This is a genomic window from Mycobacterium sp. NGS49 (assembly GCF_059812565.1).
In genome coordinates this window covers 1-213671 of the sequence record NZ_JCALCX010000011.1, presented here as the reverse complement: position 1 = coordinate 213671, position 213671 = coordinate 1, and the positions used below count along the sequence as shown (strand labels likewise).

Genomic DNA, 213671 nt, shown 5'->3' with positions numbered 1-213671 from the left:
GTCGACGAATTCAATTGTCCCGCCCTGCAGTCCGCCGACGAGGGTAGCGTCGATGAATGTCGTCGGGCTGCCGATGACGAGGGTCACCGTCGGAGCGGTGAGCGTTGAGGAAGAGATCTCGACAGGCCCCAGATAGAAGTCACCGCCGAGGAAGTACGTCTTGGGATAGGTGTAGCCGGGAATGGTCCACTCCTGGCCGCCGACCACCAGCGTCTGGTTGATCGAAGTAGCAGCAGCGATGTCGACCGGAATGGTGGGGATCTCGATGGCGACGTACGCGCTGATCTGGCCTTGGTTGTCGCCGGTCACGAAAAAGCCGTTGCTGTTGTTGCCCTTGATGAAGGCACCGGTATTGACATTGCCGGTGTTATAGAGCCCGGTGTTGTAATTGCCGGAGTTGAACCCGCCCGTATTGACGCTGCCCGCGTTGTAGCTGCCGGTGTTGGCGTTGCCCGCGTTGAAGAAACCGGTGTTGTAACTACCCGTGTTGCTCACGCCCGTGTTGAGGCTGCCCGCGTTGAAGAAGCCGGTGTTGAAGCTGCCGGTGTTCGATCCGCCCGTGTTGCCGCCACCGGCATTTCCGATGCCCCAGTTTCCATCACCGGAGTTTCCGATGCCGACATTTCCAGTGCCGGAGTTGAACAGGCCGATGTTCGCAGTGCCCGAGTTGAGTACGCCGAGATTGGCGGCGCCGGAATTGACTGCGCCGAAGCCGATTCGCCCGTCGCCGGTGAGGCCGATGCCGATGTTGTTGGTGCCGGTGTTGGCGATGCCGACGTTGCCGTCACCGGCATTGGCGATACCGATGTTGTTGTTGCCGGCGATCCAGAAGCCGCGGTTGTCGCCGCCGAGATTTCCCGGCCCGATGTTGTGATTGCCCAGGTTGCCCAGGCCGAAGTTGCCGATGCCGTTGCTGCCGAACCCGCGATTACCCTCACCGATGTTTCCGCTGCCGCGGTTGGTGCTGCCGATGTTGCCGGATCCGATATTGAAGTTGCCGATATTCGCGCGGCCGATGTTTCCCTGGCCCAGGTTGGCCAAGCCCAGGTTCTCGAAGCGAGGGCTCCACTCGATTCCGAGGCTCGGTTCGGCAACCGCTTGGGCGGTCGGGTTGCCAGCGGAATGCATTGCGGTGAAGGGCGTTAACGCCGAGACGATCGCCGAAGCCTCGCCCTGATAGGCCAGCAATGCGGCCACGTCCTGGGCCCACATCTGCTCGTATTCCGCCTCGACAGCGGCGATTGCCGGTGCGTTGAGCCCGAGCAGGTTTGAGGTCACCAGACGCACAAGTGCCGCGCGGTTGTTCGAGATTATCGCCGGATGCACCGTTGCCGCTCGCGCGGCTTCGAACGCCCCCGCCGCCAGCCGGGCCTGGGCGGCCGCCTGCTCGGCGTCGGCCGCCGCCCCACTCAACCACCCCACATAGGGCTCGGCCGCGCCCGACATCGCCGCCGACGCTGCGCCTTGCCACGACGAACTGGACAGTTCTGCCGTCACGGCCGAGAAGGCGACGGCGGAGGAACTCAGTTCAGCGGCCAACGATTGCCAGGCCGCCGCCGCCGCGAGGAGGGGGCTCGGTCCAGCACCGGCAAACACCCGCCGGGAATTGCGTTCCGGTGGAAACCTCGCGAAGTCCATCACATCTCCCTTGACCGCGACAGGCCTTCGGCGCCCTGCGAGCAGTTCCTCCCGCCCGCGATCGGTTAGCTGCGCCGAGCGACAGTCACCGCCAATCGAAGTGGATTCTGCCGAATTTGCAAGCGACTCCTGGTGCCTTGCGTGGTGCGGAGCTGCGCGACCGACGCACTGACGAAGCATGCTGAGAGATGACGGAATAGGCTGTGATGAAACAGTTTCCACCTCTGCCGTACAGGCGTTGTGGCCTACTGGGGTCGCTTTGAGCGATGCCTTGCTCCCCCGTTTGGGGGAGCGGATTTCATCCACCGAATCCGTCATCTGAACGAGGTCTCGGCAGCGTCAATCGCGCGAAAGTCATAGCTGGAGCAGTGGCGCGTGCAGTTCACTACCGGGAAGGGACGAAAGAGATGTCGTTCATGTTGGCCAGCCCGCAAGCATTGTCGATCGCAGCAGCTCAGGTCGTCGGTGTCGGATCGTCCCTGCGTTCGGCAAATGCGGCGGCAGCAATTCCAACGACATCGCTGTTGGCCGCGGCTGCTGACGAAGTGTCGGCGGCAGTAGCCTCCCTGTTCTCCGGGCATGGCCAGGACTATCAATGCCTGGGTGCTCAATTGATGGCCTACCACGACCAGTTCGCACGGACGCTGAACGCCAGCGCTGACACCTATGCGGCCGCCGAAGCAGCTAATGCGTCGCCGCTGCAGACCGTGCTCAAAGTGATCAACGCGCCCACCGAGGCGCTAGTGGGGCGCCCGTTGATCGGTAACGGCGCCAGCGGCGCCAGCGGTTCGGTGGGTCAGGCCGGACACGACGGCGGCATCTTGATCGGCAACGGCGGCAATGGCGGCACCAGCAGCGAGGCGGGTGCGCCCGGGGGTGCCGGCGGTTCGGCCGGGCTGATCGGCACCGGCGGCAGCGGCGGGACCGGGGGAGCCGGCGCGGTCGGTGGTGCCGGCGGCAACGGTGGCTGGCTACTCGGATCCGGCGGGGCCGGCGGAATCGGGGGCGCCGGCGCGTACGGAGGACACGGCGGCACCGCGCCGCTGCTGGGTAACGGTGGGCAGGGTGGCGCCGGAGGAGCCGATCCCACCGGCCAAGGCGGACATGGCGGCAACGGCGGTCGGGGCGGGCTTGCTTTCGGTTCCGGGGGTGCCGGGGGCGGCGGGGGATTCGGGGCGGTCGCGGGCGCCGGCGGTGACGGCGGCAATGCCGCATTGATTGGCCTCGGCGGTGCCGGGGGCGCCGGTGGTCACGGGGCTGCCGGTACCGCTGGCGGTGTCGGCGGAACCGGCGGGGCCGGCGGAACAGGCGGTAACGGCGGACTGATCGGTTTCGGCGGTCATGGCGGAGTCGGCGGCGACGGTGGTACGGGAGGTGCCGGAGCCGACGCGACAGCCGGCCAGCAAGGCTTCAGCGGGAGTACCGGCGGTGCCGCGGGTGCAGGCGGGGCCGGAGGGCACGCGGTGATCGGGCTGGCTGGTGAGGGTGGCCGCGGCGGCACCGGTGGAGCCGGCGGAGCCGGTGGGATGGGCGGAGCAGCTGTCGGAGCGGGCGTCACCGGCGGTCAGGGCGGCACGGGCGGTGCCGGAGGAGCGGCCGGGTCGGGTGGTGCCAGCGGCGGGTTCGGCGCCAATGCGGGTGCGTCCGGGCGGGGCGGCGCCGGTGGTGCCGGCGGAAGCGGCGGCGCGGGCGCCGCCGGAGGCGACGGCGTCAGTGACGCGAGCGCGCCGACGGCCGGTCTGCAGGGCGGCCAGGGTGGTGCCGGCGGTACCGGCGGAGCGGGTGGCGCGGGTGTCGGCGGGCTCAATGGTGGCCAGGGTGGTCAGGGCGGTGTCGGTGGCCAGGGCGGCACCGGTGGTGCTGGCGGGGCGAATACCGGAAGCGGCGCGGGCAGCGGCGCGACCGGGGGCCAAGGGGGTTCCGGTGGTGCTGCCGGTGCGGCGGGTTCGGGGACTGATGGTGGCGCTTCCGGAACGATCGGCACGGGGGGCCAAGGCGGTACCGGCGGCACCGGAGGTCGCGGCGGTGACGGCAGCACCACCACGTCATTCACCGGCGCGGTGGGCCCGGGACTCCAAGGCGGTCAGGGCGGTGGTGGCGGTCAGGGCGGCGCTGGTGGTGCGGGCATTGGCGGGGTCGGCGGCGGTCAAGGCGGGCAGGGTGGCGTCGGTGGGGCCGGTGGCGCCGGCGGGGCGGGCGGCTCCAACAACGGAAGTAGCGGCGGCAACGGCTTCGATGGCGGTCAGGGTGGGACCGGCGGCGCGGCCGGCTTCGGTGGCTCCGGCACTGACGGCGGGGCGGTCGGCGCGTCCGGCAGCGGCGGCAAGGGCGGTGACGGCGGCACCGGCGGAGCCGGCGGCACCGGCGCAAACGCCGCGACTCGATTCGACACCGGCTCCATGGGCGGCCACGGCGGCGGCGGTGGCAAAGGTGGCCAGGGTGGTGCCGGGAACGGCGGCAGCAACGGTTCCGGCGGCTCGGGCGGCCAAGGTGGTCAAGGCGGTCAGGGCGGCATGGGATATGCAGACGATGGCACCAACAACGCCACCAGCGGCGGCATCGGCGGCACCGGCGGAACAGGCGGCGCCGGTGGTGCGGCCGGTACCGGTGGCGAGGGCGGCACCGGTGGTGTGGCCGGTGCCGGCGGCGCCGGAGGCCATGGCGGTCAGGGCGGCTCCAGTACGACCGTCGCCCACACCGCGGGCCAGGGTGGCCGGGGCGGTCAGGGAGGTCAGGGCGGCCAAGGCGCCACCGGCCCCGCTGCCGGTACCGGTTACGCCGGCGGGCAGGGCGGCCAAGGCGGTCAGGGCGGCCAGGGTGGTTCTGCCACCAATAACGCCTACAACGGCGTCGGCGGGGACGGCGGTCAGGGCGGTGCCGGCGGAACCGGAGGCGCGGGTTACAACGACGATGGCGCCGACAACGCTGGCACAGGCGGCGTGGGCGGTGCCGGAGGACAAGGTGGCGCGGGTGGCACTGCGGGCACCGGCGTCTTCAACAGCCAGGCCGGGTCGAGTGTCGGTGCCGGCGGCGCGGGTGGCGCGGGGGGTCAAGGTGGACAAGGCGGCGCTACCAGCACGCCCGGTCACACCGCCGGTGACGGCGGACAGGGCGGACCCGGCGGCCAAGGCGGTAGTGGCGCTGACGGTGTCAGGCCCAACAGCAACCCAAGTGAAATCGCTGGTCACGGCGGCTACGGTGGCGCCGGTGGCGTCGGCGGTGCCGGTGGCAACGCGGTAGCCGGCGCCACCAACGGAGCTGGCGGTCACGGTGGCCAGGGCGGTCAAGGCGGAACCGGTGGTGCGGGATTCAATGACAACGGCAACTTCAACGCCACCGCCGGCGGCACCGGCGGCACTGGTGGCGAGGGCGGTGCCGCGGGAGCGGCGGGTACCGGCGGCACGGGTGGATCTGCAGGCATAGCGGGCAACGGTGGCACGGGTGGCACCGGCGGCGATGGCGGTTCAGGCGAGGCAGCCAAACCCAGCCTGGGTACGCCGTTTGAGGGCGGGGATGGTGGCGCAGGTGGGGCCGGGGGCCAAGGCGGTGCCGGCGGCACGGGCATCGGCGGCGCCGGTGGCGGCCAGGGCGGCCAGGGTGGCGTCGGAGGAGACGGCGGTGGTGGCGGCGCCGGGGCGAACAGCACCGGAGACAGCGGTGCCAGCGGCAGCGCAGGTGGCCGCGGTGGCGTCGGCGGGGCCGCCGGGGCCGGCGGCGCGGGAACCGACGGTGGCGCGGACGGTGCGGGCGGCACCGGCGGCCACGGAGGAAACGGCGGTGCGGGGGGCAAGGGCGGCATCGGCCAAGCCGGCGTGTCCGGAACGTCACCCACCGGCGGTGGGCAGGGCGGCGACGGCGGTGCCGGCGGGCGGGGAGGTGACGGCGGCGCGGGCATCGGCGGAGTCGGCGGCGGCAACTCCGGCCAGGGTGGCGCCGGCGGACAGGGTGGCGACGGTGGAACCGGCGGAGCCAGCGGTGGTACCGGCGCTGACGGTGGCCGGGGCGGTGTCGGAGGTGCTGCCGGCCTTGGCGGCTCGGCCATTGATGGCGGCGCCGCGGGGGTGAATGGCACCGGTGGTAATGGCGGCACGGGAGGCACCGGAGGCAACGGTGGCACCGGTCAGGCCGGCGTGTCGGGTCCCGCGCCGACTTCCGGTAGCGCCGGTGGCCGGGGTGGCGCCGGCGGACAGGGTGGCGCCGGCGGTGCCGGCATCGGCGGCATCGGCGGCGGTAACGGTGGACAGGGCGGCGTCGGCGGTGCAGGGGGCGCCGGCGGTGCGGGCGGCACGAACACCGGGAACAGCGGCGGCAGCGGAGCCGACGGCGGCAGGGGCGGCACCGGCGGAGTCGCCGGCAGCGGCGGGTCCGGCACCGACGGGGGCGCCGACGGGACGATCGGCGTCGGGGGCAAGGGCGGCGCAGGTGGTGCCGGGAGCAGCGGTGCCAGCGGGAAGGCCGGCTTGTCCGGCACCTCGCCTACGGCCGGCGAGCAAGGCGGTCGCGGCGGCGCCGGCGGGCAGGGTGGTGACGGTGGTGCTGACTTCGGTGGGGTCGGCGGCGGTCAAGGTGGTCGCGGCGGTGCCGGTGGGCAGGGTGGCGCCGGAGGGAGCGGGGGGGCCAACACGGGCACCGGCGGCGGAGCGGACGGCGGCCACGGCGGCGACGGCGGAGCCGCCGGCGCTGCCGGCTTGGGGACCGATGGCGGCGCGAGCGGGGCGATCGGTACCGGGGGCAGGGGCGGCGCCGGAGGCACCGGCGGCAACGGCGGCACCGGCCAGGCGGGTACGTCCGGCGCCTCGCCCACCGCTGGCGCCCAGGGCGGTGGAGGCGGTGCTGGTGGCCAGGGCGGCAACGGAGGGGCAGGCATCGGCGGGGCCGGTGGCGGTCAAGGCGGTCAAGGTGGGATCGGCGGTCTGGGTGGCGCTGGCGGCACCGGCGGCACCAGCACCACGAGCGGAGGCAGCGGCGCTGCCGGTGGCCAAGGCGGCACTGGCGGTACCGCCGGCGCTGCCGGCTTGGGGACCGATGGCGGCGCAAACGGGGCGATCGGTACCGGTGGCAAGGGCGGCACCGGAGGCACCGGCGGCAACGGCGGCACCGGTGCGGCGGGCATCACCGGCGCCACACCGCCCATTGCGGGAAGTCCGGGCGGCGCGGCTGGCGCTGGCGGAGCGGGCGGTGACGGCGGTGCCGGCATCGGCGGGGTCGGTGGGGGAGCAGGTGGCCAGGGGGGCGTTGGCGGACGCGGCGGCAACGGTGGCGCCGGAGCACCCAACGTCGGTGGCAACGGCGGCAGCGGCGCCGATGGTGGCAAGGGCGGCGCCGGGGGCGCCGCGGGGGCGGCAGGGTCCGGGACCGATGGCGGCGCGGCCGGGGCGATCGGCGCCGGCGGCAGGGGCGGTGACGGCGGCGCTGGCGGCAACGGCGCCTTCGGGAAGTCCGGTACGTCCGGAGCCTCGCCAACCCCGGGCGCTCAGGGCGGTAGTGGGGGCAACGGCGGTCAGGGCGGCGAGGGTGGTGCCGGCATCGGCGGACTTGGCGGCGGCACGGGCGGCCAGGGTGGCGTCGGCGGCCAAGGCGGCGTCGGCGGTTACGGCGGCAGCCGGGTCACCGGCTACTCCGGGAACGGGGCCGACGGCGGACAAGGCGGCTCCGGTGGCACTGGCGGCGCGGGAGGAGCCGGCGGGGATGGCAACGGCATGGGTGGCACCGGCGGTACCGCTGGCGGAGGTGGCACCGGTGGTACCGGTGGTACCAGCTATGGCTTCGCTACCGGTGGTGCCGGCGGTGCGGGCGGCGTCGCGGGTGTCGCCGGCACCGGTGGGGCCGGAGGTGGCCCGACCGGCAACGGTGGCAACGGTGGTGCCGGCGGACATGGCGGTGCCGGTGGCCACGGTGGCGACGGGGATGACGGCGCTTCCACCTCGGGCGGCGCAGGTGGCAAGGGCGGCGCCGGCGCCGTAGGCGGGACTGGCGGCACGGGAGGCAGCTCAGTGCTCGGCACCGGCGGCACGGGAGGAACCGGTGGATCCGGTGGAGACGGCGGCACCGGAGGCGCGGGCGCAAGAGGCTTGGGAACGGCCGGCACGAGCGGCGGCGGCGGCGGCATTGGACGCGGCGCCACCGGCGCTACCGGCGGGGCCGGTGGCGCCGGTGGGACCGGCGGCGCCGGTGGCGCCGGCGGTCCGGCCTGACCTAACCCGGCGGTCTGTCCCGGTTCGCCACCGCAGACCCCACGGCATCGCTCAGCGACACGAAGCCGCCGTCGTGCAACCGCCGGGCAATGCCGTCGTGAATCTCTTTGGCCCACAGGCCTCCGCCGTATATGAAGCCGGTGTAGCCCTGCAACAGCGAGGCGCCCGCGGTGATGCGCTCCCACGCGTCCTCGGCAGTCTCGATACCGCCCACACTGATCAGCACCAGCCGGTCACCTACTCGGTCATGAAGCCGGCGCAGAATCGCCACGGCGCGGCGGGCCACCGGCGGCCCGGAGATGCCACCGGCCCCCAAGGCTTCGACGCCGGGAGTTCGCAGGCCCTCGCGCGAGACCGTGGTGTTGGTCGCCACGATGCCGGCCAGACCCAGTTCCACGGCCAGGTCAGCGATGTCGTCGACGTCTGAATCGCTCAGATCCGGCGCGATCTTGACCAGCACCGGGGTGGCGGACGCCTCGGCCAGCACGGCGGACAGAATGGGCCGCAGCGACTCGACAGCCTGCAGGTCGCGCAGCCCCGGCGTGTTCGGCGAGCTGACGTTCACCACCAGATAAGCCGCCAGCGGCGCCAACAGCCTTGCGCTGGAACGGTAATCGTTGACCGCGTCTTGCGGCGGGGTGTTCTTGGTCTTGCCGATATTCACGCCGACCGGCACGTCCGGGACGTGTTGGGCGAGCCGAGCCGCCAGGGCGCCGGCGCCGTGATTGTTGAAGCCCATGCGGTTGAGTAACGCCCGGTCCTCGGGCAGCCGAAACAACCGCGGCGCGGGGTTGCCCGGCTGGGCGTGGGCGGTGACGGTACCGATCTCGGCATAGCCGAAACCCATTGCGCCCCAGATAGCCAACCCGCTTCCGTCCTTGTCGAACCCGGCAGCCAGTCCGAGCGGCCCCGGAAAGTGCACCCCGAAGACCGTGCTGGCCAGCACCGGGTCGGTGGGGCCCAGCCACCGGCGCATTCTCCGGCGCACCGGCGCTGCGGCCGTGGCGCCGCGCAGTCCCCGGAAGACCAGGGTATGGACGCGTTCGGCCGGCACCCGGAACAGCACACTTCGCACGGGACCGTACAACCGGTGCCCGCGTGGTTGCGCCAGCGTCACGATTCCGGCTGTTCGGGAATGCGGCTGTCCAAGCGAGACTTCTTGCGCCGCAACAATACTCTCCTACTTCCGTCGGTGTAGAGCCGAACTCGGGTCAACTCCCAGCCGCGGTACTCGGCCTCGATGGACAAACGGGTGGACGCACTGAGCCGGGTCACGTCCGGTGGTAACCGCAACGGCGCCCACTCGTACTCGTCGGACATGTCGGCTTCCCAGCCCGCCGGCAGCCGGCTCCACCGCGGTGCGGGCGGGCCCGGGTTCACGGCCGGCCTCCCGCATGCTCGATGACCTGCACCCCGCCGCCCGACCCCGACACCACGTACAAGGTGTCCGACGCCTCGTCGAAGGCCAGCGAGTTCGGTTGCTGCACGGTTGAGTAACGCACCTTTTCCACGGGTATTCCGGTGCTCAGATCGTAACCAATGACGGTGTTGGATGCCGTCTGGGACACCCAGGCCAGTTCGCGTGACCCGGTCAGCCCGTACGGTGCCTGGCGCACCGGGAACGCCTGCCGCAGGATTAGCGGGTCGACCCCGTAGACCAGCAGCTGGCCGCCGCGCGTGTCGGCCACGAGCACCCGACCCTGCGTGTCGGCGGCCATTGTGGTGGCTCCTTCGCCGGCCCGCAACGCCTGCTCGGCGCGACCGTCGGGGCCGATCGTGGTCACCGAGGTCTGTCCCCGATCCAGCACCACCGTGGTGTTTCCCACTGCGGCAAGAGCATCGACGCGGGCGAAGATCTTGTTCTGGTTGGCTATCTCGCCGCCGTTGGCAAGTGTGAACACCGCGCCGTCGGCGCTGCCCAGCACCAGCCTGCCGTCTGCGCGGCGGGCGACCGCGGTGAACTCGTGAGTTCCGCCGACGGACGTCGCGCCGATCTGCCCGGTGGTCAGATCGGCCGCGAAATAGCCGTCGCGCCCCGCCAGGTACACGGTGCCCTGACCGTCGCCGGTGAGGGCTGCGGCGGGCCCGGGCAGGGCGATCGTGCGTGGTGCGCTCTGGGCGCCGAGCACGGTGATTCCGGCCGGTGCCGCGGCGTCAGCGCCGGGGGACAGGACCACCAACTGCCGAGTTCGGGCATCGAACCAGGCGCTTTCGGGGTGGCCGCCCAGCGCCCGAACCACGCCCGCCGGGTTCTGGGCGGGCGGAGAGACGGCCGGCTGGGCGGGTGCAATCGTCCGCGGGGGGGACGCCAGTGGATTCGACGAACACCCCGAGCTGGTGGCGGTCAGCAGCAGCAAAACCATGGAGGAGTAAACGGCCTGATAGGTAATGTTCCGACGCTCTGGTAGCAACCCGCATCTGCGGTGGCCCGAAGACGCATATCGATTTCTAAGGAACGCGATCGCGCTTAATATCGTCATGTTTGCCGCTTAACGTGGTACGCCGGGGGTATTCTCGCCGCATGACCGTCACTGCTGACCGGCATACCGCAGATCAAGGGTTTGCTGTAGAAGACATGACCACTGGCATTTTCGCCAGCGGTTATGGACAAGTCGGAGATGGACGCAGTTTTTCCTTTCACATCGAACACCGGTCGCTCGTCGTCGAAATTTACCGGCCGCGCCTGGTGGCGCCAGTTCCGCAGGCTGAAGATGTGGTCGCACGCGCCGTTCGCAGCGTGCTGGACATCGACCTCACCGACGAGCGCAGCTTAACCGCTGCCGTGCGGGACTCGGTGGCTCACGCGGTGCCCGTCTCGCGTTAGCGGGCCGCGGCCCAACGGCACCCGTCGTCGGCACCAGGTACGGTCGTCGTCGTGTCTGCGGTTCCGGCGATGTCTTGGGGACAAGTCATCGTCCTGTCCGTGGTGCAGGGTCTGACCGAGTTTCTCCCGGTCTCCTCGTCCGGGCATTTGGCCATCGTGTCCAGGGTGTTCTTCAGCGGCGACGCCGGTGCCTCGTTCACCGCGGTGAGCCAGCTGGGTACCGAAGCCGCGGTTCTCGTCTACTTCGCGCGCGACATCGTGCGCATTCTGCGCGCCTGGTTCAACGGAATGTTCGTGAAGTCGCACCGCAACACCGACTACCGGCTCGGCTGGTATGTCATTGTCGGCACCATCCCGATCTGTGTGCTGGGGCTGCTCTTCAAAGAGGTGATCCGGTCCAGCGTGCGCAACCTTTGGGTGGTGGCCACGGCCATGGTGCTTTTCTCGGCGGTGATTGCGCTCGCCGAGTACGTCGGACGTCGCAACCGTGACATCGAGCAGTTGAACTGGCGCGATGCCGTCGTCGTGGGCATCGCCCAGTGCCTGGCGCTGGTACCCGGCGTTTCGCGCTCGGGATCGACGATCAGTGCAGGGCTGTTTCTCGGATTGGAACGCGAACTGGCGGCTCGCTTCGGCTTCCTGCTGGCAATTCCGGCGGTGTTCGCGTCGGGGCTGTTCTCGCTGCCCGATGCTTTCCGGCCCGTCACCGAGGGGATGAGCGCCACGGGCCCGCAGTTGCTGCTGTCCGTCGTGATCGCATTTTTCATCGGCCTGGCGGCAGTCACGTGGTTCCTGCGTTTCCTGGTGCGCCACAACATGTTCTGGTTTGTCGGTTACCGCGTGGTGGTCGGCGGTGCAGTCTTGATCCTGCTGGCGACCGGGACGGTCGCGGCGACATGACCGTTCTGCTGCTGCGTCACGGCCGGTCGACGTCGAACACCGCGGGTGTGTTGGCCGGCCGGTCGGAAGGTGTCGACCTCGACGACAAAGGCCGCGAGCAGGCGGCTGGCCTGGTCGATCGGATCGGTGACCTACCCATCCGGGCATTGGTGTCCTCGCCGCTGCTGCGGTGCCGCCGCACAGTAGAGCCGTTGGCCCGGGCGCTGTGCCTGGAGCCTGTAATCGAGGATTCGCTCGCCGAAGTCGACTACGGCGAATGGACCGGCCGCAAGCTCGGTGAGTTGGTCAACGAGCCACTGTGGCGCGTGGTCCAGGCCCATCCCAGCGCCGCGGTGTTCCCTGGCGGCGAGGGCCTCGCGCAGGTTCAGGCGCGCGCTGTCGCGGCCGTCCGCGGGCACGACCAGCGGCTGACCGAGGAGCACGGCGGGGACGTGCTCTGGGTGGCCTGTACCCACGGCGACGTGATCAAGTCGCTGATAGCCGATGCCTATGGGATGCACCTGGACAGCTTTCAACGCGTCAACGCCGACCCTGCATCGCTGAGCGTGATCCGCTACACCCCGCTGCGTCCGTTCGTGCTGCATGTCAACCACACCGGTACGCGACTGTCGGCGGGTCTGCGTGCCGCTCCGCCGCCCGAGGCCAAAGACCAGCCCTCCGGCGACGCGGTCGTCGGCGGCTCGGCGAATTAGCCGACCCCGTGCTCAGCGCGCCGACACGCCGGGCCGCTGAGCGGACCGGCGTACGAAGCGCACGGCGTCGCCATCAGCACGGTATTTTGGAAGTGCCATGGCCCGCGCAATCCACGTTTTCCGCACACCCGACCGCTTCGTGGCCGGGACCGTCGGGCAGCCCGGAAACCGCACGTTCTACATCCAGGCCGTGCACGACGCCCGCGTTGTCTCGGTGGTTCTGGAGAAGCAGCAGGTTGCCGTCCTCGCCGAGCGCATCGGTGCGCTGCTGCTCGAGGTCAACCGCCGATTCGGCACCCCGGTGCCTCCCGAGCCCACCGAGGTCGACGACCTCAGCCCACTGATCATGCCGGTCGACGCCGAATTCCGGGTCGGCACGATGGGCCTCGGGTGGGATTCCGAGGCACAGACCGTGGTCGTGGAACTGCTGGCCGTCACCGACGCGGAGTTCGACGCCTCCGTCGTGCTCGACGACACCGACGAGGGGCCGGACGCGGTACGGGTGTTTCTGACCCCGGAGTCGGCGCGGCAGTTCGCCACCCGGTCCCACCGGGTCATCTCGGCCGGGCGGCCGCCCTGCCCGCTGTGCGAGGAGCCGCTGGATCCTGAGGGACACATCTGCGCACGCACCAACGGCTACCGGCGCGAGGCGCTCTTCGGGTCTAGCGATGACCCCGAGGAATGATCAACTTGAGGTGCTGCGCGACGGCGAGCTGACAGTCCTGGGACGGATCCGTTCGGCAAGCAACGCCACCTTTCTGTGCGAGGCCGCACTGGGCTCCGAAACCGTGCACTGCGTCTACAAGCCTGTCTCCGGGGAGCAACCGCTGTGGGACTTTCCCGACGGGACGTTGGCCGGCCGCGAGCTGGCAGCCTATCTGGTGTCGACCCGGATGGGCTGGGATATCGTGCCGTACACCATCATTCGTGGCGGCCCCGCCGGCCCGGGGATGCTGCAATTATGGGTGCAACAACCCGGTGACGCCGCGGACTCCGAGCCGCGGCCCGGTCCGGACCTGGTCGATCTGTTCCCCGCCGGCAAGCCGCAACCCGGCTACCTGCCAGTGCTGCGAGCCTACGACTACGCCGGCGACGAGGTAGTCCTGATGCACGCCGACGACGACCGACTGCGCCGGATGGCGGTGTTCGACATCCTGGTCAACAACGCCGACCGCAAAGGCGGTCACATCCTCTACGGCCTCGACGGCAACGTTTACGGGGTGGACCACGGGGTGAGCCTGCACGTGCAGGACAAGCTGCGCACCGTGCTGTGGGGATGGGCCGGCAAGCCGATCGACGACTCCACGATGGAGTCGGTTGCGACATTGGCCGACGCCCTGCGCGGTCCGCTGGCCACCGAACTCAAGGGTCACATCACTAGCGCCGAAATCGCCGCGCTGATCCGCCGCACCCATGTGCTGCTGGACGACCCGGTGATGCCCGGCCCCAACCGGCATCGCCCCATTCCCTGGCCGGCGTTCTGAGCGGGCGCGCGCCGTCGGCGATACTGGGGCGGTGGACCCGGCCGCGCGTGACCTGACGGATGCCGCGCTGGCCGCTGAGCTCGCCGCTGAGGCCGGGGAGTTGTTGCTTGCGGTGCGCGAGGAGGTCGGCTTCGACTATCCCTGGGAACTCGGCGACGCCGGCGACCGCCGTGCGAACTCACTGATTCTGCGCCGGCTGCGGGCCGAGCGGCCGGGTGACGCGGTGCTCAGCGAGGAGGCTCACGACGACCTGATTCGGCTCAAGTCCGATCGGGTGTGGATCATCGATCCTCTCGACGGCACCCGCGAATTCTCCACCCGCGGCCGCGACGACTGGGCGGTGCACATCGCACTGTGGCAGCGTCCGAAAGCCGACTCCAACGGGCGCCTGCACATCACCGACGCGGCGGTGTCGCTGCCGGCCCGCGGCAACATCGTCTATCGCAGCGACACCGTCAGCGCGCTGGTCAATCAGGCCGCCACCGAGCGCATCCCCGGCGTCATCAGAATCGCGGTCAGCGCCACGCGGCCGCCGGCGATCCTCTACCGCATGCGCAAGATTGTGGACATCGAACTGGTGCGGATCGGCTCGGCAGGCGCCAAGGCCATGGCGATCATCGACGGCGTCGCCGATGCCTACCTGCACGCCGGCGGCCAGTGGGAATGGGACTCGGCGGCGCCGGCGGGAGTGGTGGCCGCTGCGGGTATGCACGTGTCGCGCCTGGACGGTTCGCCCATGATGTACAACCAGCTGGACCCGTATCTGCCCGACTTCGTGATGTGCCGGGCCGAACTCGCGCCGATCCTGCTGGACGCCATCCGGCAGTCGTGGTGGTGAGCGCCATCGAGTGTGCGCCGGCTGTCACAGAAGTGGCATTCGGCTCGAGGGATCGCACACTCAAAGCGGTAGGCGCACACTCGATCGGCCGGCTGCCGTCTCCGGCCCCGCCGCGAGGTTCACCGCCGCGACTCGCATAAAGTCGACGCATGCGGTCGTGGTCTTCTCCGCCGGTCCCGGCGTTGCCCGGACGCGGCCCCGAACTGCGGCTGTATGACACCGCCGACCGGCAGATCCGTCCGGTCGCCCCCGGCGACAAGGCCACGATGTACGTCTGCGGCATCACGCCCTATGACGCAACGCATCTCGGTCACGCGGCCACTTACCTGACGTTCGATCTGATCTACCGCTTGTGGCTGGACCTCGGTCATGACGTGCATTACGTGCAGAACGTCACCGACGTCGATGATCCGCTGTTCGAACGCGCCGAGCGCGACGGAGTCGACTGGCGTGAGCTGGCCGACCAAGAGGTCGCCTTGTTCCGGGAGGACATGGCCGCGCTGCGGGTGCTGCCCCCGCACGACTATGTCGGGGCCACCGAGGCGGTCCCGGAAATGGTCGAGCTCGTGGAGAAGATGGTCGCTGCGGGGGCCGCGTACGTCGTCGAGGGGGAATATCCGGACGTCTATTACCGGGCCGACGCCACCCTGCAGTTCGGCTATGAATCGGGCTACGACCGGGACACCATGCTGAACCTGTTCGAACAGCGCGGTGGTGACCCGCGCCGGCCGGGAAAGACCGACGAACTCGACGCGCTGCTGTGGCGCGTCAACCGGCCGGGGGAGCCCAGTTGGCCCTCGCCGTTCGGGCCCGGCCGACCCGGTTGGCATGTCGAATGCGCCGCCATCGCGCTCAGCCGTATCGGCAGCGAACTCGACATTCAAGGTGGCGGCAGCGACCTGATCTTCCCGCACCACGAGTTCACCGCCGCACACGCCGAATGCGTCAGTGGCGAAAGGAGATTCGCCCGCCACTACGTACACGCCGGGATGATCGGCTGGGACGGCCACAAGATGTCCAAGAGCCGGGGAAATCTGGTGCTGGTATCACAACTGCGGGCCCAGGGCGTGGATCCGTCGGCGGTGCGGCTCGGTCTGCTCGCCGGCCACTACCGGGCCGACCGCTCCTGGAGCCGGCAAGTGCTGGACGAGGCGCACACCCGCCTCAACCGCTGGCGCAGCGCCACCGCCCTGCCCGCCGCTCCGGATGCCGCCGACGTCCTGGCTCGTGTCCGCCGCTATCTGGCCGACGATCTCGACACCCCGAAAGCCCTTGCCGCGCTGGATGGTTGGACGACGGACGCGCTCGAGTACGGCGGCCACGACGAGGCCGCGCCGAAGGCGGTGGCGACCGCGGTCGACGCACTACTGGGGGTCGGCCTCTAGCCCTGCGGTGGTACCTTTTCGGCCATGACATCGGTGCAGGACAAAGTCGTCTTCATTACCGGCGCCGGGCGTGGCATCGGTGCCGAAGTCGCCCGTCGGCTGCACAACAAGGGCGCGAAGCTGGTCTTGACCGATCTGGGCGAAGCCGAGCTCACCTCGATCGCGGCCGAACTCGGCGTCCAGGGCTCCCAAGGCCGGGTGCTGACCGTCGTAGCCGACGTGCGCGACCTTTCGGCCATGCAGGCCGCCGCCGACCAGGCCGTGCGGAAGTTCGGCGGCATCGATGTGGTGGTGGCCAACGCCGGCATCGCCAGCTACGGTTCGGTGCTCACCGTCGACCCGGAGGCGGCCAAGCGAGTGATCGACGTCAACCTGATGGGTGTCTTCTACACCGTGCGCGCCACCCTTCCCTCGATCATCGACCGCCGCGGCTACGTGCTGATCGTGTCCTCGCTGGCCGCCTACGCCGCCGCTCCCGGGATGGTTCCGTACGACATGTCCAAGGCCGGCAACGAACACCTGGCCCACGCGCTGCGGTTGGAGGTCTCGCACCTGGGCGTGGCCGTCGGGTCGGCCCACATGTCCTGGGTCGACACCGCCCTGGTCCGCGACACCAAGGGCGACCTGCCGGCGTTCGGTGAGATGCTGTCCAGACTTCCTCCGCCGATCAACAGGACCACGTCGATCAACAAATGCGCCGCGGCGTTCGTCAAGGGCATCGAGGGACGCAAGACCCGGGTGTACTGCCCCAGTTGGGTGGCGGCGATGCGATGGCTCAAGCCGGTGTTGTCGACCCGGATCGGTGAGGCCCAGATCCTCAAGACCGCGGCCGAAGTGATGCCCAAGATGGACGCCCAGGTCCTCGCGCTCGGCCGCTCCACCAGCGCATACACCCAGGAGCTGGAGAAGTCGTAACCGAGAAACAGGTGACGCCGTGAAAGTGATCGTTTGCGGCGCGGGCATTGCCGGGCTGGCCACCGCAGAGCGGATGTCATCGCTCGGGGCCGAAGTGGTGCTGCTCGAACGGGCGCCCGGGCCCCGCGCGCAGGGCTACATGATCGACTTCTTCGGGCCCGGCTACGACGCGGCGGAGGCGATCGGGGTGCTGCCGGCGATCCGTGACGTCGGCTACAACTTCGACGAGGCCAGCCTCGTCGACGACCAGGGCCGCCGTCGCGCCGCGGTGTCCTACGTCAAGATCGACAGGGCACTGCGCGGCCGGTTGTGCAGTGTGATGCGCCCCGACCTGGAAGAGGTCCTACGGAACAACCTGCCCGATACCGTCGAGCCGCGATATGGTGCCGCGGTCACCGGTGTCGCCAATCACGACGACGGTGTGACGGTGACGCTGGACGGCGGGCAGACGCTGGACGCCGATCTGCTGGTTGGTGCCGACGGAGTCCACTCGACCGTGCGCGCACAGGTGTTCGGCGCGGAAGCGCAGTATCTGCGCTATCTCGGATTCCACACCGCCGCATTCGTTTTCGACGCGCCAGGGATCCGCGACGCGGCCGGCGACAATGTCGTCCTCACCGACACGGTCGATCGGCAGATCGGCTTCTACACCCTGCGCAACGGCAAGGTGGCCGTCTTCGCGGTGCACCGCGCGGCGGATCGGCAACTCCCGGAGGACACCCGGGCAGCGATACAGGCAAGTTACGCCGATATGGGCTGGGTGGTGCCCGAGGCATTGCAGCGTTGCCCACCGTCAGAAGAGATCTACTACGACCAGGTCGCCCAGATCGTCATGCCGCGCTGGAGCAGCAACCGGGTCGTCCTGGTCGGTGACGCCTGCTCGGCGGTCTCCCTGCTGGCCGGACAGGGCGCCTCCCTGGCCGTCGGCGCGGCGTACGTCCTGGCCGAGCAGCTTCGCCGGACGTCATCGGTGGACCGGGCGCTGGATTTCTACGAGCGGCTGTGGCGCCCAGAGGTCGAGGAGAAGCAGAAAGCGGGGCGCGAGGCCGCCAATCGGTTCCTGCCGTCGTCGCCGTTTCAGCTGTGGGCACGCCGTACCGCGCTGCGGCTGACGTGGATTCCAGCGGTCAATCGGCGCATCACCGCGGCGGTGGTCGGCCCACCCTCCCCGGTGATCGCCATGCTGCGCCAGGGCAGCGAGGCGTCGGAAGCCGCGACCTAGACGGCCTTGCGGGCCCCGCTACAGTCCGAATCCCGGGCGGCGGCGCCGCAGATAACGTTCGAACTCCGCGGCCAGCGCGTCGCCGTCGATCTTTCCCAGCGCCTCGTTGACATCCACCGCCGCGTCGCCGTGCTGCTCGAGCGACTGCACGTACTCGGCCAGCTCCTCGTCCTCGGCGGCCATCTCCGTGATCTCCTGCTCCCACGCCTCGGCCTGGGCCGGCAGGTCACCGAGTGGCACCTCGACATCCAGCACTTCCTCGACGCGCCGCAACAGCGCCACCGTCGCCTTCGGGTTGGGCGGATGCGACACATAGTGCGGCACCGCCGCCCAGAAGGTCACCGCGGGGATGCCGGCGGCCACGCACGCGTACTGGAACACCCCGGCGATGCCGGTCGGGCCCTCATAACGCGTCTCCTCCAGGCCGAACAGTCGCGCCGACTCCGATGAGTAGGCCGCACCGGAAACCGGCACCGGCCGGGTGTGCGGCGTGTCGGCCAATAGCGCGCCCAGGATGACCACGGTGTCGACGTTGAGCTTGTCGATGACAGCGAGGAGCTCATCGCAGAAGGTGCGCCAGCGCATGTTCGGCTCCACCCCGTGCATCAAGACGACGTCGCGGTCACTGTCGGGCGGACGGCAGTGCGAGATCCGCATCGCCGGCCACTCCAACTCCCGCGTGACGCCGTCTACCTGGCGGATCACGGGCCGATTGACCTGATAGTCGTAATAGGCCTCGTCGTCGATCTCGACGATGGGCAGCGCATCCCAGATCGCGGCCAGGTGCGTCACCGCGTCACTGGCTGCATCACCGGCGTCGTTCCAGCCCTCGAAAGCAGCCACCACGACGGTGTTGTGCAGCTTGGGCAGCTTGTTGTCGTCACCCGGCCCACGATCCGGCAAAGTCACCCCGTAAGCCTACGGCGTGCTCCCGCCTCCTCGTCGAGATGGCCGCGGCGGTCGTGCTCGGGCCCCAGACCGCGACCGCGGTGGCACTGTCGACGAGTATTCGGCATAGGTTCGCCGGCATTCTGGTTAACCTGGATAACCAAGACATTGCCGACACGATCCGCGAGCCGGCGCGCAACGGCGCCGCGATCGGCAAACGGATCGGATCGGGCTGGGCGTCCAGACGTCGAATGAAGACGTAAACTTGTTCGGTCGAGAGGCGTTGCAACGGCTCTCCGGTCTTCAAGCCGGTAGCCGCCACGCTCGGCAGATCTAAGGACGCCTTCCGCTATGGAAGGACTGTGTGTGAACGCCTCTGAGACAGACTTTGAACCGAACATCCGCCCGGATTGCACCGATGCACTGACGGCAGCTCTACGTGAGCGGATCATGGTGATCGACGGCGCGATGGGCACGGCGATCCAGCGGGACCGGCCGGACGAGGCCGGCTACCGCGGCGAGCGGTTCAAGGACTGGCCGAGCGATCTTGTCGGCAACAACGACCTGCTCACCCTGACGCAGCCGCAGATCATCGAGGGGATCCACCGCGAGTACCTCGAGGCGGGCGCGGACATCCTGGAGACCAACACCTTCAACGCGAACGCGGTCTCGCTCTCCGACTACGGCATGGCGGAGCTGAGCTACGAGCTGAACTACGCCGGCGCCGCCCTGGCCCGCAAGGCCTGCGACGAATTCAGCACCCCGGACAAGCCCCGCTACGTCGCCGGCGCCCTCGGGCCGACGACCCGGACCGCGTCGATTTCGCCGGACGTCAACGACCCCGGAGCCCGCAATGTCTCCTACGACCAGCTGGTCGCCGCCTATCTGGATGCGGCGAACGGCCTGGTCGACGGCGGAGCCGACCTCATCATCATCGAGACGATCTTCGATTCGCTGAACGCCAAGGCGGCCGTCTTCGCCGTCGAGACGCTGTTCGAGGAACGCGGACGCCGCTGGCCGGTGATCATCTCGGGCACCATCACCGACGCCTCCGGTCGGACATTGTCCGGTCAGGTCACCGAAGCATTCTGGAACGCGATCAGGCACGCGAAACCGATCGCCGTCGGCCTCAACTGCGCCCTGGGAGCGCCGGAGATGAGGCCCTACATCGCCGAGATGGCGCGCATCGCGGACACCTTCGTCTCCTGTTACCCGAACGCCGGCCTGCCCAACGCCTTCGGCGAGTACGACGAGTCTCCGCAGCGTCAGGCCGGCTACATCGCCGAATTCGCCGAGGCCGGTCTGGTCAACCTGGTCGGTGGGTGCTGCGGGACGGCGCCGCCGCACATCGCCGAGATCGCCAAGGTCGTCGAGGGCAAACCGCCGCGCGACCTGCCCGAGATCCCGGTGGCCACCAGGCTCTCGGGCCTGGAGCCGCTGAACATCACCGACGACTCGCTGTTCGTGAACATCGGTGAGCGCACCAACATCACCGGCTCCGCCCGGTTCCGCAACCTGATCAAGGCCGAGGACTACGACACCGCCCTGTCGGTCGCGCTGCAGCAGGTCGAGGTCGGTGCACAGGTCATCGACATCAACATGGACGAGGGCATGATCGACGGCGTCGCCGCGATGGACCGGTTCACCAAGCTCATCGCGGCCGAGCCCGACATCAGCCGCGTCCCGGTGATGATCGACTCGTCCAAGTGGGAGGTCATCGAGGCGGGCCTGAAGAACGTGCAGGGCAAGCCGATCGTCAACTCGATCTCCATGAAGGAGGGCGAGGAGAAGTTCATCCGGGAGGCACGGCTGTGCCGCAAATACGGCGCCGCCGTCGTCGTGATGGCCTTTGACGAGCAGGGACAGGCCGACAACTTGGAGCGCCGCAAGGAGATCTGCGGGCGCGCCTACCGGATCCTGACCGAACAGGTCGGCTTCCCGGCCGAGGACATCATCTTCGACCCGAACTGCTTCGCGCTGGCGACCGGTATCGAGGAGCACGCGACCTACGGGATCGACTTCATCGAAGCCTGCGCCTGGATCAAGGAGAACCTGCCCGGTGTCCACATCTCCGGCGGCATCTCCAACGTGTCGTTCTCCTTCCGGGGCAACAACCCGGTCCGCGAGGCGATCCACTCGGTGTTCCTGTTCCACGCCATCAAGGCCGGCCTGGACATGGGCATCGTCAACGCGGGTGCGCTGGTGCCCTACGACTCGATCGACGCCGAGCTACGTGACCGCATCGAGGACGTCGTCCTGAACCGTCGCGAGGACGCGGCCGAAAGGCTGCTGGAGATCGCTGAACGGTTCAACAGCAAGGGCGAGACCTCTGCTGACCCAACCGCGGCGGAATGGCGGAGCCTGCCGGTCCGCGAGCGGATCACCCACGCGCTGGTCAAGGGCATCGACGCGCATGTCGATGCCGACACCGAGGAACTGCGGGCCGAGATCGCCGCCGCGGGCGGCCGTCCGATCGAGGTTATCGAGGGTCCGCTGATGGACGGCATGAACGTCGTCGGCGATCTCTTCGGGGCGGGCAAGATGTTCCTGCCGCAGGTCGTGAAGTCGGCCCGGGTGATGAAGAAGGCGGTCGCCTACCTATTGCCGTTCATCGAGGCCGAGAAGGCGGAGACTGGCGCGACTGACTCGAAGGACACCAACGGCACCATCATCATGGCGACCGTGAAGGGGGACGTCCACGACATCGGCAAGAACATCGTCGGAGTCGTGTTGCAGTGCAACAACTTCGAGGTGATCGATCTCGGTGTGATGGTGCCCGCCGACAAGATTCTGGCCGCGGCCGAGGAGTACGACGCCGACATCATCGGGCTGTCCGGACTGATCACCCCGTCGCTGGACGAGATGGTGAACTTCGCCGTCGAGATGGAACGCAGGGGGCTGGAAATTCCGCTGCTGATCGGTGGCGCGACCACCTCGCGCGCTCACACGGCCGTGAAGGTGGCGCCGCGCCGTACCGGCCCCGTGGTCTGGGTCAAGGACGCTTCCCGCTCGGTGCCGGTCGCCGCGGCGCTCCTCGACGACAAGCAAAGGCCGGGCCTGCTGGAGGCCACCGCGAAGGACTACGCGTCGCTGCGCGAACGGCACGCCCAGAAGAACGAGCGGCCGATGCTGACGCTGGAGAAGGCCCGCGCCAACCGGACACCGATCGAGTGGGAAGGCTACAGCCCGCCGGTGCCGGCGCAGGGCGTCGGCGTAAAGGAGTTCCTGGACTACGACATCGCGGAGTTGCGCGAGTACATCGACTGGCAGCCGTTCTTCAACGCCTGGGAGATGAAGGGCAGGTTCCCCGACATCCTCAACAACCCGGCCTCGGGAGAGGCTGCCCGCAAGCTGTACGAGGACGCACAGGAGATGCTCGACACCCTGATCAAGGAGAAGTGGCTGACTGCCAACGGGGTGATCGGGTTCTTCCCGGCCAACGCCGTCGGGGACGACATCGAGGTCTACACCGACGAGACCCGCACCGAGGTGCTGACCACGTTGCACAACCTGCGCCAGCAGGGCGAGCACCGGCCCGGCATCCCGAACCGGTCACTCGGCGACTACATCGCGCCCAAGGACACCGGACTCGCGGACTACGTCGGCGCCTTCGCCGTCACCGCCGGGCTCGGCAGCGGTGACAAGATCGTGGAGTTCAAGGCAGCCCACGACGACTACAACGCGATCCTGCTGGAGTCGATCGCCGACCGGCTGGCGGAAGCCTTCGCCGAACGCATGCACCAGCGGGTCCGCAAGGAGTTCTGGGGGTTCCAGCCGGACGAGCAGCTGGACAACGAGGCTCTCATCGGCGAGAAGTACGTGGGTATTCGTCCCGCCCCCGGCTACCCGGCCTGCCCGGAGCACACCGAGAAGGCGACGCTTTGGGAGCTGATGGACGTCCAGCAGCGGACCGGCATCGAGCTGACCGAGTCGATGGCGATGTGGCCCGGTGCTGCGGTCAGCGGCTGGTACTTCTCGCACCCGCAGTCGCAATACTTCGTGGTCGGCCGGATAGCCCAGGACCAGGTTGCCGACTATGCAAGGCGCAAGGGCTGGACTATGCAGGAAGCCGAGCGCTGGCTCGCCCCCAACCTCGGCTACAACCCGGAGGACTGAGCCCACGACCCCGGGGCTGTCGAGGACTACTTCAAGCGCGGCTATCGGGTTGGCTGCGCCGCCCGCCCGGACCTCGAAGATGGCGCCACAATGGAGCTGCTCGAGCCGGACCGCATCGTTGTGGCGCTGTTCCAGGAGTTGGACGCGCCACCTGTCGACGGATGCGTTCGTGCTGCACCACCCCGACCATGTGGCTTAACCGTTGGGTCCGGCGAACTCGACCGACGCTGCTAGCGAACACGAGCCGGGCTGGCGACCATGGTGGACTTGGCGGTCTTTCCGCCAGCTAGATCGCTATAGTTGAGTACCTCGCCACGGCGCGATTTGTTGGGCGGTACGTCCGAGGAGGCGTGATGCTGGCAAACTTCACTACGTTACCGCCGGAAATCAATTCGGCGTTGATGCTCAGCGGTGCGGGTTCAGGTCCGTTGCTGGCGGTGGCGGCGGCTTGGGATGGGCTTTCTGCCGAACTGGATTCGGCGGCGTCGTCGTTCCATGCGGTGACGTCGTCGTTGGGCAGTGCTGCCTGGCGGGGTCCGGCATCGGCGGCCATGACCGCGGTTGCGGCGCCCTACGCGAGGTGGCTGGACGCGGCAGCGCTGCGGGCTGCCGGTGCGGCTGGGCAGGCCAAGGCTGTCGTGGGTGTGTTTGAGGCGGCGCGCACGGCGATGGTGCAGCCGATCGCGTTGGCGGCCAACCGTTCTCAGTTCGTGTCATTGGTGTTGACGAATCTGTTCGGGCAGAACGCTCCGGCGATCGCCGCGACGGAAGGCCTCTATGAACAGATGTGGGCCCAGGACGTGGCCGCGATGTTCGGCTATCACTCCGGAGCCGCCGCCGCAGTCGCCCAGCTGACATCGTGGCAGCAGTCCCTGCAGAGTCTGAATGACATTTCAGCCAACTTTGGCGTCGGCAACAAGGGCAACGCCAACGTCGGCAATGGAAACATCGGTGACCAAAACGCTGGCAACGGAAACCGCGGCAGTTCCAACGTCGGCAGCGGCAATACCGGCAACTCCAACGTCGGCGGCGGAAACCTCGGCAACGGCAACGTGGGTGGCGGTAATCGGGGCGACTCGAATATCGGTGGTGGCAACGTCGGTGTCGGCAATGTGGGTGGCGGCAACAGCGGCAACCTTAACTTTGGCGTCGGCAACGACGGCAATGGCAACGTCGGTGGCGGGAACAAGGGCGACGGGAACATCGGCTTCGGAAACGTCGGTCCGACGAACACGGGCGCCCACGACAACATCGGCAGCGCAAACACCGGCAATTTCAACCGGGGGTCGGGCAATACCGGTGACGGCAACTGGGGTTTTGGTAACAGCGGCAACGGCAACATCGGGTTCGGCAACAGCGGCAACAACAACATCGGCATTGGCCTCACCGGCAATAACCAGATCGGTATCGGCGGGCTGAACACCGGTAGCGGCAACATCGGGTTCGGTAACTCCGGTAACAACAACATCGGCTTCTTCAACTCCGGCAGCCACAACGTCGGCGTCTTCAACTCGGGCTTTGCCAATGTCGGCTTCGAGGTCTCGGGGACGAACAATACGGGCTTCCAAACCACCGGCGGCACCATCACCGGCGCGTGGAATACCGGCCTGAACACCACTGGCTTTGGAAACACTGGCAGCGAAGCCACGGGGGCATTCAACTCGGGCCGGTTCACCACCGGGTTCTTCAACTCGGCCAATGTGAACACCGGAATGTTCAACTCGGATCGCTTTAACACTGGCTTTTTTAATTCGGGTGAAGGCAATACCGGCATTTTCAATGCCGGCGCTCGGAACACCGGGTTCGGCAATGCCGGCGATATCAACACCGGTGGCTTCAACTCCGGCAACCTCAATACCGCTATCGGAAGTGCGGGCAACGGTCCCGGCCTCAGTTCCGGCTTCGGAAATGCCGGGCTCGGCACCTCGGGCTTCTTCAACCAGGGCGATGAATCCTCGGGCTTCACCAACGCCGGCGACAAGTCGTCCGGCGCGCGCAACCTCGGTGCCGGGGGTTCGGGCTTCAACAACTTCGGCTTCGAAGGGTCGGGCTTCCAGAACTCAGCCGATCGCAGCTCCGGCTTCTTCAATACCCTCAATAACGGCGTCGGCTTCCAGAACTCGGGTTTTTTCAACACTGGCATCCGTAACTCGGGTGTCGGAAACGCGAGCAGCTTCCCGCCCGATTTCGGCGGGCACTCCGGCTTCTTCCACCGATAGCGAGTGGTCCCATCCGGAGATCGGCCCGAAGCGCTTAGCGGCAGCGGACCGGCAGGTGCCGGGGTCCGCGAATGACGCGAGAAGGAAAGTAGTCGACCGCGCCCGCCACCGTAAGGCGGGGGAAGCGCTCGTAGAGTGCGCGCAGCGCAATCGTCCCCTCCATCCGGGCCAGGCTGGCGCCGAGGCAGTAGTGCACGCCGGCGGCGAAGGACAGATGCTCGTGGGAGTTGGGTCTGGCGATGTCGAACGCGTTCGGTTCGGTGAACACCGCCGGATCCCGATTGGCCGCCGCGAGCAGGGTGACGACTGGGGTCCCTGGGCTTAGCTCGTGATCGGCCAGCATCGTTGTCTCCCGCGCCAGGCGGACGCTGTATTGCGCGGGCGCCTGCAGTCGTAAGGTCTCCTCGACCACCCGGCCCGCGCAATCGAGATCCGCCGTGAATGCCGCGCGCTGCGCAGGGTTGTCGGACAGGGCGACGACGGCATTGCCGATGATGTTGGAGGTGGTGACGAAGCCGCCGATCAGCAGCGCCTGGCAGGTCGCCAGCAGCTGTACCTCGCTCAGTTGACCCGAGTCGATGATCATGCTGATCAAATCCTCACCCGGGTGCCGGGTTCGATCGACGACGACGGCGGCGAAGTACTCGGTCATCTCCGCAAGCAGAATATGGGTGCGACGCCGGTCATGCAGCCCGCGCGCCCCATCGATCGTGGCAGCGAAATCGACACCCCACCGTGCGAACAGGCGGTGATCCTGCGGGGGCAAGCCGAGAATCTCGGAAATCACTCTGCTCGGCACCTGAATCGCGAACTCGTCGATCAGGTCGAACGGTTGGTTGCGGTCCAGCCTATCTAACTGTCGGTCGACCAGCTCTTCGATGAACACCCGTCGCGCGCGCATGGCTTCCGGGCTGAAGTGCGGTGCGACGACTTTTCGTAGCATGGTGTGTTGCGGCGGATCGGCGGCCGCCAGTGAGTCGTCGAGCGGATGCACCAGTAGACCGCTCTGTTGCCAGGGCAGCGGTGTCAGATTCAATCGCACCGTCGACGTCGGTGCGGCGACGAATCGTTCATCACGAAGTACATGACGGCACACCGTGTGCGACGCGGTCATGCACAGACCACTTCGGCCGCGAACGAGCTCGCCCTCTTCCCGTATCCGCTCGTATCGCGCGTAGCCCGCGATGCCGCGCGGCATCCCCAACACACGGGCAATGGGATCGCCGAGTGCGGCCGAGGTGACGAGCCGCAGTCGCGATCGGTAGAGCCGCAGGATCGCCGACGGCTCGGTCAACGGGGGTGCCCCGGCACGTCCCGGGCCGGCTTGAGCTTGGGTGCCCGGACGATGTTCTTCTCGAGCAGCTCGCTTCGGATGCGCTCGCGCAGAACGTATTTCTTGATCTTGGTACCTGACATCGGCCAATCCTGGACGAACCGGACGTACCGAGGTATCCGGTATGTGGCGATGTTGCCCAGACAGAAGTCGATGATCTCCTGTTCTGTCGCCGTCGCTCCAGATTTCAGCTCGAGGTACGCGGCCGGGACTTCGACGTAGTAGTCGTCGGGTGCGGCGACGACCGCGGCTATGTGCACCGCGGGATGGCGTAGCAGGAAACCTTCGACCTCGGCCGCGGACACATTCTCGCCACCAACCTTCAGCATGTCTTTGAGCCTGCTGACAAAGGTGATCCGGCCTTCGTCGTCCATGACGGCCACATCACCGGTGTGAAACCACCCGTGGTCGTCGAATGACCGGGCGGTGAGTTCTGGGTCGTGCAGATAGCCGTCAAAGCAGTTCGGGCCGCGGAAAAGCAGCTCGCCCTCGGTACCGGCCGGGACGTCATGGCCGGTCTGCGGGTCCACGACACGGCATTGCATGCCCGGCAGCGGGTGGCCGCCGGTCGTTATGCGCTGCTCCAGCGTGTCGGTCAGGTGGTTCAAAGCCAGGAAGCCGGCGCACTCCGTCATTCCGAAGCAGGAGACCTGTACCGCAGTGGGTAACCGGCGCGCCATGTCCCGGAGCCGTTCCGGCACACCCACCGCCATGACAAGCCGTAGTGTCGACAGGTCTCGCAGGCCGAAGTCGGGCTGGTTCAACACGGGAAGCCAGATGGTCTCGAAGCCGGGCAGGGCGACGGTGCAGCGTTGGGTTTCCAAGTGGTCAAGCGCGGTGTCGGCACGGAAGAAGCCCACATGACAGCAGCAGCAGCCCGCATAGATGCAGGTGATCACGAATGTGATGCCGCCGACGTGGAACAGGGGCAGCGCGTTCCACACCCGATCGTCCCCGGTGAGAAGGAACCTCGAGTCTGCGGTGCCTGCGGCCGCCCGAATGAAAGCCTCGTGGCTGATCATCGCCCCTTTGGGGGTTGCCGACGTTCCGGAGGTGTAAATCACCATCGCGGTGTCGCGCACCCCGACCATCTCTTGGCGCCGGCGCACCGACTGCGCCTCAATTCGATCCCCCTGGGCATGAAAGTCTTTCTCCGACAGAATTTCCGGTGACGACTCGACGGCACCGAGCAACACCGTCTGCTGGAGGGCAGTCACGACGCCCGGCGATGCCGTCAAGGCGGGTAGCTGGGCTGGTTCGGTGAACAGCAGGCGCATCCGCGAGTGGGTGATCACCTCGGACAATTCGTAATTCTTGAACCGGGTGTTCATCGGCACCGGCACGGCACCAACCTTCATAGCTGCGAACAGCAGCGCGATGGAATCGGGCGAGTTCGGCAACAGGATGCCGACGGTCTCGCCCGCCTGCACGTCCAAGGCCAGCAGTCCCCGGGCGATCATGTCGGCCCGCGTAGCCAGTTCTGCGTAGCTCACCGTTGCGTCCGGGAAGGCTAAGGCGTCGCGATCAGGGTGCTCGGCCGCTCGTAAGTCCAAGAGATCGCACAGCGTAGTGACGTCGTTGCCCCGACGTCCGTCGACGTCGCTGTGATGTCGCACCACTGCTCCTAAGTCCATCTCGCCCGAAACATGGCCAGGCTATCCAGCGAACCGCGCCAAGTGAAGATTCCACTGTCGTGTCGGGTTGTATTCTGGCCGCGATAGATACATCACACGGCAGAGGAATTCGGGATGCTCTGGTCGGCTCTTGGGCTTCGCCATGTGCCCATGGATCGAGTAGTCACCGAGGCTGTCGGATACTTCCGGCATTGTCTGCAACCAGACGGTTCTGTTGCGAGTGATCCGACTTCACGACTGTTCCGGGAATGGGACACCGTCAACGCCCTGAAAGCCATCGCCTCATGGCAGCGAGAAGTTCCGCTCGAGGTAGCTGACATCGTTGATCCTGCCCTGGGATTCCTTGCGGCACAGGAGAAAACGTGCGGCATGTTGAGTTGGGGTGGGGCTGAGATCGCATCGGACCGGTATTGTACCGAGACGAGTAGTGAGTACATCACCGCACTGACGCTGCTCGGCAGAACAGATGAGGCTCGCGTCAGGGCGCTGTTTCTGCGGGACAGGCAACGAGCAGACGGCGCCTGGGAAGAAACGCACAGTCACATCCCAAAGGCGTTTCAGTTGGAAGCATCGGTGACCGGATTCGCTTTGTTGGCGCTCGATGGACTGGACTTAGAACCCCTGCACTTGGACGAAGCGCTGAATTTTCTTGCCGGCAAGCAGCACTGGGAGGGGCATTTCGGAATCAACTGGTATTACTACGCTTCGTATTACTACCTGATGCGGCCTTCGGTGGCGGCTCTGATGAAGTTCGCCAGTTATCCGCAGGCCGCCGCGGCACGCGATTTCGTGTTGGCCCGGCAGCGACCCGACGGAAGCTGGTTCAGCCGCGCCGACGGCGTAGGCCAGACGGCTTCGACCGAATTACACACGGCGCTTGCTCTCGGTACCCTCGCCGGCGCGGGTGTGGCCGCCGACTCGCCGGCTGTGCGCCGTGCTGTCACATGGCTGCTCGACCATCGCCGCGCCGACGGTTCATGGTTCGGCGGGGACTATCCGTATCCGAAGTCGGACGGCTATCGGGAATTCCACGCGCCTCAAGATGTTTTCGTCACGGCGCAGGTGCTCACGGCGTTGCGCGAGCTGAAGTCAGCGTGAGCGCCACAGCCGACGAACCCGTGGCCGTCATCGGCATCGGCTGCAGACTGCCCGGACGTATCACCGACCACCGACTGCTGTGGCGGTCCCTCGAGCAAGGCGTCGACGCGATCGGGCCGATCCCGCCCGACCGGTGGGACACCGAGCGCTTCTACTCGCCGAGCCCGCAACAATCCGGCCGGATGAACACCCGTTGGGGCGGGTTCATCGATGACGTCGAGGCGTTCGACGCGGCATTCTTCGGCATATCCGCCCGCGTCGCCGAGCAGATGGATCCCCAACAACGCCTACTTCTCGAGGTGTGCTGGGAAGCGCTCGAGGATGCGGGCATCGTGCCCGGTGATCTTGCGGGTGGGCCGACCGGCGTGTTCGTGGGTGCCTGTAGTCAGGATTACGGAGGTCTGCAATCGGCGCCGGGGGAACAGGAGGGCCTGGGATCTCATTCTGCCACCGGCACCTTCATGAGCATCCTGTCGAATCGGTTGTCCTACACGCTGGACCTGCGTGGTCCCAGCATGACCATCGACACGGCCTGCTCCTCGTCCTTGGTTGCCGTACACACCGCGGTGCAGAGTCTTCGGCGGAGCGAGAGCGAACTTGCCCTCGTTGGTGGCGTAAACCTCATGCTGACACCGCAATTCAGCATCGCACTGAGCCAGGCCGCGATGCTGTCACCGGACGGCCGGTCACGGGCGTTCGATGCGTCGGCCAATGGTTATGTGCGCGGTGAGGGCGCCGGCGTTGTGGTGCTCAAGCCGCTCGGCCGGGCCCGCGGGGACGGCGATCGCATCTATGCGGTGATCGAGGGCACTGCGGTCAACCAGGATGGACGCACACAGGGAATCACGGTCCCCAACGGGCAGGCGCAGGAGGACAACTTCCGGGCCGCGTTGGCCGCCGCCGGAATTGCGCCCGCCGAGATCGGCTACATCGAGGCGCACGGCACCGGAACGCCGGTCGGCGACCCGATCGAAGCCAATGCACTCGGGCGGGTGCTGGCTACCGACAGAAGGCCGGACCGGCCGGCGCTACTGGGCTCGATCAAGACGAACATCGGCCACCTGGAGGCCGGCGCCGGCATCGCCGGCCTCATCAAGGCCGCCCTGTGCGTGCACCATCGGCGAATCCCCCCCAGCCTGCACTTCCGCAGCGCCAATCCCGATATCGACTTCTCCAGTCTGCCCATCGCTGTAGCGACCAATTCTCAACCCTGGCCGGCTTACCAACCTCGTGCCGTCGCCAGTGTCAACTCATTCGGGTTCGGTGGCACGAATGCGAACGTCGTCCTGACCGAGGCTCCCGACGAATGTGAGCCGGCACCGACGACCGTGCCCCCGCACCCAAGCGTGTTGACGCTCAGCGCCCGCACCGAGGAAGCCCTCGATGCCCTCGCCGCGGAATACGCCGATCTGTTGCAGGCCTGTTCGCCCAACCTGGAATCGCTGGGTGCGGCGCTGGCCTTGCGCCGCGCCCACCATGAGCACCGAATAGCCGTGGTGGCCGCCGATGCCGCCACGGCCGCAGCCAAAATCCTTGCCGGGCAAGTTGTGCGCGGACACGCGTCACGCAACGGGCGGAAGATCGCGTTTCTGTTCAACGGCCAGGGACCCCAGTGGTATGCGATGGGGCGGACCTTGCTGGCAAGCTCCCCGGTGTATCGGGCGACGATTCTGGAATGCGACCGGCTCGCCGGGCAGTATCTGGACTGGTCGATCCTCGAACTGCTGAATGCTGACGAGGCTTCGTCGAAGGTGGGAGAAACCGAGTATCTGCAGCCCGCCATGTTCGCGGTCCAGGTGGCTCTGGTGGAGCTGTGGAAATCCTGGGGTGTGCAACCGGGCGCGGTGCTGGGGCACAGCATGGGTGAGATTGCCGCCGCGTACGTCTCGGGAGCGCTGAGCCTGTCCGAGGCGCTGAGGGTGATCTGCACCCGCGCCCGAATCCAACAGAAGGCTGACGCTTCGGGCGGAATGATGTATGTCGCGCTGCCCGAAGCGGACGCGCGCGAGTTGTGTTTGCGCAAGCCCGACCAGCTTTGGGTGTCGGCGGTCAATGGTCCGTGCTCAGCCACCTTGTCCGGCCGCAGGCCCGCACTGCAGGCTTTGGCAACCGAACTCGACGGCCGCGGCATCTACACCAGACTTCTACAGGTGAACTGTGCATGCCACAGCCCCGACATGGAGCCGTTGCGCGACGAGTTACTGGACGCGCTGGCTGGGCTGCAGGGCAACGAGACGACCATCCCCATGTATTCGACGGCCACCGGCGGCAGGATCGATGGTCTCAAACTCGGCACCGACTACTGGTGGGACAACTTCCGCAACCCGGTCTTGTTCGAACAGGCGGTTCGCTCCCTGCTGGCCGACGGGTACGACACTTTCGTCGAGGTGGGGCCGCACCCGGTATTGGCCAACTCCCTCAACGAGATCACTACCGGGGCGGTGGTGGTGTCGTCATTGGTGCGCCACAAAGACGACTGGGCAACTTTTCTCAATGGATTCGCCACGCTTTACGCCAGCGGCTGCCCGATGAACTGGCGGCAGCGCTATCCCAGCGGCGCCGCGGTGCTCGACTTGCCGACCACCGTGTGGGCGCGCCAGCGGTTCTGGAACGAGAGTCCACTTTCACGTCGCAATCGCACTGCCGCACAACAGCATCCGATGCTGCGACGAGCTGACGGTACGCGGCCATCCTGGGAGATCAACTGGGCCGATCACCGGCTGTCGTGGTTGCGTCACCATCACGTGCTCGGTTCGGTCATCGTGCCGGGAGCCTGCTATGTCGAAGCCGCGTTGCACGCCGCGCGTGAAGTCACCGGTCGTGCCTGCGCGCTGGAGTTCGTGGAGTTCGAGCGGGCCTGTGTGCTTTCCGGCGAACCACAAATGAGCAGACTCGAACTCGATGCCGAACAAGGCACCTTTGAGTTTCATCAGCGCGCGGTCCGCGGCGAGGCCTGGACGCGCAACGCCCGCGGGCGATTCCATCCGGCCGCCCTGCACCGAACCGGACGGTACGACGTCGACGCCATTCTGTCACGCTGCACGAAAATCCATGCCGCAGTTGACATCTACAGTGACTTCGCGAAGAAGGGATATGCCTACGGACCGGCATTCTGTGGAATCGACCGGTTGTACCTCGGAGCGGGTGAGGCGCTTGCCCGCATCCGGCTACCGCGGACCTTGCGTAACCGATTGGGCGGGTACGTCTTCCATCCCGCCGTCCTCGACGCCTGTTTCCAGAGCGCAATACTGCATCCGTCCAGTGACCGCCCCGACGACCTGTTGCCGACGAATTACCTGCCCACCGGAATCGAGCAGGTTCGTCTCTACCGTGACGACGCATCGCCCGCGTGGAGTTACACCCGGCTGCGTAGCCACAACGATGCCTTGGTGGTCGACATTCATCTGCTTGACGAGCAGGGGGAGTTGATCGCGGATTTCACTCCGTTGACTGGCAGAGCGGTCCCACGGTCCCCGGCGGCTGAGAATCGCATCGACACAGACTTCTACCGTTTCGTGTGGCAGCAATCCGAACGGAGCATTCAACCGCGCTGCAGCGCGCTGACACTGGGGCCTGCGGATCTGCGCGACGTTCTCGATCACGACGCTCGTAGGCTGGCCGCGCGACTTGATCGACACGTCTACGCCACCACGTATCAGCAGGACGTACGCACGCTCTGCGCCGCCTATGTGGCCGCCTGCCTCGATCGTCTGCAGCCGCCCACCGAATTCGCGGTGTCGGACATTGCCGCCCTGGTGCCCAAGTACCACCGCGCTTTTCGCGGTATGTTGCGGCTGCTCGTGCAGGACGGTTCGCTCAGTGAGCGCGAAGGGCGGTTCTGCCGGACGGCGGCCGCGCACCTCGACTCGCCCAATTGGCACGTCGACCCGCAGCAGTTATGGGCCGATATCTTCGAGAACTATCCCGAGAGTGCGTGGGAACTGCTGCTCCTGCGACGAACCGGGAGCCAGCTGCACGGCGTGCTGACCGGCGCGGTCGACCCGTTGCGATTGCTGTTCCCGTCCGGTGCCTCGGTGAACATTGAACCCATCTATCACAATTCGCCGATCGCCCGGCTCTACAACATGCTGGCCCGCACCATCGTCCGGCGACTCACAGACAGTGCCGATCCGCGACGAACGCTGCGCATCTTGGAAGTGGGCGCGGGCACCGGGGGATTGACGGCAAACCTGCTCCCGACCCTGCCGCCGCAGCGTTGCAAGTACGTATTCAGCGACGTGTCGGCGGCGTTCCTGGCGACCGCGCGCGAACGCTTCCGCGACTACGATTTCGTGGACTACCGGGTGCTCGACCTCGAATATGACGTGCCGGCAGAGGAATTCGCCGCAGGCTCCTTTGACCTGGTGATCGCCGCCGACGTGGTGCACGCCACCACGGACGTGAAGCGAACTCTTGCCAGGCTTCACAACATGCTCGCGCCGGGAGGCGCGCTAGTGCTGCTCGAAGCCGCTCCTGACACTCCTTGGCTCGACCTCACCTTCGGTCTGACTGCGGGTTGGTGGAGCGCCGGCGATGTCGACCTGCGACCGGAGGGCCCGCTATTGGAGCCGCAGACCTGGCGGGAAACGTTGGTTTCCGTCGGGTTCGACGATGTCGCCGCTTTCGGTGACCCCCACCATTGCGGCGCCGGCTCCCAAACATTGCTGATGGCTCGAAGGCCCCGGGTCGCTGCGCAGCAGCAGCCTGGCTCAAGCATTGCGGAACGCGCGGGGACCTGGCTGATCCTGGCCTGCGCCGATCCGCTCGCTGAGCAACTCGCTGCCCGAATCGAGTCGCATGGTGGCCGGGCCGTCGTGCTGGACAGCCTTGCGGACGACGTCGTCGAGGTGGTGAATCCGGACGGAATCGTCGACCTGCGCGATGACATCGGGCTGCCGATGGATCAGGCTTTGACCGACTCGTCGGTCCAGCTTGTCGAATTGCTCAAGATCGTTTGTCGCGGCGACGACCACCAGTGGCCGCGGGTGTATGTGCTCACCCGCGGGGCCCATGCTCTGCACAACGATCAGGTCAACCTGTCCGGTTCGCCTGCGTGGGGATCGATCGCCACGGTGCGTCTTGAACTGCCGCAGCTGCCCTACGCGGTAATCGATCTCGACTCGACGCCCATGCCCGGTGAAGCGGACGCGGTTTGGGCGGAACTGCGCACCTGCGACCACGAACGCGAGATCGCGCTGCGCGGCGGAACGAGGTTTGTGCGCAGACTGGTTCGCACGGCAGTTGCGCCGGACATGGTGTCCGCTGCCGCCCTGCCGTCCGGTGTCGGATTCGAACTCTGCGCAGCGACCGCGGGATCACTCGACGAATTGCGCTACCACACCGTGAACCGTCGGGCCCCGGACACCGGCGAAGTGGAGATCGAGGTGCTGGCGACGGGCCTGAACTTCCTGGATGTGATGACCGCGCTCGGGCAGGTGCCGCCATTGGAGACCACCGAGAGCTACCGCTTCGGCGCCGAATGCGCAGGAGTCGTCACCCGGGTCGGCGGCGGCGTGTCCGACATCGCTGTCGGCGAAGCGGTAGTAGGGATCATCGGCGCACAGGGGGCCGCTGCCGGCTATCTCACGCTGCCGACCACCGGGGTAGTCGCCAAGCCTGCCAATCTGAGTTTCGAAGCCGCATGCTCGCTGCCTATCGTTTTTCTCACGGCTTGGTACGGCTTGGTCAAACTTGCCCGGCTGGAAGCCGGGGAACGGGTCCTGATTCACGCGGCAGCAGGCGGCACGGGGCTGGCGGCCGTGCAGATCGCGCGCGATCTGGGGGCCGAGGTGTTCGCAACCGCGGGAAGTCCGGAAAAACGTGAACTATTGCGGACGCTCGGTGTCCGGCATGTGTTCGATTCGCGCTCCACGGATTTTGCCGACCATATCGCGTCCGCCACTGGTGGTGCCGGGGTGGACGTGGTGCTGAACTCGATCGCTGGGGAATCGGTGTCGCGCAGCCTCGGCTGCCTGGCGCCCTACGGTCGGTTCGTCGAACTCGGCAAGCGAGACCTGCTCAACGACAGACGAATCGGACTGCGCCCGTTTCTGAACAATCTGGCATATTTCAGCTTCGACCTGCGTCAGTTGATGATGGACCGGCCAGCTGAGGTGCACCGCGAGCTGGCGCTGCTGATGGAGCGCTTCGCAGCGGGCGAGTTGCGCCCATTGCCCTATCGCGTGTTTCACCCTGCTGAGGCCACTGCAGCCTTCCGGCACATGGCCGCCGCTCGGCATGTGGGCAAACTCGTTCTCGCCATGGCTGAGCGTGAGTTTCCGGTGGTGCAGACCCCGCAACCGCCGTCAGTTCACGGGACGTGGTTGATCACCGGAGGGCTTCGCGGTTTAGGCCTTGCGATGGCTGAACACCTGGCAGCCATCGGAGTGCGCCACCTGGTGCTGATCGGACGTTCTCGGGTGCCCGATGAGGAATGCGCCACCAAGATAGAGGACTTACGCATACGCGGGACGCATGTCGACGTCGCGGTGGTCGACATCAGCTCACGGGCGGAAGTCACCGCCCTGATCGACCGGATCCATCGCGAGCTACCGCCGCTGCGCGGCGTGCTGCATTGCGCGATGGTTCTCGACGACGCGCTGCTCACCGACCTGGACCCCGCGCGGATCACCGAAGTGCTGGCACCGAAAGCGTTCGGTGCCTGGCACCTGCACGAGCTGACTTCGCACTTGCCGCTGGAGGCGTTCGTACTGTTTTCGTCTGCCACGTCGATGATCGGCAATCGAGGGCAGGCCAATTACGCGATAGCCAACGCCTTCCTCGACCAGCTCGCCCAGGCCAGGTCGGTCAGCGGACAGCGGGCGCTCACCCTGAACTGGGGTGCGGTCTCCGACGTCGGCTACCTGGCCAGGCACGACGAGATTCGCCGGATCGTCGCCATGGCCGGCATGCGCTCCTTGACCTCGGCCCAGGCGTTCGAGGCGATGACGACGCTATGGGGCGGTCAACAGCCGCAGGTCGGTGTGTTGCCGGTGGACTGGCCACAGTTCTTTCGTCACTACGGCCTCGACGTCCACAGCGAGCCCAGCTTCGAGCATGTCCACGCTTTCGGCTCGGAGTCGCCGGACACCGCCAACCTGACCGGCTCGCTTTCCCAGACGTGCGAGGCCGGTGGCGAGTCGGTTGCGACCGTGATCGGGGCTCGCCTCGCCGCGATGCTCGGCATCCCGCGCGACGATCTGGATGCGGACATGCCGTTGATGGACTACCTGGATTCGCTGCTCGCGGTCGAGATCGGTGCTTGGCTGGAGAGCAGGTTCGGGACCAAGATCACCATCATGGAGCTGATGCGCGGGCCGAGCGCCAGGGAACTCTGTGAGCTGGTGATGGCCCGGCTGGACCGCACGTAATCCACTTCACGCGCGGGCATTCTGCGTTTGCAGGATTCCCGAAAGAACCGGAATGTCGCTTCGCTCGGGCACCGACGTGACGAATATGCACTGTTGCCCGTCCGCCCACATGCGGGTGCGCAGGAGGTCGCCCGGGAAAACCACGTGCAGGAACCGCGCCGAGTAACGGCGCACTCGGGTTGGATCGTCAGCCAGCAGCGTCTTGACTACCGTTGCGCAGACTATCCCGTACGTGCACACACCCTGGAGAATCGTTCGGGGGAAACCCGCCGCTTCGGCGAACTCCGGGTCGGTATGCACGTTGTCGGTCATCTTGCTGCCGTGAATGTATTTTTGGTAGTCGATCGCCTGGCTGGCCACTGTCCTGGTATCGGACACGGCAGTCGGTTCGCAATCCGGCACCGCGTGTGTCGCAGGTGCGTGGGCACCTCCGGAAGCGCCGTTGACCCGGGCATGGATACGCGATGTTGCAGAGACCAACGGCTCGCCGTCCGTGTCGATGATCACGGCGCGCTGGACCAGGACCACCGCGCCCGGATGATCCTGAACGTCGATCACCTGGCCGCATGACTGTGACTGCCCGCCCGTGGGAAGCGGTCGGTGCACCACCACTTCTTGTTCTTCGTGCAGCAGATCGCCGCGGTTCATTCGAATTCCCGGGAAACAGAACTCGGGTCGCTGCGGGCGCAGAAAATCTGGTGAGGCCACTCCGAAAACGCCCGGTGCAGTCATCGCGAAGGTGGGCAGGACAGCCTCACCACCGAACCGGCAAACGGCCCGATGGTAACCGTTCACGTCGGCGGGCGACCACTGAAATTCCTGCTGCGGCCACCGCAGGCCGATGGCGGAGTCACGATCGATGAACATCCTTGTCAGTTTCCGTCTCCGGCGTGCGCTGACGCCACATGTCGTCCCCTGACGACGTCCTTAACCTACGCGTCCCACCGTCGCACAAATTGTGTAGCCGTCACGGCGTGCGCCGGCACATGAAACAATCGCTGGTCGTGAAGACCTTCGAGGAACTGTTCGCCGAACTCGGTGAACGCGCCCGCACCCGTCCAGCTGGCAGCGCCACCGTGGCCGCGCTGGACGCCGGGGTGCACGCGCTGGGCAAGAAGATCCTGGAAGAGGCCGGCGAGGTGTGGTTGGCCGCCGAGCACGAACCGGACGAGGCGCTGGCCGAGGAAATCAGCCAACTGCTGTATTGGACGCAGGTGCTGATGATCTCCCGCGGGCTGTCCCTCGACGACGTCTACCGGAAGCTGTGAGCATGTTGCGTATCGCGGTGCCCAACAAGGGGGCGCTGAGCGAGCCGGCCACCGAGATCCTCTCGGAGGCCGGATACCGTCGTCGCACCGATCCCAAGGACCTCACCGTCATCGACCCGGTCAACAACGTCGAGTTCTTTTTCCTCCGTCCGAAAGATATTGCTATCTATGTCGGTTCCGGAGAACTCGACCTGGGGATCACCGGCCGCGACTTGGCGCTGGATTCCGATGCCCCGGTGCGCGAACGGCTGGCGTTGGGCTTCGGGTCCTCCAAGTTCCGTTATGCCGGGCCAGCCGGGCGGGAGTGGGCGGTAGCCGACTTGGCCGGCAAGCGAATCGCCACCGCATATCCGAACTTGGTGCGAAAAGATCTGGCCGCCAAGGGGATTGACGCGACCGTGATCAGACTCGACGGCGCGGTGGAGATTTCGATCCAACTGGGGGTCGCCGACGCCATCGCCGACGTCGTGGGTTCGGGCCGCACCCTGAGCCTGCACAACCTGGTGGCATTCGGTGAGCCGCTGTGTGATTCGGAAGCCGTATTGATCGAACGCGCGCAGGATCAATCCGGTGGGGCCCGCGATCAACTGGTGGCTCGGGTACAGGGCGTCGTGTTCGGCCAGCAATATCTGATGCTCGACTACGACTGCCCGCGGTCGGCGCTGGAGAAGGCCACCGCGATCACACCGGGACTCGAGTCACCGACTATCGCACCGCTCGCCGACCCGGACTGGGTCGCGGTGCGGGCGCTGGTACCGCGTCGCGGCGTCAACGGCATCATGGACGAGCTCGCCGTCATCGGCGCCAAAGCGATCCTCGCATCCGACATCAGGTTCTGCCGTTTCTGACCCGGTGCCCGGACTCGACCTGTGTTAGCGTCCCGCTGGGACAGCTGTGCACGGGCTTTCCTGTTTATCGTCGCCAGGCTGTACGTCTGTCCCAGGAGGGATCGCTGTGACGCAGGTTCTCGTTATTCTTCTCGCGCTGTTAATCGGTGTGGTCGCCGGCTTACGGTCACTGACGGCTCCCGCCGCGGTCGCCTGGGCGGTGTTCTTCAGCTGGCTCAATCTGCACGGCACCTGGGCGTCCTGGGTGGGGAACCTGGCCACGGTGGTCATCCTGAGCGTGCTTGCGGTCGCTGAACTGGTGAACGACAAGCTGCCCAAGACACCGCCGCGCACGGCGCCACCCGTGTTCGCCGTCCGCCTCATCATGGGCGGGTTCGCCGGCGCGGTCATCGGTACTGCCTGGGGGCACAAGTGGGCCGCGCTGGGTGCCGGCGTCGTCGGCGCCGTGCTGGGCACGATGGGCGGATACCGGGCGCGTCGCGCGCTGGTCGCCAAGAACGGCGGCCATGACCTGCCGATCGCTCTGCTCGAAGACGCCGTTGCCGTGCTCGGTGCGTTTGCCATCGTCGCCGCGGCGGCCGCCCTGTGACGGAGACGCAGCGATTCGACGCCATCGTGGTCGGCGCCGGCCAGGCTGGACCGCCGCTCGCCGGCCGGCTCAGCGCGACAGGGCAGCGGGTCGCGGTGATCGAGCGCCAGCACGTCGGCGGAACCTGCGTCAACTACGGATGTATCCCGACCAAGACTTTGGTGGCCAGCGCGCATGCCGCTCACCTGGCCCGGCGCGGCGCGGAGTACGGCGTCGGGACGGGACCCGTCACGGTGGACATGGCCAAGGTCAAGGCCCGCAAAGACGGCGTCATGCTCAAGGACCGCCACGGCGTCCAAGCATGGCTGGACGGCATGGACGGCACCACGTTCTTTCGCGGGCACGCCCGCTTCGAGGATCCGCACACCGTCAGGGTGGGTGACCAGCTTCTGCGCGGTGACCGGATCTTCCTCAACGTCGGTGGCCGGGCGGTGATACCAAACATCCCGGGGCTGTCCGAGGTCGACTACTTGACCAATGTCTCGATCATGGAACTCGACGCGGTTCCCGAACATCTCGTCATCGTCGGTGGCAGCTACATTGCGCTGGAGTTCGCACAGATGTATCGCCGGTTCGGTGCCCGGGTCACGGTTGTCGAGCGGGGCTCGCGGCTTGCCTCACGTGAAGACGAGGACGTCTCGGCCACCATTCGGGAAATCCTGGAAGAAGAAGGCATCGACGTGGTCGTCGGGGCCGATGATGTGCGGGTTGCCAAGCACGGCAGCGGGTTTGAGCTCACACCGCATTCCGGGGCCGCCCCCATCAAGGGCAGCCATCTGTTGCTGGCGGTGGGGCGCCAACCCAACACCGACGACCTGGGCCTGGACGCGGCCGGCGTGCAGACCGATGCCCGTGGCTACATCGTGGTCGACGACCAACTCAAGACCAACGTCGACCACATCTGGGCCATGGGGGACTGCAACGGCAAAGGCGCCTTCACCCACACCTCGTACAACGACTTCGAGATCGTCGCCGCCAATCTGCTCGATGACGACCCGCGCCGGGTCAGCGACCGCATCACGACTTATGCGCTCTATATCGACCCGCCGCTGGGGCGGGCCGGCATGACCGTCGACCAGGCACGCGCCTCAGGCCGCAAGGTGCTGGTGGGCAAACGGCCGATGACCCGAGTGGGGCGAGCGGTCGAGAAAGGCGAAACCCAGGGGTTCATGAAGGTGGTCGTCGACGCCGAGACCGACGAGATCCTGGGCGCCGCCATCTTCGGTGTCGGTGGTGACGAGGCGGTGCACTGCATCCTCGATGTCATGTCCGCCAAGGCGCCCTACACGACCCTGTCGCGTACTATGCACATCCATCCCACCGTGAGTGAGTTGATACCCACGGTGCTGCAAGAGATGTCGCCGCCGGCCTGAGCCGAGTAGCCGTTCTTCGCTGAAAATCCTTGGTGGGTAACGCGTCGTTTGTTGGATATCGCTTCGTGAAAACGAAGTGCATTGCCCGGCAATCGGATTAGACAGCGCAGAGAAGTTTTTAACTGCCCCAGTTGTGGAATCACTGCCTGGGACAGCGAGAAACGTCACGGCTAACAGCCGCAAGGAGATATCCATGAGTCATCAAAACCCGGCTAATCAGGCGCGAAAAGGTCTGCTGGACACGGTCAAGGGCAAGGCGAAAGAGGTAGTCGGCGCGATTACCAACAACGATTCGCTCACCGCCGAGGGCCAGCTCGAGCAGACGCAGGCGCACGAACGCAAGGAAGCGAACACCGTTGCGGCCGTCGCCGACGCCGAGGCCGAACAGGCCCGCAAGCAAGAAGCGGAAGCCAAGGCGAAGGCTGCGCAGGAGCGCGTAGAGGCGAACGTGCAGACTGCGTGGGCCAAGAACACCATTGCCGCACAGGAAGCCGAGCAGAAGCGGACCGCCGAGCAGGCTGCCCAGCAGTCGGCCGCCGCGCAGGCCACCCAGGCGGAAAGGGAGGCGCAGCGCGAAGCCCAGCAGGCCAAGGCCGAAGAACGGGAAGAAATGCGGGATGCCGCCGACGATGTCATCGGCGCGGCTGCCGAGCACCAGAGCGATGTTCAGGTGGCCTCGAACGACGAATCCGAAGCGGATCGCCTTCGGCGCCGTGCCGAGAACTTGTCCGACAGTGCCGGCCTGAATTGAGCCGGCGAAATATAGGAGAGAGTCCATGACCATTACCGATGTGCCATTCGCCGTACTGCGGTTTCAGTATCAACTCGCCCGGTACCCGCTCCAGTTGGTCGAGGACCGGTTTGTCAACCGGATGCGAACCGAAGCGCCCGTGCGTCTTTTCTATGAGCGCGCGCTGGGCACGCTCGACACCACCGTCGGCAACGTGCTGCGTGACCCCGAGTTGGTCAAGCGCGGGACGGCACTCGTTGAGCGCACCGACACGCTTGGGCGAGCAGCGGCTCTCGACGCGCGGGCGAAAACGCGCAAAGAGCAGGCGGACGCGAAACTGGACCAGGCCCGCGAGCAGGCCGTCCAGGATCAGAAGGAAGCCCGCGCAGCTACGGTGCGGCAGATCGACGAGGCGCGCAGCGGTGCCGACGAGCGCAAGCAACAAGCCGCCGAGTCGGCTCGTCAGCGCAGCGAATCAGCCAAGAAGCGCGCCGAAGCCGTGGCCGCTGACCGCAACAAAGCCGCCGAGTCCGCGAAAGAACGGGTTACGGAGCGAACGAAGACCGTCGAGAAGATCGCCACGCGTGCTGCCGAATCGAAGTTGGAGGATGCTCGCGAGAAGCGCAGCGAGGCGGCGAGCAAGCGAAGCCAGGCGAATCGACTCGAGGATCTGGCTCAGGCCGAGAAGCGGAAGCGGCAGGCCGAGCAGGCCAGCGGGTCCTCCTGAGACCGCACCGGTCAGGCCGCCGGATCGACAGGTCCGGTGGCCGGCCGGGCGGACGCGTACTCGGGCCAGCCGGGGTACGGCGGGGGAGTCCCACCGAACGCCGGGCAATGCGCTTGATGGGGACACCAGTCGCACAACCGTGAGGGGCTGGGCCGGAAATCGCCGGTCTGGCCCGCGGTTTGAATCGCGCGCCAAATTGCCATCAAGGTCTTCTCGAACCGCAGCAGTTCATCGTGCTCCGGTGTGTAGTCGAGCACCTGGCCGTCGGCCAGATAGATCAGGCGCAAGCGGGCCGGCAGCACGCCGCGGGAACGGAACAGCGCCACGGCATAGAACTTCATCTGAAACAGGGCCTTGAACTCGGCCAGTGCCCGTGCGACCGGGGGCGCCCTGCCGGTCTCGTAGTCCACGACGCGCAGTTCGCCGTTGAGCGCGACATCGATGCGGTCGATGTAACCACGCAGCAGCGTCCCGTCGGCGAGCTCCACCTCCACCCGCTGCTCGCAGGATTGCGGCTCGAACCGCGTCGGATCCTCCAGCCGGTAGTAGCCCGAGAGCAGCGCACGCGCCTCGTTCAGCAGCTGGGCTCGGACGTCCCCGTCCAGGCCCTCGGTCAAGTCGGCCTCGCCGGCAATCACCCGGTCCCACGCCGCATCGAGCAGAGCGAGGGCAGTGTCGGGTCCTCGCTGCACCGCGGGCAGCGCGTAGAGCTGTTCGAGGGCGGCGTGCACCACCGAGCCGCGCAACTGAGCAGTCGACGGAGCCTCCGGCAACCGGTCGATCGCCCGGAACCGGTACAGCAGCGGGCACTGCTTGAAGTCCGCGGCCCGCGACGGCGACAGCGCCGGCCTTGGGCCCGCCTCCAACCGCTGCGTCATATTCGCAGCCTAGGACGCAGCGCCGACAACCCCGGGCACGACCGGCGGCGAGTCGGCTGGCACGCTAGACGCCGTGTCAGCAACCGGTCCGTTGAGCGTCGGGGAACGCGTCCAGCTCACCGATGCCAAGGGCCGTCATTACACGATCACCCTGACTCCGGGCGCCGAGTTCCACACCCATCGCGGCCGGATCGCGCACGACGCCTTGATCGGGCTCGAGCAGGGCAGTGTCGTCAAATCCAGCAACGGGGCCCTTTTCCTGGTGCTGCGTCCGCTGCTTGTCGACTACGTCATGTCGATGCCGCGCGGACCGCAGGTGATCTACCCCAAGGACGCCGCCCAGATCGTCCACGAAGGAGATATCTTCCCTGGCGCGCGGGTGTTGGAAGCCGGTGCCGGATCGGGCGCGCTGACCCTGTCGCTGCTGCGAGCGGTGGGGCCGCAGGGCGAGGTCATCTCCTACGAACAGCGGGCCGACCACGCCGAGCACGCCCGTCGCAACGTCTCGAATTTCCACGGGCAGTTACCCCACAATTGGCAACTGATCGTCAGCGACCTCGCCGAGTCCGAACTGCCGGACGGCTCATGCGACCGGGCGGTGCTGGACATGCTGGCGCCGTGGGAGGTGCTGGACTCGGTATCGCGGTTGGTGGTTTCAGGCGGAGTGCTGCTCATCTACGTCGCGACCGTCACGCAACTGTCGAAGGTGGTTGAAGCGGTGCGGGCCCAGCAGTGTTGGACCGAACCGCGGTCCTGGGAGACGATGCAGCGCGGCTGGAACGTCGTGGGTCTGGCCGTGCGGCCCCAACATTCGATGCGCGGCCACACCGCGTTTCTCGTTGCCACCAGGCGGCTGGCGCCGGGCGCGGTAGCTCCCGCGCCGCTGGGCCGCAAACGCGTGGGACGCGATGGCTAATCGTCGCTTCGGTTCAACCCGCGCCGCACGGAGAGCAGCTCGAACTCCGGGTGTGCGGCGACCAGGCGCTCGGCTGCATCGAGGACATCAACGGCGTGAGCCCGGTCTCTCGACACCACGGCCACCCCGATGCCGGCCCGTCGGTGCAGATCGTGTGAATCGGTTTCGGCGGCCGACACGCTGAACTTACGTTGCAGCTCCGCGACGACGGGCCGGATCACCGACCGCTTTTGTTTGAGTGATCGCACGTCGCCCAGCAGTAGGTCGAACTCGAGCCAACCGATCCACATCGGCTCAGGGAGTCGGGGACGGGCTTGGTGTCGTTCCCGCCTCGACGCTGGGCGCCGGCGCGGGACTCGGCGGCGCGGGTGGGGTAGGAGATTGCGAACTCCTGGCATTTTGCAGGGCGAGCAGCATTTCCGCAGTTTTGTGGGACAGCTGCCAGCCCCCCAGGTACGGCGCGAATTGCATCGGGAAGGTGAATTCCCGCCGGTCGGGATTGGCGGTCCTGACGATCACGGTGGCCATCACGTCCGACGGGTCGATCGCCGACCACGCGACGTTGTTCACTGTGAACGTCATCGGCAGGTAGCCGCCGTCGCGTGCGGCGGTGGTGAACCTGTCCAGCGCCGCGGCCGTCTCGGGTGTCGACCCCTGGACCAAACTCAGTTTGTTGCTGCCCGGCACCGCGGGGTCGGCCAGGTGGGACAGCACGTCGGTGAGCGCTTCGGGTGGTGGCAGGGGAGTGCTGGGCGGCGCCGCCGAGGCAACCGAAGTGATCGGCGGCCCGGACGTCTGAACCGAGTCCAGTTGCCGCGCATTGTCGTGCGAGCAACCCGTGCCGAACGCCAATACCACCGTCAGAGCGGCGCCCAGTGTTACCGAGAAGTTGCCGGACATCAGGGACGGGCTCAAATGCAGGCAACGAAGCAGAGTGCGTCGCACGTCACAATGCGGTTCGCAAAAGGGGTGGCCGGGGCGGTCAGAAAGCCTGTGGCTAGGGATTTCACGGTCACGGAAGTCCTTTCGCTCGGCCCGAGTAGAAGCCGAGATTACCAGCGTGACCCAACTTGTAACTTTCAAACGGTATTTGACTGCGCACATCAAACGCGGTTGGCCGGTAGCGTTGAGGGTATCCGCCACACCTATTCCTGGTGCGGGAAAGGAGCGCAACATGGGTGACTCAGAGCGTTCTGAAGCATTCAAGAACCCCCGCGATATCCCCCTGTCCAGCGACGATGCCGCCGAGCTCGAACAGCTGCGGCGTGAAGCTGCTGCCCTGCGTGAGCAACTCGACAACGCGGTTGCTCACCAGAACCCGGCGCGTTCTGCTCGCGATGTGCATCAGCTCGAGGCCCGAATCGACTCGCTTGCGGCCCGCAATTCCAAATTAATGGAAACTCTTAAAGAAGCCCGCCAACAGCTGTTGGCGCTACGGGAGGAAGTCGACCGGCTGGGACAACCGCCGAGCGGTTACGGCGTCTTGCTGGGGACCCACGGCGACGAAACCGTGGACGTGTTCACCTCGGGTCGCAAGATGCGACTGACGTGCTCGCCCAACATCGACACCTCGGTCCTGAAGAAGGGCCAGACCGTCCGGCTGAACGAGGCGCTGACGGTTGTCGAGGCGGGGACCTACGAATCGGTCGGTGAAATTTCCACCCTGCGCGAGGTGCTGGGCGACGGCCACCGTGCCCTCGTGGTCGGCCACGCCGACGAGGAGCGCATCGTGTGGCTGGCCGAGCCGTTGGTCGCCGAGGATCTGCCCGAAGGCCACCCCGATGCCCTCAACGACGACAGCCGGCCCCGGCGGCTCCGCCCGGGCGACTCGCTTCTGGTGGACACCAAGGCCGGCTATGCCTTCGAGCGCATTCCGAAGGCCGAGGTCGAAGACCTGGTGCTGGAAGAGGTCCCCGACGTCAGTTACGAGGACATCGGCGGCCTGACGCGTCAGATCGAACAGATTCGCGACGCCGTCGAATTGCCGTTCCTGCACAAGGAGCTCTACCGGGAGTACGCGTTGCGGCCGCCCAAAGGGGTGTTGCTGTACGGCCCGCCGGGTTGCGGTAAGACGCTCATCGCCAAAGCCGTCGCCAACTCGCTGGCCAAGAAGATGGCCGACCTGCGCGGCGACGACGCACGTGAGGCGAAGTCGTATTTCCTCAACATCAAGGGCCCGGAGCTGCTCAACAAGTTCGTCGGCGAGACCGAGCGGCACATCCGGCTGATCTTCCAGCGGGCCCGCGAGAAGGCCTCCGAAGGCACCCCGGTGATCGTGTTCTTCGACGAGATGGACTCGATCTTCCGCACCCGCGGTACCGGCGTTTCGTCAGATGTCGAGACCACCGTGGTGCCGCAGCTGCTGTCCGAGATCGACGGTGTGGAGGGGCTCGAGAACGTCATCGTGATCGGTGCCTCCAACCGCGAGGACATGATCGACCCGGCCATCCTGCGGCCCGGCCGCCTGGACGTGAAGATCAAGATCGAGCGACCGGACGCCGAAGCGGCGCAGGACATCTTCTCCAAGTACCTGGTCGAAACGCTGCCGGTGCACGCCGACGACCTCGCCGAGTTCAGCGGTGACCGCGGCGCCTGCATCAGCGCGATGATCGAGAAGGTCGTCGAGCGGATGTACGCCGAGATCGATGACAACCGGTTCCTGGAGGTCACCTACGCCAACGGTGACAAGGAAGTCATGTACTTCAAGGACTTCAACTCCGGGGCCATGATCCAGAACGTGGTCGACCGCGCGAAGAAGAACGCGATCAAGTCGGTGTTGGAGACGGGCCAGCCGGGTCTGCGCATCCAGCATCTGCTCGACTCCATCGTCGACGAGTTCGCCGAGAACGAGGACCTGCCCAACACCACCAACCCCGACGACTGGGCGCGGATCTCGGGCAAGAAGGGCGAGCGGATCGTGTACATCCGCACCCTGGTCACCGGCAAGTCGTCGAGCGCGTCGCGGGCCATCGACACCGAGTCGAACCTGGGTCAGTACCTGTAGCGGACCGCGCCTAGGTCACCAGGGAATAGCTGTTGGTCAGGTCGTCCTGCAGCACCTGGGCGGCCGTGGCCGTGGTGTCGACCCTAAGCGTGTCGGTGAGTACACGCGAATGGTAGGTCCAGCCCGCCGGCAGTTTGAGGCGGTCGCCGAGCTTGGGCAGGTCGGCCCGGGACAGGGTTGGGTCGACCACCTGACTCCAGGTCTGCATGACCCACTGCCGGCCGTGCGGGTCCTGGAGTTCGTAGATCTCCTGGCCGGCGTCGAAGACGAACACCGTGTTGCGGCTGACCTGATTGACGGTGTACGGGTTCGGGTTCATCGATGCCAGCAGCACGGTGGCCTGCAGGATCATGTCGATGCCGCCGAAATTCTTGATGATCTGCGGACCTTGCTGAGTCTTTTCGATGCTGTTCATGAGCCAGTAGCGGGGACCGTTGAGCAGTGCCGTGGCGGCACCGTGCTCGGTCGCGATGGCGTGTGCGTCCAACGCCGACCACAGGTCGGCGGGGCAGTCGTTGAGGGGGAAGCTGTTGTAGACGGTGGCTTGGGGGCCTGCCTCGCCGGGTGTTACGAGAAGCACTTCCCCGTAGCGTTTTCCGGAAAGGTCGCCCGAATCCTGGTGGGCTGCTGAAGGCGATTGAGGGGCGGACACCAGGGTGAACCTAATCACCCAGGTCAGCGGCGTCAACATTGGTCACCGGCGCGGTTGCCACGCGGTTGCGATAACGGTTGCGGGCGGTCAGCGTGGCGTGCAGGTCATCGATCAGCGGGTCGACGAAATTTGCGCGGTAATCGCCGTCGCCGGCCGCGCGGGCGCTGACGTACATAAACGTCAGGGCGCCCAGGAAGAGGCACAGATGGATCAGGGAATCGGGTACCGGGACCGTCAGGCCCAGCACCGTTGTGTCGGTGTCCGTCGTGCGGGCCCACTCCTTGAGCAGAGCCGGCGTGAGCACGATCAGGCCGAGGGTCACGTAAATGCTCGCCGTCAGCGCGGCGACCACGGTGATCTGCGCCAGCTGCGAAGCGGCCAGCACGAAGATCACGTTGACGCGCTCGGCGCGGGTCAGCCGGGGACTGCTCGCCGGGTCCGGCATCGCCTCGAACGGCGTAGCAGCCAGGCGGTCGGAGTCTTTGGGTACCGCTGCCAGTGACCGCAACATCGGCCTGACTCGCTCTGCGGTCGCCGAGACCACGAACGCCGCGGCGATGCCAACGAGGAAGACGATCGCCAAAGCCAGCCGGTCACCGCTGATCATCGACGACATCAACCAGACGTTCCCGTTGAAGAAAACCAGGGTGGTCAGCAGCACCACCGGCAGCGCCCGCACCGCGAGGCCGCCGACCGAGGTGAGATGCGACAACGTCATGCGCATCGCCCAACCGACCACCGACCCGACACCGCAGCCCGTGAGGACCATGAGTACCGCCGCGGTCACGAACACTTCGGGCAGGTGCGACGGGCCCATTTCGACGACGATGACGACCCCCACAATGGTTACCGCCACGGTGGACGCGATCGCCCGGTAGCGGCGATCGGAGATACGGGACACCCACCACCCGGTGATGGCCATCGCCAGTGGCGCCAGTCCGATGAGCCCCAGCAGCGACCATTCCTTGACGGACGGCTCGCCGTCGATGACGACTTCTGTCCTGCCACCGGTCAGGAAAAGGATCGGCACGGTCCAGCAATGCATGGTCGCGTAAGCCGTCAACATCGGAGCCGATCGCGACCACAGTCGCCGCCACCTTCCGCGAGTCGTCAAGAGCGAGGGCAGACCGCGCTTCAGGAACCAGCTTTCAGCCTCCTCGGTGACCGTTGCCCGGCGTGCCGGCGAGCGCAGTGAAGGGCTCATGGCGGCTCACAATAACCGGGCATGGCTGCGTCCATTTCGGCGCGAGCCACCCACTGCTGATCGGGGGTCATGGCGGGACCGTAGTCTTTAACTCATGCAACGGATTATCGGGACGGAGGTCGAGTACGGCATCTCCTCGCCGTCAGACCCGACCGCCAACCCGATCCTCACTTCGACACAGGCGGTGCTGGCCTACGCGGCCGCCGCCGGTATTCAGCGCGCCAAGCGAACCCGGTGGGACTACGAGGTCGAGTCCCCACTGCGGGATGCCCGCGGCTTCGATCTGAGCCGCTCGGCGGGACCGCCACCGGTCGTCGACGCCGACGAGGTGGGCGCGGCGAACATGATCTTGACCAACGGCGCGCGCCTCTACGTCGACCACGCGCACCCGGAGTATTCCGCGCCGGAATGCACCGACCCGATGGACGCCGTGATCTGGGACAAAGCCGGCGAGCGTGTGATGGAGGCTGCGGCCCGGCACGTCGCCAGCGTCCCAGGCGCGGCGAAGCTGCAGCTCTACAAGAACAACGTCGACGGCAAGGGCGCCTCCTACGGCTCCCACGAAAACTACCTGATGTCGCGGCAGACACCGTTCTCGGCGATCATCGCCGGCCTCACTCCATTCCTGGTGTCGCGACAGGTGGTGACCGGCTCGGGGCGGGTTGGCATCGGCGCCTCCGGCGACGAGGCCGGCTTCCAGCTCTCGCAACGCTCCGACTACATCGAGGTCGAGGTCGGGCTGGAGACGACTCTCAAACGGGGCATCATCAACACCCGCGACGAACCGCACGCCGACGCCGACAGGTACCGGCGGTTGCACGTCATCATCGGCGACGCCAACCTGGCCGAGACATCGACGTACCTGAAGCTGGGCACCACGGCCCTGGTCCTCGACCTCATCGAGGAGGGCATCGATCTGACCGACCTGGCGCTGGCCCGCCCGGTGCATGCGGTCCACGCGATCAGCCGCGATCCCTCCCTGCGCCAAACGGTCGCTTTGGCCGATGGCCGGGAACTGACGGCGCTTGCGCTGCAACGCATCTATCTGGATCGGGTGGCCAAGCTGGTGGACAGCCGCGACCCGGACCCGCGTGCGTCGCACGTGGTGGAAACCTGGGCAGAGGTGCTCGATCTGCTTGAACGTGATCCGATGGAGTGTGCCGAGCTACTGGACTGGCCGGCCAAGCTGCGGCTGCTGGAAGGGTTCCGGCAGCGGGAGAACCTGAACTGGTCCGCACCCCGACTGCACCTGGTGGACCTGCAGTACTCCGACGTCCGGCTGGACAAGGGCCTGTACAACCGGCTGGTGGCCCGCGGCTCGATGAAGCGGCTGGTCACCGAGTTGCAGGTGCTGGCCGCGGTCGACAATCCGCCGACCGACACCCGCGCGTACTTTCGTGGCGAATGCCTGCGCCGGTTCGGCGCCGACATCGCAGCAGCGAGTTGGGACTCGGTGATTTTCGACCTGGGCGGGGATTCGCTGGTGCGGATCCCCACGCTCGAGCCCCTGCGGGGCAGCAAGGCGCACGTCGGAGCGCTGCTCGACTCTGTTGACAGCGCCGTCGAACTGGTGGAACAACTCACGAGTTAGTTCGATGACGCTGTGGCCCGGTATGACTCGAGAGGCAGTCGGGCAGCAGTGCTTAGGTGGTAATTAGACCGACGAAATGTCGGCGCTGAACGGTAGGGTAGAGAAAAGCTTGCGAGCGTGTGACGGCGCTCGCGGCCCATGACAAAGCAGGAGGCGGCGATGGCGCAGGAGCAGACTAAACGCGGTGGTGGTGGTGGCGACGACGACGACATCACCGGCGCGGCGGGCGCAGGCCAGGAGCGCCGCGAGAAGCTGACCGAGGAGACCGACGATCTGCTCGACGAGATTGACGACGTCCTCGAAGAGAACGCCGAAGACTTCGTGCGTGCTTACGTCCAAAAGGGCGGACAGTGACCTGGTCGTTGCCCGATCGCTTGTCCACCAATTCAGCACAACCCGGATTACCAGCCGTAGACCTGTCGTCCTTCGCTGATTTCCTGCGGCGTCAGGCGCCGGATCTGCTGCCCGCAAGTCTCAGCGCCGCAACCGTGGGCGACCAGTTGCCGCACGGCACCACCATCGTGGCGCTGAAGTACCCCGGTGGTGTGCTGATCGCCGGTGACCGCCGCTCTACGCAGGGCAACATGATCGCCGGCCGCGATGTGCGCAAGGTGTACATCACCGACGATTACACCGCCACCGGCATCGCAGGCACCGCCGCGATCGCCGTCGAGTTCGCCCGGCTCTACGCCGTCGAGCTCGAGCATTACGAAAAGCTCGAGGGTGTCCCGCTGACATTCGCCGGGAAGGTCAACCGGCTGGCCATCATGGTGCGGGGCAACCTGCCGGCCGCGATGCAGGGTTTGGTCGCGCTGCCGCTGTTGGTGGGCTACGACATGCATGCCGCCGACCGCGAGTCGGCCGGGCGCATTGTGTCTTTCGATGCCGCCGGTGGCTGGAACATTGAGGAAGAGGGTTACCAGTCGGTGGGCTCGGGCTCGATTTTCGCGAAGTCATCGATCAAGAAGCTGTATTCCCAAGTCAGCGATGCGGATTCGGCCTTGCGGGTTGCCGTGGAAGCGCTGTACGACGCCGCCGACGACGACTCCGCCACCGGGGGACCGGACCTGGTCCGCGGTATCTATCCGACCGCGGTCAGCATCGACGCCGACGGAGCGGTGGAGATCGCGGAGCGTCGCATCGCTGAACTCGCCCGCGACGTCATCGAAACCCGCTCACGCGCTGACACCTTCGGGCCCGATGGTGGTGAGAAGTGAGCTTCCCGTACTTCATCTCGCCGGAACAGGCGATGCGCGAGCGCAGCGAGCTCGCGCGCAAGGGCATCGCCCGTGGCCGCAGCGTCGTGGCGTTGGCCTACGCCGACGGCGTGCTGTTCGTTGCCGAGAACCCGTCGCGATCGTTGCAGAAAATCAGCGAACTCTACGACCGGGTCGGCTTTGCCGCGGCCGGCAAGTTCAACGAGTTCGACAACTTGCGCCGCGGCGGAATCCAATTCGCCGACACCCGCGGGTACGCCTACGACCGGCGTGACGTCACCGGGCGCCAGCTGGCCAACGTCTACGCCCAAACGCTGGGCAGCATCTTCACCGAACAAGCCAAGCCCTACGAGGTGGAACTGTGTGTGGCCGAGGTCGCGCACTACGGCGAGACGAAAGCGCCTGAGCTGTATCGGATCACCTACGACGGGTCGATCGCCGACGAGCCGCATTACGTGGTGATGGGTGGCACCACAGAGCCGATCATCAACGCGCTCAAGGAGTCCTACACCGAAAACGCCGATCTTGCCGATGCGCTGCGAATCGCGGTCAACGCGTTGCGCGCCAACAGCCCCGACAACGCAACCAACGGTCAGCCATCCCTGAGCGAGGCCACCCTCGAAGTCGCGATCCTCGACGTCAACCGGCCGCGGCGGGCCTTCCGCCGCATCAACCGCACCGCGCTGGAATCACTGCTGCAGGACACCGATGCGACTGAGGCCCCGGAAACCGCGGCGGCGGAAGGTTCCGAAGCGCCGGTAGAACATGAGGGTGAATCCCCCGAGTAGCACAGCTTCGGTCTGGTGCGCTTGACGACGCGCACGGCCCGGCAACAATCGGTAGTCGGGGCCATGCTCTGTTTACCGCCAGCTTCTGGGCACCATCGGCGTGGTCGGGCCGCTGCCGAAATCGTCCCTCATCCGGGCCAATCCCGCAGCCTGGGTGACGGAGTCGTTGCTCACCACGCCCGCCGTCCCTAGGTCCTCAGCGCCACGGTGCGACGCCGTGGGCGCGTCCGTGACCGTCGGTTCCTCCCAGTCCGGGTCGACCTCGACCCGCATATCCATGAATTTGTGGCCGTGCTGACGCTGCGTGGTCCGCGCCCGTGCCCGCGCCTGTCGGCGGATGGCGGCGCGCGACTGCGCCACCGCGGGGGCACTGTCGGGTTCGGGCGCTTTTTTCTTGGCGCCCGCGCTGGCGCTTGCTGACATCCCTGAACCGAACCCGATGCCGGGCGGACCCAACGCATATGGAGGTACGAATCCGGTCCCGGCGGCGGGCGGCGCAGGCGGCACCGTACCGGCGGAGGCGGGGGCGGCGGAGGATGCAGGGGCGGGCGCAGGCGCCCCCGTCGGTGCTGCGGCCACGGTGGCTGTCGACGGACTCATCCCCGACGCCGGCCAGGCATTGGCCGGGGCGGGTTCGGCCGACGGTTCAGCAGCGACAAGAGGTTGGGGGGGTGCCGCCAGGCCAGCCAGCCCCTCCAGCCCGCTCGCCTGCGCAGCGGGCAACACCATCGCGCCGCCCGCAGCGGCCACCAGCATCGGGGACTGGGTGATGGCACTGCCCAATTGGGCTATGTGAGTGGGCCAGTCGAAGATGGCGAGGGCCAGCATGTACTGCATAGCCTGCGTCGGGTTCTGCGTCATCTGCATGGAGTCCCCGATGAGTTCGAGGCCTCGGGCGAGGTACCACATCGGTTGGGTCGCGTCGGCATAGTACTCGTAGTCGAGTCCGTTGAGCATCCCGGCGCCGGGGTCCCAATACACGCCGAAGTGCTCCAGAAAGTCGGCGATAAAGGTAGTCACGACGTTGGAGACCAATGGATTTCGGATCAGTGGGTTGATGCCGAAGCTGTTCAGGATCGGTTCGAGCGCGTTCAGCAGCATCCGCCCCGGATCGAGCGACGCCGCCGACTGGGCTTGCCCCATCCCGGTGGTTTTCAGCACTTGCGGAGGTGGCACCGCCGCCGGCGTCGCTGCGATCGCCGTCGCCGAGCTGGCTTCGTAAGCGCTCATGGTGGTGGCGGCCTGAATCCACATCCGCAGGTAATCGGACTCGTTGACGGCGATGGGGATGGTATTGATGCCGAAGAAATTCGTCACGACCAAAGCCGTATGGGTAGCGCGGTTGGCGGCCAACTCCGCCAGGGTGGGCATGGCCGAGAGAGCCGCGGAATACGCCGCGGCGCTCACCGCATGCCGGGCGGCCGCGGCCAGGCTGTCGGCGCTTGCGCCGCGCAGCCATGCCACAAAGGGCGCGTGGGCGGCCACCCACGAATCAGCGGCTGAACCTTCCCAGCAGGCCGACCGCGTCTCGGCAATCAGTGCACTGACTTCGTCGGCCGCAGCGGTGTACTCGTCGGCGAGTGATTGCCACGCCGCGGCGGCCGCGATCAGCGGTCCTGGACCGGGGCCTTGACTCAACAGCGAGGAATGAACTTCCGGCGGTAGCGCCATCCACAGCGGCATACCAGGCAGCCCTCCGAAAACCCACGTGAAGTTTCGGACAGACTAACTTTCATATTCGGATACACGATACTGGGGGCCGGGGACAACTAGTCGGCGCTGATTGCCATTAGTGCGATGTCGTCCTGAGGCCCCAGTTTGGGGATCAACGTGGCGAGCTCGTCTATCAGACGAGCGGCATCGGGTCCGGCGTGCTCGGCGGCGAAGGCGGCCAGGCTTGCCTCGTTGAACGGGTCTGCACCCCGCCGGGCTTCCACGATGCCGTCGGTGTAGAACAGCAGGGTCTGGCCCGGGCGCAGGATGACGTCGCAGGTGTGGAACTTCGCATCTGCTCGCAACCCGACGAGTGTGCCCTCGGCGGAACGGACCTCGGTCGCCGTCCGGCACCCGTGGTCGAGCAGTAACGCCGGTGGGTGACCTCCCGTCGCGATAGTGACGGCGAAGCCCTGACCATCCGGTCCACGCTGCAAGCTTCCGTACAGGACGGTGCAGAAGCGCCGCGGGTGTAGCTCGCGAAGCAACACTTCGTTGAGTTCGGCAAGCCCGTCGATGGGGTTGCTGTAGTGCAGTGCCGCAGAGCGCAACGTGTAGCGGATCAACGATGTCACCACGGCGGCGTCGACACCGTGGCCTTCGACGTCGCCGATGAAGAATGCCCACCGGCCTTCCCTCAGGGCGAATACGTCGTAGAAATCCCCGCCGACCCGGCGCGAGGAAGCGGGGTGGTAATGCGCCGCCAACGAGGCACCGTCGACGGACGGCAGCATCGGTGGAAGCAACGTTCGCTGCAGGACCGCGGCGTACTCCTCGGTCATGTCGCGGTCGTACTCCGCGATGTTGCGGTCGCGAATCGCGACGTCGCGATCCTGCCGCGCATCGTCGCGCTCCCGTTGCGCCGTGTCGCGCGCATCCTGGGCGCGGTAGCGCTGGAAACGGGCGTCGTCGCGGGCGTACTCGGCGGCGTTGCGCAGACCGCGCTCCACTCCCAGCGCGTCCAGCGAGGTCAGCCGCAAATTGAGCTGCTCCATCACGATCGCCGCCAGGTCCTGCAGCACCGAGAGCTGTTCGTTCGTCAGGGCGCGCACCTTGGTGTCCATCACGGCCACCGTCCCGAGGCCGTACCCGTCGAAGGTCACGATGGGAGCGCACGCGTAGAACCGGATCTGATGTTCGCGAACAAATCCGTTGTCGGCAGTTCGCGGGTCGGACAGCGCGTCCTGCACCACGTACGGGCTGTCGCACATGACGGCCGACGCGCACAGTCCGTCGTCTCGGTCGACTCGTTTCAGGGCGGGAAGACCGTGCACGGCAATGAACCAGATGTCATCCTCGCCGACGATCGACACCGTCGCCATCGGCATGTTCAGAGATCGGGCCGCCAAGCCGGCGATTCGTCCCACCACCCGGTCCGGCGGCATGTCGAGGACGCGGTAGCGCTCAAGCGCTTGCACGCGAGCCGGGTCCGCGTGGTTGCCCGGAAGCAGATTCTCTGAAATGTTTCGCCACATTCCGCGCCGCAGGAATTACCTGACACCCCGAGTGCCCGAAGGGGGCAGCCGCAATCTTAGCCGTCGCTGGCGTGGCTTGCGCACCGCGCCATTTCAACAACAAGTACCCTCGATTACGTGCAGCGACGAATTATGGGCATCGAGACCGAGTTCGGTGTCACCTGCACCTTTCACGGGCATCGCCGACTGTCTCCGGACGAGGTGGCCCGCTACCTTTTCCGGCGGGTGGTGTCGTGGGGTCGCAGCTCAAATGTTTTCCTGCGTAATGGCGCACGCTTGTATCTGGACGTGGGCAGCCACCCCGAGTATGCAACCGCAGAATGCGACAGTCTGATTCAATTGGTGACCCACGACCGGGCCGGTGAGTGGGTGCTCGAGGATCTGCTCATCGATGCCGAGCAGCGGCTTGCCGACGAGGGTATCGGCGGCGACATCTACCTGTTCAAGAACAACACCGACTCGGCGGGCAACTCTTACGGCTGTCACGAGAACTACCTGATCGTGCGCGCCGGTGAGTTCTCCCGGATCTCCGATGTACTGCTGCCGTTCCTGGTGACCCGCCAGCTGATCTGCGGTGCCGGCAAGGTGCTGCAGACCCCGAAGGCCGCCACCTTCTGCTTGTCACAACGTGCCGAGCACATCTGGGAGGGCGTGTCGAGCGCCACCACACGCAGCAGGCCCATCATCAACACTCGCGACGAGCCGCATGCCGACGCGGAGAAGTATCGTCGGTTGCACGTCATCGTGGGTGACTCCAACATGTGCGAAGCCACCACCATGCTCAAGGTGGGCACGGCGTCGCTGGTCCTGGAAATGATCGAAGCCGGGGTACCGTTCCGCGACTTCTCCCTCGATAACCCCATTCGCGCCATCCGCGAAGTCAGCCACGACACCACCGGCCGCCGGCCCGTCCGGCTGGCAGGAGGACGCCAGGCCAGCGCGCTCGACATCCAGCGCGAGTACTACAGCCGTGCCGTCGAGCACCTGCAGACCCGCGAACCCAACGCGCAAATTGAGCAGGTCGTCGATCTGTGGGGTCGCCAGCTCGACGCCGTGGAAAGCCAGGATTTCGCGAAGGTGGATACCGAGATCGACTGGGTGATCAAGCGCAAGTTGTTCCAGCGTTACCAGGACCGATACAACATGGAACTGTCCGACGCGAAGATCGCGCAGCTGGACCTGGCATATCACGACATCAAGCGTGGCCGCGGTGTGTTCGATCTCCTGCAGCGCAAGGGCCTGGCTGCCCGGGTCACCACCGACGAGGAAATCGCCGACGCCGTCGACCGGCCGCCGCAGACCACCCGCGCCAGGTTGCGCGGCGAGTTCATCAGTGCCGCGCAGGCCGCCGGCCGCGATTTCACCGTCGACTGGGTACACCTCAAGCTCAACGATCAGGCGCAGCGCACCGTGCTGTGCAAAGACCCGTTCCGGGCGGTCGACGAGCGAGTCAAGCGACTGATCGCCAGTATGTAGCGGGCCGGGCGCCGTCCTAGTTGCTGTTGCTCGTCCCGAGTTGATTCTCGATGGCGCTGGTCGCGCCCTTGCGCTCCTTGTTGTTCTGTTCATAACGTAGCAGCGCGGTCAACGCGTCCGCGTCGGTCAGTTGCTGGACCTCGGCGGCGACTTCGTTGACGGTGAGCTCGTCGTAGTTGTCGACGGGAAGTTCGTCCTCGGTGAGGCCACCAGTCACGCTGCGGGTGCGGTGCAGGGTGCTCGCGGTGCCGCGCGCCCCTTTTCCGCTGGCAATCTGTTCGGCTCTGTCCAGTCCAGCGTCGCGGCCGGCGGTGAAGGAATCGACGGTGGCTTCGATGACGGTCTCGAAGCGCGACCGGAAGCGGCCAAGTGCCTCGGCAGCTTCGTCGATCCGCGCAGCGGCCCAGCGGGCCGGGTAATAGGCGACTTTAGTGAGTCGACTCACCGCCTCCTGTACGGGCGTGGGCCGCACCGCGGTGGATCGTCCGGTGGCCTCTTGGGTGAGTACCGCGTTGATCCAATCAACAGTCTCTTGATGCGCAGTCTGCAGGCGCCGCGCAAGGAGCCGGGTGTCGGGGTGATCCGCGGCCTCGGCGAGGGCCTCAAGATAGCGTGCGCGGTCCAGTAGTTGGTGTTCGAGGGCGAGGTCACTGAACAACGCGCCGGCCAGGGGTTGCCCTTGCTCCACTAGGGTCTTGACCAGCGCGGTTGCCCGGCCCAGGGCGGGAGTGATTACGTCGGGCACACCACCGAGATCACGCAGCGCCGCCGCGATCAGCTTTGCGCGTTCTTGCGCATTGGCCGCGTTGTTGGTGAGTTCTTGGCGCACACTGTCGTCGCGAGCCTGCCCCAGCCTAGTCTGTGCGATCTGCGCCTCGGTGTTGGTCAGGTGATGCAGAATGCGAAGTTGGCTTATGAGCCGGTCGGTGCTTGGGTGGGGCACGTTGTCTTCCTTACGATTCGGGATATTCGGGTCGCCAGTCCTTTGGGTCAAATAGCGAAACATGCTGCAGGGGTGAGTCTTTGAAGGTCATTGAATAAGAGAAGTGGCCTGCCGCCGTGTCGGCCGCAGGCCACCGCCATCGTGTTGGCTTCTCTCAGAGGTGATTACGCATCGTTGCGATGACGAATACCGCTCTTGGCAAGGCCACGGCTGACCATGTAGCCGATGCTGAGCAGTACAACGTAGAACCATGCGCGGTCAGCCAGGAAGTAGTCGGCATGTCCGTCAGTCGCCTTGACCAGGTAGGAGGCGAGCAGGACGCCTACGACCGCGACCACGTAGATGGCGAACTCGGATGTCTTGAAAGCTGCCTTCGTCTCGATGCCGCGTTGAGTGCGCACCCGCGATACGTCGGTGTTCTCGGCACTGTATGCGGCCGGCGCATCGGCGCGGTGTCCCGTTGCAGGATTGATAGTCATTTTTGCTGTTCCTTCGGTGTAATGAGGCCTGTCCTGGTGCCGGCCATTCTCATTGGCCGCACGGCCTCGACGGGGTGGAGTTCCCGGAAGATGTTGGTAACAAACCTGTTCCACGCTAGGCCAGATCAGTTTCGCTGCAAAATACAGACGTTGAAAGAATTGCAGCACCCGAATTGGCTGCGATGCACTATAACCAGCTTGCCGGTGTTCGGTTTGAGCACAACGCTCGCGGCTCGTTGGTTTAACCGCTCCGAACTTGCTGAAGACCAACGAGTCCGACTTTACGCTAGTCGCGGTCACTTATCCACTCTGGTGGTTGGGCCGGCCGCCTGAGTGAATCGGTAAATCGCTTGCACCGATTAGGAATTCGGAAATCGGGTACTCATGACCGCATTGTGGCCAACCGGATGTTGGCATCCTTCGGCGCTGGGTCAGGGTCGGCCGGCAGGACGCAATGCCTCGCCGCTGGACCCCGCTGAAGAATGGCGCAAACTCCTTCCTCATCTCGGATGTGATGGCGCTCACGCGGCCGCGGCCGGATCGGGGTTTGATTCGATCTCGCCGCCCAGGCTCCGACGTGGACCCCGCAGGTTCGAATCGGTGCCGCGCTATGCCTAAGCTGCTAGGGGTGACGACCTCGAAAGTCGAGCGACTGGTGAATCTCGTCATCGCCCTACTGTCGACGCGTGGCTACATCACCGCCGAAAAGATCAGGTCCAACGTCGCCGGGTACGCCGACAGTCCGTCGGCGGAGGCGTTCTCGCGGATGTTCGAGCGAGACAAGAACGAACTGCGCGACCTGGGCATCCCGTTGGAGGTCGGCAGGGTGTCCACCCTCAACCCCACCGAGGGTTACCGCATCAACCGCGACGCATATGCGCTGCCGCCCGTCGACCTCACCCGGGAAGAGGCGGCCGCGGTAGCCGTTGCCGCCCAGCTGTGGAAGTCGCCGGAATTGATCACGGCCACCCAGGGCGCGTTGCTCAAGCTGCGCGCGGCCGGCGTGGACGTCGATCCGGACGCGGGGGTATCCATCGCGTCCCCGACCGGGGTGCCGGGTCTGCAAGAGTCCGAAGAGGTGTTGGGAACCCTGTTGTCGGCCATCAACTCTGGTCAAGCGGTGCAGTTTCCCCACCGATCGTCGCGGTCCGCGCCATACACCACGCGGACGGTCGAACCCTGGGGCGTGATCACCGCCAAGGGGCGTTGGTATCTCGTGGGCCACGACCGCGACCGCGACGCCACCCGCACCTTTCGGTTGTCGCGTATCGGCGCCGACGTCACACCGATCGGCGAGCCCGGTGCGGTAACCGTGCCGGGCGATGTCGACTTGCAGCAGATCGTCGCCGATGCGGTCGCCGAAGGACCTACGGGAGCGCTGGCCACGGTCTGGGTCGCTGACGGCCGCGCTACCGCGCTGCGCCGCGCCGGAACGTCGGTCGGTCACCGTCAACTGGCCGGCCGCGACGGCGAAGTACTGGAGCTGGACATCGGCTTCACCGACCGGCTGGCCCGCGAGATCGCCGGGTATGGCGCCGACGCGATCGTGCTGGAACCGGCGTCGCTGCGCGAGGATGTGCTGACCAGACTGCGGGAAGCGGCCGGGGAGTGGCGCCGATGACGCCGGTATCCGATCGGTTGGTGCGGCTACTCAACCTGGTGCCTTATCTGCAGGCCAACCCTCGCGTCACCAAAGCTGAGGCCGCTGCGGAACTCGGCGTCTCCGAAGAGCAGCTGCAGAAGGACCTCGAGCAGCTGTGGCTGTGCGGTCTGCCGGGTTATGACCCCGGCGATCTCATCGACTTCGAATTCTCCGGCGACACGGTCAAGGTGACTTTCTCCGCCGGGATCGACCGGCCGCTCAGGCTGACGTCGCCCGAGGCCACCGGGCTGCTGGTGGCACTACGGGCGCTCGCCGACATCCCGGGTGTGGTCGATCCCGAAGCGGCCCGCAGTGCGATCGCCAAGATCGCGGCGGCCGCCGGTGCCGCCGGCCATGACGACGCCGCGGCCGCCGTCGACGAGCCGGCTCCCCTGGAAAGTCGCGCCGCGGCCATCGTCCGCGCCGCGGTTCGCGACAAGCGCGCCTTGACCATCGATTACTACGCCGCCTCGCACGATTCGCTCACCACCCGCATCGTCGACCCCATCCGCGTATTGCTGGTCGGCGGCCACAGCTACCTGGAGGCTTGGTCACGCGAGGCCGAAGGTGTTCGATTGTTCCGCTTTGACCGGATCGTCGACGCCACCGACTTGGGCGAGCCGGCCGCGCCCCCGGAACCGGCACTGCAGTCGCCACCCGATACTTCGCTGTTCGACGGTGACCCTGCCCTGCCGTCTGCGACGTTGCGGCTGGCGCCGTCGGCGTCATGGATGTTCGAGTACTACCCGCTGCGGGACGCACAGGAACTTCCGGACGGCTCCTGTGATGTGACGATGACCTACGCCTCCGAGGACTGGATGACCCGCTTGGTACTCGGTTTCGGATCGGCTGTGCGGGTTCTGGAGCCGGAGTCGCTCGCGCAGCGGGTCCAGGCGGCCGCGGCAGCGGGCGTCGAGGCGTACCAGGGCTTCCGCAGCGGCTCTGAGCAGGCGTGATGTCCTGAGCGTCGCGGCGCGCGGTGGCGGGAACCGTTCGCTTGTACAGGAGAGTCCCTGGTACTGCGGTAGCATCGGGTGAACGTCTGGAGGTAATCAAAGTGGGCAGTCTTCAACCGTGGCACTGGCTGATCCTCGCTGTCGTGGTGATCGTGTTGTTCGGTGCCAAGCGGCTCCCCGATGCTGCGCGCTCGCTGGGCAAGTCGCTGCGCATCTTCAAGTCCGAGGTCCGTGAGCTGCAGAGCGAGAACAAAGCCGAACCGTCTATTCAGACTCCCGCTGCGGCCCCCACCCCGGTGCAGGCCCAGCGCGTGGACCCGCCGGCGTCCGCTGAGCAGGGCCACACCGAGGCGCGGCCGGCCTAGTCCGTCCTCACTCTGACCGAATGTCGTGAAAGGTCCCAGGGTTTCGTCGCGCGCTTTTGGTCCCCTCAAACGCCTTGACCCGCGGAATCGTCGTCGCAGGGTCAACCCTGACGGGACGATGTCGCTGGTCGACCACCTGACCGAGCTGCGTACCCGGCTGCTGATTTCGATTGCCGCGATCGTGGCGACGACGGCGTTCGGCTTCGTCTGGTATTCGCATCCCCTCTTCGGTTTGGAGAGCTTGGGCGAGTGGCTGCGTCAGCCCTACTGCGCGCTACCGCAATCTGCCAGGGCCAGCATCAGTGCAGACGGGCAGTGCCGGCTGCTGGCAACCGCGCCGTTCGACCAGTTCATGTTGCGTCTCAAGGTCGGCATGACGGTCGGGATTGTGTTGGCCTGTCCGGTGTGGTTCTACGAGCTTTGGGCGTTCATCACCCCGGGGCTCTACAAGAAGGAGCGCCGCTTCGCAGTGGCGTTCGTCATTCCCGCGGTGATGCTGTTCATCGCCGGAGCCGCGCTGGCGTATCTGGTGTTGTCCAAGGCGCTGGGCTTCTTGCTGACGGTCGGCAGCGACGTGCAGGTGACCGCATTGTCTGGTGACCGGTACTTCGGCTTTCTGATCAATCTGCTGGTGGTGTTCGGCGTCAGCTTCGAGTTCCCGCTGTTGATCGTGATGCTCAACATCGCGGGCATGCTGACGTATGAACGGCTCAGGGCGTGGCGTCGTGGGCTGATCTTCGCGATGTTCTTGTTCGCCGCGATATTCACCCCCGGCTCCGATCCCTTCTCCATGACTGCGCTCGGTTTGGCACTGACCGTGCTGCTCGAATTCGCGATCCAAATCGCCCGGATTCACGACAAGCGCAAAGCCAAGCGGGAAGCCGCCGCGCTACCCGATGACCAAGCATCGGTCATCGAACCACCCTCGCCGATACCGGCGCCGTCGGTGATCGGCGGAACTCATGACGACGTCACCTGACATCCGACTCGGCGAACGTGCGTGTCTGTACATCGACACGCCGTTGGGACTGGCATTTCGCGCACCCTCGCGGGGCGAGGCGTGACCGAACTCCCCGAGCTGACCCGGTTCGCAGCCGAGCTGGCGTTCCCTCTTGACGCCTTCCAGCGACGCGCGTGCGCCGCGCTGGAAGGCGGTCATGGTGTGCTGGTCTGCGCCCCCACCGGTGCGGGCAAGACGGTGGTCGGCGAGTTCGCCGTGCACCTGGCCTTGGCGGGTGGCGGCAAATGCTTTTACACCACCCCGCTCAAGGCGCTGAGCAACCAGAAGCACACCGACCTGACGGTGCGTTACGGCAAGGACAAGATCGGGCTGCTGACCGGCGACGTGTCCGTCAACGCCGATGCTCCGGTGGTGGTCATGACCACCGAAGTGCTGCGCAACATGCTCTACGCGGATTCGACTGCATTGCAAGGTCTTTCACATGTGGTGATGGACGAGGTGCACTTCCTGGCCGACCGGATGCGTGGTCCGGTCTGGGAGGAAGTAATCCTGCATCTGCCTGACGAGGTGCGACTGGTCAGCCTGTCGGCGACGGTGAGCAACGCCGAGGAGTTCGGCGGCTGGATTCAGACGGTGCGCGGCGACACGACCGTGGTGGTCGATGAGCACCGGCCCGTGCCGTTGTGGCAGCACGTCCTGGTCGGCAAGCGGCTGTTCGACCTGTTCGACTACCCGGCCGAGGGCTGTAGCAAGGACAAGCCGCACGTCAACCCTGAACTGCTGCGCCACATCGCACACCGCCGCGAAGCCGATCGGATGTCGGACTGGCAGCCGCGCCGGCGGAACCCGGGACGGCCTGCGCGGCCGCGTTTCTACCGGCCACCCGCCAGGCCCGACGTCATCGCGTCCCTGGACGCGGCCGGTCTGTTGCCTGCCATCACGTTCGTGTTCTCCCGGGCCGGCTGCGATGCCGCCGTCCAGCAATGCCTCCGGTCGCCGCTGAAGCTGACCACCGAGCAGGAACGCGCGCAGATCGCCGAGGTTATCGAACACCGCTGCGGCGATCTGGCCGACGCGGATCTGGCGGTGCTGGGCTATTACGAGTGGCGCGAAGGGCTGCTGCGCGGCCTGGCCGCCCACCACGCCGGCATGTTGCCGGCCTTTCGCCACACCGTGGAGGAACTCTTCACCGCCGGTCTGATCCGGGCGGTCTTCGCCACCGAGACGTTGGCACTGGGCATCAACATGCCGGCCCGCACCGTCGTGCTGGAGAAGCTGGTCAAGTTCAACGGCGAGCAACACGTGCCCCTGACGCCGGGGGAGTACACCCAGCTGACCGGGCGCGCCGGTCGGCGCGGCATCGACATCGAGGGCCATGCGGTTGTGCTCTGGCACCCGGATGTGGAGCCGTCCGAGGTGGCGGGCCTGGCATCCACCCGCACCTTCCCGTTACGCAGCTCGTTCGCGCCGTCGTACAACATGACAATCAATCTGGTGCACCAGTTGGGCCCCGAGCAGGCGCATCGGCTGCTCGAGCAATCGTTCGCCCAGTATCAGGCTGACCGGTCGGTCGTCGGTCTGGTGCGTGGCATCGAGCGTGGGAAGACAATGCTCGATGAGATCGCCGCCGAGTTGGGCGGGCATGAGGCCCCGGTCCTGGAGTATGCCCGGATGCGTGCACAGATCAGCGAGCTGGAGCGATCCCAGGCTCGGGCATCCAGACTGCATCGACGGCAAGCCGCCAGTGATGCCCTCGCCGCACTCAAGCGCGGCGACATCATCAATATCAACCACGGCCGACGCGGGGGGCTCGCCGTCGTCCTGGAAACCGCCCGTGACCGTGACGACCCCCGGCCTCTGGTGCTGACCGAACATCGATGGGCGGGCCGCATCTCGTCGGCCGACTATTCCGGTGCAACGCCGCCGGTCGGGTCGATGACGTTGCCCAAGCGGGTCGAACACCGTCAGCCGCGAGTGCGGCGCGACCTGGCGTCGGCTTTGCGCTCCGCAGTCGAGGGTCTGGCGATTCCGGCGGGTCGGCGGGATACGGAGAACACGCACTACGACCCGGAGCTGACGTCGCTGCGCGAGCAGCTGCGTCGGCACCCGTCGCACCATGCGGCCGGTCTGGAGGAGCAGGTCCGCCAGGCCGAGCGCTACCTGCGCATCGAACGCGACAACGCGCAACTGCAGCGCAAAGTGGCGGCCGCGACCAATTCACTGGCCCGCACCTTCGACCGGATCGTCGGACTGCTGACCGAGCGTGAGTTCATCAAGGGACCCTCGACCGATCCGCATGTCACCGATGACGGCCGCATGCTGGCGCGGATCTACAGCGAGAGTGACCTTTTGGTCGCCGAGTGTCTTCGCACCGGCGCGTGGGCGGAGTTGAAGCCCGCGGAGTTGGCGGCGGTAGTCTCGGCGGTGCTCTACGAGGCGCGGGGGAGTGACGGACCGGGCGCCCCGTTCGGTGCGGACGTCCCGACGCCGCGGCTGCGGCAGGCGCTGGGGCAGACCGCCCGGCTGTCCTACGAATTGCGCGCCGACGAACAGACACATCGCATCTCCCAAAGCCGCGAACCCGACGACGGCTTTGTGCAGGTGATTTATCGGTGGGCGCGCACCGGTGACCTCGCGGCGGCGTTGGCGGCGGCCGAGGCCGTGGGTTCGGGAGTCCCGATGTCGGCGGGGGATTTCGTGCGCTGGTGCCGTCAGGTGCTCGACTTGCTCGACCAGGTTCGCAACGCGGCGCCCGACCCCGAGGTGCGAGCCGCGGCCAAGCGCGCTATCAATGACATTCGGCGCGGCGTCGTCGCAGTTGACGCCGGGTAGGCTAGGCCGGAGCTACGGTTACATCCGGAAATGCGCACGGGACCACCAGGGGCTAACGGTGGCGAGGACAAACCAGACTGAGGAGCGACAATGAGTGGACCGCAGGGGCCAAACCAGTCATGGCAGCCGCCAGGGGGTTCCTCGGACCCGACCGTGGCAGGCTCGCCGTGGCAACAGCAACCGGGCGGTCAGGACGCGACGTGGCACGCGCAGTCGTACCCGGCCGCGGAGTACCCCGGCTACCAGCAGCCGGCTGAGCCCGCTTATCCGCAGCAGTACCCGCAGCCGGGCTACGGGTCGGATTTCGGTTCGCAGGCCACTCAGTACGGTGCCACCCCGCAGTACGGTCAGCCCCCGCAGTACGGTCAGCCGCCCCAGTACGGTCAGCCGCCCCAGTACGGTCAACCGGGTCAACCGGGTCAGCCGGGCCAGTACCCGCAGCAGGTCAGTCCCTACGGTCAAGCGCCCCAGGGGCCGAAGCGTTCCAAGGCGTTCATCGGCGCTGTGGTCGGCGGGATTGCGCTGCTCTTCCTGGTCGTCATTCTGGTACTCGGGTTCGTGGTGCCCGGGTTCTTCGTCACCACCAAGCTGAACGTCAACAAGGCCAATACCGATGTGCAGTCGATCCTGACCGACGAGACCAACGGCTACGGCGCGAAGAACGTGAAAGACGTCAAGTGCAACGGCGGTTCGGACCCGGTGGTGAAAAAGGGTGGCACCTTTGAGTGCACCGTGAGCATCGACGGCGCGAACAAGCGTGTGACGGTGACGTTCCAAGACGACAAGGGCACTTACGAGGTCGGCCGGCCTCAGTAGCTATAGCGCGTCGAGCGCTTTCTGCAGGCGCGAGATCGAGGATCCGACGCCGTACTCGGTGGCCAGTTCGGCGGTGCGCTTGGGGTTGGTTGCGTGCAACGGCAGCTCATCGGTGGGTGTCGAAAGCTTGACGGGCGCGTCGGTGGCCACGCGCACCACCGTTTCGGCTGCTTCTATATAGCCCGTTGCGGACTTCAGTTTGGCGCGTAAGCCTTTGGCCATCTTTGACTTTGGATCTTCCGCGGCTGCCATGATCTCGTTGAGCGAGCCATGCTGGGCGAGAAGGGTCGCTGCGGTTTTCTCGCCCACCCCCGGCACCCCCGGAAGTCCATCGGACGGGTCGCCGCGCAGCAGAGCTAGTTCGGCGTAGGCCGCGCCGGCCCTCTCGAGCGGTACCCCGTACTGATCGGCAACCTCTGCGGGACCGAACAAGGTGGCTTTCGACAGACCGCGGCCCAGATAGAGCACCCGAACCGGGACGGGCTCGTCGGCGACCACCTGAAGCAGATCGCGGTCGCCACTGACCACCACGACCGGGTCGTTGCGCTCCCGTGCAGCCAGAGTGCCCAGCACGTCATCCGCCTCGAAACCTGCTGCGCCTGCCGTAGGGATTCCGAACGCGTCGAGCAACTCCATGATCATGTCGACCTGCGGGGTGAGTTCGTCGGGCACTTCTTCCACATCGGGCTCACCCGCAGGTTCTTCCTCGGCTACCCGATGCGCCTTGTACGAGGGGATGAGGTCGACCCTGAATTGGGGCCGCCAGTCCAGGTCAAGGCACACCGCCAGCCTGCTGGGCTTGTGTTGGGTGATCACCACCGCCATCGAGTCGATGAATCCGCGGACCGCGTTCACCGGTCGGCCGTCGGGTGTTTTGATCGATGACGGCACGCCGAAATATGAGCGAAACCACATGCTGGCGCCGTCCAGCAGCAACAGAGGTGCAGGCATGGCGATCATCCTGCCAGGTGTTCCGGTTAGCCTGGCTGCCATGGACGCTGACCGATTCGACGCTGAGGTGTATGCCCGACGGCTCGGGGCTGCCACCGAGTTGGCACGTCGGGCCGGCCTGGCGGGCTTGGTGATCACGCCTGGCTACGACTTGCGCTATTTGCTCGGGTCGCGTGCGGAGACGTTCGAGCGACTCACCGCGCTGGTGTTGCCGACTGCTGGCGAACCGACGGTGGTGTTGCCCCGGCTGGAGTTGGCGACGCTCAAGGACTCCGCGGCTTTGGAACTAGGCCTGGGCGTGCGGGACTGGGTTGACGGCCAAGATCCGTATGCACTGGTGGGTGCCGCTTTGGGTGATGGGCCTGCCGCCGTGGCAGTCACCGATTCCATGCCGGCCCTGCACTTGTTGCCGTTGGCCAGTGCGCTCGGCGTGCTGCCGGTGCTGGCTACCGATGTGTTGCGCGAGCTGCGGATGGTCAAGGAGGAAGCCGAAATCGATGCGTTGCGCGGGGCGGGCGCGGCAATCGATCGGGTGCACGCGCGGGTGCCGGAGTTCCTGGTGCCGGGACGGACGGAAGCCGACGTGGCAGCGGACATCTCCAAAGCCATTGTGGCCGAGGGGCATTCGGAGGTGGCGTTTGTGATCGTCGGGTCTGGCCCACATGGCGCCGACCCGCATCATGGATATTCGGACCGCGTGTTGGCGGAGGGCGACGTCGTCGTAGTCGATATCGGCGGTATGTACGCACCCGGCTATCACTCGGATTCCACTCGCACCTATAGCATCGGTGATCCCAATTCGGAAGTGGTTCAGCATTATTCGGTATTGCAGCGAGCGCAGCGTGCGGCCTATGAGTTGGTCCGTCCAGGGGTGACGGCCCAGCAGGTGGACGCCGCGGCGCGTGAGGTGTTGGGTGAAGCAGGGCTCGCGGAGTATTTCGTGCACCGCACCGGACACGGCATCGGTTTGTGCGTGCATGAAGAGCCCTACATCGTGGCCGGCAATGATCTGCCGTTGGCCGCGGGCATGGCTTTCTCTATTGAGCCGGGCATCTACTTCCCCGGGCGTTGGGGTGCGCGAATCGAAGACATCGTGGTCGTGACCGACGATGGTGCCATGTCAGTCAACAACCAGCCTCATGAGCTTATGGTCGTGCCGGTGGCGTGAGGGTTCTCCTCCGCCGTGCGGATTTGTCAGGACTGGGTGACTGTGTGTTCGATCAGTCGTGTTTGGCTTCGTAGCGCAGCAGGACCGTGCCACCCGGAAAGGTGCGGTTTTCCTTCAGTCGCAGCGTGATCCATGACGGCAGCGCTGGAAAGAACGGGGTGCCGCCGCCCACGGCGGTGGGTGCGACCACGAGCCGGTACTCGTCCACCAGCCCGGCCTGCACGATCGGTGCGGCCAGCGTCGCGCCGGCCAGCTCCAGCCTGCCGTCGGTTTCGGCTTTCAGCTTGGCTATCACCTCGACCGGGTCGCCGCGTTCCAGGTGCGAGTTCCAGTCGACGGACTCCAAGGTGCGCGAGAACACCACCTTGGGCATGTCGCGCCAGATGTGGGCGAAGTCGACGATCAGAGGTGTGGCGTCCGGGGCCTGGTCGGCGGTCGGCCAGTATGCGGACATCAGTTCGTAGAGCCGTCGCCCATAGAACGACAGGGCGGTCTCCCGCGCGAAGTCATTCCAGTACTGGTGCAGTTCTTCACTCGGATCGGACCAGTCGATGTTGCCGTGTGCGTCGGCGATGTACCCGTCCACCGACACGTTGAAGCCATAGATGAGTTTGCCCATGGAGATCAGACTGCACCGCAGGGCAAAACTCATCGCGACGCCCACGAGACATTGGCAAATTCTTGGGGAGGGCGAGCGCGAGGCGGCCTCCTTTGTAGTTGACGAATCGACCGGCGCGTTGACCGCGCGCCAATGGCCTCGACCAGCTTGTCCTTGCGAGCTCAGCCGCCCGCGAGCCCGGTCAAATTTTGATCATTGCGCCTCAGCCGTCACGGCTGTCGCTTGGAAACTGGAGCGGTCCGCCAGAAACTCGATAGCGCAGGCGATTTCAGTAACCGGTCGCTTTCGCCGCCAAAAACCACGCGAGATGGTAGTTGGCGCTTGTCTTGTCGCCGGCCACGAGCGCGTCAATCGCGGCCAAGAGTTGCCAGTTTCCCACGTCGTGGGCATTGACTTCGTCGGGATAGCGGTCCAGCACTCGCTCGCTGGTATTGGCCAGGTGTTCGTGCAGGAGGTCGATTTCTGAGTCCAGCACGCCGGTCCCGGAGGCAGCCGCCTTAGCCAGGGTGTGAGCCAGCCGAGGTAGGTCGTCGCGCCATTGGGTGGCCTGGCTGAGTTCCCATCCGAGATCGGCGACCTCGGGAGCGGACCGGGGGCGCGGCGATGTGGGCGGTGGCTCTCCGTCGTCGGGCAGATGGTGAATCGGGGTGTAGCTCGCGGTGACCGTGGCCGCGCCAAGTAAGGATTCCAAATTGCCGCGACGCCGCGCGGGCGGCAGCAACGTCACAGTTGACGGCAGGTCAATCCCGGGCGGAATCCAGCCGCTGGCCAGATCAGTCACCAGTATGGTCGTGTTGTCCGCGTTGTCACCAGCAGCCCACGCCAGCCGGGGTTGCTGGCGTGCGACAGCAGTCACTAAGCGCTGCAATCGTTTTCGGGCCGTGGCGTCGGCCGAAGCCATTCCGATCGCCGCGCCGCTCGCGGTGGCCACGACGGCTTGGGTCCCAGTGGTCGACGGCGGTGGCGGGGGAGTGGACGGACTGGTCTGGCGCACGACCGCCGGTTGATTGGCGGCCGACTGGCCGGCCGAGGGCGTTACCGGCGCCGAGCTGGGTGTGGCCGGGGGCGGCAACGGGTTGGCAGGTGGTGCCGACGGGGTGGCCGTCGTAGCAACGGGTGGCCGCAGATCGGAGCCGTAGGTCGGCAATGGGCCCACCGCCTGTGGCGTGGCCGGTGGCGGAATCGGGGTTGCGGCAGCAACTATGGGTGCGGCGGCCGGTGGCTCCGCGGCCGGCGAATGGTGAACTGGCGGAGGCGCATCAACAACATGCAACTGTTGATTGGCGGACGCGGACGGGATCGACGGTGCGGCGTGGGCGACTTGTTGCTCGGTCGAAGTCATTGGAACCGAGGGCATGGCGTGTGCGGCGGCGGAGAACGGCGCGCTGGACTCCATGCCTTTGTTGAAGCTTTGGGCTAGTTCGGTGGGGTTGATGGTGGGGGTTGGGAGCCCCCCAACCGGTGAAGGCGCTGGTGTCGGTGTGGTGAGCGGCGTTGTCGGGGCTGGCATCGGCGTTGCAGAGGCTGGAGTCAACACTGGTGATGGCGCGGAAGGTGAACTCAGCAGCCGTGTGCCGGACGCTGGTCCCGAGCAAGATGTTGAAGGAAATGTTGTCGGCGCTTTGAGATTGTTGCTAACGATCGTGCCCCGTGCTCCGAGGGCGGCCGCAGAACCTGATGACCTAGAGGGTGGCAGTACCGCGTCCGTCTTTAGATTGCCACAATTGTTGACGCCTCCAATAAACCCCGACGCCTGTTCTGTTAATGGCGCTTGAGGTTCGGGCAAGTCGCTTGGATGAGTCTTCAGGCCGTTGCTCTCGATCCCTGCCCGCGAACCCGGCGGCATTTCCAGCAAATTGCATACCTTTTCAGCGAGCCTGTCGTCGGCGCGTTGTCGAAACAATTGAGTGGTATCGAGCCCTTGGGTTTGCGTGAATTGACGCGCGGATAACCCACTTCCTTCGCAATCGAGGATGCGCTGGATAGCGTCAAGCACATTACTGCCACACTTCGCTGCGGCCAGGGTAGCCAAAGCGCGATACCTATGAATTACCTCGATTACCTTCGCTTGTTTCTCCGCAGCTACTTCATTCGAACTCACTATGCGGTCGATTTCTTGGCCTCCGTCGATGGCCAGATCAGTCAACTCATGTCGGAGGCTGCTGACGCTATCAAGTGCGGAACTGTAGGAAGATTCCTTAATTGCGTTTTTGTCCCCGATGCGACGAGCATGGTTCTCACCTTCGGTGAAGGTCAGTCGTAAATCCTGCGCGGTGTAGCCATGCTGTTGTCCAAGTTGATCCACGCGGGCTTGGTTTAGCAGTTCAGAAAAGGCCATAAAACTGGTCTTGACACGGCTACGATTCATCCTAGCGTGTTCCAGCGCCATCACGTCATTTGCATCGGGCCAAGCGTCGCCAACTAACAGTCGTGACCATTTTCCCGGCGGCAAATCGGTCATTTGCAAATATTTTCGATATTTTGACTTTCTTGATCCGTACGACGTAGAAGCGGATCCAGCTCAGCATCACCAGATTCAGCTAGGTAATCGATGGCGAGCTCTCGAAATGCTTTCGAGAGGTTGCCAATTGCTGCCGCGAGGTCAGACGGCGTCGCCGGCTCTTCGGCGAGCTTCGCAAGCAAATAAGTGCCTCCGATGCCGAGTGCTTGTCGCCCGCTGGTGGCAATAGCAAGACGCGTGGTCGGATCTTCGCTGCTCCTACTAGACGTTAGACCCACGGCTCGATGCACCCGCTCGTACGCCGCACACACCTTCGCCTTCGCGTCAGCTACCTGCTGGCTTGAATACGTCGGCGCCGGCGGGGGCTCATTCTTCGGCAGTGGCCGGAACCAAGCGCCGATTGCAATGCCAATTGCCACCAAGGCAATCCCCAGCGACGCAATCGCCAACCCCCGCGAGGGCCGAGTATCCGCAGGTGGCGCCACAGGTGACCATGCTGGTGGTGGAGACACATTTGACACGCGTGGATCGTATCGCTCCTGCCAGAATCCGCCAGTCAGCTTTGCTGTCCACCTCGCGACAACGAACTGTCCAGTAAAGATATGCCTATCGGAGCCGACTCTAGGTTTGCTACAACAAACGAATCAATGACTCTCGTCGTCACGCTTGACGTCTGGCGGCGCGATGCGCCGAGTCGCCACCGGTTTGCCGTCGACATGTTTGGTCACTGCGGGCATGGGCGGCGCGGTGATTCGTCCCTGCACCGGCGCGCCATTTTTCACTGTCGGCCCAACTATGCGCTTGGTGTCGGGCTTGGCCTCACTGCCCGCATTACCGGACCCGTGCGTGCCGCCTGGCGGCATCATCGGCATCGCCCCCATCGCCCCGCGCTGGGCAGTTGCCGGCTCAGGCGTGGCCGGCGGTGTGGAGGTCACGGCTTGCGACGACGCGGGCACGGTTCCGGCCGACGGGGTCGGCGGCGGTCCGAGCATCGCGGTCGGTGTTGTTCCCTCGATGCCCCCACCGCCAACGCCACCGCTTCCGCCGCCGGCCGGCGAAATTTCGCCGCCACCGCCGCCAACCCCCTCCTCGGCGCTGACCAGCTCTTCAGGCCCGCTCTCGGCGGCTCCTGCTCCTTGCTGCATAAATCCCATCCCGGTCTGCATCGCCTGTTGACCAGCCTGAGCAAGCTGTTGGGGAATCTGGCTCAGCGGTTGCAGCACACCGCCGAGAACCCCCGCTACTCCTCCGGCAACTCCAGAGGCCATCTGCGGCATCTGCTGCAGCATCTGACCCATTTCCCCGGAACCGCCGACGCCCGCCAACTGAGCCGCGGCCTGCTCCTCGTTTGCCGGGAATTTCGCCAGCGCATCGGAGGTCTTCGTCTCGCGCTCGTCATGCCCGGCCAAGGCTTCGCCGTAGTCGCCGGCGTCGCCCGAATTCGCAGCTGCGCCCAGGGCTTTGAGCAGTTGACTGATACTTGACGCCCCGGTCGCCAACTGGTCGGGTGTGATCATCGGCGGCGGCGGTATCCCCAGCAGCTGTGACAGCTGACCGAGGATGATCCTCAGCTGGTCGTCATCTCCGCTCATTGCATCCTTCCGAGTGCCTGACTCTCCGCCCGAGGCCATACACGAACCTGCAGAAGCGCAGTCGAAGGCTCAGACGGTGCCTCCGACACGCGTGATGCTAGCGCTGATCGGTTGCTCAGGTTATTCAGCTTTGCTGCCTCGCTGCTATTTCTTGAGCGGGTTCTGGTCGTGGATGACCGCGTTGTAACGGTTGATCATGTACATGTCGGGCATAACGGGGCGGCCCGCATCATTGCCGTAAATCTGCGTCAACGTGTCGATCAACCCCCGACTGAGAGCTTCGTCGTAGGTGCCGGATTCCACATGAATCCCTCTGCTTAACAGTTCATCTGGGCTCCCAACCCGCCCGTCGATCAAATACTGCTGTGGAATGCCTTCCACACGTTGGCCGGAGGCGATCACAGCGTTGAGGATCTCGCGGTCGGCGTGACCGATCGACATGCCAGTCAATACGTGATCGGTCGGTGGCGGCGCACCGACGGGTTGGGGTCCCACAAAATCGCTTTCGATAGCCTGACCGAGGATCCCTACGACAGGTCCTGCATACGAACCGACCCCGGGAATGAGTCCTGCCACAGCGCCCACCGCCTTTGCTTCCAATTCGTAGGCCGTCTTCTTGCGGTCGTATTCGGTGCGCTGTGCGGCCTCTTCGGTCATCTGGTGGTTCTCGACGTCGGCTTGGGCCGCGTTATGGATTCCTGAGTTGACCAGTCCCCGCAAAGTCATGGCATCGTGCAGATTGGCGTTATAACTGTCCAGATCGGGCGCGTGGTGCGCGAGTGCCTGCGCATAAGTGCCTTCAGCGACAACCGCCTGGTGGTCGGCGTGCCCGTTGAAGTAGTCGGAAGCGGCCTTGTCGGTACTCACTACCGAGAAAATGCCCTTGGCCACAGGCAGTTTACCGCTATCGCCGTCCTCGCCGTACGAATCAGCGGGGAAGCCGAACTCCGGCAAAGCGCCTGACGTCCCGGCGATGTTGCTGATGTAGGGGGTCAGTCCGCGCGCAATGGCCTGGACGAGGTGCGGATTGGCCTGGCCGACGGTTCGATTGCCCGGTAGGTGCAACAGTTCGTGTTCGTTGGTCCCGATGTAGGAGCCATACGCCGCCGCCGCTTCGCCGGCCAGTCGGGCCTCGGGCCCATATGCGGCGCCCTCCGTCCATTGGAACAGCGCTGCAGCACCTTTGCCTTGATCGTGCCATGAGTGGTGCGTGATGTTCCGCAGGAAGACTTCATGCCCGGGACCTGTCAAAACGTCGTGAATCACGGGATGGTCGCGTGCGGCGGCCGCAAATAGGTCTGCGATGAGCGGATCGAAAGCCGTTTCGCGCAAACGTACTTCGGCAGGGCTCGCGGAGTCACCGAACGTCGCGTTCATCATGTCCGAAGCCTTGGCGATCATCCGTCGATCCAGGTCAGTATTTGTCTGAAAGGACGACCTTCCGTGCCTGACGATGTCGGCGATGACCCTCGTCGGGTCGGTGCGGGCGAGCGTCGGTCCGATTACCAGGTCGCAGTACTGCGACCAAGGTGCCTCGAGCACCTGCTGCACGGATTGAGGCAGTTGCACCTCACCCCCTTTCACCATGTCGCTACCTTGTCCGGCGCCGGGTTTGAGATCGGTCCGGGGAAACGTAAGAGCCGGATTGCTCATCAGCTGCCAGGAATTGGCGATCATGTCGCGTTGATCACCGAGGCGTTGCTCAGCGGTCCACAGCTCACTGATGGACATCCCGTGCTGTTGGGCCTGCAGTTGACTCACCACCGATGCCTGCTCCGACGTCAACGACTCCTTGCCGGTTCGCTGCTCCGAAGTGATCGAGCTCAATATTGCGTTGACCCGCCCCGCCGCCGCTGCGTCGCCGGCAAGGGCGGCGTGTACGTCTCTTTCAGCCTGTTCGGGGGACTCACCGTCGATGCCATCTAGGGCGATGACGGGCCGGCTGTCGTAGCCGTCCTTTACTTGCAAGTGAAATATCAACCGATGCAACATGTCTGCATACCGGTCTCGAACATGCTCGACATCGCGCAAAGCTGCGCCGGTTTCGTCCATGGCTTGATGCTCGATGTGCCCGGTGATGTCGTCGAGACCGATGGGGAGGAGCTGGTCGCGAGCTTCGCCGAGTCGGCGGTCAAGGATCTCCAGATGGCCCTCCAATACCCGCATCCGTACCGCCGCGGCCCGCTGCGCCTTCGCCAGGATGGCCGCAACACGCTCCAGGTGGACGGCAATCGCCGGTATCTGCGCGGTCTGCACCCCGAGTGACTCCGTCGCCCGCTGCACTTCGGCCGCACCGTTGATCGGGTGCTCGCCGTTCTCGCCGTTCCACGCATCCTCGAAGCGCTTGCGTGCCCGTTCGAACGCTGCCTCCGCCTCGGCGGTCAGCTCTCCGGCGTCATGGAAAGCCTTGGCCAGCAATGAGATCTGAGCCGGCCGACCCCGCTGCAGGCTTTGGTTGATTGCCCACGGGTTGCCGCCGGCACTGGCGATCAGGTCCGGGACGCTCAGGTACCGGAGTCGCACCATACCGCCCGTAATGCTGTGGCGTTGTCCTGCTCCATCTGGGTGAACTCCGCAGCGGCCACCGCGGCGCCGCGGCCGATGGATTCGAGCGTCTCCTGATGCCTTGACAAGACCCGAACGTGTTGTGCCTGCAAAGATTCCATCGCCTCATGGAAAGCCGCCGCGATGCCGAAGGCGCCAAACATCTCAGACACCGACTCTGCCCCCGAAAGGCGTTCCGCCGCTTGACGTGCTTGGTCACCCGCGTCACGCGATTCACTCGCCCCCAAGTGCAGCAGTGCGGTGTCGACGAACATGATCTCCCCCTTCCGGATTTTCGAATGCCGGTGAGGCTAACCCGACATCGATTCGTCCACAATTCACACCGTTGTCGCGCAAAGCCGCGGGTCCGAACCAGAGCTAACGGTGGCAAAGGGGCTGATATGGCTAAAGCGAATAGAGTAACCAAAGTTAACAGAGTGATCTCAACACTCGAACGGTTCGACAACATTTCTCTCCTGGACCACTCCGCCGTGTCAGTCTTTCGCGCATGTCCCGCGCCCGATGCGCCCGGTGGCTGAAGACCGCCGTCATGATCAGTGCGTTGATTCTGACGGTGGCGGCGGCGCCACCGGCCACCGCTGATGTCAACGACGTACCGACGCCACCTCCCCCGACGGCACCCTGTAATGCCATCAGTCCCTTCGCTTTTCCCTGCGTGGGGACAGGCAAGTTCGCAGACGCCGTCGCCGCGGAGTGCCGCAGGGTCGGAGTGGCCGACAACCTCTGTCTGGTTCCGCTGGCCGCCAAGGTGACCCAGGCCGCAACCGTTGCCTATCTGCAATCGTGGGTACATCGCACGGCGGCGTTTCAGTACGGGCTAGGAAACCCGGTGCCGTTCAGTGACGCCCAGTGGGTCGGCACCCACAATTCGTTCAACAGCCTGGTCAGCCAGTTCACCCCCTCGCACGCCGATTCCAACCAACAGTTGTCGATGCCCCAGCAGTTGGACATCGACGCGCGCAGCATCGAACTGGATCTGCACTACATCCCACAGATTGCCCAGTTGGGTAGGCGTGCTGTCGCGGTGTGCCACGGACGTCCGCCGGCCCAAGCCAACCTGGGCTGCACCACTGAACCGCTGCTCACCAACGTGCTTCCGGCCATTACGGAGTGGATCAATGCGCACCCGAGCGAGGTCGTGCTGATTCTGGTTGAGGACGCGCTCAAAGACCAGCAAGCGTATGCGTCGGCTCTCGATACCTTCGAGCGGCAGTTGGTGCGTCCTAATGGCTCCAGCCTCATCTACCATCCCAATCCGGCCGACATCACCTCTACGGGTTGCGCACCCTTCCCGCGCAACATCTCGCGCGATGACGTCCATTCCGCCGGTGCCCAAGTATTGCTCGTCAGCGGCGGTTCATGCGTGCCCAGTTGGGGAAGCACAATCTTCAACTGGCGAGGCGAGGAAGTGGAAAGCGGCTCGACATTCGATTACCAGCCGTTCCCGAAGTGTGATGCCACCTACGGTCCCGCCGTCTACGCCTCGAACATCGTGCGCTACTACGAGGACTCCACCTTCATTTCGGCCCTGATCAATCCGAGTCGACCGCCCACCAACCCGGAGGCTCTCACGCCCCCGAAAGCGCAGTCGATGACGAACTGCGGCGTCAATCTGTTCGGCTTCGACCAATTGCTGCCCGAGGACGGACGCATCCAGGGGACGCTGTGGAGTTGGGCGCCGGATGAACCCCGCGCCAGCGTCGGCACCTGCACCTTGCAGGGCGCCGACGGCCGTTGGGTGGCGGCTCCCTGCGGAGCCTCGCATCCCGCCGGCTGTCAGACCGGCTCCGGTACCTGGGTCGTGACGGCGCCGGTGACCTTCGCGGCGGCGCCGGCGGCGTGCACCGCACTCGGCAATAGCTTCGGGCTCCCGCGAACCGGAGTTCAGAACTCGCGCCTGCATGCCGTTGCCGGACCGGCGGGCGGCGCCTGGGTGAACTACACCATCACGCCCTGAGCGGACACAGCTGGCTACTAGCCGCGATCCAACAGATCCGACGAACCCAAGACCCGCTCTACCTGAACCTCGATAACCACTCGGCGCGGGTTGGCGCGCGGTGTCCGATAGCGCTGGGCGTAGCGCAGCTCCGCATCGCGAACAGCGTCGATCTCCTTGTTCACCACGGCCCGCCCCTCCAGTGAGAGCCACCGCGCCCCGTCAACCTGGCTGAGCACCGCCACGCCGGCGCGCTCGGCATTGAGAGCCTTCTGGGAACCACCTGTGGTGATCACCCGGGCGATATGAGTCTTGGGGTCGAAGGTGAATCCCACCGCAACCACGTGCGGTGAACTGTCGGTGCGCAGCGTGGTCAGCATGGCCAGATGGCGCTCGGAGAGGAACGCCAGCGCGTCGTCGGTGAGACGGGTAGTGGTCTTGGCCATCGCCCTTCACGCTAGCGCAGGCAATAATCACAGCCGTGGACGACACCCGCGTTGGTCCGCTGGTAATTTTCGGCGGCCGCAGCGAGATCGGCATCGAACTGGCGCGCCGCCTGGCGCCCGGAGCGACCGTCGTGCTGGCAGCCCGCAACGCCGACCAACTCGAGGACCAGAAGAGCGCGTTGCTCGAGGCGGGCGCTGCAGCCGTGCACGGCCGGGAATTCGACGCCGACGACGTCGACTCCCACGGTCCGTTGGTCGACGCGATCGTCGCCGCGCACGGCCCCATCGACACCGCGGTATTGGCGTTCGGGATCCTCGGCGACCAGGCCCGCGCAGAACAGGACGCCGCGCATGCCGTCGCCATCGTGCACACCGACTACGTCGCCCAGGTCAGTCTGCTCACCCATCTCGCCTCGGCGATGCGCGCGGCGCGACGCGGGTCGCTGGTGGTGTTCTCGTCAGTCGCCGGAGTGCGGGTGCGACGCGCCAATTACGTCTACGGTTCGGCCAAGGCCGGCTTGGACGGTTTCGCCAGTGGATTGGCCGACGCACTGCACGGCACCGGAGTGCGGCTGTTGATCGCGCGCCCGGGTTTTGTCATCGGGCGGATGACCGAAGGCATGCCGGCGGCGCCGCTGTCCAGCACCCCCGAGCAGGTCGCCGCCGCCACCGCGCGCGCGCTCGCCAAAGGCCGCCGCAGCGTCTGGATACCGTGGGCGCTGCGACCGATGTTCGCAACACTGAGGTTGCTGCCGCAGTCCGTCTGGCGCAGGATGCCGCGATGATCATCGTGGTAGGTATCGGCGCCGACGGCATGGCGGGACTCTCCGCGGCGTCGAAGACCGAACTGCGCCGCGCTGAAGCGATTTACGGCAGCCAGCGACAGCTCGATCTGATCGACGACACCATCGCGGCGCCGCGCCGGGTGTGGCCCTCCCCGATGTTGCCCGCGTTGCAGGCGCTGCCGGCCGACGGCCCGGACATCCACATCGTCGCCAGCGGCGATCCGCTGCTGCATGGCATCGGCGGCACCCTGATCCGCCTGTTCGGGCCCAACAAGGTGCGAGTTCTGCCGCACGTATCCTCGGTCACCCTGGCGTGCGCCCGGATGGGCTGGAACGTCCACGACACCGAGGTGATCAGCCTGGTCACGGCTGAGCCGCAGACCGCGATCCGCCGCGGAGGACGCGCGATCGTGCTCTCGCGCAATCGCGGCACCCCGAAGGCGCTGGCGACGGCTCTGGAAGCGTACGGGCGTGGCGACTCCGAGTTCACCGTGCTTGAAATGCTCGGCGGACCCAACGAGCGCCGCCGCGGCGGCACCGCCCGCCACTGGGCGCACAGCACGCCCGCCGACCTCGACGATCTCAACGTGATCGCGATTCATTACCTGCCCGACGGGCGCACCGCATCGTTGCCGGACGATGCGTTCGTCAACGACGGCCAAATCACCAAGCACGGCATCCGGGCCGTGACGTTGGCCGTGCTCAGCCCTCGGCCAGGTCAGCGGTTGTGGGATGTTGGTGCCGGCTCGGGCAGCATCGCCGTCGAGTGGTGCCGCGCGGTGCCGGGCTGCACCGCGGTGGCGTTCGAAGTCGACGAACGGCGCAGGGCGAACATCGGGTTCAATGTCGCGGCCAGCGGCGTGAGTGTTGAGGTTCGCGGTGAGGCGCCGGACCAGTTCGCCGGAGCGCCGCACCCGTCGGCAATTTTCGTCGGTGGCGGCCTCACCCGCCCCGGCCTGCTCGAAGAGTGTCTGCACCACCTGCCCGCAGGCGGCCGGCTGGTCGCCAACGCGGTCACCGTCGAGTCTGAAGCCGTTCTGGCGCAGGAGTATTCACGACGGGGCGGTGAACTGCGACGGTTCCAACACTATCAGGGCGAACCGCTGGGCGGCTTTACCGGTTGGCGTCCGCAGCACCCCGTGACGCAGTGGTCGGTGACCAAGCAGTGACGGTCTACTTCATCGGCGCCGGTCCGGGCGCCGCCGATCTGATCACCGTGCGCGGCCAGCGGCTCCTGCAACGATGCCCGGTGTGCCTTTATGCGGGCTCCATCATGCCCAAAGACCTTCTCGCGCAATGCCCGCCCGATGCCAAGATCATCGACACCGGTCCGCTGACACTGGACCAGATCATTGCCGAACTCGCCGAAGCCGACGCCGCCGGCCACGACGTCTCCCGATTGCACTCCGGTGACCCGTCGCTCTACAGCGCCCTGGCCGAGCAATGCCGCCGACTCGATGACCGGGGCATCCAGTACGAGATCGTGCCTGGTGTACCCGCTTTCGCGGCAGCCGCAGCAGCGCTCAAGCGTGAACTCACCGTTCCCGGAGTCGCGCAGACCGTCACATTGACCCGGGTGTCGACGCTGTCCACCCCGATGCCCCCCGGCGAAGAATTGGGCGTTCTGGCCCGATCCGGCGCCACCCTGGTCCTGCACCTGGCCGCCGCTCAGATCGACGCGATTGTTCCCGAGCTGGTGTCCGGCGGTTACCAACCCCAAACGCCCACTGCGGTAGTGGCGTTCGCCAGCTGGCCGCAGCAGACCGTGCTGCGGGGCACGTTGGCCGACATCGCCGAACAGATGCACGCCGCCGGCATCACCAAGACGGCTGTCATCGTCGTCGGTGATGTGCTGGGCGCCGAAGGCTTCACCGACAGCTATCTGTATTCGATGGCACGGCGCGGCAAAGGCGCCCACTGATGCGGGTGCTCCTGCTCGGCGGTACCGCCGAGGGGCGGGCGCTCGCCAAAGCTCTGCACCCGCAGGTCGATATCGTCAGCTCGCTGGCCGGCCGCGTGCCCGACCCCGCACTCCCGGTGGGCCCGGTGCGCATCGGCGGGTTCGGCGGGATGCAGGGGCTGCGGAGGTGGTTGCGGGACGAAAAAATCGACGCCGTGGTGGATGCCACCCATCCGTTCGCGGCCACCATGACCGCACACGCCGCGCAGGTGTGTCGAGAGCTGCAGATCCCGCATCTGGTGCTGGCCCGTCCAGCGTGGGAGCCCGGATCGGCCACCGTGGTCGAGTCAGACGTCGGGGCAGCGAAAGAAGTCGCGCGGCAGCAGTATTCGCGGGTGTTCCTGACCACCGGGCGGTCCGGAGTCGCGGTCTTCGCCGACAGCGATGCGTGGTTTCTCATCCGCGCGGTCACCGCACCCGACGACGTCGCGATGCCGCGGCACCATCAACTGTTGCTCTCCCGTGGGCCTTACCGTTACGACGACGAACTGACGTTGCTCGCTGAACATCGCATCGACGTGCTGGTGACCAAGAACAGCGGCGGTGAGATGACGCGCGGCAAGGTGGAAGCGGCCGCGGCACTTGATGTTCCCGTGGTGATGGTGGCGCGTCCGCCGCTGCCCCCCGGGGTCATCACGGTGGGTACGGTCGCAGCAGCCCAGCGCTGGGTGGCGGAACTGGGCTAGCGGGCAGAGTCGTTTCGCCCGGCGTCAGCGAGCAGCGCATCGCGGGCCCTTAGCCTGCCGTGCCCGCGGGCGCGGTCTCCAGCCTGGCGATGACGTAGAACGGAAGGGCTACGAACAGCGTGCCACCCACCAGATTGCCGACGCCGGTGACACAGATGTTGGTGATCAGCCCGCCATGGCCCACGCCCCAACTGATCCCGCCGTGCGGTGCGCCCGGATGAAACAGGTTGAGCAGCAGGGGAAGCCCCAGGAAGCCGACGTTGGCGACGACATGCTGGTCGCTTCCGATCACAAAAGCGAAGGGCCCGTAGAACGCGAAGCCCATCCGGGCAACGTCGCTGCGGGCCTTGTAGTACATACACATCGCTGTCTGCAGGAACCACGTGCACAGGACGGCGAGCAGGAACGCCGTCCAGAGGCCTTGGCCGGCTTTCTGTGCCCCCACGGTGGCCGCGCGTGCCGCAAAGGCACCCAGATATGGGCCTCCGGCGGCGGCGCAGACGGCGACGAACAGCAGTGCACCAGCGATATTGCCGGCTAATCCGATCCCCAACAGGCGAAGGTAGTCCGCTGTCCGCATGCGCCGTTGCAGCACGGCGAAGAAGCCGGCAGCCATGTCCGCGGTGATCAGCGAGGCACCAGAGACGAGGATCAGCACGAAGGACATGCCGAACGCCAGACCCATCAGCAAGCTGGCGATTCCGGGGGTCGCAACGCCGGTGCTGACCACCAAGGACAACAAAGCGCCGAATCCCACCATCGCGCCGCCGACCAGTGATCGCATCAGAAATGCCCAGGGATGCGCCGATTTCACGAGGGCCATGTCCGCAATTCGGAAAACCATGGCCGGCACGCTCAGCGGCTCGAACCAGTCACCCGTCAGGGCTGTCGTGTTCGGCGTACCAAGGGACTTCAAGATGCCTCTGAGTGAACGGTGTTCGCCCAATCGTGCATTCGGCCGGAGTAGTAGAGCAGCGGCAGTGAACCGTTGCGGCGCACGGTACAAGCTCGGATCAGCAGGATGACGTGATCACCTGCCTCATAGATGTGGTCGATGAAGCCGCTGACCGAGGCGACGGCACCGGCCAGAACCGGGCAGCCGTCGTCGTCGGTGTCGAATTCGACTCCGTCGAAGCGGTTCTCGACCTTGCTAGCGAACTGCCTTGCCAGATCCGCCTGATGGCGAGCCAGCACGTTGACGGCCACCGCCCTACCCTGGCGGAACGCCGGAAGGCTGCGTGCACTGCGCGACACGCATTGCAGTAACAGGGGAGGGTCGATCGACACCGAGGCGAACGAGCTGATTGTCATTCCCACCGACCTCTCGCCCAGCCGCGTGGTCAAGACCGTTACCCCAGAAGGGAACGCTCCCATGGCATTCCGCATCGACGCAGCGTCGACGTCTCCGGCGAACATCGGCACGCTCACGGGATGACCTGCCGTTGGGTGGTGTTCCACGTGTAGTCGAGGAACTTGCCGTCGAAGGTCACCACCACCCGGTCACCCTGCGGATCGTGACGGCGTTCCACGCTCATCCGGAAGTTGATCGCGCTCATGATCCCGTCACCGAACTCCTCCCCGATCAATTCCTTGATCGCCGGCCCATACACCGACAGCGCTTCGTAGAACCGGGCGATGGTGGGGTCGGACGCCAACGATTCGTCACCTCCGCGATAGGGCAGCATCTGTAGTGTCGTGGCCGCCTCGTCGCCGAGGCCGAGGAGCGACGCGACCACGGAGGCCTCCTCACCGGAGAGCGGATGTTGCCCCAGCAGCGCGGCAACAGTCCATACCGGGTCTTTGCCGATCGCGTCGGCAATCTTCGTCCAGCTCAATCCCTTTGCCACTCGAGCGAGTCTGATGGTTTCGGCGAGCTGCAACTTGGACGCGTTATGCATGTCGGCGAAACGTGTGGTCGCGGAACATCAGGATCCTCCGTTGCATGGATTCGGTTATTACGGCGTTAGTGCCCGACAGCGCCGAAACGTGACGGGCCGTCGGCTGTGATGTACGCAACTGGCGGGCCGGGGGTGATGATGGAGAGTCCTACCCGCAGCCGTGTGATACTGCGGCATGCTTTTGTGGAGGGGCGCCGCACTTCGCCGGCGCGAGTTCCTGGCCGTCGCCGCACTGCTCCCGGTGGCGGGCTGTTCTCGACGCGGACCCGACGGTCATGCGACCACACCGTCATCGGCGCCGAAACCCGCGCCAGACCTGGCCGGGCAGTTCGATCAACTGGAACGCCGATACGAAGGAAGGGTGGGTGTCTACGTGCCTGCCACCGCCACGACCGGCGCGATCGCTTACCGCGCGGACGAACGGTTCGCGTTCTGCTCCACGTTCAAGGCCCCGTTGGCCGCGGCGGTGTTGCAGCGTTATCCGCTGGCGCATCTGGATGAAACGGTCACCTTCACCAGAGCCGATATCAATTCGGCTTCGCCGGTGACCGAGCAGCACGTCGACACCGGCATGACGGTCGGACAACTGTGCGACGCTGCCGTCCGCTACAGCGACGGCACCGCCGCAAACCTGTTGCTGGCCCAGGTAGGCGGGCCCTCCGGCTTCACCGGTTATCTCCGCAGTCTCGGCGACAACACGAGTCGGCTGGATCAAGCCGAACCGGAACTCAACCGGGATGCGCCGAATGACGAGCGGGACACCACGACCCCGCACGCGATAGCTCTGGTGTTTCAACAGCTGGTGCTCGGCGACGCGCTGCCACCGGACAAACGTGCGAAGCTCACCGACTGGATGGCCCGTAGCACCACCGGCGGCAAGCGGATCCGCGCCGCGTTCCCTGCGGAATGGAAGGTGATCGACAAGACCGGGTCAGGCGACTATGGGCGGGCCAACGATGTCGCCGTCGTATGGTCGCCGGCCGGGGTGCCGCACGTCGTCGCGATCTACACCGACATCGTCGGCGGCGGGTATGACGCTCAGCCCGACGAGGCATTCGTCGCAGACGCCGCGCGGATCGTGGCCTCCGCCCTCAAAACTTAACCCGGGTAACGCCGTGGCGTGAATACCCGATCGCCGGAATCGCTTGCATGCCATTGGGTTTGGGAAGAGCCGATGATCAACAGACAGCGCATGTCGACGTCGGCGGGGTTTAGGTCGGCCAGGCGAACCACGCGGACCTCCTCGTCGGGGCCGGATACGTTGCGGCCGATCACCACCGGCGTGCCCGGCTCGCGATGGGTCAGCAGCAGCTCGCGCATGGCGCCGACCTGCCAGGTCCGCGACTTCGACGCCGGGTTGTAAATGGCCAGCACCAGATCTGCGGCAGCGGCGGCCGCCAGGCGCGCGGCGATGACGTCCCACGGCTTGAGCCGGTCGGACAGCGAGATCACCGCATAGTCATGGCCCAGCGGCGCGCCCACCCGGCTGGCGACCGCCTGGGCCGCGGTCATCGCCGGAATCACCCGAACCTGCACGCCGGGCCACTGTTTGGCCTCCTCCAGTACCGCGGTTGCCATGGCGAACACGCCCGGGTCCCCCGAGGACACCACCGCCACCGCGTGGCCCTGCTCGGCCAGCGAGCAGGCCAACCGGGCGCGGGCCGGTTCGTCGGTGTTGTCGCTCGCGTGGCGGCACTGGCCGTCGCGCAGCGGGACCCGGTCCAGGTATCCGGCGTAGCCGATCAGGTCGGTTGCGCCGGCCAGTTCACGTCGGCTCTGCGGTGTCATCCACTCGGTGTCGCCGGGGCCCAGCCCCACCACGGCGACCGTCCCGGCGACCCCCTTACGGCGTCGGCCGCCCGGCAGCATGGCCAGCGAAAAGTACGGCACGCCGGCCTCGTCGACCTCAGCGGCGGGTAGCACGCGTTGCCCGGGCGTGCTCGCCCGCTCCACGTAGAAGGTGTCCTCGAGCTGACCGGAAGCCGAGAGTGCTTCGCGCACATTGTGATACGAACGACCGAGTTTGAGGATCACCGCCGCGTCGGCATCGGCGAGCCGGCGGGTCAACTCACTCACCGGCAGGGTGCCGGGCAGCACCGAGAGCACTTCGTCGCCGGCCACCAGGGGAGTGGCGACAGCGGCGGAGGCGGCGCTCACCGATGTCACGCCAGGCACGATCACCGCGTTGAACCGCTCGGTCAAGCGCGTATGCAGATGCATGTAGGAGCTGTAGAACAGCGGATCACCCTCGGCCAGCAGCGCGACATTGCGCCCGGCGGTCAGGTGTGCGGCGATCCGCTCGGTGGCAGCGACGTAGAAATCCTCCAGCGCACCCGCATAACCCCCGGGATGATCGGTGGTCTCGGTGGTCACCGGATACACCAGGTGTTCCTCGATCTGACCGGGCCGCAGATACGGTTCGGCGATGCCGCGTGCGATGCTGCGACCGTGGCGGGCGCTGTGATAAGCCACCACATCGGCCTCGCCGATGAGCCGGGCCGCCTTGACCGTCACCAACTCCGGATCACCAGGGCCCAGCCCCACCCCCCACAGCGTGCCGGTCATTCGCGTTCGGTCGCTATCGCGTTGACTGCCGCCGCGGCCATCGCGCTGCCGCCCCGACGGCCCGACACCACCAGGTAGGAGATCCCCCGTGGACGGTCGACCAACTCCTGCTTGGACTGGGCGGAGCCGACGAACCCGACCGGTCCCCCCAGCACTGCCGCCGGCGGCGCGACTCCCTGGTCGACCAGCTCCAGCAGGCGGAACAGCGCAGTCGGGGCGTTGCCGATGGCGAGGACGGCACCCTCTATTCGGTCGGCCCACAAGTCGACCGCGGCGGCCGAACGGGTGGTTCCCTGTTGGGCGGCCAACCCGGCCGCGCGTGGATCGGAGACCAACGACACCACCTCGTTGCCGGTGGGCAGACGAGACTTGGTGATCCCGGCGGCCACCATCGACGAGTCACACAGCACCGGCGCGCCTGCGCGCAGCGCGGCTCGGGCCCGGGTGACCACGTCGTCGGTGAAGACGACGTGCTCAGCGACGTCCACCTGGCCGCAGGTGTGGATCAGGCGGACCACAACGCGCTCGACGTCGGCGGGAAATCGGCTGAGGTCGGCTTCAGCGCGGATTGTCGAGAACGACTGCCGGTAGATCTCCGCAGCATCGCGGGTGTAGTCGAGCACCCGCCCACCTTAAGACCTCAGCAGCCGGTAACCCGTGCCGGTAGCGACCAACACCTCACCGTCCACTGGGCTGCCACACGCCCGTTCACAGCCGACGAAGTGCCGTCGGACTGGGTAACCAGCGTCCAACGCGTCCGCGGCATCGGCCCGTACGTCGGCAGCGGAGTGTGCGCACCCGGGGCTGCCGGTACATGCGCTGACCGACAGCCAGGGGGAGTTCTCGTCGAATATCAGACCCAACGGCGCCAGCACGCGGAGTGCGACGTCCGCCCGCTCTTCGATGAGATCGCACACCAGCACCGACCGCCACGGGGTGATCACGATCGGTGCTTCGATCGCGGCCAGAAATTCGGCGACCCGGGCGGGCAGCATCCCCAGTGGTACCGCGGCTCCCAGGGCGATCCGGCCGTCGACCTGCGGTATCCAGCCCACCGGCGGCCTCGTGCCGGCCGGGACGACCGCGCCCACATCGGCACCGGGCAGCAACTCGCTGAAGTCGTCGAGTTCGGCTACCCGCCAAGCTTTTTCACGGATCTCGAGGAATCTCAGTGCGACGTCGGTCAGCGTCTGGTCCACGTCGGTGACCGGCACTCCGGTGTCGCGACCGGCCAGCAACAGTCGGGGGCCGTCGGCGAAGACGTGCACGCCAGCATCGGCACGCAGGGCTGAGACGTCACCGCTGCCGTCGTCCAGACTGAACCAGAATCGGCCGCCCAGCTCGGACAGCTTTGGTTCGGCGCAGATCGCCGCGTCCAACTGCCGCACCCACGGACGCACATCCGCTTTGGCGTTCACCCGGCCCGACAGCGGAGACGCCACGATGTTGCGCACCCGCTCGTGCGTGGCCGACGGCAGCAGTCCGGCATCAGCGATCGTTTCGGCGACCTTGTCGACGTCGGTGACCGCCCGCAACTGCACGTTGCCCCGACCGGTCAGCTCCAAGGTCGCCGAGCCGAAATCGCTCGCCACGCCAGCCAGTGTTGCCAGCTGCGCGGCGCTGAGCATGCCGCCCGGCAACCGTACCCGCACCAGCGCGCCGTCGGCGGCCCGATGCACCTGTAACGCCCCCGGGCAGGCGTCGGAGTTGCGAGTCCTGGTCACGCATCCACGGTACGGCCCGGTGGGTTAGACCGCCGGGCCGGCGGGCACACCGATGTCTGTGCAGACGACGATGGAATATGCCCCAGGACGCTGGGCCGATGTCTTCGGCGACGCGACGCAACCCAGCGTCCTGGTGTGGCACGGGATGCAGAGCAACGCCCGCACCGCCGTCCGGCCGCTGGCCGGGCTACTGGCCGGCCATGGTCTGGCCGTCGTTGTGCCGGACTGGGACTCGCACGCCGACGATGGTGGACGGACAGATCTGCTGCGATCCCTCGACTTCGCGCGCGAGCGCGCCGACGACGGGCTGGTGCTCGTCGGGTGGTCCCTGGGGGGTGCCGCGGCGGCCGGGGTGACCCTCGATGCGCAGCGCCACGAGGTGGCGATCTCGCATACCGTGTGCCTGGCCGGTGCCTTCATGGCCAATGACCCGGTCTCCGGACAGCCGGCGACTGACCTGCTGTCCGCCGACCGGGTCGGCGCGCCGTTCACCTTGCTGCACGGTCGCTCCGATGACGTCGTACCGCTGACGTCGAGCGCGGAATTCGCCGCGGCGCTGGAGCACGCCGGCTGGCCGGTGGACGTGGTAGTACTGGCGGCCGATCACGGGTCGATCGCAGGCGCCGAGTACGACTCGGCGGCCGACCGCTACGTGCCAGGTGAAGGTGAGCACACGCAACTCGTGGCCCGCGAGGTCGCGGACCGGATCGCAGGACTCGCCCGGCCAGCAGTTAAGTAGTCGACTACTTCAGGCGTCCGCCCGGCGCCGCGGCACACTTCGGGAAGTCCAGCGACGAAGGGGTGTGCAATGAAGCAACACGGTACGCATGCGGTGGTGCTGGGTGCGAGTATGGGCGGCCTGCTTGCAGCACGGGTGCTGGCCGATTTCTTCGACAGGGTCACCGTCGTCGAACGTGACCTGCTGCCCGATGGCCCGGTCAACCGCCGTGGCGTCCCGCAAGGGCGGCTGATCCACGCCTGCCTCGCGCGACTCACCGCGGTGCTCGACGACCTGTTCCCGGGTTTCCGCGCGGGTCTGCTGGCCGACGGCGCCACCACCTGGGATGACGGGGATTTCTCCAAGCTGGACTGGTCGTTCGGCGGGCATCCGCTGGTGCGTTCGGGCAAATCCGCGGACGCGCCGCACATCGTTTCGCCGAGCCGGCCGGTCCTGGAATGGCATGTGCGCGAACGTGTCAAGAAAATCGAGAACGTCGTGTTCCGGGAGAATCACGATGTCGTCGGTCTGACGGCGACACCGGATGGCCGCCGCGTCGACGGGGCCAGGGTGGTCGACCGTGCGACCGACCTCGCTGTGACGTTACCGGCTGACCTGGTCATCGATGCGACCGGACGCGGGTCACGCACACCGGTTTTCCTGGAGCAACTCGGTTACGGCCGCCCCGAAGAGGACGAGGTCAAGGTGCAACTCGCCTACGCGTGCCAACTGGTTCGCATACCGCCCGGGGTGATCAAAGAGCACATGATCGCCCACTTCCCGCAACCGGGCCAACCGCGGATGTTCGCCATGATCGGCTACGAGAACAATTCCTGGATGATCGGTGCCGGCACCATGGCGGGACTCGAACCACCCCGTGATCACGCCGAAATCCTTTCTTACGCTGCAGAACTGGCGCCGAGCGTGTTCGACGCCATTCGCGCGGCCGAGCCGATCAGTGACGTCGTCCACCATCGGGTGCCGTCCAACCGGTGGCGGCGCTACGACAAGATGCGCCGGATACCCGACGGTCTGCTGGTGGTCGGTGACGCGGTATGCAGCTTCAACCCGATCTACGGGCAGGGCATGACAATTGCCGCTATCGAAGCCACCGTGTTGCAGGACTGCCTGCGGCGCGGCCCTCAGGGCCTGGCACGCCGGTTCACCGGCCGCGCCGCCAAGCAGGTTCGGGTGGCCTGGCAGACCGCCGTCGCCTCGGATCTGGCTCTGCCGGAGGTGCCCGGACCACGTCCGCTGTGGATCCGGATCAACAACGCATGCCTGGCGCCGGTGATGACAGCGGCGGAATCCGACCCGGTGGTGGCCGCACAGTTCATGCGGATCACCGGGATGATCGACTCACCTCTTCGATTGATGCGGCCCTCTTTCTTGCTTCGGGTCGCGCGGGCACAACACCGCCGGCCGGGCATTCGGCCCGTCCACGAGGGGTCCGGCGGACATGTTGGCGCCCGCGAATCTTTGGGTACCCCGGCCCGATCGGCGTAACGTGCACGTCAGCGAGAAATCGGGAGGCCGACGTGACTCAGCCGCGTGCAGTGAAGATCGCGATCATCGGTGCCGGGATGTCCGGCATTTGCATGGCGGCCAAGTTACAGGATGCGGGCATCGACTCGTTCACCATCTTCGAAAAGGCCGACGATGTCGGTGGCACCTGGCGCGACAACACCTATCCCGGACTCCACTGCGATGTTCCGTCCCGTTTCTACTCCTACTCGTTCCGGCCAAACCCCCAGTGGTCACACCTACTTTCGCCCGGCCCCGAAATACATGCCTATTTTCAGCAGGTCGCCGAGGAGCGGGGCATCAGTCGGCTTATCCGCTTCGGTCGCGAAGTCACTCGGCTCAGGTACGACGACGGGAAGTGGCACCTCAGCACCGACGAGGGTGAGGAAACGTTTGATGTGGTCGTCACCGCAACCGGGTTTCTGCGGGTGCCGCGCTACCCCGACATCCCCGGACGAGATACGTTCGCCGGCCCCGCCTTCCACTCCTCGCGCTGGGATCATTCTGTCTCGTTGGCGGACAAGCGGATTGGTTTGATCGGTACCGGATCCACGGGGGTGCAGATCACCGCGGAGTTGGGCGGAAAGGTCCGTGGACTCAAGGTCTTTCAGCGCACCGCACAGTGGATCTACCCGATGCCGAACGGGCGCTACTCGACGCTGACACAGGCAGCGCTGGTACGGCGGCCCTCGCTGAACCGGCTGCCCTACCTTTTCTGGGGTCTGCTGTTCAGCAAGTTCTTCGGCATCGCTCCCGTCCGGCCGGGTTGGCAACGACGCTTTCTCCAGGCCATGTGCCGGTGGAACCTGCGGCTTTCGGTCCGTGACCCGCAACTGCGAGCGAAACTCACCCCCAAGGATCAGCCGATGTGCAAGCGGCAGGTGATGGCCGGGCATTTCTACCGCTCGGTGCGCCAGCCCGGGGTCGAGGTGATCACCGAGGCGATTGACCACATCGACCCCCTGGGGATCGTGACCGCCGATGGCGTCCTACACGAATTGGACCTGCTGGTTTACGCCACCGGGTTCGACGCCCGCGCATACGTACGACCGATGGAGATCATCGGTGAAGGGGGCCTCACTCTGGACGAGGTGTGGGCCGATGGCCCGATCGCCTATCGTTCCGTCGCGGCGCCGGGGTTCCCCAACCTGTTCATGATGGTCGGCCCGCATTCGCCGATCGGCAATCAGTCATTGGTGCCGATTGCCGAGGATCAGGCCGACTACGTGATGTGGTGGATCGAGCAGCTGCGCGCCGGCCGGGTCGTTGCCGCCGCACCCACCGAAGCGGCCACCAAGCAGTATAACGAGGACATGAAAGCCGCTATGCCGCAGACAATCTGGGTCAGTGGCTGCAGCAGCTGGTACCTGGGGAAGGACGGCTTGCCGGAACTGTTCCCGTGGACGCCGAAGACTCACCACGAATTGCTGCGTCAACCCGAGCCCGCCGACTTCGACGTGCGGACAGCCTGAACTCGACTACACGAGGCGGGGACGGCCATCCAGCTCGCGCATCCCGCCCGCGCGGCGCCACAACGACGACTGCGGGCCCGGGGTGATGCGCGTGTTCTGGCTCACGAGAGCCCGGTCCGGCGCGAGTAGACGTCGTGCTGCTCACGTTGCAGGTCGGTGGTGAAGACGCGTCCGGTCCCCAGTGCCCGGCCGAGCGCCTCAGCCAGACCCATCGGCAGGAGGCGCTGAGCCCACAGCGTCGCCCCCAGCGAACGGGGGATGGCCACCCTGGGGCTGGGCTTCCCGATCACCTCGACGACCGCCCGCGCGACGTCTTCCGGCTCGGCGTTCTTGAAACCCTTGGCATGCCCGACACCGGCGACCATGTCGGTATTGGTCAGCGTCGGCATGATCACGGTGAAGTGCACGCCGCTGCCCCGGTTCTCCATCCGGACCGCGTCGGTGTACCCGAGGACGGCATGCTTTGTCGCGCAATAGGTTGCGATGCCCTGGGTAGGTAGCACGCTGCCCAGCGACCCGATGTTGATGACATGGCCGCGGCGCCGGGGCAGCATCCGTTGCGCGGCCAGTTTGGTACCGAGGATGACGCCGTGGACGTTGACGTCGAACAGGCGCCGGGTCGCGTCATCGGCTTCCTCGACCGCGCTGCCCACCGTGATCAGGCCCGCGTTGTTCACGACGACGTCAAGCGGCCCGAGTTGGGTTTCCACTGTGTCGAGGAACTCGGTGAACGACGGCCGGTCGGTGACGTCGAGTCGCAGGGCCAGTTGTAGCCCGAGCCGGTCGCCCGCGTCTCTGGCGGCGCCTTCGTCGATGTCACCGATGGCGACGTTGGCGCCCGAACGGTGCAGGGCGGTCGCGATGGCCAGGCCGATTCCGCGAGCGCCCCCGGTGATGGCGACGACTTTTCCGGCAACCGAGGATGTCATCGCTTCACGCTACCCAGCGCGGGGTGCTGCCCTACAGCAACCCGCCAACGCCGGCGTTGCCGGCCTGGCCGGCTTGCCCCGTGACGCTGGATATCGCAGTCAACAAGCCGCCTTTGAGGCCAGTGGGGACGGAGACGGTCGCTGTGACGGTAGTGCCCGGGCCTAAACTCGCTGTTGCCGGGTTGACGGTTACAGCCATGCCGGCCGGGGCGAGGAGTTGGATGATGGCCGCCGTTCCGGTGACGTCGTTGGTGACGGCGACGGTGTAGGTGGCAGCAACACCCGAGCTGGGGATGGTGAGCGCCGCGATGCCCGGGCTGCCGGCGCCGCCCAGCCCAGCGGCTCCGCCCGGACCGGACAGCCATCCGCCGCGCCCGCCGTCGCCGCCGTTGCCGCCGTCGAGAGCGAGGCTGGACAAGCGAAGTGAACTTATCGGGAGCGATTGACTGTAGGTTGCGCCGCTGCCGCCTTGCCCGCCGGCTCCACCGGCGCCCCACCAACCGGCGGCGCCACCCATGCCTCCGGCGCCGCCGTTGACACCCTTGGTGCTCGAGGTCGTCGCCGGCGCGGCGGCGCCCCCGGCACCCCCACCGCCGCCGTCGCCGTACAAGTACCCGCCCTGGCCACCTGCCCCGCCGGGTGCGCCCGCACCACCTGCCCCGCCGGCGCCGCCATTGCCGATCAACCCCGCGGCCCCGCCGGCGCCACCGGCCACCCCGGGTGTGGCCGCTGAAAATCCGTTGCCGCCATTGCCGAACAACAACCCACCGGCGCCGCCGTTGGGGCTGGCTGCCGTCCCGTCCGCGCCGTTGCCGATCAACGGACGTCCCAACAGGGCATTGGTGGGCGCATTGACCACACCCAGCAGGTTGTCGATCATCGTCTGCAGCGGTGCGGCGTTGGCCGCCTCGGCGGTCGCGTACGACCCGGCCGCGGCGCTCAATGCCTGGACGAACTGGTCATGGAACGCCGCTGCCTGGCGGCTCAGCGCTTGGTAGACCCGGGCGTGGCCAGTGAACACCGACGTGATCGCGGCGGAGATTTCGTCAGCAGCTGCCGGCACCAGTTCAGCGGTGGGCGCGACCGTCGCCGTGTTGGCAGTGATCAGGGCCGAGCCGATACCGGATAGATCCGTTGCCGTTGAAGTGAGGAGCTCGGGGATTGCCCACAGATTCGACATCGCTGTCCTCCTGCCGCGTCGCAATTGACGTCTCGGTGACTCGAATGAATGTCGAGATTACGCCGGGTCCGGCGCGATGTCTGCGGGTTGAAAGCAAAATACTCTCCGGGGTCGAGCAAGTGCGCCGGATGCGGCGAGACCTGTCGTTGTTCGATTGTGCGACAAGGGCTTACGTGCCGAGTGTCAAACATGGTTAAAGTTGTGCGATGGTTGCCGCCCCGTCCAATGAGAGGATGCTTGTAGGCGTCGCTGCCGCGGCCGTCGCCCTCGGGGTGGCTCAGTTGGTCGGGATCCCGTTCGATGGGCGAGCCGATGCGCGCACCGCCGTCGGCTCGGCGGTCGTCGACCTGACACCGGGGCCGCTCAAAGAGTGGGCGATCCAGACCCTCGGCACGCTGGACAAGCTCTTCCTCGCCGTCGTCGTGCTCGTGGTGATCGCGACCTTGGCAGCGATCGCCGGCACCCTCGAGACTCGGCGTCGACCGCTCGGCAGCGCTGTGATCGCCGCGGCGGGTGTCCTCGGATGCGTTGCCGTGTTGTCGCGGCAAGGGGCGACAGCACTCGACACGATCCCTACCATCGTCGGCACCGTCTGCGGTGTACTGACTTTGCGCATCCTTGACAGTCGTATCCGGCTGGACTCGGAGGATGAGGACGGCACCGGCGATCAGACGGATGCCGGCAGGCGCAGGCTGCTCGTTCTGGGCGTGCTCGGATTCGGAGTCGTCAGTGGCGTGGCGGGTGCCGTCATCGCGCGCTTGACACATTCGGTTGCAGCCGATCGCAAAACCTTCGTCCTGCCCCCGCCACGATCATCGGCAGCACCGATACCGGCGGAGGTGCAACCCAACGGCGTTGCGCTTCCGAGCTTCATCACGCCCAGCACCGACTTCTACCGGATCGACACCGCACTCAGTGTTCCTCAACTCAGCCACCGCGACTGGCGGCTGCGCATCCATGGAATGGTGGACCGCGAAACCACCTACAGCTTTGCCGACCTCGCCCGTTTCGACATCGTCGAAACGGTGGCGACGCTGACCTGCGTATCGAATCCCGTTGGTGGGAAACTCATTTCAACGGGCATTTGGACGGGATACCGGGTGGCCGATCTGCTGGCGGCAGCCGGGGTGCACAAAGACGCCGACATGGTGCTCTCTACTTCCATCGACGGCTTCACCGCCGGCACCCCGGTGCAGGCCCTCACCGATGGCCGCGACGCGCTGCTGGCTGTCAGCCTCAACGGTCAGCCCCTGCCGGTCGAACACGGCTACCCGGCCCGCCTGGTGGTGCCGGGACTTTACGGCTACGTGTCGGCCACCAAGTGGGTCGTCGATCTGGAGCTGACCCGGTTCGACAGAGCAAAGGCTTACTGGACACGGCAGGGCTGGGCCGCGCAGGCGCCCGTCAAGACCGAGTCCCGGGTCGATGTGCCGAAAAGCGGTCAGCAGGTGCCGATTGGGACGGTGGTGTTCGGCGGGGTCGCGTGGGCACAGAATCGTGGTGTACGGGCCGTCGAGGTGCGCCTCGGCGACGGGCAGTGGCAGCCAGCTGAACTGGGCGCGAGCTACTCCAACGAGACCTGGCGGTTGTGGAGCTTTACGTGGCAGGCGAAAAGCACCGGGAAGCAGACCATTACCGTGCGGGCCATCGACAACACCGGAGCTGTGCAAACGGAGCAGCGCGCTGATCCCGTTCCCGACGGCGCCACCGGCTGGCACAGCGTGAGCTTTTATGTGACGCAGAAGTAAGTCCTACTTTGAAGACATTTTCCGCCAGCTGAATACCGCGATAGCGACGCCGATCAATGCGGTGATCGGACCGACGACGGACCAGGTGGTCGTGTTACTCATCGGGCTGCCGCCGAGCACTCCGAATCCCTGCAGGGCCCAGATCAGACCGAATAGCGCGATGATCAACCCGACCGCGAAGGTGACGACGAAACCCCTGCTCATACCGAGACCCTACGTGCCGATTCGGCGGGTTCACGTCACTGCTGTACGAATAATGAGTGGCTGAGCCGACCGTCCTGTTGCTGTCGACGTCCGACACCGACCTGATCAGTGCCCGTTCCAGCGGGAAGAACTACCGGTGGGCCAACCCGGCGCGGCTGTCCGAAGTCGAACTGCCCGAACTGCTGGCCGAGGCGGCGGTCGTGGTAGTTCGGATCCTCGGGGGGTACCGGGCGTGGGAGGACGGCATCGACACGGTGCTGGCCAGCGGGGTGCCGACCGTACTGGTCAGCGGTGAGCAGGCTCCCGACGCCGACTTGACCGGTCGCTCCACGGTCGCGGCGGGCATCGCGGTGCAGACGCACATCTACCTGGCGCACGGGGGCGTCGACAACATCCGCCAGTTGCACGCGTTCCTGTCCGACACCGTGCTGATGACCGGGTTCGGTTTCACGCCCCCGGTGGCGACCCCGACCTGGGGTGTGCTGGATCGACCGGCTGTCGACAGCGAAGGTCCGACGATCGCCGTGCTGTTCTACCGTGCCCAGCAGCTGGCCGGCAACACCGCCTACGTGGAGGCGCTGTGTCGGGCGATCGAACGAGCCGGCGGGCGCGCGCTGCCCGTGTACTGCGCGTCGCTGCGTACCGCCGAACCCGAATTGCTCGACACTCTCGGTGCCGCCGATGCCATGGTGGTCACCGTGCTGGCCGCCGGGGGAGTCAAGCCCGCCGCGGCGTCAGCCGGGGGAGATGACGACAGCTGGAACGTCGAACACCTTGCTGCGCTGGATATTCCGATTCTGCAGGGACTCTGCCTGACCAGCTCGCGGGTGCAGTGGAGTGACAATCACGACGGTCTGAGCCCCCTTGACGTCGCCACCCAGGTCGCGGTACCGGAATTCGACGGCCGCATCATCACCGTTCCGTTCTCGTTCAAGGAGATTGACGAGGACGGGTTGATCTCCTATGTCGCCGACCCGGAGCGCTGCGACCGGGTGGCCGGACTGGCGGTGCGGCATGCGTTGTTACGCCGGGTCCGCCCCGCCGACAAGCGGGTGGCCCTGGTGTTCTCTGCCTACCCCACCAAGCATGCCCGGATCGGGAACGCCGTCGGCCTGGACACACCCGCCAGCGCGGTGGCGTTGGTGCAGGCCATGCGCGACGCCGGTTATCGGGTGGGCGACCTGCCCGGTGTGGCGGCGCAAGACGGTGACGCGCTGATCCACGCCTTGATCGAGCGTGGCGGGCAAGATCCGGACTGGCTCACCTCAGAGCAGTTGGCCGGCAACCCGATCCGGGTGTCGGCCGCCGATTATCGACAGTGGTTCGCCACCCTGCCGAACGAACTGACCGACGCGGTGACCCAGCACTGGGGTCCGCCACCCGGGGATCTGTTCGTCGACCGCAGCACTGATCCTGACGGTGAAATCGTCATCGCCGCAATGCAATCGGACAACCTGGTGCTCATGGTCCAGCCGCCGCGCGGATTCGGCGAGAACCCCGTCGCCATCTACCACGACCCCGATCTGCCGCCCAGCCACCACTATCTGGCCGCCTACCACTGGCTTTCTCAAGACTGTCCGGCCGGATTCGGGTCGCATGCCATCGTGCACCTGGGCAAGCACGGCAATCTCGAATGGCTGCCTGGAAAGACACTGGGCATGTCCGCGGCCTGTGGGTCCGACGCGGCACTGGGCAACCTCCCGCTAATCTACCCATTCCTGGTCAACGACCCGGGCGAGGGGACACAGGCCAAACGCCGCGCACACGCGGTGCTCGTCGACCATCTCATCCCGCCGATGGCCCGCGCCGAAACCTATGGCGACATCGCGCGGCTGGAGCAGCTGCTCGACGAGCACGCCAACGTCGCCGCACTGGACCCCGCCAAGCTGCCCGCCATCCGCCAACAGATCTGGACCTTGATCCGGGCGGCCAAAATGGACCACGACCTGGGGCTCACCGAAAGGCCGGAAGAAGACACCTTCGACGACATGCTGCTGCATGTCGACGGTTGGCTGTGCGAGATCAAGGATGTCCAGATCCGTGATGGTTTGCACATCTTGGGCCAAAAGCCAACGGGCGAAGGCGAAGTCGACTTGGTGCTGGCCATTCTGCGGGCCCGTCAGCTGTTCGGTGGCACGCATGCGCTCCCGGGTTTGCGGCAAGCGCTGGGCCTGGCCGAGGACGGCACCGACGAACGCGTATCCGTCGACCAAGCCGAGTCCGCGGCGCGCGGTCTGGTAGCGGCTATGCAGGAGTCCGGCTGGGACCCGCAGGCAGCGGACCGACTCACCGACAACGCCGACGTCGCGGCGGTGCTGCGCTTCGCGGCAACCGAGGTGGTGCCGCGGCTGGCTGGTACGGCATCGGAGATCGAGCAGGTGCTGCGGGCGCTGGACGGCCGGTTCATCCCGTCGGGGCCGTCGGGATCACCGTTGCGCGGCCTGGTCAACGTGTTGCCCACGGGACGCAACTTCTACTCCGTCGACCCAAAGGCGGTGCCGTCCCGGCTGGCGTGGGAAGCCGGTGTGGCACTCGCGGATTCGTTACTTGAGCGCTACCGCGCCGACCATGGCAGGTGGCCGCAGTCGGTCGGCCTGTCGGTGTGGGGCACCTCGGCGATGCGCACCGCCGGTGACGACATCGCCGAAGTCCTAGCGCTGCTGGGCGTTCGGCCGGTCTGGGATGACGCGTCGCGTCGTGTCGTCGATCTGGCTGCCATCCCGTTGTCCGAATTGGACCGGCCCCGCATCGACGTCACTGTGCGGATCTCCGGGTTCTTCCGCGACGCCTTCCCGCATGTCGTCACCATGCTCGACGACGCGGTCCAGTTGGTCGCCGGGCTCGACGAGTCGGACGAGGACAATTACGTCCGTTCCCACTCCCGGGCCGACTTCGCCCAGCACGGCGACCAGAGGCGTTCCACCACAAGGATTTTTGGATCGAAACCGGGTACCTACGGTGCCGGGCTGCTGCAGCTGATCGACAGCCGCAACTGGCGCGACGACGCCGATCTTGCGCAGGTGTACACCGCCTGGGGCGGATTCGCCTACGGCCGAAACCTGGACGGTCGCGAAGCAGTCGACGACATGAACCGGCAATACCGGCGAATCGCCGTGGCCGCCAAGAACACCGACACCCGCGAACACGACATCGCCGATTCCGACGACTACTTCCAGTACCACGGCGGCATGGTCGCCACCGTGCGCGCGCTCACCGGCCAGGCGCCGGCGGCCTACATCGGCGACAACACCCGCCCCGACGCCATCCGCACCCGGACGCTGTCGGAGGAGACCACCCGCGTATTCCGGGCCCGGGTGGTCAATCCCCGCTGGATGTCCGCGATGCGCAGGCACGGCTACAAAGGCGCTTTCGAAATGGCCGCGACCGTGGACTATCTGTTCGGCTACGACGCGACCGCCGGGGTGATGGCGGACTGGATGTACGAGCAACTCAGTGAGCGCTACGTGTTGGACCCGGAGAACCGCAAGTTCATGAACGAGTCCAACCCGTGGGCACTGCACGGCATGGCGGAGCGGTTGCTGGAGGCCGCCGGCCGCGGCATGTGGGCCGAGCCGCAGCCCGACACGCTCGACGGGTTGCGCCAAGTGTTGCTGGAAACCGAAGGCGACCTCGAGGGCTGATCTCTCCCGCGATGGGGCGTGGGCGCGCATGGGGTGCGGGGCGCGCAAGCGGGACGCCTCACACGAAATCGGAGCCGCCGTCGACGTTCACCGTCGCACCCGTGACATACCCGTTGCGCCGAGACGCCAGATACGCGGTGATCGAGGCGATCTCCTCGGGCAGCCCCGCACGACCGAGGTCGCACGGGTGGTGAAAGTTCTTGTCGATCCAGGCCATCACGTCCCACGGGTTGGTGGCGTCCAGACCGTCGGCGGCCAGGATGTCCTTGAGGTTGTCCGTGAAGCTGGCCGTCACGATCGTTCCGGGGCACACGCAGTTGACCAGAATGCCTTCCCTGGCAAGGCTTTTGGACAAATTCTTGGTGATACTGGCCAGCGCAGCCTTGGATGCGGTGTAGGCCACCAGGCGCGGACTCTGCCGCTGAATGGAGTGCGCTGCCAGGGTGACGATGCGGGCCCAGTCCGCAGACCGCAGCAACGGCAGAGCGGCGCGGATCGATCGCACCGCCGACATCGTCCCGAGTGCGAACGCCGCGTCCCAATCCGCGTCGTCCATCTGCTCGAAATAGCCGTCGCCGGGTCCGATGGTGTGCACCACGCAGTTGAGTTGGCGCCAGCGGTCGGCAATCTGGTCGAAGCCGGCGGCGATTGACGCGGCATCGGCCATGTCCACACTGATCCCCACGGCGTCCGGCGCACCCGCCGAGCGCAGCAAACCCACGGCAGCATCCAACGCCTGCTGACCGCGGGCCATCACGGCCACGCTGGCCCCTCGGCCGCCAGCGTCTCGGCAATAGCCAGACCCATGCCCTTACTGCCGCCCGTGACCACCGCGGTCGATCCCGCAAACCCCAGATCCATTTGGAGACTCCTTCGTCACCCTGCGATTGTGCCCCCAACGGCTGGCATCCCGGCGCCGCGAGCAGTCGCAAAATCACCTGCTGACGGCCTCCGGAGTGCGATTTTGCGACTGCTCGGCACCTCAAGGCCGGGTAGGTTGGCATCGTGACCCCCACCTTCGCCGACCTGGCCAACGCGAAATACATCCTGCTCACCACGTTCACCAAAGACGGGCGGCCCAAGCCGGTCCCCGTCTGGGCCGCGGTCGACGATGACCGCCTCCTGGTCATCACCGAGGGAAAGTCGTGGAAGGTCAAGCGGATCCGCAACACGCCGCGCGTACAACTGGCTATCTGCGACATGCGCGGTCGCCCGAAAAGCGATCCCGTCGACGGCACCGCGGCCATCCTCGACCAATCGCAGACGAAGGTTGTCTACGACGCGATCGGCAAGCGCTACGGCGTTATCGGCAAGGTCTTCAACCTGTTCAGCAGGCTGCGCGGCGGCATGGAGAACAACGTCGGACTCGAGCTCCGCGTGGCCTGATTCATTTCAGGTGCTCGCCGAAGAACGCGAACACCCGGCGCCAGGCGTCCTCGGTGGCGGCCTCGTCATAGCCGAACCCGGTTACGCGTAACAGCGGCTGGCGGGGAAGCTGGTTGGCGAAGCTGTGCCCGGCACCCGGATAGGACTTGATATCGGCGGTGATGTTCTTGGCCGTGGTCACCTTGCGCAGTCGGTTGGCCGCGCCGATCCCCAGCGGGTCACGATTGCCGAAGCTGGCCACGATCGGGCACGCACCGTCCAACGTCTCACTGAGCTTGCGCGGCAGCGGGGTGCCGTAGAACGGGGCGGAGGCCCCAAACCCCTTGGGCGACAGCACCAGTGCGAACTGTCCGCCCATGCAGAAGCCGGCGATGCCGACCCGCCCCGAACACTCGGGCATCCCCAGCAGATGCTCCCGGGCCGCCAACACGTCATCGATGGCGGGCCCGTGTTTGGTGAGCACGTCGCGCATCACGCGGGTGATGCACCGGGCCCGGCCGCCCCGCGCATACAGGTTCGGGGTAAGCGCCACGTAGCCCGCTCGGGCGACGCGCTCGGACACAGCCTGGTTGTCCGGGGCGTAGCCGATCGCGTCGTGCACTATCACCACACCGGGCCAAGGGCCCTGTCCGGACGGCATATTCAGCAGCGCATCGATCCGTCCCGCGGGGGTGTCGATCTCAATCGTCGTCATAGCGTCATCTAACTGCAGCCGAGGTGACACCGTTCGCGGAACTCCGGCGTGCGGTGCGTACGTTGGCCTCACATGGTTGGACGGCTGTTTCTCATCTACGCCGTCGTCGAGCTCATGGTGACGGTCGGGCTGGCGGCGGCTATCGGCGTCGGCTGGACAGGAGTGGTCCTGCTGGGCACTCTTGTCCTGGGACTGGGCCTGGGTGCCCCGATGGGTGGGCTGCAGCTCACCAGGCAATTCATGCAGCTGAGATCCGGCATGCAGGAACCGCGCAACGCGCTGAGCGACGGCGCGCTGACCGCGCTGGCCACCGGACTGGTCGTGATTCCCGGTGTGGCCACCACCGTGCTGGGTCTGTTGCTGTTGGTGCCGCCGATCCGCGCCGCCGCCCGTCCCGGCCTCACCGCCGTCGCGGTCCGCGGATTCCTCCGACGCGTCCCCCTGGCTGGCGCGCAATCCGCCGGCCTGGCCGATCGCCGCCCGCGCGAACGCCGCGACTACATCGACGGCGAGGTCATCGACGTCATCGATGGCGACCCACCGACTCTGACCCGCGCCCCCATCCCATACGAGCCGCCCGCATAAACGGTTCCGCTTGCTTACCCGCCATCTAGGGTTTTGCCGTGACTCCTATCACTTTGGTCGTCAACGGCCGGGTACACAGTCCCAGCCATCCCGACGCCACGGCCATGGCGGTGCGCGGTGACGTCATCGCCTGGCTGGGCAGCGATGAGGTGGGTCGCAGCCAATTCCCGGACGCCGATGTGCAGGATCTCGACGGTGCCTTCGTGGCACCGGGATTCGTCGACAGCCACATCCATCTGAGCGCCACCGGCTTGGCCCTCAGCGGGCTGGATCTGCGAGCGGCCGGTTCGCGGGCGCAGTTCTTGCAGATGGTCGCCGACTACGCGGCGGCTCACCCGCACCGGCCTCTGTGGGGACACGGTTGGGACGAGTCCACGTGGCCCGAGAACGCCCCGCCCGGGACCGGGGACCTGGACCGCGTCCTGGGCGACCGGCCGGCCTACCTGGCCCGAGTCGACGTGCACTCCGCGCTGGCCTCCTCCGGCTTGCGACGGCTGGTACCCGATCTTGCCCAGGCGGCGGGGTACGCCGCCGAGCGGCCGCTGACCGGCGACGCGCACCACCGGGTGCGCGCGGTGGCCCGCGGTCTGCTGACCGAGGATCAACTCGCCGAGGCGCGCGTTGCGGCGCTGCGGGCGCTGGCCGCGTCGGGCATCGTTGCGGTGCACGAGTGTGCCGGACCGCAGATCGGCGGGCTCGACGACTGGTTGGCGCTGCGCACCCTCGACCACGGCGTCGAGGTGATCGGGTACTGGGGCGAGGCGGTGACCACAGCGGAGCAGGCGCGTGACCTGATTGCGCAGACCGGTGCTCGCGGCCTGGCCGGTGACCTGTTCGTCGACGGCGCGTTGGGATCGCGCACCGCCTGGCTGCGCGAGCCGTATGCCGATGCGCCCGGCTGTACCGGCACCCGCCATCTCGACCCCGCCGTCATCGAAGCGCACCTCCGGGCGTGCACCGAGGCCGAGGTGACCGCCGGATTCCACGTCATCGGCGATGCCGCGGTGTCGGCGGTGGTCGATGCCCTGGAACGGGTTGTGGACCAGCTCGGTGTGACTGCCGTCGCACGCTGTGGCCACCGGTTGGAGCACCTGGAGATGGTCACGGCAGAACAGGCCGCCAAGCTGGGAACATGGGGTGTCATCGGCAGTGTGCAGCCCAATTTCGACGCCCGGTGGGGCGGTGACGACGGGATGTACGCGCAGCGACTGGGGCCGAACCGAGGTGGCCGGCTCAACCCTCTTGCGCTGTTAGCATCCCAAGGCGTGCCCCTCGCCTTTGGTTCTGACGCGCCGGTGACCGACTTCCAGCCGTGGGCCACGGTGCGCGCCGCGATCGAGCACCGCACACCTGGCAGCGGGGTGTCGGCGCGGGCCGCGTTCGCTGCCGCAACGCGCGGAGGCTGGCGGGCCGGCGGCGTCCGCGACGGTAGCTCCGGCACCCTGGTTCCCGGTGCGCCCGCCTCTTACGCGGTGTGGGACGCCGGTGCGCTCGACGTCAGCGCACCTCGCGATGCCGTTCAGCGCTGGTCGACCGACCCCCGTTCCCGGGTTCCGGCGCTGCCACGGCTCGACGATGACGCCGCGTTGCCGCAGTGCCGCCGTACCGTGCACCGGGGTGCGGTCATCTATGGCTAGCGAGAGCGACCCCGCGCACCCGGAGCCGACAAAATCAGCTGAAACCGGCTCACAGCAAACCTCGAGCGATTCGCCGGCGACAGACAACGAAGAGTTGCCGATTAATCGACCGGGTGCGCTTGTCCGGCTGGGCCGGCGGCTCCGTCGAGGCCTCACGCGGACCCCCGCCCTGCTGCGACCGCGGCTGGCACGGCTCAGCCTCAGCCTGGTCGGCGGCGCCCTGATGTACACCAGCTTCCCGCCGCTGAACTGGTGGTGGGCCGCCGTCGTCGCAATCGCGCTGCTGACCTGGGTGCTGATGCATCCTTCGACCACACCGGCCGGTGGGCTGGGCTACGGGTTCGTGTTCGGTGCCGCGTTCTACGTGCCGTTGTTGCCCTGGATCAGCACGCTGGTGGGAGATATGCCCTGGCTGGTACTGGCGACGGGGTCCGCGTGTTTCCCGGGCGTGTTCGGGCTGTGTGCCGTGGTGGTGCGGCGGGTGCCCGGATGGCCGATCTGGTTCGCTGTGCTCTGGGGCGCCCAGGAGTGGTTCAAGTCGATCTTTCCGTTCGGCGGATTCCCCTGGGGATCGGTGGCCTTCGGTCAAACCGCGGGCCCGCTGCTGCCGTTGGCGCAGCTCGGCGGCGTGCCGCTGCTGTCGTCGTCGGTGGTACTGGTGGGAGCCGGCGTGGCGGCGATCGCGCTGGAGATCGAGAAGTGGTTCCGAACCGGTGCAACCGAACGGGCAGCCAAACCGCCGGCCGTGTTCTTGCCCGGCATCGCCATCTGCCTGGTGTTGCTGGCCGCCGTCCTAGTCTGGCCCCAGGTGCGGCACGCGGGGGCCGGTTCGGGCGGCGAGCCGCCCGTCACCGTTGCGGTAGTCCAGGGCAACGTTCCCCGTCTCGGCCTCGATTTCAACGCACAGCGCCGCGCGGTGCTGGACAATCACGTCAGCCAGACGCTGCGACTGGCCGAAGACGTCCGCTCCGGCCTGGCTCCGCAGCCCCGGTTCGTCATCTGGCCGGAGAACTCCTCGGACATCGACCCGTTCGCCAACGCCGACGCCGGCCAGGAGATCTCCAAGGCCGCCGACGCGATCGGCGCGCCGATTCTCGTCGGGACGCTGCTCATGGTGCCGGGTCGCATGGAGGACAACCCGGAATACACCAACACCATGATCGTCTGGAATCCCGGGCGCGGGCCCGCCGACCGGCACGACAAGGCCATCGTCCAGCCGTTCGGCGAGTACCTGCCGATGCGGTGGCTGTTTCGGCATCTCTCCGGGTACGCCGACCGCGCCGGCTACTTCGTCCCGGTTCCCGGTAGCGGGGTGGTACGCATGGCCGGCGTGCCGGTCGGGGTTGCCACCTGCTGGGAAGTGGTCTTCGATCGCGCGCCGCGCAAGTCCGTGCTCAACGGCGCGCAGATACTGACCGTGCCCAGCAACAACGCCACCTTCACCAGAACGATGAGCGAGCAACAGCTGGCTTTCGCCAAGGTGCGCGCCGTCGAGCACGACCGCTACGTGCTGGTGGCCGGCACCACCGGGATCAGCGCCGTGATCGCGCCGGACGGCGCCGAGCTGAAGCGCACCGACTTCTTCGTTCCCGACTACATCGACACCCAGGTACGCCTCAAAACCGGGCTGACGCCGGCCACCCGCTGGGCGCCCATCCTGCAGTGGGTCCTGGTCGGGGCGGCTGGCGCGGTGATCGTCTTCGCGATACGGCACAATAGTTCTTTCTCCGGCTGGTTCCCACGTCCGAGGCGCCCTCGGTTGCGGACGGGGTCGGGGCCGGCGGACGAACTCGATGATTCCGATACGCCGTCAGCTGAAACGGACGACGTGGAAGCTGCGAACGAATCAGAGACGGCACTCGTTGAACCTGCTGACGACAAGCCGTCCGACGAAGGCGAACGAACGTTTATCGGGCGAAATGAAGGAGCTACATGACCACCGGCCAGCCTGTGCCCCACGTTGGGGGTAACGGTCCCAGCCCGCGCGTCCTGGTGATCATCCCCACCTACAACGAGCGGGAGAACCTACCCCTGATCCACCGGCGCGTCACGGACGCCTGCCCGGACGTTCACCTCCTCATCGTCGACGACAACAGTCCCGACGGCACCGGCCGGCTTGCGGACGAGTTGGCCGCGGCCGATCCCGATCGCACTCACGTGCTGCACCGGACCGTCAAGAACGGCCTGGGTGCGGCCTATCTGGAAGGTTTCGCCTGGGGACTGAGCCGCTGCTATGCGGTCCTGGTCGAAATGGATGCCGACGGCAGCCACGCGCCCGAGCAGCTCCACCGGCTGTTGGAGGCTGTCGATGCCGGGGCGGACCTTGCGATCGGCTCCCGCTACGTCCACGGCGGCACCGTACGGAACTGGCCGTGGCGCCGGTGGGCCCTGTCGTGGACCGCCAACACGTACTCGCGGTTGGCTCTCGGTGTCGCGGTGCACGACATCACCGCCGGCTATCGCGCCTATCGTCGCGAAGTGTTGGAGACCATCGAGCTGGCCAGCGTCGACTCCAAGGGATACTGCTTCCAGATCGAGATGACGTGGCGCACGGTGAACACCGGATTCGTGGTCGCCGAGGTGCCGATCACCTTCACCGAGCGAGAGATCGGGGTGTCGAAGATGAGCGGCTCCAACATTCGCGAGGCCCTGGTCAAGGTCGCCCAGTGGGGAATCGAGGGCAGGCGCAACCGGACCCGGTCGAAAAGCACTCACCGGTAAGCGACGGGCAATCCCCCGCCGAGCCGCGGTTGGCGTCGTCAGCTGCGGCGGCGGGACCGGATCAGTTCCAGACGCTCCTTGAGCAGCTCTTCCAGCTCCTCGACCGAGCGGCGCTCCAGCAGCATGTCCCAGTGCGTACGCGGCGGCTTGACCTTCTTCGGCTCGGGCAGGTCACCCTCGATCAGGGTGCCTTCCATGCCGTTGCGACACAGCCAGGTACCGGGGATCTCGGCGTCGTCCGCGAACGGGACCTCGAATTCCTCGCCGTTCTCGGTGCGGTACCGGGCGATTTGGCGCGGTGCCAGGTCATGGTTGCGGTCGGTCTCATAGCTCACGGCTCCGAGGCGACTGCCTCGTAGAACACGATCAGCCATTGGTACTGCTCCTTAGGTTCCGGCGAGCTGTTGCTGCCCCGTATTTCGCATCTGTCTAAGCAAACGTTAAGACCGCCTGCACTAGTTCCCGGTCGGGCATCTCTGTGTGCGACGCGATTGTCCATGATACCGGGATCGCGGCCGCTATCCGACTAAAGTCGGCAGGCGTGAGTCGTCGGATCCGGCCCCAGCCGTGCCGCTGGTGCGGTCGTGACGTGACCGATGTTGGAATGGGCCGTCGCCGCCAGTACTGCCGGCAGTCATGCCGGCAGCGGGCCTACGAACAGCGGGCGATGATTTCCAGGGGCGACGTGGCCGCCCTGCCCGCCGACGCGGTGGTGTTGTCAGCCGAGGAGGCCGCCGACCTGTCCGACCGCGTCTATCAGGTCCGATGTGCCGCCGAGGACGTCGTCACCGCCTTGGATGAAGGCGCGGCGGCCACCGAGCTGCGGGAACTGTGTGACCAGCTGCTGCGCGCGGCGAGGGCCGCCGACGGCTGGCGTCGCGTGGGTGTTTGACCCGCGCCCGGCGCGCCCACACCGCCGGGACCGGTACAGTCGCGCCATGGAGGGCGGGCCAGGTGTACAAGGGAGTCACGGGGCGCGCGGGGTGCCTTCGGCCCGTCCCGGACGGCGCAGGCTCTCGGGTGCCTAACCGTCCCACCGGTAGCTGGGAGTATCCAACGTTTTTGAAATCCGGCCGGAGTTGGCGATACTCACCAGCGAGATTCTTGGGTCGAAACGCTGCACCGGGCGGTCGCTTCGCGCAGCAATTTTCATGACTCGGCGAGAGCCGCATCCGGCGGGTCAGAGACGACCGAATTAGGCGAGGGGTTTGTAATGAGTGATCAGCTCCAGCATGCGACTGAGGCATTGCGGAAAGCGCTGGTCCAGGTCGAACGCCTGAAGAAGACCAACCGTGCGCTGCTCGAGCGCACCAGCGAACCGATCGCCATCGTCGGCATGTCGTGCCGGTTCCCGGGTGGCGTCGACTCTCCGGACAGCCTGTGGCAGATGGTTGCCGACGGCCGCGACGTGATCGCGGAGTTCCCCACCGATCGCGGGTGGGACGTGGGCGATCTGTTCGATCCCGACCCGGACGCGCAACACAAAACGTACGCAAACACGGGCGGCTTTGTGGACGGCGTTGCCGACTTCGACGCCGCCTTCTTCGGCATTGCGCCCAGCGAAGCACTGGCGATGGACCCCCAGCACCGGATGCTGCTCGAGCTGTCGTGGGAAGCGCTGGAGCGTGCCGGAATCGATCCGGGCGGGCTGCGGGGAAGTGCCACCGGCGTGTTTGCCGGGATCATCGCGCAGGGCTACGGGATGTTTGCTGAGGAGATCGAGGGCTACCGGCTTACCGGTATGACCTCCAGCGTCGCCTCCGGACGGGTGTCGTATGTCCTGGGACTGGAAGGTCCCGCTGTGTCGGTTGATACCGCGTGCTCGTCGTCGCTGGTCGCGCTGCACATGGCGGTGCAGTCGCTGCGGTCGGGAGAGTGCGACCTGGCGCTGGCCGGCGGTGCGACCGTCAACGCCACCCCCACGGTGTTCGTCGAGTTCAGCCGGCATCGGGGCCTTGCTCCGGACGGCCGGTGCAAGGCGTACGCAAACGCCGCCGACGGAGTGGGCTGGTCTGAGGGCGGCGCCGTGCTGGTGGTGGAACGGCTGTCGGATGCGCAGCGATTGGGGCACCCGGTGCTTGCCGTCGTTCGGGGTACGGCGGTCAACCAGGACGGCGCCTCCAACGGCTTAACCGCCCCGAACGGCCCCTCCCAGCAACGGGTGGTGCGGGCGGCGCTGGCCAACGCGGGCCTGTCGACCACCGATGTGGATGTGGTCGAGGGCCATGGCACCGGCACCACGCTCGGTGACCCGATCGAAGCCCAGGCGCTGCTAGCGACCTACGGGCAGGGACGCGCCGAAGTTGGCAGACAACCGCTTTGGCTGGGGTCGATCAAGTCGAACATGGGCCACACGCAGGCCGCCGCCGGCGTCGCCGGCGTGATCAAGATGGTGCAGGCCATGCGCCACGAATTGTTGCCGGCGACCCTGCACGTGGATATGCCGTCCCCCCACGTGAATTGGTCGGCGGGGTCGGTGGAGTTGTTGGCCCAGGCGCAGCCGTGGAAGGCCGAGGCTGACCGTGCCCGCCGCGCGGCGGTGTCGTCATTCGGTATCAGCGGCACCAACGCGCACGTGATCATCGAATCGGCGCCGGCCCCAACGCCCCGAGCGGCCGGCCCGCGCCGCCCGGCGGTGCCGTGGATGATCTCGGCCAAGTCGGCCCGGGCGTTGACGGCACAGGCGGCGCGATTGGCCGAATACCTCGGTGCGCATGACGAAGTGGACATCGCCGATGTCGCCTGGTCTCTGGCGGGCCGCACCTCGTTCGAGCACCGGGCCGTCATCGTGGGCGGCGACCGCGACAGGCTGCTGGCCGGATTGGCCGACCTGGCCAACGACGCGCCCGGTGATGTCATCGGTGGTGTCGCCCGGCCCACCGGCAAGAACGTCTTCGTCTTCCCCGGCCAGGGCTCCCAATGGGCCGGCATGGCTCTCGAATTGCTTGACACGGCACCGATATTCGCCCAGCAGATCGAGGCGTGCGCCGAGGCGTTCGCCGAATTCGTCGACTGGTCGCTGATCGACGTGCTTCGTGGTGCGCCCGGCGCTCCGGGGCTGGAGCGCGTGGACGTCGTGCAACCCGTGCTGTTCGCGATGATGGTGTCGCTGGCCGAGCTGTGGCGGTCGGTCGGCGTGCGCCCGGACGCCGTCATCGGCCACTCCCAGGGCGAGATCGCCGCGGCGTATGTCGCCGGAGCACTGTCCTTGCGCGATGCCGCCAAAGTAGTCACGCTGCGCAGCAAACTGCTGACCGGGCTGGCCGGGCCTGGCGGCATGCTGTCGATCGGCTGCGGTGTCGAGCAGGCGCGAGAGCTGATGGCGCCGTACGGCGATCGGCTTGACATCGCCGCCGTCAACGGCCCGTCGGCGGTCGTGGTGTCCGGTGAAGTGGCGGCTCTCGACGAGCTCACTGCGGTCTGCGTGGAGCGGGAGCTACGCGTTCGCCGGATCGACGTCGACTACGCATCGCACTCGGCCGAGGTCGAGGCGATCCGTAGCGAACTGACCGAGGTGCTGGCCGGCATCGAGCCGGCGTCTTCGCGGATCGCCTTCTTCTCGACGGTGACCGGAAGTCGTTTGGATACCGCAGGTTTGGACGCCGAGTACTGGTATCGCAACATCCGCCAGACCGTGCGGCTCGACGAGGCGGTCCGCAGTGCCGGCGAACACGGATACCGGGTGTTCATCGAATCCAGTCCACACCCGGCACTGATCGCCGGCATCGAGGGCACCCTCAACGACTGCCGCACCGGCGACAGCGAACCCGTCGTTGTTCCCACCCTGGGCCGCGAAGACGGTGGGCTGCAGCGATTCCTGTCCTCGGCCGCCACCGCCTTCGTCGCCGGGGTGCCCGTGCACTGGCGTGGTGTGCTCGACGGTGCAGGGTTCGTCGAGTTGCCGACCTATGCCTTCGACAAGCGCCGGTTCTGGCTTTCCGGCGAGGGCATGGGTGCCGACGCCTCCGGTCTGGGCCTGGGTTCCAGCGAGCATCCGCTGTTGCGGGCGGTGGTGGAATTACCCGACTCCGGTGGCGTCGTCCTGACCGGCCGGCTGTCCCCTAGTGCGCAAGGTTGGCTGGCCGATCATGCCGTCTCCGGGATGGTGGTGTTCCCGGGCACCGGCTTCGTGGAATTGGCAATCCGCGCCGGCGACGAAGTCGGCTGTTCGGTGGTCGACGAGTTGACACTGCGGTCGCCCCTGGTGATCCCGGCCGCGAGATCCGTTGCGATACAGGTGATCGTGGGTACCGCCGTGGCCGAGACCGGTCAGCGCAGTGTCTCGATCTACTCCCACGCCGACGTCGACGCAGGTTCGGTCTGGGTGTGTCACGCCGAGGGAACGTTGCGTTCCGGAAACGTCGAGCCGGCCGCGGACCTGTCCGTGTGGCCGCCGCCGGGTGCCGTCGCGGTCGATCTGGCCGGCGGCTACGAGCGGCTGGCCGAGCACGGCTACGGATACGGTCCGGCGTTCCGCGGGTTGACCGCGTTGTGGTCGCGTGGTCAGGAGCTGTTCGCCGAGGTGGCGCTGCCGGAGCCGGCGGGCGGTTCGGCGGCGTACGGGATGCATCCCGCGCTGCTCGACGCCGCTCTGCACGCCGCGGTTTTGGCCAACCCGGCGGCCGAGCTGGTGCTGCCGTTCTCGTGGCAAGGCGTGACGCTGCATGCCGCGGGCGCGTCGGCGGTGCGGGCGCGCATCGCCCCGGCAGGCACCTCCGCGGTCTCCGTGGAACTGGCCGACGGCCTCGGACTGCCCGTGCTCTCGGTGACGGCCATGGTGGCGCGACCGGTGAACGAGCAGCGGTTGCGGGCGGCGCTTTCCGGCTCGGGGCCAGACCGGTTGTTCGAACTCGTCTGGACGCCGGCGACGTCCTCCGGCGGTGCCACGCCGGCTTATCAGATCTTCGAATCCGCATCCACCGACGACGATCCGGTGACGGCAAGCTACGAGCGTACGCACATCGCGCTGGCCGCCGTGCAGTCGTGGCTGACCGGTGAGGACTCCGGCGTGTTGGTGGTGCGGACCCGGGGCGCAGTGGGGCTGCCGGGTGAGGACGTCACCGATCTGGCCGGTGCGGCGGTGTGGGGTCTGGTACGCACAGCGCAAACCGAGCACCCCAACCGCCTGCTGCTGATCGATTCTGATGTGGCGCTGGATGATTCGGCACTGGCCGCGGCGTTCGCGGTGGGGGAGCCGCAGGTGCTGCTGCGTGCCGGACAGGTCTACACACCACGGGTGCGTGGCTCGCGGGCGGTGGACCACATCCTGGAACCGCCCGGCGACGTGCCGTGGCGGCTGGGTCTGAGCAGCGCGGGAACCTTCGAGAACCTGCGCCTCGAGCCGGTGCCCAATGCCGATGCGCCGCTGGAGCCCGGTTATGTCCGGGTTGCGCTGCACGCGATTGCGGCCAACTTCCGCGACATCATGATCACGCTGGGCATGTTCACCCACGAGGCTCTGCTGGGTGGCGAAGGCGCCGGAGTGGTTGTCGAGGTCGGCCCGGGAGTCACTGAATTCGCGGTCGGTGATTCGGTGTACGGGTTCTTCCCCGACACCAGCGGCACCCTGGTCCCCGGTGATGTCCGGCTGCTGCTGCCGATGCCGTCGGACTGGTCCTATGCCGAGGCGGCCGCCATCTCCGCGGTCTTCACCACCGCGTGGTTTGCCTTCATCGACCTGGCGGCCGCCAGGCCGGGACAACGCGTCTTGATCCATGCCGCTGCCGGTGGGGTGGGTATGGCGGCCACCCAGCTGGCCCGGCACCTGGGTCTGGAGGTGTTCGGCACCGCCAGCAAAGGCAAATGGGACACCCTGCGCGCCATGGGCTTTGACGACGACCACATCTCCGACTCGCGCAGCCTGGACTTCGAAGAGAAGTTCCGGACCGTCCTCGGCAGGAGCGGTGCGGCCGGCATGGACATCGTGCTGGACTCACTGGCCGGCGAATTCGTCGACGCCTCTTTGCGTTTGGTCGCCCCCGGCGGGGTGTTCCTGGAGATGGGCAAGACGGACATCCGCGACCCCGGCGTGATCGCCCAGGAATATCCCGGTGTGCGCTACCGCGCCTTCGACCTGTTCGAGCCCGGTCGTCCGCGCATGCACCAGTACATGCTGGACCTCGCCGAGCTCTTCGACGCGGGCGTGCTGCGTCCGCTGCCGGTGACGACCTTCGACATTCGGCGGGCACCGGCGGCGCTGCGCTACCTCAGCCAGGCCCGCCATATCGGCAAGGTCGTCATGACGGTGCCTTTCACGCCGGGCAATGGCTTGGGCCGGGGCACGGTGCTGATCACCGGCGGCACCGGCATGGCCGGCTCCGCGCTGGCGCGACATGTCGTGGCTCAACACGGCGTTGGGCACCTGGTGCTGCTCAGCCGGCGCGGCCCGGACGCGCCGGGCGCAGCGGAGTTGGTGGCCGACCTCGAGGCGGCCGGCGCGCAGGTGCAGGTGGTGGCGTGTGACGCCTCCGACCGCCCGGCACTGGCCAAGGTGATCGCCGATATTCCGGTCCAGCGGCCGCTTTCTGCGGTGATCCATGCCGCCGGCGTACTCGACGACACGGTGGTGACGTCGTTGACACCCGATCGGGTGGACTCGGTGCTGCGGGCCAAGGTCGACGCGGCATGGAACCTGCATGAGCTGACCCGCGATCTGAATCTGTCCGCCTTCGTGATGTTTTCGTCGATGGCGGGGCTGGTGGGTTCATCGGGACAGGCCAACTACTCGGCGGCGAACTGCTTCCTCGACGGCCTGGCCGCGCATCGCCGGGCGCACGGGTTACCGGCGATGTCGCTGGGCTGGGGGCTCTGGGATCAGGCCAGCGCGATGACCGGCGGACTGGACGAGGCCGATCTGGCCCGGCTGGGCCGGGAAGGCGTCCTGGCGCTGTCTGCACAAGAGGCCCTGGAATTGTTCGACACCGCGCTGATCGTCGACGAGCCGTTCCTGGCGCCGGCCCGGATCGACCTGTCGGCGTTGCGGGGCCACGCGGTGGCGGTGCCGCCCATGTTCCGTGATCTGGTCAACGCGCCGACGCGGCGCCAGGTGGACGAGTCGCTGGCCGCGGCGAAGTCGAAGTCGGCTCTGGCGCACCGGCTGCAGGGGCTCACGGAAACCGAACAACACACATTGTTGCTGGATCTGGTCAGGTCTCACATCGCCACCGTGCTGGGCAACGTCGCACCCGAATCCATCGATCCGGACAAAGCGTTCCAGGACTTGGGCTTTGACTCGTTGACGGCGGTCGAAATGCGGAACCGGCTGAAGTCGGCTACCGGGCTCTCGCTGTCACCGACCCTGATCTTCGACTACCCGACGCCGAGCGGGTTGGCCACTTACATCCGCACCGAACTGGCCGGAATGCCGCAGGAAGCCGCGCCCACTCCGGCCGTGCGTGTCACCGGTGCGGACCAGATCGCGATCGTGGGCATGTCCTGCCGCTACCCCGGCGGGGTGGATTCGCCTGAAGACCTGTGGGACATGCTCATCGAGGGCCGCGACGTACTGTCGGAGTTTCCCGCCGACCGGGGCTGGGACCTGGGCGGTCTGTACAACCAGGATCCCGATGTGGCCGGCACCTGCTACACCCGCACCGGCGGCTTCGTGGACGGTGTCGCCGATTTCGACCCCGCCTTCTTCGGGATCGCGCCCAGCGAGGCGCTGGCGATGGACCCGCAGCAACGCATGTACCTCGAGCTGTCCTGGGAAGCTCTGGAACGGGCGGGCATCGAGCCCGGTTCGTTGCGGGGCACCGCGACCGGCGTCTTCGCCGGCGTCATGACCCAGGGTTACGGATTCTCTGCCACCGACGCCGTGGAGGGCTTCCGGTTGACCGGACAATCGTGCAGCGTCACCTCGGGCCGGGTGTCCTATGTGCTGGGGCTGGAGGGCCCCGCCGTTTCGGTGGACACCGCCTGCTCGTCCTCGCTGGTGGCGTTGCACATGGCGGTGCAGTCGCTGCGGTCGGGCGAGTGCGATCTGGCGCTGGCCGGCGGCGTCACCGTCAACGCGACACCGGACATCTTCATCGAGTTCAGTCGCATGCGGGGACTGTCGGCCGACGGGCGGTGCAAGGCGTTCGCCGGTGCTGCCGACGGCACCGGGTTCTCCGAGGGCGGCGGAATGCTGGTGGTGGAACGTCTTTCGGATGCGCAGCGGCTGGGGCACCCGGTACTGGCGGTGGTGCGCGGATCGGCGATCAATCAAGACGGCGCGTCCAATGGCTTGACCGCACCCAACGGCCCCTCCCAACAGCGAGTGGTGCGGGCCGCACTGGCGAATGCGGGCCTGTCGGCAGCCGACGTGGATGCCGTCGAGGGCCACGGCACCGGGACCATGCTGGGCGATCCGATTGAGGCCCAAGCCTTGTTGGCGACCTACGGGCAGGGTCGGAACCAGCCGCTCTGGCTCGGGTCGATCAAGTCGAACATGGGCCACACGCAGGCCGCCGCGGGTGTCGCCGGCGTGATCAAGATGGTGCAGGCGATGCGGCACGAGACGCTGCCGGCAACCCTGCACGTGGACGCGCCGAGCCCGCACGTGGACTGGTCGACGGGATCGGTTGCCCTGCTCACCGAGCCACGGCCGTGGCCGGCGGAACAGTCGCGGGTACGACGGGCGGGGGTGTCGTCTTTCGGGATCAGCGGCACCAATGCGCACGTAATCATCGAATCCGGACCGGTCGCAACGCCTGTCGAAGGTTCACGACCCAAACCTGCGGTGCTGCCGTGGGTGTTCTCCGCGAAGTCTGTCCCGGCATTGCGTGCCCAGGCGGCCCGGCTGGCCGAATACCTCGGCCGCCACGATGAACTCGGGGCCGCTGATGTCGGCTGGTCGCTGGCGGGCCGGTCTTCGTTCCAGCACCGCGCCGTCGTGGTAGGTGGGGACCGGGACCAGTTGCTGGCCGGATTATCCGAGCTTGCCGACGACGAACTCGGCGCGGTCATCCGCGGTGTCGCCCAGCCGGGCGGGAAAACCGTGTTCGTATTCCCCGGCCAGGGTGCGCAGGTGCTGGGCATGGGCATGGGGCTGCATGCGACCTACCCGGTTTTTGCGGAGGCATTCAACACCGTCGTCGGTGAACTGGACCGCCACCTGCTGCGCCCGTTGCGCGAGGTGATGTGGGGCAACGACGAAAGCGCGCTCAATACAACGGAATTCGCGCAGCCCGCGCTGTTTGCGGTGGAAGTCGCGTTGTTCCGGCTGCTGGAATCCTGTGGCGTCCGGCCCGATTTCGTGATGGGCCACTCCGTAGGTGAGCTGTCCGCGGCACATGTCGCCGGAGTGTTGTCGCTGGAGAACGCCGCGGTACTGGTTGCCGCCCGCGGGCGTTTCATGCAGCGTCTGGCTCCCGGCGGTGCGATGGTGGCCGTGCAGGCCACCGAAGAGGAGGTGCGGCCGCTGCTGACCCCAGAGGTCAGCATCGCCGCGGTGAACGGTCCGGCATCGCTGGTCATTTCGGGCGCCGAGGATGCCGTGATCGCGATGGCCGAGCGACTGCGCGGCGACGGTCGCCGGGTCCACCAACTCGCCGTGTCGCATGCATTCCATTCCCCGCTGATGGAGCCGATGATCGACGAGTTCGGGTCTGTTGCGGCCGGGTTGCCGACCGCAGAGCCCACGATTCCGCTCATCTCGAATCTCACCGGGCAATTTGCCCCCGACGATTTCGCGTCGGCGGCGTACTGGAAGCGTCACGTCCGGGAAGCGGTGCGGTTCGCCGACAGCATTCGATACGCGCATTCGGCCGGTGCCACGCGCTTCCTCGAGGTCGGCCCGACCGGTGGCCTGAGCGCCTCGATCGAAGAGTCACTGCCCGACGTCGTGGTCACCACCGGTTCCGCGCTGCGCAAGGACCGGCCTGAGCCCACCGCGCTAACCAATGCGGTGGCGCAGATCTTCGTCGCGGGCGCGACGGTGGACTGGCGGGCGGTGCTGGGCCAGGCCAGCTTCGTTGAGCTGCCCACCTACGCCTTTGAGCGACGCAGGTTCTGGCTGTCCAACGGCAGCCCGGCCGTAGACGCCGAAGGCCTGGGCCTGAGCCCGGGCGAGCACGCCCTGCTGGGCGCGGTCGTCGATCTACCGTCCTCGGGCGGCGTGGTACTCACCGGCCGACTGTCCGCCGCGACGCACGGCTGGCTGAGAGACCATGCCGTGGGCGGCGTCGCGATCTTCCCGGGCGCAGGCTTTGTCGAGCTGGCCATCCGCGCGGGGGACGAGGTCGGCTGCTCGACAGTTGACGAACTCACCCTGGCGGCGCCACTGATCCTGCCCGAATCGGGTTCGGTTGCCGTGCAAGTCGTCGTCGATGCTGCCGACGAGTCCGGTTCCCGAGGCGTCTCGGTGTTTTCGCGGGCCGAAAGCGGTTGGCAGCTGCACGCCGAGGGGACGCTGAGCTCTGCGGCGCCCCAAGCGGTCACCGACCTGTCGACGTGGCCACCCCCGGGCGCCAGCCCGGTGGACGTGACCGGAACCTATGAGCGGTTGGCCGAGCGCGGGTACGGCTACGGCCCCGCCTTCCGGGGACTGACCGCGATGTGGCGGCGCGGCGACGACCTGTACGCCGAAGTGGCCCTGCCCGACACGGCGGGCTTGTCGCCCAACGGATTCGGTGTGCATCCGGTGGTGCTCGATGCGGCGTTGCACGCGCTCATCGTGGGCGCCGGCGGCGACGCGGACCGCACCGACGGTGTGCTGGTGCCCTTCGCCTGGCAGGGCGTGTGCCTGCATGCGGGGGGTGCGTCGGCCGTGCGGGCCCGCATCACGCCGACCGGACCGTCGTCGGTGTCGGTGGAACTGACGGACACACTGGGGTTGCCGGTGCTGTCGGTGGCCTCGATGGTGGCCCGCCCGGTGACCGAGCAGCAGCTGAAGGCCGCGCTATCAGGATCGGCTGCCGACCGCCTCTTCGAGGTGGTCTGGTCGCCGGCGCCGTCGGTAGTCACCTCCGGCACCCCGCCGTACCGGGTGTTCGCGTCCGAACCCGCGGCAGGTGACACCTTGGCCGGTGTATACACCGCGACCCATCGCGCGCTCGGCGTCGTCCAGGAATGGCTCAACGAGCACGACGCGGGAGTGCTTCTGGTGTCGACGCGCGGGGCGATGGCGGCTCCGGGCGAGAGCGTCACGGATCTGGCCGGCGCCGCGGTATGGGGTTTGGTGCGTTCGGCCCAGACCGAGCATCCCGGCCGCATCGTGCTGGTGGACACCGACGTGGCCATCACCGACGAGGAGGCGGCGGCCGTACTGGCGGTCGGTGAGCCGCAAGTTTTGTTGCGCAACGGAACTCCGTATATTGCCCGGGTGCACGGCAGCCGCGCGGTGCGCGGATTGTTGACGCCTCCGGGCGATGTTCCGTGGCGCCTGGGCATGAGCACCGCGGGCACGTTCGAAAACCTTCGCATGGAGCCCATTGCGGATCCGGATGCCCCGCTCGGCGCGCGCCAGGTACGCATCGCGACCAGTGCCATGGCCGCCAACTTTCGCGACGTCATGATCGCACTGGGCCTCTACCCCGACGAAGCTGCGGCGATGGGTGTCGAGGCATCGGGCACGGTGATCGAGACCGCTTCGGATGCAGGGCTGTTCGCGGTGGGAGACCGGGTGACCGGGCTGTTCCCGGAAGGCACCGGAGCCGTGGCCGTCACCGACGAGCGCTTGCTGATCCGGGTGCCTGCCGAGTGGTCGGATGCCGATGCGGCCACCGCGCCGGTGGTCTTCGCCACCGCGTATTACGCACTGAAGGTGCTGGCGGACGTACGGCCGGGCCAGCGGCTGCTGGTGCACGCGGCCGCGGGCGGCGTGGGCATGGCGGCCGTTCAGTTGGCCCGGCTCTGGGGGGTGGAGGTCTTCGCCACCGCCAGCAGGGGCAAGTGGGACACCCTGCGCGCCCTCGGCTTTGACGACGCCCACCTCGGCGACTCGCGCAGCCTGGAATTCGAGGACAGGTTCCGCGCTGCTACCGGTGGGCGCGGCGTGGATGTGGTGCTGGACTCGCTGGCCGGCGACTTCGTCGATGCGTCACTGCGGTTGGTCGCACCCGGCGGCGTGTTCCTGGAGATGGGCAAGACCGACATCCGCGACGCCGCGCAGGTCGCCGAAGAGCATGCCGGCGTGCGCTACCGCGCCTTCGACCTGTTCGAAGCCGGACCCGATCACCTGCAGCGGATGCTGGGCGAGCTCGCGACGCTGTTCGATGCCGGCACGCTGAAACCGTTGCCGGTGACGGTGTTCGACGTGCGCCGGGCGCCGGCAGCGCTGCGCTACCTCAGCCAGGCGCGCCATGTCGGCAAGGTCGTGATGACCATGAGTTCGGGCCTGGGCGACGGCACCGTTCTGATCACCGGGGGTACCGGTATGGCCGGCTCGGCGCTGGCCAGACATCTGGTGAACCGGCACCAAGCGCGTCACCTGGTGCTGGTGAGCCGGCGCGGTCCGGACGCACCGGGGGCCGACGAACTGACCGCGGAGTTGAGGGCCGCCGGCGCAGACGTGCGGTTGGTTGCCTGTGACGCGTCCGATCGGGCGGCGCTGGCCAGGGTGCTCGCCGACATCCCGGCGCAGTATCCGCTGTCGGCGGTGATCCACGCGGCGGGAACGCTGGACGATGCGGTGGTGACCTCGCTGACACCGGAGCGGGTCGACGCGGCACTGCGAGCCAAAGTGGACGCAGCGTGGAACCTGCACGAGTTGACCCGCGACCTGAAACTGTCGGCATTCGTCATGTTTTCGTCGATCGCCGGACTGGCCGGCGCGTCGGGTCAGGCCAACTATGCGGCCGGCAACTCCTTCCTGGACGGGCTGGCGCAGTACCGGCACCAGCACGGGCTGCCCGCCGTATCGCTCGGGTGGGGGCTGTGGGATCAGGCCAGCAGCATGACCGGCGCGCTGGGTGCGGCCGACCTGGCCCGGTTCGCGCGCGACGGGATCGTAGCGATGGCCTCCGAAGAGGCACTCGGATTGCTCGATACCGCAATGGTTCTCGACGAGCCGTTCCTTCTGCCCGCCCATATCGACCTGGTAGCACTGCGTGCCAAGTTCGACGCCGGGACGTTGCCGCCGATGTTCGTCGACCTGATCAACGCCCCGGCACGACGCCAGGTAGACGACTCGTTGGCCGCCGCGAAATCCAAGTCGGCGCTGCTGCAGCGCCTGGAAGGCCTGGACGACGACGAGCAGCACGCAGTGCTGCTGGATCTGGTGCGCTCGCACATCGCCACCGTGCTGGGCAACACCACACCCGAGGCCATCGATCCCGATCGGGCGTTCCAGGAGCTGGGCTTCGACTCCCTCACGGCGGTGGAGATGCGTAACAGGCTCAAAGCCGCTACCGGGCTTGGCCTTTCGCCGACGCTGATTTTCGATTACCCGAACTCGGCGGCGCTGGCCGGCTACTTCCACCAGGAACTGCTCGGCGCCGAGCGCAAGCACGCGCAGCCCGCCGCGGCGCCCGGCGAGGAGGAGTTGCGGCGCGTCGTGGCCTCCATCCCGGTGAAGCGGTTGCGGCAGGCCGGTGTGCTGGATCTGCTGTTGGCCCTGGCCAACGAGACCGACGGCGACCGGAACGGTGCACCAGAAGCGCCGCATGGTTCGTCGACCGGCAAGGACCTCGCGGACATGGACCTCGACGACCTGGTCAACGCGGCTTTCATGGACGACGACGAGTAGACATATGAAGCTTGCCGTTACCGGCGCCGGCGGCCTGCTCGGCCGCGGCCTGGTCGCCAGACTGCTCAGCCAAGGGCACGAGGTCACCGGCATCGCCCGGCGCCGGCCCGAAAGCTGGCCGAGTGCAGCCGGTTTCGTCGCGGGCGACATCCGGGACGCCGAGGCGGTCCGCCGGGCGGTCAGCGGCGCGGACGTCGTTGCGCACTGCGTGCCGGCGCGGGGCACCGACGCCATCCAGGGCGCCGGAAACCTATTGGCGGCGATGTCCGAGACCGGCAGCGGGCGCATCGTTTTCACTTCCTGCGCGCAGGTTTACGGTGCCGGGCCGCGGCCCGCGACCGAGGACGACCCGCTGAGTCCGGCGACCCTCGAGGGGCGGCAGACGGCTCGGGTGGAGCGGATGCTCGCCGACTCCGGTTTCGAATGGGTGGCGATACGCCTGCCGCTCATCGTGGGCCGCAGCGTCGACAACCGGTTGCGTGCAATGGCGGCGTTGCCGGTGCTGCTCGCCGGATCCGCCGACTGCCCCATCCAGGTCGTGCACCCCGACGACGCGCTCCGGCTCCTGAACCAAGCCGTGCTGCAACACGAAATCATCAGCGGTGCAGTCAATTTGGCCGCCCCGGGCAGCCCGACGATACGGCAGCTGGCGGCCGCGCTGCGGCGCCCGGTCCTGCCGGTCGGCACCAGGCTCGCCACCCGGGCACGCCGGTCGGCGCTGCCGAGCGTTCCGTTGATGGACACCAGCCGGGCGCGCGACGAATGGCAGTGGGCGCCCGCCTGGACCGCCGAGGAATGCCTCGAGGACTTCGCGCTCGCAGTCCGCGGCCGGGTTGCGCTGGGCGACCGCGTGCTGGCGCTGCCCTGGCGCCTGGCCCCGATCCAGGATCTGCCCGCGGTCGACACGCCGGCCGACGACGGGGTGGAGCCTCAACTGGCCGGCCCGCCGGCGGATAACGGAGAGTTCGACACTCCGATCGACCCGCGCTTCCCGACATTTCTGGCCACCAACCTGTCCGAGGCGCTGCCCGGGCCTTTCTCGCCGTCGTCGGCATCGGTGACCGTGCGCGGCCTGCGCGCCGGCGGCGTGGGCATCGCCGAGCGGTTGCGACCCGGGGGAGTGGTGCAGAAGGAAATCGCGATGCGCACGGTCGCGGTGTTCGCCCACCGACTGTATGGGGCCATCACTTCAGCGCACTTCATGGCCGAAACGGTGCCGTTCACAAAACCGGCGACCATCGTCAGCAACAGCGGATTCTTCGGGCCCAGCATGGCCGCACTGCCGATCTTCGGCGAGGAACGTCCGCCGTCCGAAACCAATCCCGTCCGCCGGCAGCTGCGGACCGTCCGGAACATCGGCGTGTTCGGCGTGAACCTGGTGGGGCTGAGCGCCGGCTCGCCGCTTGACACCCACGATTACCGCATCGACGTCGCGCGGCTGGAACGCCTTGTCGGCCAAGATTTCACGAGGCTGGACGACCGCCGGCTGCTGAGTCTGATCCTGCTGGCGCGCGACCATGTGGTGCACGGCTGGCTGCTGGCCTCCGGGTCGTTCATGCTGTGCGCCGCATTCAACGTGTTGCTGCGCGGGCTGTGCGGGCGCGAGACCGCTCCGTCGGTCGGGCCGCGATTGGCGAGTGCGCGATCGGTGGAGGCGGTGCAGCGGCTGGTGGCGGCGGCCCGCCGGGACCCGACCGTGCTACGGGTGCTGGCCGAACCCGGTGAGCGCCTGGACAAGCTGGCCGTGGAGGCACCGGCGTTTCATCGCGCCGTGCTGGAGGAACTGGCGCTGATGGGACACCGCGGTCCCGCCGAAGTGGAGATGCTGTCGACCAGCTACGCCGACGATCCCGAGTTGCTGGTACGCATGGTGACGAAAGCCTTGAGCGCACCGCCGCCACCCGAGCCGCGGCACGCGTCTATTCCATTGCGCGCCAGGCCGATTGCCCTTCTGGCGGCTCGACAACTGCGGGACCGTGAAGTGCGGCGCGACCGCATGGTGCGCGCCATCTGGGTGCTGCGCGGCCTGCTGCGCGAATACGGCCGCCGGCTGACCGATTCTGGTGTGTTCCAGGACGCCGATGACGTCTTCTACCTGCTGGTGGACGAACTCGACGCGTTGCCCGCCAACGTGTCTGAGCTGGTGGCGGCCCGGCGCGCCGAGCAGCGCCGGCTGGTGGCCGTCGTCCCTCCCACCGTGTTCAGTGGCCATTGGGAGCCCACCACGACCTCCCCGGCGGTCCTCACCGGCGGGGACACGCTGCGCGGTGTCGGCGTATGCGGTGGACGGGTGCGTGGCCGGGTGCGGATCGTGCGGCCCGAGACCATCGATGACCTGCAACCCGGTGAGATCCTGGTTGCCGAGGTCACCGACGTCGGGTACACGGCCGCGTTCTGCTACGCCGCCGCGGTGGTCACCGAACTCGGTGGGCCGATGTCGCATGCCGCGGTGGTGGCCCGCGAGTTCGGCTTCCCCTGCGTGGTCGACGTCCAGGGCGCCACCCGGTCGCTGCCGCCAGGGGCGCTGGTCGAAGTCGACGGCGCCACCGGCGAAATCCGCGTGCTGGAGCCCTGACCGCGATACCCTGTGCTTCACATCCGGCGGGGTCCGGGGGAGGTGCAATGTCGTCTGTTTTCGTAACGCCAGAGTTAATTGCTTGTGCGGCAAACGATTTGACGGACATCGGAGCAGCGGTCAACGCCGCCAACGCAATTGCGGCCGGCCCCACCGCCGATATTCTCGCGCCCGGCGCCGATGAGGTGTCGGCGGCCGTCGCCGCATTCTTCGGCCGGCATGCCCTGGGCTACCAGACGCTGGGCCTGCAGGCGCAGCAGTTGCACGCGAAGTTCGTCCAAGCGCTCACCGCGAGCGCCGCATCCTATGCCGGCGCCGAGGCCGCCGGCGCCGCCGCGCTGGGACCCATCGATGATCTGCTCAACCTGATCAACCTGCCCACTCAGCTGCTGCTGGGTCGTCCGCTGATCGGCAACGGCGCCGACGGCGCCGCGGGAACCGGCACGGACGGCGGAGCCGGCGGGCTGCTGTTCGGCAACGGGGGCTCCGGCGGATCCGGCGGCGGGATCCACCCCGCGGGCGGAAGGGGCGGTGCCGCAGGGCTGTTCGGCAACGGCGGGGCCGGCGGCGCCGGCGCTGCCGGTGCGGTCGGGGGGACGGGCGGAAACGGCGGCTGGCTCTTCGGCAACGGAGGAGCAGGGGGCGTCGGCGGTGACGCCCCGACTGGCATCGGCGGGCTCGGCGGTGCCGGCGGTCAGGCGATCCTGCTGGGTACGGGCGGGCTCGGCGGAGCCGGCGGCATGGGGGCCAACGGCGGCGGTAACGGCGGGGCCGGCGGCTGGGGTGGATTGCTGGCCGGCAACGGGGGAGCCGGGGGTGCCGGCGGCATCGCAACCACCGCCGGTAACGGCGGGGCCGGCGGTACCGGGGGCAACTCCTGGCTGATCGGGGACGGCGGGGCGGGCGGGCAGGGTGCGGCGGCAACAGCCCCGGCCGCCACCGGCGGACTCGGCGGAACCGGCGGACTCGGCGGAACCGGCGGGTTGCTGTTCGGGAATGGCGGCGGTGGGGGCGCAGGCGGGTCCAGCGCGGCCGGCGGCACCGGCGGGACGGGCGGATTCGGCGGCAACGCGGGACTGATCGGGGCCGGCGGTGCCGGCGGTACGGGCGGCCTGGGCGGTGGTCACTTCAGCGAGACCGGCGGTGCCGGCGGCAACGGTGGCGCCGGAGGGTGGGTGTTCGGCAACGGCGGTACCGGCGGGGCCGGCGGGAGCGCGCTGGCCCAGGCGGCAGGCGCCGGTGGCGACGGTGGTCTGGGCGGAAATGGCGGGGCCGCAAGGCTATTCGGCGACGGCGGGGCCGGCGGGGCGGGTGGTGCAGGGGGACGGGCGGACGGCGCCGGCGACCCCGGAGGCGACGGAGCCCGGGGCGGCCGTGGCGGAAGCGGCGGCTGGTTGTTCGGCAACGGGGCGACGGGCGGGCGAGGTGGTGCCGGCGGAGTCGCGACCGCCGGTGCCGGTGGCGCCGGCGGGGCCGGCGGAAACGGCGGATCCACCACCTTGATCGGCGACGGCGGAGACGGCGGCAGCGGCGGGTCAGGCGGACCAGGTACGCCTGCGGGTGCCTCCGGCACCGGCGGCAACGGAGGCGTCGGCGGACTGCTGTTCGGCAGCAACGGCACCCCCGGCTGAACCTAAGTCTTCAGAGCGGCCAGCTGTTCGGCTAGGGCACATAACAAAAGGCAGGCGCCGGGGGCAGCGGTTGCCGCTCGTCATTTGATATCGCATCCGTGATTCCCAGGGCAATTCCTGGGGCGCCCGCTGATCTACTTGGGAGTCGGACGTATTACCCAGGTGTCTGTCGGATAGGCGCATATCATCGCGTCACCGTCCGGTGATTGGGCATAAGCGCCACTAGCCGTACGGCGATGAATCTCCTCCACGCAACCTGTTTCGCCAAGTTGTCGAACGCCAACCACGGGAAACCCAGCCGCCACCCAGACGTTGGGCTTTCCGTTCCCTCCGCAGATCAATGCGGCGCCACCAGCGTCACGCCCGAAAATGAACTTCCCCGAGGGGTTGCCGCAAGACTGTCCTTCCGACACACCGCTGGTCATGTTGGGGACTTCCTCCGCGCTGGCAACTCCGGCGGCGCTGATTACAGCCGCCATCACGGCCGCCGCGATGAAAAGTGCTTTCACGATCCGCACCCTTTCGGCTGATGCGCTTGGCTGGTCCCGACGCTACTCCTAGCGAAGGGTCCCAAGTGCTGGAAATGCGCGAACTACCGATGACTTCACAGCGTCCGCCCTGTGCTGGACACCCTTCAAATCATCCGGCAAGCACGGATGTTGTGCCAGGTAGACCGTGCCCATGGCACCGGCACCAAGCATCCTCAGGATGCTGTATCCCGCAAACACCGCACCCACCGTTAACGGCATGGGCCGAATGGTCGGACCACCCAGCCTGACCAGGAAGGGGCCGCTAACCGCCGGTGCGCTCGAACTTTCTGTCGAATTCCACGCTGGCACTGCAGGATCCGGTCTGCTGTTGGTTACCGTGCCCGGTCAGCAACGTGATCGGATCCTGCGGCGGCTGTGGCAGCGCAAACGCCACGGTCTCTTTCACCTTTGTTTTGCCGCCGGATGGACAATCTGACTCCCACTCAAGAACCTCGAACCAGTTCCCGCTGCCGAATACCAGCGGAGTTTTCTTACCGGGTGGTCCCTGGAAAAAGCTCATACACCGATCGCTGGTGCGAAGACAGTCGGTACGTACGGTGTAGTCGTCTTGACTCGGCACTTGGCCAGTTGCCCAGGTGGTCGTGGAGTGATACCGGCCGTGTAGCGCTTCGGCCGGCGACGCTATCCGCGGGGCCTGGCTCGCTGGATCGGCAATGCCATTGACGTCGACATCGCCGGTGCGAGTGAACGTCATAAGTCTCTTGCTCGCGCATCCATTAGGAGTGGTTCTGTCGTATTCGCCGACCAGCGTGCTGTCAGGACGCGGTTGCAGGATCAACACCTCCCATACTTCGGTGGTCACGTCAAAGCACTTGGCCGCAGTAACGGCGACGGCCAACCAGTGCCCGCCGATGTCGTCGAACACCATCGCCGTCAGCGTAGTGGTATCACCGCCAAGGCGCGTCGCCGTCGCCACGCACCCACTCGGCTTGCACACGGAGCGCATGCCCCACGTCTCCGTCGACGGTTTCGCACCGTCGAAAGGCGCTCCGTCCAAGCCGGTTTTAGCGTCATAGTCGGCCCGGTATGTCCCGGTAAAGGGACCCGTCGCGGGCGGTGCGCTGCTTGAGGGCGCGGCGGCCGTCGTATTGTGGCCCCCGGTGAGCTTGATGACGGCCAAGATGCCACCTGCGACCAGTAACGCGACGGTCACCACGGCACCAATGAGCAGGCCGGTGCGCCGCCTGCCGGCCGGTGGTGGCGTCGAGGGCATTGAGGGCAGTGACGGCAGTGATGGCGTTGACGGCGGCGGCCGAGACGCGTACCCCGTACCCGCGACTTGGGTTTCGTGGGCCGCTGGTACCTCAACCGGTCGTAGCGCGGGTTGTGTGCCGTCAACACCCGACCCGAGCGCACGCTGCAGCTCCGTCGAGAAGTCCTGGCAGCGCGCGAACCGCTCGGCGGGCTTCTTGGCCATCGCCCGGGCGAACACCGCATCCAGTACAGCCAATTCGCGACGCCGCTGTCCGATCGGCGGCGGCGGGGCCATCACATGCTGAGTGATGACAACCGCAGCGCTGGAAAAGTCATACGGCTGCGAGCCAGTGAGCGAGTGAAAAGCACTGCATGCCAACGCATATTGATCAGCACGCCCGTCCAGCGGCTGACCCATCAGCTGCTCGGGCGCGGCATAGGCAACCGTACCGATGGTCATGTTGGTCGCGGTCAACCCCGCGGTGTCGTCGACCGGTCGCGCGATGCCGAAATCGGCCAAAAACACCCACTGCGATTCCAGCTCCGGATCAGCGATCAGAATGTTCGACGGCTTGACGTCACGATGCAACAGACCGCGCTGATGGGCATGATCCAGCGCCGATCCCACCGCCGTAACAATCTGCACGGTCAGCGTCACCGGCATTCCGCCCGGATAGCGCTGCCGCAACAGTTGGGCCGCATCCGTGCCCTCGACATAATCCATCGAAATCCAGAACTGGCCGTCACACTCCCCGCGGTCATGAATACCGAGAATGTTCGGATGTCGAAGACTCGCCGCGATATCGGCCTCACGCACAAACCTGGCCCGAAACAGGGGATCAGCCGTCAGTTCGGGCGAAAGCACCTTCAACGCGTCTCGGCGCGGCAAGCGCGGATGTTGTGCCAGGTAAACCGTGCCCATCGCACCGGCACCAAGCACCTGCAGGATGTTGTATCCCGCAAACACCGCACCCACCGCTAACGGCATTGGCAAATCGTAGGACCAGACCGTCGATTAGTCCGCCGGATGCGAAAGACCGTTGATTATTTCGTCCAGAAGCCTGGAAAGTTTCGGTGCAGTGATCTGCAGATGCAGATCGTGCACGTCGGTCACGCCGTGATAGTTGACTGTCAGCAAAGCTCGCCCGAAATAGCAGCCCTATGCCACTCAATCGGAAAGACCGCCTATGTCAACCACTGCCGATGTTAACTCTGAGCCCGATACGTGCGCGACCATCTGACCGAGATCCGCGACGAGTCGGGCTACACGGTGCCGAACGGGCCGGCGGATGAGATGAGCGAGCTTTTCGCCGCCCTCATCGGGTCGGTCACGGGCAGTTGAACGCAAGGCCCACGCCGTCGGGTGGCGGCACCGACCGCAGGCACCCGTAAGGCTGGATACCAGCAGCACTGAACCGGGCCGCCGATTGGTGAGCGTAGTTCACGCACACCAGGCCGGCTTGGTCCGCGCGACAGCGAAAGTCGCCGAACGACAACGAGTCCCCGTCGGCCAGTGGCGTTCCGGTGCCGGCAAGGAAAGGTCCCGGATCCGCGCGGGCGGACCCGACCTGCAGGTTGGTCCCGTCGAAATCGACCCAGCCGCCCTTCCAATCCCCATAGGCGGTGTCGGGGCGGGGCGGGGGATCGGTCAACGCCACCAGGCAGGACAGCAGGCCTGCGGTGTGCTTGACGTCCGTCGTGCATTTGGCTTTGCCGCCGGGAGCGCTGAACGCGACATTCCCGTCGAGCTGGTAGCGCGCCGGGTCGGCGGGATGAGCTGCCTCGGTCCAGGCGATGACCGCCGCGATCGGCGCCCCGGCAGTCGGTGCGCCAGATGCCTGGGCCGGCTTCGAGGCTGACGCCGGCGGGGCTGTCCCGGCGGAGGTCGTCTGGGGCTGCCCGGACATACCGCCACCGGTGTGCGAGCATCCGGCAAGCAGTAACGGGATAGCGACCAGCGCGGCGATCCGCATCCCGTCAGGCTAACCGGCGCACGGCGGAATCCGGCGCTGCGCGCGCCGTCCCCTGCAAGCGTCGGTTAACGTCGAAGTATGCATGAGCGCATCGTCCGCGCCCGCACCACCGCCGGTACCGTCGAAGGCTTCACCCGCGACGGGGTGAATCGCTGGCGTTCCATCCCGTACGCCAGGCCGCCGGTGGGGCCCCTGCGCTACCGCGCGCCGCAGCCCGTCCAGCCCTGGTCAGGGGTGCGGCACTGCCACGGATTCGCCAACTGCGCGCCGCAGCAGCGCCGCTACACCATGCTCGGAGTCGGGCGTTATCAGCCGATGAGCGAGGACTGTCTGACCCTCAACGTCGTCACGCCCGAAGGCGGCGCCTCCGAACCGATGCCGGTCATGGTCTTCATCCACGGTGGCGGCTACATCCTGGGCAGTTCGGCCACCCCGCTCTACGACGGTGCCGCGCTGGCCCGCCGTGGCTGCGTCTACGTGTCGGTCAACTACCGGCTGGGCGCGCTCGGCTGCCTGGATCTGTCGTCGCTGTCGACCCAGGACGTCACCATTGACAGCAACCTCTATCTGCGTGACCTGGTAATGGCGCTGCGCTGGGTCAAAGACAACATCGCCAACTTCGGCGGTGACCCCGACAACGTCACCATCTTCGGCGAGAGCGCCGGCGCGCACATCACCGCCACACTGCTGGCCGTGCCCGAGGCGGCTGGCCTGTTCCACCGGGCGATCTCCGAAAGCCCGGCCGCAGGCATGACCCGTTCGACGGAGGTGGCCGCAGAATTCGCGACGCGGTTCGCCGAATTGCTCGGCGCACGCAGCAAGGACGCCGCCAACGCCGTCATGCGGGCCTCGGCGGCCCAACTGATCGAGACCCAGCACCGGCTGATCGACCAGGGCATGCAGAAACGGCTGGGCGCCTTCCCGATCGGCCCCGTCTTCGGTGACGAAGTAGTCCCGGTCGACCCCGTCGAGGCGATGCGTTCCGGCCAGGCGCACCAGGTACCGCTCATCGTCGGAACCAACGCCGAAGAGGGGCGCTTGTTCACCCGCTTCCTCGGTATGTTGCCGACCAACAAGGCGATGGTCGAAGCGCTGCTCGCCGAGGTGGAACCCGCTGCGCGCGAACGTATTACGGCGGCCTACCCGAACTACCCCAAGTCCGAGGCATGCATCCAGCTAGGGGGCGATTTCGCGTTCAGCACGGCAGCCTGGCAGATCGCCGAAGCGCACACCCACCACGCGCCCACCTACCTGTACCGCTACGACTACGCCCCACGGACACTGCAGTGGTCGGGCTTCGGGGCCACGCATGCCACCGAATTGTTCGCGGTCTTCGACATTTACCGCACCCGGTTCGGGGCGCTGCTCACCGCCGCAGCCGACCGTGGTCCTGCCCTGCGGGTCAGCAATGACGTACAACGACGCTGGCGGTCGTTCAGCCGGTCCGGTGTGCCGGGTGATGACTGGCCGGTGTACACCCACGACGACCGCGCGGTCATGGTGTTCGATCGCAAGTCGCGCATCGAGTTCGACCCGCACCAGCATCGCCGATTGGCCTGGGACGGCTTCACCCTCGCGCGCTGACCTGGCACGCTGAGCCCCATGGTTTCCAACACCGACCAAGCCATCGAGCGGCCCGGCGATCTCACCTCCGAGTGGCTCACCGAGACCGTCCGTGCCGGGACCGTCTCTGAATTCGCCGTCGAGCGCATCGGCACCGGCCAGATGAGCGAGTGCTACCGCATAGGCCTGACCTACGCCGAACCGGAAAGGAAGCCACGTCCGCCATCGGTGGTGCTGAAGGTCGCCGCCACCGATCCGATGAGCCGGCAGACGGGTCTGGCGCTTGGCCTCTACGAGCGCGAGGTGCGGTTCTACCACGACATCGCGCCGCGTCTGGGTGGGGCGATCGCTCCCTGCTATCACGCCGCGATCAACGTCTCGACCGGTGTGTTCGACCTGCTTCTCGACGACGCCGGACCTGCCACGGTTGGCGACGAAATCGCCGGTGCCACAACCGAACAAGCGTTTCTCGCCGTCACCGGGCTGGGCCGCCTGCACGGGCCGCTGTTGGGCGACGCCGCGTTGGCCGACGCGCCGTGGCTGAACCGGGAATCACCGCTGAATCAAGCCATGATCGCCCCGCTGTACGCCGGATTCGTGGAGCGCTACGGCGATCAGATCGCCCCGGCGCACCGCACCGTATGCGAGCGCCTGATCGGCGCCTTCGACGGTTACCTGGCGCGGGAGGCCACCCGCGGCGGAATTCGGGGGTTGGTACACGGCGACTACCGGCTGGACAACCTGCTGTTCGGGGCCACCGGTGCGCACCGGCCGCTCACTGTGGTGGATTGGCAAACGGTCTCGTGGGGTCCGGCGTTCACCGATCTCGCCTACTTTCTGGGGTGCGCGCTGTCGGTACCGGATCGGCGCGAGCAATACGACGGGTTGCTGCAGGCCTACCACCAGGCGCTCGGACCGCAGCCGCCCGTCAGCGTGGCCGAGGTGCGCGAGGGTGTACGGCACCAGAGCTTCTTCGGAGTGATGATGGCGATCGTCTCGTCGATGCTGGTCGAACGCACCCAGCGGGGCGACCGGTTGTTCATGACCATGCTGGAGCGGCACTGCCAACACGTGCTGGATATCGACGCATTGACGGTCTTGCCCGACGCGGCGGCGCCGGAGCCGTTACGGCCCTCACCGCAAGACGAACAGGCCCACCCGGCCACCGACGAACCCCTGTGGAGCGAAAGCTGGTATGCCGACTTCGTCGACGCAGCAGAGGGATTGGGCGGCTGGTTCCGCATCGGGCTGGTTCCGAATCAGCAGCTAGCATGGATCCACGCGCTGGTATGTGGGCCCGACGAAGCCACCGTCGCCGTCGACTGCCAGGTACCGCTGCCGGCGGATGCCTGGACAGTGCGCACCGACGAGTTCGAACTTGCACACTCGACCAGCGATCCGCTGCAGACCTATCGTGTCGATCTACGTGCGAAAGGCCAGTCCTACCAAGACCCTTCGGCGCTGCTGCGCGGTGAGCCCGGCGAGCCCGTCGACGTTGCAATGAACCTGGTGTGGAGCACCGACGGAATCCCGTATCAGTACCGGTTGACCACGCGGTATGAGATCCCGTGTACGGTTTCGGGCACCGTCACCGTGAAACATGCTCGCTATCAGGTCGATTCGGTGCCCGGACAGCGCGATCACTCATGGGGAGTGCGCGACTGGTGGTCGATGGACTGGATGTGGACCGCGCTGCACCTGCAGGACGGGACTCACCTGCACGGTGTGCGAATTCAGATCCCTAACACCCCCGCGTTCAGCATCGGCTACGCGCAGGACCGCGGCGGGAACATCACCGACCTGACGACGGTGGCCATCCGGGAAGCCTTCGCCGCCAACGGATTACCCGAGAACCAGGTTCTAGAACTCAGTCCCGGCGAGATCACCGCCGATGTCCAGATCCGCGCCCACGCGCCGGTCCGGCTCACCGGCGTCGACGGGCGGGTGAGCCATTTCCCGCGTGCCTGGGTTGACGTCACGACCACCGACGGGCGCAGCGGTGTCGGCTGGATGGAATGGAATCGGAGTCAGGTCGAGCAAGCGCAGTGAGTCCCGCGACCGTCGTGGTGTTCGGGGTTTCCGGGTCGGGCAAGTCGACCGTCGGGGCAGCGTTGGCCCGGCGGTTGGGAGTGCCCTTCGAGGACGCCGACCACTTACACCCGCCCGCCAACATCGCCAAGATGACGGACGGCGAACCCTTGACCGACGACGATCGCTATCCGTGGCTGGACAAGGTGGGCGAGTGGCTGGCAGCGCACCCCGAAGGGGTGATGAGTTGCTCGGCGCTCAAGCGGGCGTACCGGGACCGGCTCCGCCGGCACAGCCCATCGGCTTGCTTCCTGCACCTTCGCGGGCGCCCTGACCTCATCGCCACGCGCTTGGCGGCGCGTCCCGGTCACTTCATGCCCGCGACCTTGCTCCAGTCGCAGATCGACACGCTGGAACCGCTGGGCGCCGACGAACCCGGGGTGGTCGTCGACATCGACGATCGCGAGGTGGAGGCGATCGTCGATGCCTTCCTGAGCGGTGCCGGCTAGCGTCCCCAGCGCTTGCGCGTGGTGGTGAGCTGGTCGTCGAGGCGGTCGCGTGCCGTCTCGGCCAACTCGTTGCCGCGGGTCACCGCCGTGTCGGCCAGCCGGGCACTGCGTTCGCGTGCGGTCTCGGCGAGTTCCAGCCCGCGCTCGCGGGCGACGTCTGCCAACTTTTCGCTGCGCTTGCGGGCGGCTTCGGCGTAGGGGGCGCCGCGGTCGACGGCCTGGTGTGCCAACTTCTCGCCGCGCTTGCGGGCCTTCTTGGCGTACGGCTTGCTCTTCTCGGCCGCGGTGGTGGCGAGTTCGCGGCTGCGCTCCAACGCGGCTTCGGCGTAGGGGGCGGTGCGTTCGGCCGCGGTGCTGGCCAGTTCGCGGCCCCGTTCGAGTGCGGCCTCGGCGTAGGGTGCACTCTTCTCCGCCGCGGTGCTGGCCAGTTCGCGGCTGCGTTCCGCGCCGGCCTGCAGACCGTGCACGATCTTCTCGCCCAGCTCGGAGTCCAGCACGTCATGCGAGGAACCCGGCAGCGCTCCGGACACTTTTCCGGAGAGCCGCTCGGCCGCGCGGCGTCCACGCCAGCCCAACGACGGCTTGCCCGCGGTGTCGGCGGACGCGATGATCAGTCCACCCAACAGGCTTATGTCGGCCAGGAAGGCGCGCCGCTTCTCGGCTTTGCGCTCGGGGTCGGGTTCATTCCAGAACATGTGTGTTCCAAGGTTGCCCGGGATCACCGTCAGGGCAAGCGCGGCCGAGGCGAGCCGGGGCAGCTTCCCGGCGGCGAGCAGCACACCGCCACCGATCTGTACGGCGGCGTTGATCTGAGCGAACGTCTCGGCGTCGGCTGGAATGTTGCTGCTCACTGAATCCGGCAACGCCTGCAAGCCGCTCACCGTCGGCTGGGCTGCTTGAGCTGCGGGTTTCGGGTTGAGCAGGGCGTCCACTCCCTGGCCGATAAAGACGGCTGACAACATGGGTCGGGCGATTCTGCGGATCAACATGGCCGCTGTGTTCCCCGGCCGGCCAGCACACAAACCGCCGGATCCTCGATAGTTCGGCGATAAGGTAGACGGCGTGCGAGCGTTGATCATCGTCGACGTGCAGCAGGATTTCTGCGAGGGCGGCGCCTTGCCGGTTTCCGGTGCGTGTGGGGTGGCCCGCTCGATCAATGAATACCTCGCCGGTGATCCCGGTTACCGCCACATCGTGGCCACCAAGGACTTCCACATCGACCCTGGCGACCACTTCGCCGCGGCCCCGGACTACTCCTCCTCCTGGCCCGCTCATTGCCGCGCCGGCAGCACCGGGGCCGAATTCGCCGCCGGGCTCGACACCAGACCCATTGAGGCCGTCTTCCGCAAGGGCGCCTACACGGCGGCCTACAGCGGCTTCGAAGGCGTCGACGACGACGGGAAGTCGCTGCTGGACTGGCTGCGGCAGCGTGCGGTAGACGAGGTTGACATCGTCGGGGTGGCCACCGATCACTGTGTGCGGCATACGGCTCACGACGCGGCGCGGGCCGGCCTGGCCACCCGGGTGCTGCTGGACCTGACGGCAGGTGTGTCCGCGGAATCGACCGCACAGGCTCTGTACGAGATGCGAACCGCCAGTATCGAGTTGATCGGAAACCACCCATGACCACATCGCACCGGGATGACCTGCTCGCTACCGTGGAGCGCTCGCCCCAAGCCGTTTCCGCACACGACCGCGACGCATGGGTGCGGCTTTTCACCGACGACGGACGCGTCGAAGATCCGGTGGGATCGAGCCCGCATGTCGGGCACGACCAGATTTACCGCTTCTACGACACGTTCATCGGTCCGCGCAGCATCACGTTCCACCGCGACGTCGATATCGTGTCCGGCGCCACGGTGCTCCGCGACCTGGAACTCGAGGTGGCGATGGGCACCGCCGTGCGGATGTACATTCCGGCCTTCCTCCGCTATGACCTGCGAGAGGTGAACGGCGAGTGGAAGATTGCCCATCTCCGCGCGTACTGGGAGCTGCCCGCCATGATGGTGCGGTTCCTGAAGAACGGAACTTCGGCCCTGACGCCGGGTCTGCAACTCGGCAGGGAGCTGTTGGGCAACCAGGGCCCGCTCGGTGCTGTCGGCTTCATCAGCGGGTTTCGCCGTGCGGGCGCGCGGCACAAGCGGTTGGTGCAGGGCTTTCTGCGCGCGGTCGCCGAAGGTGACGAGTCAAGCGCCGGCAGCAGGCTGTCATCGACAGCCGCAGTCACTCGGGGTGACAGCGAGCGGATCGACATCGCCGAACTCGGCGCGCAATTGCGTGGCGCGAACTGGGCGAAGGTGATCGGCGCGGGATCGACCGTGGTGGTGTCCGTGGCCTCCGACCGGGGGCGGGGCATCGTGTTCGCCGATGTGGCCTGGCGCGGCAATCAGATCAACGCCGTCCGCTATTTCCCGGCCTGATTCAGTGCGTCGTCGTCACCAGGGCCAGGGACAGCAGCGACAGCACCAGATAGGCGCCGGGAAAGGCGATGTTGGAGAAGACCCGTGCCCGCACATGCACGACGACAGCGCCCAGAAAGTACAGCACCAGCCCGGCCGCTGCGGCAATTCCGATATGCCGCAAGCCGAGCAGCCCCACAATCAGGCCGCCCGCCCCGGCGAGCTTCAGCACGGCGAGCGTCGGCAACCAGGAGCTCGGTACCCCTACGCGGGCGGAATTGGTCAACACGAACTGCGCAGGCACCAGATCGGGGAGCGCGATGCCCGCCGTGGCAACAACGGTGATCACAACGACGACCACGTACGTGGTCTGCATTAGGGTCATGGGATAGGTCTCCTCCGGCAGGTCGACAGGGATGCGTTCACCTTCTTGACGATTTCTGCCCCGGAAAGGTGACCCATGAATACAGCACTGGACCTCGTCGATCTGGCCCACCGCTTCCAGGCGGATCGGAAGCGACTCGAGTCGGTGGCTTTTCACCTGCTCGGCTCAGTGTCTGATGCGGAGGATGTGGTGCAAGCCGCATGGCTGAAGGCCAGCCGCTCGGAATTCGGCGGTGTGGAAAACCTGACGGCGTGGTTGACCACCATCACCGCGCGTGAGGCGGTCGACCAATTGCGCGCCCGGAGACGGCGAGCCGAACAACCATTGCACGAGGCGGAACTGGGCCAACGGCTGCTCACCGCCGCGGCAGACGACGAAGCACTGATGGCGGACTCGGTGAGCCGGGCGCTGCTGGTGGTCCTCGACCGTCTCCCGCCCGCGCAACGCGTCGCTTTCGTCCTGCACGACCTGTTCGCCGTGCCGTTCGAGACCATCGCGGCGCTGCTGCATCGCTCACCTGCGGCCACCAAGAAGCTCGCCAGCCGGGCACGGGGTCGACTGCGCCCGGCGCGAGCTGCATCCACGCCCCGGACGGCCGAGCACGTGGCGGTAGTGCAGGCATTTCTGGCCGCTTCACGCGGCGGAGACATCGACGCGCTGGTGAAGTTGCTGGCTCCTGACGTCGTTCGTGTCGTCGACCCCGGGCTGGTCCCCGCCGGTGTGCCCACCGAAATGCGTGGTGCCCCAGACGTTGCCGAGGAGACCCGGCGCTTCACCGACCGGGCGCGCGCCGGAGCAGTGCTACTGATCGACGGTCACCCAGGCATTGCGATCGCACCTGGCGGGCGGCTCGAGGCCCTGCTGCGCATCGGCTTGACCGCCGACAACCGGATTGCGGTCATCGACATCTCCGGCGACCCGGCAAGACTGCGCGGCGCCGTCCTGACACTGCCGCTCTGAGCATGGCGGGTAGCGATCTTTGTGCATCCCAGGTAGAGCACAGGCGTGTCGACTAAGAAGAACATCAGGTGCCGCCATAGCGGGGCGGCAACGGGTCCGGGAGCACCATGATCGACAAGCCTTTTGGCCGGCGCAGCCTGCTTCAGGGTGCCGCGTCGGTTGCATTGGTTCCGTGGGCGGCCGGGTGCGCTTCCGACGACGACGATGCGCTGACGTTCTTCTTCGCGGCGAATCCCGACGAGATTCGTCCGCGAATGCGGGTGGTGAACGAGTTCGCGCGCCGCAACCCCGACATCAAGGTCCGGGCGCTGCTCTCCGGACCCGGAGTGATGCAGCAATTGTCGACGTTCTGCGCGGGCGGCAAATGCCCGGACGTACTGATGACTTGGGAGCTCAGCTACGCCGAACTCGCCGACCGCGGAGTGCTGTTGGACCTCAATTCCCTGTTGGAGCGCGACCCGGCGTTCGCCGCGCAGCTGAAGGCCGACAGCATCGACGCGCTGTATCGGACATTCTCCTTCAACGATGGGCAGTACGCCTTTCCCGAGCAATGGTCGGGAAACTACTTGTTCTACAACAAGGCGTTGTTCGACGCGGCCGGTGTGCGTCCCCCTCCCTCGACCTGGCAGCAAGGCTGGAGCTTCGGCGAATTCCTCGACGCCACCCGGGCTCTCACCAAGCGGGAGGCCTCCGGCCGGGTCACGCAGTGGGGGTTCGTCAATGCCTGGGTGTCGTTCTACTCGGCGGGGCTGTTCGCCTTGAACAACGGCGTGCGCTGGTCGTCACAACGGACCAATCCGACCCATCTGAATTTCGGCGACGACGCATTCGTCGAGGCGGTGCAGTTCTTCGCCGACTTGATCAACAAACACAAGGTTGCGCCGAGTGTCTCCGACCAACAGTCGATGTCCAACGCCGACCTCTTCGCGGTGGGCAGGGCCGCGATCGCCTTGGGCGGACACTGGCGCTATCAGACATTCGACCGCGCCGACGGCCTGGATTTCGACGTAGCCCCGCTGCCGTTGGGCCCGCGCGGCCATAACGCCCGCTCGAACATCGGCGTGACCGGCCTTGCCATCGCGGCAACCAGCAAACGGAAAGAGCAGGCGTGGGAGTTCGTCAAGTTCGCCACCGGCCCCGTCGGCCAGGCCTTGATCGGTGCATCCCGGTTGTTCGTACCGGTGCTGCGATCGGCGATCACCTCGCCGGGCTTCGCCGCCGCGCACCGAAGGCTCGCGAATCTGGCGGTGCTCACCGACGGCCCGTTGGTCTCCGAAGGCCTACCGATCACACCGGCCTGGGAGAAGGTCGTCGCCCTGATGGACCGCCACTTCGGGCCGGTGCTGCGCGGCGCGCGACCGGCGACCTCGCTGTCCGGACTTTCGGGCTCCGTCGACGAGGTGCTGCGCAACCCGTGACGGCAATCGACGCACCCCCGCGGGCGCCCGGCAGATCCCGCCCTTGGCGCCGACGATCATGGGCCGGGCGACTTTTCGTCGCACCGAACCTGGCTGCAGTGCTGCTTTTCATGCTGTTTCCGCTGGGATTCTCGCTGTACATGAGCGTCGAGCAGTGGGACATGTTCACCCCGGCCAAGTTCGTCGGGCTGGCCAACTTCCGTCGCCTTCTCACCTCGGACCCGCTGTTTTTGATCGCCCTGCGCAATACGGTGATCTACACCGTGGGAACGGTGCTGCCCACCGTGCTGGTCAGCCTGGTCGTCGCCGGGTTGCTGAACCGGAAAGTGAAGGGAATCGGCTTTTTTCGGACGGTCGCATTTCTGCCGCTGGCGATTTCGTCCGTCGTGATGGCAGTCGTGTGGCAATTCGTGTTCAACACCGACAACGGCCTGCTCAACATCATGCTGGGCTGGTTCGGGATCGGTCCGATACCGTGGCTCGTCGAACCGCACTGGGCCATGGTGTCGCTGTGCGTGGTCAGTGTGTGGCGCAGCGTCCCCTTCGCCACAGTTGTCTTGCTGGCCGCGATGCAGGGCATTCCCGAGACCGTATATGAGGCTGCGCGAATCGATGGCGCCGGCGAGATCCGGCAGTTCGTGTCGATCACGGTGCCACTGGTCCGCGGGGCGGTTTCGTTTGTCGTGGTCATCTCGATCATTCACGCGTTCCAGGCTTTCGACCTGGTGTACGTGCTGACCGGCGCCAACGGCGGGCCCGAGACCGGCACCTACGTCCTGGGCATCATGCTTTTCCAGCACGCGTTCTCGTTCCTTGAATTCGGTTATGCGTCCGCGCTGGCTTGGGTGATGTTCACCATCCTGTTGACGTTGACGGTGCTGCAGTTGCGCGGCAGGCGCCGACGTAGCTGGGAGGCGTCTCGTGGTCTTGGCTAGCCGCACCCTGTTTCGTGCCGCAGCATCGTACGCGGTGCTGCTTGCGGTCGCCTGGTGCGCGCTGTTTCCCATCCTGTGGGCGGTTTCGGGCTCGCTGAAGAAGGAAGGTGAGATCAGCGAACCGAAGCTGCTTCCGGCCAGTCCGCAGTGGTCGAACTACACCAAGGTGTTCGACCTGATGCCGTTCTGGCGGATGTTCTTCAACACCGTCTTGTACGCCGGATGCGTCACGGCCGGCCAGGTGATGTTCTGCTCGCTGGCCGGATATGCGTTCGCGCGACTGGCTTTTCGTGGCCGGGACGCGCTCTTCCTGCTGTATCTGGGCACCCTGATGGTGCCGCTGACAGTCACGGTGATCCCGCAGTTCATCGTGATGCGGACCCTGGGATGGGTGGACACACCCTGGGCTATGATCGTGCCGGGTTTGTTCGGCAGTGCGTTCGGCACCTACCTGATGAGGCAGTTCTTCCGCACCCTGCCGACCGATCTCGAGGAGGCGGCCATTCTCGACGGGTGCTCGCCGTGGCAGATCTACTGGCGCATTCTGTTGCCCCATGCCCGGCCCGCGGTGATGGTGCTGGCGGTGCTGACGTGGGTCAGCGTGTGGAACGACTTTCTCTGGCCGCTGTTGATGATCCAGCGCAACAGCCTTGCCACCCTGACCCTCGGGCTGGTCCGGTTGCGCGGCGAATACGTGGCCCGCTGGCCGGTCTTGATGGCGACCTCGATATTGATTCTGCTTCCGCTGGTCATCGTCTACGCATTTGCCCAGCGGTCGTTCGTTCGCGGTATCGCCATGACCGGGATGGGTGGTTAGCGAGGTGGCTTCTGTCAGTTTCGAGCAGGCGACGCGACGCTACCCGGGTACCGATCGCGCCGCCCTCGACAGCCTGGATCTCGTTGTCGACGACGGGGAATTCATGGTTTTGGTCGGGCCGTCTGGATGCGGCAAGACGACGTCCCTGCGAATGCTGGCCGGATTGGAAGCCCTCGACTCCGGCCGCATCCGCATCGGCGACCGCGATGTGAGTAACCTCGATCCCAAGAATCGCGACGTCGCCATGGTCTTTCAGAACTACGCGCTGTACCCGCACATGACGGTCGCGCAGAACATGGGCTTTGCGCTGAAGGTGGCCAAGACCCCGAAAGCTGAGATCCGCGAACGGGTGTTGGCGGCGGCGCACATGTTGGACCTGGAAGCTCATCTGGATCGCAAGCCCAAAGATCTCTCCGGCGGGCAACGTCAACGGGTCGCAATGGGGCGGGCCATCGTGCGCCGGCCGCAGGTTTTCCTGATGGACGAGCCGCTGTCGAACCTGGATGCCAAGTTGCGCGTGCAGACCCGCAACCAGATCGCAGCGCTGCAGCGTCACCTCGGTACCACCACGGTGTATGTCACCCACGATCAGATCGAGGCCATGACCATGGGCGACCGAGTCGCAGTGCTGCGCGACGGGCTGCTGCAACAGTGTGCGACGCCGCGCGAGCTCTACCGCAACCCCGGCAACGTGTTCGTCGCGGGATTCATCGGGTCACCGGCCATGAACCTGTTCACCGTTCCGATCGTCGACGGCGCTGTGTCGCTGGGGGATTGGGTGATTCCGGTTCCGCGCGACATCGCTGCGACCGCCCCTGAAATCGTGGTCGGGGTTCGTCCCGAACACTTCGAGGTGGGCAGCTTCGGTGTCGAGATGGAGGTGGACGTGGTCGAAGAGTTGGGCGCCGACGCCTACCTGTACGGCCGGATTACCGGGGCCGACTCGGTGATCAGCAAGCCCATCATCGCTCGCACCGACGGTCACGACCCGCCCGGAAAGGGCAGCCGGGTGCACCTGCATCCGCAGCCCGGCCACCTGCACTTCTTCGGTACCGACGGACATCGAATACCGTAAAGCTCGGCCAAATCCAGTGCTGCAAAAACTAATTCGTGCGCATCGACGGCGTGCCGCACCGACGATGCCGGCGCCGGCTCCCTAGTATGGCCGGGTGGTTGATCGCTATGGAACCGATGTGCTGGCCGGCGACCGGCGGCGCAAGATTCGCTCGGTAGAGCATCCGGTGGAGCTCGGGATGGTCGTGGAGGACGCGCAGACGGGTTACGTGGGTGCGGTGGTACGCGTCGAGTACGGCCGCGTCGACCTCGAAGACCGGCACGGCAAGACCCGGGGTTTCCCGTTGGGCCCCGGCTACCTGCTTGACGGTCAGCCGGTGATCCTCACCCCACCGCGCCGGTCGGCGCCCGCTGCCCGTGTCCGGACAGCCTCTGGATCGGTCGCCGTGCCCGGTGCGCGGGCCCGGGTCGCTCGTGCCGGGCGGATCTACGTGGAAGGCCGCCACGACGCAGAGCTGATCGCGCAGGTCTGGGGGGAGGACCTGAAGCTCGAGGGTGTCGTGGTTGAACACCTCGGCGGTGTCGATGATCTGGTCGGCATCGTCGAGGAGTTCCGGCCTGGCCCGGGATGCCGGCTCGGTGTGCTGGTCGACCACCTTGTCCCCGGATCCAAAGAGTCCCGCATCGCCGATGCGGTGCGGAAGGGCCCCGGCGGAACCGACACGCTGGTGGTCGGACACCCGTACGTGGATATCTGGCAGGCCGTCAAGCCGCAGCGGCTGGGGCTCAGCGCCTGGCCGGAGGTGCCGCGCCACGTCGAGTGGAAGCGCGGCATCTGCCAGGTGCTCGGCTTGCCGTACGCCAACCAGGCCGACATCGCGGCAGCGTGGCGGCATATTCGTGCGAAGGTGCGGGACTGGAACGACCTGGAACCGGCGCTGATCGGACGTGTGGAGGAACTCATCGATTTCGTGACACAGCCAGTGCCTTAGCCCCTGTGACTGAGGTCACCGTCATGTTTGCCGACGCCCCCGGCACTAACTCCTTGACCGACTCTCTGGAAGAGGAATGGAGGAAGTGCATGACCGACGCGCTCGTCATCGATGCTCAGGGTTTGGACCGGCTGTCCTGTAACGCAAAGGCCGATCCCGCAACCGGCAAGAAGACCCTGAAGGCCAGGACTGTGTGTGAGTCGGGCTTCCGCAACATGACCTATGTCCGCGACCTCGCTCCGATGCTGGTCGGTGAGCCGCCCGCACTGTTGGGCGATGACTCGGCCCCCAACCCCTCGGAGACCTGTCTGGCGGCGCTGGGGTCGTGCATCTCGGTCGGCCTGCTGGCCAATGCCACGCACCGCGGCGTGACCTTGACCAAGATCGAGGTCGAAATGGAAGGGGACATCGACATCTCGGCCGTCTGGGGTGTCGGCGACACTCCCGACGGCAAGGTGCTGGGCTTCACCGCCGTTCGCTGCAATGTCCGCCTGGCCGGCGACGCAGACGACGCGACGTTGCAGGAGATCCACGACAACGCCATCGCGTGGTCGCCCGTCGTCAATACATTCAGGCGTCCGGTAACCGTCGACTCCGCACTTTCCATCGGTTAGGCAGGCAGCATGACCACAACGACCGACGCCGTCATCGGCTTGCTCGATTCGGAGCTGATCGCAGATATCCGCGCCCACGCCGGCACATTGGATCGCGGCGAGGCTCCGGCCCGCCGTAGCTTCGCCGGGCTCGGTGCCGCCGGCCTGCTCGGGGTAGGCGCTCCCGACAACGCCGACGGCAAGCTCGCTGGAATGGCCGACGTGATCAGGCTGATTTCCGGGGAGTGCATGAGCACCGGGTTCGCGGTCTGGGCGAACCGTATGACATTGGAGTACTTGCTCTATGCCGCAACGCCTTTCAGTGTTGAAGCTGCCGAGCCGCTACTTGCCGGTGCTGCGCTGGGTGTGACCGGGATGGCGGCCGCCTTCAAAGAGTCGGCGGGCTGCGGCAAACTTGAACTGACGGCGACACCGGTGCAGGGAGGTTACCGGATCAACGGTTCGATCCGGTGGGCATCCAACCTGTATGAGGACTCGTTACTGGTCACCGCGGCACGTAGCGACGACGGGGCGAAGCTGATCCTGGCGTTGCCGCTGAGCAGCCCCGGGGTGACGGTGGGCGAACCCTTCACGTTGCTGGCGATGGACAGCACCGCGTCCTCCTTTCTGGAATTGACGAATGTTTTCGTCCCGGACCGGCAGGTGTTATCCACTGACTTCGACGGGTTCCTCGGGGCGGTCCGGCCCACTTTCCTCATCCTGCAGTCGGCGATGTGCGTCGGTTTGGCGGAGACGACGGTACGGCAGGCCAGGATCGGCCTGAAAGGCGTGAACTCGGTTTTCGAGCCTGAGGTCGAGGAGGTCGCCGGAAGGCTGGTCTGGGCGCAGACAACGTTGGCCAGTCTGGCCGGCGCGGTCGGGGGTGAGCGTCCGCCGAGCAACAAGGAGCTGCTGACCCTGCGGCTTACGGCGGCCGAGATTGCCAGTGCCAGCGCGGCATTGGAGATTCGCACAGCCGGCGGTAAAGGGTATGCCAGCAGGACGCCCGCGAGCCGCCGCTACCGTGAGGCCGCATTCATCCCTGTACAGTCACCATCGGAAGCCCAATTGCGTTGGGAGCTAGGCGGATGCCGGTAGATGACGGCGCCTGAAGACCGGAGCCGACGGTGACTCCGGCCGTGGCGCCTTTAGAGGGCGCGGAGCCCGAGCGTCTGGTCGGCGGTATTCCGTTAGCGGCCCTAGTCCGCGACTACCACCGACCGATGGTGAATTTCGCTCGCACGATGGTGAATTCACCAGCGTTGGCAGAGGAGGCCGTGCAAGAGGCGTGGGTCCAGGTGCTCAAGTCCGCCGAAGCGTTCGAGGGGCGCTCGTCGGTGGCTACCTGGCTGTTCGGAATCGTCAAACACACCGCGTCACGCCACCGCAGCCGGGAGTCGCGGATCCGCGAACACGAGCTGCTGGCGACGGGTGACGCCGACCCACTGGCGGGCCGGATGCATCCGCCGGGCCATCCCGATGCCGGGCACTGGTGCATGCCGCCGTCGCGACGATTCCTCCCGGAGGACCAGACCGTGGCGCGCGAACTCGTGGGTTACGTGCGCGCCGCGGTGGACGCGCTGCCGGCGCGGCAACGACAACTGGTCATCCTGCGGGACCTCATCGGCATGTCGTCCGAGGAAGCGGCGGAGGTGCTGGAACTTTCCGCCGATGCGCAACGCGCACTGCTGTACCGGGCCCGCGGCAATCTTCGAAATCAATTGGAAAGGCGGTATCAACGATGACCGTCTACGACAACTCCGTGCCCGCGATCGACTGCGTCGAGTTCGTCCGGCTCGTCGACGATCTGGTCGAGTCCGATCCGCGGGAGTGGGGTGCGATCGTGGCCAAGCACCTCGAAGACTGCCCGCCGTGCCTGGTGTATTTGCAGCAGATGCTCGATCTCAAGGTTTTGCTGAACCACGTCTTCGACGGTGAAAAGCTCACCGACGGGCAGATCTCCGGCGTCATCAACGCGATCACTACCTTCCGCGAAGATTAAGAGCGACAGCTCGTTAACCGGGCGAGCGCCAGTGGTACCGGGGCGGAGCGCAAGTGTGCACGGCATCGTGCGGCCATCGCGGTCGCATCTAATTCAGTCGCATCTAATTCAGTTGTGCTGAAACGGCATTCATTCGTCGAGTTGGTCCGCCTTTTCGACGGTCTGGCCCAGCCGGATTGCTCCCGGCGCCGCCTCGGTTATCCACGGGTCGCGCCCTGCCAGAAAGCCTGAGACAGTGGAGCTCGGTAGTATCGAAAGTATGTTCGATGATTTGGCGGCGTTGGGTGATGCCGGCCTGGTGGCGGTGATCGACTCCGCTACCCGCGAGTAGTCGGTCGCTGCCGCGCGTCGTTTTGCTGGGATCGCCGAGTTGGTGGCGCGTCACGCTCACGGGCCCACCGATTGCGGGCGTTGGTCGTGTGACAACTGGGATGCTATCGCCGCCCAGGTGGGGGCCGCGCTGAACGTCAGCCGAAGCCTGGCTTCGCACTACATGTATCAGGCGCTGGCCCTGCGTCAGCGTCTGCCGGCGGTGGCGGCGGTGTTCGCTCAGGGCCGGTTGAGTCTGCGGTTGGTCGCCAGCATCATCTGGCACACCGAGTTGATCACCGATCCGGCGGTGCAGCGGGTGGTCGATGCCGCGCTGGCCCACGACGCGCTGCGTTACGGACCGCTGTCGGCACCCAAGACCGCGCGCGCCATCGACGCGATCATCGCGCGGCTGGACCCCGCGGCGGTGCGGCGCGCCCGCGCCGGGGCGCGCTCGCGGGAGGTGGTGATCACCCCCGCTGATGACGGCTCGGGCACCGCGCGCCTGTGGGGGTCGCTGCTGGGCACCGACGCCGCGGTGCTTGATCGGCGTCTTGAGCAGATGGCCCGTCAGGTGTGTGCGGCCGATCCGCGCACCCTGGCTCAGCGCCGAGCCGATGCGTTGGGCGCTCTGGCCGCCGGCGGGGAGCGCCTGTCTTGCCAATGCCCCGAGCCCGACTGTCCTGCCCGTGTGGCCGCTGACCCGCGCGCGCGTGCGGTGGTCATCCACGTGCTCGCTGAGCCGGCCACGGTGAGCGCCCCGCCCGATGCGTGGCTGCACGGCCCAGAGCCGGCGCGGGTCGACCCCGCCGACCCGTCAGCCACCCTCCCGGACCCCGAACCCCCCGCACACTGCCGGCCAGCAGCCCAGATCCTGGGCGGGCAAACCCTGCCCGCGGCCCACCTGAGCGCGCTGATCGCCGCCGGCGCACGCCTGGTCCCGATCGACTACTGCCACCAGCCCGCGCCGGGCTACCGGCCCCCCGCGGCGGTGGCCCGCTTCGTCCCTACCCGCGACATGACCTGCCGCTTTCCCGGCTGTGACTGCCCGGCCGAGGTCTGCGATATCGATCACGCCATCGCCTACCCCTACGGCCCCACCCACCCGGGCAACCTGCGCTGCCTGTGCCGAAAACACCACTTGCTCAAAACCTTCTGGGGCGGACCCCGCGGCTGGCGCGACCGTCAACAACCCGACGGCACCATCATCTGGACCGCCCCCACCGGACACACCTACACCACCCGCCCCGGCAGCCGGCTACTCTTTCCCACCCTGAGCCACCCCAGCGCCCCCATACCCACCACCACCGTACCCACCGATCGACCCCGCGCACTGATGATGCCCACCCGCCGACACGCCCGCGCCCAAAACCGCGCCACCCGCATCAACACCGAACGCGCCCACAACACAAACCCACCCACCACCCGAACCCCCACCAAACCACCCACCAACCCCGACGACCCCCCACCCTTCTAGCTTCGGACTCGAATTCGATTGTCCGCGAACGATGCTCGATGAAAGAGAGTTGCACCGCGGCGCCTGCGCAGTCACGTCCGGCGTTTGCACGTAGAGTCTTTAGACCTCTACACCGACGGCGCGCGGGCTCGTAGGATGAGGGCTGCAACGGCAAGGAGCATCAAATGTCAGCGGAAACAACGAAATACGGAATCTTGGTGGCGGTTGATGGCTCGGCGGAGTCCGACGCGGCAATATCCTGGGCAACCCGCGAGGCCACCTTGCACCGGTTGCCGATCACCTTGTTGCATGCGGTCGCTCCCATCGTCGTCGGATGGCCGGTAGGGCAGCTCTACAAGCAAATGCCCGATTGGCAGAAAGACATCGCCGACAGCGTGGTTGCGCATGCCCGCGAGACAGTATCGGAATGCTGCGAAGGATCGGAACCACCTGAGGTCCGCGCCGAAATATTCTATGCCAACGCGGTTTCCGCCCTCATCGAGGCATCGAAGCAGGCCAAATTGGTAGTGGTCGGCAGCCAGGGGATCGGCGCCCTGGGTCGCCTGCTGCTCGGATCGGTCAGCTCGGCTCTCGTCCAGCACGCTCATTGCCCGGTTGCGGTTGTCCGTTCGGGAGAGGACGCCATCCCAGACGCCGGTGGGGCGGTGGTGGTCGGTATCGACGGGTCACCGGCGTCAGAAGCGGCGACGGCCTTGGCGTTCGACGAGGCCTCACACCGCGGTGTCGATCTGATCGCCTTGCACGCGTGGAGTGATGTCGGGGTTTTTCCTGTTCTGGGAATGGATTGGCACGAGCGGGAGAATCAAGGGCAAGAGGTACTCGCGGAACGCCTGGCGGGCTGGCAGGAGCAGTATCCCGACGTCCATGTGGAGCGATCGCTGGTGTGCGACACGCCGGCAAAATGGCTGCTCGAGGCGTCCGAGAAGGCGCAGTTGGTGGTCGTCGGAAGCCGCGGTCGCGGAGGATTTCCGGGCATGTTGCTGGGTTCGGTGAGTTCTGCGGTTGTCCACTCGGCCAGGGTTCCTGTGATCGTGGTCCGGTCATAGCGTCAGGCAAAGGTCTTTGGTCCCTGACGGAAGTGGCTTTCGACCGACGCCTGGGCCCCTCCGGGGTTTATAGCGTGAATGCATGACCTATGTAATCGGCAAGGAATGCTTGGACCTGGCTGAAAAGTCCTGCGTGCAAGAATGCCCCGTTGACTGCATCTATGAAGGCGCCCGGACGATGTATATCAATCCCGAGGAGTGCGTTGACTGTGGCGCGTGCAAACCGGCATGCCGGGTTGACGCGATCCATTGGGAAGGTGACCTACCCGACGACGAGCGGCAGTTTCTCGACGACAATGCCGCCTTCTTTCAGCAGATTCTGCCGGGACGGGACGCGCCGCTGGGTACCCCGGGCGGTGCGAGCGCGCTCGGGCGGATCGGGGTCGACACCCCGATGATCGCCGCAATGCCGGCCAACTGTTCCTGACTGGAGGGGAAGCGAAATGACGGGAGCTGACAAGACCCTGGGCATAGTCGTCGGGGTGGACGGTTCTCCCGCCTCCAACGCTGCCGTCGTGTGGGCTGCCCGGGATGCCGAGATCAAGCACCTGCCGCTGACCGTGGTCCATGTAGTGAACACGGACGTGGCGACGTGGCCACCCATGCCGTACCCGGAGACCTGGGCGGTGTGGCAGGAAGACGAAGGTCGCAAGGTTGTCGCGGAGGCGGTCAAGATCGCCGAAGAGGCGGTCTTGACCGACCGCAAACTGACCGTAAAGACCGAGCTCATACACTCGACCCCGATACCCGCGATGATCGAGATGTCCAAGGATGCAGCGATTTTGGTGCTTGGCAGGGCCGGTCGGGGAGCGGTGGCCCGGTTGCTGCTGGGTTCTGTCAGTGCCAGCTTGGTGCGAGAGGCGCATTGCCCGGTGGCGATCGTCCACGACGAGGATCCGTTGATGCCGCATCCGCTGCGCGCCCCGGTGCTGCTGGGAATCGACGGATCGCCGGCGTCCGAAGCCGCCACTGCGGTGGCTTTCGACGAGGCGTCGCGGCGAGGTGTCGAGCTGATCGCCCTGCACGCGTGGAGCGACCGCGAATTGGTCGAGCTGCCGGGGTTGGACTGGGACAAGGTGAAGGGGCAAGCCGAAATCACCCTCGCCGAACGTCTGGCGGGCTGGCAGGAGACCTACCCCGACGTCAAGGTCTGCCGAGTGGTGGTATGCGATCGACCCGCGCACCAGCTGACTGCGCGTTCGGAGTCGGCTCAGTTGGTCGTGGTGGGAAGTCGCGGTCGGGGGGCGCTCCCCGGCCTGATGCTTGGGTCGGTCAGCAACGCGGTCGTGCACTCTGCCCGGATGCCGGTGATCGTCGCGCGCGCATAACGCGGTTGAAATGCGGCACCGTGGGAAACCCAGGACCCATGGCTGAATACAGGGTCCTCGACCCACGGGGCGAAGTCGTTGCCACCAAAGAGATTGAGAGTGCCGATGACGCGCATGCATGGTTTGTCGACTCCAAGGCCGACAACTCCGAGCTGGGGTGGCGTATGGAGGTAAAGACCGATGATGAGTGGGCGTTCTTCGACAACACCGAAGGTACGTCCAGCTAACGCGCGATTCGTCCGAGCCGGGTATGCGCGGTCAGTAGCAGCGGGTTCGATTTCGGCTGCGCTGAGATAGCGTGCGTTGCTGCGTCGTCGTTCATGCCGCAGACAGCATGAGCATGTGCCGGAGAAACGTCGACGTAGAAGCAATGCATCCCGATCACGATGCCCTGGTCGTCGACTGAAAAGGGCGCCGAACCTCTGGCTGACTGACCTTTCCGTGTGTGGCAAAACGCCGGCGAGCGCCTGCCCTGGGGCAGTGGCCGCGGCATGTCGGGCACCACCGCGGCCGCCACCCGCTCACCGTCGCTCTCAGGCGTTGATGGCTTCGCGGTTATCGCTGCGCCCGACGGTAATCTTGCGGGGCTTCGCCTTCTCCGCCACGGGAACCCGCAGTCGCAGGACGCCTTCGTCGTAAGAGGCAGCGATCCGCTCGGTGTCGAGATTCTCACCGAGCACCAATTGGCGGCTGAATACTCCGCGCGGCCTTTCGGAGGCCAGCATTTCCCGGTTTGGGTCAACCGCCGGTCGTTCGGCGCGCACGGTGACCACGTTTCGTTCGATATCGATGTCCAGCGAGTCGGCGTCGATACCGGGCAGGTCGAACTCGACGACGAATTCCTCCCCTTCGCGCCACGCGTCCATCGGCATCACCGCTGGGCGAGCGGCTGTTCCGAGCACCTGCTGGGCGAAACGGTCCAGTTCGCGGAACGGGTCGGTACGCATCAGCATGGCAGTCACCTCGTTGCTCCTATCTATTATCTGAGCTCTGGATTATCTATGTCATACGACATAGATTTTTTATAGCACTATCGACACTAGAGTGCAAGTATGCTAGACAGGTTTTCTAGCAACAGTCGAGGAGATGCTCGATGGTCGATCGTTCCGGCGACGCTGCACGGCCGGCGTCCGATCACGGTGTGTACGGGATCTCGGTCGCCGCTGAACTCTCCGGAGTCGCCGTGCAGTCGCTGCGCCTGTACGAGAGGTATGGACTGCTTACACCCGCACGCAGCGACGGCGGCACACGGCGGTACAGCGCCGACGACTTGGCCAGGCTGCGACGCATCAGCGCGCTGGTCGATGCCGGCGTAAACCTCGCCGGCATCGCCCGCATCCTCAGCCTCGAGGACGACAACGCCGAGCTCTCGGCCGCGAACAGCGACCTGCGGTCAGCCAATCGGACGTTACGCGGGGCCGTCAAAAAGACAGTGGGCGAACGCAACTCGAAGCCGTCGGGGCGCGAAAACCGCAAGCCCTAGCAGTGGAGGGACTGCTCCGTGACGGCTGGCCGGTGTACGCGGTGAGGCGGCGACGAGATCTCCGGCGCGAACCGCGCCAGTTGCCTCGGTGTTTAGTCGGACATTGCGTCAGAATCGTGCAATTATGGGCATCTCGAGTCTGCCGATGGCAACGCTGCCGGGTAGGAGGACCACGATGTCGTTTTTGAACGTTGCACCCGAGCTGTTGGCGACCGCCGCGGCCGATGCGGCAGGTATCAGCTCCTCGCTGCGGGCGGCGAACCTGGCCGCGTTGGCGCCGACCAGTACGTTGGCGGCTGCGGCCGGTGATGAGGTGTCGGCTGCGATCGCCTCGCTGTTCTCCGGTTACGCCCGCGACTACCAGGCGCTCGGTGCGCAGATCGCGGCGTTGCAGGAGCAGTTTGCCCAGGCGGTGCGGGCAGCCGGCGGGGCCTACGGCGTTGCCGAGGCTGTGAATGTCGGCCCGCTGCAGCCGGTGGTCGACAACGTCCTGGGTGTGATCAACGCGCCCACGAACCTGCTGCTGGGGCGCCCGCTGATCGGCGACGGATTCAACGGCACGCCCGGCACCGGGCAAGCCGGCGGCGACGGCGGAATCCTGTGGGGCAACGGAGGCAATGGGGCATCGGCGGGCTTGGTGGGCCACACTGGCGGGCGAGGCGGCAATGCCGGCTTGATCGGTAATGGCGGCACCGGCGGCACCGGCGGCTTTCGGGGCGGGACCGGCGGCGCCGGCGGCACGGGCGGGTTGCTTTGGGGCAATGGCGGGGCCGGCGGCACCGGAGGCTTCGGCGGACTAATGATGGCCCCCGCCGGGGCGGGTGGGCTCGGCGGCAGGGCATTGTCCTTGTTCGGCGCTCCGGGCGCGACCGGTCAGACCGGAACAGTGCTGAACGTGGTGACTGCACAAGAAGCCGCTCTCCTGATGATGACCGCACCCGACGTGAACTTCCTGTTGATCGGCACCGACGGCACGAACCTTGCCAAGATCCTGGCCGATCCCCTGGGCACCCCGAACTTCCATGCGTTCATGGAACAAAGCGTGACCTCCGCGTCGACAATCGTCGGGCACACCACCATCTCCAACCCGTCGTGGACGACCATGCAGACCGGTGTATGGAGTGAGACGGCGGGCGTCACGAACAACGTCTTCACCCCGTGGACCTACGACGACTGGCCCACCGTGTACAACCAACTTGAGGCCGCCTACGGCGACAACGTCAACACCACGGTCATTGCGAACTGGCCCATCATCACTGATATCGCCGGCGCCGGCTCCATCCCGGCTGACGAAGTCATCTTCATCCCGCAAATCGCGGGCGACACGAACTGGTTGGCGACGCAGGACCTGGTCGGCACGACGGCCCAAACCGCGATCTCGCAGGCGAACCCCAACCAGGGCAATTTCATCTTCTCCTACTTCATCGGAGTCGATGAAAACGCGCACATGTACGGCGGTGATTCGCCGCAGTACGCGGCGGCCATCCGGAATATGGACTTCAATCTCGGTTCCCAAACCGTGGGCGGTGGGGGCCTGTTGGGTGCGGTAGCCGACTGGGAGGCTAACCCGTTGAACAACGGCGAGGAATGGACCACGCTCATCGTCACCGACCACGGTGAGATCGGGCCCAACGAGTTCGGCCGCGGTCACGGCTTCCAATCACCCCGTGAGACGGCGACATTCCTGATCTTCGATCAGGCCTATAACGACGCGATGGACGGATACATCAACAACTCGTGGCAGATCGTCAGCACGACGCCGACCATCATGGATCAATTTGGCATTCCGCCGCTGCCGTATATGCAGGGTGCGCCGCTGACGTCTCCCGTCTTCAATGGCACCTATGTCAATCCCGACAACCTGTTCGCTGCGCTCAGCGCCGACTTCGCCGCACAGGGGTATCCCGATCCCCTGACCAATGCCTCTCTGGTGTCGCGCACGGTCGCGGCCACCATTCCCTATCTGGTCTACGAGCAGGTGAACACCATTGTCGATGCGGTGCCCAGCTTCTTGCAGGTACCGGTCTCCTGGATCGGCGCCGGCGCCTACCAGCTGGTCAATATCCCCGCCCAGGTCTGGGTCCGGCTCACCGGCGTCACCGGCAACTACATCATCCCGCCGGTACTCAACCCGTTCCTGACTTAGGACGGGTCAAGCGGGTGCCCGCTGAAGTCCGACGGCCGCGCGAAGCCTGACGGCTTCCCGGTTTACCGGGCCCTATGCCGGGTATGAACTCGCCATGGCGTCGCTTAGTGCCATCGGATTGGTGTGCAGTCTCAAGCCCAGCCCTGCGGCTTCGAGCAGCATGCTGATGGCCCAACATGTGGTTGGCGAACTGGGCCGGGCCGGTGTCGAAAGCGACCTAGTCCGCTGCGTTGACTTCAATATCGCGCCCGGTGTCGAGGACGACATGGGTGACGGCGACCAGTGGCCGGACATCAGGAGAAAGGTGCTCGGCGCGGACATCCTGCTCCTCAGCACGCCGGTGTGGCTCGGCCACCCATCCAGTGTGACGCAACGCGTACTCGAACGCCTGGATGCCGAGTTGTCGAACACCGATGACAACGGGACGCCCGCGATGGTCGGCAATGTCGCCTTGGTCAGCGTGGTCGGCAACGAGGACGGCGCGCACAAAGTGGTCGCGGACCTTTCTCAGGCGCTCAACGACATCGGGTTCAGCATTCCGGCTCAGGGCTGCACCTACTGGAACGGTCCCGCGATGGAGTCCACCGACTACAACGACCTCGACGCGGTGCCTGATCAGGTTGCCTCGGCCACCGCCGCGGCGGCACGTAACGCGGCTCGTCTGGCCCGGACCTTGAAGGCGCAGCACTACCCGCCATACGAGACGTAAGGCTGCCGCCTCAACGCAGTTGGCGGTGGAACCAGAGCCAGGCCCTGAAGGAGTTTCATGACTGACCTGACCACTGAGAGAACGGGCGCCGGCCTGGCGGATCGCGCACGGCAGGAAGCCGACGAATACCGTGGTGACAATCCTCAGCCGCTGGGCGGGTACCTGATGGTGCTGGTCATCTATTGCACGCTGGTCGGGGCTACCACGCTGGTGGCCTTGGCCACCGGCCGCCGGCTACCCGTGCGGTGGACGGTGCAGGATCTGATCACGGTGACTCTCGGCACCCACAAGGTGTCCCGAACCTTGACCAAGGGCGCGGTGACCAGCCCGCTACGGGCTCCATTCACCCGGTACGCGGGTAGTGGCGGGCCGGCCGAGGTTCAGGAGGAGACCCGCAACTCAAGCCAGTTCCGGCACAGCGTGGGCGAGCTGCTGACGTGCCCCTTCTGCCTCGACATGTGGGCGGCGACCGCGTTCGTGATCGGCCTCGTTTTTGCGCCCCGGCTCACCCGCCTGGTTGCGGGCACCTTCACCGCGCTCGCCGGGGCGGACTTTCTCCAACTCGGCTACGCGATAGCACAGCAGTGGGCCGAGAATCCCCGAGGCTCCTGAATCCTGAGGTGATCTCATGCCGAAGACGACCAAGCGCGGGACAGCGAAGCAGGACGAACTGCCGAGCACATTGAGGCGTTCGAGCGCCAAGGCGCAACGAACCTTCGCCAAGGCTCACGATGCTGCCGCCGACCAATATGGCAACGCGGAACGTGCCCACCGCGTCGCCTACGCCGCTGTGAAACACAGCTTCGAAAAGGTTGGCGACCACTGGGAAGCCAAAGAGGAGAAGGGGCCCTCCGATGCGCGTGCCGAGCGCGGCGGGCTGGACAACCCGCTGCCGTCGCAGGAGGGTGTCGATGCCAACGCCAGCAAGAAGCACCTGCTGGAGATCGCTCGCCGGCTCGACGTGCGAGGCCGTTCGACGATGACCAAGTCGGATCTGGTTGATGCGATCAAGAAATACAACCGCCGTGCCCAACGGAGTTGAAGAACCCGGTGCACCGCGGTACCTGCCGGTTGACCGCGCGGTCGATTCGCTGAAGCTGGCGGCCACCGACTGCCGAGGTTGTGGGTTGTTCGAAGACGCCACCCAAACGGTTTTCGGTCACGGCAAGCCCGAAGCGCCGCTGATGTTGGTGGGCGAACAGCCCGGCGACCGTGAAGACCAGCAGGGACTGCCTGGTCCGGCCTCATGTCATCGTCTGCATCGGCGCTACTGCAGCACAATCCATGCTGGGCAGCACGTTTCGCGTGACAGCCCACCGGGGAGAGCGGATTGGGCTGCCCCCGGACCTCGGAGTGGACATCGAGCCGGAGCCGGTGCTGATGGCGACCGTTCACCCGTCATCGTTGCTGCGTGACCGGAGTGAACGACGCAGGGAAAACTACGAATCATTCGTCGAAGACCTGCGCAAGGCACACGGCACCCTCGGGGTCATGTTTCGCGAAAACCAGCCTGGGTAGTCGAAACGAGAACGCGCCGAACCGTGCAGAAGGAGCGCTGATGAGCGTACGCAGCGAAGAGGCCATCCAGACGACCGTAGACCGGCAGCCCGAGCGTGCGGACCACGAACCTGGGCGCGTTCGCCGTGGCGTGGTGAACTGGCTGTTGGCGGCGCTGACGGTGCCGGTGGCCGCGCTGATCATGGTCTTCGCCGTCGGCGCGGCAATGAGCGTGGCCGCCTGTAGCGGCTCGCAATGCCCCGATCTAGGGCCGGGCGGGCTGATCTACGGCGTACTTTTCTACGGCGCCCCGGTGCTGGCCGGCTTGACCATCCTCGCGTCGTTCTTCACCGCGTTGCGGCGCCGCGGCTGGATCGTGCCGATCGTCGCGCTGGCTCTGCTGCTGGCGGACTTCGCAGCCATCGCGATTCTGTTCTGACGTTGACCGCCAACAGATTCGAGGCCGCGGTCCTCTTCGATATCGACGGCACCTTGGTTGACTCGAATTACCTGCATATCGATGCCTGGCAGCGCGCGTTCGCCGAAGCGGGTGTGGAGGTGGAGACGTGGCGTATCCACCGGTCCATCGGTATGGACGGTTCGACCTTGGTCAGGACGTTGTCCGACGACGCGCCGCAGGACGTGCAGAAGCAGCTCAAAGATCTGCATTCCCGGCATTACCGGGAGGTCGCGCCGTTGCTGCGGCCGCTGCCGGGGGCTCGCGCGCTGCTCCGCCGGGTCGCGGATCTGGGCCTCAAAGTTGTGCTCGCCACCTCGGCGCCGGACGACGAATTGGAGATGTTGCGCAAGGTGCTCGACAGTGACGAACTGGTTGCGGCGGTCACCTCGTCGGCCGATGTGGACACCGCAAAACCCCAGCCCGACATCATCCACGTCGCTCTGGAACGTGCGGGAGTCACTGCGGAGCGGGCCGTGTTCGTCGGTGACGCAATCTGGGACGCCGAAGCGTGCAGCCGGGCGAAGCTCCCCTGTATCGGGGTGCTCAGCGGGGGAGTGTCTGCCTCGGAGTTGCGCGATGCCGGTGCCGCAGTCGTCTTCGAGAACGCCGAGAAGTTGTTGAGCAATCTCGAGCAGACCCGGATCGCGTCGCTCGCGGGCGACTAGTCCTGCGGCAAGGCCCTCGAGCAAAGCGAATGGGCCCAGTCCGTTGTCGGACTGGGCCCACTCTCGCGTCGAGCTACTGGTTGGCTTTCTGACGCTCTTCGGCTGCCTCGGCACCGCCGCGGGCGGACTCCGCCTCGGCTTCCTTCTTGGCAGCGTCGCGCTGTGCGTCGGCCTTGTCCTGCTGGGCCTGACCCTCGCGCTTGACGTCGTCACGGCCCGTCACTGCGCCAATGACTTCCTTTGCCTTGCCCTTAACGCCCTCGACGACGCCTTCGACGCCCTCTTGGGGGCCACTCTTGTCCGCCATGATTCCTCCTGCATGCTTGCTTACCAACATGGCGACCTCGCGCTTCGCTCGATTGCGCTCAGCCAACAGGGGTGGACCGCTTTGCGCTCTTTCCGAACGCTCGTGTCCGAAGTCCCCCGCAGCCAAAGGGTTTCCGGACAGCCGAAGCCTCAAACCTGTGGGCTGTATCACCAAGTCAGGTGCACTTCGTTTACCGTCTGCTGCTTTCGCGATGCGGCAGGAACTCCTGCGTCTTGATTTTCACCCCTTCTTTGATGATGCCGAACGCGTTTTCGTCCCCGCGCAGAACGGCGCCGGCGGCGCTCTTCAGCTGCTCGAAACTGGCATGCGGCGGCACCGGTGGAACATTCGGATCGCAATGCACGTCGAGCAGCGTCGGCCGGTCGGCCTGCAGGGCACGGTCCCAGGCGGGTGCAATCATGTCGGGGTCAGTCAGCGTCGCATGGCCCAGCCCCAGTGCGGCCGCGAATCCGGCATAGTCGACGTCTGGAAGTGATTGGGATTCAGCGAATTTCGGCGCCCCGCCCATTGCTCGCAGTTCCCAGGTCACCTGGTTGAGGTCGTTGTTGTGCAACACCGCGATCACCAGCCGTGGATCGGACCACTGCTGCCAATAGCGCGCGATCGTGATCAGTTCGGCCAGCCCGTTCATCTGCATGGCGCCGTCACCGGCGAACGCGATGACCGGCCGATCCGGATCGGCGAACTTGGCGCCGATGGCATACGGAACGGCCGCGCCCATTGTGGCCAGCGTCCCAGACAGGGAGCCGCGCATGCGGCCACGGAATTTCAATTGGCGCGCATACCAATTGGCCGCTGACCCGGAGTCGGCGGTGACGATGGCATGGTCCGGCAGTCTGGGTGACAGTTCGGCGAACAGCCGCATCGGATTGATCGGTTCCGCGGATACGTTGGCTTCCATCGCCATCGTTTCCCACCACCGTGCCACGTTACGTTCGATGGTCTCGCGCCATGAACGGTCCGACTTGCGTTGCAACAAAGGCAGTAGCGCGCGCAGGGTCGCAGCGGCGTCACCGACCAGATTCACTTCGTTCGGGTAGCGCATGCCGATCAGGGCGGGGTCGATATCGACTTGAACGCCGCGAGCCGACCCGTAGGGTGGCAGAAACTGCGAGTATGGAAAGCTCGACCCAACGGTGAGTAGCGTGTCGCAGTCGCGCATCATCTCGTAACTGGGCCGCGTCCCGAGCAGACCGATCGCGCCGGTGACCCACGGCAACTCGTCAGAGAGCACGTCTTTACCCAGCAGCGCCTTGGCGACGCCGGCACCCACTACATCGGCGACTTCGGTGACCTCGGCGACCGCGTTGCGAGCGCCGCATCCGATCAGCATCGCGACGCGCTCACCGGCGTTGAGCACGTCGGCCGCTTGCTGCAGGCCCGCCGGTGACGGTTCCACCACGGGCTGCACGAATCCCAGACTGGATGGGACCATCTTGAACTTGTGCGCGGGCGGTGAGTATTCGAGCTCCTGAACGTCGGCCGGAATGATCAACGCGGTCGGCGCGCGCCTGCTCAACGCGGTACGAATCGCGCGGTCCAGCGCATTCGGGAGCTGCTCGGGCACCGTGATCATCTGGACGTAATCACTGGCCACGTCTTTGAAGAGGCTCAGTAAATCGACCTCCTGTTGGTAGGAGCCGCCCATCGCGGTGCGCTCGGTCTGCCCCACTATCGCCACCACCGGAACCCGGTCCAGCTTCGCGTCGTAGAGACCGTTGAGCAGGTGAATCGCCCCCGGACCGGAGGTCGCGGTGCAAACACCAAGCGCCGCAGAGAACTTGGCATATCCGACCGCTTCGAAAGCGGCCATCTCCTCATGCCGCGCCTGGATGAATGCCGGCTGATTTCCGGCCCGGCCCCATGCGGCGATCAGGCCGTTGATGCCGTCACCGGGGTAACCGAAGACCTTGGTCACGCCCCAATCGCGTAGTCGTTGCAGCAGGAAGTCGCTGACTTGTGACGTTGTCATCGTTCGCGGTACCCATTACGCGCGTTTGTAGACGACGTGTTTGACCTGGAAGCCAGTGGGAATGTAGCTAAGCGCAAGCGCGCGAGGAGAGACCAGGGGTTTGCCCGCTATCGACACTTTTCCGGTCTTGGCAGTGTTACCGCAGACGCGGCCACCATCGCCGCGTCTCGACCGGCACACATAACCGTCCCATCCGGCCGGATGAGCGCGGCAGTGGCCCGCCCCTTTCGCAGCCACACGTCCAACTGACCGTTCGGCTCGGCCGCCACGATCCCGACGTTGCGTCGGCGCAACGATGTTTCGGTGGCGGCGCGCAACGGACTCCGGGTCACCAGAGCAAACCCGGGTCCTGCCTCATCGTCGAGACGTCTACCGTTGGGCAACAACACGTTCGGGCACATTGATCCGGCCAGCTGACCGGGCCGCCAACGGGACTTGTGCACCAATGCGGAACGGCGCAGGGCGGGAGTGGTGGAATCGACGATCTGGTTGCGCAACCCGGGAACCACTCCCAGGCGCGGTAGCATGGCGCGTCTGGTCAGATCGCCGAGCCGGCCACCGCCGGTCATCGCCCAGCCCATGGTGAGCGCCGAGCGGATCAGCGCGCGGGCATGCGGTTTGCGCTCCTGCTGATAGCTGTCGAGGACACGGGCCGGTAGCGATCCGTGGCACACCGCGGCGATCTTCCAGCTGAGATTCATCGCGTCGCGCAACCCGGCGCCCATGCCCTGACCGATGAACGGGGGAGTGAGGTGCGCGGCGTCCCCGAGTATGAAGATGTTCCCGTGCCGCCACCGATCGGCGATCTGCGCACGGAATGTGTACTCGGCTACCCGCAACAAAGTCAGTTCCCCATCCGGGACGTGGCGCGTCCACCGGGCGATGAGGCGGCGCAGCGCATCGATCGTGGCGAATTCGTCTGCGGTCTCGCCGTCCCGCAACCGGAACTCCCAGCGGTAGCGGGAATCTCCGATGCGCATGTAGGTGCCGGCGCGCGCCGGATCGCAGATCTGATAGACGCCGTCCCACTGTCGGAGGTCTGCCTCGGTCGCGACATCAACGACCAGCCAACGTTGGTCGAACTTCAAATCCTGCATGGTTGAGCCGATTTGGTTTCGTACCACGCTGTTGGCTCCGTCGCAGCCCAAGACGAAGTCGGCATCGACCTGATGCATCGCACCGTCGGTCCGGTCGGTGAAGGTGACGCGCGCACCATCGCCGTGTGCGGTGACCGCTGTGACGTCGGCGTTTCCGCGCAACTCGGCATTCGGATAGCGCTTGAGGTTGAGGCGCAACAGTCCCTCCAGCTCCGGCTGGTCGAACATGTTCGCCTGGGGGTAGCCATGTGAACTCTGTGCAGGGTCGCGGTGGAATTGGGCCAGCACGTTGAAACGATCGTCCAGCAGTCGCAGTCCGAGGGTAGGCCGCGAGATGGCCGCGAATTCGTCGGCGATACCCAAACGGGCGATGATGCGGTAGATTTCGTCGTCGAGGTGCACCGCACGCGGCTGTGGATATACGCCGGGCCAGCGCTCGAGAATCAGGCTTTGGATGCCGGCCTGCGCCAGCAGCGTGGCGGCGGTGATGCCGGTGGGTCCGGCGCCGACGATCACCACAGGGACGCGCTGAATTCCCTTGGCGCTCATGCGTAGCGCACCGGGTTGCGCTGGGTTCCGAGGTCGATGACCCCGTCGTCGGTGGCTACCGACGCTTCGACAACGTCACCGTCCTGCAAGTACTTCGGATTGCCGGCTTGACGTTTGAAGAAAGCCTTCCATTTCACGGCCGGCGGCAACAGGTTGCCGATGATCTCCGCCGGCTTCGATGGGGCGCTGAGCGCGGTGCCCACCGGTGTTCCGGTGAGGATCAGGTCCCCTGGGGCAAGCTCCTGAAACTGGGTGAGCGACTGCAGCGCCTCCAACGGCCGATACAGCATGTCGCCCTCGACGAGTGCGTTCTGACGTTCTTCGCCGTTGACCCGCAACCGCAGCCGCAGGTCGCCGAAGCGCTTGAGTTCATCCGCGTTGAGCAGCAACAGTCTCGGACCGACCGGCGTGAACGTCGGATAGGACTTGGCCTCGTAGAACTGGGTCTGGGGGAGCTGAATGTCGCGCGCCGAGACGTCGTTGGTAATGACCAGACCGGCAATGTAGTCGGCAAGGTTGGCGTCGGAGATGCGGGTGCCGACCGGAATCGGGCGCCCGATCACCAGACCGATCTCGACCTCATAGTCGAGCAGTTGAACATGGGCGGGTTTGACGATGTCGGCGAATGGTCCGCAGATCGATGCGGATGCCTTGCGGAAGAACGTCAGTGGAATCGATTTCGGGTCCATGCCGGCGTCTCGGACGTGCGATTCGAAGTTGGTCATCTGTGCGACCACCCGGCACGGCCTGGTTAGCGGCGAGACAAGGTCCAACGTGTCGACAGTGACCGTGTCCGTGGCTCCGAGTGCGGCCTCGATCGCGGCGCGATCGGAGAGAAGTTGGGCGGTGCCGGTCGCGGCAGTGGCGATCCTGGCGGCGCCGGCGGCGGTTTCCACCCACCAGCCCTCGCTGGTGCGCAATACGGGAATAGTCATGAGGTAGCCACTTTCAGTAGACCGATCAGGCGGTTGAAGTCGAACTCATTGCTTTGACGGAGCGCACCGATCATCGACACCACTTCGCGCCGGGCTGATTTCGCGTCGCTACCCAGAAAGTCCTTGGTCGCCCGAGGCCCCCATTGAGCCAGACCCGAGGTGGTCAACGGCGCCCACCCCGGTTGCAGGGTGTTGTCGAACATGTCTCCGTCGGTGAAGTGTTCGACCAGGAAGCCATCCGGGTCACGCCAGTAATCGAAAATCTGGCTGCCCTGGACATGCCTGCCGATTCCCCAAGACCGCACATACCCCCGGTCTTTCAGGTATTCGCCACCGGCGGCCAGCGCGTCGAGATCGCTGACCTGGTAAGCCGAGTGCAGGTAACGGTTGGCCGGACCCAGCGCCAAGGCCAGCGTGTGGTGATCAGCGGGTGTCGAACCGCGGTCGCACCGGATAAAGCTCATCGTCGGCCCGCGATCACGCTGCCCGGGGAAGTACTGGAAGTCGCTGACGATCATCCCGAGGTTGTCCAGATACCAGTTCAGCGACTGAAGATACTTCGTCGACTGCAGTACCAGATGGCCCAGCCGTTGCACCCGGGCCGGCACTCGCAGTGGGCGCTGAGTTACGTTGCTGCGCCGCAGCATTCGCCCGAAGTTGAAGACGGGCGGTTGTTGGACGGGCAACTCCGGCAGTTCGTGCATGCCGGCGACCACCCGAACCGGCGTCCCCGCTGGGTCCACCAGGTCGACCGATATGCCACCTATTGCCTCGGGCAGCGGACGTGCAGTGGCGCCGGACTTGTCGGCCAGGCGCAGCACATCCACCTCGTCGCAGGCGCGAAATGCCACTGCGCTGAATCGCGACCGGGGGCCGCGCCGAACCAACACACACGGCGCTCCGGCGTCGGTGCCCCGCAGCGCGATCTGGTCGGGACCGCGATGTGCAGTCTGGAAGCCGAATGCCCGTGCGAAGGCCTCGCACCGCGTCAGATCGGGCTTCTCGAACTCCAGCCAGGCCAGGTCGGCGACCTTGATTACTGGATTGCGCGACCTGCCGCAATGATCGCCGGGCCGCGCGCCCTGCTCGCTGTGCAGGTCTTGGTGCGCATCCGTGGGGGATCCGATCACAGCATCACCATCTCTCGTCATGTAACTGACGAAATCGTCACACAATTGGGAGTGGATAGTCAACAGTTCTGACGAAATCATCAAATCTGAGGCATACTGCCGTGATGGCGACGACAGGTGACGGCACCAGCCGCCTGGCGCGGCGCAAACAACGCACCAGGTCGGCGCTGGTCAAGGCCGCGCAGCGGTTGATCGCCGAGGGACGGGTCAACGTACCGGTCCTGGAGATCACCCAGGCCGCAGATGTTGGAATGGGATCCTTCTATAACCACTTCGACAGCAAGGAGCAGCTGTTCGAGGCCGCGGTGGCCGATGTGCTGGACGCGCACGGAGCGCTGCTCGACCGGCTGGCCGAGGCGATCGAGGATCCTGCCGAAACGTTCGCGACCAGCCTCCGCCTGACCGGCCGGCTGTTCCGCCAGCGGCCCCAGGAAAGCGAGATTCTGCTAGCCAACTGTCCTACCCTGTTGTGGTCAAACCGGGGCCTGGCGCCGCGGGCGCTGCGGGACATCAAGGCCGCGGTGCAGGCCGGCCGGTTCCGGACCGAAGACCCGGAACTCGCGCTCGCCATAGCCGCTGGTGCGTTACTGGGTTTGGGTGCGCTGTTGCGAAAGGACCCCGAGCGGGATGGGGCGTTGACCGCCGATGTGGCGACCGAGAACGTGCTGCGGCTGTTCGGACTCAGCGCGGACGAGGCACGTGCGATCTGTCAGCGGCCGCTGCCGGACTTCGACACGCTTTAGGCGGATCCCGCTCATCCGCGAGGCCGCGCCTTTTCCAGCGACGCCCTGGCCACGATGATCGGCACGTGGGTCAACAGCACCACGCCCGCGCTCACCGACCCCAGCAGCATCGCCGCGAGTCCGCCCCGGCCATGACTGCCCACCACCACGAGCTGAGCCGTTCTGGCATAGTCCACGAGCTGCGGGGTCGGATCGTTGCGCGCGACGACCCGGTGAACGGCGACATCGGGATAGCGTTCGCCCCATCCGGCGAGCCGCTCGGACATGAGCTCGTCTTCTTGGGCGCGCAGCGTCGAATAGCCCGCGCCGGGGAAGCTGACGATGTCGTCGAAGACGCTGACGGGCGGCCAGGCATGCACCGCCGTGAGATTCACCTTGCGCAGGGATGCTTCTTCGAACGCGATTGCGATCGCCAATTCCGATTCCGGCGACCCGTCGATGCCCACTACCACCGGTGCCGTCAGGCTGGCGGACGTCAGCCGGACGTCGTCATGGATGACCACGACGGGACAATGCGCGTGATGGAGCAGGGTCGAGCTGACCGAACACAGATGACGCCCGCGCAACGAGCCGGTGCCAAGACAGCCGACCACCACCAGATCGGCGTGCTCGGACAGGTCGGTAAGCGCGAATACCGGTGTCTCACGGGGCATTTCGCATTGGACCCGGCACTGCTCACCGGCAATCTGCAGTGCCGCGTCGAGCACCTGCTGCCCGCGCTCGCGCTGGCTTCGTGTTCGGGCCGCGTGCACCAGGGTCAGCGGCGCACCGCGCAATGCCGCGTCGCGGGCGGCCCACTTCACCGCGATCGTGGAACCGGGCGAACCGTCGACGCCTACGACGATCCCCAGCTGCGTACTGCGGTTCGACATGCCACCGGTTCCTTCCGCTCCGCCTCGCAGGATAGGGAGCCGATGGCAGATGGGCATGGGGCATAGGTCACTGATGCGATGGTCTTCTGGCCCTAACGACGACCAGTACGGCTCCGGCGCCGAATACGAGCGCGCTCACCCACGGGAACCTTCCGTCGGGAGCCAAACCGTCCGCCGCGAAGCGGGCCAAGCCGTATGTCGTCATCGCCGCTCCAATCAGCAACAGCGCTTCGGCCCAGCGTTGGGCGATCGGCACCGGCAGCATCGGCAGAGCGGCAGCAAAAAATCGTCGCCCCCAGAACAACAGCGCTATCTCGACCGAGGTGACGACCGCCAGTATCACGATCCACTCGAGCCGGAAGAGCCACCAGTCCGCCGTCCCCTCCTCGGGCTGCGGAAACAGCCCGGCGGGGTACCCGATTACGGCGACAACCACGACGGGCACCATGTGCCACAGGTACAGCGCCATCACATTGTCGTTGACGATCGCCACCACCCGCTGCAGGAGCGGGCGGCGGAGCCCCCGGTTCAGGAGGGGGACCAGCGCTGTCCCAATACCGATCTGTGCGCAGCCGAAGGCGAGCAACGCGACTGTTGGTGGGGTCGTATTCTGCACCTGTTGTCCCGGAACGCCGATCATGCTGACCGGGTATTCGCCCCACCCGACCAACAAGGCCAGCGCCGTTGCCGAACCCGCGGCCAACAAGACAGCTCGCACTCCACCCAATTGACCCGAATGCCAGGCGATTCCAAGCTGGTAGAACGCACCCCAGCACAACAGGTAGTTCACCAGGCCGATGTGCGGCACCTGGTAGACCACGGCGGCGAGGTCGACGAGAGCGGCGCCAACGGCCAGTGCCAACGGCCCCCGTAGTCCCCAACGGTGTTGCGCCGCAAGTGCAATGGGTGTCGATGCCACCACCACCACATAGACCGCGAGGAACCACAATTGCATCGCCACCGCCCAGCCCGCGTACTGCAGCACGGAACCGGCCACGCCCGTGAGCCGCAGCACGGCCAGGGCAGCCAATATCACTGCGACGTATACCGTCGTCGGTCCCAGGACCCGCGCCAACCGGTGCCGCAGCCAGTCCTGTCGCGAAAAGCCGGCATGGCCGCGCCGGTGCGACCAGGACACTGCGGTGGCGTACCCGGCCACCATGAAGAACGTCGGAACCGCCTGGAAACCCCACGTCAACCACTGGGTCCACGGCTGGTCGACGAGCGGGTTCTGACGGCCGAACCGACCGTCGTGGTAGGTCACCGACGACGCCAACCAATGTCCCAGCACTATCAGGACAACCCCTGATGCCCGCAGGAAATCCACCGCGACATTCCGGGCTGGCGCAGCGACACCACGATGATCCATCAGCGCGAGGGTACCCGGCCGATGCGCCGGGGGAGCACCACAGCTCGGCGCAGCTGAACTCCGAACTAAATCTTGCGGACCAGCGCTGCCGCGCGTACGTCGCCGTCAACGGTGAACTCCATGCGCACCGAATCGCCGCTGCGTTCCGATCGGATGCTCAGTGCTTCGCCGTACTTGATGGGGCTGCGGTATTCCAGCACAGCCCGGTAAGGGTTGTTCTCCAGTTCGGGGAACTCGCCGAGTATCTCGTGCACGCCGTGCCAGTAAACGGTGTTGTTGACGTGCTCGAAAAGGTCGATATCGGTGCGGCGCAGCGCAAATGGCGTGTCAATGCCGCCTTGCACATGTTCGGTGACCCACGGCCGCCACTTGAGCCGATGATTGTCGGTGGTGCTTCCGAAACGTTCAACGCAGTAATCGGTGAGCCGCGACGGCGTCAGGGTGTCCTTGTTCATGCAGATCCAGAAGCCCTGGGTCTCAATCAGTCCGCCCCGGGAGCCCGCGAGTTGCACCCGCATGTCGCACCACCTGCTGGACAGCCCCGCGCACCAGCGGCGGAAGGTGATGTCGCTGGGAATCTCGATGGGCTCCACGACGTCGATCACGGTGCGCAGCACGATCCAGTGCGGATGAACCTCGGCCAGCCCGGCATCGGCGAGATGCTCGGCGCCGACCTCCTGGATGTACCGCGCGACCCCGTCCAGCCGCAGCCTGCGGTGCTCGTCGATGTCGGATGTGGCTAAGCGCCAGCCGGTTTGATAGACGTAACCCTCGTCAGGAACGGCGACCAGCGGTGCGTCCACCTCGGGATTGTGTGGCACTGCTGCTCCCTCAGGCGTCACTCATCAGCTTTTCCAGCTGCTCGCCGGCCGTATTCAGTTTGGCTTGGAACATCGACACCACCCGGTCACGCACCCGCGGCTTGTGCGACAGCGGCGGTAGCAGCTCGGAGAGGAGGTTGAGCCGCGCCGAACTGAGCCAATCGGTCAGCTCTGGATCATCGAGCCAGCGCGCGAAGTTGCGCAGATCCGAACGGGTCAGGCGCAACCAGTCGATGTCCCGGTCCGGGTGCGGAATCGGTTCGCACAGATCGTTTTTCACCGTATCCCCGGCATAGGCGAATTCGACGTGCGCGATGAACGCGGCGCTGAACACCTGCTGACAGCCACGCACCGCCTGCAGCGTCATCTGCTCGCCCGCGAAAACCGGTGTCGCCGGGCGCTCGGGAGCCCCGTCGGCGGTGCAGTCGATGTACAGGGCCGACGGCGAGGAGACGATCGTTCCTTCGTTCAGCACGATGGCGGTGGGATCGATGCGCCGGACATGACCCATCCGGACCACATCCTCGATGCGGCGCAGTTGCTCGAACTCCGGCTGTGACACCGTGGCGCAGCGGTACATCCGCGGACGGACCGACGAGTCCAGACGGAGCAGCGTGCCGGCGGCCTCCAGCCGGTCGAACAGGTCGTCGATCGAGGTGGCGGCCTCGATCGCTTCGAGGGTCGCGCCGTAATTGTCGCGGAAACGCTTGATGAACGACGGACCGGGCTGCAGCGTCGCGCGGTCCATCAGCCAGGAATCGCGCGGCTTGATCCAGGTCACCCGGTCGGCGCCGACACCCTGGCGCAGCAACCACAGGCAGACGTCCATTCCGGTCTTGCCGGCGCCGACCACCACGTAGCGGTCCCGCGCGCCGAACTTCGGCAAGTCGTTGGGGGCAATGCAGTCAATGCCCGGTGCGACGTCATAGGGCGCCGGGCGCATGGACGGCACGATGGCACGCAGATAGGTGGCGTCGACGGTGCGCCGGGTGACGTTCACGGCGTATTCGTCACCGGCCAGGGTGCGGAACCGGCCGTCGCCGAGGTATTCAGACATCGGGAAGTACTCGACCCGGCCCGTGGGCAGAAACTGCTGCTGCATGACGGCGTCGAAATAGGCACAGACTTCGCCGACGGGGGCCAGCTCGTTCAACCCCTGATTCCAGCCCACCATGTCGATGGTGTTGTTGCCCAGAGCCCTTGAATTGACACCGTAATACGCCGACGGCTGGTGCAATCGCACGAACGGATACGCGGTGGTCCAGTGTCCGCCGGGTTGATGTGCCCGGTCGACGATGACGACGCGCGCCTCGGACTCGGTGATGACTGTGTCGGTGAACGCCATGCCCATGGCGCCGGCGCCGATGACGAGGTAGTCGGTGTCCAAAGTGTGGACACTCATTGCGGCTGCTCTCTCATGTGCCCACGATAGTGCCCGCGGTAAACGCTACGAATTCACCCACTGCCGGGAGAGTTGCCACAGTCGCTGCGCGGCGACGCCGTCGGTGGCAGCCGGCGCGGCCGTGGCGATCTGGCAGTCCGCCAGATATGCCCCACCATGTGCTATCAGCTCGGGCGCCGTAGCGGCCCACACCGTGGTGGCGGCGGCCTGTGCCACCGACTTCATGTTCTCCGGGGCGAAGGTGGCAGGCCCCATGTCATACAGCGTCTTGAACGTCGCCCGGTCCAGATAGCGGCCCAGGTTGGTCTGGCAGGTGCCCGGATGGACTGCCAGCGCCGTGATCCCGGCACCGCCGAAGCGTCGGTGCAGCTCGACGGTCATCAGGATGTTCGCGGTCTTGGCCTGCCCGTAGGCGGCGAAGGTGTCGTACCCGCGCTGCTCGAAGTTGATGTCGTCGAGTGCGATTGTCCAGCGCATATGAGCGGCCGAACTCAGCGTCACCACTCGGGCGTCACCCGACGCCGCCGCGGCGGTCAGCAACTGCGGCAGCAGGGACGTGGTGAGCAGGAAATGTCCGAGGTGGTTGACGCCGAACTGCAACTCGAAACCCTCGGCGGTGGTTCGGTGCGGTGTGAACATCACGCCCGCGTTGTTGACCAGGATGTCGATGTGGGGACGGCGTTCGGCGATCTGTGCGGCCGCGGTGCGTACGCTGTCCAGACTGGCAAGGTCGAGGTCTACCACGTCTGCGGGCTCGGTCTGCTGCAGTGCCGCGGGATCCCGTACTGCGGCAACAACTTCTGCTCCCGCGCCGGCGAGCGTCGCCACGGTCTGCAGGCCGAGTCCGCTGGAGGCACCGGTCACCACGGCCGTCTTACCGCGGAGGTCGATGCCCTGGATAACGTCGTCGACGGTGCTGGAGAAACCGAACACTGAATGACCCCTCGATCGACCCGGTGTCGTACAACGTACCCTGCCGGTAGGTTTGCTGAGATGGGAGCCGATCTCACCGTCGCGATCGCCGACGGTGTCGCGCTGTTGACCCTCAACCGGCCGGAGCGGCGCAATGCCTATACCGCGCAGATGGGTGCGCTGCTCAACCAGGCCTACCAGGACTGTGACGAGGACGATCAGGTACGGGCCATCGTGCTCACCGGGACGGGGGACACCTTCTGCGCAGGAGCCGATTTCTCCGCGCCGACAAGCCCTTTCGATGCACAGGCTACAGATTCGTTCACCGCGTCACCGACCGACCCCGCGGCGTTCGAACTCCGCACCCCGGTGATCGCTGCGGTCAACGGGCATGCGATCGGGATTGGACTGACCATCGCGCTGCAGGCCGATATCCGGATCATGGCTCAGGACGCCAAATATGCTGTCGCACAGGTCCGAAGGGGTGTCCTCCCGGACTGCATGTCGCACTGGACGTTGCCGCATCTGGCCGGCGGAGCCGTTGCGGCGGAGTTGTTGCTGACGGGGCGCACCTTCGACGGCACCGAGGCGGTCACTCTCGGGATCGCCTCCCGCACGTTGCCCGGACCGCAGGTGCTCGACCACGCGATGACCGTCGCCCGCGACATCGCCGTCAACGTGGCGCCGATGTCGGCGGCCCTGAGCAAGCGACTGCTCTGGGACACCATGAGCAAGGGCTACACGCCACGCCAGGTCGCCGACCTGGAAACCCGGTTGCACCACCGGGTGATGGGCAGCGCGGATGCACGCGAAGGTGTCGCGGCGTTTCTGCAACGTCGCCCGCCACAGTGGACCGGGTCCGTGGCCACGGAGTGGGAACCGCTGCCCGGGATAGGGTCGACGGAATGACCAGCTGGAGAAGCCGGGCCATGCCCGCACTGCTTCGCCTGACGGGTAGGCATCGCCCGTACGCCAGCGCGCAAACCGCCCTCGCGCACCTGGAACAGCGCGCTGCGCACCCACAACCATTCGGGCCGCCGCCCCGGTTGCGGCCCAAGGTGGACATCGCCCTGAACCCTCGATCGAGTTGGCCGATCTATACGTTGACACCGCCCGACTCGGCGCCCGAACTCACCGTGATCTACCTGCATGGCGGTGCCTGGGTCAACGAGATAACCAGTCAGCATTGGCAATTGGCCGCACAGATCGCACACCAGGCAGGGGCTACGGTCATCGTTCCGATCTACCCGCTGCTGCCGTCCGCAACCGCCGCCGACGTCGTACCCCGGATCGTCGAGATGGCGGCGGAGCACGCCGACGTGTGTCTTGCGGGTGACTCCGCCGGCGGTCAGATCGCCTTGTCGGCGGCGCTGTCGCTACGGGACGAGCATGGCGTGGCCCTTCCCGGGACGGTGCTGATCTCACCCCTGCTGGACCTGTCGCTGGGCAACCCCGCCATCGCATCGGTCGAGTCGACCGACCCGTGGCTGGGGCGCGATGCGCTGCGGGTCTTCGCCGACCACTGGCGTGGCGACCTCGCGGTCGACGATCCGCGGGTCAGCCCGCTTGCCGCCGACCTGAGCGGACTGGGACCGCTGACCGTCTTCAGCGGCACCCGGGACATCTTGAACCCCGACGCGCGGCTGCTGGCCGAGAAGGCCGCAGCGGCGGGAGTCGACATCGACTATCACGAGGAGCCGGGACTGCTGCACGTGTACCCGTTGACCCCCACCCCGGAAGGACGAGCCGCACGGCGGATTATCGTCGAGCGGATCGGCGGCGCCACCGAATCGACGAGGAGGTAGTCGGCCTATGAGCATTCCCGACCGTCAGCGGGCCATGGTGATGGACGGCCCCGGCATAGCACCGGTGGCCGTGCAGCGAGCAGTCGGAGAACCGGGCCCGGGACAGGTGTTGGTCAAGGTCAACGCTTCGAGCCTGAACTTCCACGACAACGTCAACCTGATGGGCCTGCTGCCCGGGCCCTGGCCGCGCGTACCGATGAGCGACGGGGCGGGCCAGGTGGTCGCCGTCGGCCCGGACGTCCGGGATCTGCGTGTCGGGCAGCGCGTGATGGGCGCGTTCAACCCGGGCTGGCAAGACGGCCCGCCGACGCCGGAAGCCAAACGGGAACTGCCGGGCGACAGCTGCGACGGGTGGCTGCAGCAGTACCGCGTCGCCGACGCCACCGGCGTGGTAGCGACGCCCGATCACCTCAGCGACATCGAGGCCGCCACGATCCCCTGCGCCGCGGTGACGGCATGGGCCGCCCTCACGGAGGCCGGTATCGGTGCGGGCGACGTGGTGCTGACGCAGGGCACCGGCGGCGTTTCGCTGTTCGCCGTGCAACTGGCCCAGACCCTGGGCGCCACCACCATCTTGACGTCCTCATCGGACGACAAGCTCAAGGTCGGATCTGACTTGGGCGCAACGCATCTCGTCAACTACCGCACCACCCCCGGGTGGGACGCGGAAGTGAAGCGGCTCACCGATGGGCGCGGCGCCAACCTGGTCGTCGAACTGGGTGGGCCCGCCACGCTGGCGAGGTCGCTGCATTCGACCCGGATGGGCGGCACGGTCGCCGTGATCGGGGTGCTCAGCGGATTCGACATGACGCCCATCGCGGTCGCCGAGGTCATGCTGAACAACCTGCGCGTCATCGGCATCACCGTCGGCAGTGTCCGCGCGCACCGGGAGGTGTGCGAGGTGATCGCGACCGCCGGGATCAAACCCCACATCAGCCACGTCTTCGACTGGGAAAACCTCGACGAGGCACTGCGGGTGATGCGGGCCGGCGAACACATCGGCAAGATCGCCATAACCATCCCGTGACCGCCGAGCGGCCCTACTTCGACCTCGGTGGCTACCACCGACCGGTTGACACCATTTCCCCGCAAGCACAGACCTGGTTCGACCGCGGCCTGGTGTGGGCCTATGCGTTCAACCACGAAGAGGCGGTCCGCTGCTTCGAGTGTGCCCTGGAGCACGACCCCGATCTGGCCATCGCGCGGTGGGGAATCGCCTATTCGGTTGGGCCCAACTACAACAAGCCGTGGGAGGCGTTCGACCCGCTCGACCTGGCGTCGTCGCTGTCACGGGCCCGTGCGGAACTCGCGGCCGCCTCCCAGAGCCGGGCCGCGGCCGTCGAGCAAGGCCTGATCGCCGCGCTGCACGCCCGCTTCGCCTCCGACGATCTGGATGCCGGGCGCGTTGCCTACGCCGATGCGATGACGGCCCTGGCCGCGGCGTATCCCGACGACGTCGACGTGCAAGCCCTGGCCGCCGACGCGCTGGTCAACGTCACCGCATGGGCCCTGTGGAACACCACGACCCGCGAGCCCGCCGCGGGCTCGCGGGTAGTCGCGGCCCGACGGATGCTGGAGGATGCGCTGGCCGGGCCGCAGGGTCGCACCCACCCCGGGATCCTGCACCTGTACCTGCACACCATGGAGATGTCGGCCACTCCCGAAGTGGCCCTGCCGGCGGCGGATCTGCTGCGCGGCTTGGTGCCCGACGCCGGACACCTGGAACACATGCCGAGCCACATCGACGTCCTGTGCGGCGACTACCGCAGCTCGGTCGAGGCGAATCGCGCTGCCGTACAAGCGGATCGACGCTTCGTGGCGGTCGAAGGCCCGTTGAACTTCTACTCGCTCTATCGGGCGCACGACCTGCACTTCATCGTGTACTCGGCGATGTTCCAAGGACAATCGCGGATGGCCTTGCGGGCCGCCGACGAGCTGGCCGGTCAGCTGACACCTGAGTTGCTGACCATCGAGTCCCCGCCGATGGCCGACTGGCTGGAGGCGTTCGTACCGTTGCGAACCCACGTGCTGGTGCGCTTCGGGCGGTGGGACGAGCTGATCGCGCAACCGCTCCCGGCCGACCGCGACCTGTACTGCACCACCGCGACGACCATCCACTACGGGCGCGGCGTCGCATTTGCGGCAGTCGGGCAATTGTCCCGGGCGCACGCCGAGCGCGCCGCGTTCGCCGAGGCCTATGCGCGAATCCCGGCATCCCGGTATCTGTTCAACAACACCAGCCGCGACATCCTCGAAGTGGCCGCCGCCCTGCTCGATGGTGAAATCGCTTACCGCGAAAGGCGTTTCGACCTAGCCTTCGGTCACCTGCGGCGCGCGGTCGAGCTCGACGACGCGCTGCCCTACGACGAGCCGTGGGGCTGGATGCAACCCGCGCGTCACGCCTACGGAGCGCTTCTACTCGAACAGGGCCGCGTCGAGGAGGCGGCCGCGGTGTACGCCGCAGACCTCGGCCTGGACCCCACGCTGGCCCGCTGCTGTCAGCACCCCGGCAACGTGTGGAGCCTGCACGGCTATCACGAGTGTCTGCAACGGCTCGGGCGTACCGCGGAGGCGGCGATCATCGGCCGGCAGCTCGCAGTGGCGGCCGCGCGAGCCGACGTGCCGATCCGTGCGTCCTGCGCGTGCCGGCTCGAGGTCACGGCATGCTGCGAAGAATGAGCCTGACACTTCCTTATCGGGATCCCAAACAGGTCCGCACTGCGACGCGGCGGGCTTAGGATCGGGGCCAAAACCGTCCCGAAGAGGAGACAGTCCGATGCCGTATGTGGTTGCAGAACTGGACATGTTGGCCTCGGCGGCAATTGACGTGGCCGGTGTCAGTTCGGCGATCGGTACGGCGAATGCGGCGGCTGCGGGTTCGACCACCGGGTTGCCGGCCGCCGCGGGTGACGAGGTATCGGCCATCATCGCGGCGTTGTTCTCCGATTACGCCCTGCAGTATCAGGCGTTGAGCACTCAGGCGGCGGCGTTCCAGCTTCGGTTTGTCCGGGCGCTCAGCGATACCGTGGGTGCGTACGCGGCTGCCGAGGTGGCCAATGCCTCACCGTTGCAGATTCTGGGACAGGATCTGCTGGGCGTGATCAACGCGCCCGCGGCCGCACTGTTCGGCCGCCCCCTGATCGGCAACGGCGCCAACGGGGCGCCAGGAAGCGGCGAAGCCGGCGGGCCCGGAGGGTGGTTGTTCGGCAACGGGGGCAACGGTGGCTCAGGTTCTCCCGGCAAGGCCGGGGGTGCCGGGGGTGCGGCGGGATTGCTCGGCAACGGCGGGACCGGCGGGGCGGGGGGTGCCGGCGCCGCGGGCGGCAACGGCGGCACCGCCGGGTGGCTGTGGGGGATCGGCGGGGCTGGTGGGCCTGGCGGAGCCTCCGGCGGCGCCGGCAGCGGCGGGGCCGGCGGAGTGGGTGGTTCCGGTGGCCTGATCCTCTCCGTCGGCGGGGTGGGTGGCGCCGGCGGCGCTGCGACCAGCGGGACGGGCGGGGCCGGTGGTGCGGGCGGCAGCGCGACTGGTCTGCTGGTCAACCTGGGCGGTGGCGGCGGGCATGGCGGCGACGCGACCACGGGAACCGGCGGGGCCGGCGGGGCCGGCGGGCAAGCGTCGGCCCTCAGTCCCGTCGGGATCGACGTGAACACCGGCGGTGTAGGCGGGCGCGGGGGCGCCGGTGCCAACGGAGGTGCGGGTGGAGCGGGCGGCGCCGCCTACTCGGGTTACGTTGGCCTCGCTCTTGACCAGGGCGGTGCCGGCGGCCTGGGCGGCGCAGCCAGTACGGGTACCGGGGGCGCCGGCGGCACCGGCGGCGGCGCCGTGGCCTTCGACTTCGTCGGGTTAGCGCTAGCGCATGGCGGTGCCGGCGGTGCCGGCGGGGCCGCGAACGGACCGGGCGGCGTCGGCGGGGTCTCCGGCAGTGGCGGGATCGGGGTGGCAGGTGTAGGGCTGGGCATCGGCGGTGCCGGTGGGACCGCCACCGGGACCGCGACCGGCGGCAGTGGTGGCTTTGGCATCGGGATCGCGGGGGTCGGCGTCGGCGGCGCCGGCGGAGCCGGCGGCGTGGGCGGGGTGGGCGCCGACGGGTTCGGGCTGTTGGCAGGTATCGGTGGTGCCGGCGGCGCCGCATCCAGCGGCGCGGGGGCCGACGGCGGTGTCGGTGGAAACGGTTATGGGTTGATCGGAGCCGGCGGAAAGGGCGGCAGTGCCGGTGCCGGAGTTGACGGTGGTATCGGCGGTACCGGCGGAAGCGCCCGCGGCGTACTCGCAGCGATCGGGGGTGCAGGTGGGGCCGCCGGTTCCGGCACCAGCGGCTTCGGCGGCATCGGCGGTGCCGGCGGCGATGCGGACAGTCTCTTCGTGAGCCTGGCTGGGGCCGGCGGCGCCGGCGGCGACGCTTCCACGGGTGGCGGCGGACTCGGCGGCAATGGGGGCACTGCCACCGCACGCAGCCCCATCGGGGTCAATATCGCCATCGGGGGTGCCGGGGGGAACGGTGGTACCGGTACCGGCGGCGGTGGTGGCGGTGCGGGCGGCTTGGGCTATGCCTCCGGCATTGCGGTGTTCAGTTTGAATCTCGGTGGTGCGGGGGGCGTCGGCGGCGCGGCTACCACAGGGACCGCTGGGGCCGGCGGCAACGGCGGCTTCGGCGTCAGCCTCAATGCTTTCGGGTTCAGCGTGACCCACGGCGGGGTTGGCGGCGCCGGGGGTGCGGCCTCCGGTGCCGGCGGCATCGGTGGGGACGGCGGCAACGGTGGCTACGGGGGAACGCCGCTCCTCGGCGCCTACGGCGCCGGCGCCGGCGGGGACGGCGGAGCCGCCTCCGGAACGGGCGGCACTGGCGGAAATGGCGGTACCGGCGGCGCGGCCACAGGCCTTGGGTTCGGCGTCGGCGGTGTGGGTGGGCATGGCGGGGCGGCTCCCACCGGTACCGGCGGTGACGGCGGCGCAGGGGGCGGCACCATCGGCCTCGTCGGCCTGGGTGGCAATGGCGGCGACGCCGGCGCAGGCGTCGGGGCGGCCGACGGTGGTGATGGCGGCAATGCCGGGCTGGTCATCAATGGCACTTACCAAGCGGCGATATACGGGGACGGCGGCAACGGTGGCAATGGTGTCAACGGCGGAACCGGCGGTAAGGGCGGCAGCGCAGGCCAGGTCGGGGGCACCCCTGGGCGGAACGGGTCGCCGTAGGCCGTCGAACCGCTCAGGGCGGCAAAGCCGCTGCGGTCGCGGGCTGGATTACAGTTCTGCGCATGTCCGAGGAGTCGGCGCGCAGCTTCGTTTCAGTGCCGGAAGGGGCCGCGGCCCCTCGATCCGCCGGGGGTGGTCGCCTGCTCGTCACCGGCGTCGACGATGCGGGCCGCTCCTGTGCTGTGCAGGATGGCCCGGTCACTTTGGCTGGCTTTCCGGGTTTCGAGGGCATTTTGTTCTCGGTGCTCTATGCCACGCCGTCAGCTCCCGCGATATCCCACGGTGGCCGTCGCGCCGACACTCTCGACTTGGGCGTTGCGCCGGGAACGGTCAACTGGAAGATGATCGATTATGGGCCGGGCGTGGCGTTTTCGATGCACCACACCGACACGGTGGATCTCGATCAAGAAGTAGGTAGCGCGGCGGACCCCGGGCTTTGGCCCTGGGGGTGAGCGCGTCAAGTTCGTACTGGGGTGGCCACTGTCACGCGTGTTTCGGTGTGTCTAATCTAATTAGATAGCGCGGTGCTATCTAAGGTTGTCGGTTGTGGGTGTTACGTTGCGGACGAACGCGAATATCGCGTTTCAGTGCGCCTATCACGTGGTGTGGTGCCCGAAGTATCGCCGCCGGGTGATTGGTGGGCGTATGGAGGTGCGGCTGAAAGAGATCATCGCTGAGGTGGTCGCCGAGAAGGGGGCGTGGTTGATCGAGGTGGAGACCATGCCTGATCACGTGCACCTGCTGGTGGAGGTGGATCCGCAGTTCGGGATTCACAAGCTGGTGAAGGCCATCAAGGGTCGCTCGTCGCGGGTGTTGCGCCAGGAGTTCCCGTGGTTGTGTTCGCGGTTGCCGACGTTGTGGACGAACTCGTATTTTGTGGCCACCGTGGGTGGGTCGCCGCGGTCGGTGATCAAACGGTATGTCGAGAATCAGAAAACCCGCTGATGTTAGCCGGGAGACGGTTTCGGGTCGAGTTGACCGACGCTCAGGAGCGGTTGGCGCAGCAGACCGCGGATGCGTGTCGGGCGGTGTGGAACATCGGTTTGGAGCAGCGTCGTGAATACCGGCGTCGGGGTGCGTGGATGAACTATGGGCCGCAGGCCGCCGAGTTGGTGGAAGCCAAGGCAGACCATGGGTGGCTCAAAGAGGTGCCGGGGCATTGTTTGCAGCAGGCGTTGATGGATCTGGACAAGGCCTGCCGCAAGCATGGGACGTTTCGGGTGCATTGGCGTGGCTCGCGGCGGTGGGCGCCGTCGTTTCGGTTTCCCGAGGGTTCCAAGATGACGCTGGAAAAGCTCAACCGCGGCAAGTCCCGGGTGAAGCTGCCCAAGCTGGGGTGGGTGAAGTTCCGCGCCTCGCGCAGCCTGGACGGAGAAGCTATCCGCTCGGCCACTCTGACGAAAGAGGGCGAGCAATGGTATGTGTCGCTGTTGGTCGACGACGGCGCGGTAGCGCCGGAGGCGCATGCTGCACCGGATAGCGCGGTGGGGGTGGATCGGGGTGTGGTGGTGGCGGTGGCCACCAGCGAGGGCGAGCTGATCGACCGGGCATTTGTCACCGACGGTGAGCGTCGCCGTGCGGTGCGGTTGCAGCGCAGGCTATCTCGTGCTGTCAAAGGTTCGGCCAACCGCAATAAGGTGCGTCAACGGTATGCGCAGTTGCGGGCCCGGGAGGCGCGACGCCGGCAGGACTTCTGCGCCAAGACCGCCCGACAGCTAGCGGAGAAAAACGCTGTGGTGGTGCTGGAGAAGTTGCCGACGAAGAACATGACGCGGCGGGCGAAGCCCGTCAAGGACCCGAATAGTCCGGGCGACTACCTGCCCAACGCAGCGGCGAGCAAGTCCGGGTTGAATCGCGCAATTTTGTCGAAAGGGTGGTATCGGTTCGAGCAAGCGTTGACGTCTGTGTCCCGCTACACCGGGACCAAAGTGGTGAAAGTTCCGGCAGCGTTTACGTCGCAACGGTGCCCGGCATGTAAGCATGTGGACCCGAAATCCCGTGATAGCCAAGCGGTTTTCCGGTGTACCCACTGCTCACACACCGAGCATGCGGACATCAACGCTGCCAAAAACATCTTGGCCGCAGGGCTTGCGGTCACCGCCTGCCGAGGATCTGCAGCGCCTGCGGGTGCTGCGGTGACGCTGAAGCAGGAACCAGCAGGAAACCGCGAGGAATTACTGCTCCAACCCATCTAACAGGTTGGAATCCGGCGGCATTAGCCGTCCGGAGGACGTCAAATCTGAGACGGGCACCATGATCGGTGACCCGTACATCGACTCAGCCACGACATGCAGCGCGTTCTGGTCGACCGAGCCCACTGCGTACCGGTTCTGGGTGCCCACCGCGTCCAGCCAGCCGTTCAGGAACATCAGGTTGGACGACGAGTAGCCGGCCGGATTGCCGTAGTAGGCGCCGATCGCGTCGGGCCCGTCGGCGTGTATCAGTGCCGTCATCCGCGCCGCGATATCCGAAATGGCTTCGTCCCAGGTCGATTCCACATAACGGTCGCCCACCCGCCGCAGGGGAGTGAGGATGCGGCGCGGATGCTCGACGAGTTGGGCGGCGTTGCGGCCCTTCGCGCAGAAGTCCTGCCAGCTGTGCGGGTTCTGTCTGTCGGCTGAGATCTTGCGCACCCGGTTGTCCTCGACGCTGACCTCGATGCCGCACGAGGCCAGGCAGTAGCGGCAGAAGGTGAACACCGACCGGGCTTCTGCCGGCTGGTGTTGTGCCATGGTCACAGCGTGACACTTGCGGCTGTTTTTGTATAGCTCCGATGAAGATCCCACCAGTTCAGCGCGGTAGAGTCCGCCCAATGAGCGACCGACTGCGCGACATCCGTGAGTTCACCGACGACTCCGAGGCGTACCGCGACGAGCTGTTCCGTCGCTGGACCGGACTGCTCAGTTACCGCTACATCGGCCGCAAGCATGCGTCGATGGACCTGGGTGAAGTCGACAACACGGTGACCATCCGCCGCGACATGCGCAACGACGCCGGCGGGATCATGGTTGCGCCGCTTGCCATCTCGTCGCCGGAGGGCTGTCAGACCGACATGGTTGCGGTACCGAACCCGGTGATCGCCTCGGTGCAGATCATCGACCCCGGCTACGACGTCGCCCGGATTGAGATCGTGGGTTCCGGCATCGTGCACCAGGGGCGCACGATGGGCTACGGGCGGTGCATGATCGTGGATGCCGACAATCCGGAACGGGTGATCGCCTTCAACGAGGGACAGGGCGCGATCATCGGCATCCCGCCGGAAGGCCTTGACCGGATGGATGTTTCGGGCACCGAACTCATCATCGACGACTCACCCGACCTGCCCCCGTTGTGGACGGCATTCGGGGCGGCAAGGCGCGGCGACGGGCACTGGGTGCTGCCGCCGCTGAGTGCTGAATACGCGTCACCGGATGCGGCACTGCACATCGGGCCGCAACACGTCGTCCTCGAGACGGCCGCCACCGATCTCGCCTCCGACCTGGCGGGCACTCGGAAACTGCAGGTCATCAGCTGGCATGTGATGTTCATGTCCCGCGGCAAGGTGGGTCCGTTCCGGGTGGAGGGCTCGGCCTACGCCGGCGGCCACGGCCGGTTCGGGGTGCGCATGCTCCTGCACGACGAGGGTAACGGCGACAAGGCCGTTACCTCGGCCGCGGCCGTGTTCGATGTCGTGAGTTGATCGCAGTCGCTGTCTCCGAACCCACGTCGAGTGTGAACCGCATGACGCCACACGCCGAGCAAGTGTCGCGTCAATCCCACTCGGCAGCCGGGACGTCAGACCGAGGTCAGCGATTCCGTCTTCGCCGGCTGCTCAGTCGTTTTCGGCCAGGGGGCGGGGACCGGGCGTTGCCGAACCCGCTGCGGCCACCAGAACCACTTGCCCAGCAACGCGGCGATCGACGGCGTCATCAGCGACCGGACGATCAGGGTGTCGAACAATAGACCCAAACCGATGGTCGTACCGACCTGACCGATCACGATGAGCTCGCTGACCGCCATCGTCATCATCGTGAACGCGAACACCAGGCCCGCCGAGGTGACCACCGACCCGGTCCCGCCCATGGCCCGGATGATCCCGGTGTTCAGGCCGGCGTGGATCTCCTCTTTGAACCGGGAGACCAGCAACAGGTTGTAGTCCGCGCCGACCGCAAGCAGGATGATCACCGACATCGCCAGCACCATCCAGTGCAGTTCGATGCCGATCAGGTGTTGCCAGATGAGCACCGAAAGCCCGAAAGACGCACCCAGCGAAAGCAATACGGTGCCCACGATCACCGCCGACGCCACCACGCTGCGGGTGAGGATCAGCATGATGATGAAAATCAGGCACATGGAGGCGATTCCGGCGATCAGCAGGTCGTAGTTGCTGCCCTCCTGCATGTCCTTGAAGGTCGCGGCGGTACCGCCGAGGAGAATCTTGGAGCCCTCCATCGGCGTGCCCTTCAGCGCCTCATAGGTGGCTTTCTTGATCGCATCGATATGTGAAATGCCTTCCGCGGACATCGGGTCACCGTCGTGGCTGATGATGAAGCGCACCGCGTGGCCGTCGGGGGAGATGAAGTTCTTCATGCCCTTCTTGAACTCGGGGTTGTCGAACGTCTCCGGCGGCAGGTAGAACGAGTCGTCGTTCCTGGACGCGTCGAAGGCCTTGCCCATGGCCGAGGAGTCGCGCTGCGCCCGTTGCTGCTGCTCCAGCAGACCCTTCTGGGTCGAATACATGGTCAGCATCATGGTTTTCATGTTCTTCATGTTCTGGATCATCTCGGGCATCAGCGCGACCATCTTGGGCATCAGCGTGTCGAGGTGATCCATCACGGGCATCAGGCTCTGGATGTCGTCGGTCATGGTGTCGACGCCGTCGAGGGCGTCGAACACCGACCGCAACGAGAAGCACACCGGAATGTCGTAGCAGTGCTTCTCCCAGTAGAAGTACGAGCGGATGGGCCGGAAGAAGTCTTCGAAATCGGCCATGTGGTCCCGTAATTCGGCGATGTCGAGCGTCATCGCGTGCATCTTGCCGACCATCACGTGCATGTCGTTGGCCATCTGCGCGGTGATGCTCTGCATCTGCTCCATGCTGTTGATGGTCGTCTGCATCTCGTCCGACTGCTTGAGCATGTCGGCTATCTGATCTTCCTGGTACTTCTGCGTCATCTGCTGGGAGACGCCCTGCATGCTGATCTGGAACGGGATCGACGTGTGCTCGATCGGTTTACCCTCAGGCCGGGTGATGGCCTGAACCCGACTGATCCCGGGCACCCGGAAGATGGCCTTGGCGATCTTGTCGATGACCAGGAAGTCCGCGGAATTCCGCAGATCGTGGTCACTTTCGATCATCAGCAACTCGGGGTTCATCCGCGCTTTGGAGAAGTGCCGGTCGGCGGCCGCGTAGCCGGCGTTGGCCGGGAGATCGGACGGCAGGTAGTTGCGGTCGTTGTAGTTGGTCCGGTACCCCGGCAGCGTGAGCAAACCGACCAGCGCGATGCCGATCGTCATGACGAGGATCGGGCCGGGCCAACGCACGACGGCGGCACCGATCTTGCGCCAGCCACGGATCCGTTGTGCGCGCTTGGGCTCCAGTGTCTGGCGGAACCGCGACGCCACCGCGATGACCGCCGGGCCCAGCGTCAGGGCCGCGAGCACGACCACGACCATGCCGATGGCCAGCGGGACACCCAGCGTCTGGAAGTACGGCAGGTTGGTGAAGTGCAGGCAGAAGGTGGCGCCGGCGATGGTCATGCCCGAGCCGAGCACGACGTGCGCCGTGCCGTGGAACATGGTGTAGTACGCGTCTTCTCGCGATTCGCCGACGGCCCTGGCTTCCTGATATCGGCCGATGAGGAAGATCGCGTAGTCGGTCGCCGCCGCAATGGCCAAGGTGACCAGCAGGTTGGTCGCGAACGTGGAGAGTCCGATGATCTGGTGGTAGCCGAGGAACGCCACAACACCCCGGGCGGCCGCCAGCTCGAATACCACCATGCCCAACGTGAGCAGCACCGTGACGATCGACCGGTAGACCAACAGCAACATCGCGATGATCACGACGAAGGTCGCCATCGTGATCAGCTGCAGGCTGCGGTCACCGGCCAGGTGCTGGTCGGCTTCCAGGGCGGAGGGCCCGGTGACGTAGGCCTTGACCCCGTTGGGCGGCTTGGCGCTGTCGACGATGTGCTGAACGGCCTCGACCGAGTCGTTTGCCTTCGTCTCACCCATGTTCCCGACCAGATAGACCTGGACGTAGGCGGCCTTTCCGTCGTTGCTCTGCGCGCCGGCGCCGGTGAGTGGGTCGCTCCAGAAGTCCTGAACGTGCTCGACGTGCTGCTTGTCGGCCTCGAGCTTTCTGACGATCTGGTCGTAGAAGGCGTGCGCATCGGCGCCGAGCTGGTTCTGGCCCTCCAGCACGATCATGACCGAGCTGTTGGACTTGTATTCCTTGAACACCTCGCCGACGCGCTTGGTCGCGATCACCGACTGCGCGTCGTCGGGGCTCATCGAGACCGAGCGCATCTTGCCGACCTCGTCCAGCTGCGGGACCGCCACGTTGAGCACCGCGATCAGCGCGATCCAGCCGAGGATGACGGGCACCGCGAACTTCCGTAGGAAACGCGGAATCGCCGGACGCGCCGCGTGTTTCGGGATCGGAGCGGTGTCGGCGTTGTCCGGCCGTCTGTCTTCGAGGGTGGTGCTCATGCTGATTTCACCAGGCAAGAGGTCAGGGCGTGCACGCCGTTGGATATTTTCTCGTCCTTGATTTCGTCGTCGACGGTGATGCGACAGCCGAGGTAATCCCCGTCGCTTTGCGCCGAGATGTTGGGGAACACCGACGGGGCAGTGGTGCTCAGCACCAGGGTCCACGGCAGTGGCGCATCGTCGAGGCGTCGCGGCTCGGCGCTGAGATCGAGATAGTTCACGTTGGCGTGGGTTGCCGAGCCGAAGATCTCGTACTTGACCACCTTCGGCTTGAACGGCTTCGAGTCGTCCACCTTCGGACTGGTCAACGTGTCCGCGTTCTCCGCGGTGAAGAACGACTTCACCCGGTGCACGGTGAATCCGCCGATCGCGACCACGGCCACGATCAACAGCGGCAACCAGGCGTTACGCACAATCTTGGCCATCTGCACCTACGCGATCCCTTTCCGGCTGGGCGGTCTGACCTGCTGCTTGGAATTGCGTTGCGCTGCATGAGTTTCCGTCGCGAGGCGATCCGGCAGTGCGCTCTGCAGCCCGAAAAGGCCCGACGTGACGCGAGCGGATGTCTCGGTTGATCGAGGCACAGTCGAGTTCCGCCGCCGGACCATGGATACATGATCTGCATAATTTGCAGATCATGCAAGTTCATGTGTTGTCGATCACGCGCTCTACTTGGAGAAAATGCTGTTGACCAGCGCCGCGGCCCGCTCGACATAGGGCATGGGCGTGTCGTCGGCGTCCTCTGGTTCGCCACTGGACCAGCGCTCGATGCCCGAACGCACGGCCGTCAATGCCAGCGCGGAGATCAGCGCGGGTATCTCGTCATCGGACGGCAAGTCCTGGCGCTTGGCGACGATGTCGGTCAATTGGCTCTGAAAGCGCTCCAGCTCGGCCAGGAATGCGGCGAGCACAGCGGGGGTGGTTTGGGCCAGGTCAAGCATGCAGACGGCTTGCTCGCGCTGCGGGGGCATGTCACGTAGGTGGTGGGCGGCCAGGGTGATGAGTTCGGCCAGTACCACCGACAACGGAGCGGGACCGGCGGCAACGAACTCTTCGGCCAATTCGGCGGGCAGGTCCGATGGGCCGTACGCGATGGCCGCTTCTTTGTTCGGGAAGTAGTTGAAGAACGTTCGGGTCGAGATGCCCGCCTGGACGCAGATCTCCTCGATGGTCACCTTGTCCCAACCCCTGGCCTGCGCCAGGCGCACGGCGGCTCCGCGGATGTCCGCACTGGTCTGCCGGCGGCGACGCTCGCGCAGACCCATGTGATTCGCCATTCCCACATATTTGCACGAAATGCACACTTTGCACGCAGTTGGCGGCGGACGACTCACTGGGTCAGCGTCTGCCCCAGTCCCACGGCGGTGTCGTCAGCAAAATTTGTCCGGTGATTCGAGTCTCGCCGAAATCCTTGAACAGCTCGATCTCCACCGTGTCCGGTGCACCGTTGTCGAGGTGCGTGCGCAGCGATTGGGAATGGGTGACCACCACGACCTGGGTCTGTTCGGCCGCGATGCGGATCAGTGCGGACAGGGGGCCGACGAGGCTGGGGTGCAGTGAGGTCTCCGGTTCGTTGAGCACCATCAGCGACGGCCGTTGCGGGCTGAGCAACGCCGCTGCCCACAAGAGGAATCGCAGTGTGCCATCGGATAATTCGGCCGCCCGCAGCGGCCGCAGCATGCCGCGCTGCTGCAGTTGCAGTTCGAACAGGCCGTTGGTGACCTCGACGGCGAGGGTGGCGCCATCGAACGCGTCGGCGAGGATTCGGCTCAAGTCGTCGAATCCGGCCTCGATGATCGTCTGGATCGCCGCGGCGAGGTCGCTGCCGTCGTCGGAGAGCACCGGTGTGCGGGTGCCCACCTGGGGTAGCCGGGCGGGCGCGGCGGCATCGACGCGGAAACCGTCGTAGAACCGCCAACCGCGCAGCCGTTCCCGTACCGACGCGAGTTCCGGAAGTGCTTGGGGGTGGGCGTATTCGGTGAGCACGCTGCGATACGGCGGTAGTGTCCGGCACAGTTCTTCGAACCCCGAATCGCCACTGACTTCGGCGTATTCACGGGTACGCCGCACCAGTGTGGTGGCGCGCCGCAGGACCGGGCCGGCGAAGACTGTCTCGCGCTTGATCTCCGGATCGCGCGAGAAAGCCGAACGGTAGCCGGCCATCTGCGGTATGCCCAGGTCGACGAGATAGCCGAAATCGTCTGCGGCGAAACCGAGTTCGAGCGAGAGCGGCCGGGTGCGGGAGGTGCCCTGGGCCTTGCCCTCGCGGCGGGCTCCGCCGAGTTGCTCCGGACCGGCCCACAGCACCGATTCCAGTCCGCCCTCGCGGGCCAGCGAGCCGATGACCTCACCACGCCCACAATCGGCCAGCAGGCGCAGCGCCCGGTACACCGACGATTTGCCGGTGCCGTTGGCCCCGGTGACGACGGACAGCCGACTCAGCGGCAGCACGATCTCGCGCAGCGAGCGGTAGCCGCGCACGGCGATCGTCTGCAACATGAAGCCGACTCTATCGGCGGGGTGTGACAGGCCCCGAACTGCCTGTCAGGCAACGCAATCCGCAGGGGTTACGGGGGGTTGACGAATGTGGTGCCCACGCCGGCGGGGCTGTAGTCGACGTAGATGGGCCGCTCGGAGAAGGGCAGGAACCCGGTGTTCATGAGGCCCGAGGAGATGACCGTCGGCGTGTAACTGTTGGTGTTGTACTGGTAGAGCAGGTACGTCTGCGCGGGGTCTGCGTAAACCCTGATGACTGTGTTCGGCGGCAGGCTGCCTGCACCACCGATGACAGATGACGGCATGGTGCCCAGCACGCCGCCGGAGTCGACAATGGAGGGGACCGCTTGGACCGGGCCGCCGCCGACGGATACATAGAGCGTCGTGATAGGGGATCCGGTCATCGAGAATTGCGGTGCTGAAGGGTTGGGGCCGAACCGCAACTGCTCATCCGGCATGTTGATCAGCACGCCCTGGTTCAGGTCGCCGCCCAGGGCCTGGGCCGGAATGCTGGGCCCGGGGCCCACCGCGTTCGGCCCCAGTCCCAGCACGCCGTCCACTCCGGCCGAGGCGAAGTAGGCGTCGAATGGCGTGGTGAACGGGTTCTTCAGAAATTCGGTGAAGTAGGCCGAGATCGCGTACGGGGACGTCGGAAGGGACAGCAGGACAACATTCACCCCAGTCGGCGAGGTCACTATTCCGTTTCCGAAATCGACGGTCGTGGGGAAGGTGGCGTAGAGATAGGTCAGCCCGCCGCTGTACGCGCTGAGGTTTATCCCGGTGGGCAGCCCCATCCGCAGCACTCCCAGCGGTCCGCCCACGTCCTTCATCTGGACGACGAGCCCCTCGGATCCGGTGTCAACCAAGATGGGCGCCGTCGGTTGGCCGTTCATCGAGATATTCACCACCGGCTCAGTGACAGCAACGGTAGGCATCGAAATGGTCCTGCCATCCCAACCGGCGCCGCTGAAGCCGTAATTGCCCCAGATCATGCCACCGTGTCCGCCGGTGCCGCCGTAGCCGCGGGGGAAAGTAGCCCCGGTGCCGAGCCCCCCGGCACCACCATTGCCGCCGCTACCCAGCAAGTAAGCAACGCCGCCGGCACCACCGTTTCCGCCGGCACCTGCGAGGTTCGCACCACCCCAGCCGCCCCAGCCGCCGTTCCCGTACAGCCAGCCGCCGTTGCCACCAGCCCCGCCGGCAGCTCCGTTCGCGCCCGAGCCCCCGGATCCGCCGTTGCCGATCAACCCGGCCGAACCGCCCGCTCCGCCGGCCCCGGCCAAGGTCTGCGAGTAACCATTGCCCCCGTTGCCATACAACAACCCACCGGCGCCGCCATTGGGCGATGCGGCCGTTCCCGGTGCACCGTCGCCGATCAGCGGCCGTCCCAGCAGCAGTTGGGTGGGCCCGTTGATCACGTCGAAGACCGGATCAAGTGCGGACGCGGCCGTCGCCTCTGCGCTGGCGTACGAGCCGGCCGAACTGCCCAACAACGCCACGAACTGCTGCTGGAACACGCTGAGCGCGGTATTCAGCGCCTGATATTCCTGCCCGAACCCGCCGAACAGTGCCGCGATAGCGGTCGACACCTCATCGGCTGCAGCAGCCGCAACTCCGGTGGTCGGTAGGGCGGCGGCGGCGTTGGCCGCGTTGAGGGCCGAGCCGATCTGCTCGAGATTCGCCGCAGCCGACGTGACCCAGTCAGGAGCCACGACTAGAGACGACACATCTCCCCCTCAACGTCGATCACCGGTGTGCGCGACAAGCGTATCCAGTTCCCGGCCCGTCCTCTCGGCTTTCGGCACACCGGTCCGCTGTCACATCGCATACTCACATGAAATCGGCACTCCCGCAGCGCCGCTGTTACGGCGGGCCACGCCGCTCCCGCGAGATGGCCGCGGTGGCTGTGCTCAGTCCGCAATCCGCGACCACAGCGGCCATCTCAGCGGGGACTGCAGCCCGTGCAGGACCCGCGGCGCTACAGCGCGGCGAGGATCGCCTCCACACGGTCGCGGGCGTCGCCGAACAGCATCGCACTGTTGTCCCGGAAGAACAGCGGGTTCTGCACGCCGGCGTAGCCGGAGGCCATTGACCGCTTGAACACGATGACGTTGCCGGCCTCCCACACCGTGAGCACCGGCATGCCCGCGATCGGACTGCTGGGGTCTTCGGCCGCGGCCGGGTTGACGGTGTCGTTGGCGCCGATGACGAGGACGACGGCGGTGTGTGGGAAGTCGTCGTTGATCTCGTCCATTTCCAGCACGATGTCGTAGGGCACCTTGGCCTCGGCCAGCAGCACGTTCATGTGGCCGGGCAGGCGGCCGGCGACGGGGTGGATGCCGAATCGGACGTTGACGCCGCGATCGCGCAGTTTGCGGGTGAGCTCGGCGACGGCGTTCTGCGCCTGCGCGACGGCCATCCCGTATCCCGGCGTGATGATCACCGAGTCGGCCGAGCCGAGCAGCTCGGCGACGGCCTCAGCGGTGATCTCCCGGTGCTCGCCGTAGTCCTTGTCGTCGGCCGGCCCAGCCTCGATGCCGAAGCCGCCGGCGATCACGGAGATGAACGAGCGGTTCATCGCCTTGCACATGATGTAGGACAGGTACGCACCGGAGGAGCCAACCAGAGCGCCGGTGATGATCAGCAGGTCGTTGCTGAGCAGGAATCCCGACGCGGCCGCCGCCCACCCGGAGTAGCTGTTCAGCATCGAGACCACCACGGGCATGTCGCCGCCGCCGATGGAGGCGACCAGGTGCCAGCCGAGCAGCAGCGCGAGCAGGGTGACCGCGGCCAGCAGCCATATCGTCGGGTCGATCACGAACCACACGGTGAGGGCGGCGAAAACCACCAGCGCACCGACGTTGAGGAAGTTCTTGCCGGGCAGCATCATCGGCGCCGACTTGATGCGCGCCGAGAGTTTGAGGTTCGCCACGATCGAGCCGGTGAACGTCACGGCCCCGATGAAGACGCCGACGACGACTTCGGCCGAGTGAATCCCGCCCAGACCCTCCGCGCGCAGGGCGGCCGCTTCGACGCCGCCGGGATTGTTCTCGATGTGCAGGTAACCGTTCCAGCCGACCAGCACCGCGGCCAGACCGACGAACGAGTGCAGCAGCGCGATCAGTTCGGGCATGCCCGTCATCTCGACGACCCGCGCACGCCACAGGCCGACGGCGGCGCCGACTGCCACGGCACCGGCCAGCAGCGCCAAACCCAGCGGCTCGATGTGGTGCGCGAACGCCAGCGCGATGGTGGCCGCCAGCGCCACCGCCATGCCGAAGATGCCAAAAGTGTTGCCGGCCCTGGACGTCTCGTGTCTGGACAGTCCGGCGAGCGCCAGGATGAACAGCAGAGCCGCGACGACGTAGGCCGCGGTGGCCGTGGTTTCTACCGTGAACAAGGGATGATCCTCCGATTGGGTGCGCGGGCTCAGCTGCGCGAGAACATGGCCAGCATTCGCCGCGTTACCGCGAAGCCGCCGAAGATGTTGATGCTGGCCAGCAGGATCGCCACGGCGGACACCACGGTGATCGCCAGATCTCGGTGTCCGATCTGCAGCAGGGCACCCAGCACGATGATTCCGGAGATCGCGTTGGTCACCGACATCAGCGGCGTGTGCAAGGCGTGGTGCACATGGCCGATCACGTAATAGCCGATCACGATGGCCAGCGCGAAGACCGTCAGGTGCACCTGCAACGCCGCCGGCGACAGTGCGATGAGGATGAACAGCACCGCGGCGGCCGCGAACGTGGTACCCAGCCGGCGCTGAGTCGACATCGGCTGCTTGGCGTGCGACTCCCTGGCGGGCGCAGCCGTCGCCGGTACCGCCGGGGTCGCGGAGACCTGCACCGGCGGCGGGGGCCAGGTGGACTCGCCGTCGCGAACGACGGTGATGGACCGCTGCACGACGTCGTCGAAGTCCAACACCAGCTGGCCGTCCTTTTCCGGTGTCATCAGCTTCAGCAGATTCACCAGGTTGGTGCCGTACAGCTGCGAGGACTGTGCGGGTAACCGCCCCGCCAAGTCGGTGTAGCCGATGATGGTCACGTCGTTGTCGGTGACGACGAGTTGGTCCTTGACGGTGCCTTCGACGTTGCCGCCGTTGGCGGCAGCCATGTCGACGATGACGCTGCCCGGGGTCATCGAGGCGACCATGTCCGCGGTGATGATGCGTGGCGCGGGGCGCCCGGGGATCAGCGCGGTGGTGACGATGATGTCGACGTCTTTGCACTGTTCGGCGTAGACCTGCGCCTCCCGCGCCTTATAGTCGTCACTCATCTCCTTTGCGTAGCCGGTGCTGGAGACCTCTGCCTCCGAGGGGTCAATCGGAATGTATTCGCCACCAAGAGATTTGACCTGATCGGCGACTTCGGGACGTGGGTCGGTCGCGCGCACGATGGCGCCCAGGCTGCCCGCCGCCCCGATTGCGGAAAGGCCGGCCACACCCGCGCCCACTACGAGCACCTTCGCCGGCGGTACCTTGCCGGCTGCCGTCACCTGGCCGGTGAAGAACCGGCCGAACGCGTGGGCCGCCTCGATCACCGCGCGGTAACCGGCGATGTTGGCCATCGAAGACAAGACGTCCAGCGACTGCGCCCGCGAGATGCGCGGCACCGCGTCCATGGCCAGCACGGTGATCTTGCGGGTGGTCAATCTCTCGACCAACTCCGGGTGCAAGCCGGGGGAGATGAGGCTGACCAGGGTCGCGCCGTCGCGCAGGGCGGCAATCTCGTCGTCGTTCGGCGCATTCACCTTCAACACGATGTCGGCGCTCCACACCTGGTCGTGTGCCGCGATGTCGGCGCCGGCCTCGACGTAGGCGTCGTCCAGGAAGCTCGCGGCGGCACCGGAGTCGGATTCGACGACCACCGAGTAGCCAAGTTTGATCAGCTGCCCGACAGTCTGCGGCGTGGCGGCGACACGCGTCTCACCGGCGAGAGACTCGCGTGGTATTCCGATGATCACTTGCTTAAAGTCCGTTCGGTCGGTCGAGCGCCGCGGGGTGCGCGTCTACGTTCACAAATCGCCGCAAAGCCTACGGCACCGGTAGTAAAACCTAAGAAAACGGCTAGGGAGAGGGATTTGTCTGCGATACCTGTGATCGCGCTCACTGGACACCTCGGCGCCGGCAAGACCACCCTGCTCAACCATCTTCTGCGTGCTCCCGGCACGCGAATCGGCGTCGTGATCAACGATTTCGGTGAGCTCAACATCGACGCCGGGCTGGTCGCCGGCCAGATCGACGAACCCGCTTCGATCGCCGGCGGCTGCATCTGCTGCCTGCCCGACGATGGTGGGTTGGACGACGCGCTGGCCAAGCTGGCGGACCCTGCGCGCCGGCTTGATGCCATCGTCGTCGAGGCCAGTGGGCTGGCCGATCCGGTGTCGATCGCCCGGATCGTCGGCTTCAGCGCGTTGTCCGGGGTCCGAGCCGGAGGTCTGGTCGACGTCATCGATGCGGTAAACCACTTTGACACCGTCGACCGCGTCGAGCTGCCGCCGGCGCGTTACGGGGCGGCATCGCTGGTTGTGGTCAACAAGCTCGACCAGGTGCCCGAAGGCGACCGGCCGGTACTGCTGAAGCGTGTGAAAGAACGTGTAGCGCAACGTAACCCACGAGTTCACGTGCTCGGCACCACGGGCGGCCGGATCGACCCCGCGCTGTTGTTCGACCCGTTGGACTCGACGGAGGAAGCTGGGCAGCTCTCGTTCCGGGAGTTGCTGCTGGACTCCGAACACACCCACGACCACGTCGAGGCCGATGCCGTCACCGTCACCACTACCGGGTGCGTCGACGCCGATGCCCTGTTCGACCTGCTCGAGCAGCCGCCGCCCGGCGTTTTCCGGCTCAAGGGTGTGGTGGCCATTCGCCACGGCCGCGCCGTTCACAGGTATGTCGTCAACCTGGTGGGTGCCGCGATCCACCTGGCGAAGGCGCCGCCACGTGCCACAGCCAACAGTCTGGTAGGGATCGGGATGCACCTCGATGTCCCGGCCGTGCGTGCGCAACTGGTGGAGGTGCTGCAGCCGGTCGCCGGGGCGGCGTCGGCGCCGGCGCTCCGGCGGCTGCAGCGGTACCGGCGGATCAGCTACTGAGTCACGTCGCCTGGACGTGGGGCAAGATACGTCCCGATGTCATCCTCGCTCGGCGACGTGCTTGCCACCCTTGAACTCAGCAGAATCGATACCTGGATGTTCGAGGGCCGGCAGCTGCCCGCGCCGGCCAACCACATCCTGGGCGGACACATCTCGGCCCAGGCGCTGCTGGCGGCGAGTCACACCGCCCCCGGCCGCGCACCGCACAGTGTGCACACCTATTTCCTCCGCTCCGGCGACGCCCGCCGGCCGGTGGCCTTCGAGGTGGTGAATCTTCAGGAAGGACGCAGATTTTCGGCACGGCGGGTGACCGCCCGGCAAGACGGCAGGATCCTGCTGGAAGCGATGTCGTCGTTCAAGGTCGCCGATCCGGCCTCGGCTGCGGTTGTCTACCAGCCGCCGATCCCGCAGGCGCCCGAACCCGAGACGTTGCCGTGGGCGCCGCCGCACCTCGCGGAGGCCGACGGGAACACCCGGGGGCGGTGGGCAAGCCTGCGCTGGTTCGAGCGGCGCGTCATCGACAGCGAGCACACGCCACCCGCGCGGTCGGCGATGTGGTGGCGACCGCACGGTGAGGTCCCCGAGGACCCGGTGCTGACCGCGAGCCTGGTCGCCTACCTGTCGGCGGTGACATTGACCGAGCCGGCATTCCTCGCGCGCGGGGGAGTCGGTGAATCGTCACAGCGCGACCATTCGGTGTGGTTTCATGCACCGGCCGTCTTGTCGGATTGGATGCTTTTTCAACGGTCTTCGCCAAGCAGCGCCGACTCGCTGGCGCTCGCCGGTGGAACGATGTTCAACCGCAACGGCGATCTGGTGTGCACGGTGAAACAGGAGATGTACTTTCCGCCGCACCATGCCTAAGTAGGCAGAATCGTGACATCCGCCGCGATCTTCTGGACACTGGCCATGAACTGATCGAATTCGTCTTGCCGGAGCGCATCACCGGACAGGACGAGGTCGATCTTTGGCAAATTCCCAGCCGCACTTACTCGTACGTCCGCCACGCGGCGGAACGCCTCGGCGAGCGCAACAACCCTGTTGGTGGTCTCCGTGACATCGGACGGGCGTTGCCGAGATGCCACCACCAATCGCCCTTCGATGCGCGAGCCGGTCAGCAGGGCAGGCCATTTCAGAATCTCGGCCCCTGCCGCAATGAACTCGTCGCACCACATGTCTCCGACATGGCCAGACCAACCGGGGCGCGTGATCGTAGGGTGGGCATGCGAATTGTCCTGTGCGGCTTGGATCAAGGGGCCGAGCACAGCGCCGAATGCCGCGGCGTACTGCGATTCCAGACGTGCATCCTGGGCAGACATCCACGGCTGCACCACACTTGCCGGGTCCGCATCCCCGCCATGCGCGTGTGCGGCAAGGTATTGCCCGACAGCCAACGGCGCCACCGGCCGGCTTACCACCCCGGCACGCCGCAGAGCCGTCGCGCCCTGATCTGAATTCCGCCGTGCTTCCACCTCGGGGAGGTCAAGTGTGCATGACGCCACCCGCCGGTAGTCGGACGCCACCTGTTCCAGGAATAGCTGCGCCGTCATCGCCGGGTTGGCTCGCTCTCGAGACGAGGTACCCGATGGCAGCAGCGGAAGAGAGAAACGGTCGACCCGGTCCAGCTGCCCATCCCACGCCAGGGCTGCGGCCGAGACGACACGGACCATTTCCGCTTCCCGCGGGTCACGCGCCGAAGGTGGGTGCTGCACAATTCCGGCGCGCAATCTGCGCACCTCGTCCTCGAGTGTCCGTGGTTTGCGCTCCGGCATGTTCAGACTCCCAAGATCGTTGCTATCGCGGCGGCCAGGTCGGCCAAACCTGCTCTGAGGAAGTCGAGTTGATCCTGATCGCTCTGATCTGCCTTGTCACTCAAGGCGTCCGATACCACGCGCAGGACGAGTACGCGCTCGCACAAGCCCAGTGCACGCATCGCGGAAGCGATGCCGAAGGACTCCATGTCGACGAGCACGGGCTTGGTCGCCGTTCGAGAGTAGAGGGCAAGGGCCCGCGAGTACGTCCAGTCGCCTTTGGCGTAAACGGGCTCGCCGGACGGGGAAACTATCGGCGCCGGTGCGACGCCGGGCGAAATCTTGATGACCTTGTCGGTTGCCAGCACGTGGGCGTCTGGAATGTCCAGCCCCCACACCGAACCCGGGGCGCCGGCTGCGCCGGCTCGCAGTTCAATCGCCTCGAGCGGCGCTTGTTCGTCAGGTTGGGTGCGGACGATCCATTTGTTCTGCAGCCTGACGGCTTCGCCGTCCGCTGTGGCGGCTACCACCCCCAACGACAGGTATGACACCCGTTCGGCCCGAAACACCTGACCGATCAGCTTCGAGTCGACCGTGCCGCAACAGCCGTAGAAGACGTAATAGTCGGCCCGGTTCTCCCGGGTCGACCGGCTGAGTGCGGCCGCGGCGACGACGTTTCCCTGGGCACTCAGCCCATGGTGCTCGATTCTGGCCGTCCGGCCGTCAGACAGGCGGCCCTCCAATGTCTGTGCACCAGGCTGCGTCGGCTTCCAGGCCGTCTCCCCGAATACCGGGAGGTCGACGCAGAGGCGATTCAGCAACTCGGTGACGGCCGTCGCCTCATTCCTGGTGAAGGTAAAGATCGCCACCGTCACATCCGCCACGGCGACATCGTAAGCCTGCGCAAGCGCGGTACCGGCGTTGTCGACCGCATCGACGTTTTCCGGGTTTAACCTGGAAAACAGCGACTTCGAGATGCCTGCCGAATCGGAAAGGGGGTGGTTGAGTTGGCCATCCGCTCGATAGCTGCGATGACATTGATGCTCGCGGCCGGTGCGCTGCCGTTCGCACCGGCGGCTCACAGCGGAGTCGGGTCCCCTCCTATACCCCAGTCGCCCTGCGATCTGCCCATCTCGCGGGCCTTGATCATCTGGCAACACGCACCGGGAGTGCCGGACAGGTCGGTCTTCGCCAACGAGTCCGACATCTACACCTGCCGGCCCATGCTCGACACTTGGCGAGCCAATCAGCCGAGCGGTCCTGGATACTGTTCGAAGATCGCATGGTCGTCCGACAATCCCGGCTACGTCCCGTCTGTGTCTCCGGCCGCTCCGCTGAAGAAGGTCATCGACCAGGTGGGCGACTGCTGACCGGATCGCCGATGCCGAGGTCGGCCAGCAGGCGTCGGACGCGTTGTTCAATGTCGTCGCGAATCGGCCTCACCGCGGACAGGCCCTGACCGGCCGGGTCAGAAAGGTCCCAGTTCTCGTAGCGTTTCCCGGGATAGATGGGACAGCTGTCCCCGCAGCCCATGGTGATGACGACGTCGGCCGCGTCAACGATCTCATCCGTCCACGGCTTGGGATATTCGCCGGTGATGTCGATGCCGACCTCGGCCATCGCAGCAACCGCGGCCGGGTTTATCTGGTCGCCGGGCTCGGAGCCGCCCGAGCAGCCGACGGCCCGGTCGCCCGCCAGGTGAGTGAAGAAGCCCAGAGCCATCTGGGAGCGGCCGGCGTTGTGGGTGCACAGGAACAAGACAGTGGGCCGGTGGGTGGGATGCGTTGCGGCCGTCGAGTCTGCGGCACGGTGCTCGGACGTGTGGTGGCCGAATCGCCGCCGCAACGCCAGGGATACGTAAACCAAGGCGACCAGGACCGGCACCTCGATCAGGGGCCCGACGACACCGGCCAGCGCCTGTCCGGACGTGGCGCCATAGGTGGCGATCGCCACCGCGATGGCCAGTTCGAAATTGTTGCCGGCCGCGGTGAAGGCCAGGGTGGTGGTCCGCTCGTAGCCGAGATTGAGCAGCGTTCCCAACAAGTAGCCCCCGCCCCACATGATGGCGAAGTAAGCCAGCAGCGGCAGCGCGATGCGGGCCACGTCCCAGGGCCGGTTGGTGATCTGATCCCCCTGCAGCGCAAAGAGAATCACGATGGTGAACAGCAGCCCGTAGAGCGCCCACGGGCCGATCCGCGGCAGGAATCGCTTCTCGTACCAGTCGCGGCCGCGGGTGCGTTCGCCGATGCGGCGGGACAGGTATCCCGCGGCGAGCGGGATGCCGAGGAAGATGAGCACGGATTTTGCGATGTGCCACGGTGAGGTGCTGATGGCGGTCTGGGCCAGGCCCAGCCACCCGGGCAGCACCGACAGGTAGAACCAGCCGAGCACGGCGAACATCAGGACCTGGAAGATCGAGTTGAGCGCGACCAGGACGGCGGCAGCCTCACGGTCACCGCATGCCAGGTCGTTCCAGATGATCACCATCGCGATGCAGCGGGCCAATCCGACAATGATCAACCCGGTCCGGTATTCCGGGAGGTCGCTCAGCAGCAGCCAGGCGAGGGCGAACATCAACGCGGGGCCGACTACCCAGTTCAGCAACAGCGAAGACAGCAACAGCCTGCGGTCGCCGGTGACCGTATCGAGGCGGTCGTAGCGCACTTTCGCCAACACCGGGTACATCATGATCAGCAACCCGAGGGCTATCGGCAACGAAATCCCGTCAATCTGAACGCTTTCCACCGCGGTGTTCAACCCGGGGATCCACCGGCCCAACAGCAGGCCGGTGACCATCGCGGCCCCGATCCACACCGGCAGGAACCGGTCCAGGGTGGACAGCCTGCCGACGACGGCCGGTGCGGCAGCGGTCGCGGTCATGCCGGCACCCCGGCGTCGGCGGCGGTGCCGAGCGCCACCGACAGGCCGGTCAGCGCTTCGGGCACCACGGCGTAATACACCCACGACGCGCGACGCTGGGAGGTGAGCAGGCCGGCCTTCCGCAGCACCTTGAGGTGATGGCTGACCGTCGGCTGCGACACCTCAACTCCGGTGGAGATGTCGCAGACACAGGCTTCGCCGCCCGAGTGGCTGGCGATCGCCGAAAATAGTTGCAGGCGAACCGGATCGGCCAGCGCCTTGAGTTTGACGGCCAAATCCGCCGCGGCTTGCGCGGAAAGTGGTTCGTGCAGCAGTGCCGCGGGCGGACAGCATCCGCCGTCGGTCAATTCCGGTGACTTCGACATGCATCGATATTGACATCTATGAATCTGCCCTGGCAAGTCGGCATGTGGGGGAGACGCGGGCGGTGGTGATCAGTGGGCCTGGACGGGGATGCCGGAACGGAGAAGCTCATTGGCCAGCGGGGTGTCGGTGGTCAGCCACAGCCGCAGCAGATGCCGTCGCAGGCTCGGATCGTCGTGATCGGTGTAGGCCTCGCGCGAGTGCAGCACGGTGGTGTTGTTGAGCAGCTGCACGTCGCCGGGGCGGAAATCCATCGCGATGTGAAATGCCGGATCGTTGGCGATGGTCTCCACCAGAGCGAGGGCCGCGAGCTGATCGTCGGTCAGGCGTGGAGCTTGCGGGTGCTGTTGGGAGTCGCGGATGTACCAGGCGATGAAGAAGATGCGCGGTATCCCGTCGGTGTCGGTGATGGGCGCCAGTTCGAAGAAGGGCGGCTCACCTGGGGGCTCTTCGCCGTTGCGGCTCCACGGCATCGGCGTGTACATGACATCGACGAGATGTGAGTCACGGCGGAGCATCTCGTTGAAGACGGCGTGCGCACTGACGATTCGCGATGCACCGCCGGTCTTGGCGGGACGTAAGCACAGCAGCCCGACGAGATCGGAACCGTCACTGTGAAAATCTTGGCGCAGGTTGGTCCGGTACTTGCGTACCGCGGGCCCGGCCGGAAGACGTTCGTCACGGATGTGGGTAAGGACATTGCCGTCGCGGTCCTGTCCGACCGGCTTTCCCAGCAGGGTGCCCAACCCGAGATACGCCCGCTCCACCTGCGCCTCGGTCAGGGAGGCGATCGGGAAGTCGCGTAGTCGCACGAACCCCGGCCCGGCTCGGAGCAGTTCGGTCCACTGTGCCGCTGCCGGGCCGACCACCGTTTCCAGTTCGGTGGCCGGACCGCCGCGGCCGTACTCGACAAGGGCTTGGCGCTCAGCAGCGGTCAGTTGGAACGACCACACCGATTCATCGGGGAAATCCGTGGGCGTCCACACCGACGGCGAATCGTCGGCAACCGGTGATGCCATGGTCGTGCTCCTCTTGCGTTCCTGCGTGGCGGTGTGGTTTGCCCGGGTCGGGCATCCGGGCATTGGGGATGCCCGACCCGGATTGGTCAACAGCAGGCCTTCGCTTCCGCCGGCTCTGCGACGGCCTGGCTGCCGCAGCACGCCGGCCCGTCGACTCCGTCGTCGGCATGCTGAGGGCCCGCGCCGAAGGTCTCGGAGTCGGCGAGGACGGTGTAGACCTCCCATTTCTCGCCAGCCGGACCGGTGACCCACACCTTGTCCTGGGTGGCGAAGCAACAGGTGGTGCCGATTTCCTCGTCGGTGAACAGGCCCTGCCCGCTCAGGCGCGCGATCTCGGCGTGCACCCGCTCGCTGGATTCGACCTCGACGCCCAGGTGGTTCAGGGTGCCGCCGGAGCCGGGGTTCTCCAGGAGCACCAGCTTCAGGGGCGGCTCGGTGACGGCGAAATTGGCATAACCCGGCTTCACCTTCGCGGGGGCGATGCCGAACAGTTTGGAGTAGAACGTGACCGCCTCGTCGAGGTCGTCGACATTGAGGGCCAGTTGGATGCGGGACATGGGGACCTCCAGAATTGATGAGACATATATCGAATTGACGCGTCACCGTCAGGATGCCACCTTTTTGATATATGTCAAGATCCATGGCAGGATGGTGGCATGCCCAAAGCGTTGCCTGTGATCGACATGTCGGCGCCGGTGTGTTGTGCGCCGGTGGCCGCCGGGCAGGTTAGCGACGACGACGCCCTGGCGGTCGCGATGCGCCTGAAGGCGATCGCCGATCCGGTTCGGGTCAAGATCATGTCGCACTTGTTCGCCGCCGACGGCGGTGCGGAAACCAGCGGCGATCTTGCCGGGGTGCTGGGAATCTCCGAATCCACCGTCAGCCATCACCTTGGCCAGCTACGCAAGGCGGGGCTGGTGGCGTCGGATCGCCGTGGGATGAATGTGTTCCACCGGCCCGTGCCCGACGCGTTGGCCGCGCTGTGTGCGGTACTCGATCCGAACTGCTGCCGATGATCGCGCAGCAGGTCCGGGTCCGCTAGCCGGTCGCCCCGGGCGTTTCGGAGTCAGTCAGGTCATCCATCGCCTGGCGGGCGCGCCGGCCCGTGTGGACGCCGCCGTGGATATGAACTTCCCCTCCGGTCGCCTGATGTCGTCGCTGCCAGTCGGCTATCGCCTGGTGCGCGGCGTGGTCGAGGTAGATGACCGACATGGTGACGGCGACCTTCGTGCCCTCCGGGATGGACGCCAGCACGTCGGTCAACCGGGGCAGGGACAGGAAGGTACACGCGCCCTCGACGTCTATCTGCCACTCGTCGCCGTCGCGCTCGGCGTGAATTCTGAACCACATCACCCGCCACGCCGTCAGGGCGATGGCCAGCGCGAGTCCGATCAGCACTCCCTGCATGAGATTGAGGAAGACCACGCCGACAACGGTCACCACGTAGACGGCGAGGTCGCCGTTTTGCATGGCGGTTTCGATATGGGCCGGCTGCAGCAGCCTGATTCCGACGAAAACGAGGAGACCGGCAAGAGCGGCGGACGGAATCTGTTGCAGCAGACCCGAGAAGAACAGCGTGAATACCAGGATCCACACGCTGTGCAGGATCGTGGCGGCGCGGGTTCTGGCGCCCGCCTGCACATTGGCCGAGCTGCGCACGATCGCGGCGGCGACCGGCAGCCCGCCGATCATTCCGGACGTCATGTTTGCGACGCCCTGGCCGGCCAACTCGCGATTGAAGTTGGTGGGTTTGCCGTGATGCATCCTGTCGATCGCGACGGCGCCCAGCAAGCTCTCCACGCTGGCGATGAAGGCAACCGTGATGATGCTCGTCGCGACGGTGCCCCAATTCCCGTTCGGCAAGGCCGGCAGTGCGACTGCGTCCAGCGGTGATCCCGTCAGCTTGATGCGGTCCAAGTCGAATGGGAAGACCACCGACATAAGGGTTGCGGTCACAATGGCTACGAGTGGACCGGGAATGGCGGCCAATTTGGCCGGGGCCCAGCGCCAGGCGATCATGATGATGATTACCAGGACGCCCAGAAATACTCCCGGTTTCTCTGCGTCGGCAATCTGAGCCGGCAGCTGAACAATGTTCTCCCACGCCGTACTGTGAGACTCTCCACCTAAAAGTACGTGCGTTTGTTGCAGCGCGATGGTGATTCCGATTCCGGCCAGCATGGCGTGCACGACCACGGGCGATATCACGAGCACTGCCCGGGCAATTCGGCTCAGCCCCAAAATCAATTGCAGGACGCCTGCGGCGACGGTGAACAAACACGTCACGCGCCAACCGAATTGCGATACCAGGCCGGCGGTGACGACCATCATGCCGTTGGCCGGACCGCTGACCGCCAGCGGCGCGCCACCGATGAACCCCACCACGAGACCTCCGACGACCGCGGAGATCAGGCCGGAGAGCACCGGCGCGCCGGAAGCGATCGCAATGCCGACCGACAGCGGCAGGGCGATCAGAAAAACCACAAGCGAGGCGGGCAGGTCGTGCTTGAGGACTGATCGCACCCGGTCGCTGCGTGACGGCTGCGACCCCTGGTCACGGGTTTGGTCGCCCTGCCGGTCGATGTGCTGAATTGGTCGCTCCTTTGCTCCGTCGCTCCGTCGCCGTGCCCGGCTGGGGAGCGTCCCGGTATCGCAACCACCGTTGTGCCGATTGCGCCTACGCAACTCATTCCCGCACAAACGCAAACCAAGCGGACGTCGCTGGCCGCGAGGCTGTTGGCGAGGGGAACGCTTGGCTAAGAACCAGAATTGTCGGTACGACGACCGGGGGTCAAGGGGACGACACCAGGCACATGGCATACGCAAATGTTTCGCAAGTGGTGGACTCGCTCGGGTGCTGGGGCGTGAACATCGGCCGTGGCTGGTTACGGTGCCAAAGTCACGGCGGCGCTGTTGATTTCGTCACTGTGACGTTTGGACGGGACCCCAGCCGGGGCGGGTGAGGGCGCCCCGGCGCCAGCTTGCTGGGGGGTCGGTCGAGGCGGACTATTCGGGGCGGCTGACCTTCTTCGTCCGGTGCTTATTGGCAGGGGCCGGTTGCGGGACGGCCGCGGCCGGAATTATTTGTCGCTTTGCAGCTGATTCATCAAACCCGACAACATCAAAGTCGTTGTAGACATCACTGGCTTCCTCGGCGCCATCGAGGCTTCCCGCTCCGCATTTCAGGGGCGGCGAAGGCCGCGTTGACGAAGCTGATTCGGCAGACTATTCGACTCACGCCGCAGTTGGCACCCGAAACCGCGCGATAAATACGTCACAGTGACGAAAAAGCGCGGAAATGTGCACAGGGGCAGTAAGGCGGAGCCCCGTTTAGTTGAGCGCGTGCTTGGCGGACCTTGGCTCGTAAGCCGATTGCACAAAACAAGCTAGGAGACGATTCAACAAGTCGCCGTCCCTGGTAGGCGCTTGACTAAAACTCTATGCGCGAATTCGAACGACATCGCCGTTCGGGTCAAAGGGCTCGGGCTGTTAATCGAATGCGAACACACTTTGCCGATAAGCGACATTATGTCAAGTAAACGTCAGCCGCTGAGCCGTCGTCAGGTCCCCCACCGCCTCGCGCTGACGCCGACCGACCGGCCTGGCGGTTGTTACCCCGGGTTCATACCCAGTGTTCGGCGACAAGGCGTTAATACAAAGGTGCACTATGCATAAGCGCCGAAATGTCGCCCGAACCGCCTCGTTGGCTGATGGCCCCTGCGAACTCTGCAAAGAATTCTCACAATTGTTGAAAACGACATGTGTCTAACAGCGGCGTCGTATCGTCTGTCAAGTCGGGTAGGGCGCCGTCACACAAGACGCGGTTACTGGAGGTCAGTGCGGTGAACTTTTCGGTTCTTCCTCCAGAGATCAACTCTCTGCGGATGTACCTCGGCGCTGGGTCAGCGCCCTTGCTCGAGGCCTCAGCGGCCTGGTCGGGTCTTGCCGATGAATTGGGTACGGCCGCGGACTCGTTTTCCTCGGTGACCTCGAACCTGGCCGGGCAAGCCTGGCAGGGTCCGGCTTCCCAGGCCATGGCCAGGGCGGCGCGTCCGTACGCCGAATTCCTGCGGGCCGCTTCCCTGCGCGCCACCACTACGTCATCTGGCGCACGAACGGTGGCCAGCATATTCGAGGCGGCCAAGGCCGCCACCGTTCACCCCGAAATCATCGCGGCCAATCGGCAAGCCTTCGTGCAGGCCGTGCGCACCAACATCTTCGGCTTCAACGCGCCCTTCATCGCCGCCGCCGAGGCGGCCTATGAGGAGTTCTGGGCCACCGATGTCGCCGCGTTGGTCGGCTATCACGGTGGAGCCTCAGCGGTGGCCGCGCAGTTGTCGTCCTGGCAGCAGACACTGCAGCACCTGCCGGGTATCGGGCAACTCTTGGGCGGCGCACCTGCCGGGGCCGCTACGGCCGCCCCTACCGACCCCAACATCGGTGTAGGCAACAAGGGCGGGGGCAACATCGGTAACGGCAATAACAGCGAAACCGGTGCGGGCAACGTCGGCAACGGCAACAAGGGCAGCGGCAACTTCGGTAGCGGTAACCGCGGCAACGACAACATCGGCTTCGGGAACAGGAGCCCCGGCACCACCGGCGTGCGAGGCAACATCGGTTTGGGCAACAAAGGCATCAACAACATCGGTGCGGGCAACTTCGGAAACAACAACGTCGGCTTCGGCAACGGCGCAGGCCCTGTCCCCGGCGACGCCAACAGCAACTTCGGGCTGGGCAACTCCGGTAGCTTCAATCAGGGCGGCGGCAACACCGGCATCGGAAACATCGGAGCAGGCAACACCGGCACCCACAACATCGGCTTCGGTAACACCGGCAACAACAACCTCGGGATCGGGCTGACCGGCAACAACCAGGTGGGCATCAACCTGGCCGGGCTGCTGAACTCGGGCAACTGCAACATCGGGCTCTTCAACTCCGGCACCAACAACATCGGATTCTTCAACTCCGGGGACGGCAACGTCGGCATCTTCAACTCGGGCCGCAACCTCACTGCTGCCACCCTGGGCGACATCCAGAGCATCGGCATCGGCAACTCCGGGTTCGGCCACCTCGGCGCCGGCAACTCCGGCCAAGCATCATTCGGCTTCGGCAACTCGGGCTTTTTGGACACCGGCATCGGCAACTCGGGCGCCTACAATACCGGGTTCGGGAATGCAGGAGTAGCAAACACCGGCTTCGGCAATTCCGGACAATTCAACACCGGCTTCGGCAATTCAGGCAGTGTCAACACGGGTGCCTGGAACTCCGGGAACTCCAATACCACCGTCGGCTCCACCACCGATCTCAGCGCCTCGACATCGGGCTTCGGCAACACCGGTACCAACGTCTCAGGCTTCAACAACTCCGCCTCCGGCGGAGGGGTGAACGGCAATATCTCGGGCTTCTTCAATAGGGCCGGCGGCGGATCGGATCAAAACGGGAATATTTCTGGCTTGTTCAACACTGGTGTGTCGGCCGTCTCCCTGCCCTTCTTCCCAGTACCTGGCGCCGTCAGCGGCTTCGGCTCCGGGGTGCTCAACACGGGCACCGGCTTCATCGGCCTGTTCAACATCGCTCAACTGCTCAAGCAACTGGGGTAGCCTCGGGTACCTCTGCAATGGAGAGGCAGAGGATGTTCCCCGGTGCGGGCTGGGCTACGGTCGCCCTACGGGTTGGACCGCGGCGATTAATGCTCGAACGCCGCTCACAACCGGTGGCCAGGGGCGGGATCGAACCACCTGAGAAGCGGAAGTTCGGCGCAAGAATTTCTCAAGATGACCGCAGTACGCTCTCGTCTGCAAGCTATGAGATAGCTGTTGATACATATGTAGCAACTGAGAAGAGGAGCGGAGATGCGCAGCAAGAACGTCATGAAAACGAGCCGCGGCCGCAGGAGATTACTCTCTGGGTCGCTGATGTCGGCAGGCGTCGCCATCGCTGGACTCGTCCTCACCCCGGCAACCGCGCACGCAGACGGCAGCGCCAAAGGCCCGCTAACCTGGTGCCCCGGCCAGAACCCGGCCTCCGTGTCTCAAGTCAACCCACCCAACTGGGACTGGAACGTCTGCCACACCTATTGGTGGGTGTCCAGCGGTTCGGGAAATGTGGCCAAAAATGTCTGGGAAGGTGAGCTGCCGCCGCCAAACATCCCGTTGGAGAACCTGTCGCGCCCAGCAGTCAACTGCGGGCTGTTCTACTGCCAGGATCCGGGCGGCCCCTACACGGTCGATCCGCGCAACCCTGCGCCGTAGTCCGTTCTTGCGAGTTAAGGTCGGCGAGCGTGGGCATGATGGCGGCAACCGCACGCATCGCGATCGGGCGGAATAGCAACAGACTGAATCCGATTCGCGTCGCCACGATGACCACCGCGTTACCGCGTCGAGGATCCCGTCACCGAGACGACACGGCCCGCTCCATCAAACACGCGCGAACCGCGCGGCGCTGACAGGTCCGAACTGACCAGTCGGAGCGATGCTTCCGTTCGCGCCGTAGGCTCACGTCGTGCACAGCGTGACCCTTGCTAGCGCCGCGTCAACGGCGGCGTTGACGGTGGGGCTGGCGGCCTATGCTGGGTTGATCTTGGCCGGCATCGCGATGGCGATCTACGACGCACGGCGGCACCGACGGAACCGGGCGATCGCCGCCGCAATAATAGTTGGGGTGTTGACCCTGGGTGGGCTGGTTATCGCGATCGTCAGCAGTGTCGCGTAAACCGTCACAACGCGGTGGATACCAGATCTGGTCCGGCCGCTGGGGGCGATCTGGCCAGCAGTACGCAACCTTTCCCCTGTCACATTCCACCCGATTCGCGGCTGAGCATCGCGAGAATAAGGCGGGATCGAATATGGCGGTTTACCGGTAACCGCGCCGTTTTCATCGGAGGAATCACCCCGGGGTCGGCGACGCATTGCACGTGCCGCGGGTGGGTGACCCAAGACCGCAGCGCGACGGGAATGCGGCTGTAGCAGCTTCAGTAGGCATGCTCGCCGGTAGTGTCGTCGCGCCGGATCGGCAGTGATGTACGCCGGAATCGGCGTCCTCGGCCCGCAGGCGAAACCAGGCCCCAGGCGCTGCTAACCCATCGTCAAGATCGCGCCCGCGGCGAGGCCGATAAGCGCAATGAGGGATACCAAGATCACCGTGATCGCCGCGCGCACGATCTCTTCTTCGGTGAGTCGCCAGCGCGGCTTCAGTTCGAGGAGAACGCTGTCCCCTCGACAGCCAATTGTGTTGATGCTGGCAACCGCCGAGACGAAATCGTCATGCTCACAGGCCGTGAATTTCTCGATTGGGTCGTGCGCGCGGATCGCGGTGGTCATATCTCAGCTCCCAAGGCTTGCGGACGCCGAAAGGCGTAATGGTGGGTCGAGCGCTTTGGTAAGGCATTCTCGTATTTCCAAAGATGCGAGCCCAAAATCGCGATTGCGGTAACAATCCCTAACGGTCACAGCACAGATTTGTGGTCTGCGCCAACATGCTCGGCTAACGCCAACCCCTACCGCCGCGCCACGCCGGAAAAGATGTCTCGGGTCCGCAACATCACTGCCACCCCAACGTTCGCCACCGCCCCACGGACCGATCGTCTCAAGCCGCCGCACACACTACGTGCACGGTGTGTCGACCCGCAGCATCGATGACCTGGTGGCCGCCATGGATGTCGAGACCGGGGTGTCCAAATCGGCGGTGTCGCGCGTTTGCGCGGGCTTGGGCAAAGAGAGCGAGGCATTCCGGATCCGGACGGAACGGTCGTCAGCAACGTGTTCGCGACGTCGGCTGTGGGCAGCACGACGGAATATGCGTCTGAGGCCGCGCTGGTGATCGAGCTGGCGGTTTCTGTGTTGGCTGCCTTGACTGCGTCGAAGATCTCATCGATCGGCAAGCCGGAAAATGCGGGTAACTCGAGCCGCAACGGTAGCCCACCGGCTCCGTCACTGGTGGGCAGCGTTCCTCCGGTACGCTCCGGCGGTGGATACCGAGACCCCGCCCACGAGCCCTTCCGGCCTGGTGCGCACGCACGAGCCGCCACCCGCCCAGTTGGTGATCGACGGTCGCTACCGGTTCGGCACCTACAACGGCCCGATCGCACGGATCAACCCACTCGACGTTGTCACCGCCAGCGGAGCGCGTGGTCGCCTGCAGCGCGCCGCGCGCAATGCCCGGCTCAAGGAGTGGGAGGCGTTCCAACTCGGTGACGACGCGGTGTTCGTCCTCGGCGCCGTCTACGACACGAAGTCGATCTCGCTGCTGCAAGTGCTGGTCGTTGACAAGCAGGCGGCCACGATCCGTCGGTGGGAGCAGAAGGTACCGACCTCGATGGTGCACGTCGCTCGCGGCCTGGACCACACCCGGTCCCACGGTCGCGCAGGACGCTTCTCGCTGCAGCTGACCAACGAGATGGGCTCGGGCCTGATCGCGGTGGATGCCAGCCATCCTGGGCGCGGCGCGCTACCGCCGCTGGAGTTGCACGGCGCCGGGCGCTGCGGCTCCGGAGAGGCCGGACACCTGGTGATCTGCCACCCCTTCGCCGATGATCGTGCGCTGTACTCGCACAAGACGATGATGGCGTTCGCCGGCACGCTCCGCGCCGGCGCCGACCTCACCGTGTTCGACCCCGACCGTTCGTTCATGATCCTCGACGACCACCACGGGGACTACCCCTCGCCTATGCGGTACGACTGGGTGACCGCCGTGCGCCGCAGCGATGAGGGCCGGGTCGAGGGCTTCAACCTGACCGACAACCAGGTGCGCGACCCCCAGCGCTACAACGAGAACGCCGTCTGGCTCGGCGACCGGGTCCACCGACTGCCGGCCGTCCGCGTGGAACGGCCGGACGGGCCCTGGGGCTGCTGGATCGTGCGCGACGCCGACGGGTCGGGCCAGGTCGAGGTGCGATTCACGCCGACCGTCCGCTCCGAGATGCACGTCGGCCCGCGCCGATCGCTCGCCGAGTATTACGCCCCCTTCGGCTGGTACGAAGGGCGGATCCACACCGAGGACGTCGACCTTTCGGTCGATGGCATGTTCGGCATGGGCGAACAGAAGTTCATCCGCGTCTGAACCGGCGGAGCGGGAGCGGGACGTCATTACTTCCTGGCCGTTAGGTTCACCGGCCACTCAGCACGCCTCAACCACCTACCCGGTCGGGCCGCAGGGCTCGGGCGCAACCCTTATGTCGAAGTGCAGCACCTCCGCGCGTGCCCCAAGCTTGGTGTACAGAGCGATTGCCGGGTCATCTTCGAGATCTGCCTGCACAAAGATCGTGTAAGCCGCTCGCGCTACAGCGATCCGCCGTAATTCCTCGATCAGTGCGGTGGCTATCCCCCGCCGGCGGTGCGCTGCAGCGACAGCCAGATCGTAGATATAGATTTCACTACGCTCTTGTTCGAACTTCTGCAGTTCATAGGCCGCGATACCGCCAACAACCGACCCATCGCTGACTGCCACCAGCGCAATGAAGTAAGCGTTGCTCAGCAATCGGCTCAGGTAGTCATCGCTCGGACATGATGAGGTATATGTTTCCACCTCATCAAAAGCCTCACCGAACATTGTCAACAGGCTTTTCATCGGTGCCACGTCGGTGACCGACAGCTGGCGAATGCTGATCTGCTCTGCAGATGTCATTTTCTCACGGGCTGCACATGGGGGCCCTTCTCTACACGCAGGGCAATTGTCCGTTGAGCACGCAATTCGACGGTGGCGTGTAGGTGCCGCTGAGCACGCCTCTCATGCCACCCGTGGCGGAACCGCCGGGTGCAATGACGCGATTCCAATTCGCGGGGGTGAGAACGTAGTGCGTGCCGGATTGGGTAACGGTGCTGTTCCACGTGTGGATGACGGACTGTCCCATCGGCATGTCGAAATCAAGCCGCCAATCGGCAAGCGGCGTAATGCTCGAGTTGGTGATGGTGAAGCTGGCGATGAAACCTGTCTGCCACGTCGACGTCACCCGCAACGTCGCCGCGGCGGCAGAGGCGTGAGCCGCAGGGGTGATGGCCAGTCCGAGGATGGCGACCACCGATGCCGACACGGTTGAGTGAAGCACTTTCCGCCAGCGCTTCACACGGGTTTCGAGTCGGGCCATAGCAGCCAACACTAGGAGCCGGCAGGCGATATCGGCCGTCACACAGCGGGTGAGCCGCAGTACCTTTGCTCAATTGAAACCGCGGTGAAATCATCGCCTCGCTACGCGGGGGCGTAGTCGTTCAGTCGCTGGTAATCGATGTCGGTGGCGAAGGCTTTCGTAGGATTCTCAAGTCACCAACACGCCGAAGACTGAGTTGTTACGGAGCCAGTGCTGGCTGTTCGCGATCGGTTCGTCCCTGTTCGCGATCGGTACGGCTCCGGGGTTCGCCGTGATCAGCGGTGCGGGTGCCACCAATCTGCTGTGTTTTGTCGGCTCGTGGTTTTTCACCAGCGCGGCCCTCATCGAGCTGCGTCTCAGCCGCGCGTCTGTTGCCGGGCCGGGGGCAACGCCATCGATACGGGCTGAATGGCTCTCGGCCGCCACGCAGTTCGTTGGCACCCTGTGCTTCAACGTCAGCACGGGTGCTGCGATGTGGGCGCATCGACTCCCCTCCCGCCGGCACTTGGTATGGGGTCCGGACGCGGCGGGGTCGGTCGCGTTCCTGGTCAGCGGAATCTTGGGGGTTATGGCAGTAACCCTGTCGGTCGGATTCCTTCAACTGAAATCGCGCGACTGGCTGGCAGCGTGGATCAACATGGTCGGCTCGATCGCGTTCGGCGCCTCGGCAGCCGGCGCCTTCATCACTCCGACGGGTCTCACCGAAGACGCTCTGCTGACCAACGTGGGTACCTTCGTCGGCGCGCTGTGCTTCCTGATCGCCGCTCTCCTCACGCTTCCCAAACGCTTCTCGCCCCGACACGCTGTGTAGCGTTTTGCTCGCCTGTGCGCGATTGAGGTGACGCCACGGCCACCTCCCCAGACCGGGTCACGCGTTTCGCCGCGGACACGCCTTCAAGCTCGAACTCGTCGGCCGACCCGGGTCCCCCTTGCGACAATGATTCACATGGCCGAACAAAGTCTCTGGATGCAGAAGGTCGCGGCAGATCCGGGGCATTCGCACTGGTATGTCGAGCGCTTCCGGTCTATGGCCCGCGCCGGTGACGACCTGGTCGGCGAAGCCCGCCTGGTGGACGCTGTGGCGCCACGCGGCGCCCGCATCCTGGACGCCGGCTGCGGTCCGGGCCGGTTAGGGGGGTACCTGGCTTCGGTCGGCCACCACGTCGTGGGTGTGGACGTCGACCCGGTTCTCATCGAAGCCGCCGAACAGGACCATCCCGGACCGCGCTGGCTGGTGGCAGACCTCGCGGAGCTGAACCTGCCCGCACACGGCATCCTCGAGCCGTTCGACGTCATTGTGTCGGCCGGCAACGTGATGGCCTTCCTGGCCCCGAGCACCCGCGTGCGAGTGCTGACTCGGCTTCGTGCCCACCTGGCCGACGGCGGCCGAGCGGTCATCGGATTCGGGGCCGGTCGCGACTATTCGTTCGGTGAGTTCCTCGACGACGCAGACCAGGCCGGCTTCATTCCGGATCTATTGCTGTCCACCTGGGACCTGCGACCGTTCGGCGAGGATTCGGACTTTCTCGTAGCCCTGCTTCGCTGAGGCTGTCGGCGGGCTCTGCTCAATATGTCTGTACCGTGACACCGGTGAATCTTCCTCGGGTGTCTCCGGCCGTCACGCTCGCCGCCTGTGGCGCTTCGTTCGTCATGATGCTCACCGCGTGCGGCTCCCCTACAAACACCGCATCGACCTCTTCGACCAGCGCGCCGTCAATCTCTGACCTCTACACCCGCCCCTCCGCCCCGGCTACGGCAGCTCAAACCGGCGCCTGCCCGACTGCGGCACCGCAGAACGGGGGCACGCCCGAGTGGACGTTGGCCGGCACCACCGGCAGCGTCGCAGTGACCGGATCAACGGAAGCGAACGCTCCCCGGGTGACGGTGACGACACCGTTCAGCGTGGCGCAGACCCAGGTACACACCTTGCGTGCCGGGGATGGGCCCATCGTCTCGAACACCGCCACAGTTTCCGTCTGCTACATGGGCGTCAACGGACGGGACGGCTCCGTCTTCGACACCAGCTATGAGCGTGGTGCCCCGGTCGACTTCCCGCTTACCGGAGTCGTCCCGGGCTTCCAGAAGGCCATCGCGGGACAAAAGGTCGGTTCCACGGTCGCCGTCGCGATGACGTCCGCCGATGGCTACCCTGACGGTCAGCCCAGCGCCGGAATCCGGCCGGGTGACACGCTCGTCTTCGCCATCAAAATCCTCAGCGCCTCACGTTGATCTACGTGGGCAGGTCCACCCGCAGCGCCAGGTGCTCGTCGAGAATCCGGCGTAGCGCCGCGTCCATGGGATGAGCGGCCGCGAGGTCGCGCTCCATCCGGTTGTCCACCAGAACTGTTGCGTCTTGCGGTAATTCAGCGGTGTCGACTTGATCAACGAAGGAGTCGAACAGCCCGTGCGGCGTGGCCAGGTAATACAGCTCCCGACCCGATTCGGCCAACCGAGCGGCATACATCAGTCCATGTTGGGTGGTCACGAAAAGTTCCGAGGTGATTCTCGCGCGCGGAGTCTCCGCTCTCCCCCATGCGATCGCGGCGGACCGGCTCTGCGCCAGTCTGTCCGGGATGTCGTCTGTCAGCGCGAGCAATCTCCCGACGAGGGCTCGACCCTTGCGCGGGTACGCGTCGATCGCGGGGATGAAGTACCGGCGGAAGATGTCGCCGAAAAGGTCTGACAGTTGCTCGCTCATCGCGGCTCCCAGCGTTCAAACGGACAGCTCAATTGTGCGCCGTATTGCCCACCGTTAACAGGGTTTGCCCGAGTTCTTCGCCGGTTAGCCGCAGGGGGCGTCACCGGGCGTGTAGTAGGGCACGCCTTCGCGGGTGTAGCACGGCGGCCGGCCCTGGAGACGCTGGCGTGCCTCGTCGAGTGCGTCCGCCGCCGCGATACTGCCGACCGGGCAGTCGGCGGGGTTGACATACGAGCCGCCCTCGGCGACGGGACAGACGTTCGCGTTGGCCGGAGGCACGATGGCGACCTGCAACGCAGCAGCGGTGGCGGTAGCCAGCAGTGCAAATGAAAACTTGTTCACGTCGGCAACTCTATCGAGTCACGCGCCGGCATCGGTCACATTTCCCGGCACGATACGACGGAAGCGAATTCGGCCGAACGCCAATAGGGTTCAGCCCCGCCAGGTCGTCCGACGGGTTGCGGGCAATACCGCACGCGATCACGGTGTGGGCACTTAGGATCCGTCTTGCCGCGCGTGGCAGTGGTGACCGGAAGCGGGCCGGTCCCCGGGCGCGCGGCGGAAGGGCGGCCAGAGGTGTCGTATCTAATCGTGGCGCCGGAGCTGTTGGCTTCGGCGGCAACGGATTTGATGGGAATCGGTACGGCGATTGGGGCGGCAAGTGCGGCCGTGGCCTTGCCCACCACGGAGGTACTGGCCGCCGGCGCCGATGAGATCTCGGCCGCGGTCGCGGCCCTTTTCGGCTTTCATGGCCACGCGTATCAGAGGCTCAGCGCCCAGGCAGTGGCGTTCCACGACCAGTTCGTCGAGGCGATGGGGGCCGGCGGCGCTTCGTACGCCGCTGCCGAGTCACTCCAGCAGACGGCGCTCAACCTGGTGAACTCCCCCACCCAGGCGTTGCTGGGACGACCGCTCATCGGCGACGGCGCCAACGGGTTACCCAACACCGGACAAGACGGCGGCCCCGGTGGGCTCCTGTTCGGTAACGGCGGCAACGGCGGCTCGGGTGGCGTGGGCCAGGCCGGTGGCAACGGCGGTGCAGCGGGGCTGATCGGCAACGGCGGGGCAGGTGGCCTGGGCGGGCCGGGTAGCGCGCTTCTGGTGGCCGGAAATCCAGGCGGGGCCGGCGGTACGGGGGGCTGGCTCTACGGCAACGGCGGCGCCGGCGGTGGTGGCGGTGTCGGAGCGGTCGCAGTCGGAGCAAATGGCGGCCAGGGCGGTGTAGGGGGCAACGCGGTCGGGTTGTTCGGCAACGGTGGCGTCGGAGGCGCCGGCGGGGTGAGCGGGCCGGGCGCCACTGGCGGCAACGGGGGCAATGCCGGTAGCGGTGGCAACGCGCGGTGGTTCGGTTACGGCGGGGCCGGGGGTGACGGCGGCATCGGCGCTGTCAACGGCGGCAACGGGGGAACCGGCGGCGCGGGTGGAATGTTCGGCGGTGGGGGTGACGGCGGGGTTGGAGGTTTCGGCAGCAACGGCGACGGCGGTGCCGGCGGCAACGGCGGCAACGGCGGTCTGTTCGGCGACGGTGGGGCCGGCGCCGACGGCGGTCTGGGTTTCAACGGTGGGCTGGCAGGCAACGGGGGCAATGCCGGATTCGTTGGCGACGGCGGTGTCGGCGGCAACGGCCAATTTGGCATCGGCGGAACCTCCTCGCCCGGCGGCGTCGGCGGTAACGGCGGCGTCGTGATAGGGAACGGTGGTAACGGCGGCGTGGGCGGAGTGGGTGCCCCAGGTGCCGCGGGGGGAAACGGTGGTAACGCGATCGGCCTGTTCGGCCAGGGTGGGGCCGGCGGAACCGGCGGGGCCGAACTGGCCGGCGGCATCGGCGGTGGCGGGCGTGGTGGCAATGGCGGAACCGGCGGGTTGATCGGCTTCGGCGGCGCCGGGGGGTCTGCCGGCACGAGCGCTGGCCTTCCCGCCGCCGGCGGCAATGGCGGCGATGCCCGCTGGATCGGAAACGGCGGCAATGGTGGGGCTGGGATCTTCGGCGGGGCCGGCGGCACCGGAGGTAAGGGCGGGCAGCTGGCCGGCGCCGACGGCACTCCCGGTGCCGGTTAGGGCTCAGCGCTGATCGAGTGCCTCGGCTACGCGTCCACCAGCCCGTTCCAGCCGCATGGCCGCCTCAGCGGCGCCGACGCCCGCCAGCAGCGCCACGATTGCTGTCTTGGCGTGGCCACCCGCGGCGGCCAAGGCGCCAACCGCGGTTTCCTCGTCGACCCCGGCGGCATCGCGAACCATCCGCACGGCGCGCCTTCGCAGCTTCTCGTTGGTCACCCGTACGTCGACCATCCGGGGTCCGTAGGCCTTGCCCAGCGCGATCATCACACTCGTCGACAATGCGTTGAGCACCACCTTCTGGGCGGTTCCGGCGGTCAGCCGCGTGGAACCGGCCAACACTTCGGGCCCGGTGAGCAACTCGATCATCAGGTCGGCAGACGCTTCGCTGCCGGGGTTGTTGACGATGGCGACGGTCAGTGCTCCGATGGACCGCGCGTAGTCGAGCGCCCCCAGCACGTAGGGGGTGCGGCCGGACGCCGTGATCCCGACGAGGGCATCCGCGGCGGTGAGACCGGCTAGGTCGGCCGGGACGAAAGCGTCCTCGGCGCCTTCGATCGCGCGGGTCAACGCCGCCGACCCGCCGGCGATCACCCCACGCACCAGGTCGGTGCCGAACGTCGGTCCGCATTCGGCGGCGTCCAGAACGCCGAGCCGCCCGGGCGTGCCGGCGCCGGCGTAGATCAGGCGGCCGCCCTGTTGTAGGCGCGCGTTGATCGCCTCGGCCGCCGCCGTGATCGCCGGGACAGCCGCGGCGACCGCCGTATGCGCCTGTCCCTCGGCGTCGATGAGCAGTGCGACGACCTCTCCGATGGGCCGCGTGTCGAGGTCGTCGAGACCGGGACGCGCGGCTTCGGTGCTGAGGGCGTCGAGTGTGTGCCGCGCCGCGGGTGCCCGCCGGCGGATCAGGTGCGGTTCGTGAATGTCGCCCAACCGTAGTGCGCCATCGAGCGCGTCGCCGGCCGCCGGCCGAAGGCCGTCGAGTCCTTCCCGCAAAGCCTCGACGCCGGCCAGTCCGCCGACCATGCATATCGGGCCCTCCCCCACTGCATGAGCGGTAGCGGCCAGCGCCTCGGCAGCAGCGCTGACGATTCCGCGCGCAATAACGTCGGTCGTCGCGGCGAGCACATCGGCTGCGAAAGACCCCAACGCGGCCGCATCGGTGAACTGGCCTGGCCAGGTCTGCGGCGCGCCGAATCGCGCGCGGGCAGCGTCGAGCAAGGTGGTGGCCGGCCCGCGCCCGTCGCCGGCGCGCAGCGCGGCCCGCAGCCCGGCGGCACCGATCCAGGCTCCGCCACCCTCGTCGCCCAACCACGGACCCCAGCCGTCAGCGGTGCGCAGCGTGCCGTCGAGGCCGATGGCGAGCGCCACGACGCCGGTGCCGACAACCAGGACGACGCCCGGCCTCCCGTCCAGCGCGCCGGCATGCGCAAGCACGGCGTCGCTGGTCACCGTGATGCGTTTCGCCGGGATCGAAGCAAGCAGCGCCTCGCCCAGCGCGCCGGCCGCGTCCGGTGCCGCCAGCGCGCCGGCGGCGCCCACGATCACCTCCTCGACCGGTCCGAGTTGACGGGCGAGGGCCAGGATCGCCGACTCGGCGGACCGCACCCCACCGGGCGCCGTGAGGCCTGGCGCACCCGCCCCGACCGCCCCGAGCCCGCCCACCGCCGCCCGGCAGAATGTCTTGCCGAGGTCGACGGCGAGGAGCGCCGGACCATTCGGTTCTTCTCTCACGTACCTGCCACCTCTTCGGGGCCGATCCTCGCCGGACTGGGTCAAACGAATGTCGGATCGCTACAAAGGAATCCGATCACTTCCCGGCGGCCTTGTCACCTCCGGTGTCACACCGGACGCCTCGGATCCCGAGCCGATTTGTCGGGGGGATGCCCCACCAGAGAATTCTCGGCGGAGATTCCCAAATCAACTTTTCAATGAACTGAGCGATATTCGCGTTACGCTCCACCACGACATGATCACCGAAGATCAGGAGCCTCATTATGAAGAACGACGCGGAGGAACTCGCGGCGGAGCTGGAGCGCGACGTCCGGCGAGACGTCGGTCGGCTGCGCGAGTTCAGTGCGTTCGAGAAGTTCTCAGACGCCGATCTGGAGCGCCTCGTGCGGTCTGCACATCACACGTCGCAGTCGGTGCCATGGCCCCTGATTCGTGAGCAGACGCCTTCGGACGACTGTTTCATCCTGCTCAGTGGTGAGGCCGGTGTGTATGTCGGCCAGGACCGCGTCGCCGTGGTGGGCCCAGGTGAGGTCATCGGCGAATCTGCGCTGCGCCGTGGGCAATTGCGATCCGCGACGGTCACTACGATCGGGCCGGCCGAGGTGCTGCGCATCGAACGGGACGACCTCGCGCGCCTGCTCAGAGAGATGCCCGCGCTGCGCGAAACCATGGACGCGACGGCCGCCCGGCACGTGGCTGCCGCCCCGCCGCCCAAGCCGAAACCTGCGCACACGAAACTGAATGTCTCCGTTTCGGCCGACCTGCTCGCGCGGTTCGAGCAGGCTGCCGAAGCTGCCGGTCTAGGTCTGCCGGCGGCGACGGAGGACGCGCTTGGCCAATGGATAGAACGGTCCCGCACGGCCGGATAGAACGAGAAAGGCGCCTTCGCCGCGGTGCACGCCTCGTCCGTATCGGTGGCGACGCATTCTTACTCATGCTGATCGGTGCTAACCCCGTGCCGAGGTCGAAAAGGTTGTGGAGCGGCTTCATCGTCGCTGGGCCGATATCGGCGGCATCTGACTGATCGACGACGCGCGTTCACCGGGTGACGCGGTACCGCTTCAGCCGTGACGTCGCTCCGGATACCAATTCGACTCTGCTCCTGGGTACCTCGAGGTGGGTGGCCAGTAGCCGGGTGACCGCGTCGTTGGCCTTGCCGTCCACCGCCCGCTCTCGGACGTAGACGGTCAGCTCACCGTCATAGGCGACTTCGACAAGGGGACCCTTGCGGCTGCCGGGCTTGACCTTGACCACGACGAACTCGGTCATCCCCACAGGCTACGGCCGGTCGGAGGTTCGACGATGCCGGAGAACCTGAGAAGAACCTTAACGCACCTGAGAAAAGCCTTAATGCTACGTGTGCAGATCGTATGTATCAACAAATCGAATACGGAAACGCATGTAAACCGTTTTGCCATCCGATAGATTCGCGCATCACAAGCGAAGCGGCCCCGCAAGCTGGCCGACAGTGGCAAGAAAGGCACAGGTAGATGAACTTTTCAGTGTTGCCCCCCGAGGTGAACTCATTGCGAATGTTCACCGGCGCCGGGTCGGCGCCGATGCTTGAGGCCGGTGCCGCATGGAACAGGCTGGCGTCAGAGCTCGACTCGGCGGCTGAGTCGTTTTCGTCGTTGACCTCCGCTTTGGCGGCGGATGTCTGGCAGGGCCCGGCTGCTCAGGCGATGATGGCTGCCGCCACGCCGTACGCGGGTTGGTTGAGTGCCGCATCGGCCCAGGCGTCGGACGCAGCGTCGCAAGCACAGGCGGTCGCCGGCGCTTTCGAGACGGCATTAGCGGCGACAGTCCATCCGGCGGCAGTGACGGCCAACCGTTCGGGCCTGGTGAATCTGGTGCTGTCCAATCTGTTCGGACAAAATGCGCCGGCGATCGCGGCGGTCGAGAGCATCTACGAGGAGATGTGGGCCCAGGATGTCGCGGCCATGGCCGGTTACCACGCGGGCGCGTCGGCGGCGGTAGCGCAACTGGCGTCCCCGGCGCAGGCGTTGTTGCCGAGCCTGGGGTACGGCAATGTGGGTCAGGGCAATATCGGGTTCTTCAACGACGGCACCCTCAATGTGGGAATAGCCAACGTCAGTCCGCACTTCACCCCGACCGATCCGATCACCAAGTTTGGCGGGGTCGGGATCGGCAACAACGGCGTGGACAACATCGGATTGTGGAACACCGGTCTGCAGAACGTCGGTGCCCTGAACAGGGGCATGCTCAATCTGGGTATCGGCAACGCCGGTACCGGCAATTCCGGGCTGCCGTTGGGCCCGTTGCAGCTGCTGGGCATCGGCAATGCGGGCAACTACAACCAGGGCCTGTTCAACACCGGCAACTACAACGCCGGCATCGGGCTCACC

At 66.4% G+C, this 213671-nt stretch carries 173 protein-coding genes and 12 pseudogenes; 108 read left to right on the top strand and 77 right to left on the bottom strand.

Features of this window, described 5'->3' with window-relative positions:
- Positions 1-1638, bottom strand: a 1638-nt coding sequence (locus AC5Y7D_RS14040) for a PPE family protein (RefSeq protein WP_499924802.1), incomplete at its 3' end; no start/stop codon positions are given.
- Between the two features lie 407 nt (positions 1639-2045).
- Here AC5Y7D_RS14040 and AC5Y7D_RS14035 point away from each other — a divergent pair.
- Positions 2046-7832 carry a PE family protein gene (locus AC5Y7D_RS14035; protein WP_499924800.1) on the top strand — a complete coding sequence of 1929 codons (5787 nt, stop codon included), beginning with the start codon at positions 2046-2048 and terminating at the stop codon, positions 7830-7832.
- Between the two features lies 1 nt (position 7833).
- On the opposite strand, the gene AC5Y7D_RS14030 is transcribed toward AC5Y7D_RS14035, so the two are convergent.
- The 3 genes from AC5Y7D_RS14030 to AC5Y7D_RS14020 are packed head-to-tail and all read right to left on the bottom strand — an operon-like array spanning position 7834 to position 10195.
- A complete protein-coding gene (locus AC5Y7D_RS14030; protein ID WP_499924825.1) occupies positions 7834-8919 on the bottom strand; it encodes a quinone-dependent dihydroorotate dehydrogenase in 1086 nt (361 codons plus the stop codon).
- A 26-nt stretch (positions 8920-8945) separates the two neighbouring features.
- Complete coding sequence (locus tag AC5Y7D_RS14025) at positions 8946-9152, bottom strand: DUF5703 family protein (protein WP_499924823.1); 207 nt, start codon at positions 9150-9152, stop codon at positions 8946-8948.
- Between the two features lie 56 nt (positions 9153-9208).
- The gene (locus tag AC5Y7D_RS14020) at positions 9209-10195 is read right to left on the bottom strand and encodes a YncE family protein (RefSeq protein WP_499924798.1); all 987 of its coding nucleotides are present in this window, start codon (positions 10193-10195) and stop codon (positions 9209-9211) included.
- 158 nt (positions 10196-10353) lie between these two features.
- On the opposite strand from AC5Y7D_RS14020, the gene AC5Y7D_RS14015 reads away from it, so the two are divergent.
- From AC5Y7D_RS14015 to AC5Y7D_RS13975, 9 genes are all read left to right on the top strand, one after another.
- Positions 10354-10656, top strand: coding sequence for a hypothetical protein (locus AC5Y7D_RS14015; protein WP_499924796.1), 303 nt, complete (start codon positions 10354-10356; stop codon positions 10654-10656).
- 69 nt (positions 10657-10725) lie between these two features.
- Positions 10726-11556, top strand: a complete 831-nt coding sequence (locus AC5Y7D_RS14010; RefSeq protein WP_499924821.1) for an undecaprenyl-diphosphate phosphatase — start codon at positions 10726-10728, stop codon at positions 11554-11556.
- Positions 11553-12248 (top strand): histidine phosphatase family protein, encoded by a 696-nt coding sequence (locus AC5Y7D_RS14005; RefSeq protein WP_499924792.1) that lies wholly within the window; start codon positions 11553-11555, stop codon positions 12246-12248. The genes AC5Y7D_RS14010 and AC5Y7D_RS14005 overlap by 4 nt, the downstream gene beginning before the upstream one ends.
- A gap of 97 nt (positions 12249-12345) precedes the next feature.
- A complete protein-coding gene (locus AC5Y7D_RS14000; RefSeq protein WP_499924789.1) occupies positions 12346-12933 on the top strand; it encodes a DUF3090 domain-containing protein in 588 nt (195 codons plus the stop codon).
- Entirely contained in the window at positions 12917-13732 is an 816-nt protein-coding gene (locus tag AC5Y7D_RS13995) for an SCO1664 family protein (protein ID WP_499924787.1), read from the top strand. Before AC5Y7D_RS14000 ends, AC5Y7D_RS13995 begins: the two co-directional genes overlap by 17 nt.
- 31 nt (positions 13733-13763) lie before the next feature.
- Entirely contained in the window at positions 13764-14570 is an 807-nt protein-coding gene (locus AC5Y7D_RS13990) for a 3'(2'),5'-bisphosphate nucleotidase CysQ (RefSeq protein ID WP_499924784.1), read from the top strand.
- Positions 14571-14719: 149 nt separating this feature from the next.
- Positions 14720-15955 carry a cysteine--1-D-myo-inosityl 2-amino-2-deoxy-alpha-D-glucopyranoside ligase gene (gene mshC / locus AC5Y7D_RS13985; protein ID WP_499924782.1) on the top strand — a complete coding sequence of 412 codons (1236 nt, stop codon included), beginning with the start codon at positions 14720-14722 and terminating at the stop codon, positions 15953-15955.
- Positions 15956-15979: 24 nt separating this feature from the next.
- Entirely contained in the window at positions 15980-16870 is an 891-nt protein-coding gene (locus tag AC5Y7D_RS13980; RefSeq protein ID WP_499924780.1) for an SDR family oxidoreductase, read from the top strand.
- A gap of 19 nt (positions 16871-16889) precedes the next feature.
- A complete protein-coding gene (locus tag AC5Y7D_RS13975; RefSeq protein WP_499924778.1) occupies positions 16890-18092 on the top strand; it encodes an FAD-dependent monooxygenase in 1203 nt (400 codons plus the stop codon).
- An 18-nt stretch (positions 18093-18110) separates the two neighbouring features.
- On the opposite strand, the gene AC5Y7D_RS13970 is transcribed toward AC5Y7D_RS13975, so the two are convergent.
- Positions 18111-18995 carry a PAC2 family protein gene (locus AC5Y7D_RS13970; RefSeq protein WP_499924819.1) on the bottom strand — a complete coding sequence of 295 codons (885 nt, stop codon included), beginning with the start codon at positions 18993-18995 and terminating at the stop codon, positions 18111-18113.
- A 44-nt stretch (positions 18996-19039) separates the two neighbouring features.
- On the opposite strand from AC5Y7D_RS13970, the gene AC5Y7D_RS13965 reads away from it, so the two are divergent.
- The 4 genes and pseudogenes from AC5Y7D_RS13965 (at position 19040) to AC5Y7D_RS13950 (ending at position 25315) form a co-directional block, all read left to right on the top strand.
- On the top strand, positions 19040-19243 hold the full coding sequence (locus tag AC5Y7D_RS13965; RefSeq protein WP_499924776.1) for a hypothetical protein: 204 nt from the start codon (positions 19040-19042) through the stop codon (positions 19241-19243).
- Positions 19244-19346: 103 nt separating this feature from the next.
- The gene (gene metH, locus AC5Y7D_RS13960) at positions 19347-23096 is read left to right on the top strand and encodes a methionine synthase (RefSeq protein WP_499924774.1); all 3750 of its coding nucleotides are present in this window, start codon (positions 19347-19349) and stop codon (positions 23094-23096) included.
- A pseudogene (locus tag AC5Y7D_RS13955) lies at positions 23097-23295 on the top strand (vitamin B12 dependent-methionine synthase activation domain-containing protein); the annotation flags it as partial.
- A gap of 154 nt (positions 23296-23449) precedes the next feature.
- Positions 23450-25315: a PPE family protein gene (locus tag AC5Y7D_RS13950; protein WP_499924771.1), complete on the top strand. Its 1866-nt coding sequence runs from the start codon at positions 23450-23452 to the stop codon at positions 25313-25315.
- A gap of 34 nt (positions 25316-25349) precedes the next feature.
- On the opposite strand, the gene AC5Y7D_RS13945 is transcribed toward AC5Y7D_RS13950, so the two are convergent.
- Together AC5Y7D_RS13945 and AC5Y7D_RS13940 are read right to left on the bottom strand one after the other, a co-directional pair.
- Positions 25350-26609, bottom strand: a complete 1260-nt coding sequence (locus AC5Y7D_RS13945) for a cytochrome P450 (protein ID WP_499924769.1) — start codon at positions 26607-26609, stop codon at positions 25350-25352.
- Positions 26606-28264 carry a class I adenylate-forming enzyme family protein gene (locus tag AC5Y7D_RS13940; protein WP_499924767.1) on the bottom strand — a complete coding sequence of 553 codons (1659 nt, stop codon included), beginning with the start codon at positions 28262-28264 and terminating at the stop codon, positions 26606-26608. Before AC5Y7D_RS13940 ends, AC5Y7D_RS13945 begins: the two co-directional genes overlap by 4 nt.
- A gap of 168 nt (positions 28265-28432) precedes the next feature.
- On the opposite strand from AC5Y7D_RS13940, the gene AC5Y7D_RS13935 reads away from it, so the two are divergent.
- Together AC5Y7D_RS13935 and AC5Y7D_RS13930 are read left to right on the top strand one after the other, a co-directional pair.
- Positions 28433-29380 (top strand): hypothetical protein, encoded by a 948-nt coding sequence (locus AC5Y7D_RS13935; protein ID WP_499924765.1) that lies wholly within the window; start codon positions 28433-28435, stop codon positions 29378-29380.
- Positions 29377-36750, top strand: coding sequence for an SDR family NAD(P)-dependent oxidoreductase (locus AC5Y7D_RS13930; RefSeq protein WP_499924763.1), 7374 nt, complete (start codon positions 29377-29379; stop codon positions 36748-36750). Before AC5Y7D_RS13935 ends, AC5Y7D_RS13930 begins: the two co-directional genes overlap by 4 nt.
- Before the next feature lie 6 nt (positions 36751-36756).
- On the opposite strand, the gene AC5Y7D_RS13925 is transcribed toward AC5Y7D_RS13930, so the two are convergent.
- Entirely contained in the window at positions 36757-37617 is an 861-nt protein-coding gene (locus AC5Y7D_RS13925) for a MaoC/PaaZ C-terminal domain-containing protein (protein WP_499924760.1), read from the bottom strand.
- A gap of 119 nt (positions 37618-37736) precedes the next feature.
- Between AC5Y7D_RS13925 and AC5Y7D_RS13920 the strand changes: the two genes are divergently transcribed.
- From AC5Y7D_RS13920 to AC5Y7D_RS13895, 6 genes are all read left to right on the top strand, one after another.
- On the top strand, positions 37737-38018 hold the full coding sequence (locus tag AC5Y7D_RS13920) for a phosphoribosyl-ATP diphosphatase (protein WP_499924758.1): 282 nt from the start codon (positions 37737-37739) through the stop codon (positions 38016-38018).
- Between the two features lie 2 nt (positions 38019-38020).
- Positions 38021-38866, top strand: coding sequence for an ATP phosphoribosyltransferase (gene hisG, locus AC5Y7D_RS13915; RefSeq protein ID WP_499924756.1), 846 nt, complete (start codon positions 38021-38023; stop codon positions 38864-38866).
- Positions 38867-38972: 106 nt separating this feature from the next.
- The gene (locus AC5Y7D_RS13910) at positions 38973-39455 is read left to right on the top strand and encodes a glycine zipper 2TM domain-containing protein (protein ID WP_499924755.1); all 483 of its coding nucleotides are present in this window, start codon (positions 38973-38975) and stop codon (positions 39453-39455) included.
- Positions 39452-40828 (top strand): FAD-containing oxidoreductase, encoded by a 1377-nt coding sequence (locus AC5Y7D_RS13905; protein ID WP_499924753.1) that lies wholly within the window; start codon positions 39452-39454, stop codon positions 40826-40828. Before AC5Y7D_RS13910 ends, AC5Y7D_RS13905 begins: the two co-directional genes overlap by 4 nt.
- Positions 40829-41021: 193 nt before the next feature.
- Positions 41022-41579: a CsbD family protein gene (locus tag AC5Y7D_RS13900; protein WP_499924749.1), complete on the top strand. Its 558-nt coding sequence runs from the start codon at positions 41022-41024 to the stop codon at positions 41577-41579.
- Between the two features lie 25 nt (positions 41580-41604).
- The gene (locus AC5Y7D_RS13895) at positions 41605-42285 is read left to right on the top strand and encodes an IF2 family translation initiation factor (protein WP_499924745.1); all 681 of its coding nucleotides are present in this window, start codon (positions 41605-41607) and stop codon (positions 42283-42285) included.
- Positions 42286-42296: 11 nt separating this feature from the next.
- Here the strand turns inward: AC5Y7D_RS13895 and AC5Y7D_RS13890 are convergent, their stop codons facing one another.
- A complete protein-coding gene (locus AC5Y7D_RS13890; RefSeq protein ID WP_499924742.1) occupies positions 42297-43163 on the bottom strand; it encodes a RecB family exonuclease in 867 nt (288 codons plus the stop codon).
- 73 nt (positions 43164-43236) lie between these two features.
- Between AC5Y7D_RS13890 and trmI the strand changes: the two genes are divergently transcribed.
- Positions 43237-44079 (top strand): tRNA (adenine(58)-N(1))-methyltransferase TrmI, encoded by an 843-nt coding sequence (gene trmI / locus AC5Y7D_RS13885; RefSeq protein WP_499924741.1) that lies wholly within the window; start codon positions 43237-43239, stop codon positions 44077-44079.
- On the opposite strand, the gene AC5Y7D_RS13880 is transcribed toward trmI, so the two are convergent.
- Positions 44076-44369 (bottom strand): DUF503 domain-containing protein, encoded by a 294-nt coding sequence (locus AC5Y7D_RS13880; protein WP_499924738.1) that lies wholly within the window; start codon positions 44367-44369, stop codon positions 44076-44078. The two genes, trmI and AC5Y7D_RS13880, sit on opposite strands and share 4 nt — an antisense overlap.
- Positions 44370-44373: 4 nt before the next feature.
- The gene (gene lppK, locus AC5Y7D_RS13875; protein ID WP_499924817.1) at positions 44374-44979 is read right to left on the bottom strand and encodes a lipoprotein LppK; all 606 of its coding nucleotides are present in this window, start codon (positions 44977-44979) and stop codon (positions 44374-44376) included.
- A gap of 274 nt (positions 44980-45253) precedes the next feature.
- Between lppK and arc the strand changes: the two genes are divergently transcribed.
- Complete coding sequence (gene arc, locus AC5Y7D_RS13870; protein ID WP_499924737.1) at positions 45254-47083, top strand: proteasome ATPase; 1830 nt, start codon at positions 45254-45256, stop codon at positions 47081-47083.
- 10 nt (positions 47084-47093) lie between these two features.
- Here arc and AC5Y7D_RS13865 read toward each other — a convergent pair whose 3' ends face one another.
- Together AC5Y7D_RS13865 and AC5Y7D_RS13860 are read right to left on the bottom strand one after the other, a co-directional pair.
- On the bottom strand, positions 47094-47735 hold the full coding sequence (locus AC5Y7D_RS13865) for a hypothetical protein (RefSeq protein ID WP_499924736.1): 642 nt from the start codon (positions 47733-47735) through the stop codon (positions 47094-47096).
- 10 nt (positions 47736-47745) lie between these two features.
- Positions 47746-48939: a hypothetical protein gene (locus AC5Y7D_RS13860; protein ID WP_499924735.1), complete on the bottom strand. Its 1194-nt coding sequence runs from the start codon at positions 48937-48939 to the stop codon at positions 47746-47748.
- Positions 48940-49033: 94 nt separating this feature from the next.
- On the opposite strand from AC5Y7D_RS13860, the gene dop reads away from it, so the two are divergent.
- The 4 genes from dop (at position 49034) to prcA (ending at position 52535) form a co-directional block, all read left to right on the top strand.
- Entirely contained in the window at positions 49034-50530 is a 1497-nt protein-coding gene (dop, locus tag AC5Y7D_RS13855) for a pup deamidase/depupylase (RefSeq protein ID WP_499924733.1), read from the top strand.
- 159 nt (positions 50531-50689) lie between these two features.
- A complete protein-coding gene (locus AC5Y7D_RS13850; protein ID WP_499924732.1) occupies positions 50690-50884 on the top strand; it encodes a ubiquitin-like protein Pup in 195 nt (64 codons plus the stop codon).
- Positions 50881-51747 carry a proteasome subunit beta gene (gene prcB, locus AC5Y7D_RS13845; protein WP_499924730.1) on the top strand — a complete coding sequence of 289 codons (867 nt, stop codon included), beginning with the start codon at positions 50881-50883 and terminating at the stop codon, positions 51745-51747. Before AC5Y7D_RS13850 ends, prcB begins: the two co-directional genes overlap by 4 nt.
- Positions 51744-52535 (top strand): proteasome subunit alpha, encoded by a 792-nt coding sequence (gene prcA, locus AC5Y7D_RS13840; protein WP_499924728.1) that lies wholly within the window; start codon positions 51744-51746, stop codon positions 52533-52535. Before prcB ends, prcA begins: the two co-directional genes overlap by 4 nt.
- 72 nt (positions 52536-52607) lie before the next feature.
- Here prcA and AC5Y7D_RS13835 read toward each other — a convergent pair whose 3' ends face one another.
- Both AC5Y7D_RS13835 and AC5Y7D_RS13830 read right to left on the bottom strand, forming a co-directional pair.
- Positions 52608-54218 (bottom strand): PPE family protein, encoded by a 1611-nt coding sequence (locus AC5Y7D_RS13835; protein ID WP_499924726.1) that lies wholly within the window; start codon positions 54216-54218, stop codon positions 52608-52610.
- An 86-nt stretch (positions 54219-54304) separates the two neighbouring features.
- Positions 54305-55666 (bottom strand): PP2C family protein-serine/threonine phosphatase, encoded by a 1362-nt coding sequence (locus tag AC5Y7D_RS13830; protein WP_499924723.1) that lies wholly within the window; start codon positions 55664-55666, stop codon positions 54305-54307.
- Between the two features lie 174 nt (positions 55667-55840).
- Between AC5Y7D_RS13830 and pafA the strand changes: the two genes are divergently transcribed.
- Positions 55841-57199, top strand: a complete 1359-nt coding sequence (pafA, locus tag AC5Y7D_RS13825) for a Pup--protein ligase (protein WP_499924721.1) — start codon at positions 55841-55843, stop codon at positions 57197-57199.
- Between the two features lie 16 nt (positions 57200-57215).
- Here the strand turns inward: pafA and AC5Y7D_RS13820 are convergent, their stop codons facing one another.
- Both AC5Y7D_RS13820 and AC5Y7D_RS13815 read right to left on the bottom strand, forming a co-directional pair.
- Positions 57216-58142, bottom strand: a complete 927-nt coding sequence (locus AC5Y7D_RS13820) for a ferritin-like domain-containing protein (RefSeq protein WP_499924719.1) — start codon at positions 58140-58142, stop codon at positions 57216-57218.
- 164 nt (positions 58143-58306) lie between these two features.
- The gene (locus tag AC5Y7D_RS13815) at positions 58307-58621 is read right to left on the bottom strand and encodes a hypothetical protein (RefSeq protein WP_499924717.1); all 315 of its coding nucleotides are present in this window, start codon (positions 58619-58621) and stop codon (positions 58307-58309) included.
- A gap of 628 nt (positions 58622-59249) precedes the next feature.
- Here AC5Y7D_RS13815 and AC5Y7D_RS13810 point away from each other — a divergent pair.
- From AC5Y7D_RS13810 to AC5Y7D_RS13785, 6 genes are all read left to right on the top strand, one after another.
- Complete coding sequence (locus AC5Y7D_RS13810; protein ID WP_499924716.1) at positions 59250-60242, top strand: helix-turn-helix transcriptional regulator; 993 nt, start codon at positions 59250-59252, stop codon at positions 60240-60242.
- Positions 60239-61219, top strand: coding sequence for a helix-turn-helix transcriptional regulator (locus AC5Y7D_RS13805; protein ID WP_499924714.1), 981 nt, complete (start codon positions 60239-60241; stop codon positions 61217-61219). Before AC5Y7D_RS13810 ends, AC5Y7D_RS13805 begins: the two co-directional genes overlap by 4 nt.
- Before the next feature lie 101 nt (positions 61220-61320).
- Positions 61321-61584, top strand: coding sequence for a Sec-independent protein translocase subunit TatA (tatA, locus tag AC5Y7D_RS13800; protein ID WP_499924712.1), 264 nt, complete (start codon positions 61321-61323; stop codon positions 61582-61584).
- 25 nt (positions 61585-61609) lie between these two features.
- Positions 61610-62563, top strand: a complete 954-nt coding sequence (tatC, locus tag AC5Y7D_RS13795) for a twin-arginine translocase subunit TatC (protein ID WP_499924711.1) — start codon at positions 61610-61612, stop codon at positions 62561-62563.
- 81 nt (positions 62564-62644) lie between these two features.
- Positions 62645-65377, top strand: a complete 2733-nt coding sequence (locus AC5Y7D_RS13790) for a DEAD/DEAH box helicase (protein WP_499924710.1) — start codon at positions 62645-62647, stop codon at positions 65375-65377.
- A 90-nt stretch (positions 65378-65467) separates the two neighbouring features.
- Positions 65468-66193 (top strand): DUF4333 domain-containing protein, encoded by a 726-nt coding sequence (locus tag AC5Y7D_RS13785; protein ID WP_499924708.1) that lies wholly within the window; start codon positions 65468-65470, stop codon positions 66191-66193.
- Here the strand turns inward: AC5Y7D_RS13785 and AC5Y7D_RS13780 are convergent, their stop codons facing one another.
- Positions 66194-67144, bottom strand: a complete 951-nt coding sequence (locus AC5Y7D_RS13780; RefSeq protein ID WP_499924704.1) for a 5'-3' exonuclease — start codon at positions 67142-67144, stop codon at positions 66194-66196.
- A gap of 40 nt (positions 67145-67184) precedes the next feature.
- On the opposite strand from AC5Y7D_RS13780, the gene AC5Y7D_RS13775 reads away from it, so the two are divergent.
- Positions 67185-68312 (top strand): M24 family metallopeptidase, encoded by a 1128-nt coding sequence (locus AC5Y7D_RS13775; RefSeq protein WP_499924700.1) that lies wholly within the window; start codon positions 67185-67187, stop codon positions 68310-68312.
- A 52-nt stretch (positions 68313-68364) separates the two neighbouring features.
- Here the strand turns inward: AC5Y7D_RS13775 and AC5Y7D_RS13770 are convergent, their stop codons facing one another.
- The 6 genes from AC5Y7D_RS13770 to AC5Y7D_RS13745 all read right to left on the bottom strand — a co-directional run bounded on the left by AC5Y7D_RS13770 (position 68365) and on the right by AC5Y7D_RS13745 (position 75803).
- Positions 68365-68931 (bottom strand): dihydrofolate reductase family protein, encoded by a 567-nt coding sequence (locus AC5Y7D_RS13770; protein ID WP_499924696.1) that lies wholly within the window; start codon positions 68929-68931, stop codon positions 68365-68367.
- Between the two features lie 268 nt (positions 68932-69199).
- Complete coding sequence (locus AC5Y7D_RS13765; RefSeq protein WP_499924693.1) at positions 69200-71392, bottom strand: DUF5631 domain-containing protein; 2193 nt, start codon at positions 71390-71392, stop codon at positions 69200-69202.
- The gene (locus AC5Y7D_RS13760) at positions 71389-71811 is read right to left on the bottom strand and encodes a hypothetical protein (RefSeq protein WP_499924689.1); all 423 of its coding nucleotides are present in this window, start codon (positions 71809-71811) and stop codon (positions 71389-71391) included. Before AC5Y7D_RS13760 ends, AC5Y7D_RS13765 begins: the two co-directional genes overlap by 4 nt.
- 225 nt (positions 71812-72036) lie before the next feature.
- Entirely contained in the window at positions 72037-72984 is a 948-nt protein-coding gene (locus tag AC5Y7D_RS13755) for a hypothetical protein (protein ID WP_499924687.1), read from the bottom strand.
- Positions 72985-73128: 144 nt separating this feature from the next.
- Entirely contained in the window at positions 73129-75510 is a 2382-nt protein-coding gene (locus AC5Y7D_RS13750) for a putative alpha/beta hydrolase (RefSeq protein WP_499924682.1), read from the bottom strand.
- A complete protein-coding gene (locus tag AC5Y7D_RS13745) occupies positions 75489-75803 on the bottom strand; it encodes a DUF2563 family protein (protein WP_499924678.1) in 315 nt (104 codons plus the stop codon). Before AC5Y7D_RS13745 ends, AC5Y7D_RS13750 begins: the two co-directional genes overlap by 22 nt.
- A 233-nt stretch (positions 75804-76036) precedes the next feature.
- On the opposite strand from AC5Y7D_RS13745, the gene AC5Y7D_RS13740 reads away from it, so the two are divergent.
- Positions 76037-77506 carry a phosphoinositide-specific phospholipase C-related protein gene (locus AC5Y7D_RS13740; RefSeq protein ID WP_499924673.1) on the top strand — a complete coding sequence of 490 codons (1470 nt, stop codon included), beginning with the start codon at positions 76037-76039 and terminating at the stop codon, positions 77504-77506.
- A gap of 17 nt (positions 77507-77523) precedes the next feature.
- On the opposite strand, the gene AC5Y7D_RS13735 is transcribed toward AC5Y7D_RS13740, so the two are convergent.
- Positions 77524-77931 (bottom strand): F420-dependent biliverdin reductase, encoded by a 408-nt coding sequence (locus tag AC5Y7D_RS13735; RefSeq protein WP_499924670.1) that lies wholly within the window; start codon positions 77929-77931, stop codon positions 77524-77526.
- Positions 77932-77966: 35 nt separating this feature from the next.
- Between AC5Y7D_RS13735 and dprE2 the strand changes: the two genes are divergently transcribed.
- From dprE2 to AC5Y7D_RS13715, 4 genes are read left to right on the top strand one after another with little or no spacing between them, the layout of a single operon-like run.
- Complete coding sequence (dprE2, locus tag AC5Y7D_RS13730; RefSeq protein ID WP_499924667.1) at positions 77967-78716, top strand: decaprenylphospho-beta-D-erythro-pentofuranosid-2-ulose 2-reductase; 750 nt, start codon at positions 77967-77969, stop codon at positions 78714-78716.
- Entirely contained in the window at positions 78713-79885 is a 1173-nt protein-coding gene (gene cbiE / locus AC5Y7D_RS13725) for a precorrin-6y C5,15-methyltransferase (decarboxylating) subunit CbiE (protein WP_499924665.1), read from the top strand. The genes dprE2 and cbiE overlap by 4 nt, the downstream gene beginning before the upstream one ends.
- Positions 79882-80637, top strand: a complete 756-nt coding sequence (gene cobM / locus AC5Y7D_RS13720) for a precorrin-4 C(11)-methyltransferase (protein WP_499924661.1) — start codon at positions 79882-79884, stop codon at positions 80635-80637. The genes cbiE and cobM overlap by 4 nt, the downstream gene beginning before the upstream one ends.
- Positions 80637-81362, top strand: coding sequence for a cobalt-precorrin-6A reductase (locus tag AC5Y7D_RS13715; RefSeq protein WP_499924660.1), 726 nt, complete (start codon positions 80637-80639; stop codon positions 81360-81362). The genes cobM and AC5Y7D_RS13715 overlap by 1 nt, the downstream gene beginning before the upstream one ends.
- A gap of 49 nt (positions 81363-81411) precedes the next feature.
- On the opposite strand, the pseudogene AC5Y7D_RS13710 reads toward AC5Y7D_RS13715, so the two are convergent.
- The 3 genes and pseudogenes from AC5Y7D_RS13710 to cynS all read right to left on the bottom strand — a co-directional run.
- Positions 81412-82242 (bottom strand): annotated as a pseudogene (locus tag AC5Y7D_RS13710) (formate/nitrite transporter family protein); the annotation flags it as partial.
- A gap of 32 nt (positions 82243-82274) precedes the next feature.
- Positions 82275-82790, bottom strand: a complete 516-nt coding sequence (locus tag AC5Y7D_RS13705; RefSeq protein WP_499924658.1) for a flavin reductase family protein — start codon at positions 82788-82790, stop codon at positions 82275-82277.
- Positions 82787-83260 (bottom strand): cyanase, encoded by a 474-nt coding sequence (gene cynS, locus AC5Y7D_RS13700; RefSeq protein WP_499924655.1) that lies wholly within the window; start codon positions 83258-83260, stop codon positions 82787-82789. The genes AC5Y7D_RS13705 and cynS overlap by 4 nt, the downstream gene beginning before the upstream one ends.
- A gap of 175 nt (positions 83261-83435) precedes the next feature.
- On the opposite strand from cynS, the gene bla reads away from it, so the two are divergent.
- Entirely contained in the window at positions 83436-84362 is a 927-nt protein-coding gene (bla, locus tag AC5Y7D_RS13695; RefSeq protein WP_499924653.1) for a class A beta-lactamase, read from the top strand.
- On the opposite strand, the gene AC5Y7D_RS13690 is transcribed toward bla, so the two are convergent.
- Genes AC5Y7D_RS13690 through cobG form a run of 3 tightly spaced genes read right to left on the bottom strand, consistent with a single transcriptional unit; the run spans position 84359 to position 87549 of the window.
- A complete protein-coding gene (locus AC5Y7D_RS13690) occupies positions 84359-85825 on the bottom strand; it encodes a precorrin-2 C(20)-methyltransferase (protein ID WP_499924651.1) in 1467 nt (488 codons plus the stop codon). The genes bla and AC5Y7D_RS13690 overlap by 4 nt on opposite strands.
- Complete coding sequence (locus tag AC5Y7D_RS13685) at positions 85822-86448, bottom strand: precorrin-8X methylmutase (RefSeq protein WP_499924649.1); 627 nt, start codon at positions 86446-86448, stop codon at positions 85822-85824. Before AC5Y7D_RS13685 ends, AC5Y7D_RS13690 begins: the two co-directional genes overlap by 4 nt.
- 9 nt (positions 86449-86457) lie before the next feature.
- Positions 86458-87549, bottom strand: a complete 1092-nt coding sequence (gene cobG / locus AC5Y7D_RS13680) for a precorrin-3B synthase (protein WP_499924647.1) — start codon at positions 87547-87549, stop codon at positions 86458-86460.
- Between the two features lie 70 nt (positions 87550-87619).
- On the opposite strand from cobG, the gene AC5Y7D_RS13675 reads away from it, so the two are divergent.
- The 3 genes from AC5Y7D_RS13675 (at position 87620) to AC5Y7D_RS13665 (ending at position 91263) form a co-directional block, all read left to right on the top strand.
- On the top strand, positions 87620-88288 hold the full coding sequence (locus tag AC5Y7D_RS13675) for an alpha/beta hydrolase family protein (protein ID WP_499924644.1): 669 nt from the start codon (positions 87620-87622) through the stop codon (positions 88286-88288).
- 69 nt (positions 88289-88357) lie between these two features.
- Complete coding sequence (locus AC5Y7D_RS13670) at positions 88358-89773, top strand: FAD-dependent oxidoreductase (protein WP_499924641.1); 1416 nt, start codon at positions 88358-88360, stop codon at positions 89771-89773.
- Between the two features lie 32 nt (positions 89774-89805).
- Complete coding sequence (locus AC5Y7D_RS13665; RefSeq protein WP_499924637.1) at positions 89806-91263, top strand: flavin-containing monooxygenase; 1458 nt, start codon at positions 89806-89808, stop codon at positions 91261-91263.
- A gap of 101 nt (positions 91264-91364) precedes the next feature.
- Here AC5Y7D_RS13665 and AC5Y7D_RS13660 read toward each other — a convergent pair whose 3' ends face one another.
- Both AC5Y7D_RS13660 and AC5Y7D_RS13655 read right to left on the bottom strand, forming a co-directional pair.
- The gene (locus AC5Y7D_RS13660; protein ID WP_499924635.1) at positions 91365-92192 is read right to left on the bottom strand and encodes an SDR family oxidoreductase; all 828 of its coding nucleotides are present in this window, start codon (positions 92190-92192) and stop codon (positions 91365-91367) included.
- 307 nt (positions 92193-92499) lie between these two features.
- Positions 92500-93372, bottom strand: a pseudogene (locus AC5Y7D_RS13655) (PE family protein); the annotation flags it as partial.
- Positions 93373-93605: 233 nt separating this feature from the next.
- On the opposite strand from AC5Y7D_RS13655, the gene AC5Y7D_RS13650 reads away from it, so the two are divergent.
- Entirely contained in the window at positions 93606-95120 is a 1515-nt protein-coding gene (locus AC5Y7D_RS13650) for a molybdopterin-dependent oxidoreductase (protein ID WP_499924632.1), read from the top strand.
- 3 nt (positions 95121-95123) lie between these two features.
- On the opposite strand, the gene AC5Y7D_RS13645 is transcribed toward AC5Y7D_RS13650, so the two are convergent.
- On the bottom strand, positions 95124-95324 hold the full coding sequence (locus AC5Y7D_RS13645; protein ID WP_499924631.1) for a hypothetical protein: 201 nt from the start codon (positions 95322-95324) through the stop codon (positions 95124-95126).
- A 56-nt stretch (positions 95325-95380) separates the two neighbouring features.
- Between AC5Y7D_RS13645 and cobN the strand changes: the two genes are divergently transcribed.
- The gene (cobN, locus tag AC5Y7D_RS13640) at positions 95381-98965 is read left to right on the top strand and encodes a cobaltochelatase subunit CobN (protein ID WP_499924629.1); all 3585 of its coding nucleotides are present in this window, start codon (positions 95381-95383) and stop codon (positions 98963-98965) included.
- A gap of 58 nt (positions 98966-99023) precedes the next feature.
- On the opposite strand, the pseudogene AC5Y7D_RS13635 reads toward cobN, so the two are convergent.
- Positions 99024-99826, bottom strand: a pseudogene (locus tag AC5Y7D_RS13635) (SDR family NAD(P)-dependent oxidoreductase).
- Positions 99827-99970: 144 nt separating this feature from the next.
- On the opposite strand from AC5Y7D_RS13635, the gene AC5Y7D_RS13630 reads away from it, so the two are divergent.
- Positions 99971-100351, top strand: coding sequence for a PPOX class F420-dependent oxidoreductase (locus AC5Y7D_RS13630; RefSeq protein WP_499924624.1), 381 nt, complete (start codon positions 99971-99973; stop codon positions 100349-100351).
- A gap of 1 nt (position 100352) precedes the next feature.
- Here the strand turns inward: AC5Y7D_RS13630 and AC5Y7D_RS13625 are convergent, their stop codons facing one another.
- Positions 100353-101045: a dienelactone hydrolase family protein gene (locus AC5Y7D_RS13625; RefSeq protein ID WP_499924622.1), complete on the bottom strand. Its 693-nt coding sequence runs from the start codon at positions 101043-101045 to the stop codon at positions 100353-100355.
- 72 nt (positions 101046-101117) lie between these two features.
- Here AC5Y7D_RS13625 and AC5Y7D_RS13620 point away from each other — a divergent pair, with 72 nt between their 5' ends.
- The 4 genes and pseudogenes from AC5Y7D_RS13620 to AC5Y7D_RS13605 all read left to right on the top strand — a co-directional run.
- Complete coding sequence (locus AC5Y7D_RS13620; protein ID WP_499924620.1) at positions 101118-101630, top strand: FxsA family protein; 513 nt, start codon at positions 101118-101120, stop codon at positions 101628-101630.
- A 104-nt stretch (positions 101631-101734) separates the two neighbouring features.
- On the top strand, positions 101735-103267 hold the full coding sequence (locus tag AC5Y7D_RS13615; RefSeq protein ID WP_499924815.1) for an amidohydrolase: 1533 nt from the start codon (positions 101735-101737) through the stop codon (positions 103265-103267).
- 127 nt (positions 103268-103394) lie between these two features.
- Positions 103395-105077, top strand: a pseudogene (gene lnt, locus AC5Y7D_RS13610) (apolipoprotein N-acyltransferase); the annotation flags it as partial.
- 113 nt (positions 105078-105190) lie between these two features.
- Positions 105191-105988: pseudogene (locus AC5Y7D_RS13605) on the top strand (polyprenol monophosphomannose synthase); the annotation flags it as partial.
- Positions 105989-106026: 38 nt separating this feature from the next.
- Here AC5Y7D_RS13605 and rbpA read toward each other — a convergent pair.
- The gene (gene rbpA, locus AC5Y7D_RS13600; RefSeq protein WP_499924618.1) at positions 106027-106362 is read right to left on the bottom strand and encodes an RNA polymerase-binding protein RbpA; all 336 of its coding nucleotides are present in this window, start codon (positions 106360-106362) and stop codon (positions 106027-106029) included.
- Positions 106363-106529: 167 nt separating this feature from the next.
- Between rbpA and AC5Y7D_RS13595 the strand changes: the two genes are divergently transcribed.
- The 4 genes from AC5Y7D_RS13595 (at position 106530) to AC5Y7D_RS13580 (ending at position 123860) form a co-directional block, all read left to right on the top strand.
- Positions 106530-106880, top strand: a complete 351-nt coding sequence (locus AC5Y7D_RS13595; RefSeq protein WP_499924616.1) for a hypothetical protein — start codon at positions 106530-106532, stop codon at positions 106878-106880.
- A 321-nt stretch (positions 106881-107201) separates the two neighbouring features.
- Complete coding sequence (locus AC5Y7D_RS13590) at positions 107202-119654, top strand: type I polyketide synthase (protein WP_499924614.1); 12453 nt, start codon at positions 107202-107204, stop codon at positions 119652-119654.
- Between the two features lie 4 nt (positions 119655-119658).
- Positions 119659-122229, top strand: coding sequence for a sugar epimerase family protein (locus AC5Y7D_RS13585; protein WP_499924612.1), 2571 nt, complete (start codon positions 119659-119661; stop codon positions 122227-122229).
- A 47-nt stretch (positions 122230-122276) separates the two neighbouring features.
- Complete coding sequence (locus AC5Y7D_RS13580) at positions 122277-123860, top strand: PE family protein (RefSeq protein ID WP_499924610.1); 1584 nt, start codon at positions 122277-122279, stop codon at positions 123858-123860.
- A gap of 644 nt (positions 123861-124504) precedes the next feature.
- On the opposite strand, the pseudogene AC5Y7D_RS13575 reads toward AC5Y7D_RS13580, so the two are convergent.
- From AC5Y7D_RS13575 to AC5Y7D_RS13565, 3 genes and pseudogenes are all read right to left on the bottom strand, one after another.
- Positions 124505-124609: pseudogene (locus tag AC5Y7D_RS13575) on the bottom strand (hypothetical protein); the annotation flags it as partial.
- Positions 124610-124652: 43 nt separating this feature from the next.
- Positions 124653-126593, bottom strand: coding sequence for a serine/threonine-protein kinase (locus AC5Y7D_RS13570; protein ID WP_499924608.1), 1941 nt, complete (start codon positions 126591-126593; stop codon positions 124653-124655).
- Positions 126594-126933: 340 nt separating this feature from the next.
- On the bottom strand, positions 126934-127578 hold the full coding sequence (locus AC5Y7D_RS13565) for a hypothetical protein (protein ID WP_499924606.1): 645 nt from the start codon (positions 127576-127578) through the stop codon (positions 126934-126936).
- A gap of 78 nt (positions 127579-127656) precedes the next feature.
- On the opposite strand from AC5Y7D_RS13565, the gene AC5Y7D_RS13560 reads away from it, so the two are divergent.
- From AC5Y7D_RS13560 to AC5Y7D_RS13550, 3 genes are read left to right on the top strand one after another with little or no spacing between them, the layout of a single operon-like run.
- Positions 127657-129162: a carboxylesterase/lipase family protein gene (locus AC5Y7D_RS13560; RefSeq protein ID WP_499924605.1), complete on the top strand. Its 1506-nt coding sequence runs from the start codon at positions 127657-127659 to the stop codon at positions 129160-129162.
- Between the two features lie 18 nt (positions 129163-129180).
- A complete protein-coding gene (locus AC5Y7D_RS13555; protein WP_499924604.1) occupies positions 129181-131190 on the top strand; it encodes a DUF7064 domain-containing protein in 2010 nt (669 codons plus the stop codon).
- On the top strand, positions 131187-131678 hold the full coding sequence (locus AC5Y7D_RS13550) for a gluconokinase (RefSeq protein WP_499924603.1): 492 nt from the start codon (positions 131187-131189) through the stop codon (positions 131676-131678). The genes AC5Y7D_RS13555 and AC5Y7D_RS13550 overlap by 4 nt, the downstream gene beginning before the upstream one ends.
- Here the strand turns inward: AC5Y7D_RS13550 and AC5Y7D_RS13545 are convergent.
- Positions 131675-132667 (bottom strand): DoxX family protein, encoded by a 993-nt coding sequence (locus AC5Y7D_RS13545; protein WP_499924601.1) that lies wholly within the window; start codon positions 132665-132667, stop codon positions 131675-131677. The genes AC5Y7D_RS13550 and AC5Y7D_RS13545 overlap by 4 nt on opposite strands.
- A 73-nt stretch (positions 132668-132740) precedes the next feature.
- On the opposite strand from AC5Y7D_RS13545, the gene pncA reads away from it, so the two are divergent.
- Together pncA and AC5Y7D_RS13535 are read left to right on the top strand one after the other, a co-directional pair.
- Positions 132741-133304, top strand: coding sequence for a pyrazinamidase PncA (pncA, locus tag AC5Y7D_RS13540; RefSeq protein WP_499924598.1), 564 nt, complete (start codon positions 132741-132743; stop codon positions 133302-133304).
- Positions 133301-134098 (top strand): nuclear transport factor 2 family protein, encoded by a 798-nt coding sequence (locus AC5Y7D_RS13535; RefSeq protein WP_499924597.1) that lies wholly within the window; start codon positions 133301-133303, stop codon positions 134096-134098. The genes pncA and AC5Y7D_RS13535 overlap by 4 nt, the downstream gene beginning before the upstream one ends.
- A 1-nt stretch (position 134099) precedes the next feature.
- Here AC5Y7D_RS13535 and AC5Y7D_RS13530 read toward each other — a convergent pair whose 3' ends face one another.
- A complete protein-coding gene (locus AC5Y7D_RS13530) occupies positions 134100-134453 on the bottom strand; it encodes a DoxX family protein (RefSeq protein WP_499924814.1) in 354 nt (117 codons plus the stop codon).
- 84 nt (positions 134454-134537) lie between these two features.
- Between AC5Y7D_RS13530 and AC5Y7D_RS13525 the strand changes: the two genes are divergently transcribed.
- The 15 genes and pseudogenes from AC5Y7D_RS13525 (at position 134538) to AC5Y7D_RS13455 (ending at position 147580) form a co-directional block, all read left to right on the top strand.
- Complete coding sequence (locus AC5Y7D_RS13525) at positions 134538-135422, top strand: sigma-70 family RNA polymerase sigma factor (RefSeq protein WP_499924594.1); 885 nt, start codon at positions 134538-134540, stop codon at positions 135420-135422.
- Positions 135423-135529: 107 nt separating this feature from the next.
- Positions 135530-136840 (top strand): ABC transporter substrate-binding protein, encoded by a 1311-nt coding sequence (locus AC5Y7D_RS13520; protein WP_499924592.1) that lies wholly within the window; start codon positions 135530-135532, stop codon positions 136838-136840.
- A 5-nt stretch (positions 136841-136845) separates the two neighbouring features.
- Entirely contained in the window at positions 136846-137775 is a 930-nt protein-coding gene (locus AC5Y7D_RS13515) for a carbohydrate ABC transporter permease (protein ID WP_499924813.1), read from the top strand.
- Positions 137762-138592 carry a carbohydrate ABC transporter permease gene (locus AC5Y7D_RS13510; protein WP_499924589.1) on the top strand — a complete coding sequence of 277 codons (831 nt, stop codon included), beginning with the start codon at positions 137762-137764 and terminating at the stop codon, positions 138590-138592. The genes AC5Y7D_RS13515 and AC5Y7D_RS13510 overlap by 14 nt, the downstream gene beginning before the upstream one ends.
- Positions 138593-138596: 4 nt before the next feature.
- Positions 138597-139667 carry an ABC transporter ATP-binding protein gene (locus AC5Y7D_RS13505; protein ID WP_499924587.1) on the top strand — a complete coding sequence of 357 codons (1071 nt, stop codon included), beginning with the start codon at positions 138597-138599 and terminating at the stop codon, positions 139665-139667.
- Positions 139668-139761: 94 nt separating this feature from the next.
- Entirely contained in the window at positions 139762-140598 is an 837-nt protein-coding gene (locus AC5Y7D_RS13500) for a DUF3097 domain-containing protein (RefSeq protein ID WP_499924585.1), read from the top strand.
- Between the two features lie 89 nt (positions 140599-140687).
- Positions 140688-141212 (top strand): OsmC family protein, encoded by a 525-nt coding sequence (locus AC5Y7D_RS13495; RefSeq protein ID WP_499924583.1) that lies wholly within the window; start codon positions 140688-140690, stop codon positions 141210-141212.
- A 9-nt stretch (positions 141213-141221) separates the two neighbouring features.
- Positions 141222-142289 (top strand): acyl-CoA dehydrogenase family protein, encoded by a 1068-nt coding sequence (locus AC5Y7D_RS13490; RefSeq protein ID WP_499924582.1) that lies wholly within the window; start codon positions 141222-141224, stop codon positions 142287-142289.
- Between the two features lie 29 nt (positions 142290-142318).
- Positions 142319-142936, top strand: a complete 618-nt coding sequence (locus tag AC5Y7D_RS13485; protein WP_499924579.1) for an RNA polymerase sigma factor — start codon at positions 142319-142321, stop codon at positions 142934-142936.
- Positions 142933-143193 (top strand): hypothetical protein, encoded by a 261-nt coding sequence (locus AC5Y7D_RS13480; protein WP_499924578.1) that lies wholly within the window; start codon positions 142933-142935, stop codon positions 143191-143193. Before AC5Y7D_RS13485 ends, AC5Y7D_RS13480 begins: the two co-directional genes overlap by 4 nt.
- A 349-nt stretch (positions 143194-143542) precedes the next feature.
- Positions 143543-144979, top strand: a pseudogene (locus tag AC5Y7D_RS13475) (HNH endonuclease signature motif containing protein); the annotation flags it as partial.
- Positions 144980-145143: 164 nt separating this feature from the next.
- Positions 145144-146025, top strand: a complete 882-nt coding sequence (locus AC5Y7D_RS13470; protein WP_499924576.1) for a universal stress protein — start codon at positions 145144-145146, stop codon at positions 146023-146025.
- Positions 146026-146107: 82 nt separating this feature from the next.
- Positions 146108-146452 (top strand): ferredoxin, encoded by a 345-nt coding sequence (gene fdxA / locus AC5Y7D_RS13465; RefSeq protein ID WP_499924574.1) that lies wholly within the window; start codon positions 146108-146110, stop codon positions 146450-146452.
- Positions 146453-146468: 16 nt separating this feature from the next.
- Positions 146469-147353, top strand: a complete 885-nt coding sequence (locus AC5Y7D_RS13460) for a universal stress protein (protein ID WP_499924572.1) — start codon at positions 146469-146471, stop codon at positions 147351-147353.
- 38 nt (positions 147354-147391) lie between these two features.
- Complete coding sequence (locus AC5Y7D_RS13455; protein WP_499924568.1) at positions 147392-147580, top strand: hypothetical protein; 189 nt, start codon at positions 147392-147394, stop codon at positions 147578-147580.
- A gap of 306 nt (positions 147581-147886) precedes the next feature.
- On the opposite strand, the gene AC5Y7D_RS13450 is transcribed toward AC5Y7D_RS13455, so the two are convergent.
- Positions 147887-148306, bottom strand: a complete 420-nt coding sequence (locus AC5Y7D_RS13450) for an Hsp20/alpha crystallin family protein (protein WP_499924811.1) — start codon at positions 148304-148306, stop codon at positions 147887-147889.
- A gap of 140 nt (positions 148307-148446) precedes the next feature.
- On the opposite strand from AC5Y7D_RS13450, the gene AC5Y7D_RS13445 reads away from it, so the two are divergent.
- The 8 genes and pseudogenes from AC5Y7D_RS13445 to AC5Y7D_RS13410 all read left to right on the top strand — a co-directional run bounded on the left by AC5Y7D_RS13445 (position 148447) and on the right by AC5Y7D_RS13410 (position 154313).
- Complete coding sequence (locus AC5Y7D_RS13445; RefSeq protein ID WP_499924566.1) at positions 148447-148836, top strand: MerR family transcriptional regulator; 390 nt, start codon at positions 148447-148449, stop codon at positions 148834-148836.
- A gap of 175 nt (positions 148837-149011) precedes the next feature.
- Positions 149012-150982: a PE domain-containing protein gene (locus tag AC5Y7D_RS13440; RefSeq protein WP_499924565.1), complete on the top strand. Its 1971-nt coding sequence runs from the start codon at positions 149012-149014 to the stop codon at positions 150980-150982.
- A 94-nt stretch (positions 150983-151076) separates the two neighbouring features.
- A complete protein-coding gene (locus tag AC5Y7D_RS13435; protein WP_499924563.1) occupies positions 151077-151691 on the top strand; it encodes a flavodoxin family protein in 615 nt (204 codons plus the stop codon).
- Positions 151692-151748: 57 nt separating this feature from the next.
- A complete protein-coding gene (locus AC5Y7D_RS13430; protein WP_499924561.1) occupies positions 151749-152303 on the top strand; it encodes a DUF1360 domain-containing protein in 555 nt (184 codons plus the stop codon).
- A gap of 16 nt (positions 152304-152319) precedes the next feature.
- Positions 152320-152733, top strand: a complete 414-nt coding sequence (locus AC5Y7D_RS13425) for a ChaB family protein (protein WP_499924559.1) — start codon at positions 152320-152322, stop codon at positions 152731-152733.
- Positions 152693-153209 (top strand): annotated as a pseudogene (locus AC5Y7D_RS13420) (uracil-DNA glycosylase). The gene AC5Y7D_RS13425 and the pseudogene AC5Y7D_RS13420 overlap by 41 nt, the downstream one beginning before the upstream one ends.
- A 40-nt stretch (positions 153210-153249) precedes the next feature.
- Complete coding sequence (locus AC5Y7D_RS13415) at positions 153250-153627, top strand: hypothetical protein (RefSeq protein WP_499924557.1); 378 nt, start codon at positions 153250-153252, stop codon at positions 153625-153627.
- Positions 153624-154313 (top strand): HAD family hydrolase, encoded by a 690-nt coding sequence (locus AC5Y7D_RS13410; RefSeq protein WP_499924810.1) that lies wholly within the window; start codon positions 153624-153626, stop codon positions 154311-154313. The genes AC5Y7D_RS13415 and AC5Y7D_RS13410 overlap by 4 nt, the downstream gene beginning before the upstream one ends.
- 73 nt (positions 154314-154386) lie before the next feature.
- Here AC5Y7D_RS13410 and mbp1 read toward each other — a convergent pair whose 3' ends face one another.
- The 5 genes from mbp1 to AC5Y7D_RS13385 all read right to left on the bottom strand — a co-directional run bounded on the left by mbp1 (position 154387) and on the right by AC5Y7D_RS13385 (position 160321).
- On the bottom strand, positions 154387-154620 hold the full coding sequence (mbp1, locus tag AC5Y7D_RS13405) for a microaggregate-binding protein 1 (protein WP_036359787.1): 234 nt from the start codon (positions 154618-154620) through the stop codon (positions 154387-154389).
- 190 nt (positions 154621-154810) lie between these two features.
- The gene (locus AC5Y7D_RS13400; protein ID WP_499924553.1) at positions 154811-156613 is read right to left on the bottom strand and encodes a thiamine pyrophosphate-requiring protein; all 1803 of its coding nucleotides are present in this window, start codon (positions 156611-156613) and stop codon (positions 154811-154813) included.
- 107 nt (positions 156614-156720) lie between these two features.
- Positions 156721-158259, bottom strand: coding sequence for a bifunctional 3-(3-hydroxy-phenyl)propionate/3-hydroxycinnamic acid hydroxylase MhpA (gene mhpA, locus AC5Y7D_RS13395; RefSeq protein WP_499924551.1), 1539 nt, complete (start codon positions 158257-158259; stop codon positions 156721-156723).
- Positions 158256-159194 (bottom strand): fumarylacetoacetate hydrolase family protein, encoded by a 939-nt coding sequence (locus AC5Y7D_RS13390; RefSeq protein WP_499924549.1) that lies wholly within the window; start codon positions 159192-159194, stop codon positions 158256-158258. The genes mhpA and AC5Y7D_RS13390 overlap by 4 nt, the downstream gene beginning before the upstream one ends.
- Positions 159191-160321, bottom strand: coding sequence for a VOC family protein (locus tag AC5Y7D_RS13385; RefSeq protein WP_499924808.1), 1131 nt, complete (start codon positions 160319-160321; stop codon positions 159191-159193). Before AC5Y7D_RS13385 ends, AC5Y7D_RS13390 begins: the two co-directional genes overlap by 4 nt.
- A 107-nt stretch (positions 160322-160428) precedes the next feature.
- Here AC5Y7D_RS13385 and AC5Y7D_RS13380 point away from each other — a divergent pair, with 107 nt between their 5' ends.
- Positions 160429-161067 carry a TetR/AcrR family transcriptional regulator gene (locus AC5Y7D_RS13380; protein ID WP_499924547.1) on the top strand — a complete coding sequence of 213 codons (639 nt, stop codon included), beginning with the start codon at positions 160429-160431 and terminating at the stop codon, positions 161065-161067.
- Positions 161068-161078: 11 nt separating this feature from the next.
- Here the strand turns inward: AC5Y7D_RS13380 and AC5Y7D_RS13375 are convergent, their stop codons facing one another.
- The 5 genes from AC5Y7D_RS13375 to AC5Y7D_RS13355 form a co-directional block, all read right to left on the bottom strand.
- Entirely contained in the window at positions 161079-161939 is an 861-nt protein-coding gene (locus AC5Y7D_RS13375) for a universal stress protein (RefSeq protein ID WP_499924545.1), read from the bottom strand.
- A 67-nt stretch (positions 161940-162006) separates the two neighbouring features.
- Positions 162007-163308 (bottom strand): acyltransferase family protein, encoded by a 1302-nt coding sequence (locus AC5Y7D_RS13370; RefSeq protein ID WP_499924542.1) that lies wholly within the window; start codon positions 163306-163308, stop codon positions 162007-162009.
- A 65-nt stretch (positions 163309-163373) separates the two neighbouring features.
- Entirely contained in the window at positions 163374-164129 is a 756-nt protein-coding gene (locus tag AC5Y7D_RS13365; RefSeq protein WP_499924540.1) for an acyl-[acyl-carrier-protein] thioesterase, read from the bottom strand.
- A 10-nt stretch (positions 164130-164139) separates the two neighbouring features.
- The gene (locus AC5Y7D_RS13360) at positions 164140-165531 is read right to left on the bottom strand and encodes an NAD(P)/FAD-dependent oxidoreductase (RefSeq protein WP_499924539.1); all 1392 of its coding nucleotides are present in this window, start codon (positions 165529-165531) and stop codon (positions 164140-164142) included.
- Positions 165532-165576: 45 nt separating this feature from the next.
- Positions 165577-166464, bottom strand: a complete 888-nt coding sequence (locus AC5Y7D_RS13355; RefSeq protein WP_499924537.1) for an SDR family NAD(P)-dependent oxidoreductase — start codon at positions 166462-166464, stop codon at positions 165577-165579.
- A 60-nt stretch (positions 166465-166524) separates the two neighbouring features.
- On the opposite strand from AC5Y7D_RS13355, the gene AC5Y7D_RS13350 reads away from it, so the two are divergent.
- The 8 genes from AC5Y7D_RS13350 (at position 166525) to AC5Y7D_RS13315 (ending at position 175637) form a co-directional block, all read left to right on the top strand.
- Positions 166525-167352: an enoyl-CoA hydratase/isomerase family protein gene (locus AC5Y7D_RS13350; protein ID WP_499924535.1), complete on the top strand. Its 828-nt coding sequence runs from the start codon at positions 166525-166527 to the stop codon at positions 167350-167352.
- Complete coding sequence (locus AC5Y7D_RS13345; RefSeq protein WP_499924533.1) at positions 167349-168248, top strand: alpha/beta hydrolase; 900 nt, start codon at positions 167349-167351, stop codon at positions 168246-168248. Before AC5Y7D_RS13350 ends, AC5Y7D_RS13345 begins: the two co-directional genes overlap by 4 nt.
- Before the next feature lie 7 nt (positions 168249-168255).
- Complete coding sequence (locus tag AC5Y7D_RS13340; protein WP_499924531.1) at positions 168256-169275, top strand: zinc-dependent alcohol dehydrogenase family protein; 1020 nt, start codon at positions 168256-168258, stop codon at positions 169273-169275.
- Positions 169272-170927, top strand: coding sequence for a tetratricopeptide repeat protein (locus AC5Y7D_RS13335; protein ID WP_499924529.1), 1656 nt, complete (start codon positions 169272-169274; stop codon positions 170925-170927). The genes AC5Y7D_RS13340 and AC5Y7D_RS13335 overlap by 4 nt, the downstream gene beginning before the upstream one ends.
- A gap of 97 nt (positions 170928-171024) precedes the next feature.
- Positions 171025-173442 carry a PE family protein gene (locus AC5Y7D_RS13330; protein WP_499924527.1) on the top strand — a complete coding sequence of 806 codons (2418 nt, stop codon included), beginning with the start codon at positions 171025-171027 and terminating at the stop codon, positions 173440-173442.
- A 62-nt stretch (positions 173443-173504) separates the two neighbouring features.
- A complete protein-coding gene (locus tag AC5Y7D_RS13325; protein ID WP_499924525.1) occupies positions 173505-173894 on the top strand; it encodes a cupin domain-containing protein in 390 nt (129 codons plus the stop codon).
- A gap of 94 nt (positions 173895-173988) precedes the next feature.
- Positions 173989-174387 (top strand): IS200/IS605 family transposase, encoded by a 399-nt coding sequence (tnpA, locus tag AC5Y7D_RS13320; protein ID WP_499924523.1) that lies wholly within the window; start codon positions 173989-173991, stop codon positions 174385-174387.
- On the top strand, positions 174387-175637 hold the full coding sequence (locus tag AC5Y7D_RS13315; RefSeq protein WP_499924521.1) for an RNA-guided endonuclease InsQ/TnpB family protein: 1251 nt from the start codon (positions 174387-174389) through the stop codon (positions 175635-175637). Before tnpA ends, AC5Y7D_RS13315 begins: the two co-directional genes overlap by 1 nt.
- A gap of 39 nt (positions 175638-175676) precedes the next feature.
- Here the strand turns inward: AC5Y7D_RS13315 and AC5Y7D_RS13310 are convergent.
- Positions 175677-176174: pseudogene (locus AC5Y7D_RS13310) on the bottom strand (molybdopterin-dependent oxidoreductase); the annotation flags it as partial.
- Between the two features lie 80 nt (positions 176175-176254).
- On the opposite strand from AC5Y7D_RS13310, the gene AC5Y7D_RS13305 reads away from it, so the two are divergent.
- Positions 176255-177121, top strand: a complete 867-nt coding sequence (locus tag AC5Y7D_RS13305; RefSeq protein WP_499924519.1) for a hypothetical protein — start codon at positions 176255-176257, stop codon at positions 177119-177121.
- A gap of 95 nt (positions 177122-177216) precedes the next feature.
- Here AC5Y7D_RS13305 and AC5Y7D_RS13300 read toward each other — a convergent pair whose 3' ends face one another.
- From AC5Y7D_RS13300 to AC5Y7D_RS13270, 7 genes are all read right to left on the bottom strand, one after another.
- Entirely contained in the window at positions 177217-180132 is a 2916-nt protein-coding gene (locus AC5Y7D_RS13300; protein WP_499924517.1) for an MMPL/RND family transporter, read from the bottom strand.
- Entirely contained in the window at positions 180129-180557 is a 429-nt protein-coding gene (locus AC5Y7D_RS13295) for an MmpS family transport accessory protein (protein ID WP_499924515.1), read from the bottom strand. Before AC5Y7D_RS13295 ends, AC5Y7D_RS13300 begins: the two co-directional genes overlap by 4 nt.
- A 243-nt stretch (positions 180558-180800) precedes the next feature.
- Positions 180801-181409, bottom strand: coding sequence for a TetR family transcriptional regulator (locus AC5Y7D_RS13290; RefSeq protein WP_499924513.1), 609 nt, complete (start codon positions 181407-181409; stop codon positions 180801-180803).
- 61 nt (positions 181410-181470) lie between these two features.
- Positions 181471-182631 (bottom strand): AAA family ATPase, encoded by a 1161-nt coding sequence (locus AC5Y7D_RS13285; RefSeq protein WP_499924511.1) that lies wholly within the window; start codon positions 182629-182631, stop codon positions 181471-181473.
- A gap of 68 nt (positions 182632-182699) precedes the next feature.
- Positions 182700-184355, bottom strand: coding sequence for a PecA family PE domain-processing aspartic protease (locus AC5Y7D_RS13280; RefSeq protein WP_499924509.1), 1656 nt, complete (start codon positions 184353-184355; stop codon positions 182700-182702).
- A 251-nt stretch (positions 184356-184606) separates the two neighbouring features.
- Positions 184607-186028 carry a Re/Si-specific NAD(P)(+) transhydrogenase subunit beta gene (pntB, locus tag AC5Y7D_RS13275; RefSeq protein ID WP_499924507.1) on the bottom strand — a complete coding sequence of 474 codons (1422 nt, stop codon included), beginning with the start codon at positions 186026-186028 and terminating at the stop codon, positions 184607-184609.
- Positions 186029-186057: 29 nt separating this feature from the next.
- Positions 186058-187593 (bottom strand): Re/Si-specific NAD(P)(+) transhydrogenase subunit alpha, encoded by a 1536-nt coding sequence (locus AC5Y7D_RS13270; protein WP_499924505.1) that lies wholly within the window; start codon positions 187591-187593, stop codon positions 186058-186060.
- Between the two features lie 117 nt (positions 187594-187710).
- Between AC5Y7D_RS13270 and AC5Y7D_RS13265 the strand changes: the two genes are divergently transcribed.
- The gene (locus tag AC5Y7D_RS13265) at positions 187711-188724 is read left to right on the top strand and encodes a CobW family GTP-binding protein (RefSeq protein WP_499924503.1); all 1014 of its coding nucleotides are present in this window, start codon (positions 187711-187713) and stop codon (positions 188722-188724) included.
- Between the two features lie 36 nt (positions 188725-188760).
- On the top strand, positions 188761-189588 hold the full coding sequence (locus AC5Y7D_RS13260) for an acyl-CoA thioesterase (RefSeq protein ID WP_499924502.1): 828 nt from the start codon (positions 188761-188763) through the stop codon (positions 189586-189588).
- Here AC5Y7D_RS13260 and AC5Y7D_RS13255 read toward each other — a convergent pair.
- The 7 genes from AC5Y7D_RS13255 to AC5Y7D_RS13225 all read right to left on the bottom strand — a co-directional run bounded on the left by AC5Y7D_RS13255 (position 189585) and on the right by AC5Y7D_RS13225 (position 195294).
- Complete coding sequence (locus AC5Y7D_RS13255; RefSeq protein WP_499924501.1) at positions 189585-190247, bottom strand: hypothetical protein; 663 nt, start codon at positions 190245-190247, stop codon at positions 189585-189587. The two genes, AC5Y7D_RS13260 and AC5Y7D_RS13255, sit on opposite strands and share 4 nt — an antisense overlap.
- Positions 190248-190498: 251 nt before the next feature.
- Entirely contained in the window at positions 190499-191359 is an 861-nt protein-coding gene (locus tag AC5Y7D_RS13250) for a phosphorylase family protein (RefSeq protein ID WP_499924500.1), read from the bottom strand.
- A gap of 194 nt (positions 191360-191553) precedes the next feature.
- Complete coding sequence (locus AC5Y7D_RS13245; RefSeq protein ID WP_499924499.1) at positions 191554-191682, bottom strand: hypothetical protein; 129 nt, start codon at positions 191680-191682, stop codon at positions 191554-191556.
- A 137-nt stretch (positions 191683-191819) separates the two neighbouring features.
- The gene (gene arsB / locus AC5Y7D_RS13240) at positions 191820-193355 is read right to left on the bottom strand and encodes an ACR3 family arsenite efflux transporter (RefSeq protein ID WP_499924498.1); all 1536 of its coding nucleotides are present in this window, start codon (positions 193353-193355) and stop codon (positions 191820-191822) included.
- The gene (locus AC5Y7D_RS13235) at positions 193352-193720 is read right to left on the bottom strand and encodes a metalloregulator ArsR/SmtB family transcription factor (protein WP_499924496.1); all 369 of its coding nucleotides are present in this window, start codon (positions 193718-193720) and stop codon (positions 193352-193354) included. Before AC5Y7D_RS13235 ends, arsB begins: the two co-directional genes overlap by 4 nt.
- Positions 193721-193789: 69 nt before the next feature.
- Positions 193790-194737 (bottom strand): TauD/TfdA family dioxygenase, encoded by a 948-nt coding sequence (locus AC5Y7D_RS13230; protein ID WP_499924495.1) that lies wholly within the window; start codon positions 194735-194737, stop codon positions 193790-193792.
- A gap of 86 nt (positions 194738-194823) precedes the next feature.
- Positions 194824-195294: an ArsI/CadI family heavy metal resistance metalloenzyme gene (locus AC5Y7D_RS13225; RefSeq protein WP_499924494.1), complete on the bottom strand. Its 471-nt coding sequence runs from the start codon at positions 195292-195294 to the stop codon at positions 194824-194826.
- A 99-nt stretch (positions 195295-195393) separates the two neighbouring features.
- Here AC5Y7D_RS13225 and AC5Y7D_RS13220 point away from each other — a divergent pair, with 99 nt between their 5' ends.
- On the top strand, positions 195394-195753 hold the full coding sequence (locus tag AC5Y7D_RS13220) for an Rv2640c family ArsR-like transcriptional regulator (protein WP_499924493.1): 360 nt from the start codon (positions 195394-195396) through the stop codon (positions 195751-195753).
- Between the two features lie 22 nt (positions 195754-195775).
- On the opposite strand, the gene AC5Y7D_RS13215 is transcribed toward AC5Y7D_RS13220, so the two are convergent.
- Positions 195776-197329 carry a SulP family inorganic anion transporter gene (locus AC5Y7D_RS13215; RefSeq protein ID WP_499924807.1) on the bottom strand — a complete coding sequence of 518 codons (1554 nt, stop codon included), beginning with the start codon at positions 197327-197329 and terminating at the stop codon, positions 195776-195778.
- Positions 197330-198579: 1250 nt separating this feature from the next.
- Here AC5Y7D_RS13215 and AC5Y7D_RS13210 point away from each other — a divergent pair.
- From AC5Y7D_RS13210 to AC5Y7D_RS13200, 3 genes are all read left to right on the top strand, one after another.
- Complete coding sequence (locus AC5Y7D_RS13210; RefSeq protein ID WP_499924492.1) at positions 198580-200337, top strand: PPE family protein; 1758 nt, start codon at positions 198580-198582, stop codon at positions 200335-200337.
- 252 nt (positions 200338-200589) lie between these two features.
- On the top strand, positions 200590-200988 hold the full coding sequence (locus AC5Y7D_RS13205; RefSeq protein WP_499924491.1) for a hypothetical protein: 399 nt from the start codon (positions 200590-200592) through the stop codon (positions 200986-200988).
- A 250-nt stretch (positions 200989-201238) separates the two neighbouring features.
- Positions 201239-201448, top strand: a complete 210-nt coding sequence (locus AC5Y7D_RS13200) for a hypothetical protein (protein WP_499924490.1) — start codon at positions 201239-201241, stop codon at positions 201446-201448.
- Positions 201449-201810: 362 nt separating this feature from the next.
- Here the strand turns inward: AC5Y7D_RS13200 and AC5Y7D_RS13195 are convergent, their stop codons facing one another.
- Positions 201811-202056, bottom strand: coding sequence for a hypothetical protein (locus AC5Y7D_RS13195; protein ID WP_499924489.1), 246 nt, complete (start codon positions 202054-202056; stop codon positions 201811-201813).
- A 283-nt stretch (positions 202057-202339) separates the two neighbouring features.
- Between AC5Y7D_RS13195 and AC5Y7D_RS13190 the strand changes: the two are divergent.
- A pseudogene (locus tag AC5Y7D_RS13190) lies at positions 202340-202477 on the top strand (transposase); the annotation flags it as partial.
- A gap of 225 nt (positions 202478-202702) precedes the next feature.
- Complete coding sequence (locus AC5Y7D_RS13185) at positions 202703-203794, top strand: DUF2804 family protein (protein ID WP_499924488.1); 1092 nt, start codon at positions 202703-202705, stop codon at positions 203792-203794.
- A gap of 75 nt (positions 203795-203869) precedes the next feature.
- Here AC5Y7D_RS13185 and AC5Y7D_RS13180 read toward each other — a convergent pair whose 3' ends face one another.
- A complete protein-coding gene (locus AC5Y7D_RS13180) occupies positions 203870-204358 on the bottom strand; it encodes an AAC(3)-I family aminoglycoside N-acetyltransferase (RefSeq protein ID WP_499924486.1) in 489 nt (162 codons plus the stop codon).
- A gap of 31 nt (positions 204359-204389) precedes the next feature.
- On the bottom strand, positions 204390-204818 hold the full coding sequence (locus AC5Y7D_RS13175; RefSeq protein ID WP_499924485.1) for a cellulose-binding domain-containing protein: 429 nt from the start codon (positions 204816-204818) through the stop codon (positions 204390-204392).
- Positions 204819-205014: 196 nt separating this feature from the next.
- Between AC5Y7D_RS13175 and AC5Y7D_RS13170 the strand changes: the two genes are divergently transcribed.
- The 3 genes from AC5Y7D_RS13170 (at position 205015) to AC5Y7D_RS13160 (ending at position 207047) form a co-directional block, all read left to right on the top strand.
- A complete protein-coding gene (locus AC5Y7D_RS13170; protein ID WP_499924481.1) occupies positions 205015-205629 on the top strand; it encodes a hypothetical protein in 615 nt (204 codons plus the stop codon).
- A 135-nt stretch (positions 205630-205764) separates the two neighbouring features.
- Positions 205765-206364 (top strand): class I SAM-dependent methyltransferase, encoded by a 600-nt coding sequence (locus AC5Y7D_RS13165; protein ID WP_499924479.1) that lies wholly within the window; start codon positions 205765-205767, stop codon positions 206362-206364.
- A gap of 44 nt (positions 206365-206408) precedes the next feature.
- Positions 206409-207047, top strand: a complete 639-nt coding sequence (locus AC5Y7D_RS13160; protein WP_499924475.1) for an FKBP-type peptidyl-prolyl cis-trans isomerase — start codon at positions 206409-206411, stop codon at positions 207045-207047.
- 1 nt (position 207048) lies between these two features.
- Here AC5Y7D_RS13160 and AC5Y7D_RS13155 read toward each other — a convergent pair whose 3' ends face one another.
- A complete protein-coding gene (locus AC5Y7D_RS13155; RefSeq protein ID WP_499924474.1) occupies positions 207049-207516 on the bottom strand; it encodes a glucose-6-phosphate dehydrogenase in 468 nt (155 codons plus the stop codon).
- Positions 207517-207600: 84 nt separating this feature from the next.
- A complete protein-coding gene (locus AC5Y7D_RS13150) occupies positions 207601-207858 on the bottom strand; it encodes a hypothetical protein (protein WP_499924472.1) in 258 nt (85 codons plus the stop codon).
- Between the two features lie 234 nt (positions 207859-208092).
- Here AC5Y7D_RS13150 and AC5Y7D_RS13145 point away from each other — a divergent pair, with 234 nt between their 5' ends.
- Positions 208093-209574, top strand: coding sequence for a PE family protein (locus AC5Y7D_RS13145; protein ID WP_499924470.1), 1482 nt, complete (start codon positions 208093-208095; stop codon positions 209572-209574).
- A 3-nt stretch (positions 209575-209577) separates the two neighbouring features.
- Here AC5Y7D_RS13145 and murQ read toward each other — a convergent pair whose 3' ends face one another.
- Together murQ and AC5Y7D_RS13135 are read right to left on the bottom strand one after the other, a co-directional pair.
- Positions 209578-210477, bottom strand: a complete 900-nt coding sequence (murQ, locus tag AC5Y7D_RS13140; protein WP_499924804.1) for an N-acetylmuramic acid 6-phosphate etherase — start codon at positions 210475-210477, stop codon at positions 209578-209580.
- A gap of 87 nt (positions 210478-210564) precedes the next feature.
- Positions 210565-211179: pseudogene (locus tag AC5Y7D_RS13135) on the bottom strand (BadF/BadG/BcrA/BcrD ATPase family protein); the annotation flags it as partial.
- Positions 211180-211568: 389 nt separating this feature from the next.
- Here AC5Y7D_RS13135 and AC5Y7D_RS13130 point away from each other — a divergent pair.
- Positions 211569-212174: a cyclic nucleotide-binding domain-containing protein gene (locus tag AC5Y7D_RS13130; RefSeq protein ID WP_499924468.1), complete on the top strand. Its 606-nt coding sequence runs from the start codon at positions 211569-211571 to the stop codon at positions 212172-212174.
- A 169-nt stretch (positions 212175-212343) separates the two neighbouring features.
- Here the strand turns inward: AC5Y7D_RS13130 and AC5Y7D_RS13125 are convergent, their stop codons facing one another.
- The gene (locus AC5Y7D_RS13125; protein WP_499924467.1) at positions 212344-212574 is read right to left on the bottom strand and encodes a DUF167 domain-containing protein; all 231 of its coding nucleotides are present in this window, start codon (positions 212572-212574) and stop codon (positions 212344-212346) included.
- Positions 212575-212795: 221 nt separating this feature from the next.
- Here AC5Y7D_RS13125 and AC5Y7D_RS13120 point away from each other — a divergent pair.
- On the top strand, positions 212796-213671 hold an 876-nt coding region (locus AC5Y7D_RS13120), incomplete at its 3' end, for a PPE family protein (RefSeq protein ID WP_499924466.1).

What these genes read in the sequence shown, in the direction of transcription:
- AC5Y7D_RS13560 (WP_499924605.1), top strand. Translation starts at nt 127,657, where the DNA reads ATGCATGAGCGCATCGTCCGCGCCCGCACCACCGCCGGTACCGTCGAA.
- AC5Y7D_RS13220 (WP_499924493.1), top strand. Translation starts at nt 195,394, where the DNA reads ATGCCCAAAGCGTTGCCTGTGATCGACATGTCGGCGCCGGTGTGTTGT.
- arc (WP_499924737.1), top strand. Translation starts at nt 45,254, where the DNA reads ATGGGTGACTCAGAGCGTTCTGAAGCATTCAAGAACCCCCGCGATATC.
- AC5Y7D_RS13785 (WP_499924708.1), top strand. Translation starts at nt 65,468, where the DNA reads ATGAGTGGACCGCAGGGGCCAAACCAGTCATGGCAGCCGCCAGGGGGT.
- AC5Y7D_RS13300 (WP_499924517.1), bottom strand. Translation starts at nt 180,132, where the DNA reads ATGAGCACCACCCTCGAAGACAGACGGCCGGACAACGCCGACACCGCT.
- AC5Y7D_RS13425 (WP_499924559.1), top strand. Translation starts at nt 152,320, where the DNA reads ATGCCGAAGACGACCAAGCGCGGGACAGCGAAGCAGGACGAACTGCCG.
- AC5Y7D_RS13195 (WP_499924489.1), bottom strand. Translation starts at nt 202,056, where the DNA reads ATGACCACCGCGATCCGCGCGCACGACCCAATCGAGAAATTCACGGCC.
- AC5Y7D_RS13205 (WP_499924491.1), top strand. Translation starts at nt 200,590, where the DNA reads ATGCGCAGCAAGAACGTCATGAAAACGAGCCGCGGCCGCAGGAGATTA.
- AC5Y7D_RS13285 (WP_499924511.1), bottom strand. Translation starts at nt 182,631, where the DNA reads ATGTTGCAGACGATCGCCGTGCGCGGCTACCGCTCGCTGCGCGAGATC.
- AC5Y7D_RS13340 (WP_499924531.1), top strand. Translation starts at nt 168,256, where the DNA reads ATGAGCATTCCCGACCGTCAGCGGGCCATGGTGATGGACGGCCCCGGC.
- AC5Y7D_RS13690 (WP_499924651.1), bottom strand. Translation starts at nt 85,825, where the DNA reads ATGACCGGCACGCTGTGGGGGGTGGGGCTGGGCCCTGGTGATCCGGAG.
- AC5Y7D_RS13175 (WP_499924485.1), bottom strand. Translation starts at nt 204,818, where the DNA reads ATGGCCCGACTCGAAACCCGTGTGAAGCGCTGGCGGAAAGTGCTTCAC.
- AC5Y7D_RS13430 (WP_499924561.1), top strand. Translation starts at nt 151,749, where the DNA reads ATGACTGACCTGACCACTGAGAGAACGGGCGCCGGCCTGGCGGATCGC.
- AC5Y7D_RS13765 (WP_499924693.1), bottom strand. Translation starts at nt 71,392, where the DNA reads ATGACCGATTTGCCGCCGGGAAAATGGTCACGACTGTTAGTTGGCGAC.
- AC5Y7D_RS13315 (WP_499924521.1), top strand. Translation starts at nt 174,387, where the DNA reads ATGTTAGCCGGGAGACGGTTTCGGGTCGAGTTGACCGACGCTCAGGAG.
- AC5Y7D_RS13850 (WP_499924732.1), top strand. Translation starts at nt 50,690, where the DNA reads ATGGCGCAGGAGCAGACTAAACGCGGTGGTGGTGGTGGCGACGACGAC.
- AC5Y7D_RS13445 (WP_499924566.1), top strand. Translation starts at nt 148,447, where the DNA reads ATGGTCGATCGTTCCGGCGACGCTGCACGGCCGGCGTCCGATCACGGT.
- AC5Y7D_RS14010 (WP_499924821.1), top strand. Translation starts at nt 10,726, where the DNA reads ATGTCTTGGGGACAAGTCATCGTCCTGTCCGTGGTGCAGGGTCTGACC.
- AC5Y7D_RS13530 (WP_499924814.1), bottom strand. Translation starts at nt 134,453, where the DNA reads ATGCAGACCACGTACGTGGTCGTCGTTGTGATCACCGTTGTTGCCACG.
- AC5Y7D_RS14015 (WP_499924796.1), top strand. Translation starts at nt 10,354, where the DNA reads ATGACCGTCACTGCTGACCGGCATACCGCAGATCAAGGGTTTGCTGTA.
- AC5Y7D_RS13775 (WP_499924700.1), top strand. Translation starts at nt 67,185, where the DNA reads ATGGACGCTGACCGATTCGACGCTGAGGTGTATGCCCGACGGCTCGGG.
- AC5Y7D_RS13950 (WP_499924771.1), top strand. Translation starts at nt 23,450, where the DNA reads ATGCTGGCAAACTTCACTACGTTACCGCCGGAAATCAATTCGGCGTTG.
- AC5Y7D_RS13325 (WP_499924525.1), top strand. Translation starts at nt 173,505, where the DNA reads ATGTCCGAGGAGTCGGCGCGCAGCTTCGTTTCAGTGCCGGAAGGGGCC.
- AC5Y7D_RS13225 (WP_499924494.1), bottom strand. Translation starts at nt 195,294, where the DNA reads ATGTCCCGCATCCAACTGGCCCTCAATGTCGACGACCTCGACGAGGCG.
- AC5Y7D_RS13835 (WP_499924726.1), bottom strand. Translation starts at nt 54,218, where the DNA reads ATGCCGCTGTGGATGGCGCTACCGCCGGAAGTTCATTCCTCGCTGTTG.
- AC5Y7D_RS13460 (WP_499924572.1), top strand. Translation starts at nt 146,469, where the DNA reads ATGACGGGAGCTGACAAGACCCTGGGCATAGTCGTCGGGGTGGACGGT.
- AC5Y7D_RS13920 (WP_499924758.1), top strand. Translation starts at nt 37,737, where the DNA reads ATGAAACAATCGCTGGTCGTGAAGACCTTCGAGGAACTGTTCGCCGAA.
- AC5Y7D_RS13535 (WP_499924597.1), top strand. Translation starts at nt 133,301, where the DNA reads ATGACCACATCGCACCGGGATGACCTGCTCGCTACCGTGGAGCGCTCG.
- AC5Y7D_RS13490 (WP_499924582.1), top strand. Translation starts at nt 141,222, where the DNA reads ATGACCACAACGACCGACGCCGTCATCGGCTTGCTCGATTCGGAGCTG.
- AC5Y7D_RS14020 (WP_499924798.1), bottom strand. Translation starts at nt 10,195, where the DNA reads ATGGTTTTGCTGCTGCTGACCGCCACCAGCTCGGGGTGTTCGTCGAAT.
- AC5Y7D_RS13415 (WP_499924557.1), top strand. Translation starts at nt 153,250, where the DNA reads ATGAGCGTACGCAGCGAAGAGGCCATCCAGACGACCGTAGACCGGCAG.
- AC5Y7D_RS13370 (WP_499924542.1), bottom strand. Translation starts at nt 163,308, where the DNA reads ATGGATCATCGTGGTGTCGCTGCGCCAGCCCGGAATGTCGCGGTGGAT.
- AC5Y7D_RS13615 (WP_499924815.1), top strand. Translation starts at nt 101,735, where the DNA reads ATGGCGGTGCGCGGTGACGTCATCGCCTGGCTGGGCAGCGATGAGGTG.
- rbpA (WP_499924618.1), bottom strand. Translation starts at nt 106,362, where the DNA reads ATGGCTGATCGTGTTCTACGAGGCAGTCGCCTCGGAGCCGTGAGCTAT.
- AC5Y7D_RS13450 (WP_499924811.1), bottom strand. Translation starts at nt 148,306, where the DNA reads ATGCTGATGCGTACCGACCCGTTCCGCGAACTGGACCGTTTCGCCCAG.
- AC5Y7D_RS13435 (WP_499924563.1), top strand. Translation starts at nt 151,077, where the DNA reads ATGGCGTCGCTTAGTGCCATCGGATTGGTGTGCAGTCTCAAGCCCAGC.
- cbiE (WP_499924665.1), top strand. Translation starts at nt 78,713, where the DNA reads ATGATCATCGTGGTAGGTATCGGCGCCGACGGCATGGCGGGACTCTCC.
- AC5Y7D_RS13935 (WP_499924765.1), top strand. Translation starts at nt 28,433, where the DNA reads ATGGATCGAGTAGTCACCGAGGCTGTCGGATACTTCCGGCATTGTCTG.
- AC5Y7D_RS13780 (WP_499924704.1), bottom strand. Translation starts at nt 67,144, where the DNA reads ATGCCTGCACCTCTGTTGCTGCTGGACGGCGCCAGCATGTGGTTTCGC.
- lppK (WP_499924817.1), bottom strand. Translation starts at nt 44,979, where the DNA reads ATGTCCGGCAACTTCTCGGTAACACTGGGCGCCGCTCTGACGGTGGTA.
- fdxA (WP_499924574.1), top strand. Translation starts at nt 146,108, where the DNA reads ATGACCTATGTAATCGGCAAGGAATGCTTGGACCTGGCTGAAAAGTCC.
- AC5Y7D_RS13165 (WP_499924479.1), top strand. Translation starts at nt 205,765, where the DNA reads ATGGCCGAACAAAGTCTCTGGATGCAGAAGGTCGCGGCAGATCCGGGG.
- AC5Y7D_RS13980 (WP_499924780.1), top strand. Translation starts at nt 15,980, where the DNA reads ATGACATCGGTGCAGGACAAAGTCGTCTTCATTACCGGCGCCGGGCGT.
- mbp1 (WP_036359787.1), bottom strand. Translation starts at nt 154,620, where the DNA reads ATGGCGGACAAGAGTGGCCCCCAAGAGGGCGTCGAAGGCGTCGTCGAG.
- AC5Y7D_RS13650 (WP_499924632.1), top strand. Translation starts at nt 93,606, where the DNA reads ATGCTTGTAGGCGTCGCTGCCGCGGCCGTCGCCCTCGGGGTGGCTCAG.
- AC5Y7D_RS13925 (WP_499924760.1), bottom strand. Translation starts at nt 37,617, where the DNA reads ATGTTCATCGATCGTGACTCCGCCATCGGCCTGCGGTGGCCGCAGCAG.
- AC5Y7D_RS13295 (WP_499924515.1), bottom strand. Translation starts at nt 180,557, where the DNA reads ATGGCCAAGATTGTGCGTAACGCCTGGTTGCCGCTGTTGATCGTGGCC.
- AC5Y7D_RS14000 (WP_499924789.1), top strand. Translation starts at nt 12,346, where the DNA reads ATGGCCCGCGCAATCCACGTTTTCCGCACACCCGACCGCTTCGTGGCC.
- AC5Y7D_RS13330 (WP_499924527.1), top strand. Translation starts at nt 171,025, where the DNA reads ATGCCGTATGTGGTTGCAGAACTGGACATGTTGGCCTCGGCGGCAATT.
- AC5Y7D_RS13900 (WP_499924749.1), top strand. Translation starts at nt 41,022, where the DNA reads ATGAGTCATCAAAACCCGGCTAATCAGGCGCGAAAAGGTCTGCTGGAC.
- AC5Y7D_RS13235 (WP_499924496.1), bottom strand. Translation starts at nt 193,720, where the DNA reads ATGTCGAAGTCACCGGAATTGACCGACGGCGGATGCTGTCCGCCCGCG.
- AC5Y7D_RS13715 (WP_499924660.1), top strand. Translation starts at nt 80,637, where the DNA reads ATGCGGGTGCTCCTGCTCGGCGGTACCGCCGAGGGGCGGGCGCTCGCC.
- AC5Y7D_RS13180 (WP_499924486.1), bottom strand. Translation starts at nt 204,358, where the DNA reads ATGACATCTGCAGAGCAGATCAGCATTCGCCAGCTGTCGGTCACCGAC.
- AC5Y7D_RS13125 (WP_499924467.1), bottom strand. Translation starts at nt 212,574, where the DNA reads ATGACCGAGTTCGTCGTGGTCAAGGTCAAGCCCGGCAGCCGCAAGGGT.
- arsB (WP_499924498.1), bottom strand. Translation starts at nt 193,355, where the DNA reads ATGACCGCGACCGCTGCCGCACCGGCCGTCGTCGGCAGGCTGTCCACC.
- AC5Y7D_RS13130 (WP_499924468.1), top strand. Translation starts at nt 211,569, where the DNA reads ATGAAGAACGACGCGGAGGAACTCGCGGCGGAGCTGGAGCGCGACGTC.
- AC5Y7D_RS13480 (WP_499924578.1), top strand. Translation starts at nt 142,933, where the DNA reads ATGACCGTCTACGACAACTCCGTGCCCGCGATCGACTGCGTCGAGTTC.
- AC5Y7D_RS13350 (WP_499924535.1), top strand. Translation starts at nt 166,525, where the DNA reads ATGGGAGCCGATCTCACCGTCGCGATCGCCGACGGTGTCGCGCTGTTG.
- AC5Y7D_RS13860 (WP_499924735.1), bottom strand. Translation starts at nt 48,939, where the DNA reads ATGAGCCCTTCACTGCGCTCGCCGGCACGCCGGGCAACGGTCACCGAG.
- AC5Y7D_RS13675 (WP_499924644.1), top strand. Translation starts at nt 87,620, where the DNA reads ATGGAATATGCCCCAGGACGCTGGGCCGATGTCTTCGGCGACGCGACG.
- AC5Y7D_RS13770 (WP_499924696.1), bottom strand. Translation starts at nt 68,931, where the DNA reads ATGGGCAAACTCATCTATGGCTTCAACGTGTCGGTGGACGGGTACATC.
- mshC (WP_499924782.1), top strand. Translation starts at nt 14,720, where the DNA reads ATGCGGTCGTGGTCTTCTCCGCCGGTCCCGGCGTTGCCCGGACGCGGC.
- AC5Y7D_RS13260 (WP_499924502.1), top strand. Translation starts at nt 188,761, where the DNA reads ATGTCATCCTCGCTCGGCGACGTGCTTGCCACCCTTGAACTCAGCAGA.
- AC5Y7D_RS13995 (WP_499924787.1), top strand. Translation starts at nt 12,917, where the DNA reads ATGACCCCGAGGAATGATCAACTTGAGGTGCTGCGCGACGGCGAGCTG.
- AC5Y7D_RS13740 (WP_499924673.1), top strand. Translation starts at nt 76,037, where the DNA reads ATGTCCCGCGCCCGATGCGCCCGGTGGCTGAAGACCGCCGTCATGATC.
- bla (WP_499924653.1), top strand. Translation starts at nt 83,436, where the DNA reads ATGCTTTTGTGGAGGGGCGCCGCACTTCGCCGGCGCGAGTTCCTGGCC.
- AC5Y7D_RS13400 (WP_499924553.1), bottom strand. Translation starts at nt 156,613, where the DNA reads ATGACAACGTCACAAGTCAGCGACTTCCTGCTGCAACGACTACGCGAT.
- AC5Y7D_RS13890 (WP_499924742.1), bottom strand. Translation starts at nt 43,163, where the DNA reads ATGACGCAGCGGTTGGAGGCGGGCCCAAGGCCGGCGCTGTCGCCGTCG.
- AC5Y7D_RS13360 (WP_499924539.1), bottom strand. Translation starts at nt 165,531, where the DNA reads ATGAGTGTCCACACTTTGGACACCGACTACCTCGTCATCGGCGCCGGC.
- AC5Y7D_RS13345 (WP_499924533.1), top strand. Translation starts at nt 167,349, where the DNA reads ATGACCAGCTGGAGAAGCCGGGCCATGCCCGCACTGCTTCGCCTGACG.
- AC5Y7D_RS13645 (WP_499924631.1), bottom strand. Translation starts at nt 95,324, where the DNA reads ATGAGCAGGGGTTTCGTCGTCACCTTCGCGGTCGGGTTGATCATCGCG.
- AC5Y7D_RS13755 (WP_499924687.1), bottom strand. Translation starts at nt 72,984, where the DNA reads ATGAGCGGAGATGACGACCAGCTGAGGATCATCCTCGGTCAGCTGTCA.
- AC5Y7D_RS13805 (WP_499924714.1), top strand. Translation starts at nt 60,239, where the DNA reads ATGACGCCGGTATCCGATCGGTTGGTGCGGCTACTCAACCTGGTGCCT.
- AC5Y7D_RS13380 (WP_499924547.1), top strand. Translation starts at nt 160,429, where the DNA reads ATGGCGACGACAGGTGACGGCACCAGCCGCCTGGCGCGGCGCAAACAA.
- AC5Y7D_RS13455 (WP_499924568.1), top strand. Translation starts at nt 147,392, where the DNA reads ATGGCTGAATACAGGGTCCTCGACCCACGGGGCGAAGTCGTTGCCACC.
- AC5Y7D_RS13895 (WP_499924745.1), top strand. Translation starts at nt 41,605, where the DNA reads ATGACCATTACCGATGTGCCATTCGCCGTACTGCGGTTTCAGTATCAA.
- AC5Y7D_RS14005 (WP_499924792.1), top strand. Translation starts at nt 11,553, where the DNA reads ATGACCGTTCTGCTGCTGCGTCACGGCCGGTCGACGTCGAACACCGCG.
- AC5Y7D_RS13880 (WP_499924738.1), bottom strand. Translation starts at nt 44,369, where the DNA reads ATGTGGATCGGTTGGCTCGAGTTCGACCTACTGCTGGGCGACGTGCGA.
- AC5Y7D_RS13290 (WP_499924513.1), bottom strand. Translation starts at nt 181,409, where the DNA reads ATGGCGAATCACATGGGTCTGCGCGAGCGTCGCCGCCGGCAGACCAGT.
- AC5Y7D_RS13670 (WP_499924641.1), top strand. Translation starts at nt 88,358, where the DNA reads ATGAAGCAACACGGTACGCATGCGGTGGTGCTGGGTGCGAGTATGGGC.
- AC5Y7D_RS13520 (WP_499924592.1), top strand. Translation starts at nt 135,530, where the DNA reads ATGATCGACAAGCCTTTTGGCCGGCGCAGCCTGCTTCAGGGTGCCGCG.
- AC5Y7D_RS13155 (WP_499924474.1), bottom strand. Translation starts at nt 207,516, where the DNA reads ATGAGCGAGCAACTGTCAGACCTTTTCGGCGACATCTTCCGCCGGTAC.
- AC5Y7D_RS13390 (WP_499924549.1), bottom strand. Translation starts at nt 159,194, where the DNA reads ATGACTATTCCCGTATTGCGCACCAGCGAGGGCTGGTGGGTGGAAACC.
- AC5Y7D_RS13495 (WP_499924583.1), top strand. Translation starts at nt 140,688, where the DNA reads ATGACCGACGCGCTCGTCATCGATGCTCAGGGTTTGGACCGGCTGTCC.
- AC5Y7D_RS13620 (WP_499924620.1), top strand. Translation starts at nt 101,118, where the DNA reads ATGGTTGGACGGCTGTTTCTCATCTACGCCGTCGTCGAGCTCATGGTG.
- AC5Y7D_RS13625 (WP_499924622.1), bottom strand. Translation starts at nt 101,045, where the DNA reads ATGACGACGATTGAGATCGACACCCCCGCGGGACGGATCGATGCGCTG.
- AC5Y7D_RS13230 (WP_499924495.1), bottom strand. Translation starts at nt 194,737, where the DNA reads ATGGCATCACCGGTTGCCGACGATTCGCCGTCGGTGTGGACGCCCACG.
- AC5Y7D_RS13580 (WP_499924610.1), top strand. Translation starts at nt 122,277, where the DNA reads ATGTCGTCTGTTTTCGTAACGCCAGAGTTAATTGCTTGTGCGGCAAAC.
- AC5Y7D_RS13735 (WP_499924670.1), bottom strand. Translation starts at nt 77,931, where the DNA reads ATGGCCAAGACCACTACCCGTCTCACCGACGACGCGCTGGCGTTCCTC.
- AC5Y7D_RS13965 (WP_499924776.1), top strand. Translation starts at nt 19,040, where the DNA reads ATGGCCGCGGCGGTCGTGCTCGGGCCCCAGACCGCGACCGCGGTGGCA.
- AC5Y7D_RS13590 (WP_499924614.1), top strand. Translation starts at nt 107,202, where the DNA reads ATGAGTGATCAGCTCCAGCATGCGACTGAGGCATTGCGGAAAGCGCTG.
- AC5Y7D_RS13545 (WP_499924601.1), bottom strand. Translation starts at nt 132,667, where the DNA reads ATGTTGATCCGCAGAATCGCCCGACCCATGTTGTCAGCCGTCTTTATC.
- AC5Y7D_RS13745 (WP_499924678.1), bottom strand. Translation starts at nt 75,803, where the DNA reads ATGTTCGTCGACACCGCACTGCTGCACTTGGGGGCGAGTGAATCGCGT.
- dop (WP_499924733.1), top strand. Translation starts at nt 49,034, where the DNA reads ATGCAACGGATTATCGGGACGGAGGTCGAGTACGGCATCTCCTCGCCG.
- AC5Y7D_RS13375 (WP_499924545.1), bottom strand. Translation starts at nt 161,939, where the DNA reads ATGTCGAACCGCAGTACGCAGCTGGGGATCGTCGTAGGCGTCGACGGT.
- AC5Y7D_RS13660 (WP_499924635.1), bottom strand. Translation starts at nt 92,192, where the DNA reads ATGACATCCTCGGTTGCCGGAAAAGTCGTCGCCATCACCGGGGGCGCT.
- AC5Y7D_RS13305 (WP_499924519.1), top strand. Translation starts at nt 176,255, where the DNA reads ATGAGCGACCGACTGCGCGACATCCGTGAGTTCACCGACGACTCCGAG.
- AC5Y7D_RS13245 (WP_499924499.1), bottom strand. Translation starts at nt 191,682, where the DNA reads ATGTCGGACTCGTTGGCGAAGACCGACCTGTCCGGCACTCCCGGTGCG.
- hisG (WP_499924756.1), top strand. Translation starts at nt 38,021, where the DNA reads ATGTTGCGTATCGCGGTGCCCAACAAGGGGGCGCTGAGCGAGCCGGCC.
- AC5Y7D_RS13570 (WP_499924608.1), bottom strand. Translation starts at nt 126,593, where the DNA reads ATGCCGTTAGCGGTGGGTGCGGTGTTTGCGGGATACAACATCCTGCAG.
- AC5Y7D_RS13470 (WP_499924576.1), top strand. Translation starts at nt 145,144, where the DNA reads ATGTCAGCGGAAACAACGAAATACGGAATCTTGGTGGCGGTTGATGGC.
- AC5Y7D_RS14035 (WP_499924800.1), top strand. Translation starts at nt 2,046, where the DNA reads ATGTCGTTCATGTTGGCCAGCCCGCAAGCATTGTCGATCGCAGCAGCT.
- cynS (WP_499924655.1), bottom strand. Translation starts at nt 83,260, where the DNA reads ATGCATAACGCGTCCAAGTTGCAGCTCGCCGAAACCATCAGACTCGCT.
- AC5Y7D_RS13565 (WP_499924606.1), bottom strand. Translation starts at nt 127,578, where the DNA reads ATGCGGATCGCCGCGCTGGTCGCTATCCCGTTACTGCTTGCCGGATGC.
- AC5Y7D_RS13815 (WP_499924717.1), bottom strand. Translation starts at nt 58,621, where the DNA reads ATGACTATCAATCCTGCAACGGGACACCGCGCCGATGCGCCGGCCGCA.
- mhpA (WP_499924551.1), bottom strand. Translation starts at nt 158,259, where the DNA reads ATGAGCGCCAAGGGAATTCAGCGCGTCCCTGTGGTGATCGTCGGCGCC.
- AC5Y7D_RS13555 (WP_499924604.1), top strand. Translation starts at nt 129,181, where the DNA reads ATGGTTTCCAACACCGACCAAGCCATCGAGCGGCCCGGCGATCTCACC.
- AC5Y7D_RS14025 (WP_499924823.1), bottom strand. Translation starts at nt 9,152, where the DNA reads ATGTCCGACGAGTACGAGTGGGCGCCGTTGCGGTTACCACCGGACGTG.
- AC5Y7D_RS13440 (WP_499924565.1), top strand. Translation starts at nt 149,012, where the DNA reads ATGTCGTTTTTGAACGTTGCACCCGAGCTGTTGGCGACCGCCGCGGCC.
- AC5Y7D_RS13750 (WP_499924682.1), bottom strand. Translation starts at nt 75,510, where the DNA reads ATGGTGCGACTCCGGTACCTGAGCGTCCCGGACCTGATCGCCAGTGCC.
- AC5Y7D_RS13525 (WP_499924594.1), top strand. Translation starts at nt 134,538, where the DNA reads ATGAATACAGCACTGGACCTCGTCGATCTGGCCCACCGCTTCCAGGCG.
- AC5Y7D_RS13585 (WP_499924612.1), top strand. Translation starts at nt 119,659, where the DNA reads ATGAAGCTTGCCGTTACCGGCGCCGGCGGCCTGCTCGGCCGCGGCCTG.